We start from the raw sequence: 230,686 nt of genomic DNA, 5'->3' as shown, positions 1-230,686 counted from the left end.
TCTTCATAACTCCAGGCGTGACGCTCAATGGAATTGCGGAATTCTACAGGCGTGCAATCGGCGTATTTTTTAAAAAGAAGGTGAAAATATTGCCTGCTGCTAATTCCTACGTAATCTGCAATTTCAGCAATCGGGATGTCGCTCTGCCCAAGCAGCATCTTCGCTTTCTCCATTCGCAGCATATTCAAGTAATCGCTGAGCGTCCGACCCGTATGGCTCTTAAAAATTCGATGCAAATATCCGGGATGCAGATTAACTGCGGCAGCGATGTCCTTAACCTGAATGTTCTGGTCATAGTTCTGATGCAGGAATTCAATGCTCCGGCGCACATAAAGCTGCGAGGGCTGTTGGCTGGTATGAAGCTGCTCTTGCCGAAGTCTGGATAACCGCAACAGAAGCTCACAAAATAATAAATCAACCATACTTCCACCCTTTCCGCCGCTCTGATCAAGCTCTAACACAAGTCCCTTTAGAACATGATAGATTTCCTCCGGATCAGGCATTACTAAACTGGAAAAAGGAAGCTGCAGCATTTCTGCGAGCGCCGTTTCTTCACGGGCTAGCTTGCCGACAGAGGGTGCAACTCCTCTATATTCCATGAACCCAAATTCCACATTTAGCATCCGACAAGGTGCCCCCTCTTCAACAATCAGCCTATGCGGAACATTCGCGTCTAAAATGATCAATTCTCCCCGCTTCAGCCGAACTCTCTCTTCTCCTCCTGAGCTTGGACGGACATCTACGATACAACTTCCTGAGATCAAATACATGATTTCCGTTGAATTATGCTGATGGTAAGACATATTGTAGTTATTCCACTGTTTATAATAGTAAGCAAAAAAATGAGGACTATAATCTCCCTCGATTAAAACCTGCTGAAAAAGACTCCCGCTGGGGCTCAGATTTAAGTTCGTCAATGGATCACTACTTTCTTCATTTATTACTTAATACAAGTGTATCTCTTTAGCCACTTCGAAGACAAGATAACGTCCGATAGCAATCAAATCAACAAAAACGAGCAACTCTCCATTATATTGGAAAATTGCCCGTCTCTATTAGAATAATATTGTCATACTTGAAAAGAAACCAAAGAGTGCTTAAGATCGGCTGCCAAGCCCTCCAGCTTTTCCGATAGGGCAACCAATTCCTCACTAACCGTGAATTGCTGAGATGACATAGAAGCTACCTCCTCCGTCGAAGCAGTGGTTTGCTGGACGATGGAGCTTACGCTGGCCATGGATTCACCGAGTTGACGCTGGAACTCAATCAGTTCGAGGACAGAAGCAGAAGATTCACTAATATGTCTCATGAAATGTTCCATTTCCTCTTTGACACTCGCGAATATCGTTGACGACTCTCTTACAGAAGAGATTTGTTCACGGAACTTAGGAGCGGCTTCATTGATATCCTTAACGGTGTTCTCGATATGTAGACCAATCTCTTCCGTGATCTTGGAGACCGATTGAATCGATTCATTCGACTGGTTAGCGAGCTGCCTGATTTCATCAGCAATCACTATGAACCCTCTACCTGCCGCACCTGCTCTAACTGCTTCTATGGTAGCATTTAGTGCCAAAATATTGGTCTGCTTATTCACAGCAATCATAGGGCTGAGTATACTGCGAATTAAATGAGTGCTTTCTCTGAGCTTAGTAGAATTATCTTGAATTCGATTGATCATCTCTACCGTAGACTCACTCTGCTCTACCAGCAGTTTCATCAGCTCTGTACCTTGATTGCTAACCTCAATGACCCGTTCTGCTGAATGGTCCATCACTGTATTTATTTCCGTCACTTCACTCATTTTGTTGCCGATAATCTCAACATTGTGATAACTGCGTTCGGCTTCAACAGCGAGGCTGGCTGACCCCGCTGCAATCTCACCGGTAGCGGTCGCAACCTCTCTGGCATGGAGGGAGATTGTACTTGATGCTTGTACTAATTGTTCCGAAGTAAGGAGGACCTCATCTGCCGAATTCCCGCTCTGCCTTGCAAGTAAGGAGATCTGCTCCATCATTTTGTTGAAGCTTTGACCCAAGCGGCCAATCTCATCTTTGCCCTTGAAATTGGTTCGTACCTGCAGGTTCCCACGCTCTCCTTCCTCCATCAAGATTGCCAGCTTACCCAGCGGGCGCCCTACCAATCGAACAAGAATATAACCAATTAGTAGTGCTATTAAGGCTGCCGCCAGCACCACAGAAAATGTGATATATAAAAGCTTGTCCGCAGACTTAGTAAAATCACTGACAGGAGCATACCCCATAAGCATCCACTTGGCAGTCGCCAGGGGCTGGTATACAACAAGCTGAGAACTTCCGTTCTCATCCTCCGCTGTAAATGAATGATTTTGCTCTTTCCCTTGTTCTTCTGAAACTTTTATGTAAGAGGGTTGACCCAGCTTGGCATGATCCGCACCATACACAATGCTGCCATCCGCACTCAAGATACGAATTTCACCGGTCATCCCAATCTGAAGGTTAGACAGCATTTCAGTCATGGCCTTCCCTTTCACTTCGATTAGCATGTAATACTCCGCTTCGGGATGTAAAAGATTACGTAGCAATCTCCCCATAGTTAAGGAGGGCTCAGTATAAGCATCAAAAAAGCCTTTCTCACGAACGGGAAACCAGACTGGCTCTCCTTTAGCTGCGGCAATTTGCTCTAATCTTGCGGAAATGCCTTCATCACTACGAATCCCACTTATACCAGCAGACTTATAAGATTCTGAGTCTACCAAGCTCTTGGATACCAGCCTGACGCCATACATCCGCTCATCAGACCCTTTTACCAAGTCTAGCTTTCTGCGAATCCGATCTTCAGCACCGGCTTTGGCCACAGTTGTAAGCTCGCCACTATTTATTTTTTCTAAATCACCCTTTAACACAGAGTCGAGTGCAAACTGCCTTGATAGTGCCTCATACTCTGCCAGCACAAAATCCAGCTTGTCCGCTGCCTGAACTACAGATTGTGTGGAGGCTGCAGCAACCTCATTCGTAATGATATTTTTAGCGGCAAAATAGGAAGTCAATCCTAGCACGGAGGATAAGAGAACTATAGAACTAAATAAAATAACGAACAGTTTAACTCCAACAGATTTAAAATATAGAGTCCAGGACTTTTTCATTAAGTTCACTCCCCATGACGAAATAAGGGTACAGCCCTCCATTTCTGTATAAAGGCTGTACCCTGATCATTTATTAGCATGAAGCGAGCGAATGGGTTTACCCCTTACTAGCTCCTGCTGTCAAGCCATCTACTAGCAGACGTTGCAAGAATACAAACAAAATCATAATTGGAATGGAGATCAAAACCGCACCCGCAGAGAACAAGGTAAAGTTAGTGTTTTGATTGGTGTTAACCATATCCCACATCCCCACTGCAACTGTCCAGTTCTCCTTAGTCCGCAGAATGAGTCTCGCAAAAATGAAGTCCACCCATGGTCCAACAAACTGAGTCAGCGCCATATATGTGATCATAGGACGTGACAAAGGTAAGATGATTCGCATAAATATTCCGAAATTGCTCGCCCCGTCAATACGAGCGGCCTCATCCAAGGAACGAGGAATCGTATCGAGGAAACCTTTGGCGATAAAGGTCCCTCCCAGCGGCGCCCCGGCCGCATAAACGATAATTAACGCAATATGTGTATCCAGCAAATTAAACTCTTTAAGCAGCATATAAATAGCGATCATACTCATAAAACCAGGGAACATACCAAGAATCAATACGGTGGATAACGCTGTTTTACGCGCTTTAAACCGGAATCTGGATACGGCATAACTGGTTAACAAAGTAAGAACTACCCCGATAAGCATCGAGAACACAGCTATTTTCAAGGTATTGGCATACCAAGTCCCAAACATATAGCTGGGTGATGTGAACAATTCTCTGTAATGTGATAAAGTGAATTGCTCGGGAATAAACGTTTTGCTGTACAATGATTTACCAGGTCGGAAAGAAGCTAAAAGAATCCAAAGGGCAGGATAGAGTGCAGCTATCGACAAAGCAATCAAGATAATATAACTACCTGCTAAGCGAATAAAGTTCGCGACTTTTCTGCTCATTGGATCATATCCTCCTCTTTAAATGACTTCGTCCGGCGGTAATTGTACAGGGAGAATGAAGCGACAATGATAAAGATAATAATCCCTATTGCCGAAGCCATGTTGTTTTTATTCTGATCTAGCGTTAATTTGTATAACCAGGTTACTAGCAAGTCCGTAGAACCGGCATATTGATAGTCACCATTTACCGGACTACCACCAGTTAATAGGAAGATCGCGTTAAAGTTGTTGATGTTACCTGCAAACTGCGTAATCAAGGTTGGTGCTGTAGAGAACAATACCATCGGCAACGTTACGATACGGAACTTCTGATAACCCGATGCTCCATCCACCTCAGCAGCTTCATACATATCCCGTGGGATAGTAGTCAGAACGCCCATGATAAGCAGCATAGAAACAGGAATACCTACCCACATATTAACGATAATTACGGTAACCTTAGCCCAGAATGGGTCAGTCAGCCACGGTAAACCATCCAATCCAAAATACCCCATGTATTGATTGATAGGCCCGAATTGACCGTTAAATAAGTTGCGCATGAGCAGAAGCGAGATTAACTGTGGCACCGCGTAAGGCACAATCAGAATTACTCTCCACATTCCTTTGAAGCGAATGCCCTTCTGACTCACCAGCAAAGCGACCAACAGTCCTCCGAAGTATGTAGTAATGGTTGAAAGAACTGCCCATATAATTGTCCATGTTAATACACCATAAAAAGTGTGGCTCCATGTCTTAAGGACCAATAAATTACGAAAGGTCTGAAATCCAACCCAGTCCACCAATTTGGCGGGTGGAAGATGATCAGGTGCGGAATAGTTCGTAAAGGCCAACAGGATCATGAAGATAATTGGCATAATCGTAAAGAATAGAACACCAATGCCCGGCAAGACTAGAAACGCTTGAGCAAACTTGTAATCCAGGATATAACGAACACTTTGTTTAAAAGTGTTTGCCTGAAGACCGTTATCACGTTTTTCTCCAATCTTGTAAGCATCTCTGATATTCAAATACCAGGCGATAATCAATAGAATAAGAATAAGGATGGTGATCAAGCTTTGGATCATGATATAAATCGAGTGATCACCGGTAACCATCTTGGCGATCCCCTTGACTTTAACCAGACGACTCGGATTCTCTCCTAGTGTTACGATGCCCCATAAAGAGTTGGCAAGGTTCTCAATAAAATAAAAAACGGCTACAGCTTCTACGGCTAAATATAATATTCCTTTAACGAATTGGCGGTTATATATTTGTCCCAATCCCATAAAAATCGTCGACAGTATTGCGGCCCTCGTGCGATGTCGTTGCATTTCGCTTCCGTTCTCCTCTCCGAGTGAAAATAAGAAGCTGCCAGCCGCTAAACATGCGGCGGGCAGCTTGATTCACTGTATGCTGTTAAGACAGTGAATTATGATCCTTATTGGGATGCACTGTTATTCAAATCTTTGATTTGTTGTACAGCTTTGTCCATTGCTGCTTTTGGATCCCCATTTTTATCCCAAATTTCTGGAAGGGCAGCATTTACTGGGCTCCATACGTTACCCATTTCAGGAATAGAAGGCATCGGTTGGGAGTTCTTAGCTTGTTCTGCAAAAACAGAGACATATGGATCGCTAGAGATCTGTGGATCAAGAAGCGCCTCGTTGTTTGTAGGAACCGAACCAATCGTTTTGTTCAGTAACAGCTGAGCGTCTTTGCTTGAAGCAAAATTCGCATACAATTTAGCAGCATTCGGATATTGAGTAAACGAGTTAACTGCGAAAATTTTAATACCAGAGAATGTAATTGCTGTTTTGCCATTCACTGTAGGGATTGGAGCAATACCAAGGTTGTCACCAAGAGCTTCTTTGTATCCTCCAAGCTCCCATGGACCTGTGATATCCATAGCTACATCACCAGAGTTGAACAAGCTGCGTTTGATATCACTGTTGATATCACCACTCTTAATTGGCAATGCTTCCTTCAGTTTCACAAATTCTTTAAGTCCTGCAATTGCGCCATCGTTAGCAAGACCGATATCATCTTTATCCGTACCATCCTTACCGAAGAGGTATCCGCCATCGGAAGCGATAAACATGTAGTTGAAGTACAAGTTTCCTACTTCCCACATAATCCCATATCTATTTTTCGATTTATCCGTGAATGTTTTGCTGAATGCAAGAACATCATCAAATGATTTAGGTGCTTCTTTAACAAGCGATTTATTGTAGAACAATGCATAAGTTTCTGCTGCTCTTGGGTAACCATACAATTCGCCTTCGTACGAAGATCCGATAATCGAAGCTTCAGTATTGTTAGCTTTTGTTTCTTCACCGAAGACATCGTTAGGAAGAACCAAGCTCGCGCTTGCCGCTTTACCTAAGTTATCGTGAGGGATAAGAATAACGTCTGCCGCTAATCCTGAAGGACCATCTTGAGTAAGTTTAGTTACTTGATCTGGTGGTGCCAATTCTTCAACCTTGACTGGAACGTTATATTTTGCTGTGAACTGTTTAGCAATCTCATCTGCAAAAGGTCTTTCTTCTTTACTTTCCCATACCACTAGAGTTGCGCCATCTTCAGGTACAATTTCATCTGTTGCTGCTGCATCTGTGCTCTCTGGCGCTGCAGTCTCTGTAGTAGCATTATTAGTTGCTTTTGCTGCGTTGTTGCCCCCGTTATTCGTACTGTTGTTGTTCGAACCGCATGCTGTAACGGACAGAGCCATTGAGAAAGCTGCGGTGATAACCATCATTTTTTTCAATTTCATTACTTTAACCCCTCCCAATTTTTAAAAACGTAAGATGGAAAATAGTAGTGCTGTAATCTGCGCAAACGATTTCAGAAAGGCTAAAAAAAAAGTTCTTCTTTTAGCTTGCTCCTTCTGTATCTGCATTTCACAGGTAAGAAAGCGCTTCATTCATGAGTACATCATACAACAGTAACGATTGTTTTTAAAAACGTTTGCATATACTGTATTGGGTCATTTTCCATTATTTGATATACATTATAGGCATATATCTCCATTTTTCACATGATATCTTTTAATTAGTCGATAATTCATGTGTTTATTATTGGAATATCTATTTTATTTGCCCCTAATATGCCACATTTTCTCTATTTCAAGAGATTTCTCATAAATTGCCCTTCACAATGCTCGTTTACTTTAGTGAAATTTAGTGCAATGGTTTGAACAAGAGTATTGAAAGCCCTTTTATTCCATGCTATAATCCAAAACGTTAAGAGGCTGTCCAGCATGAAGCACAACATCCCTTGTCTGCCTCCTGTTCTATATAATTAAAAGGCAATGTTACTTATCAAAGGTACAACCTCGGGCAAGCTACTTCGCGGTGGTTGTGCCTCTTTGTTATGTGCTACTCTGCTACTGATTTAGTGCATGTTGCATAAAAAACTGTGCAACCAATAACAATAGCGACATTCTACATTCCACGCGCTCTGTGGAGTATCGTCCGGGAATAGTTTATGCTTTCGAGAAAGTAGCGCTAACAAAACTTAGCCTATGCTTTCGATGTGGTTTTGCCGAAGTATCCGAGGAAGTAACGCTAACAAAACTTAGCCTATGCTTTCGATGTGGTTTTGCCGAAGTATCCGAGGAAGTAACGCTAACAAAACTTTAGGAGGATTTATCATGTTACTGGAAGCAGTGTATCATCGTCCGCGGTTAAATTGGTCTTATGCCTATAATGAAAGTACGATTCACCTGCGTCTACGCGCTAAAAAAGGGGATTTAACCGAAGTGTTCGCCTTTGCTGGAGATAAATATGCCTGGGATACCACAAAAGAGCTAATTCCCATGACCCTCTTCACCTCCGATGCTATGTTTGACTATTGGGAATGTGCTTCAGTACCTCTCTACCGCCGCTTGAAATACGGTTTCTTACTTCAAAAAGATAACGAACGAATTTGGATGACCGAAAGTGACTTTCAAACGGTGCGGCCGGAAAACCCAAACAAGCTGTTCGAATTCCCTTTCATTAACCGCGTTGACGTATTCGCTCCGCCTGCCTGGGTAAAGGACGCTGTTTTTTATCAGATCTTCCCAGAACGCTTTGCAAATGGTGACCCGAGCCTTGATCCGGAAAATGTTCAGCCATGGGGCTCCGAACCAACACCAACCAATTTTTTTGGCGGCGACCTGCAAGGGGTTATTGATCATTTAGATCATCTTAACGAGCTTGGGATCACTGCTATTTATTTCACACCTATCTTTGATGCAACTACTAATCATAAATACGATACAGAAGACTATATGAAAGTCGATCCGCATTTTGGAGATATTGAGACTTTAAAAAAGCTCGTCGATAGCTGCCATAAACGTGGGATTCGTGTCCTGCTAGATGCCGTATTCAATCATTCTGGCAAAACCTTTGCTCCTTTTGTAGATGTTCAAGAAAAAGGAGAGGCTTCCGCCTTTAAAGATTGGTTCCATATTCGCAAGTTTCCGCTTCAGATTGAAAACGGTGTCCCTACTTATGACACCTTTGCTTTTGAACCGCTAATGCCAAAGCTAAACACAGAACACCCTGAAGTTAAACAATACTTACTGAAAGTCGCAGAATACTGGATCAAAGAAGTCGGGATTGATGGCTGGCGTCTGGACGTTGCCAATGAAGTGGATCATGATTTCTGGCGGGAATTCCGCAAGGTGGTTAAACGTGCTAATCCTGAGGCCTACATATTGGGGGAAATCTGGCATGAATCTGCACCTTGGCTAGAAGGCGATAAATTTGATGCCGTTATGAACTATCCTTTCACTGACGCCGTCCTTGACTTCTTTGTGAATGGCACTCTTGATGCTGAAGGATTCGCCAATTCCATTGGTAAACAGTTATCACGCTACCCGCTGCAGGCTAGTGAAGTTGCTTTTAATCTGCTGGACAGCCACGATACTCCACGACTGCTTACGCTGGCTGCTGGAGACAAAAACAAGATGCGATTAGCGGCACTGTTCCAATTCACCTTTATGGGCACTCCCTGCATCTATTACGGTGACGAGATCGGCATGGACGGTGAAGGTGACCCTGGTTGCCGCAAATGCATGGAGTGGAACCCTGAAAAGCAGGATCGAGAGCTCTTCGAGTTCTATCGTCAGCTTATTAAAATACGCAACGACCACCCTGCTCTCCGCACAGGTACATTTACCTTCCTGGAGGCAGGACAACAAGGCAGCAAACTAGCCTATGAGCGCCGGCTGGATCTGCAGACGATTGTGGTACTAATCAACAGTGAAGAGACCGCTCAGACCTTCCGTATTGACGTAGACGAGCGGGATTGGGAGAACTTGTTTACAGGCGAAACACTGCGCACAGAACGCAGCAAGCTGATCGTGAAGATGCCAGCCTATGGATTCGCTATACTAAAGGCAATCATCTAAAAGACTTCTTTTCTTCCCACTGCTCAGCCATACAGCATAACAAAACAGGGTATCTCGCAAGCGATAATCGCTTCGGGATACCCTGTTTTCTTTTGGAGCATACTAAAATGCTAACCGCTGCTCAAACTAAGGGGTGCCAGAATTCAGCACACCTTAGTTTAGCCTACTTGCTCAGCAGCGTATAAATAACCTGTGCGCTTTCTGCGCGGGTCATCCATGCTTTTGGAGCGAATCGATTGTTCTCTCGGCCTTGCAGGAGTCCTAAGTCTGCTGCAGTCTTCACATAGGCTTCCGCCCACTTGCTAATACTTGAAGCGTCAGTAAATGCCGTAGAGGCTGCTACAGGTTCAAGCTTCTTACCAGACTTCACTTCAAGTGCGCGGATCGCCATAACAGCCATTTCCTCACGGGTAATTGATGCATTCGGCGCAAAAATATTATTACTCCGTCCACTAACAATACCCAGCTTAGTAGCTGTGGCTACATATGAGGCATACCATGCATCTGACCTGATGTCAGTAAACAGAACCTGCCCTTCCGCTTTTAAGCCAAGTGCACGTACTAGTAGTGCTGTAAATTCCGCACGGCTAACATTACTTTTTGGATCAAACTCAGAGGTAGTGACCCCTGACACAATTTGTTTGGCGGCAAGTGATTGAATCGCCTTAAATGCCCAATAGGTTGCAGGAACATCTTTGAACGACTTATCGATTTCAAGCACAGCATACTTACTGAAGTGTGTGACTTGTGCCGTGATCACCTCTCCATTCAGCTGTCCTCCCACGTACTCTAACCCGCCATTATCACTTAAATAATAGATTCCGATTAAGTCTTTGTTGAATTGCCCTTTAATCTTGAATGAGATCGTAATCGGCTCATCGAACTGCTTAATTACAATCCGAGTACCGTCTTTCATCAGCACGCTAAGTCTGAATTCAAATACATCGGAAAGAGAGCTAATATGAGCACTATCTTTGTTTATACCGTCTACTATGGCTTTCGCAGCAGACTGCGCCAGTGGGTTCAGTTCAAGCAAGATTTGGGCACCTACCCCATCAATACCTGAAGCTAAACTTGGCATTGTACTTAAAAGCTGGCTAGGGATAGTAACTAACAGATCTCCCATTTTAAACACAAGATCATTAGTTCCTAGTATTTGTGCAGCTAGTAAAGGTAAGCGTACCGCTGTCTTACCGGCAGCAACATCAATTTGCACCTTGCCGTCTTTACCATTCTTCAAGCTATCCTCATTCACAACCTGAGTATCCGCTGGCGGCGTAGGGCTAGGGTTAACAACAACTCCAGAGGTTGGTGCCGCTGTGGCTTCTGGCGTTGGTGTCACCTCAGGCGACGGTGTCACTTCTGGTGTCGGCGTTGGCGTCGATGTTGGTGTCGGCGTCGGCGTCGATGTTGGTGTTGGTGTTGGCGTCGACGTTGGTGTCGGCGTCGACGTTGGCGTCGGCGTTGGCGTCGACGTTGGTGTCGGCGTTGGCGTCGACGATGGTGTCGGCGTCGGCGTTGGTGTCGGCGTCGGCGTTGGTGTCGGTATAACATCCGATACTTCCGCCAAAATAACCGTGCCTCCATCATCTCTGCCTGGCAGATCAATATTTACCTTTTGATCTTCGGAAACCATGTATGTTTTACCGCTGTATTCATCGGTTACCGATGAATTGGCAGCAAACGGTACTGGAATCGTTACAGAATTCCCACTAGTTTTAGTATTGATTACCGTCACTACGTTCTCATCTTCATAAGATTTGTTGAAAGCTAAATAACCTGAATCATCTGAACCTGCGAGCTTCGTGCGCGCACCTTTGGAATACACTTTGGAGTACTTCGCACGGATATTCAACAGCTTTTGATAATGGTCATGTAGTGGCTTCTCTGCCGTCAATTGATCCCAAGGCATATCCTTACGGTTCTCACTGAATTGACCTTCAGACATATTTCCAGCATTGCTTCCGGAATTCCCCAGTTCTTCTCCGTAGTATATTACCGGCTGTCCTTTGGCGGTAATTTGCAGAGCTGCAGCAATCTTCAGCTTGCCTTTATCGCCTCCCACATAATCAGACAAGAAACCATTCTCATCGTGACTGCTCAGGAATTGAGCCATCATCTTCGTATTGTCGATCTTTAATTCACGTTCCTGCAGATAAGCATCCACACTGTTTACCTTACCATTTGCAAAATCTCTGGCTGCATCTTTAAATCCAAAATCAAGCAGACCATCCATCTGGCTAGTTTCGAGCATTCCACCATTGTTATCAATGGTTCCACCGAAGTATTCGCCGGTCATTTTGAAGTTTGGATCAATCGCTGTCAGTGCATTTTTAAAGGCTTTCCAAGTCGTATCGTCCACGTGCTTGACTGTATCCACACGGAAATAATCAATCGTGTCTCCACGTTCCGTACGTGCGTTGTCTAACCAGCCTGTTTGCCAAGCGATAATTTTTTCACGAACGGCTGGATCTTCCGTCTTGAAATCTGGCAGGAAAGCAAGCTCACCCTTAATTGGATCTGTATCTGCGGATACACCATCCGTGCGCAGCATCCCTTCGAAACGTGCTTTATCCTCAGCTGTAATTGTCGGATAGGTATCCTCAGCTTTCAGACCGTAACCCGTATGATTGAGTACAACGTCAACCATGATCTTGATCCCTTTGTCATGCGCCTTTTCGATTAGCTCCTTGAAGGTTGCCATATCGCCAAGATGCTCGTCGAGCTTGGTAAAATCTTTTGCCCAATACCCATGGTATCCATATTGTTCGCTGCCAAAGTCAACGCCTTTGTTAAAATCAATATTATCTACGATTGGCGTGATCCATAACGTGTTAATTCCTAGCTCTTGCAAATAATCGAGATTGTCGATCATCCCTCGGAAATCTCCACCATGATAAGCTTCCAGATGATCTTTATTTACATTCTCATTATTCGTTGGGTCACCGTCTTTAAACCGGTCTGTAAGCGCGAAATAAATCCGGGCCTCATCCCAATCAAAATCCAGCTTATCCCCTGTATAGGTTCTTGCTTTTACCTCAAGTGTAGCCTTTTCCTTATGTGCATTGCCGTATTGGTCTACGAGCGTAATCGGAATATCCTTGATGCCCGCTGACACCGTGTCTTTCACAGCAACCGTTTGTTTCAAGAGTTCCGTATCCAGCTTAACTTTGCTAGGTCCTCCAAGATTGGTTAAATCCATATATGCTTCAGAGTAAGTTACTTCTTCCGAAGAGGAAGCGTTGATGCTTACAACAGCATTCTGATTGGATGTGACTGCCTCTGGACTTACGGATGCCGTAATCGTAACGACAGGTTGATGATAATCAATAACAGATTCATCATTCACCGTATTCTTTGGATCTGTAATTTCGGTAGTGACGCCATCTTTAGTAATCAAGAAAGTATATTTATACATACCTTCTTTTAAATCAGCCAGTGTATAAGTGAACCACTCGTTAGCCGGATCATAGATCATTGGATACGAAGTGCCGTTCACTTTTACTTTAGCAGCTGTTATTGCGTCCATATTTCCATTACGGAACAAAGCGTCGTCGCGGTATCTGAAAGTAATCGTTCCATCTTTTAAAATAGGGCCGCTAATACTTGGTTTGATATCAAGCTCTTTAACCATACTGGTTACATACACTTTAGTGAACGGTTCACCAGGGGTCAACGGTATGACACGATCGTCCGGGTAGTCTTGTTTTCCCGTGTTCCAATCCGTACCTTTGCGCAGGACAAATCCAACGCTTGTTGCATTCTCCGCAACCTCAATCAGAACGCTCGCTGTGCCATTCTTAAAGGTTGTGAAATCAATCTGGTCATTTTTAGCTCCAGTGTTCCAAACCCAGATATTCCAATCCTTATAGTCCTTATCGCTACGGGTATAAGTGAATTGAACATATCGTTTGTCAGTAACTTTAACGGTGACGGTTGTGGAAACACCCTCATAAGAGATAGTAAGGGTTGCCGTTCCTAGCCCAACCGCTTTGACTAGACCTTTATCAGTTACTGTAGCCACTTCAGGTTTATTGGAAAGGTAAGTAGCCTTCTTAGTAACATTACTTCTGCTATTGTCATCATATTTCGCAAAAACAGCGGTTTGATGCGTATTTCCTGCTGCCAGCGTGTAGCTTGCACTATCTGTTTCCAAAGAGGTAAGCGTAACTGGTGCAGCTTCCTTTTGAATAATCACAGCCGTCAAAGGCTCTAATGTAATTGAATTTGCTGTCAAAATAAAACCTGTCTGCTGCGCAGCCGGTATCGCTGTAACACCAGCTTCATCGTTGTCCACAAGCACTTGACCACCCGTCAAATCCTCAGATAAGGTCAGTTTTCTAGTTGTGCTGTCACCATTCATGAAGACATAATAGATGCCAGTACCATCTGTTGCTTTGTTGGAATAACCGATGACAAGATCGTTATCCTTCATTTCTGGAGCAGGGATCAGGTTAATGTTAGAGTCAACCAAATCCTTATCGCCCAATCGGAAGGCATCCGTTGATTTTCTTAGCTCCATCAGACCCGACGTATATTTTCTTGTCGTGTTCTGTACTGGGAACTTAGATTCATCCGTTGCTTTGGTCCAATCAAACATGTTAACTGCATCCGATGAATCGTAAGAATCATGAATGAAATAGCCAAACGATTGGTTGTTATTGTCGAACATCTCTGTGAATTTATCCTCAGGATCCGTTGTGCCCTTCCACTGCTTAGTCCGCCCATATTCCTGACCGGCATGGATGAAGGCTGTACCTTGAGAAGTTAATACGAGCATATTTCCTAATCTGATCCGCTGCTGAATTTCAAGCTCATTCTCAGCAATATCCGGATCCTTCTTGATCGATTGTGCTATGACATCATGAAGTGTCAGATTATCATGAGCTTCGATGTATGGGACGATATCACCCGGATCATCTGCTGGTGTATTCGAAGGTTGAGCTTTAATATTGTCCAGGATTGTAGCGATCGGACGTGCTCCACCGGTAATAAATCTAGGCTGACCTTCGGAACCATAACCAGACTTCAATTCATTACGGAATTCATCGGAGAAAACACCGACACTATCCGTTTTGTCCATCCAATCCTGATCTGCACCTTGACCAGCGAGAGAAGGATCAGCCGCAGCGCCGCCGAATGTTCTCCAGCCTTCACCAATAAAGAGTGCCTTCGGATTCACTGCTGCCGCGGCATCATAAGCATGCTGAACAGCATCAGCTGTCGCATCGCCCATCATATCCCAGCGCATTCCATCAATCTTATACTCTTCAAACCAGTATTTTACCGAATCAACCATAAGCTTCTCAGCCATTTTATGGTTGGTGGCTAAATTGTTGCCGAACCCCCCGATAAAGTTGCCGTTTGCATCTTGGAAGGCATAATAATTAGGTACGATGTCGTTTAAAAATTCTTTTTTAGCCATGTGAGTATACACTACGTCCAGAACGACACCCATTCCAGCTTCATGCACGGCATCAATCAAACCTTTTAATTCTTTAATCCGCTCTTCTGGATCGGCAGGATTCTGTGAATAAGCCCCGTCCGGAGAGAAATAGCTGTGAGGATCATACCCCCAGTTGTATTCATTGTTTTTTGCGGAATACTCTGGCTCTCTAGTCCCCATCTTCGTCTCATCCCCGTAATACCAAGCCATCACAGGAAGCAACTGAACATGCGTTACACCAAGAGATTTAATATAATCAAGTTTCTTTTCAAAAGCGCTATAAGAACCCCATCTTTCCCCACTCAGACTATCCTCGATCGATACATCTGACGTAAAATCTCTCACGTGGACTTCGTAGATGATGGCGTCCTCACGTTTTTCGTAGCCTTTTATATCAGCATACCCAAAGGTATCAGGGTTCGTCTGGCTTAAATCAACGATAGCCGCTTTGCCCACTGTATCCCCGCCGGCACCAGCAGCACCTGTGGTATCAACAGTGAATACCGCCATTGATTTAGCATAAGGATCAAGGACCTTATGGGTTACACCGTCATTCGTTACTTCGTATTGATAAAAGAAGCCCCTTACATCTGTTGCCGCTGTGCCTGTCAAATCAGCTGGCTTCAGCTGGACTGACCAAACCCCTTGCTCGCCGAGTGTTAAAGCAACACTACCCACTTGCACGTTAGAGTCATTCTTATCGTAAAGATTTACAACGACTCCGCTTGCTTTAGGTGCCCATAATTTCAATGTGGCTGTTTTGTCAGCATTATACGTAGCTCCAAGATCGTCTCCTGTATAATTGTACATTTCATCAAGCATTCTCCAGCCACTTGCGGCGGAGACTGTTTTACCTGAATAAGTAACGCTAAGCGGAACTTTTTCCAAATCAAAAGCTTCTGTATCCACTTCGATTGAAGTTTTGCTTGTAAGGGTTACCGCAGTAATCGGGACTGCAGCACCCTCTTTATCCTTAACTGTAATTGCTGTCTTTAAGGCAGCTGGATCCAAACCGTCAGTCAGTGTGAAGCCGAGAAGGATTTTGCTCGTCGACAACACCTCTGCGGATACTAAGCCAATTGGTGTCTCTCCAAGCGGAGAAACATAAACATTGTTGTCTCCTTCTTTAACCCATAGCTGATTGTATCGATCCAGCAGGCTAAAGGTTTTATTGTCACCGTCCTTATCACCGTTCGAAGGTTTCATCACAATAAAGCCGATTTTCTTCGCGTTCTCAATAAGTGGAACATCAACATATGCACCATAACGATCTGTTTGATCTGCCACAAAAGGAGTAGCTCCAGACGGCCAATTTTCGGATTGGGCTACGACGTCATCCCACAGCCACAGTCCGTATTGATCATGATTTGTATCAGCTCTCATATAGTGAATTCGCACTGTATTAGGAGCAAGTGCAACTGGTTCATACGGTGTTACATCATTTGAGCCTTGCTTGATCCAAATTTCATTCGTCTCAGGCGTGTTAATGGCAAAGAGTTTATCGCCTTCATCCTTAGCCTGAGTGACTCGGTTTACCACAAGGAACGAAATTTTCTTGGCTCCATCCTTCACTGGCACGTCAACATAAGCACCATAAGAATCAATTTGCCCTTCAGGAAATGGAGTTGCCCCTGTTGGCCAATTTGCGGAAGGGGATTGAACATCATCCCATGTCCATAATCCCTGATTTTCATAGTCACCAGCTGTCCGAGTGTAGTGAATACGGATGTGTCCAGCCGGAACAGGGGTAACCTCAACAGGTTCAGAAGGAATTTTATATTCTGCTGTCACACTGCCATCCAGTGGATTAAATTTAAAGGTAACCGGCAGATCTGAAGGAAGACTCAGATTATTAGCAGTTTCGGGATACAATTGATCCCCGGCTTCACCGTCTCCTGGAACAGAAACTTGGTAGGTGTAATCTCCCTTAGGAAGGGTAGCCACCGTACTGTAAACATCATCAAAATCAGGATCAGATAATGTAGTAAGTGCTTCTGCCGGCAGGTTTCCTGTCAATCTTGGTAGTTTAGCGGAAGCAATCGGTGTGTAATACGTGGAATCAGCTATTTTATGAGTCAAGTCATTATAATAAAAGGTTACGGCAGTCTCTGTTTCCAGCTTGATATGGATATTCTCCCCATCATTGGTCCCCTGAGGATTGGTGTAACTTGTGAATCCATAATTCTCATCCCATAAATCATTTAGAGTAACCTTGTAGTTATATTCTCCTGCCGGCAATGTGCCTGTAAAAGAATATAGGCCATTATCTGAATAGGTCATTTGGGTAACTACTGATGTCTCATCCCAATCCTTACCCGGCGCTTCCGCACCTGTCGATGTAAATTTAGACTGCAGATCCCCAACCAATACAACCTTCGTCGTTGCTGCTTTAACATTAACAGGATGTAGTCCAAGACCAGAGAACACGAGAGCAATGATCATAAAGATCGCAAATGCCCTCTTCCCCCATAAAGTTATTTTCATTTTTGCAAAACCTCCCATAATTATGAATTCCCTTTTTGCAAGCGGATACATGATTTCACAAACCCCTCCAATTTATGAGATTATAAATCATGCGTATTCCTTCTGAAGGTGAAGAAGGTCTATATGTAGGGCTCGTCAAGCCAATTCAACGCTGTCACCATCCTTCTATCAAAGTAAAAGCTTGATACATCATGTCAAAATTAGTGCAATCGTTTGCAAAAAGCTATGCACAAACACTAGTCCATAAAACCCGATCGTTAGTGCAACTGATTACAACCTAAAAACACCCAATGAAAACGCTTGCTGTATTTTGATTTACATACTAATGCCGAATTTACGGTATTGTCAACCAGTATTTTCTAAAATAAAAGCTCAATTTAAAGCCGCAATAAAAACGAAACTTGTTCTTCCCTTCCTTTCAGCTAAGTTCTTGCATCCTTTAAGCCATACGTTTGCATTCAGCGAATGCTCTTTTCGCAAAATTCAGACCGCATTTATACATATTAAGATCAAAATTCCCGAATCATTCATACTTTTTTGGTGAAAAGCAACAATATTACATTGAAATTTCTTGTGTTCCTTCCAAAAGTAGCAATTTCCTCCTTTTGAATGACTTTATCTATTTACAATTTAGAACTCTTAGATTAATATTACTGTGTAAAGCAAACGGTTCCATAAGGAGGTTTCAATGACAGTTACCATTAAGGATGTGGCCAAGAAAGCGGGAGTATCTCCCTCCACGGTATCCCGGGTATTGTCCAACCATCCCAGAATCAGCCTGGAAACTTCCCGCAAAGTTAAAGCTATTATGGAGGATATGGGCTATACCCCTAACATGATGGCTAAGAGCTTGGTGTCGAAAACTACTAACAGCATCTGCTTCAGTCTTCCTAAACCTGCTGAAGAGCTGTTCTCTAATCTATTTTTTATGGAATTAATTCGCGGGATCGTTACACAAGCCAGCCGTTCCGGTTATGATGTGCTGATAAGCTCCGGAGCGAACGAGAAAGAAGAACTGGAAGCCGTTTCACGACTTCTGAAGGGTCGCCGTGTTGACGGCGTTATTCTGCTTTACTCTCGTACGGATGATGCCGTTATTGATTTTCTAGAGAGCAACGATTATCCATTCGTGCTTGTTGGCCGGAGTGATAAATATGAGAATATTTTATCAGTCGATAATGATAATGTGATGGCAGCATACGATGCTACGAACCACCTCATTTCCATGGGGCATAAACGTATTGGCTTCGTAAGTGGACCACCTAATCTAATCGTTTCTCGTGACCGTCTCGCCGGATATCGTAAAGCATTGCAGAATAGCGGTTTAGAAATGCGGGATGAATGGATTGTAGAGGGTGAATTTCTACAGGATAGCGGCTACAGAGCGATGTCCTTTTTCATGAATTTGCCGAATCGACCCACTGCGCTGGTAGCGGTGGATGACATGGTATCGTTCGGAATTTTGCGTGGGTTGAACGAACTGAAATACAAGGTTCCAGACGATCTCGCCATTGTAAGCTTTAACAATATTCCATTATCTGAATTATCTAGTCCTCCGATCAGCAGTATTGATATAGGAATTTATCATCTTGGCTACACCGCATCACAAGTACTTATCCAAAATATCAAGAGTCCGGATAACGGTTCAGGTCATACCAACCGATTTGTCATTCCCCATCGTCTGATCGTGAGAGAGTCATCCATGCACTCTCAGGCAAAGCATAAAACCGAATGAATAAGTGAAGCGTTTAATCGCTTCATTTATTTTTTGAAAATCTGTACAAACGTTTGCGCTAAATCATACAATACTTAATGATCCAGTTCTTTATGGGTGATTTCTAGGATCTTAGGTTAGGATAAACTTACACATCTTAATCAAAGTTTAAACGGTTTAATAAGATTCTAATACGGCATCCGCTGGATCACGACGCTGTCAAAACTTTTAGGAGGTACTACAATGTCGGAAATTAAAGCCTGCTTGTTCGACTTGGACGGAGTAATCGTCGATACAGCCAAATACCATTATATCGCTTGGAAAGAGCTTGCAGATGGACTGGGGTTTCTTTTCACAGAACAAGATAACGAACGCCTTAAGGGAGTCAGCAGAACGGCTTCACTAAATATTTTGCTGGAAATCGGTGGACTAACGATTGCTGAAGAAGAGAAAGCTAAGCTTGCGGAACAGAAAAATAATCGTTATGTCGAATATATTGCGAAAATGGACAGTTCTGAGATTCTGCCAGGTGCGCTTGATTTCCTAAAAGAGTGCCGCGCGAATGGCATCAAAGTCGCTCTCGGTTCTGCCAGTAAAAATGCAATGACGATCTTGAATAATACCGGATTAACCCCTTACTTTGATGCAATCATCGATGGAACTCACACTAGTGCTGCTAAACCAGATCCGGAAGTGTTCCTGTTAGGAGCCAAAGCACTGGATGCCGCACCTGAACATTGTGTAGTCTTCGAAGATGCAGAAGCGGGAATTGAGGCCGCTACCCGGGCCGGTATGTTCAGTGTTGGCATTGGTTCGCCGGAAACCCTCAGTGCAGCGAATATTGTGGTTCCATCGCTCGCTCATATGAGTGTGTCCGTGCTCAAAGAATCTTTTGCATAAATATAGTGAACATAATGAACTCAAATAGTACTGATTTGAGTTGTTATGGACATTCCTACCAGAGATTAAATGAACTAATAATTAATCGTTAACTTTCTGGTGATGAAGTGACGGAGAGGAATTTTGGAACTGTAGAAGCATAGCGTTCGCCTTTATAATCAGATTTCATCCGCAAAATGTGGTTTAAATATAGAAATCTGATTATAACAGCGATCGAAAGTCCAAAGATTCATCGCAGTCACTTTTATATCACCGGAAGTTTAACAAAAGATTTGTTCATTTTATATATCCCCCTAACATATTTAAAGGAGCGGTTATCGTGAAACAATATTTAACAATTGATGAATGGTCCATTATTGAGGAATCCTTTGATCCACAGACGCAAGAAATTTCTGAAAGCGTATTTAGTCTTGGTAACGGATTTATGGGTGGCCGGGCCAATTTCGAAGAGCAATATAGCGGCAACAGCCTGCAAGGCAGCTACATGGCGGGCGTCTACTACCCTGACAAAACACGTGTTGGCTGGTGGAAAAACGGCTATCCTGAATATTTTGCCAAAGTACTTAACAGCACGAACTGGATCGGTATTAACATTGATATCGAGGGTATCCCCCTTGATCTGGCAAAGTGCACCGTTTCCGAATTCCGCCGTGTACTTAATATGAAAGAAGGAACGCTCTCCCGTAGCTTCACTGCCACTCTCGAAGATGGTAAGGAAGTTAAAGTAGAAAGTATCCGGTTCGTAAGCATGACTCGTCAAGAAATCGGCGCGATTCGCTATTCCATCATTCCTGTCAATTTCTCAGGCAAGATTACGATTACTCCTTATCTTGATGGTGATGTGAAGAACAAGGATTCCAACTATGACGAGAAATTCTGGAATGAAGTTGAGAAACAAGCGGGACCTGATCATGGACATCTCACTCTTAAGACTAAGAAACTCGACTTCCATGTCACCTCTGCTATGGCTTTTGATATCCTTGTCAATGGTGAGAAGGTAACTGCCGAAGCAGAAGCGATCGAACAAGAGAAATATGTAGCCAGCAAACTGGACGTAACCGCACAAGCGGGCAATCAAATCGTCATTTATAAATATGTAGCCAATGTTACTTCTAGGAATCACGGTCTGGGACAATTGGTCGACGCCGCCCAAACTGCTCTGCAAGCTGCTAAGGAAGCCGGATTTGTAACTCTTTTGACCGAACAAATTGAAGCTTGGAGAGAAAAATGGAAAGAAAGCGACATCATCATTGAAGGTGACGTTTCGGCTCAGCAAGCGATTCGCTTTAATATTTTCCAACTCAATCAAACCTATAATGGTGAAGATGACCGCCTGAACATTGGCCCGAAAGGCTTTACCGGTGAAAAATACGGCGGCAGCACTTACTGGGATACAGAGGCGTATTGCGTTCCCTTCTATCTCAGTACGGCGGACTCCTCCATTGCCCGCAATTTGTTGATCTACCGTTACAAGCACTTAGAGAAAGCTAAAGAAAATGCCCGTAAGCTTGGATTCAAAAAAGGTGCGCTATACCCAATGGTTACTATGAACGGTGAAGAGTGCCACAACGAGTGGGAAATTACATTTGAAGAAATTCACCGGAATGGTGCCATTGCCTACGCTATTTACAACTATGTGAACTACACCGGAGACAAAGCTTATCTGGGACAATATGGCCTTGAGGTTCTCGTGGAAATCTCCCGCTTCTGGGAAGAACGTGTTCACTATGCATCACGCAAAGACAAATACGTAATGCTCGGCGTAACGGGCCCGAATGAATATGAGAATAACGTTAATAATAACTGGTATACGAACCGTATGGCTTCGTGGACTATGGAATATACCATGGAAGCACTGGCATACTTGCAAGAAAATGAGCCTACTCGTTATGCTGAGCTAGTTGACAAACTAGGGCTGCAAGAGAGCGAAACTACAAAATGGAAAGACATCATTGCTAAGATGTATTATCCTGCGGATGAAGAGCTGGGTATCTTCTTACAACAAGATGGCTTCCTGGACAAAGAGATCATTCAAGTCAAAGATCTGGAACGTGAGCATCTGCCACTTAACCAAAAATGGTCATGGGACCGTATCCTGCGTTCTTGCTTCATTAAACAAGCAGACGTTCTGCAGGGATTATATTTCCTGGGTGACCGTTACGATCTCGATACCAAAAAACGTAACTTCGACTTTTATGAACCGATCACTGTTCATGAGTCCTCCCTTTCCCCTTGTATCCACTCCATTCTAGCCAGTGAGCTGGGATATAAGGATAAGGCCTATGAAATGTACTTGCGTACTTCAAGACTGGATCTTGATAACTATAACAATGATACAGAAGACGGCTTGCACAGCACTAGCATGGCTGGTACTTGGATGTCAATCGTACATGGTTTCGGCGGACTCCGCGTGCATGACGGCAGACTGACACTGAGCCCATCTAACCCAGGTCACTGGACCGCTTACTCTTTTAAAATCATGTTCCGCGGCTCCCGTCTGAAAGTAAGCGTTACGGATGCACAAGTTACTGTTACGAATGAAACTGATATCCCTGCTTCTATTACTATCTACGACAAAGAATATACCGTAAACGGACTAAGCAGCATCACTGCTGATAGCAATTCCGTCACAGTATAAAACTTACACCCAAGAGACCCTTGAAGCTTAATGCTTTTGGGGTCTCTTTATTTTTTAGGAAGATAACTTATATAAGGAGTGATTTTGAATGAACAGAACCTTTTGGAAAGAAGCCGTTGTCTACCAAATCTATCCCCGCAGCTTTCAAGATAGCAATGGTGACGGGATTGGAGATCTGCAGGGAATCATTTCACGTCTGGATTATTTGCAAAAGCTAGGTGTCGACGTAGTTTGGCTGTCACCTGTATATAAATCGCCAAATGACGATAACGGTTATGACATCAGCGATTATCAAGATATTATGGATGAGTTCGGCACATTGCAGGATTGGGAAGAATTACTGACTGAATTGCACGCCCGTGGCATAAAACTAATGATGGACCTTGTAATCAATCATTCCTCAGATGAGCATCCTTGGTTCGTAGAATCCCGTTCTTCAAAAGATAATCCATATCGCGATTACTACATTTGGCGTCCGGGTGGACCAGATGGTGAGCGCCCCAACAATTGGAGTTCTGTATTCAGCGGCCCGGCTTGGGAACTGGATGAAACCACTGGTGAATACTATCTGCATCTGTTTTCGCGCAAGCAACCGGATCTCAACTGGGAGAATCCGCAGCTGCGTGAGGAGTTATACAAGATGATCACCTTCTGGCTCGACAAGGGTGTGGATGGTCTACGAATGGATGTAATCAATATGATTTCTAAAGTGGAAGGTCTCCCATCCTCTCATAGAGACGGCCTTGCTCCCGGGGAACTTGCTTGGGGCGGCGAATATTATATGAATGGACCACGTGTTCATGAGTTTTTACATGAAATGAATGACAAAGTGTTATCCAACTATAACATTATGACTGTCGGCGAAACTCCTGGCGCTACAGTTGAAGATGCCATCCTTTACACGGACGAGGAACGTAAAGAGCTGCAAATGGTATTCCAGTTCGAGCATATGGATGTGGACTCGGGTCCTGACGGCAAATGGGACGTAGCCCCGTGGACGTTGTCGAAGCTGCGCGATATTCTTCATAAATGGCAAGTGGGTCTGGCGGATAAGGGTTGGAATAGTCTTTATCTTAACAATCATGACCAGCCACGTATGGTCTCAAGATTCGGGGATGACGGTAAGTATCGTGTGATCTCTGCCAAAATGCTCGCTACCTTACTGCACACGCTGAAAGGGACACCCTATATTTATCAAGGCGAAGAAATCGGGATGACTAATGTAAAATTCACAGCCATTGAACATTATAAAGACATTGAAATCCTCAATATGTATCGCGAAAAGGTTACCGAAGGCGGCGCTGATCCTAACAGCGTGCTAAACGCTATTCATATCAAAGGCCGTGATAATGCGCGCACTCCGATGCAATGGGATGATTCTGCGAATGCCGGCTTTACTGAAGGGGAGCCGTGGCTCAAAGTTAATCCGAACTACAAGGAAATTAACGTGGAGCAGGCCCTGGCGGATTCGGATTCCATCTTCTATTATTACCAAAGGCTGCTTGCTTTGCGCAAAAAAAATCCGATCATGGCTTATGGCGAATACAAGCTACTTTTGCCAGAGCATGAGGATATTTATGCCTATACGCGTACTCTGGATGACGAGAAGTGGCTGGTGCTGCTCAATTTCAATGAGGTTCCACAGACTGTTGATCTTTCCGCAGAGCTAAGTAAGGCTACGGAACTTATTATTGGAAATTACCCTGATGATGCACCCACACGGGAATTATTACGACCTTATGAAGCAAGAGTGTATCGATTGAAAGACTAACTTTGTCTATCTTCCTGAGTTATACTATTTAGGATGATTTTTTATGAGATTATCCTTCTGCCTGCTACCTGTCATTAGAGAGCACGGAATAACAGGATTTTGCAAATGCAGCCTGATAGTATGAACTTAAAGGGAGATGACGGACTTGGAATGGCTTATCCGCATGAAAGAAGCTTTAGATTATATGGAGAGCAAGATGGAGGAATCTGTGACCATTGAAGAAATCGCCAAGGTTGCTTACTCCTCCCCCTTTCATTTCCAGCGCATGTTCAATATGCTTACCGGAGTATCTATTAAAGACTATATCCGTAAGCGCAGATTAACTCTGGCTGCACAGGAGCTTGCTATTTCTAAAGTTAAAGTGCTGGATGTTGCACTGAAATACGGATATGACTCGCCCGAGTCGTTTGCCAAAGCATTCCGCAAGGCACATGGAATTACTCCTTCTGCTGCGCGGGAGTCAGGGGTACAGCTCAAGGCTTTCCCTAGACTCTCCTTCCATCTATCACTGAAGGGAGATAAAGAAATGGACTACAGAATTGAGAAAAGAGACGCCTTTAATGTTATCGGACTAGTAGAGGAAATGACAACGAAGGATGGGGAGAATCTGCGCCGCATCCCTCAGTTGTGGATAGAAGCTAATGAAAATGGTACGTCGGATAAGCTGATTGAGCTCGGTGAAGATAAGGATTTATTAGGCATCTGCTCTGACATGAACCATGATAAAGAAACCTTCTCCTATTGGATCGCTGTCGAAGCTACTCCAGAGACTGATGCACAGGGCTTTGCTTCTACAACAATTCCAGCTGCAAGTTGGGCTGTGTTCACCTCAGTAGGGCCGATGCCTGATGCGATCCAGCAGGTATGGGCACGCATTTTCCAGGAGTGGTTCCCTTCCACAGGCTACGAGCACACAGGCGGACCTGAGTTTGAGCTATATCTTCCAGGGAGACCAGACGCAGAGGACTATCGTTGTGAGATATGGATCCCTGTTACGAAAAAAGAATAGAACTAAAAAGACTATCGAAATCCCGATAGTCTTTTTTCTTGTGATTGCCTACTATTTCATTTTGAGAATTGGCATAGTCTTGGTATAATAAATAGATTATGTAGTTCTATAATGATTATTGTCATCCGAATTATCGGTGAAGGAGAATTTCATGTCTACTGTAAAAATATTTTCAGACAGCACTTCCGATTTACCTCAAAACTGGAAGGATACTTATGACATCGGCATCGTTCCTCTTTATGTTGTATTTGAAGAAGGTACCTACAAAGATGGTGAAGATATTACACCCGAGGAAGTGTATCGCCGTGTAGCCGCTAGTGGAGTATTGCCGAAAACGGCAGCACCTTCGCCAGCAGATTTCATTGCTGCATTTCAACCCGTGATTAGCAGCGGACAAGATATTGTATATATCAGTCTCTCCTCCTCACTATCCTCTACATATCAGAATGCACTTTTGGCTGCCGGGGAATTTCCTGAGGGACGCGTACAGGTTATAGATTCGCAAACCTTGTGCGGAGGCATTGCCCTCCTTGTTATGAAGGCTGTCAGAGCTGCTGAAAAGGGCCACTCTGCCGTAGAGATTGCAGCCATGCTGGAGCACAGCCGCAGCCTTGTGGAAACTGAATTCGTTGTGGATACGCTAGATTACTTATATATGGGTGGACGCTGTTCAGGCATGCAGAACTTCATCGGTAGTCTGCTCAAAATCCGTCCTGTTCTTAGACTGGTAGATGGGAGCATCATACCTACCAGCAAAATCCGTGGCAAAAAAGAAAAAGCTGTGGAACAAATGCTCCAGAACGCTTTGGTTCATGTCGATCGAATGGATAATGAGTTGCTCATCGTGGTCCATACCTTGGCGGAAGAAGATGCGCTCTATCTGGAGGCAGCACTACGAGAGAAAACTCAAGTTAATGAAATAGCAATCCTCCATGCGGGTTGTGTAATTGGCAGCCATTGTGGGCCGCATACTGTAGGTCTCATGTATATGCTTCAGGACTAATAACACACAAATCTCCGGCCATTGCTTCTTAAGCAAATGGACCGGAGATTTGTGTGTAACCCCCCTAGTTTGAAGTTACTTCCAGCTCTATATCTTCTGCTCTGCAAGGCAACATAAAACGAAACGTAGAACCTTGATTCTCTTCACTTTCTACAAAGATCGTCCCACCCATCAGCTCCACAAGCTGTTTACAAATCGCCAGTCCCAAGCCTGTGCCTCCATATTTACGGTTTATGGACGGATGCAGCTGTGAGAAAGATTGAAACAATAGATTGAGTTTGTTACCGGCAATTCCTACACCTGTATCCCGCACTGAAAACTCCAACAAAAATTCTTGTTCATCAGATAGTGGAATGTTCTTCACCGATAGGGTCACGCTCCCACGTTCCGTGAATTTCAGCGCATTGCCTACCAGATTCACGACAATCTGCCGCAAGCGGATCGGATCAGCAATGATTATGGTTGGAACGCTAGTATCCATCCACCAACGTAATGCCAGCTTCTTCTCTTCCGCTTTCGGTGCAAATAAATCAATGACGTCTGAGATCATCTCGCGGAGATCAAACTTCTCGGATTGTAGTGACATTTTACCTGCTTCCATTTTGCTGAAATCAAGAATGTCATTCAAGATCTGCAATAACGTATAACTACTGCTGCGTAAAATCTCGGCATAACCTCGCTGCTCTTCTCCAAGTTCAGTATCCAACAATAGATCAGCCATTCCGATCATCCCGTTCATCGGCGTCCGAATTTCATGGCTCATCATCATTAAGAAATCAGATTTGGCTTGCGCTGCCTGCTCTGCTGATTCTTTCGCACGAATGATTTCTCGCTCATTCGTAATATCACTGAAGGCAATAACCGCACCGGCGATCAGCCCTTCATCAATAAGAGGTGCTACCCGATAATTAACAAAAAAACTGGTGCCATCCTTACGCCAGAAGATCTCATCATCTTTCTTACGGATGATTCCATCCTCTATCGTAAGACTAATCTGGCAATCAGGTGTCGAATAACGCGAACCATCACCTTGGATATGATGGATATAATCCATAAGCTTCAAACCCATCAATTCTGTTGGTTGGTAGCCTAACATATCCGCTGCCTCACGGTTAATAAATAGAGCGCGCCCCGTTGTATCCAGCACAAAGATTCCCGCGGAGACGGAATTCAGAATGAGACTCGATTGTTGATCCTTCACAGCTACTATTGAGCTATCTTTGGAGCTGATCTCCACTTCGCCCGTGATAGGTAATTCAGTATCTAAGGTGTCCGCTAATTCATCTAGCCAGTCTTGTAACAATTTTGCATGTAAAAGAGCGCTTCCGTTAGCCACTTGAGTAATCGCGAATACCCCGGCGATCCCTTCTTCCGTTCTGATCGGTAATAGTTTAACGCCTACGCAATCTGAGCCTTTTTTGGGATTCTCTAAATCTTGTAGCTCAAAGCTTGAGGAGTTCCCCTGCAGAGCAGCCTCAAAACTAGCAATATTGCCAAGTTTTTTTCTCTTTGCTGATATCGGACTTGTATTTTGCAACTTCGCTTCTGCGCTCAAGCCTAGATGAAAAGTTCGATTGGTTCCTACGCAGCGACCTTGTCTATCCAGAACGAATATCAAATCAGGATGATGGTCATATAACGATTTATAAGCGCTCTCTTCCGAAAGCAACCGTCTCAGAATGGACGTCCAGTCTTTATCCACAGTTCACATCCCCTCAGGCTCTCTCATCCATTATCATTACCCCTAAACGAGCAATGTTCATCTAAAATTTTAAATATATTTCATATCTATTATATCAAAATTACGGAAATCAGTCGTAGATAAACGTCAAATTCCCCCTTTATAACCCAATCACGATGCTTTTTCATCGTTACAAAAGGGTTATAAAAGGGGGTGAATTCCGAATCTATTAGGCTATATCTTTATGTTCAATGTTGCGAATAGCCATATAGGCAATACCTGCTCCTAGCAAACCAAGTGAGATCGACACCGCCGCTAAATTACCTAAGCGAGCTTGATCAAATCCCCCAGAAATTAGGGAGGTAACTAACACAGCTGAGACGATGGTGGCAGGGACCGATTTTTTCTTCATTCCAAAGTACAATGGGATTAGAGCAATACCCGCTGCGTAAAAAGCGTTTGCACCTAACTTAATCAGCTCTGAAGTGATTACATGAAGGGTCAGTTCACCCGGAATAAGCCCTGCAAAGGAATTGAATCCTACTAGGATAGCGCCGACTACAATATCTGCCACGATAATGGCCACAAATGTGAAGGCGAACACTATCAATATTTTCGCAGTCATCAGCTTTTTACGTGAGATAGGATACATGAAGAGAAGAGTAATGGTGTTGTTCTTATACTCATCAATCACCAGCTTGCTAATAATAACCGAAGCGAAAATAATATAAGCAGCCTTTACAAAAACGAACACGCCCTCAAACAACTCTGCATAAGAAGCAAACGACGGTTCGCTCTCATTTTGATCAACGAATAAAACCATAATCATAAAAGCAAGAATCGCAAGATTGACGATTGCTGCACCTGTAAGAAGCGTTTTTAGCTTATTCTTCCGAATCTCCAAAGATATTAATTTAAGCAATGCCTTCACCCCCAATCAATTGCAGAAAATGATCTTCCAGCGTATGTTGTTTTTTGCTGATACTCTCAATTTCCACATCTGCTAGCACTAACGCCTTATTCAGATCACGTTGTGAGATTCCACCGTCATATATTCTAACTGTAATATGGTCCAGCACTTTGAAATTATTAAGCCCAAGCTTATGCTCCAACACATACACTGCTTTATTAATCTCATTCGTAACCACTTCGATATATTCAGTATTTTGGCCACGAATGGAATCCATCGCCACTTCTTCTACCAGAGCACCCTGCCGGATCACACCGATCGTATCAGCAATCTGCTCTATTTCCCCCAGAATATGACTAGATACAAGTAGCGTCATTCCATATTCACGGCTAAGCATCCGGAACACTTCACGCATCTCCTTGATTCCCACAGGATCTAGCCCATTAATCGGCTCATCCAAAATGAGCAGTTCAGGTTTCGTCATGAAGGCTCTGGCAATACCCAGACGCTGCTTCATCCCAAGTGAAAATTGCTTCACCGGCTTTTTATCGACACCTGTGAGCTTTACCAGCTCCAGCGCTTCACCAATCGCTTGCGGATCATAATAGCCCATGTACTCTCCGTGCAAAATCAGATTTTCTTTGGCTGTCAATTTATCATAAAACACTGGATATTCAATGATGCAGCCCATCCGCTTCAGCATTTCGTAAGAATGCTCAGTCATTTTTTCATTAAAAAATTCAATTTCTCCACTCGTAGGTTTAACTAGGTTCGTGACCATTTTCATCACGGTAGTTTTGCCAGCACCATTCGGTCCAAGAAACCCGTAAATTTCACCTTGCTTAATATTCATATTCACATTGCTGACAACTTCTTTACCTTGATAGGTTTTCGTTAAATTTCTTGTCCGAAGTATTGTAGTCAATTCCGCGCTCCCCTTTGTTTTCGTCTCGTCTTCCTTAGTTCTTATTGTACACAGCAGAATTTTCTTTTTTATTACTCGTTTCTTACGAAAATCTTAAGCTGCGCACAATTCTATTCCTTAGAAGCGTAATCTGCGAAAAGTAAGGGTAAACACTGTTCTCACATACGGCTGACTAACCAGTGTAATCGTTCCATTCATTTGCTCCGTTAATCTTTTGGTGATCGTCAGACCTAGACCGCTGCCTTGATAAGCCCGATTTCTTGAGTCTTCCAGCGTATACAGACGCTCAAATACTTTATCCTGGTGTACTTCACTGATGCCTTTTCCCCGGTCCCACACCTCTATGTATACTTTGTTCTCATCACTATAGAGCTTTAATCCTAATACGCTCCCAGCGTCGCCATAAGAAATTGCGTTCGACAACAGATTGGACAATATTCGATCAAGAGCCTCTTCATTTCCCATGAAGTAAACAGCCTCATCCGGAATCTCAATCTCCACCTCACTGCCCTTAGCGCTGAGGATATCATAGAAAGAAAGGATGTTGCGTCTGCATACTTCACCTGCCTCAACTCGTGAAAGCGCAATTTCCCGATCCCCTGATTCCAGCTTGGACAAATCAAAAAACTTGTTCATCAGCTGGATCACTTCATTGGCTTTTTGATGAATCATCTTCATCATCCGTTCCCGTTCCCCGGCCGGCAAATGCTCATCCTGTTGAATGGTCTCAATATAACCAAGCACAACCGTTAGCGGAGTCTTAAGATCATGAGAAATATTAGACAGCATATTACGCATGGATTTCTCCAGCCTAACGCGCTCAATGCTTCCTTTATGATTGATATCCAGCAGCCGGTTCAGGTCAATCAGCACGCTCTGCAGCTCCAAATTACCGCTGAACAGCAGCAATCTTTCATGTGAGCCTTCCTCCATAATGCTGCTTAACTTGTCATGCATATATCGCAAATCATTAGAAGCTTTACGCGAATTCTGATATTGCCACACAATGACGGCGAGTAAGAGCACAATGACAACACCTAGCACCGCGATCATTATAGCTGTTCTCCCAGCTTATACCCGATGCCCCATAACGTCTTAATGTATTCGGGATGGGAGGGATCGTCTTCTATTTTTTCACGCAATCTTCTCATATGTACATTAATGACGTTCTCATCCCCGAAATAATCATCCTCCCATACGCTCGCATAAATCTGCGCTTTGGTAAATACTCGGCCCGGATGCGTCACAAACAGCTTAAGAATATGAAATTCCTTCGACGTTAGCTTTACTTCTTCCCCATTCTTCAACGCAGAGAAGTTATCTAAATCTACAGTCAATCGGCCAATGGAGATCATTTGCTTCACCGGAGCTTGATCTTCCACTTGGATACTGGGAGATGCATAACCTGCACGACGGATCGCTGCCTTCACCCTAGCCGCTAGCTCAATCATAGAAAAGGGCTTCGTAATATAATCATCCGCCCCAAAGCCTAACCCAAGCGCTTTATCTACATCACTGTCTTTAGCGGACATGATCAACACTGGAACCAGACTCCCCGCACGGATAGTCTGAAGAATGTCAGTCCCGCTTCGCTTCGGCAGCATAAGGTCTAACAGCACAAGATCAAATGGACCACCGGTCCGAAATGTTCTCTCCGCTACTTCACCGTCAAATACAGCTTCAATCTCATAACCTTCTTTTACCAAATAAGACCTGACCATTTCACTGATTGCTTCGTCGTCCTCAATCAGCAGCACACGCTGTGGCATGTCCAAACCTCCCCGTAGTCGAAAACCTCTTCGTTAAATTATACCAATTTCCCGGAGCTCTTACTATTTCGGTTTTTATTTCAGCTTTTATTTCAGTTTCATTAAAGGTAGCCCAGGTATTATGGCCATAACAACTTACAAAATGAGGTGATGCTTCAATGTTGAACAAGAGAAGTAAGCAAGCCTGGAGCTTCAAACGAAAGCTGCTGATCGTGATGATCATTGTCCTCCTGCTTCTCGGCACAGTGATATATAGTCTGGCAGATCGTTACTTAATCGAACATGTCGAAGTCGTAGTTGCGGATGATGCAGCTACAACTAGCAGCTCAGGAGCTACAGCCGTTACAGCTGCCGAAGTTAACGCAACCTCTGACGACTGGAATTACTCCAGCGATGATATTCAGATCCAGATCGACCAAGTGCAGACCGGTTCCGGTTCAGACCAGATCACTTATTTTGTCGCTGATATCGTCCTCAAGGAAGCGAGCAGTCTGCGCACTGCTTTTGCCGACAACAGCTTTGGAACAAACATCACTGAGGATACCTCGGACATTGCTTCCGCGAACCATGCGATTTTTGCCATCAATGGTGATTACTATGGCTTCCGCAATGACGGAGTGATAATCCGTAACGGCACGGTGTATCGTGATGATCCTGTGCGGGATGCAATGGCGCTGTTCGATGATGGGACAATGCAAACCTATAACGAGGAAGAGATTTCTTCCTCTGAACTGCTGGCGCAAGGGGCCACCGATACCCTTTCCTTTGGTCCGATTCTGATTCAGGACGGGGAGATTGCCAGTGATTTCAGCAATGTCAAAATCGATACCAACTTCGGCAACCATTCTATCCAGAACGCGAATCCCCGCACCGCAGTTGGTATGATCGCACCAAACCATTATGTGTTTGTCGTAGTTGACGGGCGCAATGAAGGGTACAGCCGTGGGATGACCCTTACTGAGCTAGCTGATGTAATGTCCGACCTTGGCGCCACAGAAGCCTACAATCTGGACGGCGGTGGTTCATCCACTATGTACTTCATGGGACGGGTCGTAAATAATCCGCAGGGCAAAAACAAGGAGCGGGGCGTCAGCGACATTCTTTATATCAAGGAGGATGCAACATCATGACTATACTGATCCCAGCCTATGAGCCCGATGAACGACTGCTCGATTTGATTTTACAGCTGCATAATTTCCAGCTTGAACCTATTGTTCTTGTGGATGACGGCAGCGGCCCGCACTACCGTGGAATCTTCGATATGGCCGAAGCATTCGGCTGCACTGTCCTAACCCATGAAGTCAACCTCGGAAAAGGACGTGCTCTGAAGACAGGGTTCCAGTATATTCAGGAGGCCGGTCTGCCGGATTATGTAGTCTGCGCGGATAGCGACGGCCAACATCTGCCTTATGATATTAACCGGATCGTTGAATCTCTGCGGAACCAGACTACTCCGGGAATCGTACTCGGCAGCCGCCGGTTCACCGGAACCATTCCTCTGCGCAGCCGCTTCGGCAACTCTGTAACCCGGACGGTCTTTTCCTTAACTACAGGTACTAAGATTTATGATACACAAACTGGGCTGCGCGGCTACCCCCTATCAATGCTTGATTGGCTATGCCAGATTCCCGGCGAACGGTTTGAATATGAAATGAACATGCTGCTGACTGCCCATAAAGAGGGATACACCATTACGGAAGAGTACATCGATACCGTCTATCTGGACGATAATAAATCATCCCATTTCCGGCCTCTGATGGACTCCTTCCGGATTTATCTGCCGATACTGATGTTCAGCACTTCTTCGCTGCTGTCAGCCCTGCTCGACTTCACACTCTTATTCCTGTTTCAGAGGCTCAGCCATAACCTATTCCTGTCCGTCGCGGCCGCGAGATTGTGCAGCTCTGTCTTTAACTATTCTATGAACCGAAAATACGTCTTCACAGGCGGCAAACGCTCCAAGATTCAGGCTTCGCTTCCCAAATATTTTGCGCTGGTGATCCTCGTATTGTTGTTCAACTATGGGCTACTCTATTTCTATAATGAAAAGCTGATTATTCCGCTTGTCGCCGCCAAGCTACTGACCGAGGCTTCAATCTTCCTATTCAGCTATTGGGCGCAACGGAGGTTTGTGTACTGAGGGTTTGGGAACTATGGGGAAGGTTACGTTCTCTCGACTGCTTATGCTTGTGTGGTGAGCTATCGGGAATTTGTGAAGCACTAATTGGACACTTGTGGAGCACTTTTCGAACACATGGAGTACTAATCGGATACTTGTGGAGCTTCTATCGGGCACCTATGGAACTGCTCCTCGAACACATATGGAGCATCTATTGGGCACCTATTGGGCACCTATCGGACACAGATGACACTAATCGCAGTATTATTCCACTTTTGGTATGCTAACGGACCCCATTGCCGCTATTGGCAAGAAAGACACCACATATGAGCCTCTTTCTGCGGGATAGCGTCTGTGGGGTCCGCAACCCTGCTCAAAAGGCTGGAAATTTGCAAATAACGTCAGCTGAGTCCGAATTCACCGAGAAGGATACCGTTGATAGAATTCGCATACAAAAAAAGCTAGTGCTTCCTTCCAATAATGTATACAAAATCACATTATCTTCACTCAGAAATTCAGAACGTCATACACTCATCTTCTCTCCCATATACTTAAATGGAACAGTCCCGGACGTTGTCGCGGAACCTTTGCAGCCTTGTCAGAATAGGTTGCAGCATAAGCCCAAGCTGGAGGGAGAGAAAGATTCATGCCAAGCGAAGAAATTAATGCGCTAGAGCGGGCCATTGCCGAGATTACGGAAATAGCCACTGGCTTCGGTTTAGATTTTTATCCCATGCGTTATGAAATATGCCCCGCAGATATTATTTATACATTCGGCGCTTATGGAATGCCTACACGATTTGGACACTGGAGTTTTGGAAAAACCTTTCATAAAATGAAATCCCAATACGATTTCGGACTGAGCAAAATATACGAGCTCGTTATTAACTCCAACCCTTGTTATGCCTTCCTGCTGGATGGAAATTCACTGATTCAGAATAAGCTGATCGTTGCCCATGTGCTAGCGCACTGTGATTTTTTCAAAAATAATATGCGTTTCTCCATGTCCAACCGAGATATGGTCGAGAGCATGTCAGCTACAGCAGATCGGATTGCCGGTTATTCTGTAACTTACGGAACTGATGCTGTGGAGAGCTTCATCGATTCAGTGCTGGCTATCCAGGAGCATATAGACCCCAGTCTGATCCAGCCACGCAAGCTGGGCAAAACTCACCTACTGGAAGCTAAGATGAAGGAGCTCAAAGACGTCCCTCCAGGCGGCTCGAAATCAACCAATCCTTATGACGAATTATGGAATTTAGATAAAAGCAATACCGGGGCACAGGAAGCACCCTCAGGAAACCGTGCTTTCCCCCCGGAGCCAGAAAAAGATATGGTCTGGTTTATCCAGCAATATTCCACTGTTTTGGAGGATTGGCAGCGTGACATTATGACGATGCTCCATGACGAAATGCTCTACTTCTGGCCACAGATGGAGACAAAAATCATGAACGAAGGCTGGGCTTCGGTCAGCTAAGGTGCTTACGCAAAAAGGCTCTCTACAAACGATGAAGCATCGTTTATGGAGAGCTTTTTTATTTCAGATTCATCCCCTTCGTGGATTGTGTCCGATTGGCCGCTTCTCTTTTTCCAAAACTATTTCAATCAATGCTAGCTGAGTGTTGGATTTGCAACAATTCAATAAAATTGATGGTTTGTTTAGTAGATTAATCGTTTTATACTAACTTTAACAACAATTGTTGTAAACATAAAAGAATAGAGGAGATTATTATCACTAAGGTATTATTTATTACAGCAAATCCAAATGACGAAAATCGTTCGTTTAGTATGGCAGCAGGAAAGGCATTTATTGAAACATATAAAGAGACCAACCCAACGGATGAAATCGTGACCTTGGATTTATTCAAAGAAGATATTCCAAATTTAGATGCAGATGTTATGAGTGGTTGGGGGAAACTTCGTGCAGGACAGCAAATTGACGCTCTTTCAACTGAGGAATTAGCGAAAGTTAGTCGCCTAAACGAAATTCTCGATCAATTTATTGCAACGGATAAAATGATATTCGTAACGCCGATGTGGAACTTCTCATTCCCATCCGTTGTGAAAACATACATCGATGCCGTAGCTGTACCTGGTAAGACGTTTAGATATACGGAGACTGGTGCTGTTGGCTTACTTCATAATAAGAAAGTGCTTCATATTCAAGCTCGCGGTGATTTTTATTCAGAAGGTCATTTAGCAGATGAAGAGCTAGGCGATCGATATTTAAAACATATTATGAACTTCATGGGTATTACTGAATATGAAGGTTTATTTATTGAAGGTCAAGCTAAAATGCCAAATAATGCCGAGAAAATTAAAGCAGCAGGCATCGAGCGTGCCAAGCAATTAGCACAAAGCTTCTAATCGTTTATTATCTTTATACTGCACTTCGTAGTCCATACAAAAAATGGACCATGAAGTGTTTTTTTCGAAAATTTTTTCTGTTATAATGGGGTCACCCATTAATCCAACAAGTGTCAAAAAGTATTAGTATTTTAAGAAGGAAGGTACAAATGAAAAAACAAGATCCACGGATTCAACGAACAAGAGAAAATATCATGAATGGTTTTATGAGACTGATTAAACAAAAAGATTTTAGTGATATTACCATTAGTGATATTACACAAGAAGCAGAGATTAACCGTTCAACATTTTACTATCATTTTGTGGATAAATACGATTTAATCGATGTGATTCAAAGAGAAGTTCTTACGAAAGAAATTTTTAATGAAGTAGCCTTACAAGAAGTCATCAATGAACAAACAATTATTATGTCCCTCCAAGCTATTATGAGTTCTCAAATAAATTTATCCTTACAATGTCAACATGCTCTTGAAGAATTCAAATCGAAAATGGACTATGAAATTAAACAACGATTGACGGAAACACTTCAAGCTTTATTAGATAAAGAGCATGGTGTGAAGGAAGAACATTATTTACTGGCTACATTTTGGAGTTGGGGCATCTACGGGGTTGCAATGGCTTGTGTAGAGGGGAAAGAAACTTTGCATACGGCGGTAAACCGTTTGACAAATATCATTTTAGGCTAGTATAGAAACCATTCTATAAATTCTCCACCCCATAGTTTCTTCTTTACTTCAAGACGCCTTGAAAATCTCTCTCGCTGTTATACTTTTCGTTTGTATTATCTTTGTTGGAGAAGAAGCGAATGACTTCAGTCATTTTCAACAATGAAGGTGTCCTGTCTCAACTTCAGCAAGCTCAGAAGGATCGCAAGGATGGAATTTCCACATACAGTGATAGCGAGGAAGAATTCGCCAAATTTCTGAATGAGGAATCATCTATTTATAAATACGTTTGGGTGGTGGCTACGATAGTTCCCCCGTCATATTGCCTCCCCTCCTCCCATATACATAGTATGAATAGCATTTTTCGATACAGGTATCCGCATTTCATATAGGTTCTGCCCCATACAGGCGGTGCCCAGAGTAGGAAGGAGAGAAAGATTCATGCCAAGCGAAGAAATTAATGCGCTAGAGCGGGCCATTGCCGAGATTACGGAAATAGCCACTGGCTTCGGTTTAGATTTTTATCCCATGCGTTATGAAATATGCCCCGCAGATATTATTTATACATTCGGCGCTTATGGAATGCCTACACGATTTGGACACTGGAGTTTTGGAAAAACCTTTCATAAAATGAAATCCCAATACGATTTCGGACTGAGCAAAATATACGAGCTCGTTATTAACTCCAACCCTTGTTATGCCTTCCTGCTGGATGGAAATTCACTGATTCAGAATAAGCTGATCGTTGCCCATGTGCTAGCGCACTGTGATTTTTTCAAAAATAATATGCGTTTCTCCATGTCCAACCGAGATATGGTCGAGAGCATGTCAGCTACAGCAGATCGGATTGCCGGTTATTCTGTAACTTACGGAACTGATGCTGTGGAGAGCTTCATCGATTCAGTGCTGGCTATCCAGGAGCATATAGACCCCAGTCTGATCCAGCCACGCAAGCTGGGCAAAACTCACCTACTGGAAGCTAAGATGAAGGAGCTCAAAGACGCCCCTCCAGGCGGCTCGAAATCATCCAATCCTTATGACGAATTATGGAATTTAGATAAAAGCAATACCGGGCCACAGGAAGCAACCTCAGGAAACCGTGCTTTCCCCCCGAGCCAGAAAAAGATATGGTCTGGTTTATCCAGCAATATTCCACTGTTTTGGAGGATTGGCAGCGTGACATTATGACGATGCTCCATGACGAAATGCTCTACTTCTGGCCGCAGATGGAGACGAAGATCATGAACGAAGGCTGGGCTTCCTACTGGCATCAGCGCATCGTTCGCGAACTAGATCTGACCGAAGAGGAAACTGTGGAATACGCAAAATTGAATTCATCCGTCGTGCAGCCCTCACGGCAAAGCCTGAATCCTTACTATCTGGGGCTGAAAATCTTTGAAGACATCGAACGCCGCTGGGACCGTGAGAAAATCTTTGAAGTACGTGAGTTGGAATCCGATACCTCCTTTATCCGCAGCTATCTGTCGAAGGAATTGGTGAACGACCTCGATCTTTATGTTTTTGAGAAAAAAGGCCCCGAATGGAAAATCACCGATAAAGCATGGGAAAATGTACGAGATCAACTGGTGCTCGCCCGGGTCAATGGCGGGTCTCCTTACTTGGTCATTGAGGACGCAGACTTCGAGAAGAATGGTGAATTATTTATAACTCATCGCTATGAAAGTATCGAGCTGGATCTGAAGTATCTGGAGCGCACACTCCCTCACATCTACTCTTTATGGGGGCGGACGGTTCATCTACAGACGGTTGTGGAAGACAAAAAGGCGCGTTTTTCATACGATGGCAAAAAGGTACAGCGGAAGTTTATTTAAACTAAAAAAAGCGGCAGACCTAAACGGGTATTAACACCCTGGTCTGCCGCTTTTTGCTATGACTAAAATGAGGATTCAGATTCTTTTAACGACTTCGAGAAATATTTTGGAGCCTCAACAAATCCTTGCCGGGCATAAAATCTATGCGCATCAGTTCTTCTGGAATGACAATGAACCTGAATTTTATCACAGTTTCTTTTTCTAGCTAAATCAGCGCAATACTCCTCAAGCTTTCGTCCGATTCCTTTGCTCCTAATGGAATTACTCACCACAAGATAACTTATAATTGCAGTCTCTCCTACCAGACCTAATTGGGGTATGTAATGCATGGAAATACAAGCTACCACTTTATCATCTTCCTCAAAAACCAATAATTCCTCGTCCGGATGTAGGATTAGCTTTTCTGTTTTTCTTGCATGAACACTTCTGTATCTGGATATCCCAACTGTTCTAATAATTCCGCTATGTCTTTCCAGTCATCAGCTCTCGCTTCTCTAATCATTTGCCCCACTCCCCGTTATTTTCGAATTACCTTTCTAATTGACTCTATTACACTACGGAAGATGATACTCGTCAAACATAAACTGATTAGATAAAAAAACACCCCAAAAGTATCATTGGTTTCCATTTGGGAGTTCCTAAAAAAGAAGACCCACAGCGGTAACACGCTGCGGACCTTCATCGACACCCTCATATCAACTTAATAACTGCACATGGCAAATGCTCAGGTGAACGTAACGTAAGGAAGTTTGAAAATGTAGGCGCGTAGCGTTCGCCTTTGTCAGCGACCTAAAGTCCAAACATTTCTGAAATTACAATTATCACCGCGCGGTCTTTGCCCTTATCGACTATTCAGTCAACTTTTTCACAGGAACGTAAATCTCCATCACTGTATCTGGCCGCGAATGGCAGCGTTCATCGTAAAACTCAAAATCCAGCTTAGTCTCGTCATAAACGTAACCACTGTCCTTAAACCATTCTTCGAAGATGTACTTCCAGCTGCTTTTTATGACTTGGGCAAACTCTATTTGCTCTGTATCCGTTGAAGTATCCACTGGAGGTGTTGTAAACACGGCATATTCGGCTTCTGGCACATCCATCGTCAACATATCAGCTTCTACCTTGGAGTAGTCCTCAACAATAACACCCAAAAGATAGGTGGCATTGCCGTTATCTGAAGACGGAATACATAAACCAACTTCTCCGTGTTTAGGCGGGTTTAGTATTTTATACATTTTGGACTCCAGGTTTTCACCCTCATAATGGCTCCAAAAAGAAGCAATATCCTTAGTGTACATACTACCCGCAACATTAGTTTGGATACCATAACCAGCCACCTTAAAAGCAGGCTTACGAACAAAAACAGGATTCATAATATAACCTCCGATATCAAATATTGAATTTCCTTTACTAAACCCATCCATCCGTGCCGCATATTGTGTCGGACTATAACCAAAGGTTTTGCGAAAAGCTTTAGTAAAGCCACTTTGTGTTTCAAAACCATAGTCCAGCGCAATATCAATGATCTTTTTTCCAGCAAATAATTCAATTGAGGCTAAGGATAATTTTCGGCTCCGCACATACTCCATCACAGACATTTCTTTGCACAAGCTAAACACTCGGCAAAAATGATACACCGAATATCCGACCTCCGTCGCTATTTCTTCAACCGTTATATTTTCTTTAATATGAGCTTCTATATATTCAACACATTTTTCTATATCTTTACTGTAATTCAAGTGCAGCACCAGCCTTTCCCCGTACGGTGATTTCATTATATCAACTGCGCTGGAAATGGACTGTTCCTGTTTTGCTGAGCTGCATTATTGCCTGTATAGAAAAACAGAGCAGTGATCCCCCATTTACAAAAGGATCACAACTCTGCGTATTCTTAGTCACCATCATTTTGGGTAAGCCTCGAAGTAGACAACGCTGGATCCACGTAACTACTTACTCTTCAGTTCTGTTGCTCCCAACGACTGACTAAAGGACCCAGATGACGTTAATTGCAAAAACATCGCCTTTTGAGCGGAGTTTCGGACTCCAGTGCAGCTATTAGTCAAAAACGGCTCATATTTAGGGTTTTTCCTGCTAATAGCGACCATGGGGTCCGATAGCCTGCGAAATATGCTCAAAATCTACGTTTAGGGTCACCTGTGTCCTTTAGCAACTTCTTACGCACAACAGCCAAATTAGTCAGACGGGTTGCGGTGTTTAGATTAACATTAGGAGGGTAAAAGGAAGAAAATACAACATGGGAGGGCAAAAAAAGAGTGCTCCACAGCCATTTTCATGGCTTTTGGAACACCCCGCATAAATGAACTCTTTTTTAACGGTTAAGCAGACTTCCCACGTATTTCAGCAGCTCGTTGGCGCAAATTGGGCAGTAGTGATGTCCATCAATAAGTCTGGCGCATACCTCGTTGATTCGTTTGAGCTGACTTTCATCAGGTGTTTTGGACGAGGTGGTGATTTTGACAATATCTTTGAGATCTGTGAACAGCTTTTTCTCAATCGCTTCCCGCAGGCGGTCGTGGTTGTTGTACTCGAATTTCTTCCCTTTGCGTGAATACGCGGAAATCCGGATCAGGATCTCTTCACGGAACGCTTTTTTTGCATTCTCAGAGATTCCAATTTGCTCTTCAATCGAACGCATTAACCGTTCATCCGGCTCCATTTCCTCATCCGTCAGCGGATCACGAATTTTCGACCAATTGCAGAAAGCTTCGATATTATCTAGATAATTCTCGAAAAGTGTCTTCGCAGATTCCTCAAAGGAGTAGACAAATGCCTTTTGTACTTCGCTTTTCGCTAAAATATCATATTCCTTGCGGGCAATGGAGATGAAGTTCAGATAACGCTCCCGCTCCTCTTTTGTAATCGACGGATGCTGATCCAGGCCATCCTTTATCGCCCGCAGGACATCCAGTGCGTTCATGCACTGCAGATCTCCTTTGATCAGAGCGCTGGAAATGCGGTTGATAACATAACGCGGATCAATTCCGGACATGCCCTCATCTAAATACTCCGTTTGCATCTCTTTAAGATCGGCCTCTTTATAGCCTTCGACCTCTTCGCCATCGTACATCCGCAGCTTTTTGATCAGATCCATACCTTGTTTTTTGCTTTCTTTAAGACGGGTTAGGATAGAAAAAATAGCGGCGGCACGCAGCGCATGTGGTGCAATATGCACATGACTCATATCACTCTGGGCGATCAGCTTCGCGTAGATTTTTTCCTCTTCCGAAACTCTGAGGTTATACGGAACAGGCATAACAATCATACGGGATTGGAGCGCTTCATTCTTTTTATTAGAAATAAACGACTTATACTCGGTTTCATTTGTATGAGCAATTATCATTTCGTCCGCACTTATCAACGCGAAGCGGCCAGCCTTGAAATTGCCTTCTTGCGTCAGTGACAGCAGGTTCCATAAAAACTTTTCGTCGCATTTGAGCATTTCCTGAAATTCCATCAGCCCACGGTTAGCTTTGTTCAACTCCCCATCAAAACGGTAGGCACGCGGATCAGATTCCGAACCAAATTCAGTAATGGTCGAAAAATCAATACTTCCTGTCAAATCGGCGATATCCTGAGACTTCGGATCAGAGGGACTAAAAGTACCAATCCCTACCCGCTCTTCTTCTGACAGAATAACACGCGTCACCTTAACCTGCTCAATGTCACCAGCATAATCATTTCTTAGACGCATCTGGCAGGATGGGCACAAGTTGCCCTCAATACGTACACCAAGTTCCTTCTCAATCTCCGGACGGAGATCCAGCGGGATCAAATGCAGCGGGTCCTCATGCATCGGGCAGCCTTCTATTGCGTATACCGCACCCGCATCTGTCCGCGAGTACTGTTCCAAACCACGTTTAAGCAGCGTGACCAGGGTCGATTTCCCACCACTGACAGGTCCCATCAATAACAAAATCCGTTTGCGAACATCAAGCCGACGTGCTGCAGAGTGAAAATATTCCTCGACCAACTTTTCGACTGCACGATCAAGTCCAAAAATCTCCTGTTCAAAAAACTTATACCGTTTGCGTCCGTTTATGTCCTCTACGCCGTGCGACTTAATCATGTCATAAACGCGGGAGTGAGCGGTTTTTGCGGGAGAGGGGTCTTTTCTCAACAGTTCTATATACTGCTTGAAGGTGCCGCTCCACGCCAACCGGTCGTTCTCAGCCCGATACGAAGCTATACGCTCAAAAATGTCCATTGCTCGCTGCCTCCTCTTGCGCTCCTACTTGCTCTTCTACTTGCTCTCCTATAGCGTTAAAAAGTGTATTACATACCTATGCGGCAAGCGCGGAATAGTTGACCTCTTTTTTACTGTGCTATAATAGAGAATCAGAAAATGGCTGTAAAACCTTATTGGGAAACCCGAAAATAAAGGCCTACGGGAGTGACAAGATGGCGGTACGACATGAAACGGAGCTATATGCTCCTTTGAAGATTTTTTGAAAAGCAGGGTTACAGCATCAAAGGTGAGGTTCGGACCTGCGATTTGGTGGGGATTCGGGAGGACGTTGAACAGCCTCTGATCGTGGAGATGAAAAAATCATTCAATCTCGCCTTACTGCTGCAAGGGGTAGAACGGTTGAAGCTCAGTCCCACCGTCTATCTCGCAGTGGAACGTGTCCGTGATAAAAAAGGAGCGGTGAACCAGCGCTGGGGCGAGCTTAGCGGGTTATGCCGCCGGCTCGGTCTTGGGCTGATCACTGTTATCTTTTATAAGACCAAAGCACCGCTGGTCGAGGTGCTCGTAGAGCCAGACGAGAAGCCGCCTGCGCAGCGCAGCAATAAGCGGCGGCGCGAACGCCTGCTCTATGAGTTCCGCGAGCGCAGCGGAGACTACAACACCGGCGGCAGCACGCGCGTCAAGCTCGTGACGGCCTACCGCGAGAAAGCGCTGCGTGTCGCGCTTTCTCTGCAAGCAGCGGAGGCGGACGCCGCCGCCGCTGCAGAGAAGGCAGCTGCGAAGGCTTCGCCTGCAGCAGCCAAACGTTCAGCGGCGGGCACCGCTGAACAGGTTCCGGCGCTGAGCTCAGCGCCGGAGAGCCGTGCTGCCGGGGACGCGGCAGCACGGGAGGCGGCGGCAGGCACGCGAAGCGGTGCCCCTAGCGCTGCCTCAAGCACGCTTCCAGCGGCCGTATTGGCCGCAGGAAGCGCTCCCCGCTCGGCCGGTATCACTCCGGCCGAGCTGCGGAAGCGTAGCGGCGTACCCACCGCCGCCGCTATGCTTCAGAATAACTACTACGGCTGGTTTCACCGGGTAAGCCGTGGGCGTTACACCCTAACCCCAGCCGGTCATGCGGCGCTGGTGGAATATACCGCGATAACAAGCGGCGTACCCAATAACAGCAATCATCCCATTAATTAGCTAACCTAGCCTGGACAGTACTTCTATCGACTATTTCTTTTTAGTCGGGTCTTATTCTTTTAGCTCGGTTCTAATCATTTACTCAGACTTTAAACTTATTATTCTGATGCACACATAACATGTGTAAATAACGCCAAAAAGCATCCCAACTACGGGATGCTTTTTCGTATGTCTTATCTTATTTAAATCCTATCTCTGTGCATTCCATGTTCTTAACTTACACTTAACATATTATTATCTGGTGCGTACCACGCTCTTACTACACTCATATCACATTTAGATTACATTTTTAATACACTAGTATCTCATACGTGTCATGTCTTATTTCACTCATATCTCATGAGTATCTCATACATACCACATTCGAATTGCATTCTTACCGCGTGTTTAACTCGCTCTTCCCACATTCGTAAATCATTCTCATCACATTAGTAACTCTTTCGTACCACGTTCATATCTCACTCTTACCACGTTCATGTCTCATGCGTACTTCATCCAGCTCTACTTGACTGTACTTAACTAACTTATTTACAATCTTCGAACACGAGCGCTATTTACTAATTACTATTTTCTCTACTCTTGCTTTAACAAGCTACTCTTGCTGAATCATTCAAAGCAAAATAAGCTTTAAAAACACCATTCCGAAAAAGGCACACTAAGTTATTAGGGAAATCCTCCCCAATATTCTTCGATTCACACGCTAAAAACTGCATTTTAGGGAATTCCTCCCTGATTTTCGCCAGATTTACCCCTAAAACGGGGAATCCCTTGATTTTTTAGGGAGAAATTCCCTAAATAGTCCATTTTAGAGTTCAAATCGACCAGTTTTAGGGAGGATTTTCCTAATTAATCTCACATCACGAACTTCATCTTGCCCGACTTGTAATTCTGTCCTTGTTTTAGCTCTAAAAGTGTCTTGTGTTGTGTTTTCATCATTTCAATCATTTCATTCACAACTTTCATTCCACTACCTAACTCCGTGCTGTGAACTCCTTAACCGCTTCGCTCATCAGATTCATGCCAAGCAGCAGCTCATCCCGCCCGGGATGGCTAAAGTTAAGGCGAAGGTGATTGCTGACTCCATCTACACTACATAACGGACCTGGCAAAAAAGCCACTCCCTTACCTAGCGCACATTTGAGCAACGCCATAACATCCATTCCCTCTGGTGGTGCGACCCACAGGAACATGCCTCCTGATGGAAGGTCATAGGAGCTGCCCTTCCAAGCAGGCCGCTTGAGCAGTTCCACCATAAGCTTCAGACGGGTGTTATACTCTCGATTCAGCTGCGCGATATGCTCACGCAGATCAAACGCAGACACATCCAATAAATGATGCAGCAGCCGCTGATTTAATGCGCTCGACTGCCAATCGGCCATCTGCTTAGCCGCAGACATCATTCTGATCAAGACTCGGCTGCCTGCCGCCCAGCCCGTCCGCAGCGCGGGCGCAACGGTCTTGCTGAACGAACCGATATAAAGCACGTGTCCGCCATCGCTGATATTTTCCAGTGCATACAAAGACGGATATCTTTTAGCCTTGTGTTCACCCTGCTTCTGGAAGTGCAAATCCCCATAAGAATCATCTTCCACAATCAAGATGTTATATGCGATACATAAATCCAATACTGCGCGGCGTCTCTCCAAACTCCATAAAATGCCGCTTGGATTGGTAAAGCTAGGGGTTGCGAACAGCATTTTCGGCTTATGCAGCTCGATCTGGCTCCGCAAATGCTCCGGATCAAGCCCGTCCAAATCACCCTGTACAGGAATAATAACGGCCCCCTGCATCCGAAGAGTCTGCAAAAATCCTGGAGAGGTCGGATTTTCTACTAATACACGATCTCCTGGATCAATATACACCCGCGACAACAAATCAATGGCTTGCTGGCTACCCGTTGTTAGCAGAACTCCACCTTCAACAACATTTACCCCTTTTTCTTTAAGCCAATCCCCTGCAAGCCACTCCCGAAGCGGTCCGTACCCTGCAGGATCACCATATTGCAGTGCTCCCGCATCTGCTGAAATCACCGTAGATGCTGCTTCAGCAAGCAGTGACAATGGGAATAGTTCTTCCGCTGGTAATTCTTCAGCTAGCGATATCATGGAGCTTCTCCGTGTTTGGGTGCGGATACTAAGAAGCGATGACGACAACAATGTGTGTGCGCGAGCAGAAAATTCGTAAATCATGCGAAATCCCCCTTCCCTGTTACCAAGTAGAAACGGCTTCGTCATCCTCATCCAAGGATGGGATGGTTACCCATTCAACATGATATTCTTACTTCTACTCCAAGAATATTCCACCCCATACGTCATTATGTCGTAAAGCGTGGGTTAGGCGTAGATTTGCCTGTTTTGTCTTGAGAAGAGCGCGAATTTTTCAATCGCTTGTGCCCGGGTCGAAACATCGAGCTTTACATAGATTTTGCGCAAATAATTATCAATGGACCGACGGCTTACCGCAATTTCAAGCGCAATTTTATCGTAGGTAATCCCTTGAACGATTCGCTCCATGATAAACATCTCAGTCTCCGTCAGTTGCAAAACATCATCTAATCCTTTAAATGTCGAAATCGGCCAAGCTCCTTTTTCAATCCATTCCAACGGCATTGAAAGAAAACCCTCCCGTAAACCCAGGATCAGCTGTAAAAGCTGACGGGGAGAAGCTCCCTTCGAGAATATCCCGCTGGCTCCTAGTTCTACGAGGGGCTGAAGCAGTTCTCGCCCGTCTTCGTCTGTCATCACGACAAAATGTGAGTTTGGTGAGCTTTTTTTCATATTTAACAGCACACTCTCAATATTCCCCTCAGGCATATGATAATCTACTAGCACTAGCTCGGGATTTTTTTCCCTTACGATGGTAGCGCCTTCGTCCCAAGTGGAATACATTCCCAGAACCTTAAGCCCCTCTTCCTCTTCCAAAATCAATTTTGTCCCCAGCATACTTGTAGGATGACACCCCACAATGACCACCTGCCAAACCTTCATCATTAATGCCCTGACCCCCTGCTCTATATATAATCATCTAGAAAGGAAAGCGCCGCAGCGTTTCCGGTTAAAACGCAAGCAAGGCTGTATGATGACTTGTCTGTATAATCTCTAGCTGGTTACCTTGTGTACGTCTATCAGAATTCCAATCTATAGAAATTGTATCGCAGTAGTTTAATAGGATGCAATTACTTTTTCTAGTTTTCATACTCTCTTACATTTTTGCGAATCTTGTCAAAGTCTGATAGAATGGGGACTTGAAAAAAAGACCAACCCGAGGTGATAAAATGCAACCGCTAGCGGAAACGTCCCCGGTACGCTCGCGCTCTACTACTGCGAGAAACGGCCCTTCCGTAAAATGGTTTTTACTGTTCTGGATTATGATGATCGGACTCGGCGTATATGCTGTATACAGCTACACGAACCATCTGAAGCAACAGGTGCTTACCGAACTTAGTACTCAGAGCCAGCAGCAGCTTACCGTTTTGAAGACCGACTATGAAGCAAAAATTGCCGTTCTCTCTGAAGAAGTGAAGGAATTGCAGAATACAGTGCAAAGCTTTAACGAACTATTAACCTTCACTAAAGATAATGCTAGTGCCAAGACAGATAACAGCAACAAGCTATATACGCAATTGAGTGAGGTAAGCAAACAGTTAGAAGCTTTGAAGAAAGAAATGGATCTGATCAAATGATGACGCCAGTCAAAAGAGTAAACCGCTTCTTCATGCTTCTAACTGCACCGTTCATAGGCTTGTTTATTTGTATGTCGTGGTATCGACCACCGCTACAGCTAGACCTTGATGTAGGACAATTCACACCAAGCGCTGGGCCAGTGAATGAAACAGCTTCCTTAAAAAAAGAGCTGACGCTGGCAGAGGCCTCCGCAGCTTACACCATTGATGCTGTCAGCGCTAGTGCCAAGCTATATAAAGAGACTACCACTACGATGAATAAGCTGGTCGAAACAGCACAGACTCAGGCGACCCGGCCTGAACTGATCTATAACCGCAGGATTTCAGCCAAGCTTGGTATACCTTCAGAGATCGTTACTAGCGACCGTATAAGAGTTGAGTTATATCGATTGAATCCAGGAAACTACAAAGCTTATGCGTTGAAAATCAAATTGAAGGACCCGACCGCTATGAAGATGAGCTTGGCGGAGACAGCCTCCGGTGCGGAAACTACTATGCATGCCGTACAGCGTAATGGTGCCATTGCTGGTATTAATGCGGGCGGCTTTGCAGATCAATCCGGAAAACGTTATCCCTTAAGCACAACTGTAGTGGATGGAAAGTATTTATACGGTTTTGAGCCGACGTACAAGGACCTAAGTTTTGTTGGGCTGAACAAATCCGGGCAATTAATCGGCGGGAAATTCTACAGTCGCGCACAATTAGATCAGCTAGATCCGGTATTCGGCGCCACCTTTGTGCCTGTCCTCCTTAAAAACAACATCAAAACACCCATACCCGAAAAGTGGAAAACATCCCCTAATCGGGCACCACGTACCGTGATCGGCAAATATAAAGATGATCAGATCCTGCTTTTTGTAGCGGATGGATATAATGAGTATGGCAGCTCTGGTGCACAGCTGGAGGAGATTCAGAACAAATTATCGAATATGGGTCTCGTAGATGCTTATAATTTAGATGGTGGTGGCTCTTCCTCATTGATCTTTAACGGAAGAGTTATCAATAAACCATCCGATGGAAATCTAAGAGCTGTGCCAACGAATTTTCTGTTTTTTAAATAATATAGTAAATTGTCTATGTAACATATCACATTTGCGTTTATTTTTATTAAATTGCAGGTTATAATCTTGATAACGAATACATTCGCTATTGGAGGTGCCAGTATGTCGTTCTCATTAACCTTTTGGATCGTAATGTTCGTATTTGTGTTATTTACGGTCGGCATCCTTACCTCATCTTACAACGACGACAAAACAAAAGGCCTATAAAGCCGATATGTCCCTGCAGCCACTTGGTGCGGGGGCATTTTTTGTATACATAAAAAAACTGCCCCCCAAGTAGAAGAGTTCTACGAAGAGGACAGTTTTTTTATAAGCTCTTGGCTGTCAAAATTCAAAATATGTACTTCTTAGGCATGCCTTGGCAATTGAGTCATTTCCGAAAGGCATGCAGAACAAATATAACGATCTTTATATTCGCTTACACCATCCATAGATCCACAGAAAACACATTTTGGACGGTAACGCTCCAAGATGATATGGTCACCCTGTACCAAAATTTCAACCGGGTCGCCTTCATTCATCTGATACCTTTTACGCAGGGACTTAGGCAGAACAATTCTACCCAACTGATCCACTTTGCGAACTACACCAGCAGGTTTCATAACTAACGTACACCTCTCCTGTTCAAGAAAAATTATTTAGTAGCTACTACTTATTTCGGCTCTTTCAATATATTTCGTTACCTAATTGTCGAATCCTGCTGAAAAAAATAAAAAATTTGTCTTTTTTTAAATAAGATTAGGGAAATCCAATTGTCGAAGCGCCTCGTACACAATAATTGCTGCCGAATTGGATAAATTCAGAGATCTCACAGCATCACTCATTGGCATGCGCATTTTTGTTTCTTTACCTGCTTCTAGAATCTCTGCAGAAAGCCCCTTCGTTTCCTTGCCAAAAACAAAAAAATCGCCATCTTGGAACTCAAAGTCGCTGTATCTTTTCTCTGCTTTCGTCGTTGCGTAAAAGAAACGCCCCTCGCTATATTTCTCCAAAACCTCAGCAAAGGAGTCGTGATATTCAATAGTAACAGCATGCCAATAGTCTAATCCTGCTCTTTTTAATGTAGCATCGTCTGTACGGAATCCGAGTGGACGAACCAAGTGAAGATGAGTGCCGGTAGCGGCGCAAGTACGCGCAATGTTGCCAGTATTGGCCGGAATTTCCGGCTCGACTAATACGATATGGAGTGCCATTATATGGTTCCTTCCTCTCTAAAGGCTTAATAGCCAGATGTTTTACTCTAGTGCCTAACCATAGCTTCTCCAAACAAACTGAAAACCTTCCACCAAGAAGGCGGAAGGTTATAGATAGAATTCATTAACCTTGAGTTTGCCGGAAATGGTTCATGAAATCGGATAGTGCTTTTACACTTTCGTAAGGAACTGCATTGTAGATGGAAGCACGCAAGCCCCCAACACTGCGGTGACCCTTTAAGCCGACAAAACCTTCCAGTTCAGCAGCTTTGACAAACTGCTTTTCGAGTTCTTCTGATTGCATCCGGAAAGTAACGTTCATAATAGAGCGGCTGCCTTGTTCTGCAACACCACGGTAGAAACCGTCACTTCCATCGATGTGATCATATAACAGACCCGATTTTTCAAGGTTCTTGGAATGGATGCCAGCTAAGCCGCCTTGCTCCTCAATCCATTTTAATACTTCGTTCACCATATATACAGAGAAAGATGGAGGTGTATTGTAAAGAGAGTTATTCTTATAATGAGTGCTGTAACGCATGATAGTAGGAATGTTAGAAGGTGAATCTGCAAGCAATTCTTCTTTCGCGATAACTACAGTCACGCCTGAAGGTCCAAGGTTCTTTTGTGCTCCGGCATAGATCATTCCGAATTGGTTCACATCGATTGGACGGCAAAGTATATCACTGGACATATCCGCGATTAACGGAATCGAGCCTGCATCCGGAAATTCTGCATATTGCGTTCCTTCAATGGTCTCGTTGGAAGTAACATGAAGGTAAGCAGCATTCTCCGCAGCTTTGATCGAACTTAATTCAGGTATAGCCAAGAATTTCTTATCTTCGGAAGAAGCAGCAACATGAGCGCCTCCTACCAATTTGGCTTCTTTATAAGCTTTATCTGCCCAGCTACCTGTCATTACATAGCTACCTACTTGGCCTTCGGAAATCAAGTTCATAGGGATCATTGCAAACTGCGTGCTTGCTCCGCCTTGTAAGAACAATACCTTATAGCCCTTCGGATTGCCGAGGAGCGAAAGCAGACGTTCCTGCGCTTCATTATGCACGGATTCGTAAATGGCACCACGGTGCGACATCTCCATGATAGACATTCCACTTTCCCGGAAATCAACAAACTCCGCTTGTGCGCGTTCCAGTACCGTAAGCGGCAATGCTGCCGGTCCGGCATTAAAATTGTATGCTCTCTTATTCAAAACTGCTCCCCACCCTTTCTCTCCTATCAATATGGATATGGTTATGATAGCAATATTCTCCCGCACCAGCAAGTATAATTATTCACATAAAAGGTTAAGACGGTACTCATTCCGCAGTGAAAAACCGGTAAGATCGGCGCCAGCTCTTGCTTTGATGCGGTAAAAGACTAATGTTCACAAATACTTCAGGAGAGACTACATGACCTTCTCCCCACAGGGCCATACGTTCTATTGGAAAGTCCCCACTCTCTCGCACGCCTGCTCCACTAGGCTTATGAACCAACTCCCAGGTGAACTCATTTTCCTGACCTTCCCAACCGCTCAACTTGCAATAAAAGGGTTTATCCGGTTCCTTTGACCAAGTAAGGGTATTCCCGGATACCTCTAGCAATTCTTTCGTATAGGAGGATTCTGGTTCTACTACCTTGAGTTCCCTCGGAAGACGCAGTTCGAAATCCTGCCCAATATTCAACCCGTCGATTCCGATGAAGTTGTGAATATATTCCTCCGTATGGAAAGGCTTTTGCCCTTTGTTATGCAGTTCATATGCAATTATTAATTGATCCCCCTGTAAAGAAATCGTTTTGGTTAGCTGCACAGCATATCCGTTGCTTTCCATCGGGTGGATCGTATAGGTGACCGCATCATTCCCTGCTTCGATATCCTTACTAAAAGAGGTTAAGGGGAACTCCTCATTGAAACTGTATAATGGGGAATTTCCTTTTTGTAACAATCCGACTCCGATTTTTGGAAACCAGCCTCCGATTGGTGCTTCATCATATCCAATTGCCCGGGAAATGCCAAACTCATTACAAAGCCCCTTGCCCCCAGTTCCTTCGCCTGGCTTCAAGCTTTCCGGCACACAAAACGTATGTTTCCCCTCTTCTAATGTCACCTGTGTAATAAATCCTGTCCAGTCAAAACGTGTGCCCTTATACTCTCCGATATCAGCGATATCGACAGTTAATATGCCATTTGACAGTCTGTAACCCATACCTAACGCGCCCTTTCGTTCATTGTTACAATGAATAAATATTCATTATTGAAAAAAACGTCTGCAGCCGCTATGAATAACGGTGCAGACGTCTTAAAATATCGTATAAAGCTACGCCAATGTCACTTCAATCAAGTGGCATTTCTCTGTCTGCAGAGAGAGCAACTCTTCACGCGGAATAATCGCACTTCCTGAGCCGCGCTGCAGCGTCACCTCGCTGCCATTCAGGGTAACAGCGTGTATTTGGTACTCCCCGTAGTTTAAGCTTCCTGTGGCTTTATAGACCACTTCAAACTCGCGATCCGCGAAGATTGTCTTAATAGAGGCTTTTCCCTCAGAATCAAACTGCTCTTTAACAAGCTTCGGTTCCAACAAAAGATCGCCTAGCTTACCTTTTACACCAAATACTTCAGTAACCATAGTTAACAGCAGCCAGCTTGCTGATCCTGTTAAATACGTATACATCCCTCTGCCTTGCTCGTTAATATACTCAGGAATTCCTGGGTATATGCGGGCTTTTGCAAAGTCAGTACTTAAGCTATACAGAGATTCTAATACTTTATGTCCTTCTTTCACATATCCGCGTTTATACAACGCATTGCCATACATGATGGTCATGTGACTGAACATAGCACCGTTCTCTTTATGTCCAAAGGCAAAGCCAAAGGCGCGACCCAGATTCTGCTGGATGCCTCCAAAACGGGAATTAAGTCTGTACCCAATTTTGTCATCCAGTAGATTACGATCCACGGCGGCAATGATATGCGGAATTTGCTCTGGCGCAGCTGCATGACCCATCAGCGGGAATACTTGACCTGTAAGCGTCATTCGAACGCCTTCTGCGAATTCCCCTTCCACTTGTTCTCCATCATTATTATAATAACCGTTAAACCAGCCTCCACCTTGTTCACTTTCCACCCACTCATTGCGGCGCAAGTGATTAAAGATCCACTCTGCTTTTTGTTCCAGATCGTCCGCTACTGTCTCTATGTCGAGTGCTGCACGAATACCGCTAACTTTGTTCGGAGCGGCAGCATAATATTGATTAAGTCTTTCATGCTTGCCTGATACAGATTCATAATCCACTTGCTCACCAAGCGAATCTAGCAATAGTTTCATTTCTTCTGCCAATTCAACTGTCTCTTGCCCTTTAGAAGTCTTTAGCGTACGCAGCACACGAGAAATATCCAATAAGTTACTTGCGTAGAATGCTGTGAAAGCTACACTCTCACCCCGGTCTGCGCCCATATCAAGACCATCATTCCAGTCTGCACCCTCCAGCAGGATATTATTGTGCTCTCCAACATTAAAGAACGGAACCAGATTTTGCAGCAGGATATGTTCCAGAATCGTACCTTTATAAACCTCACCAGAAGTTGTTCTGAGATCACTTCCTAGCGAGGTATCCCATGAAGTATCACGTTCCTTACAGCGACTCATAAAGGTATCGCGGAAATACGTCTGTTCCTGCAATAAGAAATCAAGATCACCACTCTGATCCAGATATAACATAGTAGTTAAGAACGGCCAAGCCCCATGATCCATCCACACCCGCGGGATGTTGTTACGGTCGGCAATAAATTCACCAGGCTGTTGACCGATAATAGTGGCATTACTACCATCTATTCTTACCCCAGCGTAGTTGTTCAGCAGTAAGCTCCGTACTTCAGCCGGTTCCATAATAAGGAGTGCTAGACAATCCTGCCAAAGATCCCGCCAGCCACGTCCGCCTCTTCCATAATCATGATAAGGCAAGAAGGAGTTACCATAAAGTCTTCTCAGCACGGGTTGAATCGTAACCCATTTCATCCATTGGTCAGCATCTGAATCACCGGTATGAAATTCTACCATATTCACTTTATCTGCCCAGAAGGCCTTAGTCTCCTCAAGCAAATGATCAAAAGCTTCAGATGTACCATATTTGTTCATCAAAGCATCCACGTCAATTCTCTCATTATGGATCGCCATAACTACTATATAAGAATGGCTGTCACCAGGAGACAGAGTAAGCGTCTCGTAACGAAGACCCCCGATAGCCTCATATCCCTCTCTTTGTACGCCTCCGCCCTTGCCAATCTCCGGCGTGTTGTTCAGGATAACAGCTTCTGGCCAATCCAGGCTTCCACCTTCTCCAATGAACTCCTCCTGCACCGGAAAGAACCCCGCAGGTTGACTGCCGTCACCCTCTGCACCAAATACTCCATAAGAAGTGTGATTGATGCGGTGTCCCCGCTCATCAAAGGAGAGCGCAGGCTGAACCTCAACACCATAGGGTGAAGTATAAATCCGGTTAAGCAAGGAGGTTACATGTCTATGATCGCGCAGATCATCCGCCGAACGCGCGTAAATCGGAACTACCGCTGTCGGTGTCAGCGTAATAGCCTCTGCTGCTGTATTGGTCAACGTAACCTTCATTAATTCGACTTTATCATTACCACTTGGCACAAAGCTGGTGATTTCAGCTTTAACACCCATCTCTGCGTTACAACGCGTTACGCGTTGCCACAAGAAACCAGCCTCTAGTACTGCTTCATCAGTAGACGATGTATAAAAATCGGCATTTTGCTTAGCGGAGTTCCCCACTGCCGACCAAGCTCCCTTGCCGTCTACGTATACCCAGAAGTTGCGGGAAGCCCGCGAATTATGCAAATCTTCAACAGATAATGGCGGTGTTAAAAATGAATTATGACCTGTGGTAACCTGACCATGAAGTTTTGGAGTTACTGTCGACATCATTCCCCCTTCATTCACTAGAGGGAAATATAGAAAACTGCTGCGATCCGGTTGCTGAAGCCTGAATTCCCCATCATTTCCGGTGAATTCGAAGCCATGAATTTTATTACGATCCATTCTCTCCATCCTCTCATTTACACAACTACTTAAGCTTTAACCGCACCTGCCAATGCACCGTCAACGATATACTTTTGAATGAAGGTGTATAGGATGATAAGCGGTGCAGATACGATCATGATCCCGCACGCCAACATAGGCCAGTTGTTTCCGTATTGACCGCGGAATTCTTTAAGCCCGAAGGTGATTGGATAGTTTTCTGGACTCGGTAAATACATGACCGGCCCCACGAAGTCATTCCAGATACTAATTGCTGTTAGAATAACACCTGTAGCAATTACTGGTTTCATAAGTGGCATGATGATCTGGAACAAATAACGCATATATCCAGCGCCATCCATACCTGCTGCTTCATCCATCTCCCGGCTAATTCCTTTGATGTAACCTACAAACATCATGAACACGATACCCGTTCCGCCTGTTTTAAGGAGAATGTAACCCAGCTTCGTGTCATAACCTACAAATCCTAGCTCCTGTTTCATGGTAAGCATCAGCTTGAACTGTGCGACCATTGGATTCGGCAGGAACTGAGACATCAAGAAGAACAAATAAATAAATCCGCTCCACTTCACATAATTTCTCGCCACCGGGAAGGCCCCGAATAACGAAACAATTAGGGTCAGCACTGTTGCTACGGCTGTATACAGCAGACTGTTTAAGAAATAATTAGAGAAATTACCCTGTAGCCAAGCTTCTTTATAATTATCCCATTGAATACTTTTTACGAGACCGATAGGATCTAACAGATATTCTGTAAAGGACTTGAATGAAATATTGATTACAAATAACAACGGCATGATATACAAAACAAGCAACACTGCAATCAGAATATAAGAGAGAGTTTTGGCGGTTTTGGAATCCTTCATTAATATTCCACCTCTCTCTTACGCATTTGTTTCACTGCAAATACTACAAACACCAGAATCATAAGGAACTGAACCACGGAAAGCGCGGAAGGAAGTCCCATCTGTAGAGAACCACGGAACGTCTCTTTATAAACGTCATATGCCATCGTTCTTGTGTTAAAGCGACCGTCCGTAGTTGCGAGAATAATATCAAAGGTGGACATCGCACCGATAATAGACAAAATAATGTTAATCGTAAAGGATGGAGCGATAAGTGGGAATGTGATATTTTTAAAAGATTGCCACTTCGTAGTTCCGTCTATATATCCAGCCTCATACAAATCTTTCGGTACGGATTGTAGTCCCGCAAGGAAAATCAACATCGAATATCCCATATACATCCAAATTTGCGTAAATATAATATAACCGAACGCATGAGTGAAGCTTCCAAAGAACATATCTTTATAACCGAACAAAGAATCATACAGTTGGTTAACCGGACCACTCAGCGGATCGAACATCATGCCCCATACCAGTGCAACTACCGCCACACCAAGCACAACCGGTAAAAAGAATACCGCGCGATAGAAATAATCGCCTTTCAGCTTCTGATTGATAACTACGGCCATAAGCAGACCGACACCGTTCTGTACAATGGTTACAATGACCATGAAATAAATAGTACGTATAATGGAATCCCAACGCTCGCCTGAATTTCCTGAGTAAAATACATCATAATAATTGTCAAGGCCTACGAAACTCATCTTGCTTCCAGGAACGTTAGTGATATCTGTAAATGAATAGATGACCGTCATCATAGATGGGCCAAAATAGAAAATTACATACAATGATAATGGAATCATTAGCAGCAGAAGCGGTATATATCGTTTAAAACCTTTCCCGAACGGATACATTTCTCTCACCTACCCAATCCTAATTCAATAAAATGATCGGGGCCTGCACAAAACAGACCCCGAAGCTGTAAAACATGTTTGGTGTACAGTATGTTGTAGATTCTTTTTTATTTATTGGGATAGCTACTTATTTAGGTGCTGCTGCTTCCCATTCTTTTTGTTGTACGTCTGCAAGCTCTTTAGCGGTTTTAAACTCGCCGCCTGGTGCCAAATACTCAGTGTGAACGCCTTCAGCTGCAATGTGTTCACCAACGTTGTCACGGTTAATCATCATAATTTCATAAGCAAGTTCGAAATCTCCAGTCATGTATGGAGCAAGTTCTTTGTCAATAAAATCACTTTCAGTGGCAATATTGTCTTGTGTAGGCAAGAATCCTGCTGCTTTAACATATTCTGTGTAGTTTTCTGGTTCAGAGAAGAATTCCAGCCATTTCAAAGCGCCTTCCTTGTTCGGGCCTTTTTCTGCTGCATACCAAGTTACATCGTATTTACCGACAAGAGAATTATTCTTAGCAGCATCTTCTGTAGCTGGGATTGGGAAGTAACCAAATTTCACATCTGGATTTGCTGCCGCGATCGTAGGAGCATCCCAAGTTCCGTCAGCAATCATAGCTGCTTTTCCTGTTGCGAAAAACGAAGGTGCTGTTGCATAGTCGATACCCAAGAAACCGTCGATGATGTAGTTATCTTGAAGCGTCTTCATTTTCTCCAATACTTCTACAGCCTCAGCATCGTTAAATGCCGAAGTTCCCTTCCAAACGCCCTCAATCCATTGTTGTTGGTTGCCGCCACCCAAAATCTTAGCTTGCAAACCGAACACTGGCAGTTTCAATGGCCATACGTCTTTACCAGCCACTACGATTGGAACAATACTCTTGGCTTTCAATGTATCTAGAACACTAATGAACTCTGTCCAAGTTGTAGGTACAGTCAGACCGTTTTGTTCAAAAATTTCTTTATTATAGAAGAATCCTGACATTGCTACTTTACCGGTTGGGATTGCATACACTTTATCTTTATAAGTGCCGGCTTTAGCAATATCATTCGCATTGTAGTTTTTAACGAAAGCTTCGTTGCTCAGATCAGCAATCAGTCCGGAATCAATCCATTGTTGCCAGTCTGGCACTTTCGCACCTGGTGTCCAATCTTTCGGGGACAATCTCATACCGGATAGATCGGCAAGAACATCTACGTCACCAGCTGTAATTCTTGCTCTTTGTGCTTGTTTGAATTCATCATCAGGACCCGTGGTTGTGTACTCCACTTTGTATTCCGGATATTTTTCTTCAAACTTTTTATTAATTTCTGTAATGACCTTGTTAATATTCTCTTGTTTCCAGTGTAAGATCTTAATCACTTTCTTATCACCAGATGCAGGCTTGTTTGTTCCGCTGCCCGGAGTAGCCTCACCATTCGCGTTGTTATTGCTGTTTCCACATGCTGCTAATGAGAGCACTAGCGCTGAGCTCAACAATACCGCAGAAAGCTTCTTTACCATTTTGTTACCCCCCAGATAATTTGTTATGACCCTTTTAACGAAACCACATGCTAATTTCTGAAAATCACGAAACAGTAAGGACGATATCACAGAAAGCGGTTTCGGTGTTTTTATTATTACATCGTTATTTGTCTTTGTAAAGTCTTTTTTCTTTGTTCGTTTTTGAACGTTTTTTGAACCAAATATTCAAAAAAACCTTTAAAACCAAGCATAATCCTAGTTTAAGAGTAAACATTCCATTGACTATAATCTTATTGAACTATAAAATAAGTAACGAAACTATTTCGTAAATCATAAATTCAAGTCATAAAAAATAGCCTTGAGTAGATTTTAAACATATATTACGGAACATTTTTCACTATAAGGGGGACTTAATTTGGCCTACAGCATCAAAGATATAGCGAAAATTGCTGGAGTTTCTGTTTCGACAGTATCCAAAATCATTAATAACTACAGTGATATTTCGGAAGATACCAAGACAAGGGTTCAACAAATTATAAAAGAAACTGGATATACCCCCTCCAATTCAGCTAAAACATTGGCTACGAAATCATCCAATCTAATCGGAGTGATTTTTGCCGGAATGCTGAATGTCGACTTTACCCACCCTTTTTTCATCGAGGTGCTAAATTCATTCAAAAAACAAATGGGACTACTAGGTTACGACCTTATCTTTTTTTCCAATGAAAAATTCCAAAGTGGCGATACTAACGATTATCTTGCCCGTTGCCAGCATTTTAATGTAGATGGGTGTGTGCTTCTATCCGGACAGGAGCTAGAAACCTCTATCAGCGAATTAGACAACAGTACAATTCCGTGTATCGGCGTAGATTTAAAGCTGACCGGTGACAACTCTGGTTTTATCATGTCGGATAATTTCAAAATGTCCTCCAAAGTGGTGGAACACTTTTACTTACTGGGCTATCGAGAGCTTGGCTACATCGGCAGTTCCTCAGATTCAGACATCTCCAATATGCGCGAAAGTGGTTATCGCAAAGCTCTTGAAGATTTAGGACTGCCTATTAACGAGAATTGGTTCTTAAACGGAAGTAACTTCTTTGAGGCCAGCGGGTATGAGACGATGCGTAGAATGATTGAGAATGGAAATTTACCTAGAGCGATCTTCGCGGCGTCCGATCAGCTTGCTATAGGGGCGATGCGTGCTCTTAAAGAGGCTTCTATCGCCGTTCCTGAAACTGTCGCAATTATTGGCTGTGATGATATCGAGGCCTGCAATTATACAACACCCCTATTGACTACCATCCGCCAAAATAAAGATAAGATCGGCCGCCTAGCAGCGCTAATGCTATATGATCTAATAAACAACCAATCCGGCACGAGTTCTTTCAGCGTGGAGCCCGAGCTTATCATTAGAGAGTCCTGCGGCGCTCCTGAACGGGGGCTAGTGTAGTCTTTCTTAGCATATAGTCATAGGGCACAGTAAAACCCATTACTTTTCCTGATTCATAAAAAAGAAGCTGCCTCAAGTAGAATTCACTACTTTTGAGACAGCTTCTTTTATTATAAAGATTATAATAGCAGGAATCTTATAGATCGAAGTACAAGGCGTATTCATGTGGATGAACACGAATGGCAACCTCTTGTGCTTCAGAACGTTTCAGAGCAATATAGTTATCGATGAAGTCCTTAGTAAATACGTCGCCTTCTGTTAGGAACTCGTAATCAGCTTCCAAAGAATCAAGCGCTTCACTCAGGCTGCCTGGTACGCTGCGGATTTTTTCTTTATCTGCATCAGACAATTCATAGATGTTCTTATCCAGAGGACCATAACCCAGTTCTTGCGGGTTAATCTTGTTCTTGATTCCGTCCAGACCTGCCATCAGCATTGCGGAGAATGCCAAGTAAGGGTTAGCTGTGGAATCCGGTGTGCGGAATTCGATACGACAGCCTTTTGGTGTCACAGCTGCTACCGGGATACGAACTGCTGCAGAACGATTTCCTTTGGAGTAAACCAAGTTAACCGGTGCTTCGTAGCCAGGAACCAGACGTTTAAAGGAGTTGGTGCTTGGGTTAGTCAAAGCGATCAATGCTGGTGCATGGTACAAAATACCACCGATATAATGAAGAGCCATTTCGCTCAGGTTAGCATAAGCGCCTTTTTCGTAGAACAAAGGAGTGTCTCCGTCAAAGATGGATTGATGCACGTGCATTCCGCTACCGTTATCACCGAACAGCGGTTTTGGCATGAAGGTTGCTACCTTGCCATACTGACGTGCAGTGTTTTGTACAATATATTTATAAGTCATGAGATTATCAGCAGTTTTCTTCAAGGTATCAAAACGGAAGTTAATTTCCGCTTGACCTGCAGTGGCTACTTCATGGTGATGACGTTCAATGCGTAGTCCAACTTCAGCGAGCAGACGGCACATTTCACTGCGGATATCCTGTTGGGAGTCAACTGGTGCTACAGGAACATATCCACCTTTAACGCCAACTTTAAATGCCAAGTTGCCGCCCTCTTCTTTACGACCCGTATTCCAAGCCGCTTCTTCAGAATCTACGAAGAATGAGGATCTGTTCATGCCACTTTCGTAACGAACATCGTCAAAGATAAAGAATTCTGATTCCGGCGCGAAGAATGCAGATGTACCTACTCCGCTTTTTTGCAGGAATTCTTCTGCTTTCACAGCAATACCGCGAGGATCGCGCTCATAACGTTCGCCATCAGGAGTGAAAATGTCGCACATCACGTTCAGCGTTGGATGAGCTGTAAACGGATCTATGAATACACTATTCGGATCAGGCATCATAACCATGTCTGATTCTTCAATACCACGGAAACCTTTGATGGAAGAACCGTCGAATGCTACCCCATTTACAAAAGTTTCATCTTCCACTTCAGAAGCTGGCAGAGAGATGTGGTGGGCACGACCACCTAAATCTACGAATCGAAAATCTACCCACTCGATATTGTTCTCTTTAATTGTTTGCAACACTTTTTCAACCGACATGAATTTTTCCTCCCCCAAGTTCCGAACATTAGGCCGCTCACAGTATGCAAATGTTCTTGTTTTAATTTTTTTTGCTGTCGTAATTATAAATCTCATACCTAACATCGTCAATGCTTATGTCAGGTATTTCTTTCAGCAATGTAAGATATTCTAACGCTTTCGTGAAATCTGTTATTTTCGCATATTTCCATGTCACATTTATTTTATCCAACTCCAAAAAAACCCTCTTTTCCCACTAGGTCGCGGGTTAAGAGGGCTTCCGAGGAAGCTATTAGATTAAATTTTATAGGACCGAAACCGTTTCTGGCGAAGTTGAAAACTTACGTCCAACAATTGGAGCCAGCTTTTCCAGATCCTTAAGCAGGTTATCAAACTGATCAGGGAATAACGATTGAACACCATCACCTGTCATGGAATTGTCCGGATCTGTGTGCATTTCAATAATTAGACCATTTGCGCCAGCAGCAACAGAAGCTTTGGCCATAGGCTCAACTAACTCACGACGACCGGTTCCGTGACTTGGATCAGAGATTACTGGAAGATGGCTTAAGCTTTGTAGCACAGGAATAGCCGATAGATCCAGCGTATTACGAGTGTAGGTCTCAAATGTGCGAATCCCGCGCTCACAGAGCATCACATCCTTATTACCGCCTGCCAAAATGTACTCCGCTGCATTGAGCAACTCGTCATAGGTCGCACTGAAGCCACGTTTTAGAAGAACAGGTCTGCCACAGGTCCCCAGCTTGCGCAGCAAATCAAAGTTTTGCATATTCCGTGTACCCACCTGCAGAATATCCGCATGTTCCGCACAGATATCAACATACTCTGGTGTCATAACCTCTGTAATGGTCAACAGCCCATGACGCTTTCCTGCTTCAGCCATCATAGTCAAACCTTCCACACCTACGCCTTGGAAGCTGTACGGTCCTGTACGGGGCTTAAATGCGCCTCCACGAAGTACCTGAGCACCAGAAGCTTTAACAAGCCGGGCGATCTCATCAATCTGCTCTGGAGACTCAACGGCGCAAGGTCCGCCCATGATTACCAGGTTTTCTCCACCAATCTTCACACCCTTGATATCAATAATCGTATCCTCAGGATGGAAATCCCGGCTGGCCAGCTTGTAGGATTTGGAGATCTTCACGACGTTCTCTACACCCTTCATTTGCCGCAAATGCTCGGCGAGCTTAGGAGTGACGCCTCCCACTAAACCTATCACCGTGTGATCTGCTCCTCTGGAGAGATGCACCTGCAAACCTTCTTTTTCGATTACGGCAATTATATCTTTAACCTGTTCTTCCGGTGTTTGATTTGATGTAATGACGATCATATTTATAACTCCCTCTCTACATTTAAAATTTATAATAATTCCGTTAAATACTATCGCGCTACGACGCGTGTTCGCTTTTAAGCTTTTATGCTTTTAATCACTAAAGCAATTTTACCTCAAAAAACGATTATAGTCAATCTATATTCTAATTCCTATGCCGGAAGCGTTCTTTCGATAAAAAAGAGCACTTAACCTCGACTGACGAAGTTAAGCGCTCTTGTTGCAGCGTTCATAATATATAAGTTCGAGCCTAGCCCAATACATTAAGTAGTACTTGCACTCTTATTCTTAACCGGTGGCAGCAGCTTCGCCATATTCACTGTACGTTTGATCTCCCACGTCTCCGGATTAGCCGAATCATACTGATCTAAGTAGTTAATCACTTCTTTGGTGATAGGTGTAGGTGTGGACGCGCCAGAAGTGACCCCGACGATATTTACACCCTCTAGCCATTCTGTTTGGAGTTCAGACACATCAGAAATACGATGGGCAGGAACCCCAGCGATTTCTTCCGACACCTGTGCCAGACGATTGGAGTTGTTGCTTCGCGGATCACCGACAACAATCACCAGATCACATTGCCCCGCTTGTTCCGCCACAGCCTCTTGACGTACCTGGGTAGCCATACATATCTCATTATGCACTTCAGCACCTGGGAAGGTCTCTAGAAGCTTTTTCATGATGTGTTTAATATCCCACTGGCTCATAGTAGTCTGATTCGTAATGACAATACGTGAAGAAGAGATGGATAACGTAGCAATCTCATCTTCTTTTTCAATCAGATGCACATGCTCAGGGGCAATACCCACAGCACCCTCCGGTTCCGGATGGCCTTTTTTGCCGATATAAATGACCTCATAACCGTCATCTACTTTTTCCTGAATAAGATCATGGGTCTTCGTGACATCAGGACAGGTAGCGTCGACCGTAGTTAGACCCTTGTCTCTAGCCATCTTGCGTACCTCAGGAGAAACCCCGTGTGCAGTGAATATGACGGTCCCACTATCCACTTTATCCAGAATATCCAGACGATTATGTCCGTCCAAAGTAATAATGCCATCATCTTCGAACGAATTCGTGACATGACTGTTATGAACAATCATACCCAGTATATAAATCGGCCGGGGAAGATCGAGATTTTGCGCAGCCTGCCGTGCCATAACCATTGCATCGACAACTCCGTAACAATATCCCCGGGGAGAGATTTTAATGACTTCCATGAGTTCACCAGCTTTCTGCTTTCATTGACATCTGTAATAGGACACTTCTAAATTATACCCTATTCCAGCGGCGGAGCAAAGAGAAGCGGCAACCAGATGACAAAAGTGGTACCCTCACCTTGGCGTGTAACAACCTCCACAGACCCACCATGCTCGTCAATAATCCACTTAGCAATGGATAAGCCAAGCCCAATCCCTTCCGTAATTCCACGCGATTCATCTGCACGATAGAAACGGTCAAAGATATATGGAACCTCATCTTTATCCATACCAATCCCTGTATCAGTGATCCGAATGCCAATCTGATTCTGATAGAAGAGGGTATCCAAACTCACGATGCCTGAAGGCGTGTACTTAAAGGCATTATCAATAAAAATAAAGAGCATTTGCTGTAGATAATCTTTATTCCCAACTATATATTTGCCATTTAAGACTGACATATCACCTGTAACCCACTCGGCTTGACGGGGCAGGAAAGAGGCGCGGCGCGCAATCTCATTCATCATCGGTTCCAGTGCCACGGGCTCTATATCAAAAGTACGTCCAGTATCCGCACGCGCGAGCGAGAGCATATCCGCTACCAAGCGGCTCATACGCTTAGACTCGTCTGCGATATCCTGCACCGATTCAAGCGATAGCTGGCGAATCTCAGCTTCACTCATCTTCCCTTCTCCGGGTTCCATCTCCCAAACCTTTTGCAGCAGATCAATATTTCCGCGGATCGTAGTGAGCGGTGTCCGAAGCTCGTGTGAAGCATCTGAAACGAAACGGCGCTGAGCCGCATACGAATCCTCCAGCTCTGTGTAGAACCCTTCCATACGCCCAAGCATACTGTTAACGGTCTCAATAAGTCTTCCTATCTCGTCTGGCGGCCCATCGTATTCAATCCGCGAGCTTAAATCATTCCCCGTCTGAATCCCATTCGCAGCTTCAATTACTTTGCCGATTGGACTCATGGATTTGCGCGCAAGGAACAAACCGAAGGTAAATGCCGCGATCAGGGTAGCAAAAGAACCTACGAGTAGTATATTTTTTAAACGCTCCAAGAGCTTGTCTTCCGAATTTGACGGTGTTGCCACCTGCAGAAGGGCCACAGGACTCTTATTCAAGTCATATATCGGTATCTGATAAACCATCAAATGATATCCGCCAAGCGTAGTCTGTTTGAACCCGTGAGCTTTATCAATATCTTCCAGTTTCGGAACATCGAATTGGATATCTAGATAATGCAAGTTCTCTGACTTTTGCAGGTTCTCATTATTATAGATATAGGTTTGCACCAGAATATTAGCTTCTTCCAGTTTGTTGCCGAAGAAGGGGTTTATGCTCACACTTTGCAATGAACCGTCATACGCCCAGTTAGGATTGAGATTGGTTACAAGCTGCTCACCCTGTTTTTGTATACGATCCTTCAAGTCCCCATAAGTATTAAAATAAACAAAACCGTAAATTGCGGCTGATAAGGCCAGCAGCATAACGGCCAAAATCCCTGAATACCAAGCAGTCAGCCGCAATCTTATAGACATGTTAGTTGTCACCTCTTAGAATGTAACCGGCACCCCGGATCGTTTGAATGAGGCGTTTACCGCCATGCTCCTCCGTCTTTTGACGTAGCATAGCTATGTATACCTCAAGCACATTAGATTCACCGCTATAATCATAACCCCATATTTTATCCATGATCAGATCCCGTGAAAGCACACGTTTCGGATTTTGCATAAAAAGATGAAGCAGCTCAAATTCCTTTGCTGTTAGCTCCAGTCTTTTACCGGCGCGGGTAACCTCACGTGAATCCACATCCAGCGTAATATCTTCATAAGAAACCGCTTGCTCTCCACCTTCGTTTTGCTCACTCTTACGCCGAAGCAGCGCACGTACACGTGCAAGCAGTTCTTCCAGCGCGAAAGGTTTAACCAGATAATCGTCCGCACCCAGATCAAGCCCTTTTACACGGTGCTCAATTTCATCCTTCGCGGTAAGCATGAGAACAGGAACATTACTGCCCCCTTCCCGCAAGCGGCGACATACTTCAAAGCCATCCACCTGAGGCATCATTACATCCAAAATTACCACATCCGGATCACTGCTCAAGATTGCCCGTAATCCATCCGCTCCATTCACCGCTGTTTTCACATCGTAACCTTCAAAAGCTAAACCTCTACGCAGCATAGAAATAATCTTTTCGTCATCATCAATAATTAGAATATTCGGTCGCATCAAGCAGCCCCCATTGTTCAGTTCTTTTTATATATTGTAGCAGTTTACATCACAATTAGACAAAAACGGAAGGGTCGCCCCTTCCGTGTGACTTACCGTCCGGTATTATTGCTGCTGACTTTGTTGTGTAGTCGTTGTATCAAAATCATTTTTGTTACCGATGGTAACTGAGAGATCCATGGTTTTACCGTCGCGCACAACATTTAATGTTACTTTGTCACCAACTTTTAACGTTTGAATGAAAGTAATCAGATCTTGGTTGGTTGCATACTTCGTTCCATTCGCACCGGTAATGATATCGTAAGGGCGCAGGTCAGCGGTATACGCTGGGGATTTATAGATGATATCTGCAACCACAGAACCTTCTTTAATATCCGTACCCATTTGCTTAGCAACCTCATCTGTAATCGTCATAAGAGTTGCACCAATGAAAGGTACTGGCTCTTTCGGAATGGCTTGGTTGGCTTCCAGTTTATCTACGACTTCTTTAATCGTATTCACAGCGATTGCGAAACCAATACCTTGAGAATCCGTGCTGACGGCTACGTTCATCCCAATTACCTGCCCATTCATGTTGAGCAACGGCCCACCTGAGTTACCCGGGTTGATAGAAGCGTCGGTTTGCAGCAGGTTTTTGTAATTACGTGTTCCACTGCCATCTTCTTCGTTAATATCAATACTGCGTCCTTTTGCACTAAGAACACCGGAAGTTACAGTATGGTCGAAGCCTTGCGGGTTACCGATAGCAACCACTTCTGAACCTACCTTTATGCTATCCGAATCTCCCAGTGCTACTGTAGGGAAATCACTATCTCCTTCAATTTTAAGCACAGCCAAATCCAGATCTTTGCTAGAACCTAGCAGCTTCGCTTCATAAGGCTTGGTTACGCCATCCACGGTGACTTGGATTACATCGGCATTGTCAATTACGTGCTGGTTGGTCAAAATATAGCCGGATTTCTCATAAATGAAGCCTGTTCCAATTCCATAAGGGATAAGCTGTGATGAAGAATCCGATCCTGATTTGGAATCCTGTTCATTTTGGGAAGAACCATTTCCACTGTATTGATCCCCGAAGAAAAATTGTGAGAAGGGATCACTCAGATTCGGGCTGGATGAGCTTCCATTACGCGAATTAGATTTAACTAGTGTCTCAATCTTAACAACTGCTGGTCCCACCGCATCAACAACACCTGTCACATCACGAGATCCAGTCACCAAGGATGTAGTAGAAGTAGAAGGCGCAACACCTGCACTCTCGCCCGTTGTCTTCGCCGTTCCATTCGTTCCGGAGCTAGCAACCGTTGTAGCTGTATCTCCCGTAAACCAGTTACCTCTGTCTGCCATATACATTGAGCCCGAGAGAACGACCATACCGGCTAGGAATGATACCAGCACTGTTTTTAACGAGCTTTTTGGTTTTTTATTATATTGCCAGCCGCCGCCACCTTCAGAACCGCCACCGCCATTTCCTCCGCGGCCACCACCATTGCCATCATAGCCAGTGGTGCGAAGCGATGTGTTATAAGGTAATGGCTTTACAGGCTGTGGAGGTGTAACCTCGACACGTTCTGGCTCCATCCGATTGTAGTGCTGTGCGCCACCGTCAGTGTTATTCTCGTCTTTGTTCAAAGATTTAAAAGGTCCGTAAGAATAGTAGTATGATGATGATCCTGCTTCAGATGAATTATTATTATTATTGCTGCTATTGTTATTATTGTCCCATTCCCGATCTGGTGCTGGTCCATTGTCGCGATTGAAGTTGTTTTTGTTATCGTCCATGTTTATCTTTCCTCCTGCTTCCTGTCGCCGTGACAAGGATTAATTTGTTTTCATGTTCTTATTTTGTACTTTAAACCTTAAGGTCACATTAAAAACAATTTAAGCGCAGATAAAAGATATAGGCAAATGGGAGGAGATTAGGCAGGAAAGTAAAAAAAGAAGCTCGGGCGCGAAAAACATCGCGGCCCGAGCTTCTAAAACCATTTCAAATAGTAATGCACCTTAGTCTACAAGTCCTACCCCTGAGCCCAGCCCTTCCGATGAGCGTAAATAGCCAACTGGGTACGGTCATCAAGCTCGCATTTCATCAAAAGATTGCTGACATGCGTCTTCACTGTCTTGATGCTGATATGCAGCTCCTCACCGATATCCTTATTGGTCTTGCCCTCAGCTATAAGCAGCAGGACTTCCTTCTCACGCTCTGTTAAACCGGAGGAATCACCTTGCACGGTGCGCTGGCGAATACCACGGGTCAGCGCCTGTGACACATCACCCGTCATGACTGGCATGCCGCGGTAAGCCCCTTGCAATGCGTAGATTAACTCTTCTGCCGACACTGTTTTGAGCACGTAGCTGACTGCACCAGCCTCTATAGCATCTACAACAAGATCATCCTCCAGGAAGCTGGTGAGGATCACGATTTTGAGGCCAGGAAATTCAGCCAGCACTGCTCTTGTGGTCTCGGCACCATTCATCACTGGCATCATCAAATCCATCAGCACGAGGTCAGGCAGACCTTCATGTCCACCCGCACGCAGCATCTCCAGCGCCTCTTGTCCATTCGCCGCCTCACCGATGACCTCGAATGTAGGCTCCAGCATTAGATAAGTTTTGAGGCCCATCCGTACCATATCATGATCATCTACGAGCAACACTTTTATGACACTCATGCTCTACTCCTCCTCGTCCTGTGTATCTGTTCCTAACGATCTATTCTGCTCTAATTCTGGGTTCCCTTGAACAAACTTAGGAATATGTACACGGATCGTCGTTCCCGCACCCTTGCGGCTAATAATCTCCACTTGCCCACCCAGTTTCTCCGCCCGTTCGCGCATGGTGGTGAGACCGTAGGAGCCTTGTTTTTGCTGCACATGTTCAAAACCTTGACCGTCATCACTAATACTCAACACAACTTGTCTTGATCCTTCACGCAGCGATAGACTCACCAGTCTAGCCCCGGCATGCTTCACGATGTTCGCCATCGCCTCTTGAATAATTAGGAACAGCTGATGTTCGATTGCTTCCGATAACTCGCCCTGAAGTTCGAGCTCCTTCATTCCTTTCAAGCCATTCTGGCGGCAATAATCGGGAAACCATTTTTCCAGCGCCTCGAACAGATTTCGACCTTCCAGCTCCACCGGACGCAGTTGTGCAATTAATGCTCTCATTTGTTTTTGTGCCATCTGAGACATTGTAATCAACTGGTCCATGACCATTTGACCTTGAGCTTCATTGACCTTCAGCACTTTAGGCAGCGAAGAAGCCGACATATGGATGGCAAAAAGCTGTTGGCTCACCGTATCATGCAGATCCCGGGCCATACGCCTTCTTTCCTCCAACACCGCACTCTCCGCTGCCTGTTCCTTCTCAATAACCTCTTGTTCACCCAATCGCTGTAGCAGTTGCATCTTATTCTCGACCGTATCCATCATGACATTAAACTCGTGATACACTCGGGCAAAAGACTGATCGTCACTTTCTGGCATCCGCACGGACAGATTTCCTTTGGCTACCTGCAGCATATTCAGATCCAGATGATCAATCCGGCGCTGAATCCGCTGGCCTGCCATATAGCCGATAACTACGGTGAACAACACAATCCCGAGACATAAGTACAGCCACATCCGATAATCCTTCACTTCGATATAACCAAGGCAAGTGCCTGCATACATCAATCCTGCACTTACCGCTCCAGTGAGCAAAAAGTAAAACAACAGCAACCATTTGGTATTACTGAAGATTGTCCCCATCTAACCCACCGTTTTAACTTTAATGTCACCTATAAATGCACTTACATTTATACGGACTTTTTTGCCTGCTTCTTTATAATAAGGAGTCTTGCACTGTACACTGCTCATAAAACCACTGCGAGACTGATCCAGAACTTCCATATCCCCGATAAAAGAACTGCTGTTCACCGAGATGCCAAGATCCATATCATTCGGAATGTACACTTTAATGTCGCCTATAAAAGCGGAAATATTAATCCTCGTTTCGCCATAAGCAATCTGTGCATTCGTCAGATCCAGTACGGTATCGCCGATAAACTGCGAGATATTCGTGTTCTTCAGTTGGAAATGCTCGCGCCCCATGTGGACATCTCCGATAAAAGCAGAACGATTGGTCGATTCCTTTTGATTATTTGATTCATGGAATTCCTCATGCCATTTACCATGTCTATGTGCATGACGCTCATGACGTTCCTGACGTCTGCGCTCGTGTCGTTCCTGCTTCTCTTGCCAACGTGCTTCAGCGCTGGACTTATAAGATCCTGTTTCGTCCTCATCGTCTTCTTCATCTTTTTGAAGATAGTCCTTCCAGTCGCGTTGACCAGAAGCCTTGCCGAATTTTTGCTCAAATTGTTCATCAAGTGTGGAATCCAGTGGTTTGGGCGGCTCCACATCTAGTGAGCTTTTTCCTGAAGGAAAGTGATCTGGTGGTGACGGTGGAGCTGGTGGCACAGGTGGTACTGAACCGCGTGGTTTAAAAATCACATAAAGTCCGCCGCCAATCAACATAACTGGAATGAACATTTTGAAAAAATCCCCGGCCGAAATATCGAACCAATCTAAATTCCGTCCAAGGAAAAACACTCCGATCGCCAGAAAGAAAAAGCCGCCGATAGGTGAAGAACCTTTGGATTGTCCATCCCCTGTACCTAAAAGCCGGTTCATTCCCATTAGGATCAAAATTACCGGCCAATAATTCGAAATCAGGTAACCTAAGCTGAAATCAGTGTAACCTAATTGTCTCAGTAGAAACATAGCTCCAATCCCTATCAGGATCAGGCCGCCTAAAACCTGGCTGGTGAACCTTCTTTTCATCATTCATTTCCCCTTTAAAGTAGTGGAACGCTCTCTTCTTCAATCTTATAGCCTTAGTCTACAGGAATGAAGTACTGAGAAACAGCGGCGAGAGAAGGAACTTCCCCTCAGTCTCTAGACTGAGATGAATGGGATAAAATTCTATTTACTTCATTATATATGAAAAGAGACTGTCCCTCAGTAATTAACTGAATTGGACAGTCTCTTTTTTTCAGCAGTCTTCTGCTTCAGTCAGCGCATTATTGTTGCGGTTTCTGAGCTGGTTTAGAAGTATTTCCACTTTGCTTAGTAGCGCCGTCATTCTCAACAGCAAACTCAGCATTGTATTTTTCATTTGGTGTTTTGTAATTTTCTTGTACTTTAGATTTCTTGTTATTGGCCACGGAATTCACCTCCTTTTCTCTTATGCAGCATAGAATATGCTTACTAAGAGAACATCTCGGAAGAGGCAATTGCTTTGCCCCAGTCCGTATTATGGCAAGGTGATGTCACTATTATGCATGACCAAGTGAAAATAAGTTCAATCCCTTTAAATGGATTCTTCGAGCATGGATTGCGGTACTGCTTTGTAAGTCTCAATCGCTTGGCTCAGCTTCTTCAGCATGACTTCCGTACAAGTCCCGTTACCACGCTTAATGAGTTGAACTACAACTGATTTTTTGCCCCATTCCTTATACACCTGTTTCGTAGTAGCAAAATACAGATCAATCTTCCGCCCTTTAATAGCCGAGCCTGTATCAGCAACTATGGCATATCCATAGCCCGGTATATAAAGAATACTCCCCAGCGGCAAAACCTTAGGGTCCGCAGCAATGGTTGAGACTGTATTTTTGTCTCTGCGCACTTTTACCCCTGAATAGGTAATTCCATATTCGGGATGCTTAGATGTTTTACCTGTAGATTCATAACCCGCAGTATATCCAGTCGCCATCACTTTCATTGAAGTAATGATCTGGTCTTCCGCAGGTGCGGCTACAGGAATAGAATTTGGTAACTGTTTGGAAGATCCGCTGCCACCGTTTGTTTTAGTGGTTGGAGCTTTGGTGCTCTGCGGTGCCTTCGTCGCTGCTGGTTTATTTTTTGTTGTTGCAGGTATTACAGGTGCGACGGAATGCGCCTCGTTTGACATAAGTGTGGCACGGCCAGTCGCAAGAATGACCTTATCATCTGTAGTTCTCATAAACACAGAATTAGCCTTGGTATATTGCAACTCGTTCGATAGCGTTTTGTTAATACCCGTGTGCTGTAAAGTGTCTCCTGTCCCAATGGCCCCTACTGCCTGTTGCTTAGATTCTGGAATGATTCCAGCAGCGGTCAATAGCAAAACGATGGTGACAAAAAGACACCAAAACCTCTGAAATATGCCCATTTTGTTCATGTGAAAAACCTCCCCCTTATTAGCGAAGGTTTCCCGATTCACAAAATTTTATACATGAAGATCAGAAGTTGATCCTCATTGGCATATAACAGAGGTCTTATTTAGACGTAATTTTGGTGTTGATAATTACAAGAAACTAGGAGATCACACGATCAGCAATTTCCTGAGACAAGAGCTCAATCACTTCTTGAAGCGGCTTAGCTCCAATGTCGCCTTCCCCGCGTTTACGGATGGAAACCGTCTGAGCGTTTATCTCATTCTCGCCAACTACGAACATGTATGGCAGTTTCTCAAGCTGAGCTTCGCGAATCTTATAACCCAGCTTCTCATTGCGGAGATCTGCTTCAGCAGAGATACCACGGCGACGCAGCTTGTCTGTAACTTCCTTGGCATAATCGTCGAACGCTGTCGATACAGGAATTACTTTAACCTGCTGTGGAGATAACCAAAGCGGCAGCGAGCCCGCAAAGTTCTCTAACAGGAAGGCAACGAAACGTTCCATTGTACCCAAGATTCCGCGGTGTAAAACGACTGGACGGTGTTTTTGACCATCATCGCCGATATATTCCAGTTCAAAACGTTCAGGCAGCAAGAAGTCGATTTGTACAGTAGACAGAGTCTCTTCTTTACCTAATACAGTCTTAATTTGCACATCAAGTTTAGGACCATAGAATGCAGCTTCGCCTTCTGCTTCGTAGAACGGCAGTCCAGCTTCCTCTACAACCTCACGCAACATCCGCTGTGCAGTTTCCCACATTTCGTCATTCGCATAATATTTCTCAGTATCCTTAGGATCACGATAGGACAACCGGAAACGGTAGTCATTAATACCAAAGTCACTGTATACCTGTTTAATCAATTCGATTACACGAATGAACTCGCCTTTAATTTGGTCCAGACGGCAGAAAATATGGGAGTCATTAAGAGTCATCGAGCGCACACGGTGTAAGCCAGTCAATGCGCCTGACATTTCATAACGGTGCTGGATACCAAGCTCAGCAATACGGATCGGCAGATCACGGTAGCTGTGCATCGAGCTCTTATAAATCATCATGTGATGCGGGCAGTTCATTGGACGAAGAACAAATTCTTCATTGTCGATAGTCATCTTAGGGAACATGTCCTCTTGATAGTGCTCCCAGTGTCCTGAAGTTTTGTACAGTTCAACATTACCCAGAACTGGTGTGTATACATGCTGATAGCCAAGACTTGCTTCCAGATCTACGATATAACGCTCCAGAATACTGCGCAATTTAGCACCCTTAGGCAACCAGATTGGCAAGCCTTGTCCTACCAATTGATTAAATGTAAAGATTTCAAGCTCTTTACCAAGCTTCCGGTGATCGCGTTTCTTCGCTTCTTCAAGCAGACGAAGATGCTCATCAAGCTGAGCTTTTTTAATCCAAGCTGTGCCGTATACGCGTTGAAGCATCTTATTCTTGCTGTCGGCGCGCCAGTAAGCACCGGCTACATTCATCAATTTAAAGACTTTGATCTTAGCAGTCGACGGCACATGGGGTCCACGGCATAGGTCGAAGAATTCTCCTTGTTCATAGATAGAAATTACGCTATCTTCAGGCAATGCCTCGATCAATTCCAGCTTGTAAGGATCACCTAGCTCACCGAAAATTTCAAGGGCTTCCTTGCGGCTAACTTCTTTGCGCACGATCGGCAGGTTCTCCGAAATTATGCGGTCCATTTCCTTTTCGATTTTGAGCAAATCTTCAGGATTTAGAGGATGTTCCAGATCCATATCGTAGTAGAAGCCATCTTCAATGACCGGACCTACACCAAGCTTAACTTCTTTTGTTCCGAACAAACGTCTAACCGCTTGAGCCATCAAGTGAGCTGTACTGTGACGCATAACCTCCAGACCTTCAGGTGAATCCAAAGTTACGATCTCTACCAGTGCGCCCTCTTCAAGGGGAGTAGATAAATCTACAACGATACCGTTCAATTTCCCCGCTGCTGCATTTTTGCGCAGGCCACTGCTAATAGAAGCTGCTACATCATCAATACTGCTACCCTCTGCGTATTCACGGACAGAACCGTCCGGAAGCTTAATACTTACTGACATTGCTAATTCCTCCTTCATATAATTAAGCCTAAGGGCCCTTTAACCTTTGCGGAACAATAATATCCACGCACACAAAAAAACGCCCGTCCCGCAAAGGGACGAGCGATTACACCCGTGGTTCCACCCAAATTCGATTCTCTCTAGCCTCCCTTGAATCCTCAAGCGGAGTGAAGATAGAATCCTTCGTAAGCATGGAGTAACGACCATGAACCGGCAGCTCTTACTATCCCATTGCAGGGAGTTCAAAACCGCAGCTACAAAGGGGTAAATCGAAAGCAGGATGCCGGAGGAAATTTCAGCCTAAGTTTCCTCTCTCTGAACGGTCCAGAACAATCAACTCATATCTTCGTCAATGCTGTTAACGTGAATTATGGAGTAATTATAAATCTGTCCTCTCTGACAGTCAAGTCAGAAAAGGGTCCAAAATGATAGAAACACAGTCAGAAGACACACATAAGGACTGTTCTTGCAGCCAATACATGGATGCTGAAACAGCCCTTCTATGGTTATTCCTCTCGCCGTTTTTTTTCAGGTAAGCGGCCTGCACGTTTCAAAGACTCACGCAACAAGTATTCGATATGTCCGTTTACGCTGCGAAATTCCTCTCCCGCCCATCGTTCCAGCGCCTCATGTAAATCCGGATCAATCCGCAGTGGAAAGCTTTTCTTGGCCGCCATGATGCACCGCCTTAGTACAACGAGCCGGCGTTAATGACCGGACTCGCTCCGCGCTCCGACACGATCGCAACCATCAGATTATTAATCATCGCCGCTTTGCGTTCCTCATCAAGCTCAACCACGCCACTCTCTTTAAGCTGTTTAATCGCCATATCGACCATGCCCACGGCGCCTTCAACAATGATTTGACGAGCGGACAGAATTGCAGATGCTTGCTGACGTTGCAACATTGTACTGGCAATCTCTGTGGAATAAGCCAAGTGTGTGAGCCGCGCTTCAATGACCTCTACACCAGATATCGACAAACGTTCTTGCAGCTCGGTTGCCAATTCTTTAGCAATCTCATCTGCATTGGCCCGCAGGGACATGCCCGATTCATTGAAGTTATCATACGGGTATTTACTGGCCACATGACGCAGCGCTGTTTCACTTTGAATTTCCACAAACGCCATATATTTATCTACATCAAAAAGCGCTTTTGCAGAGTTAATTACCTTAAATACGATAACTGCAGCAATTTCAATCGGATTACCTTCCACATCATTAACCTTCAGCTTGACACTGTTAAAGTTACGTACGCGGAGGGAAACCGTCTTGCGCAAACTGAACGGAATGACTGCAAACAAGCCACTTGTCACGATAGTCCCTACATATTGCCCGAAAAAGGTAACTACAACCGACTTATTGGGCTGCACAACCGTAACACTTGTACATAATACCCCAGCTACAACGAACAGAATGACTGGCACTGCGACATACTCTTGAACCGCACCATAAATTCCCCCAGCTAAACAAACTGCAATTAAGGCGAGAACCCAAAATCCACTGACAGGACGAAGCGTTTTCTCTTTCATAGAAGCACCCCCACTAGATATTCTTTTGATATGATTATGATATCACTTTTGGATAATAATGTGAATGGGTAAAAAGAAATAAAAAAATAATTTTATGCTCACATTTATATAAAACTTCGTTAAAAGGCGTACTCCACACCAACCTTAGTTTGTGTAGTTAACATTAGTTCATAGTGTTCGTATACATCTGCTCTATCGGACACTGATGCTCTTATATGCCACATTTTCCGATTTTCCCTATGCTATCGGACCCCACAGACGCTATTGCACTAAAAACCAGCCTATATGAGGCTCTTTTCAAGGAATAGCGTCGCTGGGGTCCGAACCCCGACTCAAGAAGCGCTGAATTTGCAATTAAGGTCCACTGGGTCCGTACGCCTAGCGGATGATATAACAAGCGAAGATTCAGATGTGTTCTGCAATAAGACTTGCTAATGATCGTAAACCTAACCTTACAAAAAAACGCTTGATGCTCAGTAATCCACTTAAGGATTAACAAGCATCAAGCGTTGATTAATAATTAATATATATTAGTTCTGCATTACAAAATCATTATCAATCTTCGCATTAGGATCATCGAACACCCGCAGAATATCATAACGTGTATTCCGCTGTGCTGGAACTTTGCCTGCTTCGCGAATCAGCTGAGTAATCGACTCGATGTTTACCTTGTAAGTCGCACCCGCAGAAGATACTACGTTCTCTTCAATCATTGTGCTGCCGAAATCGTTGCAGCCATATTGCAAGGAGAGCTTGCCGACCTCTGGCCCCATAGTGACCCAAGAAGATTGGAAGTTCTTAATATTATCCAACACAAGGCGGCTGATCGCTACCGTCTTCAGATATTCCTCAGGCGTTTGTCTGTCCAGCTTCAGGTTGGTATTGTCCGGCTGGAATGTCCATGAGATAAAGGCCAAGAAACCTTCAGAATCATATTTGTTGGCAATACACTCATCCTGAGCCTCACGTACACGTAGTAAGTGCAAAGCTCGTTCTTCCATACTTTCTCCAAGCCCAATCACCATTGTAGCTGTTGTATTCATACCCACTTTATGTGCTGTCTGCATTACATCCATCCACTCGCGCCACGAGCCTTTTAGCCGGCTGATTTTGCGGCGTGTACGGTCATCAAGAATTTCTGCGCCTCCGCCTGGCAAGGAATCCAGACCCGCAGCATGAATTTCACGAACCACTTGTTCCAGTGGTAATCCTGATACTTCTTTCATCTTCATAATCTCCGCAGGAGAGAAGGAGTGCATTGTAATCTCAGGGAAACGTTGCTTAATTCCGCGCAGTATATCTGTATAGTAGCTAAATGGAAGGTTAGGATTAGTTCCACCTTGCATAAGAATTTCTGTACCATTAACAGCAATCGTTTCAGCAATTTTTTGATAAATCGTTTCATCTGGCAGCACATAGCCTTCATCCGAGCCTGGTCTGCGGTAAAAAGCGCAAAAACGGCAGTACACATCACATACATTCGTATAGTTAATATTACGGCCAATTACAAATGTGGCTAACGGGTCCGGATGCCAGCGTTCCATAATAGTGTTTGCAGCAGCACCCATTTTCTCAATTTCGTTGCTCTCGAATAGTCGGATGGTATCTTCCAATTGGAGACGGTCACCCCGCAGGGCTTTATCCAAAATAAGATCTATCGCACTCATCGTTCGCATCCTCCTTTTAAACCCTTAGGGATATGGTAGATTCACAAAATCACAAGAAAAATAACGTTGTCGTCCTTTAGAGATAACAACCGTTTCTCGTAGTAACATAAGGATAAAGTACAGTATGTAACTTATACCTTATATTTTAATAAATGAACAGTTCATTTCCTCATCGTATCACAATCTGAACAGCTTGAAAAACTTTTTACTTTCTTAGCAAGATACCATCCAGCAGAAAGAGTCCTTACATTGCTGCCTGCACCCGGTGAATCAAAATTCCTTGAGGCTGCCGGACACAGATGACGTTATTAGTTACTATTTAGCCTTTGGAGCATAGTTCTGGACTCCAGCGACGCTATTCCTTGACAAGAGACTCATGAAGGCTAGTTTTTAGCGCAATAGCTGCTGTGGAGTCCGTTAACATTCCAAATGTGTAATAATGCTGTGTCTAAGGTCAGCTGTGTCCAATAGCAAAAAGTCCAAAAAGAAGAGCTATCCCAGCAGCCAATTCCCGGCTTATGAGACAGCTCTATTTCATCCTGCGTCCAACACCAGCTCTAAATCAACGGTGAGATAGCTCCTCGATATTTCCCAGCATTCGGTGCCGATCTGGGTTGCCGTTACTTTTACTTCGTTTCGATTTCCGCACGCGCAGCCTCTAAAGCTTGACCAAGATCAGCAATTAGATCCTCCGCATGTTCAATGCCGACCGAGAAGCGCAGCAATCGATCATCTACACCCACCGCATTCCGAATTTCCACAGGAATATCCGCATGCGTCTGTACTGCAGGATAGGTCATTAGCGATTCAACCCCGCCGAGGCTCTCCGCGAAGGCAATAAGCCGGATATGACGAAGCAGAGGTTCTACGTATCTGGCATCTTTTAATTTGAAAGAAAAAATTCCGGTATTGCCCGAGGACTGGCGATTCTGGATTTCATATCCCGGATGATCCGGCAGACCTGGATGGAACACTTCCGCAATCGCCGGATGCCCTTGTAGATAGCGGGCAATTGCTAGCGCATTACTCTCGTGCCGTTCCATACGCAGGGCCAGTGTCTTCATGCCTCTCATCAGCTGATAACTGTCTGTTGGCCCAAGCACAGCGCCAATAGAGTTATGTAGAATCGCTATTTCAGCGGATAATTCAGCCCCTTTAGATACAATAAGACCAGCAAGTACATCATTGTGTCCGCCCAAATATTTGGTAGCACTATGGACTACAATGTCTGCACCTAATTCCAGAGGACGCTGGAAAAATGGAGTCAGCAGTGTATTGTCTACAATTGTGAGCAGCCCATGATGACGGGCCCAAGTAGCTACTGCTGCAATATCCGTAACCATCATCAAAGGATTCGTTGGCGTTTCAATAAATATCGCCTTCGTATTTGGAAGGCGTGAAGCCTCAAGCGCATCCAAATCATTCGTATCTACATAGGAAGCAGTGATGCCAAACTTGGACATAATTCGTTCCAACAAACGATAGGTCCCTCCGTAAAGATCCAGCGAAACGATCAAGTGATCGCCTTGCCCAAACAGGGTAAATATGGTTTGAATAGCTGCCATCCCAGAACTACAGGCAAAACCTGCATCACCAGACTCCAATTCCGCAGCCGCATTCTCTAGTACGGAACGGGTTGGACTTTTGGTACGGCTATAATCGAAACCTGTGCTCTGCCCAAGCTTCGGGTGACGGAATGCCGTAGCATTATAGATAGGAAAATTAATGGCTCCGGTAGCCGGATCTTCTTGTGAACCTATTTGTGCCAGTCTACTTTCAATCCTAAGTTTGTCGTCCATGATAAATGCCTCCTAAATTGTAATGTAGCGCTGATCTTAATAAACAATCGGGTCGATATCGTAAGGTGTCTCTTGATATACATAGTAATTGAGCCAATTAGAGAATAATAAGTTGGCATGTGCACGCCACACTGCAGGAGGTGTTCGTTCTGGATCATCTTTAGGGAAATAGTGTTTCGGCAAGGCCATCTCCATGCCCCTCTCCAAATCACGATCATATTCCCATTTCAAGGATAATGGATCGTATTCGGAATGTCCGGTCACAAATATTTGTTTGCCGTCGGTCGTAGCTACTAGATACATACCAGCTTCTTCGGATTCCGCCAGAATCTGCAGATCTGGATTGCTCTCAATATCTTCGCGGGAGACATCGGTATGACGGGAATGCGGTACATGGAATACCTCGTCAAAGCCGCGCAGCAATTTAATGTTATTTTGATTAATCGTATGGGAGAATACTCCAAAACATTTTTCAGGCAAAGCTACTTTACGAACACCAAAATGATGATACAACCCTGCCTGCGCCGCCCAACAGATATGCATGGTCGAGGTCACATTATCCTTGCTCCATTCAAAAATCTCTTTTAGCTCTTCCCAATAGGATACTTCCTCAAACTCCATTTGCTCTACGGGTGCTCCTGTAACAATAAGACCATCCAAACGGCGGTGGCTGATCTCGTCAAAAGTTTTGTAAAAGCTTCTCAAATGCTCAGCAGAAGTATTCTTAGAAGTATGTGAGCGTGGATGCAGCAAGGTAACGTCAACTTGTAGCGGTGAATTTCCTATTAAACGCAGCAATTGAGTCTCCGTCGTTTCTTTAGTCGGCATGAGATTCAGAATAGCAATCCTTAGTGGACGGATATCCTGATGGAAAGCCAAACTATCATCCATCACAAAAATATTTTCACCGGATAGTATTTCTTTTGCTGGTAAACTGTCGGGAATTTTAATTGGCATTGTCTTTCCACTCCTTAACTGTATTTAGGTTATGTTGTCACATCGCGGCTTTCTGAACAATAAAAAGACCTTTCTCGGAAAACGAGAAAGGTCATATCTACAGTCATATGCGCCTCTCTCATCTGCCAGAAACTTTTGGACGAGGTTTAGTCGTCAGCAAAGTTCCGCAAGAATTAGCACCGTGCGTTCACACGCCGGTTGCCGGGTTTCATAGGGCTAGTCCCTCCACCTGCTCTTGATAAGATTTAGCTGTATTCAATTAAATTTCTTTAAAATTTACTTTAAATCATGAACCTCCTTTTCGTCAAGTCCATACAATGCTGAAGTAGCCTCAAAGTAACAATAAATTTGCTTGAAAGAGGCATACTCCGTTGTTATACTAGACAAGTATTTCATACCTGAACGAAAAGAAGAGGTGAGAAGAAGAATGGAAGGCGACCCGAGCTCGCAATTAAGTGTACAGAATGAGCAACCACACAGGATAATCATCAGCTTGCCGGCGGCGGGAGCAGTTCTTCTTCATGCCCTCGAATCGTCATTCGGCCTCTTGTATTGATTGTAACGCCGGCCAAGCTGATTTTTTCTCTGTGCTTAATTAGCAGTCCCTGGTGAAGACCCGGGGATAGAAGGAGTGGAATCAGATGAAAATCCGGCTGGTGAATGCAGGGGTTTTTACACCTATTGATGAAATTGATGAAACATTGACACCCCCAACAGAAGGGTTCTATTGGATTGATGCAGATGTGGAGGATTTGGAGCTGCTTCAGCCCCTGTTCAACCTGCATGATCTCGCTGTTGAGGATTGCCTTAGTGAAGAGGATCAACGTCCAAAGATCGAAATATACGAAAGTCATTACTTTATTGTTGTAAACAGCATCCGCTTTGATGATGAGGAAATCTTCCTGCGGGCGCTCAATATATTCTTGGGCAGACATTATATTATTACTGTAACGAAACAAAAGATTCACGAGCTACGCGTCCTGAAGCCCATGTTATGGGAACAAGAGGTTAGCGAACCCGACCAATTCCTTTACCTGCTTATCGACCTTGTCGTAGATAATTATTTCTCCGTAGGTGACCGAATTGAAGCCCGGATTGAGAAGCTTGAAGAGGATATCCTAATGCATACCAAGAAATCTCATCTGAGTGAGATTATCGGTCTGCGAAGTGAGATCTTATGGTTAAAGAAGATGCTGGGACCACAGAAAGAGGTTATCAATACCCTGAATAAAAAAGACCTCCGTCTGATTGATGATCAGCTGCAGAAATACTTTAGCGACATTTATGAAAATGCAGTTAAAATATCCGAAACCTTTGAGACGTACCGCGATCTCATGGGCAACTTACGTGAGGCCTACCAATCCAGTATCGCCAACCGCGCCAATGAAATTATGAGAGTATTTACCGCGATTACAACGATATTCATGCCTTTGACCGTAATTACCGGAATCTATGGGATGAACTTTGATCATATGCCGGAATTGCATACGAAATACGGTTATTTTGCCGTTATAGGTCTAATGTTGACGTTAGGCTGTGGGATGCTGTATGTATTCCGCAAGAAAGAATGGCTATGAAAATAAACGGACGAATAGGCAAGACGAAGGCCCTTTAACCCTATGGTGTAAGGAAGCCTTCGTCTTTTTGATATGATAAAAAGCTACTAGAAACTGGTCGCCATGCCCACTTTAGGAGCTTGCTCCCGCCGGAAACGAATGCGGATCAGCCGCAGACGTTCATAATAGCTATCCAGCCCTTCTGCTGCTGAAAAATCCTCCCCATACACCTTATGCAGCACTGGCTTTAGAAAAAGATCTCCTACCTCTGCATAGGCATTCCATATCGCCTCCTGCTCATTCTGCGGCACATTTTTCAGTTCTACCTCGATCAGTTTCTCCACGCAATAACCTTCTCTTTCCAGCTCCTCTACCGTCTCAATCAGTTCGCGACGGTTCACTCCACTGTTCACCTTAAGCTGTTCTAACCCTAACCCATTCTCGATCCCTTGCAGCAGAATTCGCCGTAATCGCAGTCTTTCTAGCTGTTTCTTATATTTGACCTCTTTCTGTTTATAGAGCCAGGATACAAAAGAATCCTCCTCAATTTCTTGGTGTACCCAATTCAAAGGAAAGGAATGTTCCCTTGCAGCCGTAGAGGTTATAGCCAACCAATCCGTGCCATATTGGGCTACCTTTCCTTCCCCTACACCAGGGATCTGCAGCAGCTCCTCTGGTGTATGCGGCAAGAAAGTGCTTATCAAACGTAACAAACGATTGCTGGCAAGAATGTAAGGGGCTTTCCGTTCACTAGAAGCTAGGCTGCGGCGCCAAGCACATAACTCCTCATATATAGCTTCGTTCCCATTATATTCACTGTAATATTGCAGCCTTAGCTGCTCCTGATTACGCCCGGTAAGGCCGTCTTCTTCATGAAATACGCCATCAATCAACGGCCGATAGCCATCCCCCATCTTCACCGCCAGCTCATGCCTGTAAACACAAAGCATTTCATTCCATGAACCACCCGCGTACCACAAATGCTCCTGTGTTTCCTCACCGCCTGAAAAATCACGCCAGCCCAGACTCCACACTCCTTCTTCCTCTCCAATCCATAGCTGAGCGAACACCTCTTGATCCACCCCAGATATTCTGGATAAGCGATTCATAAATACAATTTGCATATTCATCCCTGCCTTTCTAGTCTTCAGCAAGCACTATACCTACCGGTCTGAGCTACTTATTCGCTGATGTGAATCCCACACTGTCAGACTCGGAAAACGCAAAAAAGCACCACTCTCACGATAAACGTGAAAGAGGTGCTCCCTCATTAAATGCTATACTGTTAGATCCTACAATACCATATATTTCCTAACAGTCAATATCTTTTTATACTAGTTCCTTGCCAAAGCTAAAGTTGCCAGTCCAATCGCACCTGCAAGTCCTGCATTATCTCCAAGCTGCGGTGGCACAACATAATTATCGATGTCGGTATTGAGCGCTGGATGCTGAACATAACCCTTCAGCAGCTCCTGCAGCTTGGTACGAATTAGCGGGAACAAGTGGCTTTGCTTCATGACACCACCGCCCATTACGATTTTTTCGGGAGACAGAATCAACACGTAATTCATAAGTGCATGTGCAAGATAATGAGCTTCCATATCCCAAGCTGGATGGTCAACAGGCAGCTCGCCTGCTGGTTGTCCCCAGCGTTTGCCAATCCCCGGACCTGCGGCTAACCCTTCAAGGCAATCGCCATGATAAGGGCAGTAGCCCTCAAACGTGTCCTCTGGATGTCTGCGAACTAGAATATGCCCCATCTCAGGATGAGACAATCCATGCACCATCTGACCTCCAACTACTGCTCCCGCTCCAATGCCTGTCCCAACCGTAATATAAAGGCAGCTGTCCAGACCTTTAGCCGCTCCCCATTTACTTTCCGCAAGCGCTGCACCATTCACATCCGTATCAAAACCGATCGGCACGTTAAATTGCTCAGCCATTGTACCTACCAAATTATATTGTCCCCAGTGAGGTTTTGGTGTCGTTGTTATGTAACCATAAGTAGGGCTGTCCAGCACGGGATCAATCGGTCCAAACGATCCAATACCAAAAGCTTCTACATTCTTCCCATTAAAATAGTCAATTACGAGTCCCATCGTTTCTTCCGGTGTTGTTGTCGGAAAGCTAACTCGGTCCAGAATGGTACCGTCCTCATAACCAATTCCGCATACAAACTTCGTTCCGCCTGCTTCAATCGCTCCCAATAACTTCATAGCAACTATCTCCCTTCTCCATTAAGCAATAATCCGCCATCCAGTTTGAAAATAAAAATTAATATAAAATAAAACAATCAACAGCCCTTATTATACGTTGGATGAAGCGCTATCACAATAATAAAACTCCCTTCATGCTTTTTTGCATGAAGGGAGACTCTCCTTAACCCAGATCACCTAACTCAATCTGTACAATTCCCCGTTCGTCCTGCACCTCAGCGATCAAATGCATCAGGCTGCCAAATTCCAGTTCTTGAAATTTACGCGCGGCTGTTTCCCGTTGTAATTGCCATAAAGCTTCCGCCAGCTCACAGACCACAGGCACATCACAACGGATTTCAGCCAGCTCTCTTGATAGATGCAGCATATCAAGGTCGGCTTCAATTTTGGACCGTACACCTTTAGGGAGCAAGTGAAGATTCTCAATTACACCTTCAACTGTACCGTATTCCGTTAACAGCTTCAGCGCGGTTTTCTCACCAATCCCTTTTACACCAGGGTAATTATCACTTGTATCGCCCATAAAGCCCTTCAGGTCAATAACCTGTCTAGGGGTTAGACCTTTATCCTCAAGCAATTCTGCAAGGTCATAAACTTTATAGTTGGAGCGTCCTTTTTTCATAATGACGACCTTAACATTCTCATCAATAAGCTGCAGCATATCATGGTCACCCGTCAGAATGTAAACCTCAGAATTATCGCTGTAACAGGATGCTAGCGTACCAATGCAATCATCTGCTTCATAGCCGGCAAGACCGATGTTTGGCACACCTAGCTCAGCCACTACTTCTTTTACTAGATCAAATTGCGGAATTAATTCCAGCGGAGCTTCGATCCGGTTGGATTTGTATCCATCATATTTCTCGGTACGGAACGTTCCTTTACCCATATCCCAGCAGCATACGACATGAGAAGGCTCAAACGTACTTACTGCATCAAAAAAATACTGCAAAAATCCATATACCGCATTCGTCGGTAAACCTTCCTTTGTCTTGCGAATATATCCTCCATAAGAGGTCGCATAAAAGGCCCGGAACAGCAGAGCCATTCCATCTACAAGCATTACCCGGCCCGTTGTATCTGTTCTCACTTATAAACCTCTCCCTTGATCGTTGTATTGATATTAAACATTAGCCCAAGTATCGGCATATTGGTCTTCTTTGAATCCCACCGTAACTTTAACTCCATCGGTGACAATCGGGCGTTTGATCAGCATCCCGTGCCTTGAGAGCAGCTCTAACTTCTCCTGTTCCGTAAGCTGGGGCAGCTTGTCCTTCAGACCTAATGATTTATATACTTCACCGCTTGTATTAAAAAACTTCTTCAGCTCAAGGCCGCTGTTCGCGAGCAGCTCACGCAGCTCGTCCACCGTAGGTGGCTGCTCTGCGATGTGCTGAAGCTCCAGCTCATGACCTTGTCCCTGCAACCATTTCACTGCGCTGCGGCAGGTGCTGCATTTGGGATATTGATATACTTTTAATTTGCTCATGCTGTGCTCCTTTAATAATCGGCTAATAATATCGTAACTATGGGGAATGTTTGGACTTTCGGCCGCTGTTGTCTACAGATTTCTTCAATTTTACCGTTAAACACGTTTAAAATCCGCAGACAAAGGCGGTCGCTATCGCTCCTACAGTTCCAATCTTCCCCTTCGCCACACCATCGCCTGAATCATAATTTTATCACAAATCCACTGTCGGACCTTGCTCCAATATTTTCTCCAAGGCTGCCATGTCAGGTGGCAACGGGGCTTCGAAAATCATTTCTTGCAGAAGCACCGGGTGCTTGAACGTCAGACGGACTGCGTGCAGCGCCTGACGCGGTATGGAAGCATCGAGTGCTGCAACGGTCTCCAATTGCTCGCTTTGAGTTGAAGTCAATTCTGGTAGATTGTACAGCTCATGACGGTACATGCTGTCCCCAATCAGCGGACAGCCGATTGAGGTCATATGGACCCGAATCTGATGCGTACGCCCACTCTCCAGCTTTAGTTCAACTCTAGAGCCAGCTGAATACACCTGCTTAACCTCATATCGGGTTAGGGAAGGATATCCATCCGGTGTCACGATACGCCGATGTGGCTCCTCAGGATCACGATCGATAGGGCCGTCGATATCGCCGGATAACTCCGCAGGAACCCCGTGAACAAATGCAGCGTAACGCTTATCCACAGTACCGGCGATCATCTGCTCGGAAATATGCTGATGGCTGTAAGGATTTTTGGCGATCACTAACACACCGGAGGTCTCCTGATCCAGACGGTGAACAGGCCGGAAACGGAAGCGTTCATTCTTCTGTGCCCAATAATAAACCACACCATTGGCAAGCGTGTCGGTGTAATGTCCATGGGTGGGATGAACTATAATTCCCGCTGCCTTGTTAACCACTAGCAGATGTTCATCTTCAAATAAAATCTCAAATGGAATCGGCTGCGGCAAAATATCATCCGAAGTCTCCGTTTCCATGCGAATCTGCACGGTATCTCCTGCCTTTACATGCACACTAATGTATACACGTTCACCGTTTAATGTAATGCCTTGCTCCGTCTGCTTCAGGCGAGAGAGCAGCTTGCGTGAGACATCCATCCGTTTGTGCAGGATGGTCTTCAGCAGGAAGTCATCTTCTTCAGGCGGTATGATATAAGTAATGGGTGAATAATAGCTTGTCATATTAGTCTCGGAACACCTTTTTACTGCGGATGTATTCTACATCAGTAATCCCTGACCGTGTATTAGCCGTTCTAGCCAAAGCAAAAAAATAATCCGACAATCGATTGAGATAAATCACCGCTTCTGGGTTAATGTCCGCAGTTCGCCCTAAGGTAACCGCCCGGCGTTCTGCACGACGGCAAACCGTGCGGCATACATGTAGAACCGAAGCCAGCTGACTACCTCCTGGCAGGATAAATTTCTCAAGTGGCGGATTCTCCTCTTGTAGAGTATCTATCCAGCCTTCCAGCCGCTGAGCCATCTCACTTGTCACCATATATTGACCACCATCAGCAAGTCTAACAAATGCTAAATCCGTACCGCAATCAAACAGCTCATGCTGTATTTCGAGCAATTGCTCGCGGACATCGTCGAAATTATCAATTTCCATCAGGCTTCGTGCTTGCCCTACAAAACAATTCAGCTCATCGATCGTTCCGTAGGCCTCGACGCGGACATCATCCTTGCCGACCCGGCCGCCAATCACTGAGGTCTGACCTGCATCACCCGTACGTGTATAAATCGCCATGGTTTAAGCCTCCTATCCATTCTTAAAAAACATATACTGATAGTTTAAGCTTTCTGCTATAAGGAAGGCAATAAAGATAGCAAATTAAGAGTATACACAAAAACACCATCATTAGTAAGAGTGCACAACAAAAAGAGGACCCTAGGGTCCTCTCAAGAGCATTCAGCAGCGCTATTTTCCAGCTGGACGCCCCTTCATGTACTCATTTATTTTGAGGTCCAATAAACTGCTAATTTCAATCACATTATCCGAAGTGAATGATTTTTCCTGCAGGAAAAGCTGCTCCATCTTGCTGCGGAGTATTCTAATTTCATCTTCCAGAGAGAGTATGCGAGCAGAAGCATCACCCTTGGGGGGTATTTTCCCATTTCCAGAGAAACATTTCCCACCATAGGAAGGTAAGTAATAATCGGCGCTAAGCACAATCATCCCTCCCAAAAGTATTATTGAGCGCGTGCTGCAAAAGAGCATGAAAGTTAAATAAAGCAACTTCAAAGCAACGCTTAGTTCCAGAGTAAATGGATCCTTGTAAGTTCTATTATAGGGGCTAATTACTCTCAAAGTAAAATAATACCATAGGATTGTATGATCGGCTATAGTTCAATTTTCACTAATCCGTTCTCTCACGTGTAAGCTTTGTGACAAAAGCACCAATGCGTTCTACTGCTTCGTTCAGTTGGGATACTGATGTGGCGTAAGAACAGCGTAAGTAACCTTCTCCACCTAATCCAAAGACACTTCCAGGCACAGCTGCAACCTTGTATTCAAGCAAAAGCCGCTGAGCAAACTGATCAGAAGTCAGCCCTGTCTTGCGCACGCTTGGAAAAGCGTAGAAGGCGCCCTGCGGCTCATGGCACTCCAGCCCTGCATCGCGTAGGCCCTTGACGATCAACCTCCGCCGTTGGTTATAGGAATCCACCATCCGGTCCTTCTCTTCCATCCCATTGGTCAGCGCTTCAAGTGCAGCCACCTGTCCCATAGAAGGAGCACACATCACAGTATACTGATGAATCTTAAGCATTGCAGCGATAAGATCCGGGTGACCACAAGCATACCCCATCCGCCATCCGGTCATTGCAAAAGCTTTGGAGAAGCCGCTAACCAGAATCGTACGGTCTATCATGCCTGGTAAAGAGGCAAAGCTGACGTGATTAATGCCATAAGACAATTCTGCATAAATCTCATCTGAAATCACTATAAGATCATGTTTCTCTACTACCTTAGCAATCGGCTCCCAATCTTCTCGGGTCATTACACTTCCCGTAGGGTTACTAGGGTAACACAAAATCAGAACCTTGGAGCGCGGAGTGATTTTGGCTTCCAAGCTTTCCGCAGTAAGTTTAAAGTTATTCTCACCAACCGTTTCAATACCTACAGGTATTCCTCCACCAATCGCGGTGATCGGCGAATAAGAGATATAACAAGGCTCCGGAATCAGAATTTCATCCCCCGGTGAAATCAGCGCACGTAGTGCCAAATCGATGGCCTCGCTTCCGCCAACGGTTGCTATAATTTGATTGGCAGGATCATATTCCACAGCAAAACGGCTGTGCAAGTAATTCGCGATCCCTTCCCGCAGTTCAGGCATTCCTGCATTGGATGTATACCCTGTAAATCCTCTTTCCAGCGAATAGACACAAGCCTCTCTGACATGCCAGGGGGTCTTGAAGTCAGGCTCTCCAACTCCCAAAGAGATGATATCCTTACTGCCTGCAGCCAGATCAAAAAACTTGCGGATACCCGAAGGTTGAATTTGCTGTACCAACGGGGCCAAATAAGAATCCATTGATTTGCTGTCTTCTCCAGTTAGCTGCGATTTATTCGTGATCATATGATTACTTCCTTTATGGAGAGATCATCAGACGGTTGTCTTCCTCATGCTCTTCGAAGATGATCCCGTCCTGTTTGTATTTTTTAAGGGTAAAATTCGTTTTGGTTGAAAGTACTGAATCAATTGGAGACAGCTTCTCAGATACAAAATTGGCCACTTCACGTAAATTCCGGCCTTCCACTTCCACCAGAAGATCATAAGCACCAGACATCAGATAAACTGATTTGACCTGTGGATACAGGTAGATTCGCTCGGCAATCCCTTCAAAACCACGCCCTCGTTCAGGCGTAATCTGCACCTCAATCAGTGCGGTTACCTTCTCATCGTCCACTTTATCCCAGTTTACAACGGCGGCATATTTTACAATGACATGATCTTTCTCCAACTGCTCAATCGCAGTCTTCACATCTTCTTCTTCCGCGCCAAGCAGCGTTGCTAAGAGTGCAGTAGATCTTCTCGCGTCTTCCTTAAGCAGTTCCAGCACTTTCCTCTTAAGCTCGTTCATTTCCTTCATGCCTTCCCTCCGGATAGTTCGCCAATGACGGTACGCTATTAATGCGTCGCCCCGCGAAAAGAGTTTAATACTAATATGACATGAAATGTGCATCTCTGCAAACAAAATAACCCCATAGGAGCTTCCATGAAAGGCAGAGTTTACATAGAACATACACAAAAAAATAGAAAAAACGCCCGTTCTACCGGATTTAACCAGTAAAAACGGGCGTTATCTCCACACTCATGAAGCGATTTGCTTCATTCGCCAACCATCATGGTTACATTAAATGAGAAGGCTGATGTTGTCCGTTAGCCGGGATATGAGCATTCTGAGCGTATGCGCCAAATTGCCCGGTTTTTTGTTGAACAAATTGCCCTGTTTGCTGTTGCATTTGCTGTGCGGTTTGAAGCTGCTTGTCCACATCTTGGCGCAATGCTTTTGCAGGTGCAGGATACATATTCAGTTGAGACATATGCGTGTATAAATCACCTTGGAGTTGCAAAGTGTCCATGGTCATAGTGTTAAAAACCCTACGAACGGCTGGACATGCTGATTCTGTAGCAGCTGTAGCATATTCGCGTACGGTCCGCTTCAAATCACACAAAATGGTGTTTAGTAAATCCTCATCCGGCATAAATGCCCCAGTATTTTGCGCGTTCATTAAATAACCTCCCTAGAATTAATATTGCAATTATTGTGGGCTTGTTGGCGCGTATTGTTGATGTTGTTGGATTAACTGAGTGAGCTCAGTCATGTGTTTGGTGTGATTTTGCATATGCTGCATACAAATTTGGCGAACTTGTTGATTCTGTGTTGTCGCAGCCGTTGCTGCACATTGCTTGAGAAGCAAGTCCTCATTAGAGATGGAGTCAGCGATATATTCCAATTCCTTACCACTTAGCGCTTGCATTTGCGTTGATTGCATTTGTTGTAGTCCCTCCTTGTAGTTGATTCATACAGGCTTTAGTATGCCGCCTATGCCCGCGATTTATTTGCCGAAAGGCACTAGAGAGTTATGACAGAAATAAGAACATACCGCGAATGAGACGATAAAATGCCGCCAATACTAAATCACGGCACGAATGAAGGAGCGAACAATTCATGAATTTAAATAGTGGAAATACACCTTGGTCAAGCACTTTACAGAACCCTCCAACTTACCCCTCTCTAGAAGGTACTATTCATTGTGATTGCCTGGTTGTAGGCGCCGGAATGGGTGGGGCAATGGCCGCCTATCGCTTGTCCTTAAGTGGAGCGGATGCTGTTCTGATCGAAAAAAGACGGGTCGGCAGCGGCAGCTCGCATGCTAACACTGGACTCCTGCAGATTTCCAACGATAAATCGTTAACCTCATGCATGAACACCTTTGGGCAAAAGAACGGTTTGCTCTTTTATCAGTTATGCCAGGCTGGGGTAAGGAACATTCTGGACCTGCCGGACAAGCTCGATATCGATCCGCAGATCATTCCTCGCAGCAGTCTTTTGTATGCCAGCACTCCTGCGGATGTACCTGCATTGCGGGAAGAATATGAGAATCTCGTGGCTAATGGCTTCGATTCTGAATTTTGGGAAGAGGATAAGATTGCAGCTCTGTACTCTTTTTCAAAACCAGCAGGACTTTATTCACGCGGGGATGCCGAAGCGAATCCTTATCGAACGGTGCACAGCCTAATCGCCAAGGCAGCGTCGAATGGCGTCCGCGTCTTTGAACAGAGCGAAGCGAAACATTATGAGTTTACTGAGGATGGCGTGATTTGCCATACAGAAAGTGGCCGGATTATTGCCAAGGATGTTATTTTTGCAATGGGTTATGAAACACAGGAATTCAAAAAAGACCGGGGCGCTGAGCTGATCAACACGTATGCAGTGATGACCAAACCTCTAAAGGATTTTCCAAAGTGGCATGAGCGTAGCCTGCTGTGGGAGACAGCCCGCCCTTATTTATATTTTCGGACAACCCCTGAAGGCAGGATTATTGCGGGAGGTAAGGATGAGCAGCTGACAGACCCCGAACGTCGTGAGGTCCGAGTGATTTCTCAAGGTCAAAAATTGCTCGAAGAGCTTGAAGCCTTATTTCCAGAAATTAAAGGCATTGAGCTGGAGTACTCCTGGGGTGCTGTGTTCGGTTCTACTCGTGATGGGCTTCCATATATCGGCCCACATCCAAAGTTCCCTCACTGTTACTTCATCGAGGGCTACGGAGGCAATGGGACGGTGTACAGTATGATCGCTGCGGAGTTGTTAACGGATACGATTGCCGGCAAACATCGGCCTGAGTTAGATTTATTCTCACTCACCCGGTCAGCCAAACCCTCTCCTTCTAAGAGTTTGGACGTGATGAAACAGAACTGATTTTTGTAGAAAATAAAAACGGGGCTGGCCCTCCCAGCCGCTTCACTGCTTTTGGGACAGCCCTGCTTTTTATTAAATTGCCTGCTACAATCGTAAATCCATCATCCCATGGAGCTTACGGACTCAGTTGACGTTATTTACATGTTTTTAGCCTTTAAAGCAAGGTTTCGGACTCCAGTGATGCTATCCTTGGAAAGAGGCCCATATATAGGCGTTTTTCAAGCCAATAGCTGCACTGGAGTCCGATAGCATTCCAAATATCGGATAATGGTGCGGTTAAGGCCGGCTGTGTCCGTTAGCAGGTTACTATGAGCATCCGACAGTGATTACATATACGCACGCTTCCGACAACGGTCAACGGTCAAGTAAGGTCCAAAAAAGAAGGGGCACGCCCCAGCAGCTATTAGCTTATGGGACCGCCCCTTTTTTTATATACTTATTCTTACGCCTGAGCGTTGCTCAAATTGCGTACGAGCTGAATCCGATCTTCCTGTGCCAGACTGTGCTGAACATGGAAGCAGGAAGGACATACGTAAACATTGAGTGAGAATGGAGCGGTTAATACCGACTTACCTAGTGTAGCTGGAGCAGACGGCTCAAAGCTGCTCACAGGCTGCTTACCCGCAAGGATCGTAAGTTCATGGCATTGAGTACATTCCGGAGCTTCCTCCTGAATGGCCAGAATAGCTGAGACACTCTCTTCGTACTTGTTCAAGTCATAATCATCGCCGAATTGATTAAGCGTACTATAGATTGGAACTACGCTGTCTTTATCAGGCTCTCCCCAAAGATCATCGTCATTAACAACCTCTTGTTTGGGTTCCTCTACGACTTCCTCTACTTCTTCTTCGATGCCGTCAATCCCAACAGTGACCGTACGGTATCCGCTAAGCTCATTGTTACAGTGAGGACAATTCTCCTCAGGTCCAAATTCCTCGTCCCATACAATTTCAGTATGACACCAAGGGCATACAGTTGTTTCCATCTTTATAATCTCCTTCATACTTTCACTTTTAAATTTAATTCATCATTAAATAAATAATACCGGCTGCTATAAAAGCAATCGCTGACAGAAACAGAACTCGGGTGAGAATCTTCATGATTTCCTCCTAAGATACCCCACAAAGAGTGGGACTGCTCAATTCAAAGCTTGTCCAGATCCATAATCCTTTGCAGGGTGTCCTTATAAGGACGGATTTAAAAAATAGCCGCACCTATTACATAAGACAACGATACCGAGATCAGCATGGCAATAAGTCCAACAGCACGGTTATCCGCAGCGATCTCCTCGTCAATAGAGAATACAGGGGTCAGAAATTCAAATAAAAAATAGGCAAGCAGCAGCAGCAAAAAACCGACGACGGACCACTTCATTGTCTCGTAAATTGAAACACCAGCTTCAATACTGAAACGCAGTACGTTGCAAATTCCGAAGATTTTGCCGCCTGTCGCCATTGCCACTGCCAGGTTTCCCTTACGTATTTCTTCCCAGCAATTATATTTCGTTACCATTTCAAAAAAAGACAGAAATACAACCAGCCCAAGAATCGCCACTGCAAAGTAGCCAAGCAAGGCACCTAGCGGATGACCCAGCAAAAGATCAATATCTTCTTGCACGCTTTCCCCTTCTTTCTGCCGGGAAATCCCGCTATTGCAGCTCAGCCACAGTTACGCCCGCGCCGCCTTCGTTATAATTCCCGAGCCGATAACTCTTCACATGCTTGTGCTTACGCAAATATTCCTGAATTCCTGTGCGCAGCACACCCGTACCTTTACCGTGAATGATGGCGATCTGGCCCAGATTACCTAAAAAGGCTTCATCGATAAAACGATCTGTCTCCATGATAGCTTCCTCCAGGTTAGTCCCGCGCAAATCCAGTTCACTGCGAATGTTCTCATCACGGGAACGTTTGACGGTTGTCGCATGGCGAAGGGCCGTTGGCGCAGCTGTTGCCTTCGAGGAGAGCAATTCCAAATCATCCAGCCTTACCTTCATCTTCATAATGCCAAACTGCACCAGCGCCTCTTTAGTACCGCTTAGCTCCACCACAAAGCCCTTTTGGTTCAAGCTGTCGACTTTCACTTCATCTCCAGGACCAATTGTACGTGGAGCCTTGGTAGTCTTGCGGGTAACAGCCTTCTTGCGCGGTGATGGCTCAGCTTCATCCAGACGTCGCCGCGCTTCAATCAGCTTATGCTCTTTAACTGAAGCTCCTTCTTCCATAGCCAAGCGGCGCAAATCACTGATAATTTCCTCAGCTTCCTTACGCGCTTTGTCCAGGATCGCGCTGGCGTCCTTCTCAGCCTTCTCGAGGCGTTTCTCACGCTGGCTTTCCAGCTTCTCAAGCTCTTGCTGTTGTCTGCTGCGCAGCTCCTCCACTTCGCGGCGGATGCCCTCTGCACGTTCATGCTCCTGTTCCGCTCCCAGCCGATTCTCTTCGAGAGAAGCAATCATATGCTCCACGCGCAGATCTTCTTCCTTCACTTCGCCGCGGGCATGCTCCAGAATCGCATGAGGCAGACCTAGACGCTCGGCAATCGCAAAGGCGTTACTTCGTCCGGGTACGCCGATCAATAAGCGATAGGTTGGGCTAAGGGTCTGGACATCAAATTCCATACTGGCATTGATGACTCCCTTACGCTCATAAGCGTATGCTTTCAGTTCGCTATAATGTGTTGTTGCGACCATCCGGCATTCGATCCGGTGAATATGCTCCAGAATGGCAATTGCCAGCGCAGAGCCTTCTGCCGGGTCGGTTCCAGCCCCCACCTCATCAAGCAGAATAAGGCTCTTAGGAGTCATTCTACGCAGAATGGAGATAATATTAGTCATATGACTAGAGAAGGTACTCAGACTTTGTTCAATGCTCTGTTCATCGCCAATATCAGCATAAATGGCATCAAACACACACATCTGGCTGCCTTCCTCTGCTGGAATAAACAAGCCGGACATCGACATTAAGCTCAACAAGCCGATGGTTTTGAGGGTAACGGTCTTACCACCGGTATTCGGTCCGGTTACGATAATTGAGCTGTATTGATTGCCCAGCTCCACGTCCAAAGGAACCACATGCTCCGCTGGAATAAGCGGATGCCGCCCTTTGCGCAGCTTAAGATAACCGCGGTCATTCATACGCGGCTGAGTAGCCTTCATATCACGAGCAAGACGCGCCTTGGAGAAGATGAAGTCCAGTTCTCCCAGAATATCAATATCGTAGGTCATTTCTTCCGCAATGTCGGCTACAAGTGCCGTCAGCCTGTGTAAAATGATCTCGATTTCCCGTTCCTCACGCAGCCGTGTTTCACGAAGTTTATTATTCATCGCCACAATAGACTCTGGCTCGATAAATAAAGTCGCTCCTGATCCAGACTGATCATGTACGATACCGCCGAAATGGGCACGGTACTCCGCTTTTACGGGAATAACAAACCGATCACCACGAATGGTCACCAGCTGATCCTGCAGCATTTTCGCTACAGAAGACGAACGAATCATCGAATCCAGCTTCTCACGAATTCTGGTCTCTCCTCCGCGCAATTCACGGCGAATGTTAGCCAGCTCAGAACTAGCTGTATCAAGTACATCAGCATTCTCGTCTATACATAAACGGATGGCATCTTCCACATGTTTTTGCTCCGATAAAACGTCGCTCAGTGAGAACAGGAGCTCAATCTTTTCTTCCTCATGCATAGCTGCCAGGAAACGTTTGACTCTGCGTGCGCCGCCAATGGTATTTCCAACGGCCAGCAGCTCAGTTGTTCCCAGCATTCCGCCGATAGAGGCACGTTTGAGTGCAGCTCGAATATCGCTTACCCCGCCGAACGAAGGAATGCCCTTCAGGCGATCCACATTAGCCGCTTCATCCGTGGCTTGAAGCAGCTTCTTCACACCTTCGAAATCGCCGGAGGGCCTTAGCTGCTCCGCAGCCAATCTTCCCATGGGGGTTTGCGTATATTGCATTAATTTATTTAAAATCTTGCGATATTCAAGCGTATGCAAAATTTTGTCGTCCAATTACAGTCACAGCTCCCTTCATAGATGTTTCCATTATACAGAATTCAGGTCAATTTCGCTATTTGGGTCTTATTTTTAAGCATAGAATCACGTAATAAGGTCACAATAAGAACTGCACATATCCTTAGCATGGGCCAAAGGAGGTTAGTACAGTGAATTTCTTAAGTCATGTTGGTCGTTTTGTGGTCGCAGCGCTTGTTCTGATGGTTGTTGGCTGGATTGTTCCACAGTTCACGGTTGGTGGGTTCTGGAGCGCTTTAATCCTTGCACTGGTGATTGCGCTACTCGGCTGGGTAGTCGAAGGAATCTTCGGCAAAAAAGCAACGCCTTTCGGTCGTGGTATCGTCGGCTTTATTGTCAGTGCGGTAGTAATCTGGGTCGCTCAATTCGTAGTCAGCGGAGTCAGCGTATCCATTCTGGGTGCCATCTTAGCAGCTCTTGTCATTGGGATTATCGACCTGTTTCTGCCGGTATCCACTCCATTTGAGGCCGCTAAGTAACAAAAGCTCTTCACAACACAGAACCCCCTATTCCGGTTCTTCTCCGGCAATAAGGGGTTCTGTGTTGTTTTTATGCAAAAGACACAATCTCCTCTTTATGACTCTCCGCACAGTTGACCACTCTGTTCTTGCCTTGCTTTTTAGCGGTATAGAGCGCTTTGTCTGTTTTACGAAAGAGAAGCTCTTTTCCATCCCCAAGCTGATAATCACAAATTCCAATGCTCACGGTGATCGGCTTGTTACCAGCCTGCAAATGTTCAATTTGAGCAATATTTTTCCGTAATTTCTCTACTGCTTCATAGGACTCCGAGAAACTTTTATCTGTAAAAATCACAGCGAACTCTTCCCCGCCATACCTAGCCGCAAAATCATTTAACTCAATCATGCCGCCTACCTTGTCCGCTATCACCTTAAGTACAAGGTCTCCAACCCTGTGTCCGTAGGTATCATTCACTTGCTTGAAGTTATCAATATCGAAAAGAGCCAGCTGTAGCTGAAGGTTGTTGCTTTCACATTGCTCCAATAATGAATCCAAATATTCATGAAAGGTTTTATGATTATAGAGTCCAGTGAGTGCGTCTATCTTCAGCAGCTTATCCGAAATAGCCCTCTCCACCATTAGATCTTGGCCCGCCTTGGTTAATCTTTCTAAATTAATACGCGCTTCACGAGCACGAATAATTACTGCAATAGCCATCAGCACAAATACCAAAAATACACACTCTACCATCAAGAATTCAAGCAGCGGTTTATGTAGGAATGGCCGTTCCAACCCAAAATATACCCCGGCATAAAACACAATACTAAATAACCCCATTATGTACAGGAGCTTACGATCAAAATAAATAAGAGCAACCATAATCGGCATCATAAGTGTCATCTGAGCACCGTCAACAAAAGGCTCTAATACAAAATACATAAGGTAGGACACTAAAAACCCGCAGCTAACCACCCCATATTTAGGGGACTGTTTACTATAACGCAGCCACAGCTCCGCAGTAATCATAAGGATCACAATTAGTAAATTACAGGCTATAAATAAATGCCATAGATTCGTATCCATGGTTGTTTTTATTTGGAGTCGGTCAATATTCGACAAAAACAGCAACTGTGAGATTAATAAAAGAATGACTACCATCCAATAGCCTTGTAAGATTCTACGGTGCCAAACCTCCGTACTTAGCGCATCATTAATACTTGTAATATGTATCCCCTACTTTTATACGTTAATGTAATAGCTTTCATTATAATAAATTTTAGTTATATTTTCATCATTTTTTTGCAATTTACGACAAAGTTTGAACAGTCTGCCTGTTCACATAGTTTTCACATTTCATCAAAGCGCTTACTTAAATTTTAAGTTATGATGTCTACATAATTGTCACATTTTCACTATGCTTGGACTTCTTGGGAGGGGATTTAGATTATTAAAAAATTTGCAATTCTACTTTCAATGGTGTTCGTTATAGCACTTACAGCCTGTGGGAACAACAATGATAGTGCTGCTGGCAATACTAACACATCGGAGCCGGAAATCGAGGCAGAAACAGAACTCATAATTACAGCTACAAATTACAGCTTTGATCAGGAAGAATATCATCTAAAAAAGGGTGTTCCCGTCAAAATCATTTTTAAAAATGATGACGGCAATCACGGTATCCTTATTCCAGAGTTCGAGCTGCAGCTTAATGAAAAAAAATCCTCAAAGGTGATCGTACCCGAGGAAGCTGGAACTTTCGAAATGACCTGCTCCATTATGTGTGGCTCCGGACATAGCGGAATGAGAGCTACAATCATCGTGGAATAGATTACACATAAACAGCCGATTATTAGGGATCCCCCTGAGATCGGCTGTTTTTTTAATTTGAGCTCATTAATAAAGAGAGCTGACCCGAAATAGATCTCTCTACTCATCAGGTCAGCTCTCTTACTTGCATCCGGCACTCAACTGTCTTGCTCGATCAGTTGAATCCATTCATTATATTCATTTTGTAGCTTGGCATATTCCTCTTTAAGGTTACGATGCTCATCTGTCAGCTTGTCAAGCTCTTCCTGACGCATTTCAAACTGGAGCTGCAACAAACGAAGCTGTCCTTGAACCATTTCATAGCTTTCACCAACTTCACCTAGCTGCTGAAGCACTTCGCTACGTTCACGATCAATAGCTTCCTGCTTCATTTCAGCCTCACCGGCTTCCTGCTGCCAAATGTCGATCTCCTCACGCAGCTTCGCTTCGAGATCCGTCCACTGCAGCTGCTGATCGGATAGTTCCTCGTACTTATGCTTCCAGGAAGCTCCGTACGCCTCTGCTTCCTTCAGCACTTCCTGTTGCTCAGCAACAGTAGCAGCAGCTTCACGACTAGCTTCAGATAACTCTTCTAAGCGTCGTGTTGCCTCTTCGCCTTCTTCCTGCAACAGTTGATATCTTTCCTGCAGGCGTTCTCCTTCTTGCAGTACATCGTCGTATTGAGCAATCAATTCCTCATAACGAACACGAAGCGCAGACAATTCCTTCTGAGCCTGCACACCTTGCTCCCGAAGTACCGCTGTTTCGCGTTCTGCATCTGTACGAAGCTGAACCTCCTGATCCAGCTGCTGTACTAATCCATCGGCTTGCCCACGTAGCGTGTCGATCTCTTTCTGGAGCAACACGGATTTCTCCTCAGACTCCAGCAGATTCATTTCCAGTTCACCAATATCTTCCATGCGTTTATCCGAAAGCTCCTGCCAGTTAGCCGCCTCTGCTGCTGATCCCGCAAGCTCTTCCTGAACACGGTGCAGATTTTCACTCGTCTCCTGTAGTGACGCTCTTAGCTCTGTAGCTTCATTCTGTGACTGTTGATAACGCTGGCGTAACTCTTCCAGCTCCTCATTCAACAGTGTGCCCAGCTCAGTAGCCGTGCGAAGCTCTTCACTGAGCTGTTCTTCACGTTTAACAATCGCTTCATATTGTCCAAGAAGCGTCTGTCTTGCATCTCGCTCACTCTTAAGACTGGCTTCAGCCGCACGTAATCTGGACTGAAGTTGCCCTGTCCCACCACGAAGCTCAGCCAGCTGTTTCTCCAGCTCTTGAATATTTTGCTTATGTCTATGCTCTTGAGTGCCTTGTGACTGCCGCAGTTCCTTATTCTTGGTTTGTTCCCGCTGCAGTGCTTCACGTTCTTCCGCCAGCTCTTTGCCCAACTTCGCTTTGGTACTCTCAAGCTCTTTACCTAAGGTCAACTTGGTATCCTCAAGCTCCTTACCCAGCGTCAATCTGGTATCTTCGAGTTCTTTACCTAATGTAGACTTGGTAACCTCAAGCTCTTCCTCCAGTGTTGACTTGGTCTCGGTCAGCTCAAGCTGCAGAGCAGACAGCGTATCTGCCTTCTCCTTGGTCAGCGTCTCCTGGATGTTCTCCAGCTCTTGCAGATGAGCAGCCTTCTGCTCCTCCAGCTGCTGCAAGCGGATGGCTTCCGCCTTCGCCAGTTCCTGCCGCTGGTGTTCACGACTAGCTGCCTGCTCTTCTTCGTAGCTTGTCCGCAGTGCTTGCAGCTCTATCTCACGCTCAAGCAATTCTTCTTCCAGCTTCTTGCGTGCAGCTTCCACAGCTTGCACTGCCTCCTGAAGCTGTTCCGCATGTACCTTGCGTTCATTCTCCTGAATCTCCAAATGCCGCTTACGTTCTTCCTCCGCAGCAGCAATCAGTCGCCCAGCCTCTTCTTTGGCCGCAGCTTCAAGTCGCTCGAATTCTTCTTGCCGCTCCCGCTGTACCTCCAGCAGGCGAGATACTTCCAATCGCAGTTCACTGCGTTCACCTGTCATCATGTTTAGTTCATTTTTGAAGTCCTGAACCTGAATAGCCTGCTCCGCCATATGTACAGCTGCAAGCACCGCTATACGCGGTGTGTCCAGTCTGGTGTGAGATTTAGAAATCGTGCGCATATGTTCATCAACATAACGGGCCACTTGTTTCATATATTCAGTACTGCTTCCGACGAGTTTATAGGAAGTTCCGTATATCTCCACGGCGACACGTGTCCGGTCCATAGCCACAGTTGTGCCCTCCTTTGTATGTGTGCGGATTCTAAGCTAGTTTCACTTCTTCTATTGTAGCTTTTTTGGTAAGCATTTGGCAAAATCCCTAATATTCAATAGATTATGGCTGATATTCTCCGCTTTGCACTCTACCTAGAAAAAGCCGCAGCGAATCTCAGTTTCTAAATGGATTCGCTGCGGCTTTACACAATTCCTGCTACTTTCTTAATTCTGCACCAAAAGTTTGTTGAAGAGATGCTAATACCTTCTCATGCACCTCTCCTACTTCCTCATCAGTCAGTGTATGTTCACTATGACGATACAGCAGTGAGATCGCGATGCTCTTCTTTCCATTCTCCAGCTTACCACCAGTATAAACGTCAAATACCTGTACGGACTGGAGCAAAGAACCTCCGTTATCGCGGATGGAAGCTAGCAGATCGCCCGCTGGTACAGCGGAATCCACGACCACAGCAATATCCCGCTCCATTCCTGGGAAACGCGGAAGCTCATTATATTGCAAACGGCTTTGCGCACTTTCATATAACGGCTGCAATAAAATTTCTGCCGCATAAGTATCCACCAGATCCAGCTGTCTTTGCAGATCCGGATGAATCTGTCCCATCGTTCCGATCTTCACACGACCCTCGTTTCCGAGTAAATATACCGACGCGGAACGCCCAGGATGATATCCTTCTGGACTATCTCCTACATAGACGATTTTATCGGTCAGCCCTAAATGAGCAAATACCGTTTCCAGCGCACCCTTCAAATCAAAGAAGTCCACAGGCTGTGCCGAAACATTCCATTGCTTCACTGTTAAGCTTCCGCTAAGCAGCAGCCCCAGCACCGGCAGTTCGCGTGGCTGACGAGTCAACTGTTCTTCATCCGTGAAGAAGACGTTGCCGATTTCAAACAATGCCAAGTCGCTTTGACGACGATTGGTATTGTAGCTGGCAATATCCAAGAGTTGTGGTAGAAGGCTGGTACGCAATACGCTGCGTTCTTCACTCATCGGCATAGCCAGCTTCACCGCTACTGCTCCTTCTGATAACTCAGGGAACATTGTGCTTTGTTGCGGCTGGATGAAGGAGTAACCCATCACCTCTTGGTAACCGCCATGTGACAATAGGCGACGCAGTTCACGACGGAGCGCTTGCTTGTGAGTTAGTGCTCCTGGCGTTGTAATTCCTTCAATTAGAGTCGTTGGAATATTGTCATACCCGTACAGGCGGGCAATTTCTTCAATAAGATCAACATCATAGCTGATATCGCCACGTCTGGTTGGGACTTGAACTTCAATCAGCCCTTGTGCGGTATCTCCACATTTGAAATGTAGACGGCCAAACAATGTCTTCACTTCCAACAAGGACAAATCCGTTCCCAGATAACGATTCAGTTTCTCTAAGGACAAGGTGAGAACCTTCTCTTGAACAGCGTCAGTTCCTGCTTGCACGATGCCTTCATGGACCGATCCGCCAGCATAACGTGCAATCAGTACGGCTGCACGGTTCAATGCAGGAATAACTGCACTTGGATCCACTTCCTTCTCGAAACGAAGGGAGGCTTCCGAGCGAAGTCCCAATTGACGCGAGGTTTTACGGATCGTTCCTCCATCAAACTTAGCAGATTCCAGAACAAGGTTTACCGTCTCAGCAGTAACCTCTGTATCCCGTCCACCCATTACTCCGGCCAGACCTACAGCTTTTACTCCATCAGCGATAACGAGCATTTGCGGCTCTAGCTTACGCTCTTGACCGTCAAGTGTAACCAAAACTTCACCTTCATGGGCAAGACGAACGCCGAGTTCTCCACCTTGTACTTTATCTGCATCAAAAGCATGCAGCGGCTGTCCATATTCCAGCATCACATAATTGGTAATGTCCACAATATTATTAATTGGACGAACCCCAGCAGCCATCAGACGATTCTGAATCCACAGCGGTGATGGTGCAGGTTTAACACCTGCAATATAACGAACTGCATAATGGCTGCAGTATTCTTCATCTTCAATCTTGACGGAAATGGAATCCGCAGCAGGACCACTGATCTCAATCATTTCGCTTTTTGGATCAGGTAATTTAACTTCACGCCCAAGAATTGCACTTACTTCATAAGCAGCACCAATCATGCTGAGGCAATCTGAACGGTTCGGAGTCAGATCGAATTCCAGAATCTCGTCATCTAAGCCGAGGACCTTGGAAATATCCTGACCAATCTCTGTCCCTTCAGGCAGCACAAGAATACCTTCTTGTTGCTCTTTTGGAAGCAATTTATCATTCAGTCCCAATTCTTTGGCCGAGCAGATCATTCCTTGCGACAGGACACCGCGCAGCTTGGCTTTTTTGATATCCAGTCCTGGCAGCTTAGCGCCAACCATTGCTACAGGTACAGTTTGACCTGCAGCTACATTTTTTGCGCCGCAAACGATTTGTAGCTCCTCATCTTGGCCCACATCCACGATACATACGTTCAGCTTGTCTGCATCAGGATGTTTTTCCTTTGATTTCACATAGCCGGTTACGATGCCGGAAATGCCTTTATTGCGGCGCTCTACGCCGTCAATCTCAATGCCGGCAGCGGTAATCTTCTCCGCTAGCTGTTCGGCGGTTACTCCTTCAATCGATGTATAATCAGCCAACCATCCGGTTGATACTTTCATATCCGCTCACTTCCTTTATGTTTCAGATGTATTTATTTCACTGTCGTTCGCGCTGCTTCCTGTGGGAGAACACTCCAAAGCCATTCTCCGCCACTATCAGCCAACGCGCCCACAAAAACTAAACGCCCTTGAATTGCTTCACAAAACTCATGTCATTACTATAGAAATGTCGGATGTCATCGATGCCGTATTTAAGCATCGCAATCCGCTCTACACCCATTCCGAAAGCGAAGCCGCTGTACTCAGCAGGATCATAGCCACCCATTTTCAGTACATTTGGATGCACCATACCTGCGCCAAGGATTTCTAACCATCCGCTTTGCTTGCATAGTCTGCAGCCATCGCCGCCACATTTGAAGCAGCTTACATCTACTTCAACACTTGGCTCAGTGAATGGGAAAAAGCTCGGACGAAGACGAATGCCTGTATTCGGTCCAAACATCTCCTGCACAAATTGTTGCAGGGTGCCCTTCAGATCACTCATTCGAATGTTACTTCCAATGACCAAACCTTCGATTTGGTGGAACTGGAAGGAATGCGTTGCATCATCATCATCACGGCGGAATACTTTACCCGGGCAGATGATTTTTACCGGAGCTTCACCGTTCATAGCCTGCATAGTACGAATCTGTACCGGCGAGGTTTGTGTGCGCATTAACAGGTCATCCGTTAAATAGAAAGAATCCTGCATATCACGTGCCGGGTGATTCTTAGGCAGATTTAGAGCTTCAAAGTTATAATAATCGGTCTCTACTTCCGGACCTTCAGCTACACGGTAGCCCATGCCGATAAAAATATCCTCAATCTCCTGTACGACTCTGCTAAGCGGGTGAATGCCCCCTTGCTGCATACGGCGACCCGGTAAGGTTACGTCTACTTTTTCAGCCTGCAGACGTTGCTGGGTTTCCTGCTCTTGAAAAGCCTCCTGCTTCGCGCCGATAATCTCCTCAATAGCACTGCGAACTTGATTCGCTACTTGCCCGATTACCGGACGTTCCTCAGCACTAAGTCCTCCCATACCGCGCAGAACCTCTGTAAGCTCACCTTTTTTACCGAGATACTTCACTCTTAGATCATTTAGTACCTGCGGATCCATAACCTCCTGCAGCTTAGCCAGCGCTTCAACCTTCAATGCTTCCAACTTCTCTTTCATGGCCGTGTACAGCCCCCTTCAATCATTGTCTAGTTCAACAAAAAAAGGCCTTTCCTCCCGGTAAGGGACGAAAAGACCGTGGTACCACCCTTGTTAGACAAGCTGATCTGTTCCCCTTAAGAGCTTCATTCCCTCTTTTGGCTGGACAGATACCTATCTCACTTTATACAGAAATAACGGTCTGTGACCGGTATCCCCTACCCTTCCCTATTAGACAACTTAAGGAATTCAGGGAACTGCTCCGGAGTGAACTTCGACAGCTCTGCTTCTTAGAAACGCTCTCAATCCGCGGCGTCTCCTCCCTGTAAGTCAGGCACTGTGTACTCTTCTCCATCACTGCATTTCACAATTCATGCTAATTGTCAGGTATCTCTTTACTACAAGAGATATGTCTCTTTATTATATGCAAAATCTGTCGTTTTGACAAGCTGGACAAAATTAGGCTAATTTTTATCTTCTTTTAAGCTGGCTTTAAGCTTCAGAGCCATTTTTCCAACTTTTTTTCAGCTAACATTCAGCGGAGCTTGATAATTTCCATTACTAGGAAGGCTTGCTTATCCACTCGGGTGCACCTTCGCAGACTATTAACTATCCTATTGGGAGGAAATCAAATGCATGTACGGAGAATAAAAGTAGCCGCGGTGCTGCTAAGCACAGCTGTACTTAGCCAATCTGCAGCGTATGGAGCTCATACCGCTTGGGCCGGGACTACATCCACCAAAATAGCAACAACAGCTTCCGTATCCGCTCTGGATAAACTAGGCTCCATAGCCTTGAAGACTAACATCAGCGCAAAGCTGACGGATGTCAGCTTATTAACTCAGGATGGCGGAAATATTCTTACATACACACTCAGCTACTCTAATGGAAGCAACGCTAGCCTCAATCTGGTGGACTTTTTCTCCAAAGTAACTACTAGCGGCGGTACAGTTATTCAAGGAAGCCCTATTACCAGCAGTGCAACCATCAAATCCATTGCCGCGAAAAGCAGTCAATCTATCACCTACTATGTAAACATCGGCAAATCCACCTCTTTAAACGGGGTCAAAATTTCATTGTACGGATGGGACTTCAACACCACCGATTATCAAAAAAAGCTAGGGAACTTCACCGTACCAACAGGATATTCACAAGCTGTCGCCAGAGGGCAGAGTAAAAAGATCACCCTAAACAATCTCCCTGTAACCACCAAGGCAGAGAGCCTGCAAATTTATAAATATAACGGTAAGGTCTATGCCAAGGTTGGCGTTAGCTTCACTAATCAAGGAACCAAGGTACTCAGTGATACTGGACTTAAAGGATACCTCGCTTCCGCTGGAGGATCTGTATTTGAACTCGCACTTGATGACACCAGCACCAGCTATAAAGTACAGCCTCAGGAAAAGAAGACGATCTACTATTTGACGGAAATCCCTTCTTATATGAAGACAGACAACATGGCGCTGCAATTTGCCGGAGAAGATGCCTCATTAAAAATAGCTTTGCCGGTTGTCGCCTACAATCTCCCCGCTGCAACAACACCGGATCTTGTCGTAGCCAGCAATGTCACGAAGAAGCTTACAATCAGCAATAATACAGTCGAAACACAGTTGAAAACGGCTAACGTCTATGCTGACAATGGCAACGCAAAGTGGACACTACAGTTCCGCATCAAAAATAGCGGCAACAAAGCGGTGAATGTGCCTGCCTATGAACTTGCTATTAAAGCCGCTGAAGGGTATAGCTTTCCGGTGGATACGAAGGATTTTGCCAGCCTAACATTGAAACCGCTTGAAGAAAAGATTATTGAACTCAGCGCAGATGTACCACTCACACTCAATCAAGGAACATTGCAGCTGCAAATGACTGAGCCGGCTGCTGAAGGCAAGATCATTTTTCCTACCGCCTATTATCAGATCCCTTACACGCTGCAAACTAACAATTGGCAGGACACGGAATACCCCATTGAGAACAGTCACGGTACATTTGTTGTCAAAATTGCAAACATTCAAAGACTCCCTTGGTCCGACAAAGACCAGATCGTAGCTAAAATCAACATCCGCAACACTAAATCAACCTCTGTTCAGCTTCCTGCGCTTACAAGTGTCGTCAAAGCTGGAGAAAGTGACATCAGCAGCACTTCCCAGGTTGTCTCAGAAAGTACGCAAACCATCCTCGGTCCAAATGAATCGGCTGCTGTGTATGTCGTAGCCAATGTTCCTTATAGCTATACTTTCAATCAATTAAAAATCACCCTGCAAGAAACTTCAGGTGAAAGTAAGCTTAACTTCCTTTCTCTAAGTACTACCCAACTGGACAGCCGGGTACAGAGTGTTGCAGCTGAAAATTCTTTCCATCTTGAGCTTGAAGGTAAAAAAGCGGAATTACTTGTACGCCGGACCCTCGTGTACCCAGGTACAGATTCAAATCTCTTGTACACAGAACTAGAAATGAACAGTGAGGAATCGCGTAAATCCGAACAGGCTCAACTCGTAGCCTATTACAAAACACAAGACAATCAATATTATGAAGCCGAAGTCACCCAGTCCAAAACCTCCACCAGTCCTAACGGAAAAAGTCTGGTCACCCTCTGGAGTAAGCTCCCTCTCGGTATAGATCCAGCGAACCTTGTCCTATACATCGGGGAGGGTGTTTCTGAAGGCAAGCTTACCGCTCCTGGCGGTCAATCGACGGGTTATATCAATACGGTATCACTTGGACTGAACCAGCTGGGAGTGGAGCCCAAAGGCAATCTTTTGAACGTGGAAATGTTTCCTTATACCCTATCCGTTACAAATGCAGTCGCCACCGTCACCGCTGGTAAAGATACGCTCAGCACTGCACTAACCTACAACATGTCAGCCAGCACGCTTTATGAATCAGGCACCTACGAGCACAAACTGGTGTTGGAGCTGATTGACCCCTTAGGACAAAGCATGGAAAAAACATTAACACTTGGCACAGATCTACAATTAGGTAACTTCAAGTCGTACACCACAACCTTCACAAGCAGCCTGTACAAAACACTGGGTGGCGGCGCAATCCGGTTGAATCTATACGACGAATTCCAAGGCCATCGAAATCTGTTGGGAACACAAACCTATGTTGTCACTTATCAGGCGGCAGCAACGACTTCGAACAGCAACTCTACTTCTGGCACAGATCCAGACACCAGCAATACATCCGGCAATTAATATGATGAGCTATGGAGGATAGAAATGAAGAAGAAAAAAATAGTGTTCTGGACTCTTGGAGTAGTAGTTGTAGCCACAGCAGGAATGCTGGTTTATACATTGTTACCTGATAAGAACAGTCAAGCCGCTGAAGTGCCTATTAATACAGCTACCGTTACAAAGGGCGATATCGTAGTTAGTGTATCCGGAGCCGGCTCCGTGATTGCTACAGAAACTGGTAAAGTAAAAACGAAGGACAGCGGGACGGCAGCTGAGGTTCTTGTCAAAGAGGGCGATCTCGTGAAAAAAGGCCAGACTTTGATTACCTTTGAAGGCAATGATCTGAGTGACAATCTCAAGCAGGAGCAAACTTCACTTGCCTCGCTTGAGACCGATCTTGAGGACAAGCAGGAGCAATATAAGAAGCTGGCCGTGGCAGGTGCATCAGAAGATGAGCTAGGCAATGCCAAACGTTCGATTGAAAAGGCCAAAACCGACATTTCGGCGCAACAGGAAAAAATAGCTTCTATCCAAGAAGATATGCTTCCTCCTGATCCGTTAACGGCTCCTATTGATGGAACTGTAACGACAGTTAATATTGCAAGCGGCGAAAAAGCCATGGACGGCTCTGAACTCATCGACATTACCGATTATGCTAATTTAAGTGTAGTTGTGCAGGTGGATGAGCTTGATATTCCTACTGTAAAGCTAGGGATGCCTGCCACTATTTCATTGGATGCTCTGCCTGATACGGAATTCAAGGGAACGGTTACGAAAATAGCTAATGAGGGCACCGCCTCAAACGGTGTTTCCCTCTTCGATGTTACCATAGGTCTAACAAGCTCCGAAGGTGCTCTTGTTGGAATGTCTGCGGAAGTTTCAGTAACCACTGCTGAGAAAAAGGATGTATTAACAGTACCTATTGAAGCTGTACAAGAAAGAAACGGAAAATACACAGTTTCTATTCCTCTAGCAGCGGGTTCAGTCACAACTTCCAAAACTGCTGGCGAGGGCCAAGTACCAATGCCTAGCGGTGCCCCTGACGCTCGCGACGGCGCTATGCCCAGCGGGGCTCCTGACGCTAGCGACGGCGCTATGCCCAGCGGGGCTCCTGACGCTAGCGACGGCGCTATGCCCAGCGGGGCTCCTGATGCTCGCGGCGGCGCTATGCCCAGCGGGGCTCCTGACGCTCGCAGCGGCGCTGCCGGTGGAAGAAATCGCGGCAATAGCTCAGGACAGATGGTCACTGTCGAAGTGGGTCTCCATGATGAGAGCAGCATTGAAATTGTCAGCGGACTCCATGAAGGGGACCAGGTGATCATCCCTACCGTAATCTCTACGAAAACCGGAACAACCAGCACGGAAACGGAAACTAGAGGTGGTATGGGCGGTATGGGTGGCGCTGGCTTCGGCGGCAGTGGCTTTAGTGGGGGTGGCGGCTTCACCGGAGGTGGCGCTGGTGGTATGGGCAGCGCACCAGGTGGTGGCGGAGGTGGCGGCAGATGAGTGCTTCAGCACCTCTGATCGAAGTTCACGACATGTCCCACGGCTACACAATGGCCGGAGAAACCATGACGGTCTTAAATAGCCTTTCCTTTACAATTGATCTGGGGGAGTTCGTAGCTATTATTGGTCCCTCCGGTTCTGGTAAATCAACACTCATGAATATGCTTGGTTGCCTCGATATCTCCGATGAAGGAAGTTATCTTCTAGATGGACAAGAGGTTCGCAAGTTATCCGACAATAAGCTCGCAACGATCCGCAATGAGAAGATCGGCTTTATCTTTCAAAATTTCAACCTGCTCCCCAAGCTGTCAGCCATTGAAAATGTGGAGCTGCCATTGATTTATCGTGGCCTCTCCCATCGGGAAAGAAGACAACTAGCACAGGAAGCACTCATTAAAGTAGGGCTGGAGGATCGGATGCATCACCGCCCTTCTGAGCTTTCGGGAGGACAGCAACAGCGAGTAGCGATTGCCCGGGCTATGGCGGGATCCCCCCCTATTCTACTTGCCGATGAACCAACCGGGGCACTGGATACACGGACGGGACAGGAAGTCATGCAAATGATACGTGAGTTAAATAAGCAAGGACATACCATCATCCTTATCACACATGATCTGGAAATAGCTAAACAAGCGGAGCGGATTATTCGTATTCAGGATGGCAACCTCGTGGAAGATCGGAGGAATGCGGGGTGAAATTGTACCAAAGCATGCGAATGGCCCTGAAGAGCATCAACAGCAGTAAGGTTAGAGCTTTTTTAACGATGCTTGGGATTATTATTGGAGTCTCTTCGGTCATCATTCTTGTTTCTGTTGGGCAAGGAACTACTTCACAGATCACAGAGCAGCTAAACGGACTAGGCACAAACCAACTCACTGTAAACATTACTGGCCGTGGGGCGACTACCTCTCTCACCTATGAGGAAGCCCTTGCTCTAGGGGATATAGAGGGTATAGCAAATGTAGCTCCTGTGATCAGCGGCAATGCTACAGCCAAGAATAAAACAGACAACGTTAGTGTAACTGTAGAAGGAATCACCCCCTCTTATGAGGAGGTAAAGGATTTTCATGTACAGGCAGGCCGCTTCTTGCTTGATATTGATAACGAATACCGGCAAAAGGTAGCGTTGATCGGTTCAGGTACGGCCGAAGATTTATTCGGTACAGACAATCCTGTAGGGCAGAAGGTCCAGTTAAACGGAATTAGCTATAAAATCGTTGGGCTTTTAGAAACAAAAGGCTCCAGTCTAAGTGGTTCCAACGACGATATCATACTAATTCCTATAAGCACTGCAGAACGCCAATTAAAAAGTAAAGGCGTCCGTTCCATCACCATTAAGACAACTTCAGCAGATACTGTAGCAGCTGCAAAAGAAAAACTGGAAAGTACGCTTGATGCTAAATTCAATTATGCGGATAATGCTTTTAGTGTGTTTGATTCTCAGGAAATGCTGGAAACTGTCAATTCCACAACAGATACACTTTCCATGGCGCTTGCAGGCATAGCAGGCATCTCACTTTTTGTCGGCGGCATCGGAATCATGAACATCATGATCGTATCTGTCAATGAAAGAACACGTGAGATTGGTATCCGTAAAGCAATTGGTGCCAAAAAATTCGATATCCTCGCTCAATTCATGATTGAATCCATCGTGCTCAGCGGTTTGGGTGGGGTGCTTGGGGTCGGCATTGGTATCGCGGGCAGTTGGCTGCTGGGTAAATACTCAGCACTTACAGTTTCCATTGCTTGGGATATGGTACTGATTTCTTTTATTTTCTCCTTACTCATCGGCGTGATTTTTGGAATGATGCCTGCGAACAAAGCCGCACGACTTCGCCCCATTCACGCACTGCGTAACGAATAATGAATGATTAGCTGTCCTATAGTCATTAAGATGACTAAGGGCAGTTTTTTTCAGCAGCTGTAAAAGGTATCATTTATGCTCGAGTTGGGTAATAGGAACCATCGGTTTGAATATAGATAATTCAATAGGCCCATACACTAAACTTTAAATTTTGTCATTTTGATTATTATCTGAGTAAAGATTGCTCTATAAGCAGCACGTCCTATATACTTGATATACTAGAAACTACCATTTACTCACACGTACACTTTCCTATGTTTTCCCACTATGTATACAACACCTCTTTTATCCCAAAAGCACCTTCAAACATCAGTGAATGAATTAAATTACGCCTGACCATAGATTGCGTTCTGCAGGTTCTACTTAAGCAGCAATAGATTTTCTTAATCATCTTATACAGGGAGAAGATGACTGTGGCAGGATTCTTTGAGTTCAAGGTAACACGCAAACTATTCTATGTCTTCGCTGCAATCTCCGTCCTTCTGGTTGGGATCAGCGTCGCCTCGCTACTCTATTTAAATTACACGATTAATAGATTGTCAGATTCTCTTTATGATGATATATATCAGAACTCTAAGCTCATACTGAGCGCGGATCGTGATCTGCATCAAGCCGCTGTAGCCTTGCAAATCGCAATGGGTCCAAACCTAACAGCCGCAGAAGGTGAACAGTTCACTAAGGAGTTTATAGATAATAATCTTCAAGCGCAGGAACGAATAAGTGTAGCAAGATCTAATATCAACGCTATAAAAAACCCTTACAGTGATATGAAACAAAGTGGAATTATCCTTTCCGAATTAAAAAACGAGCTCAGCTCCTTCGAAACTACCATTATCAAATGGAAAAATTCAGGGTATACGCTAATAACAGAACGGACGAAGAGCAGCTGGAACCCAGATTCATATTCTGCGCTCACCCTAAACTCGCAATTCAATGAAGCTAGGGCACATCTCGATCAAGCAGAGGACTTGATTGGCAACTACGCCTTGCAAGTAACGGATGGATTTGGAGATAAAAAAAGCGCTTTGTTCTCTCTTTATTCACTTCTCTTATTTGTGTTTCTCCTAGTTATTATTTACCTTGGACGCAAAATCATCTGGCTCCAGAATGAAATGCTGGAAGAACAAACACTTTATCAGCTTATCGGTGAAACCATGTCTGATTTCATTATTTTGACGGATCCCAACGGGTTGATTCTATATGCTTCTCCCTCACACTCCAGTATTCTAGGCTATGTGCCTAAAAAAGGAGATCCGTTATCCAACTACATACGTGAACCGGAAATTGCCTGGGCTAAATTAAAAAGTGTTGTTCAGGGAACTCCGCGCATTTCTGAACTGCGCATGCGCGGAGCAGAAGGTCAGTGGGTATGGCTTGAAACTAAGGTGTCACCTGTTCTCGGCAGCCGTAAATTTCCAGCACAATTTATGCTGTTATCTCGGGAAATTACCCAGCGAAAACAATACGAAGAACGACTACATAAGCTAGCCTTCTATGACCATTTAACAGCGATTCCCAACAGGGCTCATTTCAAAATGTATATGGAGAACCTTATCACCCAACCCGAAGGACGGAGGCAAAATATTGCGCTTGCCCTGCTGGACTGTGATAGATTCAAGCAGCTAAATGATACCTTAGGCCATCTGGCTGGAGACGAATTTCTTCAGCTGCTCTCCCGTGAACTTCAGCATACGGTTAAAGGAATAGGTCAGGCCTTCCGGATCGGCGGAGATGAGTTCGCAGTTGTACTGCATCGATTCACTTCTCCAGAGATGCTTGATGAAACACTGCAGCGGTTACTTAAACTGTTCAACAAGTCTTGGTCTGTTGATAACGGGTCCAGCTTCCACACCTCCGCGAGTATCGGAGTCGCTTTATTTCCTGAACACGGTAGCAGTATTAATGAACTGCTGCGTGCCGCCGATTTGGCGATGTATCGCTCCAAAGACCATGGTGGCAATAAAGCCAATCTCTACTACGAGCTTGTGGACGAAGGTTTAGCTAACCAGACCATTGTAAAACCATAAGAGCAAATAAAAAGCTGTCTCAGGAAAAATCAACCCTGAAACAGCTTTTTTTGTATGGCCTCTAACTGCTTAACCGAAGATGATCTTCTGAAATTTCGTCAATCTCCTGATCACGATCCCGAACTAAGACCTTGGTTAACTCTCCATTCGTAGAACAATCAATGAAACGGTCTCCGTCCCCATCTTTTTCTTCCCAATCATTAAGCCGCAAAATATATCCGATAGTTTGGGTATCTGGCAGCACTTCGATGCGGGCTACTGCACGCCCGTTCTCCATATAACGGAAATCGCATTGTCCATCCTGGATTCCTGTATCCCAAACCCAAAGATTCCAGCCTTGGTAATTCTGATCTGGGCGTTCATAGTGTATTTCGATAATTTTAGAGCGTGGGGCTGGCTCACCACATTCATCATAAAGGACCATCATCGACAACCCTTCCACCTCTACCTCATTGCCTTCGATTCTGCGGATGGCTTCTATCCCGGCACGGGTATGGTCTACTACTACGTTCCAACTATCAGCAACCTCAGGAAGTGATACCGACATCCGGTCATTATTAGCATTGAAGACAACGGTAATATTGTTCCAGAGATCGCCTCCTGCATGGCTTCTAAGCAGATACGATACTATTCCGCCATCACAACGCAGAAATTCTAAGGAGCGTTCAATTTCCTGGCGGCCATGCAGACGAAATGCCGGATGTGTACGCCGCAGCTCGATCAGGCCTTTATAATATTGAAATACGGGCTTAAATGCGCTTTTCATATTCCAGCGGATCGAGTTGACCGCATCACCGCTGCGGTAGCTGTTATGATCTCCAAATTTACTGCGCAGGAGCTCATCTCCTGCATGCAGGAAAGGAATCCCCTGCGAGGTCAGAATCATTCCGTTAGCAAGCAAGGATCGACGTACAGTTTCATTACCGAGAATATTCTCCTGATCTACATTCACGTATGGATTGGCAAGGGCCACTGCCTCTTCCAGATCTTCGTTATCCATGTTAGCGATTACCGGAAAATCAGCTTCCTGACTCCCTCCTTGAACGATAAGCATCTTATCCCATAAATTCAAATTATCATGGGCAGTTACATAGTTCACCGATTCCACAGGCGAGTCCGTAAACTCATGAATTGCTCCTTTAATTCCGGCTGCAATAGCACCTTCTTTGCCGTATTCGCCTGTCACGAACCCTCTTCCGAAGCCATCACTATCCCCTTTGATTGCTGAACGGAAGTTATCGTTGAAGACAGCATAGCCCTTGCCCCGTTGTACACCTTTTAGCGTTTTAGTGGCCAGCGGAGAATCTCCACCCGTCCAAGGTTCACCGTAAAGCAACAGATTCGGATTCACTTCTAGCCGAAGCTCTTCGGTAATCTCCCGCATGGTAACACTGTCCATCAGTCCCATTAGATCAAACCGGAAACCATCAATATGATATTCCGAAGCCCAATAAGATAAGGAGTCCTTAATAAATTTACGGACCATCGGACGTTCTGTAGCCAGCTCATTGCCAACCCCGGAGCCATTCGACAAACGTCCCGTAAAATCGCGGCGATAGAAATAATCTGGGACAAGCGGCTCAAAGGGGCCATTCTCCACAGCATACGTATGGTTGTAAACGACATCCATAATTACCGCGATCCCGCGGCTGTGTAAGGCCTGCACCATCTCTTTAAATTCACGAATCCGCAAGCCAGGATTGGCAGGATCGGTGCTGTAAGATCCTTCAGGTACATTATAATGCTGGGGATCATACCCCCAATTGTAGTCCACATTAGCTATGGAGGAACCCCGATTGACCACCTTCAGCTCATCCACGGTCTGAAAATCAAATACCGGCATCAGATGTACATGGGTAATCCCTAATTCAGCCAGATGATCAATCCCCACTGTATTTCCTGCCGAATCCTTTAATCCAAATTCGGTAAATGCTTTGAATTTACCCTTATAATGCATACCTGAGCTCTCATGTGAGGAGAAGTCACGAACATGCAGTTCATAAATCACTGCGTCGGCAGGATGCTGTAACGGAGGCGCTACATCCTGATCCCAATGTTCTGGATTCGTATCCTGCAAATTAACGATTGCTGATCTTAAACCATTTGCAGATACCGCTGTTGCATAAGGATCTACTGCTTCCGTCACATTGCCATCTGCAAAAACAGCACGGTACATATAATATTTCCCTTTTAGATCACCTGATAACTTGGTCTGCCAGACTCCACCATTACTACGCTGCATATATACAATACGTCCATTGTCCATAGCACTCTTAGGTGACTCAGTATTCAGTTGATGCCCACCTGTTTCGTACAGTACTAGGGACACAGCAAGTGCCGTAGGTGCCCAGACTTTAAATACACTGTACTCCGTTGAATACGTCAAGCCTAAATCCTTGCCCTCGTAGACTTCCATCATCAATTCTGCATTTATATAATTTTTACTCATGAATTAACACCATCCTATGGCTCCCCACCTAACCCTGTGGGGTTGCTTATAAGTCCATATATTACCAATTCATTTCATATTAATACTTGCACAGCGCTGCAAGTCGGCAAATGGAGTATAAACTTTCTATGGATCCTTACTATTATATGTACGACATATTTATAGGTTTGGGTTCCTTATCGACTTTATGCTCATTACTAATACTATCGGTATAGACATCTGCGCAATAAAGAAAATAAACAGTGAACAGTAAATGAGGTCGAATTACAGAAAATTATAGGTTAAAAAACATAAAAAAGCCGACCTCCAGCCATCGGAAGTCGGCAATAGTAGTTGGAAAAACAGTAGAACGCTAAAACGGATTAATGCATGCGTAAAAAGTTACTTAGCGATACTTTGAACAAGCGCAGCGACTTCTTCAGCCGTGCCAAGCTGCAACGCTTTTGCAGCCAAATCCTTCATGTCGGCAGCCGACAATTTAGAAATTTGACTACGCGCTGGCAAAATGGAAGTTGCACTCATGCTGAATTCGTCGAGACCAAGACCCAGTAGCAGCGGAATAGCTGTTGCGTCACCAGCCATTTCACCACACATCCCCGTCCATTTACCTTCTGCATGGGCTGCATCAATTACATTTTTGACCAAACGCAGGATGGCTGGATTGTAAGGCTGATACAGGTAAGATACCTGTTCATTCATACGGTCCGCAGCCATTGTATATTGAATAAGATCATTCGTACCGATACTGAAGAAATCAACTTCCTTAGCAAACTGGTCAGCCAGTACAGCAGTTGATGGAATCTCAACCATTATGCCAAGCTGAATGTTGTCTGATACTTCCTTACCTTCTTCCCGAAGCTTAGCTTTCTCTTCGAGCAAAAGATCACGTGCAGCACGGAATTCACCAAGCGTAGCTATCATAGGGAACATAATGCGAAGATCCCCGTGAACACTTGCTCTTAGTAATGCGCGTAATTGAGTACGGAAAATATCCTGACGATCCAGGCAAAGACGGATCGCACGGAAACCAAGGAAAGGATTCATTTCCTTCGGAAGGTCAAGATAAGGCAGCTCTTTATCGCCACCGATATCCAGGGTACGTACGACTACCGGCTTACCCTTCATGTTCTCAAGTACAGTACGGTAGGCGTTATATTGAATTTCCTCAGAAGGCAGCTTATCGCGACCCATGTAAAGGAACTCAGTGCGGTACAGACCTACACCTTCGCCACCATTCTCAATGACACCATTCACATCATTTGGTGTACCAATATTGGCAGCTAGCTCAACATGTTTACCGTCTGCTGATACTGTAGGTTCGTCGCGAAGTTTCTTCCATTCTGCGATTTGCAAGTCGTAAGCTTCCTGCTTGCGAGTGTACTCTGCCACTTCAGCTTCGCTAGGATTGATCAGAACGTCTCCGTTCAGACCATCGACAATCACCAAATCGCCAGAATTCACTTCTGACAGAACCGTTTTAGTTCCAACAACCGCTGGAATTTCCAAAGAACGGGCCATAATTGCAGAGTGAGAAGTCCGTCCACCGATGTTCGTTGTGAAGCCTTTAACGAACTTACGATTAAGCTGTGCTGTATCCGATGGTGTTAGATCTTGAGCAATCACGATTACTTCTTCACTGATTTCTGCAGGACTTACATAATGAATGCCCAGCAGGTGGTTCAGCAAGCGCTTGGTAACATCACGCATATCAGCTGCACGTTCCTGCAGATAGGCACTCTTCATATTTTCAAACATCTCAATGAATTGCGTAGCCACTTCGTTTAGCGCATAGTCCGCGTTAACCGATTCCTCACGGATTTTATCAATTACAGGATTGATCAGCTCTGGGTCATCAAGAATAAGCAGATGTGATTCGAAAATCTCAGCCTTTTTCTCCCCCAGCTCTGCCAAAGTACGCTCTTTAATCGTTTGCAGCTCCACTCTTGATTTGGCGAGTGCATCATTTAACTTAGCGACTTCTGCTTCAGTATCACTGATACTTGTCTTCGTAATCGTATAATCCGGATGTTTCAGGATAAAAGCACGGGCTACTGCAATCCCTGCTGAAGCCGCGATTCCTGAAATCTTATTCATGGATTTCCCCTAGCCCTTCTTTAATCATTACTTCTTGAAGAGCGTTCAAAGCTTCTGCTTCTTCGCTTCCTTCAGTAATCAAAGACAAAGTATCTCCAGCTTCAAGACCCAATGACAATACGCCAAGAATGGATTTCAAAGTTACTTTTTTACCTTTAGCTTCTGCATATGCTTCTGTACCTTTGAATTTTGTTGCTGTATTTACCAAGGCAGTTGCTGGACGTGCGTGAATTCCATCTTCATCGACAATTCTGAATGTTTTTTGCATAATATTATCCAACTCGCTTTCTGTTATTAAAGTATTTTAAATTTATAGTGAAAGCTTCGCTTCCTTGTATGAACAAGGAAGCATCGGCCCTTGCACTTTTACTGAATCGTAATGATGTCTTGGTCTCCTATAGAAACCTTACCCGGCTTCTTCAATGTTACAGAAGAGCCTTCTGGTAAATTAGAGAAAATAACAGGTGAGATTACAGAAGGTGCATGTGCTTTTACATACTCTAAATCCACTTCCATAATCGGTTGTCCAGCCGCTACAAGATCGCCCTCTTCAACTAATACCGTGAAGCCTTGACCTTTAAGCTTAACCGTATTAACCCCAATATGAACGAGCACTTCCTTGCCTCCGTCAGACATAATACCGATGGCATGTTTGCTCGGGAACACGTTAAATACCTTACCGTAAACCGGTGAAGCAATCTTCCCATCTCCGGATAGGAACGCGAAGCCGTCGCCCGTCATTTTTTGGGAGAATACTGGATCTGGCACCTCTGTGATATCCAACAATTCACCGTTTACTGGAGATACGATATCTTCCTTGATAATCGCTTCACCAGCTTCACCTGCCTGTTGTTCTTCTTCTGGCTCTGGAGCAACCACTACTGGAGCTGCTGAAGCCGCAGGTGTCTTTCCGTTAATCACATCTTGAATCTGCGATTTAATCGTATCTGAACGTGTGCCAAAAATCGCTTGAACGTTATTACCCACTTCCAGCACACCTGATGCACCAAGTTTCTTAAGACGGTTCTTGTCTACACCTGCCTTATCTTTAACTTCAACACGAAGGCGGGTAATACAAGCATCTAGATGAGTGATGTTTTCTTTACCACCTAGAGCGGACAAAATGTTCCGCGGTAGATCATCACCGGCTCTGGAGACAGACTCCGTATTCACTTCTTCTTCTTCATTCGTATCTTCTTCACGACCCGGTGTCATAAGATTGAATTTCCGAATTACAAACCGGAAGCCGAAGTAATAAATTAAGGCAAGGACCAGTCCTACCGGAATGACCAGCCACCAAGCTGTACGGTTCGGGATAATACCGAAGAGCACAAAATCGATAAAGCCACCCGAGAATGTCATGCCGATTTTAACATCCAGAATATGCATAGTCATAAAGGACAGACCTGCAAACACAGCATGTACAGCGAACAGCAATGGAGCCACGAATAGGAACGAGAATTCGAGCGGCTCAGTAATCCCTGTCAAGAACGATGTCAATGCCGCGGAAATCATCAAACTTCCGACGATCTTTTTATTCTGAGGTTTAGCTTCATGATAGATAGCCAAAGCCGCTGCTGGAAGACCAAACATCATGAATGGATATTTACCCGTAGTAAATGTCCCTGCTGTGAAGTCTACTCCATCGCGAAGCTGCTGCATGAAGATCCGTTGGTCACCACGTACCAATTCTCCAGCTTTATCAACGTAGGTACCAAATTCATACCAGAATGGAGAGTAGAAAATGTGATGCAGTCCAAAAGGAATGAGCGAACGTTCGATCGTTCCGAAGATAAACGCTGCAAGCGTTTTGTTCGTATCAATCATACTTTGTGACACATAGTTCAGACCATGTTGAATAGGTGGCCATACTATTGTCAGTAACAAGCCCAAGATTAGAGCTGTTACCGCCGTCATGATCGGTACGAAACGTTTACCTGCGAAGAAACCCAGGTAAGAAGGAAGCTCAATTTTGAAGAATCGCTTGTACATGGCCGAAGCCAATATACCGACGAGTATACCTCCAAACACCCCTGTTTGCAGTGTTGGAATCCCTAATACGCTGGCATACGAGAAGTCGCCTTGGCTCAGGACGTAATCATTAACGCCAATAACTGTACCCATCGTAATGTTCATTACGAGGAAACCGATAATGGCAGCTAGACCCGCAACACCTTCACCGCCGGCTAAACCTATCGCAACCCCCACCGCGAAGAGTAAGGCTAGATTATCAAATACAATTTGTCCTGAGTTCATCAATACGTTGGCAACAGCCTGAACAACATGGTTCTCCAGTGCTGGAACATATTGCAGGAAGTCTGGGTTTACCAGCATGTTTCCTATTCCAAGAAGCAAACCTGCCGCAGGCAGAATAGCTACTGGAAGCATCAGAGCTTTACCAACTCTTTGTAAAACACCAAACAACTTTTTAAACATTTAGGTTACTCCTTTCATTAATTTCACTAAAACAGATGCCAAAAAAGGCATGAGCAACACAGTATAGGAGTTGTAATCTAACGCTATCGTTAGATTGCCCCAAGAAGGGGGTTAACAACCAAAATACTGTAATTCACTCATGCCTGATCGAATCAGTTACACGCTTGATATTCTGTTTTGTTGATGACAGTGAACATTGTAGCATCGTTTTTTTTAAGTGGCAAGCGTTTTTTTTGAAACCATGATTTGTTACAACTTTTGCACTTTAAGGAGCTTCACCATTCTTGTCCATATCTTGTTCGTCCACTTTTTTCTGGGCAATACGCTGCAGGTGAATCGTCAAATAACTTACCTCAGCTTGATACACGGGAATTCGCACACGCTGTTCGATAATTTTTGTTAATTTCCAAGCCAACGAATACATCTCAGGATACTCCCGTTTCATGAGTCCATCCAGGGTTGAGGTCTCTTGTACCGCCTCTCCACGGCGTAATCTTTCTAGAACGAATCGCAGATGGGTTACCAGTCTTGAGTAATCAAGTGAATCACGTGGGATTCGATAGTCCAGATAATTCTCGACTAACCCAACCAGCTCTCCAATCAAGAGAGAATGTTGTCTAACCTCGGAAATTTGCCTATTACTAAGTGCGCTGACAATATGAAGAGCCACAAAACCTATCTCATCCACCGGCAATTCCACGCCCATAGCCTCATTGATCCTTCCAATCGCATATTCTGCCATCTTATATTCCTCAGGATAAATCTCCTTAGTTTCATACAAAAATGGATTATGAATTGGGATATCTTGTTCGAAACGACGGATAGCAAAAGAAATATGGTCGGTAAGTGCAATGTGAATATGCTCATTAAGCGGCTGACGGCTACAATGCATAATATGTAATACTATTTCTTGAACGACCTCAATCAACTTCTCATCCACTTGGGGAAGAAGCTGTTTATATTGTTCCTGTTCCTCCTGGCTGCGAAGAATAAACATCTTCTCCACGGAGGATAGATTAATCTGATCCCGCAGCTTGCGGTTAAACCCTATCCCTTTACCGATAACTACAACCTCGGAATATTGAGGATGCTGGGCAATGATAACGTTGTTATTCAACACCTTCGCCACTGTTATGCTACTCATTTTTGACACCTCTTTTATTTCTAAACACCTAACTTCCAGCAGCATACGCAATAAGAAATCGTACGATGAATACAAGCTTTGCTACCATCATAACACCAAGAATTGCATATTAGAAGAACACTCTGTGTCCTTACTAAGCTAGTAGATCAGAGTGAACAGCCTTAAAGGCTTTTATTTTACCTGAAAAAATCTTTAAACACCAGTGAAAGCGTCGATGTCTGTATATACAATAATTCCCATGGGATGCCGATAAGCTATAAGCTTTATCAAAAATCACCTGTAAACGCATGAGCTTTTTATCATGTTGTCTAATTTAGATCAAAACAGATCAAAACATAAAGATTAAGGTATGACCAGCAGCTTTGCCAGTCATACCTTAAGTAAATTAAATCAATATAAATTGCATTAAACTATTTTTCCTTTTGTTCAGGCACAGAAGTTAAAGTCTCGCTGGCTGTACTAGATGTTACTGATGGCTGAATATAAGTTGCAGGTGTAGCTGGTGCAACAGGTGCGACTTGTGCGACTGGTGTAACTGATGCTCCTTTGCTTCCGGAAGCTTTAGAGGTCAACCCCTTGATCAGTGCCTCTACATCAATCCCTGAGACGCTCTTCAACATCTCTGGAGCGGTGGACATTAGCTGAGTCACATAATTGCTGACCCGGGCTGCACCTTCCCCGTTACCGGTATCTACAACGGTAAGTTTATCAATAGATGCCAGCGGCTTCGCAATTTGGCCAGCCAAATCAGGCAGCATTTTGACGATGATATCGAGCACCGCTGCTTCGCCGAATTTCTGGAAAGCTTCCGCCAGTTTCTCTTTGGCTTCTGCTTCCGCTAGACCACGCAACCGGATAACCTCAGCATCCGCTGTACCTTTAGCCAGCTCTGCATCCGCCATCGCTTGACCTTCAAGACGCTTCTGCTCAGATGTCGCTTTAGCTTGCGTTTCAATACTATATTGCAAGGCATCTGCCTCACGCATTCTCTTCGCCTTATCGGCTTCCGCCGCTTGCTCTACTGCATAACGATCCGCTTCTGCTTTTTTCTTCACTTCAGCATCATACTGCTTCTCGCGAACTTGAATTTCTTTGGCTTGCAAATCGATTTCACGTTCCTTACGTACCAGCTCAACCTTCATCTGTTCTTCAACAACGGTCTGCTTTGCACGTGCCTCTTGAATATGATAAGCCTGATCGGCTTCCGCTTTCGCTGTATCCTGATCCCGTTTAAACGCAGCCACCTTAAGCTGGTTTTCCTTGGAGGCTTCGGCAATATTCGTATCCCGCAGCAGCTCAGCTTTTTGCCCTTGCTCTTCTGCGTTTGCCTTTTGAATTCTCGCATCCCGCACTGCTTCTGCTTCAGCGATCTCTGCATCCCGCTTCACAGCAGCTATCCGCGGTTTACCCAGTGCCTCTAGATATCCATGTTTGTCTCGCACATCCTTGATGGTAAAGGAAACAATTTGCAGACCCATTTTCTTAAGATCACGCGCCGCCACGCCTTGAACCTCTTGCGCAAAGCGGTCACGGTTACGATATACTTCCTCAACGGTCATCGAACCGAGAATGGCCCGCAGATGACCTTCAAGAACTTCTTGTGCTTCGCTCTTCAGTGCTTCAATCGGTTTGCCCATAAATTGCTCAGCAGCTGTCGCCACATCTTCCGTTGAGCTACCCACTTTAATGATCGCCACACCGTCGGCAATAACCGGAACCCCTTGTTCGGTGTATACCTCCGGGGTCGTCACATCGAGTTTATGAGAAAGAAGCGACATAAATTCAGCCTTCTGGAAGACTGGGAGTATAAAGGCCCCGCCCCCGCGTACAATCTTTATTTTACGACCAGAACCATCGTCTGAAATATGATTTTTCCCTAAGAACGACCCCGTTACGATCATCCCTTCATCGGGTCCAACCGTTTTGTAACGTGCCCAGAATGCGATACCTAGCACAAACAAAACAGCAACGACAACTGCAGGGACTAACAAATACTCAGGAATACCGAACATTAAAGATCCACTCCTCTTCTCTTTTCGAATTCTGACACCAATGCAACGCCTTCTCTAACCTCCACTACAACAACTTTAATCCCTGCCGGAAGCAGCTCATGATCAAAGCTTGCTGCCGTATGCAGGCTATTGCCGGCGCCAAACTTTACCATAATCTCACCATAACCAGTGGCGGGAACAGGAATTGTGATTTCCCCGATCTTGCCAGGCAGATCACTCATTGAGAAACCATTGGACATTTCGCTTTTTTCCATGGGCTTAACCACCCCTAGATACATAAGTACTCCCAAAAAAGCGGCGGCTAACAAAGACAAAGCAATGATCGCCCCAGCTTCCAGAGCGCTGTACCGGGTTAGAAGAATACCCGCTCCGCCGAACACGGTTATTCCTCCTGCCAGTACGGTGGGATTCAGAAAATCTACGGATACGAAATCAAAGACCCCATGCAAGGCATCTCCGATCACATCGCCCACCAGGACGCTGACTATGGCAAATATGACGCCTAGCGCCAAGCAGCCTAAATACAGCGTTTGCATTTTTATTTCCTCCTGTCTTCAATCAGGACTGTCATATTACATTAAACGTACAAAGTAGGTCCTTGGTTTCACAATCTTTGGATATTCACCCAAATAAGTTCCATTCAGAGGATAAGCATGCTCACATTGGCACTATTTTATTACATGTGCTGGGTTGTCCTAAAGGCCGTCCCATAGTTGGTGGAGCGCGGATTTTTGTTGGTAACACTCTCGCGCGTATGAAGAGGCATGCTGCTTTCGCGCCTCGGCACCTCGGCCTATCGGACTCAGCAGACCCTATTCGCCGATTTATCCGACATTTGGTATGCTATCGGACCGCATAGTCCCTATTGGCATGAAAAACAACAAATATGAGGCTATTTCGAAGCAATAGTGTCTCTGGTGTCCGAAAACTTGCTCAAAAGGCTGAAAATTCGCATATAACGTCAGCTGGGTCCGTAGGGTAGGCGTATATTTGTAGAGGAATCAGTCGTGAGGGGATCTTACAAACCCTAGTTGGTTAGGTAACACTCTCGCGCGTATGAAGAGGCTATGCTGCTTTCGCACCTCGGCCCATCGGACTCAGCAGACCCTATTCGCCGATTTTTCCGACATTTGGTATGCTATCGGACCGCATAGCCCCTATTGGCATGAAAAACAGCAAATATAAGACCATTTCGAAGCAATAGTGTCTCTGGTGTCCGAAAACTTGCTCAAAAGGCTGAAAATTCGCAAATAACGTCAGCTAGGTCCGTAAGACTCCCGAGGACGGTCGACGGATTAGATTACAGGTGCGAACAGTGATTGATGAGGTACGATCAGCGGCAGCGGAGGTTCGGCCAGCGGCAGCGGAGGTTCGGTCAGCAGCAGCGGAGGTACGGACAGCAGCAGCGGAGGTACGGACAGCGGCAGTGCAGGTGCGGTCAGCGGCACTGCAGGTGCGGTCAGCGGCAGTGCAGGTGCGGTCAGCGGCAGTGCAGGTGCGGTCAGCGGCAGTGCAGGTCCAGCCAGCCGCAGCGAAGGTGCGGTCAGCGGCAGCGGAGGTTCGCCAGCGGCAGCGGAGGTTCGCCAGCGGCAGCGGAGGTTCGCCAGCGGCAGCGGAGGTTCGCCAGCGGCAGCGGAGGTACGGCCAGCGGCAGCGGAGGTACGGCCAGCGGCAGCGGAGGTACGGCCAGCGGCAGCGGAGGTACGGCCAGCAGCAGCGGAGGTACGGCCAGCGGCAGCGGAGGTTCCGCCAGCGGCAGCGGAGGTTCCGCCAGCGGCAGCGGAGGTTCCGCCAGCGGCAGCGGAGGTTCCGCCAGCGGCAGCGAGTTCTTGGGATGAGCACGACAGAAAAGTATAGCCAGAGGAGCAAGTCACACTAGAACATAAATACAAAGAAGCGATTCTTCCATAACGGAGGAATCGCTTCTTTGACATTCTATTGCGACTTCTAGAATAAAGACAAATGGTCTCTTTTCATAGAAGAGTTACTTACAAAGCCATTTTATAAATCTCAACTACATCTTCACGCTCAAGCTTGCGGAAATTACCAAATGCTCCGAAACGAACAGCCTTGTCAGCCATACTGCCGATCTCGCTGTCATCAATATCATAATCTCCGAGCGTCTTCGGCGCACCGATGGAATCCCAGAAATTACGCAGAGCCTCAATACCCTCCAGCCCGATTTCTTCATCAGTCTTGCCAGCAGGATCAACTCCGAACACATTTACTGCAAGCTGACGGAAACGCGCAGGGTTTGTGCTGAGGTTATATTTCATCCATTGCGGGAACAAAATCGCCAAACCTCCACCATGTGGAATATCGTAAACAGCCGACACTGCATGCTCGATATTATGAGTCGCCCAATCTCCGGCAAAACCCATGCTGACCATTCCGTTAAGCGCCATCGTACCGCAGTACATAATGGTCTCACGCAGCTCGTAGTTGTTCAGATCTTCGATAAGCTTCGGCGCGGTTTCAATTACAGTGCGCAGCAAAGTTTCACAGAACCCGTCTTGTACCGGTGTATTGCCGTCTGTATGGAAATAGTGCTCCAGTACATGTGACATGATGTCCACCATGCCATAAACGGTCTGATCACGTGGCAGAGAAAAAGTGTTCTCTGGATCAAGAATCGAGAATGCCGGGTAGGCATGCACGCTGCCCCAGCCCATTTTTTCCTTAGTAACCTCGTTTGTGATTACGGAGCCATTATTCATTTCGGAACCCGTAGCAGCCATTGTCAGCACTGTACCCAGTGGAAGCGCGTCTTGAGCCGCTGCTTTACGCTCTACAAAGTCCCACATATCACCATCATATTTCGCTCCAACAGCAACAGCTTTTGCGCAGTCCAATACGCTTCCGCCCCCTACTGCAAGAACCAGGTCAATATTATGCTCCCGGCACAGCTCTACGCCTTTATGTACTGTGGAAAGACGTGGATTGGGTTCTACTCCAGAGAGTTCAGTCACTGTAGCGCCTATTGAACTCAGCTCAGCAACTACTTTATCGTACAGACCACTGCGCTTGATACTGCCGCCACCGTACATCAAAAGCACATTTTTACCGTACTTAGGAACCTCCGTCTTCAAGGCTTCAAGGGTACCCTGTCCAAAAATCAGCTTGGTAGGATTATAAAATTCAAATTTACGCATATGTGTAAACCTCCAGTAGTTAATTCATAATGTCTTACTCCTTCGTATTATAAACCTCTGGTTACCCGCATTCAAATTAGGTGGCTGGGTTTCGTCATTCCGAATAAAAAAAGATGCCCCAAGCCCATAGGCTTGAGGTCATCCTTAAATCCAAATTCACTTACTACAAAGCGCCGAAGCTTGTTACGAAACGGCGGAAAGCCGCTTGACCTTCTGGAGTCCGTTTGTAAACGCCAGCGTGTTCAAGAATATGCGTAAACTTGATGCCAACTTCGTTCTGCACAATCTTGAGCGCTTCCTCGTGTTGCAGTGCAGTTCCGAATCGCTCCACCAGCTCCTGAATCCAAGCCGCATGCTGCGCAAGAGAATGACTAGGGTCATTCTTCACCGCTTCTAACAGCGCTTGATCTCCTGCAAGAATACCTGCGATGGAATCGAGTTCTTCCTTCAAACGGCCTGGCAGAATCGCCAGTCCCATAACTTCAATCAAGCCGATGTTTTCTTTCTTGATATGATGCATTTCCCGGTGTGGATGAAAAATCCCTTCAGGATATTGCTCATTAGTCCGGTTATTCCGCAGCACAAGATCCATCTCGAAGCTGCCGTCCTCGGCCCGGCGGACGATAGGAGTAACGGTATTATGAGGTTGTACTTCACCGTCAACCTCACTAAAGGCTAGCACTTCAGCCTCTGGATCGCTGTAGGCTTTCCAAGCTTCATAAAGCGCATTTCCGCATTCCAATAGAACCGCAGGATCTTCTCCATTTAAACGTAATACGGACATCGGCCATTTTACGATATTAATGCTGACACCCGGATAAGAAGCATGTGTAAATGTATCTTCCTTAGGCGCTTTTTGAATCGGGAATGTGTGGCGTCCGCCCTGAAAATGGTCATGCGTCAGAATAGAGCCGCCAACAATCGGTAAGTCTGCATTGGAGCCAATAAAATAATGCGGGAATGATTCCACGAAGCTAAGCAGCCGCTTCAAGGTATCCTTGGTAAGCTTCATTGGCACATGATCATGATGGAATACAATGCAGTGCTCATTGTAATAAACATATGGCGAGTATTGGAAGAACCATTTTTCATTATTCAGGTTAAGCGGAATGATACGCAGGTTCTGGCGCGGCGGATGATTGATCCGTCCGGCATAACCTACATTCTCACGGCACAGCAGACATTTCGGATAGACTGGCGGCGGGAGCAGCCGAGCCATTGCGATTTCCTTCGGATTTTTCTCAGGCTTGGACAAATTGATCGTCATTTCAATGTCTCCGTACGGCGAATCCTGCAGCCAGTAGACATTCTTCGAGATCCGATCCATCCGAATATAGTTCGAATCAATGCTCAATTTATAAAAACGGTCTGTAGCCGCGGAGATGCCTTTTTCAGCGGTCAGACTATAGAACTCAGCATTTACATCCGAAGGACGGGCCATGAGAAGTCCCATAATCTTGGCATCCAGCAAGTCACGGTAAGTGTCACTATTCTCTGGGATCAATCCGATTTCAAAACCATAATCAATCAGTGCATCGAGTGGAGCCTGCGGCCCTTCCAATGGACTTTGATCGATATCACCTACATGCGGCTCACTGAAACCGAACTGTTCGAGCAGCACATTACGGCTATAATCTTCATCGGATGGAGCTATAAGCTGCTGGCGCAGTGCGAACAGAACAAGCTGCTCAATCGCATGTAATGCTTTCTGGCCAGCAGGTGTAATCTTATTCTCGTTGTGCATTTTAATTCTCCTTAAGTAGGGTCTCAAGTTCAAGATAAGCTAACCTAAAGTCCCTTATTCTCCGTATCCTTGCGGATTGGCAGAGTGCCAGTTCCATGCACTTTGAATGATATCTTCCAAATCTGCATGCTGCGGGTTCCATCCAAGGACGCTACGCGCTTTGTCGGAGGAAGCTACCAGCACAGCCGGATCGCCGGCACGGCGTTCTTGAATGACTACAGGAATTTCAAGTCCAGTAACCTTCTTCGCCGTTTCAATCACCTGTTTTACCGAGAATCCAAGTCCATTGCCCAGGTTGAAAATATTGCTGCTGCTTCCGCTGCGCAGGTAAGTTACCGCACGGACATGGGCGTCAGCCAGATCGCTGACATGGATGTAGTCGCGCACACAAGTACCATCTTCTGTAGGATAGTCATCTCCGAAAACTGCGATACTGTCACGTTGCTTCAAGGCCGTTTGCAATACCAGCGGCACCAAATGACTTTCTGGACGATGGTCTTCACCGATTTTGCCACTGGCATGTGCGCCAGCTGCATTGAAGTAACGCAATGCTACGTATTTAATGCCCAGTACTTTATCAAACCAAGCCATCATCCGTTCCATGGTCAGCTTAGTTTCTCCATACACATTGGCTGGTTCAGTGCGGTCTGTTTCTTCAATCGGCACCTTTTCCGGTTCGCCGTAGGTTGCGGCTGTGGACGAGAATACGATCTTGTTCACGCCCGCTTTTTGCATAGCTTCTAGAAGACACTGTGTACCATATACGTTGTTGTCGTAATATTTTACAGGGTCCTTCATGCTTTCTCCGACCAAAGAGCTTGCAGCAAAATGGATAACCGCTTCAATCTCATTTTCAGCGAACAGCTTACCCAGCAGTTCTTTATCACGCAGATCACCTTCGTACAGCTTGCCACCCAGCAACGCCTCACGATGCCCTGTTAGCAGATTGTCGAGGACCACCACTTCTTCGCCACGATCCAGCAGCTCCGCTACAGTATGAGACCCAATATACCCTGCTCCACCTGTTACTAAAATCGCCATCTGATTACACTCCCTTCAATTCTTGGACACCATTACCGATGCCGCAAACGTAGAACTCGCCAACCAAACCAGATCTTGTGGTATAGGCTTCACCAACTTCACGAATAAAACGTTCTATATCATCTTCATGTACCAAAGATACTGTACAGCCTCCGAAACCCGCGCCAGTCATACGGGAACCGAGTGTACCTGGGATGCGCCCAGCTTCTTCAACCATAATATCAAGCTCTGCACAGCTAACTTCATACAAATCGCGCAAGGACGCATGCGAATCATTCATGAACTGTCCAAACTGCTTCAGATCATTGTTTTTTAATACCTCAACGGAATCTAGCACGCGTTGATTCTCTTCCACAACATGGCGAGCGCGGCGTCTTACAATTTCGTCTGTGATTTTATCTTGATGTGCTTCGAACTGTTCACGATTAAGCTGTGCCAGATAAGCTAGTGAAGGCACTTCTTTTTGCAAAATAGCCAATGCCTCATCACACTGCTGACGGCGTTCATTGTACTTGGAATCTACAAGCCCTCTGCGTTTGTTCGTGTTGCCGATAACCAATTTGTATGAACCTGTGATGAACGGTACCAAATTGTACTCAAGTGTGTCGCACATCAGCAGGATCGCATGATCGCGTTTGCCGTTAGCAACTGCGAACTGATCCATAATTCCGGAGTTTACACCTACGTACTGGTTCTCAGCACGCTGGGACAAAAGTGCAATCTCAACAGTGTCTGTATCGCCACCTTCGAGAGTCAGGAACGCATAAGCAGTAACGACTTCAAGAGAGGCCGAGGAGGACAAGCCTGCTCCATTCGGAATATCGCCATGAAACAGCAGATCGTACCCTTTGGATACTGGGGTGCTTTTCTTATCCAGCTCAACCATTACCCCAATCGGATAGTCAATCCATTCACCCGTTTTGGCCTTGCCAATTTCGCTATAATCAATAGAAGCTTCGTAAGGAAAATTAGTTGATGCAAAATTCACTTTGCTGTCACTACGTGGACGCACAATCAGCGTTGTACCGAATTCCAAAGCTGCGGGAAGTACATACCCGCCGTTATAATCCAAGTGCTCTCCGATGAGATTGACACGACCTGGTGCATAAAACACCTTAGCCTCTTCCCCGCTCACCCCATATTTTTCAATAAATTTGTTATTAAGTTCCTGTATGCTCATTAATGCCACTCCATCCTTTCGCTGCTTCAGCCAGTGGGAATTAGTAAAGCGTTCTTTATGTACTCATTATAATAGATTCATTCATCCTCTGATAATGCAATCATGTGTGTAATGTATGGATAAATGTGACTTCCCATAATATAATAATTACATATATTACTGTTACTCTCTAAACTATAAGCCATTAAATGACATTAACACAAGAAAGGCTGTCCCAAATGGAGCATACTTATTCCGTAGGATCCAATCCAGTGTATTACGATAAACAGAACCTTCATGTACTGTTTGCCGGCCAGAGTCAGACCCTGCCCATGCATCAAGCTGGACCCAAGATCTATGATTATTATTTGCTGCATTTCATAGAATCTGGCTCGGGCGTTTTCCGTACAGAACATCATAAATATGAGTTGGGTAAAGGGGACTGCTTCTTGATCCATCCGGGACAATTAGTCAGTTACGTCTCGGATAAAGACCAGCCCTGGTGCTATCGCTGGGCAGCTTTTACTGGCAGCGAAGCTGACGATCTGGTGCTGCAGACAGGGTTCACACCACAACAGCCTGTGGTGACTACAACAGGTGAAAGCCTCATTCCAGGTGCCCTATCCAGCATCATGCAAGCCTTCAACGCCAACAAAGAGAGTGCCCATCTGACTTCGCTTGGCTATCTCTATCTCATTGTCGGCGAAGCAGCTGATTTGCTCTCTTCCTTCTCCCGTCTTCCCGGCGCAGAATCACAGGTTAAGCGTACTGTGAAGCAAATGATCCACTACATGGCTTCTCAATATGCGCACCCGGTCTCTATTGAACAAATGTGTGATACGCTGGGTTATAATCGAGCCTACCTGTCCCGTGTATTTAAGCAAGAGACCGGATTATCTCCGGTGACCTACTTGCTGAAGCTGCGGATTGAAAAGTCCAGACAACTGCTGCGTGAACGACCGGAGCTGTCCGTGGAACAGGTAGCAGCATCTGTGGGGCTCACCGATGCTTTATACTTCTCTCGCCAATTCAAACGGTTTTGTGCCCAGTCACCGACGGCTTACCGGATGACTACAACGAGACAAGCAGAGAAACCTGAACGTTAGTTTGCCCTTTAATCCGTAAATCCATAAATCCATAAATCCACTATACAACAACAGCCCGCCTTCCTTAACGTAAGGAACCGGGCTGTTACTGTGTTCAATATGCTATAGTTCTGTCTTTAGAATCGTTTCAATCCGCTCTAACTCCTCCGGACTGAAATCAGGATTAGCTAAAGCAGCTATATTCTCTTCAATCTGATCCACTCTGCTTGCTCCAATTAGGGCAGAAGTAACCTTGCCACCCCGGAGTGTCCAAGCCAGTGCAAACTGAGCCAGACTCTGTCCTCGCGAAACCGCAAGCTGATTAAGTGCGCGAATCCTCCGCTGCACCTCCGGTGTAATCCGGCTCTCATTCAAGGCGGCAGACGGCTTGGCAGCTCTTGACCCTTCTGGAATACCATTCAAATATTTGTTGGTTAACAAGCCTTCAGCCAAGGGTGTAAAAGCGATGCTTCCTACACCACTATGTTCCAGTACATCCTGTAAGCCACCCTCAATCCAACGATCGAGCATAGAATAACTAGGCTGATGGATTAAGAGCGGTGTGCCCAGGCTTTTTAGAATACTGAGGGCTTCAGCCGTCTGCTCCGCATTATAGTTGGATAGTCCTATATATAAAGCTTTGCCAGAACGTACCGCATAATCCAGCGCCTGCATGGTTTCTTCAAGCGGTGTTTCCGGGTCTGGACGATGAGAGTAATAAATATCAACATAATCTAGGCCTAGCCGCTTCAGGCTCTGATCCAGACTAGCCAGCATATATTTACGTGAACCCCATTCCCCATAAGGGCCGGGCCACATGTTATACCCTGCTTTTGTAGAAATCACTATTTCATCACGATAAGGATACATATCATTGGCAAGAACTTTACCGAACAGCTCTTCTGCTGAACCAGCTGGTGGACCATAGTTGTTGGCCAGATCAAAATGGGTAATTCCAAGATCAAAAGCACGAGTGATCATTTCTCTGCCGTTCTCGTAATTATCGATCCCACCAAAATTCTGCCATAATCCTAATGAGATTGCTGGGAGCTTGAGACCTGAGTTCCCGCAACGATTATAACGCATGTTGTCATACCGTTTATCGTCTGCTACATATACCATTGCTTATCCCTGCCTCTCATTACACGCTGTTGTGAGCCTACCTTATCTTTAAACTTCTGAGCGTAATAATAATCTGGCAAGAGAAACCAAAGGACAGCTTTTTCCTTCTAGCTTAATAGATCCTTGACACTGCCCATTACTTTTCCAATTCGATCTGTAATCAGCAGATCCGCCTGATCATCATAAGGTGTGGGATCTCCGTTCAGCAGCACCGTACGTTTGCCCCGGAAATAAGTCACCAGACTGGCCGCAGGTTGAACCGTTAGCGAGGTTCCACCAATAATAAGCATATCTGCAGAGGCAATCGCTGCTACAGAGCCCATAAGCACGGAGTGATCCAATTCTTCTTCATATAAAACCACATCCGGCTTGATAATTCCGCCACATTCCGGGCAGTGAGGAACGATCTCAGTCATTTCCAGCAGTTGATCCAGCCCGTAATACCGTGAGCAGTCCATACAATAGTTGCGATGGATCGAACCATGCAGCTCAAGGACACTACGGCTACCCGCCTGCTGGTGCAGGCCGTCAATATTTTGCGTAATCACCGCTTTCAGCTTCCCCTGCTGTTCCAACTCCGCTAGTAGCTGATGCGCACCATTCGGACGGGCCTCTGGATGAATCATTTTACTGCGGTAAAAATCAAAAAAAATGTCCGGTGAGGACATAAAAAAAGTGCGGCTCAGCATCACTTCAGGTGGATAAGGTGAATTGTGCTGAGTTTGATATAATCCAGCTGCGGAGCGGAAATCAGGAATTCCACTCTCTGTAGACGTACCCGCCCCTCCGAAAAAAACGATATTGTCACTTTCTTTGATCCAAGAAGCAAGTGTCTGCAATTGATCCATGCTAAGTAGCACATCCTTTCCTTTTATTAGCTGATCAGTAAGTGATCCGAAGCTCATTGAAACCGGAAATGATTACATCTGCATCTATAAGGTGCTCCCCATCACCACTGGCGGAAATCCCAATTGCGAGGCGAAGCCCTGCACCTTTACCTAATTGCATATCGGCATTACTGTCCCCAATAATAATCGTCTCTTCAGGCGAAAGCCCTAACTCCCGGCAGGCCAATTCAGCCATTTCAGGAGCTGGTTTTCCGTTTTTTACTCTGTCCCTAGTAACTACCGAATCAAAATAGCCTGCCACATTAAGCCATTCCAAATGCTCTCCGGTGGTCTTTGCCCCGTCGGAGGTAACCACGCCAAGCTTAAGCGATGCCGCAGAGCATTGCTCCAAAAAAGAATGAAGTCCCGCTAAAGGCTGTGCCATACGGCGTCGGCGTAATTCATACATCGCGTTTTTAGTTATGCTTTTCACACGGGTCAGCGCTTCATTCCAAGGAACTCCTGCTGCATATAGCTGCCATGCGAGTACACCGTAACTTTCTTCTTCTGTAGCCATGGTAAGCGGCCCCGCCGGGTCGTACCCTATTAACTTCCCTTGCGGATCATGTTGCGTACCCAGCACCTTGCTGCGCTCTACAATAAATCCCGCTCCCATGATCGCAAGTTGATCTTCCAGTCCACGCAGCACAAGCTCCGCCCAATTCCCCCAGGTGGCTAATAGATCGAGTATTGTCCCGTCTTTATCAAACAATATTCCGGAGCAGGGAACGCATTCATCGTTAATGTGTAATATGGGCATGAATTGTTTCCTCCCTCTGTTGAATGACCCGTAACTACCTCAGATTTCCCAGCCAATCCAACAGGGCACTTACTGTGCGACTCTGCTGTTCTTCCTCGGATATTGTGGCTTCGCCGTCCCCCTTCTGAGGCCCGTAGCTGCCAAATTGCGCATGATTCCCACCTATAATTGAACTATAAACTGTATTATCTGGCAGATAGGAGCGCCCTTTGTTGTAGCTATCTCTGTCAATCACTTGATCCTCAGTACCCACAACCGACAACACTGACAAAGTAGTCTCTCGTAGACTGCCCTTTTCATCTGGATAAGAGGCTAAGAAAAATACACCTTCCAGTTGGTCCGTATGCTCAATTGCGTAACGTGAGGCCATGACACCCCCAAGTGAATGTCCACCCAGCACAAAAGATTGCTTCGGATGCACACGAATAATCTCTTCTGCAGCATCCCCCTTCGTTACGGCTAAATTAAACGGCATTTTGGCGATGTAGAAGGGATGCCCTGCAGCAGCGACGCTCTTCGCAAGAGGGGAGTAAGCTTCCGGTTTAACCAAAGCCCCAGGATAAAATATAATCGAGGCGCCCTTAGTAATGGAAGGTTCGAACGAGATCCAATTATCATTCTGTTCGACGGTAACTCCACCACTTGAAATCAGTGCGGTTTCGGCTTCTTGAGCCGGTGCATATGGCGTTAAATACTTCCATATCAGCAACCCGGCTACCACTAAAATAATCAATACAAAAATAGCGACGCGACGCTTAGTTATTCTTCTCTTCAACATGTTCCACTCCCAGATGTTAATGCATATAAAAATTATAGTGGAATCCCTCTATTCTAACAACCTTCAACACATCGCCACATTTCGCACACATGATAACGCTTTCTATTGTGACTTAATTCACAATTAAATCAAAGAAAATCTAGTATTTTAAAATTAAATTAATTTGCATACAGCATAATTTGGAGGCTAAATCATGGTAGGGGAAAACTCGCTGGAAACGCGCGGAGAAACCTTTTTTCTCAACCTGCGTTTTATGCTTATTATCACTGTTTTTGCCGGTAATGCAATTGAACCTCTGATTAACAAAATGAGCGGAATACACGGATTATATATGTGGATTTTCAGCTTTCACATGCCGCTGTTCGTACTGGTGACCGGCTATTTCGCCAGAAAAAGCCTTGCCGGAACTACCGGCCGCAAAATGCTGCTGCAAATTGGATTGCAATACCTCATTTTTCAAAGCTTATATTCCGCACTCGACGTTTCCCTCTTTCATGTAAGCAACATCCAGCATTCCATTTTCGCACCCTATCTGCTCCTATGGTTTCTGGCCAGTCATGCCTGCTGGCGCCTCCTGATGCTCGGTATGAGCAGATGGTCCATAACCGCTAAGCTCCTCTTCGCTGTAACAGCGGGGGTGGCTGTCGGATATCTCCAGCTGGACGGTGTATGGTTTAGCATCAGCCGTACCTTTGTATATTTGCCTTTTTTCATTATCGGCTATCATTTCTCCTTCGAAACCTTCGTCAAGCTCTATCAGAAATATATCAAAATCTTTGCAGCAGCCGCCTCCATTCTACTCCTTGCCATCATGGCCGCATGGGGGGCAGGATTTCCCTTTGGCTGGTTATATGGCAGCATGACCTATATGCAGCTTGATGCCAATGTATGGTATGCAGGCGTATACCGTCTGGGACTATACGGACTACAAATTGTCGCTTCACTCGCTTTCCTCGGCCTCGTACCTTACGGAGCGAGCCGCATGACCGACTGGGGGCGCCGCACGTTGTATGTTTTCCTGCTTCATGGTTTTATCGTTCGTCTGGCTGCCGTTTCCGGGATTTACACCTATATTGGCAATGCTGCTGGGGCAGTAGTCCTGCTGCTCACCGCCGTATTATTCACCGTATTGCTGGCTCAGCCGTCCGTTAAACGGCTCTTTCACCCGCTGGTTGAGCCGTCCGTTGACTGGATGATCACCCTTCAGCGTGCCGCCCTACGGCGCACACTCTAGCTTTACATCCAGAACAAACAAAGCAAGGCGGTTCCTTGGATACGAAGATTCGTTTCCGAGGAACCGCCTTGCTTTGTTCATCTCCTAAGCTAAAGTTCTACTTCATCCTGATCCATGGTATATTTTACCTTCATCATAATATGTTGTTCATAATCGCCAAACTGGCGCCCGAACAGGTTAAGTCCGCCTTGATGAACTGCATCAGGGTTGATTCCAATGCGCAGCCGCAATTTGGGGCTCCGGTTAATCAGAAGATCATTTAAGGAAACATTCGAAACCTTCTCCATATCAAGTGTCGTCTTTTCATGGTCAACACGCCAGGTCTTGAGAAACCCGTATTGTGTAGATCCATCCCACCACCAGTTCGGATTCAGCTTGCCCCGCCGGTCACCGAAATCACCGGGACTGGTCCACATGCCGATCTCGGATCCATTCACCCACACGGAAATGTTCGAAGGCCAGTTCTGGTCATAATTCGGAGCTTCCGAACAGATCTCCATGGATAATTCCAGCGATTCAATTTGTGCTCCGGAGGGGATATCCATAGGCAGCAAATATTCCAGAAATCCTTTGCGGAGCCAGATCAGCTGAGCGTTGACATGTTTAGGGTGATAAAAGCTCGACGGTTCATCTTCTTTGATAATAAGACCCTCGCTATTAGCCATTCCGCAAGTAGGAGATACCTCACAGTCGCTATAATGGCCGATCGGCATCTCTACTTCATAGACATGAGTTAATCCCTTTGACATCGGTTCTTTCAAATTCAAGGCAATATGAAGATCATCATAATTCCGGCTGCAAACTTTCATTGCCCCGCGTGAAGCCGGAAGCAATTCTGTATGAATTAACTCTGCTGCTTCTAATACTTTAATATTGCTTGCTACCGTCGACACTGGAAGCTTCAGCCTCTCAGCGATTTCAATAATATTTAAGTTTTTGGAGTTTAAGAGCCGAAGAATATCAACCCTAGAACGAGTTGATAAAGCATGCGTTACTGTGACTAATTTTTCCGGGTCGTTTAAGCTAAGTTCCAGCACAAATCAGCTCTCCTTGTATCCTAATAATTATCCTAATCTTACTTCTTAATGAGATGAAAAACAATTACACCTACAAGCCCTTTCACCTAGAAGTGACCTCCGGAAAACCGGAAGCCATTTCATATGTCTCTTAGGTTTGTTCGATTCACAATGGCTTAATATCAATGAAATCAATTTCTCCGTAACCTTCGCCTTTGGTAAAACGAAGCTTGTTCATGCCTGCCTTCAGTTGAACCCGGGCTGTGGACAGCCCCCAATTCTCCCACCCTTTATTGGTGATATAGAATGGGCTGGCAGGTCCTGCATTGACACTAAGCTGAAAATTCGACCAATTCCCGCCAGCCGTTCCATTCGCCGTTCGAGCCAAAAGAATATACTCGCCTGCGGCTGCCACATCAACCGAAAATTCCACGTAACTGTCCGGCGTATCAATATGACCCGCCTTAAGCCCACCCGAGCCCTTGGGACTCGAAGAGGCATAGGCATCGCCGCCAAATGTCCCTTTTTCCGCTTCGTAGCGGGTATGCATGGTTTCACCTGAAGGCAAAGTTATCGGAAGATTAGGGTCAACGGGAATACCCAGATTAGGTGTATGATCAGCATTCCAGCTGAATTTCTGCATCCGCACCTCGCGGTTCCAGCCAGCGTTATTGTATTTGGCGACATGGTACATGATCCAATCCTCTTGGCCGTCAGGAGACTTTGTAAACGAATGGTGTCCAGGTCCATAAAGTCCATTGCCTGAGGAAAAGATAGGCTGATTGCGTTTATTCCATGATGCCGGATTCAACAGATCACTGGAGATGTCTGCGGTGATCAGTCCCAGACAATAATCATTAGTCCAGCTTCCGCTTGCCGAGTAGACCAAACTAATGACTTCTCCATTTATAATCACCTGTGGTCCTTCATTCACATTTGGGGAATGATTCGTTTCCCAGCTATACGCTGGTCTTGAAATCTCTACGCGTTCGGAATCAATGGTCCAGGGATTACTCATATGCGCGATATAGAGATTCTGCCGCACATTAACATTCCCCTCCCAGCCGGACCAGATAAAATACAGCTCGCCGTTCACTTGCAGCACAGTACCGTCTATAGCCCACTTATTGCTTGAATCTGTGATCTGGCCTTTGTACTGCCAAGTTCCCTGCATCGGGTCTGCTGCTGTGTTCTCCATTACATGCATTCGGTGGTTTACGTTATCTCCGTCGTCCATCGCATAGTAGATATACCAAGCTCCGTTTATATAATGTAGTTCAGGCGCCCAGATGCCGCTACCGCCCGTGTTGACAACTTTAGTAGGCGCTGCATCAATAGTGGTCAACTGGGCTGACTTCCAGAGGGTAACATTGCCACCTGTTGTTTTGGTGAAATAATAGAAGCCATCTGTATGTTTATACACCCATGGGTCCGCCCCGTCCTGCATAACCACGTTGTAAAAGTCATTATGATCAGAGACTGCAAGGGTCACCTTCCCCATTGGAAGAATAAGAAGAACACTTAAGGCGACCAGACATTTTTGCCGGAAATTCACTTTCATAATCTATCACATTCCTTTCGAATGAATAGTTACGTAGCGCCTCTAATCTTCAATTGCAGCCTTACGCGCATTGATGCCGCGGATTCGCTCGGGGTCGAACTTCGGCTGTCTGTCATAAGTGTACAGTCCATTGACTTCCTGCTCCACATCGTACAGCTGGGTATAGCAGAATCCAAACATCAGCGGATGATCCAATAGAACATTCGTCAACCCCTCGTAGCGTTCGATAAACATTTGCTCTGAGGTCGGTCTGTCCCCATACCCCCATGATTTTTCATCTTTCTGCTGCGGGTTCCACCAAATTCCGCCATACTCGCTGATGAAGTAAGGTTGACCTTCATACGTTTGGCGATCCGGGAAGGTATTGAATACTTCTCCGCCGCTTTTCATCGGTTCATATCTGTCCCGGAACGTCTGCGGATTCTGGTCATAGTCATGAAGATCGAAGATATCTGTAGCCACATGGAAGTTGCCGCTTGTATCAATTACTGGACGTGTTGGATCCATACGTTTTGTTACGTCGTAAACAATCTGGAGCACGGGGTTATGCTGTTTCGCACCGTCCCGGTCCCAGGTCTCATTAAAAGGGCACCAGCCGATCAGCGCGGGATGATTGAAATCACGCTGCATACCTTCGAGCCATTCCGGCAGGAAGTGAGTCAGGCTATCCGCTCCAGTAATATTCAGCCCCCAATTGGCATGCTCTCCCCAGACAAGATAACCTAATTGGTCAGCCCAATAAAGATAACGCGGTTCAAAGATCTTCTCGTGAAGCCTCGCGCCATTGAAGCCAAGCCCTATTGAGATTTCGATGTCTCTGCGCAGATCTTCATCAGTAGGAGCGGTATAGATTCCCTCCGGATAAAAACCTTGATCCAGAACTAACCGCTGAAATACGGATTTCCCATTGATCCGGAATGCCATCCCATCCAGTCGTACCGTGCGGAGTCCAAAATAAGAATGGACCACGTCACTCTCCCGTCCCTGACTATGCAAGGACAACTTCAGGTCATACAATCTGGCGTTTCCAACTTCCCACAAGTGAATCTCTGATAGTGGAATCGTAAGTTTTATAGAGGGTCCGGAAACGATCACACTGCTGTCCCCAACGGGTTTGCCGCCATAAAGAGCAGTGGCCCTAAGCGTGTCCCCCGCTGCGTTCCCTTGTACCTTCATTTCGAGGTGCACACAGCCATTGTCGGGATCAGCGACAACTTTCAGATTAGACAGATAGGTTTCAGGGACTTGCTCAAGCCATACCGTCTGCCAGATTCCTGTAGTGCGTGTATAATCACAGCCGTGCGAATGGAACTGTTCACTCTGCTTGCCCCGTGGCTGTCGTCCCGATCGAACGTCGTCTTCAGCATAGACAGTAATCACATTACTGCCCGCTAAAAGATTAGAAGTAATATCAAAGCTAAACGGAGTATATCCTCCGCGGTGCGTACCTACGGATACGCCGTTCACCCAGACCTCCGCCATATAATCAACGGCGCCAAAATGAAGGATAACTCTGCCATTTGTCCAGCTCTCCGGCACGGTAAACTCCCTTTTATACCATACAGCAGCCATAAAATCTTTATATTCTACACCGGACAGCTTGCTTTCCGGACAGAAGGGCACAGTAATTGTCCCTGAGAGATTATGTTCGTTAACAGGGTATCCGCGTTCCTTCCCACTTTTGCCATGATCAATTTCGAATTGCCACTGGCCGTTCAGATTGATCCACTCTGGTCGAACAAAGTCAGGGCGGGGATATTCAGGACGCGGAAGCGTTGCTTGTTGTGTCATGGTGTAACTCCTTTTAGTAAATGTTATTTATTGGATATTCATCATAATGTTGCGGATCGCTTCAAGCGGAGCTTTGGGCTGTCTATCATAGGTGAGCAGTCCGTTGATTTCCTGCTCGACATCCGTCAGCTGGGTATAGCAATACCCTTGGATCACCGGGGAAGTGAACATCGGGTCAACCACAGCCTTGAGCTTCATCAGGAAATCCTCTTCATTCTCTGCCCCAGAATAACCCCAGCCCTCCCACTCACTTTTCTTGAAGGCAATTCCACCAAACTCGGATACGAGAATCGGCTGGCCTTGATACGAAGCTCCACCGACAAATATTTTACGGTTGGCCGGCATCGCATTTACAGAAGATTCTGCCGTGGCATATCGCTCCTCCAGCACTGCCTGATGGCTCTCATAGTCATGAATAGTCACCAAATCTGTAGTCATATGCTCCCACCCATCGTTATACACAACAGGTCTCATCTCATCCAAGGATTTCGTTAAATGATACATAGCCAATCCGTGCTGCTGCTGGCGTGTATCAATCTGGACATTGGGAACACCCCAGCTCTCATTAAGCGGAACCCAGGTCACGATACAAGGATGGTTATAGTCGCGCTCGATGATCTCCTGCCATTCCTTCGTGAAGCGGCGGACATACTCCTCGGAATATTCGTAAGCATTGGCTGCCTCACTCCATACCAGCAGGCCGAGCTTATCACACCAATACAGGAACCGGGGATCTTCTGTCTTCTGATGTTTTCTCACCCCGTTAAAGCCCATTTCTTTCGTCAGCTGGGCATCCCGTTTCAGCTCTTCGTCTGTAGGTGCGGTTAGTATCCCGTCAGGGAAGTACCCCTGATCCAGCACCAGTCTCTGGAAATATGGGCGGTTATTCAAGCATAGCTTGCCATTTTCAATCGACACCTTGCGCATGCCGAAATAACTCGCCACTTCGTCAATTACTTCCTCATTCCGAAGCAATTGAAATTGAATATCATACAAATTCGGATGCTCAGGGCTCCATAAACGTCCAAGACCATGATCCGCAAAATCCCCCAAGCCGATAGTGCGCAGCTGCTCACCATTCATGACCATATATTGATCTTCCGCAATTACTTCACTGTCATACGATACCGTTATGCGCAGCTTGAGCGGATCAGCAGACTTAAATCCTTGCAGAAAGGTCCGAAGCCGGATTTCATTGCGGTCAATATCTGGTGTCATCATGGTTTTACTCAGATGCACTGCAGACAGCGGTTCAAGCCAGACACTCTGCCAGATTCCGGTTGTGCGGGTATAAAAGATGGCAGCAGACTGCTCCAGCCAATATTGCTTGCCACGCGGCAAGGTGACATCACGGCTGAAATCCTCTGCGCGCAGTATGATGGTATTCCTTCCTTTGAGCAGCGAAGGAGTGATATCGACCTGAAATGGTGTATGTCCGCCTTCATGCACGGCCACCAGCTGACCATTCACCCAGACTTTTGCCAAATAATCAACGGCGCCGAAATGGAGGACAATCCGCTTCCCATTCCAACCCTCAGGAACTTCAAAAGTTCTTCTATACCACACAACATCATGAAATGAAGGATCTTCAATCCCGCTCAGCTTGCTCTGAAACGCAAAGGGCACTTGAATAACCCGTGAAAATAAACCCTTTGTGTCCGTCCGATACCATTGTTCTTCCTCACCGACATCTTCATCATCAAACGTAAAATCCCATTCTCCATTTAGGCTAAGCCAATCCTTACGGGCAAATTGCGGTCTTGGATATTCTGGACGTGGAACGGATGTGCTGCTTGCTTCTGTCAACATGGTGTACTTCACTCCTATTAAATAATTTCTATATAAGATGAACTTGTTTTTTTGCCCGCTATCCTTTAATCGAACCTACGTAAACACCTTTAACAAAATATTTTTGCAAGAAAGGATATACCATTAATATAGGAAGCGTAGAAACGACGATCGCACAATACTTAACCAGCTCGCGGAAAGCCGTCTGGCTCTGGGCACTATCGATGACTACCCCGCCTGCACTGCCGATCGAGGTTGCGGTTGCATCATTAGCTACTAATATTTCCTTCATTAATAGCTGCAGTGGGAACAGCTGTCTGTCCTTCAACAACACCATCGCATTAAACCATGAGTTCCAGTTCCCCACTAAATAGTATAAAAAGATTACGGCCAGCGTAGCTTTGGACAGCGGAAGAATCACATTCGTTAAAATATGGGCCTGACTTGCCCCGTCTATGGTAGCCGCTTCTTCCAATTCCTGCGGAATGGCTTGAAAGCTAGTTCGTAGGATAATAATGTTCCATGTGCTTAAAGCACTTGGCAAAATCATGGCCCACAAATTATTGTACAGACCTATATCCTTCATTAATAAGAACCAAGGAATCAACCCGCCGCCAAAAAACATGGTGATTGTAATCAGGATCATGATGAAGTTTTTGAAATACAATCCTCGTCTGGATAATACATAAGCTCCCAGAATGGTCATGATCATGTTGACTAATGTGCCTAATCCTACATATATAATCGTGTTTTTATAGCCGTTGATCAGACTGTTATCTTTAAATACCAGCTTATAGCCATCCAAAGTGAATCCCAGCGGTTTCAGCAAAATGCCTTTATGAGCAATCAACATGCCGGGGTCGCTGACGGAGGCAAACAGGATGTGCAGGATCGGATAAAAACACACCAAGGTTAATGCGGTCAGCAGAGTATAAAGTGTGCCGTCAAATACTCTGTCACCGATGGATTTATGTTTTCGTCTTTTTTTCGCTTTACGCTGCAAATTATCTTTCATAGCTGTCCCTCTTTCTTACCATAAGCTGACCTCGGACCTGCGTTTGGCTATTGTATTGGTCATCCAGAGCAGTCCGAAGTTAACGATTGAGCTGACCAAGCCCACAGCCGTGGAATAACTAAGACTGGCTTCTCTTAAACCGCGACGATACACGTAAGAGGCAATAACATCCGCCGTATCATAGATCAGAGGATTGTACAGCAGGATAATCTTCTCGTACCCGGACGACATCAACCCGCCGATGGCAAAAATAAACAGAATGATGATAACTGGGCTGATCTGCGGCAGCGTAATATGCCACATTTTTTTAATCCGTCCCACTCCGTCAATTTCAGCAGCTTCATATAATGAAGTATCAATGGAACTCATCGCCGCAAGGTAGATGATGCTATCCCAGCCGATGCTCTGCCAAATGCCGGAGAAGGTATAAATAGGCCGGAAGAACGAAGAGTAGCCGAGCAGTGAAGAGTACTCTTTTCCGGTAATAAATTGCAGGATTTGCGTGATAATCCCTTCATCTGCGGCAAAGATATGAATGATCCCGCATACCACCACCAGGGATATAAAGTGCGGCATATAGGTGATCGTTTGGACCACTTTTTTAAACTTAACCCCACGGATTTCGTTCAGCATCAAGGACAGAATAATCGGGGCTGTAAATCCAAAGGCAATCCCCCAAACATTGAGGAGAAGGGTGTTTTTAACGACCCGCCAGAAATAAGGCCCTTGGAAAAAATCAATAAAGTGCTTAAACCCTACCCACTCGCTCTGGCCAAACCCCAGCAGGGGTTTAAAATCCTTGAAGGCGATCATAACCCCCCACATCGGCCCGTAGCAGAAAATCAGGAACCACGCTACAACAGGGACAGCCAACAGATAGACAAACCAGTTCTTTTTCAAATCCTTCTTAATCACTAACTTGGTATTTTTAGGTTTGGCGTCCTGAGGAATGGGCTTTATCGCTCTGTTTTTTCGTAATATTTCCATAAAACAACCACCTATCGTTTGTTATATCGATCTAAGGCTGCCTGATGGATACTCAAAAACTCTTCCAGTCCCATACTCTGAGCTTCTTTCAAAAATTTATCATAGGCATCTACCGGCAGGTCTCCCATTATGATTTTTGCAAAATACTCTCCGCGCAGTGTCGACAGCTGGTTTCCAAGCTCGGCTTCCCGCGAAGCTTCATCTTTGGTAAAGGAAATAGGTGGCATAGCCATACTGGTGTCCATATTTTCTGTCCAATTCTTGCGAATGTCTCCCGAGTAACTTCCTTTGGCAGCGATCAGCGGGTTGGAATGATGCTCATCCCGGATATCCGGCCAGTTGTGCATCCGGTATTTCCATAAGGTTGTCGATACGGGCTGACCTTCAGGGTCTTTAAAGATATAACTGTTCTCTGGATAATAAGGCATTCCCGTCTCATCAATCAGGTGGACCGTGCCATATTCACCAAAGTTAATCAATTCCCAGCCCTTTTTACTGTAATTAAAATCAAGCCAAGCCATTGCCGCTTCTACATTTTTGCTTTGCGTGGTGATCGCAGCTTCGATACCCGCTCTTTTGAAATTTTTGTACGTGGTTGCGGACTTATCTCCTTTGTTCAGAACCGGGTTCAGTGCGCCCACAAAGTCGATACCGCTCTGCTCTTTCCAATAACTCCACATCGTATCCGGAGAGTCCATCATCATCGCGGTATCTCCCGAAATGGCGCTCGCCATTCTCTGGTTAAAGTCTGCCGTTGCCCAGTCCGGGTTCAGTAATCCTTCTTTGTTCCATTGCTGCATGGTGGTCAAATATTCTTTAGCTTTCGGCTGTGCTGGCCCCCAGGCCACTTTGCCATTCTCATCAAGGAACGTCCAATCCCATACTCCATATGCGCCATTTATGATGCCGGTAAAAATCTGGCCGTAAGTAGAGCCGTAATTAAGCGGTGCTTTGTATCCGACTTCCTTTGCTTTTGTCAGGAAGGTATGCCATTCATCAATCGTATTTGGAACTTCAAGCCCTGTTTTATCCAGCGCCTCTTGCTTAATCAACGTTCCAAACCAAGTCCACTCTGAATATGGGGCGATGCCATAGAAGCCGAGCAGCTTGCCGTCATCCGTGACCGTGGTTTTTCTTCTTGATTCATCCGAATTGCGCCACTTCGTATAGTTCGGAGCATTTTTCTCCATCAGATCTGTCAGATCGATATAAGCGCCGTCATTTACGCCCGCTTCAAAACCTCCCGGATAACGTCCCGGCTCAATGATAATGTCAGGCAGTTCACCGGAGGAGATCATCAGCGTGAAGGCATCCGCTTCCTGGCCGATTGGCGGCGTGATGAAGTTTACTTTGATTCCCGTTAATTGCTCCACCTGCTTCTGGACAGCATGATTGTTCATATCCGGAATATTGGAATTCGCAGGCATCCATACATCCAGAACCACATCACCTTTAACAGGATAAGCTGAGTAATCATTTGGAATGACTTCATCGAAGACGTCGCCGAGGTATGTATCATTCAAGGAATGATTAACTTCGTCGATTTGCTCTTGCGTTGGGGCTGTATTGCCGCGTATGTCTGCGCTGATATCTGTAAACTCAACCGGGTCTTTGGCTGTGCTCTCGTTCTCTTTGTTGTTGGAGACACCCTTATCAGCCCCATTGTTTGCACTGTTGCCACTACATGCTGTTACAGTCGAAATGATCAGTATTAACACAAATAAAAGACTAAAATAACGCTTTGCATTGTTCTTCATACTTAACCTCCCACTATAAAATATTTGCCACAACGCCTTAAGCAAATCCAAAGCTTGGAACCACGCTCCTTTTTGACCTGTAGATAACTCCCCTTGATTAATACAGTTTTTCTGTATCTCAGATCGAATTATAAGCATCCAAAATTAATATGTCAACGCTTTCATACAATAATTTTGTAATCTTATGAACTTTTCTCAAACAAATATATGGCTATACCAACTACAAACCTATTAAAAAAGCGTACTAACCATCCTGTATTTTGGCGAAAAACCCCTTATAAAACAGGCGTTTTTCGTCAATTATTATCGACAGCGAATAAAAATATCTGCATTACATGAAAAGGCCATTCATTACAGTTTTTCTGTAATGAATGGCCTTTTCAGTCTTGATTTCCTGTTTTATTCTTATTCTCCCGACGGTACGGTCTGAGCAAGCGTATCCCTACAAGGAACCCCAAAATCTGGTGTCCCATCCACCTTCCACCCAAATTTCTGGATACGGGTCGCGCGCAAAGACACATCCGCTCCAGCGGAAGGAAGCGCATGATAGACTATCCAATCTTCCTTGCCATCAGGAGAATGTGTGAAGCTATTGTGCCCCGTGGCAAAAATCCCGTTCTCTACACTTTTGCAAAATACAGGCGACATTGATTTTTCCCATGACAGCGGTTGCAAAGGATCTGCCGCTTCGTTCATGGTGAGCATCCCTAGTGCATAATCCTCAGACCAAGTCGTACTTGCCGAATAAACCATGAAAATACGATTGTTTCGCTGCAAAATTACCGGACCTTCGTTAATCGCCATGCCACCTTGCTTCTCCCATGACAGAGTTGGAGCGGTAAGCAGGTGATGCTCCCCTTCCAAGGTCCAAGGATTACTCATTCGCATAATGTAAATAGCCGACCCATAATCAGGAAAATGACCATATCCCGCATACAGAAAATACAGCTGATCCCGCAAAGACATTACTGTTCCATCCAACCCTGGGACAGGTGTCTGCAAAGCACCTCTCCATACCCACTGTCCTTCCAGCGGGTTCGCCGCTTCATTCTCCAGCACGCAAATCCGCCGTGAATCGTCGCCTCCTCCGTCATTCGCAGTGTAGTAAATGTACCATCTGTTGTCCAAATGATGGATTTCCGGCGCCCACAGATTGTAACTGTAGCTGCCCCCCGGTTCGGGAGACCAGATCACTTTCTTGTCGCCCTCCGCAAGGCCGGTCAAGGTTCTAGATCTCGTCAGCTCCAGACATTTAGCTTTTGTGGCCATAAAGTAATAATAGCCATCGGTATGTTTGAATACCCATGGGTCTCCTGAGCTTGCTACAATTGGATTTAAAAAAGTTGTACGCTGTGACATTCCCTTTCCCTCCTTAGCTTTTCATCCCCGTAAAAACGATCCACCGCGGCGATAATAATAGACAAATCCCGATTTTCCAGCACCTCCCATAAAATAATAACTCCCATCATACTCAGCTCTCCTAAAGTTGTCTAGAGTGGTAAATAGATACATCCGAACCCTGTTCCATTTTCCAAATAAAGCACTTTCCTTTCGAAAATGAGCTTTTCCTCCACTTCCCACGCTTTGCGTCAATCGACAAACTTCACATTGTCCGGTAGAAAAAACGTGCTCTTTGTGATAGACTCACTAATAACAATGACTTCTCCGTTCATTTTAGGCGGTAACTGTTTATACCAAAACAGCGGCTTTTTTTATAGAAACGGCATCGCTTTTCTTATTGAGGAAGCAGGTCCCCGTTCTTTCTATAAACCGTATATACGCAGGTCTTTGGAGTTCATTGCGTTAATGCGACACTATATTTGATTGAAATTCATTTAGGGGGGAATGTCATTATGGCAGCCAAGAAAATGCGTTCAGACATGATTAAAAAAGGCTTTGACCGTGCTCCACACCGTAGTCTCCTGAGAGCAGCCGGAGTAAAAGAAGAAGATTTCGGAAAGCCGTTTATTGCGGTCTGCAATTCCTATATTGATATTGTTCCAGGGCATGTGCATTTGCAAGAGTTCGGTAAAATCGTTAAGGAAGCGATTCGCGAAGCTGGTGGCGTTCCTTTTGAATTCAATACGATCGGCGTAGATGACGGAATTGCTATGGGACATATCGGCATGCGTTATTCACTGCCAAGCCGCGAGATCATCGCTGACGCCTTGGAAACTGTAGTTTCCGCGCATTGGTTCGATGGCATGGTCTGCATCCCTAACTGTGATAAAATTACACCGGGCATGATGATGGGCGCACTGCGTGTTAACATCCCAACCATGTTCGTAAGCGGCGGCCCAATGAAAGCCGGCGTAGATAGTAAAGGTAACAAGCTCTCTCTGACCTCGGTATTTGAAGGCGTTGGTGCTCACCAAGTCGGCAAAATCAACGATGCAGAGTTGCTAGAATTAGAACAATTCGGTTGTCCAACCTGTGGATCTTGTTCCGGAATGTTCACTGCCAACTCCATGAACTGCCTTGCAGAAGCACTTGGACTGGCATTGCCAGGTAACGGTACAATTTTGGCTGTTGCTGATGAGCGTAGAGAATTTGTTCGTAGATCCGCAACACAACTGATGGAATTGATTAAGCTGGATCTTAAACCAAGAGATATCGTAACTAAAGAATCCCTTGATAACGCATTTGCACTGGATATGGCAATGGGTGGTTCTACTAACACAGTGCTGCACACCCTTGCATTAGCTCAAGAAGCAGGTATCGATTATCCGCTTGAACGCATTAACGAAGTTGCAAACCGTGTTCCCTATCTGGCTAAGCTGGCTCCAGCTTCTGATATCTTTATTGAAGATGTGGACCGTGCGGGCGGCGTTAGTGCTGTATTGAATGAACTGCTGAAGAAACCAGGTGCTCTGTTCGGGGAATGTATGACCGTTACCGGCAAAACATTAGCTGAGAACGTAATCGGACACGAGATCCAAGATACTTCCGTAATTCATACTATCGACAACCCTTACTCCGAAAGAGGCGGTCTTGCCGTACTTTACGGAAACTTGGCTCCAGAGGGTTCTATCATCAAGGTTGGTGCAGTTGATGCTTCAGTAGGTGGATATCATAAAGGTCCTGCGATCTGCTTTGATTCCCAAGAAGCTGCACTGGAAGGTATCGCGAACGGTAAAGTTAAAGAAGGCCATGTAGTCGTTATCCGCTATGAAGGTCCTAAGGGCGGACCAGGAATGCCGGAAATGCTGGCGCCTACTTCACAAATCGTGGGTATGGGGCTAGGTGCTAAGGTCGGTCTGATTACAGACGGTCGTTTCTCGGGGGCCTCCCGCGGAATCAGTATCGGTCATATCTCTCCAGAAGCAGCTGAAGGCGGTCCGATCGCTTTTGTTGAGGATGGAGACATCATTGAGCTGGATCTCAACAACCGGAAGATTGAATTGCTGGTTGAAGAAGAAGTATTAGCAGTTCGTCGTACGGGTTGGAAAGAATTCGAACCTAAAGTTAAAACTGGTTACCTGGCTCGTTACTCCAAAATGGTAACCAATGCAAGTAACGGCGCAGTGCTGAAGATCTAATCCCTTTAGCAAAAAAGAATATTAAAACAAGCAAGAGCAGTCCCACCTTAGTATTTCTACTGGCGGGCTGCTCTTTTTTTAATTATCCCAATAAAAAAATGTTCCACAACCCATCGCTGGATTGTAGAACATCTCTTTACATGTCCACTGTAAAATATTTATCAATAAGATCATGAATCAATTGGTTACTGTCGCACCTGGCATTTCTACATCCGCAACCGAATCATTAAGTGACAACGATTCTTCCTGTTGCGATTTGCGTTTTTTTGCAGTTTTCGGATGATGAGGCAGCTGTTGATTCATCTTTTTGAGCAGCTCTGAGACAGGCATCAGGATAAGCTTCGGCACAAGGACCTCGCTCCGTTCTTTAAGCCTTGCCCCACCTGCTGGATGAATCACACTTAACAGGATCCTTAAGTAAAATTTGGAGGAACGTGCGAATAAGCCATCCGGCAAATCACGTACGGTAAAGCCGAATTTCTCCGGTCCCCGGTTAATCATGCTGACTCCATAAAGCGCTTTGGCTTCCGCAAGATCCACATCTTTGGCAATGATCTCAGCAAGAATGGGCAGATCCTTTTCCATTCTGCGGATCATTCGAATCGCAAGTTGAGCGGAAGAACGTGAATGAATCCCTAATTCGAACAACTGTTTATTATCGATGTGCAGCTCAATGACTTTGTCACCTTTACGCAGCAGTTCTCCGCCCTCGAGTTCAACCGGTTCACCCTGATATTTCCGCATCCGATAATGCAGGAAAGGATCTGACGGAGTAATCGTTTGGAGATGAAAAAGAGCTTGAAATACCTGTTCCCAAGCTAACCAAAGTCCTACAAGCACCCGTTTACCAAAAGATAAGCGCCGGATAGGTGACGTCTCAGCCATCTTAATCATCTCATCAATCCGAATGCTGCGTAGTCCCCGTTTACGGGCTTCCTCCAAAGTCTGCTCAAGAGCCACAAGCATATTCCCTGGAGCATCCGCATCTGCACCCAGCGTTGTGCCGCTATCATGCAACAACATCACTTCCCCGGGATTTAGACGGGCCAGCATCTTCTCAGTGAGTTTTTCGGCGCCGAGCTTCTCACGCCAATCGCCAAACATTGCCGACCAAAGCACAATTTCAACTTGGCGTCGTTTGGAAATATCAAATAAATTGACAATACCCCAAGGTGGACGGTAATACGTACTGCGTTCGCCAATAATATTATAAATAATATCATTCGTACGTTGAATCTGCCGGCGGACGGTTGCTGGCCGCATGAGCCAGTTCGTCTTGTGAACATAATTATGAATTCCGATGAGATGTCCCTCATCATGGATACGCTGAATAAGATCAGGATAACGTTCAGCATTAGAGCCAACTACAAAAAAGGTTGCTTTTGCATCATACCTCTTCAGTAATTCCAGCAGTAATGGTGTAAATCGAGGATCAGGTCCATCATCGAAGGTCAGTGCGAATTCATTTCGCCCAGTTCCTTTACGAAAGACACGGTAACCAAAAATCCGGCTGATCATACCAGGGATAAAAGCATAAAATGATGAGATGTAAAATAACCAGAGCAGCAAAGTCTGCATATTAATTCCCCGCTTTTCCAGAGTTGACTTTGGCTCGCCTAATGTCTGCAAGCAGAACCCGTGAAACGGCCAAGTGAAGTAGAATAAAAAAACGTTACCCCCTATTTTAACACATGTATCAAAGAAATAGACGCTTTTAAAGTAAAATCATGTACAATGTAATCAACCTGGCGTATCCACTTATAAAAAAAGGGAGTTGTTTATATCTATGCTGCCGTTATACAAAAAATATTGGCGCACATTTTTTGACATCGGATTAATTGTCCTCACGGTTTATCTAATTATGTTCTCCTTTAGTAAGCTGTATCAGTTAGCTGCACCTGTATTCCTGTCTTTTTTTGTATTTTTGCTTATCGAACCCTTGGCCCGCTTCTTGAACCGCCGTGGTCTTGGTAAACCTTTTGCCTCCGCCATTTCAGTGTTGCTCTTTCTGATTGTGCTGTTAGGTACATTATTTGGTGCCGGTCTACTGATTACGATCCAGGCCCTTCACTTCCAAGAGAACCTCCCTAAATATACATATGTGGTGCAGCAGCATTTTGTGGAGACCACGACCTACCTGCAGCAAAAAATAGATAACTTGCCACCCGATATTACGAACAAGGTCAACGGGTACTTTAAAGATGCCACGGATGTTCTAACAGGATGGCTGATTACTTTTCTAAAATACATGGCCGGTATTCTAGGCTCCTTCTCCACCTTCATGGCCAATTTCGGGATAGCCATTATTTTGGCATTTTTTCTTAGCATGGAAATCAAAGATTGGCGTAAAATCGCGCATGACAAAATGCCAAAAACCTTTAAGAACGCCTTCGCCTTTTTGCAAGGCAATGTATTCAAAGCCATCGGTTCCTATTTAAAAGCACAACTTATTCTGATCAGCATTACTTTTGCCATAGTTCTAGTCGGCTTATTTATTCTGCGAACCGGCAACGAAATCACAATGGCATTAGTCTGCGCGGTATTTGATGTTTTGCCGCTTCTTGGTGTGACGACAATTTTAGTCCCTTGGATCATCTATTTGTTCATCGTGGGCAATACTTCACTGGCTATCGGATTAATTATCCTCCTTGCCATTGTACTAATTGTTAGGCAATTGCTTGAGCCGAAGATTACCGGGAATTCGATTGGCGTATCCTCAGCCTTCCTTATGCTGTCGTTCGTCATTCTGTCCACATCTGCTTTCGGTATGGCTGGTCTGATTCTGTCGCCGATTTTGCTTATTCTGATAAAAGAACTGATTCAACAAGGGTATCTTCAGAGCTGGATCTATCTCCCGCAAGAGGAATTTATCGTTTCACCCTTTGCAGCTAACGGTCCAGCTTCCAATCAGACCAGCTCTGCGCCACTACCTGAACCTCAAGCTCCAGAGGGAACCGATGATAATAAATCCAATATCTGACCGAACAGCTTAACGGCTAGATGTGAGCTGTCCGGAGCGACGTTCTCCACCGCTACCGACACAGCATATCTGGGATGATCCAGCGGCCCATAGCCGATAAACCATTGATTGTTACGCGGCATACCCTTAACAAGGGTTTGTGCCGTACCTGATTTCCCGGCAACCGGCCATTTCGTGCTCTGCAGACTTGTGCCGGTTCCATCCGTAACTACTTTACGCATCCAGGACAGCAGCTGGCGGGCTGTAGATTCTGAGATCCTCCCGGCAGTTGAAGGGGAAAGATGACCCGGCAGATCCTCTAGCTTTTGCCCATTTGCAAAGGTTACACGCTGGAGAATTCTTGGCGCTCTCACTTCCCCGCCATGCAGTAACGTCACCACCAGGTTCGCTGCCTGAAGTGGAGTCACTTGCACATCTCGCTGCCCAATGGCCGTCTGCACTCTGGCGCCTGGATCATCCGGCAGCAAAGAAGTAAAGATCGTCCCCTTCTGCTCACCGGACAGTGGCTTAAGAACTGGAAAACCAAGCGTATTCTCCGCTTGCCAGCTAATATCTCTTCCGAGCCCCAGCGCGAGTGCTGTCGCTTGAAGCTGCGCCCCACTCAAACGTTCTGCCAGCGCAGCAAATACAGTATTACAGGACACGGCGAACCCTTGCGCCAGCGTGAGGGGACCGTGTCCTTTTCCTTTTAGACAAGACAATCCATATTTCTCATATTGCCCTGAACAATAGAAAAGCTCATCCGCTGTGGTGACCCCGGCTTCTAGTGCTGCTGCTGCTGTGACGATTTTGAAAATTGATCCAGGTACGGCAGCCTGCAACGCCCGGTTATTCCACTCTCCCCCTTCAGGGGATATCTTCTCTGGGTCGTAAAAAGGTAAAGATACCATGGCTTCAATATCTCCCGTTCCGGTGTCTAACACCACCACGGCTCCTTCCTTCATTCCAGCTTTGACAGCTAACTCCTCTATTTGTTCCTGAAGCTTTTTATCAATCGTTGTATATAAAGACAGCGGATAATACGGATTACCCGGGGCTCGTACTTGAATGGGACTGCCCGGGACACGTTGCCCGCGCGCATCAACCTGAGCATATGCCTCAGTATGCCCTACACCTCGAAGCAACGGCTCCAGGGTCTTTTCTAACCCGTCCGTTCCTTTCATCGGAATTCTCAGCCCCGATGGGGAAGCCTTCCCACCAGTGTTTGGTACCGCTTCCGATAAATATCCAAGCCACTGCCGACCAGTTGCTTTCCCATCATATCTGCGAGCAAAAGGAAGCACGCCTACGCCGTCGATCCCCAATGCACTCACTTCTTCCGCTTGTGCGGATGTAAGTGCGAGCGGTCCTTTTCCCACTGAGGATGGCCAAAGCAATGGTTCTTTAAGGGAAGAGCGCTTGTTTAGCAATTGCTCATAACTCACTCCAAGGATAGCTGCCAACCGGTGCATGGACTCAGCTTCTTCGTATACGACCTGCGTCACGGTATTCCTAGCCTTCGCCTCTTGAGGAAAAAACGCAGCCGTCCAAATGGTTTCCCCGGCAAGGGGTTCACTCTTTCGGTCATACAGACGCCCCCGCCCAGAGTCCAATACCGTCTCCCGTTCGCTTTGAATTTCTGCCATCTTTGCAAGTGTATATTTCGTTCCAGGGACCGTCTGTTCCTTCATAAACAGTTGAATCCACGCCAGCCTAAGGACCAACACGGCTACTACTGAACATAAAATAATCAGTCCGCCGAGTATACGTCTGTGGACATTATTGTGCAATCCCATTCCTCCTGACTGACGTTCATAGCCTTTATTATGTCCCACCCGCTGGATTATTTACACTCATGCTTAGTTAGCTAATTTATAGCCTTTTGAATAGCACAAAGACCAGTCCCAAATAATGGGAGACTGGTCTTTGTAGTTAAAAATATTTACTTAGGTTATGCAAAGTTACAAATTAAATTTGGACAGTTTTTCTTGCAACTGCCGGGACGCATGCTCAAGCTGCTCAGACAGCTCCACTAAATGATCACTCACACTTTGTTGCTCCCCGCTAAGCGAAGCCACTTCTTGAGAAGCTGCTGATGATTCTTCTGCAATGGAGCTGATATTGCCCATCGAATTTGACAGCACCTTCTGGGATTGGCTCAAGCTATCCATCGATAAAGCAACAGATTCCAAGCGTGTAATAAAATGACGCATCTGATCCTGTACAGATACGAAGATATCGCTAGTGCTCTCAACTGAAGTAACCTGCTGATTAAAAAGAGGGGCTACTTCCGAGAGAACACCTACGGTCTCGTTCATATCCTTCATAATGGTGTCTGTTATATTAGCCACCACAGCAATGGATTCTTTGGACTGATCTGCAAGCTGGCGTATTTCATCGGCCACTACCATAAATCCCCGGCCGGACTCCCCTGCCCTTGCCGCTTCTATCGTTGCATTTAGAGACAAAATATTCGTCTGCTGTGTAATATTCTGCATAACATCAAGCACCTTCATCACTGATGATGTGGTGTCTTGCAGCTCATTCACTTTCAGCACAAGCTTATTCGTCATATCGCCCGTCTTATTGGTCTTGCCAAGCAGCTCTTTTAACTCATTAAAACCTTCTTCACTAAGCACGCCGATACTATGTGCGGTATGATCCATCTCATGCGTAGCTGAGTTCACTTTGTTCATTTGCACCGAAATTTGCCCCGTAAGCTCGTTACCCTGGTCCGCCTCCAAAGCTAGGCTGCCTGAACCTCCGGCAATTTCTTCTGTTGCTGCGGCAATCTCTTTGGCTGCCATCGCTGTCTTACGCGATACTCTACTAAGTTCATCGGCAGTTTCCATTACCTTCCTCGCGGTTTCATTAGTATGGATTACCAGTTCTGTGATCCGTTCCATCATCCTATTAAAGGAACCCGATAACTGACCAATTTCATCTCGTGAGGTAATATCCGTACGTACTCCAAGATTTCCATCTGCCCCTTGAGACATTAGATCCTTAAGTCGGGTCAAGGGCTTAGATACCATTCTGTACATCCAGTAACCAATTAGAATGGCGACAATAGCAGCCACCGCAACAATAATATATGTAGTTTTTAGAATACGAAGTGCGTCTTTCGTAAGATTCTCAGCCGGAACAACACCAAGCAATCTCCAGCTGGAGCTTTCCATCGTCCCGTACACAGCCAGAATGGATTTTCCTTTCTCATCCTTCGTTGGCAATGACCCAGCCTCATGCTCCAAACCATGAAGAAGAGTCCCTCCCAGACTGAGATAAGTATCTGTTCCCACTTGCTGGGACGATGCGATCAATTCATCCTTATCCGTCAGCAATTGCATGTAAGAGCTGGGTCCGAGATCAACTTTACGAAGCTGATTTTCTAATTCACTAATTCTAATGTCACAGATAATTATGTATCCCGGGCTTTGTGTATCCCCAGCTATCGATTGTGCCAAATGAAACATACCCGAAGTATTTCCGGCTTGCCCCTGTTCTGTTCGGGGAATCCACAATGTTTGTGGTTGCTCCTCAAGCTGCTTGAACCATGAGGACTCTCTGAATTCTTTGATAAAAGCGCTGTCTTTTGATCCCGCTGACGAAGTAGGGACTTCCTGATTCATCGGGATGAGGTATACAGCTTCTACCCCCTTTGATGCGGTCAGCCAGGCATTTAGCTCGGCGCTAATCTGGTTGGACTGCAAATTACGATCCTCATTACTTGTAGTGGGATTATTCCCTTGTTTGAGTGCATCCTGAATCTCATTGTTGTAAAGAATTCTTCCTAGGCCATCCTCATAACGCAATAATTCAACATCAAACTTCTCTGCAGCTTGGACGACTGTCTGTTGATTGGCTGACAGCGCGTTATTCTCGATCGTTTGCTCAGCTACGGAATAGGAAATGTAGCCAAGTGAGAGAACGAGCACCATTGTTGAGATGAAGAAGATGAGAAAAAGCCGCACCCCAATCGATTTGGCAGGGTGCAGCTGGAAATGCGCCTTTTCTTTTTTTACTTGCGACTTCATCAATTGTTCACCACCGTTGTCTTCAGTTATGCCTGCTGGCTTATCTCTTACAAGGTCATGAACAATTCCAACGCCCGATCGGCAAGATATGGTAAATACTCATGACCGTACTCATAATAAACCATAAGCTCTTTGGACGCTAGTATTTTATTGTATGCGGCGAATTGAGTTGAAGGTGGACAAATCGTATCGGATAACCCGGTAACCCACAGTACTTTGGCCTGTATTCTTTCGGCAAGATTCTGAATATCGATATAACCGAGCCTATTAAAAATCTCATCCTCACGCAAATGATGGGGATCAAAAAACCGGAAATAATAGTTGATCTCCTCATAAGCTGAAGTGGTAATATCCAGCTCCCAAGCACGTTTATAATCTGAAAGGAAGGGATATACAGGCAGGGCTATTTTTATGCGAGGCTCTAATGCTGCACAAGCCACAGTCAACGCTCCACCTTGAGATAGTCCAAAGGCACCTACACGTTCAGGATCAACTTCATCCATAGACATCAGAACTCGGGCAGTCTGTGCCGTATCCAAGAACACATTGCGATAATAAAGGTTATCAGGATTAGGATCATCCATCCCTCGAATGATATGTCCGCGTATCGTAGTCCCTTTTACGGTAAGGTTATCTTCGGAGAGGCCACCCTGGCCGCGACAATCCATCGCCAGGACGCTAATCCCGTGAGCAGCATATGCCACCTTCTCCATCCAATCCCCGCTGTCACAGGAGTATCCATGGAACATCACTACACCGGGACCTTTTTTATGTACGCTGTTCTTCGGTCTTACATATTTGCAATGGATTCTTGCACCGCCAACTCCGGTAAAATACAAATGAAAACATTCCGCAAGTTCACTGACAAACTCCGCTGGTTCCAGTTCATAATCCAGCGCCTGTGCATCCAGATCACGCAATGCCCGCTCCCAAAATTGCTCGAAATCATCCGGTTTTGGACTACTTCCGTTATATTCCTTTAACTGTGACAAATTCATGTCGCTTCCCAAAATATTGTTCCTCCTTAAGTTATGTAACGATATTGTTCGCTTGCTGTTCGTAACCGCGAAGCAACGTTAGAGTTACTATGCTAGATAGAAACGGAAAACCCCATATGGGTTTTCCGTTGATGTATGGATAGTTGCGATGGGATAGTGGGATGGGATAGTTGGGATGGAAAAGTTGCGATGGAGTGGGATGCAATAGTTGCGTTTTCTGCGACTGGATAGTTTAGTCGCAGCTCCGAGGCTGGATAGTTGCACTTTGTGCAGCTATATTTCAGCTGAATATGTGTGTTTTCCTCTTAGTTGCACTTTGTACAACTAAAAAACAGTAAAAGGAGCTTTTGGTGGTTACTTGGCTTATATAGTTGCACGAAGTGCAATTATATCGCCTAGTAAACAAAGAAATGTTAGTTTAAGTGCACAGAGTGCAACTATTTATGTCAGAGCCATAGAGTAACTTAGCAACAGACTGACTGAGGTCGCCAACTGAGCCACATTCACCACTCACTCGCTGCTTGCCTATTACCTCCACAACTAATCATATTCCACGTACCTACTACCTTCTTATTACCTCTACAACCACTCACATTCCACTTATCCGCTATCTTCTTATTGCCTTCACAACTAATCACACTCCACGTACCTACTACCTTCTTATTACCTCTACAACCACTCACATTCCACTTATCCGCTACCTTCCTATTGCCTTCACAACACCCACATTTCCATCTCGCCTATTAACTTCTTTATAATCGGCACAGTAACAGTTTGCGACTGGATAGTTGCACTTTGTGCAGCTATTATAGCTGAATATGTGTTTTTTCCCTTTTAGTTGCACTTTGTACAACTAAAAAACGGTAAAAGGAGCTTTTGGTGGTTACTTGGCTGATATAGTTGCACGAAGTGCAACTATATCGCTTAGCACCTTAGGTATAGTTAGTTTAAGTGCACATAGTGCAACTATTTACGTCAGGGCCATAGAGTTGCACTTTGTGCAGCTATTACAGCTGAAATATATTTGTTCCTAATCTTAGTTGCACTTTGTACAACTAAAAAACGGCAAAAGGAGCTTTTGGTGGTTACTTGGCTGATATAGTTGCACGAAGTGCAACTATATCGCCTAGTGACCAAAGAAATGTTAGTTTAAGTGCACAAAGTGCAACTATTTACGTCAGAGCCATAGAGTGACCAAGCCACAGAGTGACTAAACAACAGAGTGATCAGAATCGCCAACAGAGCCGAATTTCCCCCTCACCCGCTACTTATCTGTTACAGGCGATAATGTGTCGTTCTGTTGTACATTCTGCAACAGAACACGGAGGTCGCACAAGGCAACCTCCGCACTGAGCACACCCAACAACATTCAACACACCAAACCCAAAACACTTTTTTCGAACTCTACAATACGCAATTCTCCGGAACTCTAGCAAGCTCACTGAAAATATAGGTTATTAAGTCCAATTAGATTTTGCCTAAACCTGCATCATCGCCAACCTCTTCATGGGTTTCGATGACATAGTTGACGATTTCATCAACCGTTGTATAAGCAACGCCTACATAAGTATCAGCCGCGCCATAATAGATGGCGATACGGCCGGTTTCTGCATCATGCAGAGTAGCACATGGGAACAGTACGTTATTCACAAAACCTCTTTCCTCGTACCATTCTTCTGGCGTTAATACAAAGTTCTTCGAGCGATATTTTACTTTCGAGGGCTCATTGATGTCCAAAATAACCGCTCCCATACTATACACAAGACCATTGCACGTTCCAGTTACGCCATGGTAGAACATCAACCAGCCTTCAGTAGTTTCAATCGGCGCTGGTCCGCCACCAATTTTGACACTTTGCCACCAGCCTTGACCACCCTTGGTCATTACATGGCGGTGTTTTCCCCAATATACGAAGTCAGGGCTCTCACTAAGGAATACATCACCAAATGGCGTATGGCCACTGTCACTTGGACGGGACAACATCACGAAGTTGTTGTTGATTTTTCTAGGGAACAGTACGCCGTTCCGGTTGAATGGCAGGAATGGGTTTTCCAAGCTGATAAATGTTTTGAAATCTTGTGTTTTTGCTACCCCAATAGCTGCGCCGTAGAAATCTGTACACCAGATAATATAAAATGTATCTTCAACCTTCACCAGACGTGGATCGTAAGCATAACGCGGCTGATAAGGATTACCTTCTTCATCTATAAATCGGATCGGCTCATCATCGATTTTCCAATCCAAACCATCCACACTATGTCCCATACGCAGATGCGGACGAGTAGTGTTATCTTCTACACGAAATACACCAATAAAACTGCCTTCATACGCAGCAACCGCACTATTGAAAATACGGGCTACACCTTTTGCAGGATTTCTTTTGATAACCGGGTTATCATTATGTCTCCAAATCGGATTTTCGTAGCCAGCAGGCTTTTCTTGCCAAGGCATGTTCGGGATGTTAATTGCACTTGCTCCAACCAATTTTACTTCACTCATTAGTTTTCCCTCCAAATGTATGCAACTTTTCAGTATGCTATTTTATCTAGTACTGTTATTAAATTTACTGTCGAGCTCACTTTACAGAACCTTGTGAAAAACCATTGTAGATATATTTTTGCAAGGCGGTAAACACAACCAATGTCGGTATAATTGCGATCATAATCGCCGCACATATTACTTCCCACTGCGATCCATATGGACCTTTAAACTTGAAGAGTGCTGTGGAGATCGTTTGCAGATCTGTTTTCGGCATATAAAGGAAAGGGGTGTAAAAATCGTTATAAATATTAACACCCTTCACGATCACTACAGTTACAATCGCCGGCTTCAACAGTGGCAAAATAATTCTCCAATAAATCGTCCAATAAGAAGCTCCGTCCAGCATCGCGGATTCATCCAGTGACTCGGAGATCGAATCCAAAAACTGCATGAAGATATAAACAGCGATAATATCCGTGCCCAAGTACATAACGATTGGTGCCCATCTGGTATTAAATAATCCCAAGTGATTGATGATTTGGAAAGTAGCCACTTGTGTAGTTACACCTGGAATCAGGGTGGCAATCAGGAACATACTAATTAGGATCTTACTGCCTTTAAATTTGAAGCGCGATAAAATATAAGCCATCATCGAACCCGTCAACGTAGCACCCGCAATAGAAATCACAACGATAATGACAGTATTTTTAAAACCGAGCAGCATTTTTCCGTCTACAAAAGCCTTAGTGTAGTTGGAGAAATTCAACCAATTCTCTGGCAGCGTTAACGGTCCGGTAGAAGCATATTCGGCTCCGGTTTTTAATGAAGCGAAAAACACGACCACGATAGGTATCAAAGCTACAAGTGCTCCCAAAATCAAGGTGAGATATTTGAATATACTAGCAGTGGTATATTTTACAGAATGCATAGTTTATTTCTCCTCCTTGATCAGAACGCGCTGCAAAATAGTAACGATGATAACAATACCCAGCAATACCACGGCCATCGCCGATGCCAAACCAACCTTGCTGTATTTGAAAGCTACATCGACCGTCTGAATTACGAATGTACTACTTCCGTTAGATCCGCCTGTCATGACGTATGGAATTTCGAATACCCCAATGGCGCCACTAACCGCAAGAATCAAGTTCAATTGCAGAATACGTTTAATGCTTGGCAAAATAATATGCATAAACTGATGCCATCTGTTTGCACCGTCAATTTCAGCGGCCTCATAGATATCCTTACCAATAGAAGAAATAGCTCCGAGGAAAATCAGGAAGTTCATTCCCATGTATCTCCACAGTGACGCACCTGCGAGCGAGAAGTTGATCAAGTTAGGATTCAGAAGCCATTTCTGCTGCAGACTGCCAAGCCCAATCAGATTAAGAATCGTATCTAACGTTCCATCTGGTTTGAAAAAGAACAGGAAGATAAAACCGATTGCTACACCGTTTAGCAAGGTTGGGAAGAACAAAATCCCTTTAAACAAGTTTTTCATGCGAACACTAAAGCTCAAGATGGTTGCAAAATACAAGGCAAGTGCCATCTGAATAAAGGTGGTAAAGAAATAATACAAGCTGACCTTAAACACAGAAAAATACTCAGGTTTCGTAAAAATGGTCTTGTAGTTTTCTAAACCGACATATTCCATATTTTTGCTCAATCCATTCCAACTGGTGAAGCTGTACCGAAACATACTGATGACTGGATAATAAGCGAATGTGAGCAGCAACAATATCGGCACTAATGAGAATAAGATGATGATAGCGATTCTTTGATTTTTATAGCTCAAATTTGAAAACTTAAACACCCGATACACCTCCAGAAAAAGCATCCTCATTTATTTAAGACTCGTTTAAATGTGAAGGGGGAAATGCTTGTTAGCATATCCCCTCCCACATTCACTACCGCCTATAGCATCTAAGAAGCTTATAGTTGTTACTGTGCTGTGACTTTAGCGCGAGCGGCTTTCCACTTGTCGTTCAGGTCTTTCATGATGTCATCATAGGATTCTTTTCTGTTGCCAATCGCTGCTTCAATAATCCGTTTCTTGAAGTCTGGCTGCCAAGCACCGATCTCAGCTTGTTTGTCGATTTCATCAGACCAGCCTTCTTCGCCAGCTTTAGCAGGAGCAAGAGTATCAAAGGTTACATCTGTACCTTCATATTGTTTCAGGATTTCTGGAAGCTCTGCACCGATAGCCGGGCTCATACCGCCGCCTTCAGTTGTAGGGTAGTTAGATTCGTTGATGAACCAATCCACCCAAGCTCTAGCAGCTTCTTTGTTTTTACTGTGCACGCTGACACCCAGATTGTAGTCCCCAGCAAGCGGCACAAGGATTTTATCCGCATTGGTTGGGAAAGGCATAAATCCAACATCGTCTGGATTTGTAGCCAGGCCTTTGATTTGCCCAATTGCCCAAGATCCAAGCACCATAGTCCCAATTTTTCCGTTGGCCAGATCAGCTTTGGAAGATTCCCAGTCTGTTGTAGTTGGATCTTCTTCAATCAAACCTTTTTGTGCTGCATCGTACAAAATTTTGTACAATTCATAGTGTGGTTGACCCGCTACATAGTTGTCGTCGCTAGCCACTTGAGCAATGTTTACATAATCACGGTCACCAGCTACTGTAGCCAGATCCGCTTCCCATTGTGTCAATGTCCAGCCTGCTGCGTAATTTGTGTAAAGAGGAACAGCTTGTGTTTTGTCTTTAATAGTCTGCAGGGCAGTCAAGAATTGTTCAGGGGTTTTGGGAACCTCTGTAATTCCGGCATCTTTGAAGACTTGTTTGTTATAGATAATCCCGTTAAAGTTGATAGTCATCGGAATACCATAGGCAACTCCGTCTACTGCACGTTCTTCCAACCCTGTGTATTGTTTGCTCATTTCTTCAAGCTTGCCAAGGGGTTCGAAGAAATCAGGAATATCTTTTACAGCTATGCTAGTAGGTAACAAAAGAACGTCGCCATAATCACTAGTGCTCATACGAATTTTAATTTGATCTTCGTAAGTAGCGAGCGCTTCAAAGTTCACCTTTACATCAGGATATTTCTCATTGAATTTAGCCGCATACTCTTTGAATACGGTATCAACAATATCTGTTCTTTGCGTTATGACTGTGATATCCCCTTTGATATCCTTAGCTGCTGTACCATCAGCTGGAGCAGTTGCCTCTGCTGAAGAACCATTGTTTCCTGTGTTTTTAGCAGCTTCATTGTTAGTGTTGTTGTTTGAGGAACAACCGCTAAACAATCCCGCCACAAGTGTTAGTGCCATCAAGCCCATCATTGTTTTGCCTTTTTTCATGCTGTTACGACCCCTCTCTTCAATTCAACTCTAGTTTTAGGTAAATAACAAAAATAATAACTTTTATCATCACTCATAACTTGAAAGAGTAGCCATTAATACCGGATTATCTGAATTACTCTTGAAAACAAGTGATGATATCGCTTACAAACCCATTATAAATCTATTTTCGACGCAAAACGATGGTTTCAATTGCTTTTTCTGGTCTTGTATTTGTTATTTTTGTTTTACTTATAATAATTTTGTTATCTAATTTATAAAAACATCCACAAAAAAAGAGAGCTTTTCGCCCTCCTAATAAATAACTTCCTATATATGCCTAAAACTCACGTTCAATTTTCGGGAATTTACAGCCGCTTTTATAATCCTTAGGTGTCATACCACACATTTTCTTGAACAATTTATTAAAATATACCGGATCGCTATAACCCACCTTCTCGGCAATTTCATAATTTTTCAGGTCAGGATGCTCCATTAGCAGTTCCTTTGCTTTAGAAATTCTAATCCGAATCAGATAGTCTGTGATCGTCTGCCCCGTCTTTAATTTGAACAAACGGCTGAGATAACTCGCATTCATGCCCACCATCTCCGCTAGACGTTCAAGCTCGAAGTTCTGATCATACTCTCTCTCCAGAATACTTTTTGTCTGCTCAACTACATAATGTTCTCCACCATCCGCAGCTTGTGAGAAAATCTCCTCATGCTCCGTCACGGTCTTTTTCTTTACATCCTCTACTCTCTTAAGCAGTTCATATAGCTGAGTCTTATCAATCGGTTTAAGCAAATAATCCATCACCCCATGACGGATCGCTCGACGGGCATATTCAAATTCACTAAAACCGCTAAGGACAGCAATAGGGATATCCTCCATATGGTCTCTAGCCTGTTCAATCAGCTTAAAACCATCCATTCTAGGCATTTTGATATCTGTAATAAGCAGATCTATATCCTCCCGGGATAACTTTTCTAAATGTTCCCAGGCTTCCAACCCGTTGCCGTAAGATCCAATTACATGTACGTCTATTTCCATTCTGGATGTGATTTTTTCGAGCCCCCTGCGAATGACTTCCTCGTCGTCCGCAATCATAACATTTATCATTTGAGTAATTCCCTCCAGTTGTATCCGCCAGTTATTATGATTGCGCTATCATCACGAATAGTATCTCCCCATGTATTACGTCAATGTACGATTGCGCCCTTTTATAGTCTTATATTTACTATAACTAAAGTTATTCAAATTTCCCAGCTTCAACTACAAATTGTCCTTGAAATCATCTGCGAAAAAGTATATAACTAAATTAAGTTGTTATTATAAACTAACAAAACAATAATAACTATCTAACAAAATGAAGATTGCTAATTTTTCTATTTTTGTGTGTAAAGTGAGGATTCTCGATGATGTTAAACAACGAATACATTGCAGGCGTAACCTGGGGTTTCTCGGGTAGACGTGGTTCATGGACAACAGAAGAAGCTGAGTGTTCGCTGGAATTAATGTCCTCTGTCACCGGAGCGAACTGGACGGCCATTGCGCTCAGCGCGCTTCAAGCTACCGCTCATTCTACGGAAATTCCCTACTGGGAGGCTCCAACCGTTAGCGACGAAGAAGTGAAATGGGCTATCAGCAAAGCGAAGTCACTGCAGCTAAAAGTATGCCTGAAGCCGATTGTTAATTGTGCTGACGGAACTTGGCGTGCCCATATTAACTTTTTTGATAAGGATGTCCCTTGCGAGCCTAAATGGTCTGAGTGGTTCAGCTCTTATACTAAATTTATTCTGCACTATGCCGCTATCGCTGAGGAAACAGGCTGTGAAATGTTCTGTATTGGCTGTGAGCTTGTACAGACGGATAGACGCGAAGCCGAATGGCGTTCGCTTATTGCTGAGGTGCGGAAGGTCTACTCAGGTATTCTTACTTATAATTGCGATAAGTATCAGGAGGATAACGTAACCTGGTGGGATGCGCTCGATGTGATTTCTTCAAGTGGGTATTATCCAGCTAGTGATTGGGAGGCTCAGCTCGACCGGATTGAGCAAGTGGTGCGCTCACAGAATAAGCCGTTCTTTTTCATGGAAGCGGGTTGCCCAAGCCGGAGCGGAAGCGCCGCGATTCCCAATGATTGGACTTTAAAGGGCGAACCAAGTCAAGAAGAACAAAGTAAATTCTATCAGGCAATGTTTCAAGGCTGTGAGCACAGAGATTGGGTTCAGGGCTTTATGCTCTGGGATTGGCCTACTCATCTTTATCCAATTAAAGAAGCAGCACAGAATGATGATTACTGTATGTACGGTAAGCAAGCCGCTGGGATCATCAACGAATATTTCACCTCAAAAATCACCAAATAATGTGAGGAGTGACTGATTACAATGATTAATTCACCAGAATTATGGTTGACCCAACTTGAGGATGAGCTGCAGGATAATATTCTTAGTTTTTGGATGAAACAGACGAAGGACGAAGTGAACGGCGGTTTTATAGGTGAAATCGACAATCAGCTGAACATTACTCCTAACGCAGAGAAAAGCCTTGTGCTTAATGCCCGGATTCTTTGGTCCTTTGCGAGCGCTTACCGGATCTACGGTAAACCGGAATATCTGGCGATGGCAGAACGTGCTTATACCTATCTGATGGAACACTTCATTGATAAAGAGTATGGCGGATTATACTGGATGGTGGATGCTAAGGGCAGACCTTCTCAAGAGAAAAAGCAGATCTATGGCCAATCCTTTGCTATCTACGCACTGGCTGAATTCTACCATGCGACCGGACGTCCAGAGGTCTTAGAGGATGCGATTCAATTATTCCAGCTAGTTGAGAAATACGGCTATGATTCTATTTATAAAGGTTATGTCGAAGCTTTATCACGGGAATGGCAAATCACTGATAACCTCAGTCTCAGCAGCAAGGATATGAATGAAAAAAAATCTATGAATACCCATCTGCATGTTCTGGAAGCGTATACCGGTCTCTATCGAGTATGGAAGTCGGAGGAACTAAAGAGCACGCTAACTGAGCTAATCGAAACGATGCTGGATCATATCATTGATCAGGAAGGCCAGCATTTTCATCTTTTCTTAGATGAGGCATGGAATGTGAAATCAGATATTATCTCCTACGGACATGACATCGAAGGAAGCTGGCTGCTGGTGGAAGCTGCTGAAACCCTTGGAGAAGAGCAGCTGCTGCAGCGTGTGCGAACAGTCGCTGTCTCCATGGCAGAAGCCGTTCTTGCGGAAGGTATTGATAGCGATGGAGGGATATGGAATGAAGCTGACCCAAGCGGGCTGCTGAGCAAAGATAAAGATTGGTGGCCGCAAGCTGAGGCGGTTGTTGGATTCTATAATGCTTATCAGCTGACTGGTAACAGCAAATTTAATGAGGCTGCCCAAGCCTCCTGGACTTTTATCGATAAATACATGGTGGATCACAAGCTGGGTGAATGGTACTGGGGCGTGGACGAGAACCTTCAGCCCCTGCCTCACGGATCAAAGGTTAGCGCCTGGAAATGTCCTTATCATAACAGCAGAGCCTGCTTCGAAATGATCGCACGACTGAAATCAACTATAAAGGAGACTGTCTAATGTCATCATTATTCCAAGAACGCAAACAACAATTAACAGAACGTTATGAAGCCCTGATCGCTCGCAAGAACGAAAAGCTTCCTTATGGAAACGGTATTTATGACCGATATGCTCATCCACTGCTTACTGCTGAGCATGCGCCCTTAATCTGGCGTTATGATTTTAACCCAGATACCAACCCTTATTTTGCCGAAAGAATTGGCGTCAACGGCGTCTTCAACCCGGGTGCTATTGCACTGAATGGCAAATTCTATCTTGTTGCTCGCGTGGAAGGCAATGACCGCAAATCTTTTTTCGCTGTAGCAGAAAGCGACAATGGCGTGGACGGCTTCCGCTTCTGGGATCATCCAGTTGTGCTGCCGGAGACAGAAGTTCCTGATATCAACGTCTACGACATGCGCCTCGTTAGCCATGAAGATGGCTGGATCTACGGCCTCTTCTGTACAGAACGCAAAGATCCAGAAGCCCCACAGGGTGACCTTTCTAGCGCAGTAGCACAGTGTGGTATTGTTCGCACCAAAGATCTGAAGACCTGGGAACGTCTGGCGGATCTCAAAACAGGCTCTGCTCAGCAGCGTAATGTCGTGCTACACCCTGAATTTGTAGATGGAAAATACGCTTTCTACACTCGCCCACAAGATGGCTTTATCGATGCAGGTTCCGGTGGCGGTATTGGCTGGGGACTCTCGGATACAATTGAAGATGCCGTAATTACCAGCGAGACTATCATGGACGAACGCTACTACCATACCATCAAGGAAGTTAAAAATGGCCAAGGTCCAGCTCCAATCAAAACTGCAAAAGGCTGGCTGCATATTGCTCATGGTGTACGCAACACAGCTGCTGGACTCCGATACGTGCTATATGCTTTCTTGTCTGACCTGGATGAGCCAAACAAAGTTACTCATTCACCTGGCGGTCATTTCATCGCACCAGACGGTGAAGAACGTGTCGGCGATGTCTCCAATGTCGTGTTCTGTAATGGCGTGATTGCACTTGATAACGGTGAAATCTATATTTACTACGCCTCCTCCGACACTCGTATCCATGTGGCTACAACTACCGTTGACCAAATGTTAGATTATGTGCTGAACACTCCAGAGGATCCCCTTCGCTCTTATGCTTGTGTACAGCAACGTATTGCTCTTATTGATCGTAATTTAGCATTGTAAAAAAAGTTCATAAACCCTAAAAATCAACAGAGCAGCGATTCTCCTATATTAGGAGGATCGCTGCTCTGCGTTTTGATCATTCACTGTTTGCTTCAAGCGAATATCAATCATCTAGAGTAACTTAAGGACTCAGATGACGCTATTCACATGTATTTAGCCTTCAAAGTAAGTTTTCGGACTCCAGGGGCGCTATTCCCTGAAAAGAGTCCCATTTGGGGCGTTTTCTAGGCCGATAGCTGCGCTGGAGTCCGTTAGCATTGTAAATATCGGATAATACTGCATATAGGGTCTGCTGTGTCCGTTAGCAGGTTAATATGCGTATTTGATTGCGTATTTGATTGTGGTTTTAATTGCGTATTTGATAGTATTTGCCGTTTGCCTTTTCGACACAAAAAGCCTTTTACATGACGCACATCCATACTTTTCAGCCCATTCATGAGTAATTCCTATAGATTAAGCTCAAAATAGGTCAGTAACCCCTAACTCCAAGGAGGCTGAGATATTAATGTTCAAACGTATGGATGAAATCATGATTGAGATTCCTGAAGTTGAGAAGCCCGATCCCAATGCTGCTGCCGCTGTTCAGGAATTACTTGGCGGAAAGTTCGGAGAAATGTCGACCCTTAACAATTACCTCTTTCAATCCTTTAATTTCCGTTCAAAAGACAAACTGAAGCCTTTTTATGATTTGGTGATGAGCATAACAGCGGAAGAGCTTGGCCATGTCGAGCTGGTTTCGCATGCCATCAACAAATGTCTTCGAGGGTCAACAAGTTATAAAGAGCCCGATTCCACCCCTCTAGGGTCCGCAAAAGATGCGCGTCTATCCTATCACTTTCTGGCTGGTGCACAAGGGGCTATGCCTTTTGATTCAACGGGGAACCCGTGGACCGGAGCAAACGTCTTTAATAGCGGCAACCTAGTGGAAGATCTGCTACATAACTTCTTCCTCGAATGCGGAGCCAGAACACATAAAATGAAGGTCTACGAAATGACAGACCATCCAGCTGCACGCGCTGTAGTCGGATTCCTTTTAGTCCGTGGTGGTGTCCACGTGGTCGCTTATGCCAAAGCCATTGAAGTGGCAACAGGTGTTAATGTAACTAAGCTCGTACCGATTCCTTCGTTAAATAATAAATCATTCAGTGAAGCAAAAAAATATGAAGAAAAAGGCGTGCATACCAAGCTATACACCTGGAGTGAAAGTGACTTCGGCGCCATCGATCAGATTTGGAAGGGAACCCACCCAGAGGATAATCTTCCGCTTGAAGTTATTCAAGGATCCCCTAAAGGCTTTCCGATCCCCGTTGCTCCGGCAGTCGAAGAGGAATTCGCTCCCGGAATCTCCCCCGAAGACTTTAAAGAAATTGCCAAACGCCTCAAAATGGCTGGAAATATTACAGACTAATATTCATAGTGAATCTGGTGAGGAAGTTACCTACAATCTTCCTTACCCTAGATTCACTTTTTTTAATTGTACAAACTGCGGAACTCCTCTTCAAGCATGGACATCAGAATCATGTTATGAAACTCTTCGTCTACATAAAGAGCATCCCGCTCCACACCGTCGCGTTGAAAACCAAGCTTCTCATAGACATGAACGGCTCTGGGGTTAAAAGTATATACGCCGAGATGGATGCGATGCAGCTTCAAAGTTTCAAAGCCATATCGTAGCATTTGAATCATAGCTTCAGTACCGTAACCTTTACCCCGATGTTCATGCCCACAAATGCCGATCCGGATATTTGCACTACGATTGTCCGGATCTATTTCATTTAGTACCACTTCTCCAATGAGCTCACCCGTGTCCTTTACTATAATCATAAGATCCACACGATCCTCGGCTGGAACACCAATCTTACGAATCCAAGCTGCCGTCTGCTCACGGGAGAAATCTCCTTGTGATCCTGTTAATTGCCCCATCTCAACATCAAGCAAAAATTTATAATAAGCCTCCAGATCGGATGCTTGCACACCGCGTAGTTGAATCTGTTCGCCATCAATCTTTGGGATGGCAACTGGTTCTGTCATAACTAAATTCCCCCTTACTCAAGCAAAACTAGAATCCATGGCTTTTATATACTTTTTAGATCAACATAGTTCTAGTCTCGCGGCTTATCCACGGAATCACGATGTACAATATCCGCTGCAATAAGAATTTTCTCAAGCGGTGCAGAAGGATTATGAATACGGCTCAGAAGTTTCTCCACTGCGGCTCGGCCCATCGCTTCTTTAGGAACATGAACAGTTGTAAGCGGTGGAACGCCTCTTAAGGCATCCTCAATATTATCAAAGCCTGTAACTGAGATATCCTCCGGAATATTAAACCCTTCTTCCTTGAGGATGTCACTGACCGAAAGGGCTGTGGAGTCGTTAGCGCAAACCAAGGCTGTCGGGAGTGTTTTGGCTTTTTTACGCTTATTCACCCAGTTTTTAAAATCCTCCTGAAATAAGTCTTCCTCCACCCCTTCCAGAAAAAGATTCGCATCATCTTCCAAAGGCAGTCTTATTCCGCTCTCCTCCAGCGCACTCCGGAAGCCAATCCACCGATCGCGGAAACTGCGTGAGAATCCAATATTGCCGATAAAATGCATTTGGGTATGGCCTGTGCCCATCAAATGATTTGTAAGCCGAGCCATAGAATCCACATTATTCGCAAACACGGTATCACTTGGAATTAGCGGATCTTCATGGTCAATCAACACCATCGGCAAACCAATACGGTGTACCTCAAGCAGCAAGGAAGTAGAGATTTGGCCCACACCTATCAAACCAAGGATTCCATTGGGATTCAAAATATTAACGAAATTATCCGCACGGTTCTCGGAGATAATGACCATCCCAAGCCCTTCCTGATCCAGCGCAATCGCAATACCATCCACAATTTTTCCCCAATACAAAGAATCCTGCGTCTGAGAACGAATATTCGGCATTAACACCAGCACGGATTGCTTATTCCGATCCCCGCCACCTACCGGGGGGGTGCGTTTTATGCCTTGGACAAAAGCATTTTTCTGCGTAAAATAACCCAGCTGCGATGCCGCTTGAATCACTCGTTCTCTTGTCGTCTCATTAACGCCGCCCTTACCCGAAAGTGACTTGGAGACAACGAATTTGGATACGCCGAGATGATCAGCGATTTTTTGCATGGTGACCTTTTTAGCCATATATAACCCTCCAGAGAATGTCATCAAATTTATGTAGTACTAACTTTAAGGCTGAGAAGTTTGTGGTGCTCCTGCCCGCGCTTCCTTCCATTTTGCATTTAATTCGTCAAAAGCCTTTTGTAAATCAGGCGCAGCCAGTAACTCCTGAATATAATCCCCGGACCAAAAGGACAGCTTGGCTCTATTCGCCAGCTCGATGAACGCATCACTTTGTACAGTAGCATCGAGTAGCTTAGGCTTATAAGATAAAAACTCACGGTACTGCGACATAGAGGGATTCAAGCTTCCATCTGCCGGAAGGAATCCCCAATCATCTCGATAGGAAGTCTCCTTCACAAAAAAACTCAACCACGCCATAGCAAGCTCTTTGTTCTTGGTATATTTACTAACCCCCATGAACCAATCTGGATTGATCGGCGCATAATGAGCGCTGCCATTATCATACGGAAACGGGAAGAATCCAATATCATCCGGGGCAGCCCCCACATCAAGGACTTGTCCAATCGTCCAATTTCCCAGTAAATACATCCCTGCTTGACCTTTAGCTAGCTTAGTCTTCGATATCTCCCAATTGTTCGAGAATAGTTCATCTTCAACATAGCCTTTACCAATTAAGGTTCGAGCAATGGAAATTGATTTCCCCCACTCATTATCAAGCTGCCACGGACTATCCTCATTTACCATATTATTTAGATACTCTGGATTGCCTGTCATATAGTTAACCAGACTGTTCCCCCATTCACGTAAAGGCCAAACGGCTCCATAATTCATATATAGGGGGATAATACCCGCTTGTTTTAATTTCGCACAAGCTTCGTAGAATTCATCCAGCGTCTTAGGAACAGTAGCTATTCCTGCTTTTTCGAATGCCTTTTTATTATAGACAATCCCAACCGTAGTAGTCCCCGTGGACAGCCCATATCGTTTCCCGTTATACGTAGCAAAAGAGGTGAACCTCTCACTAGCGGCGGTTTCTTCATCCAGCGGCTCGAAAAAATAATCCAGCTCCTTTGACGGAAGATTCACCGGAAGCAACAGTACATCACCGGCATCTTTCGTGGATAGCCGTACCAGAATATCCGTTGCATAATTGGACAAACCTTCAAATTCCACATTGGCTTCGGGGTATCTCTGTTTAAATTGGTCCGCGTATCCTTGAAAAGTTCCGTTCTCAATCAGATCTATTCGATTGGTCATCATGACTATGGTGCCGGACAAGTCAGACTTCACCTCGTCTCCAACTGGAGGCGGAGTGGATTCCGTCTGCTTATTGTTATTGGCACAGCTACTACTCAATAACACTAAGAGAAGTAACAGTATGGTCCGCATAGTCCATTCTAATTTCAACCCCTTCAACGGACAGCCCCCTCTTATTTCGTTACTCAGGTAAGCTAATTAATTCCTGCTCCAGTAATGGCAGCGACAAAATAACATCGGTCCCTCGTCCAAGCTCACTATATACCTGGATCCCAAATGCCGCTCCATAATGAAGACGCACTCGCTGCTGTACATTTTTCATGCCTATCCCCCCGTTAATGCTTTTCTTAGGAGGACTTTCGTTCTGCAGCCCATCATTCAATTTCTCCAAAGTCTTCTCATCCATTCCGATCCCGTCGTCTTTAATATGAAACAACAGCATTTGCTCTGTAATCTCGCAGCGGATGCTTAAATGCATTTGCGGCTTATTATCATCTAAGCCATGGTAAGCTGCATTCTCAATGATAGGCTGGAAGACCAGCTTGATAATAGAGTAATTATCTAACGACTTCGGCACATCGATATCCAGTAAAAAACGGTTAGGATAACGATAGTTCAGCAGCTCGACGTAATTACGCACATACCCAAGCTCTTGCTTCAATGTCGTATTGCCACTCAGATCACTTGTACTGTACCGTAGCAGTTTGCCCAGAATAGAGATCATATCCGCAGCTTCGACATCATCATTCAGCTCGGCGGTCATTCGGATGGACTCCAGTGTGTTATAGATAAAATGAGGATTGATTTGACTCTGCAGCGCATGAAGCTCTGCTTCCTTTTTCTGTTCTTCTATGCGGTAAATATCCTGAATTAGCTGCCTGATTCGGGCTAACATACGATTAAATTGATGCCCCAGCAGACCAATTTCGTCACGCCGTTTAACTCTGAACATCACATCCAGATCGCCGCCCTGAACTTTTTTCATCAATTGAATCATTTGAGTCAGCGATTTAGTAAGGGCAACGGAAAGAATAATCGAAATAATTAACGCTAGTACTATGATACTTAATGTAGCAGCAAGTGTTGTATTACGGGTCAGCTTCACATCACGCATCAGTACATCAACAGGAATAGAGATAATTACCTTCCAATTGGTTTTGGTAGAGCCAGAGTAAATATTCAACCGCTCTTTTCCGTTGACTGTATCATAAAAGCTTCCAGAAATGCCTCCAACTCTTTTGAACAAGTCTGAATCAGAAATATCTGTGGCCAGCAGCTTCTTGTCGCTGTCGTAGATGACCATTCCCTTCTCATCCACAATCAACGACTTCCCATGGGTGACTTTATCCAGCTCCGTAACTTGATTCTCCAAATTGCTAATATTCGCTTCAACCGCAATCAGCCCGATTGGATTTAACAAGCCATCCACGATTTTGCGAACAACGGTAAAAGCATATCGGGTGCTCTGCAGATTACTTGTATACGCTTGAGTACCGAACAATAATGCTTCTCCGCTGGAATCCTTAGTCTGCTGGCTCCAGTATTTATAGCTTTGCTCGAGATCGAGTCGTACGCCACCATCCTTCGCAGAATAATAACCATTTCCGTAAGCGTCAAAAATATAAACCGAGTTCGCACCTCGCTTAATATTGTTAATAAACGAAATGTTGCCCTCTATCCCCCGTTGAATGGACAACAGAAGATCAAAATCACCGGGCGACAAAGCAGCACTCCCAGTTGCGCCTCCCATAATCTTTTTCTGCTCATGGTAGTTGTTCGAACGTATTAAATTCTGTTTGATATCATTCACATAGGCGGGCATAGATGAAATACGCTTCATATCTTCGATATAATCGTCTACTCCATCCATCATTTGATCGATTAATTTCTCAGAATAAGCAATGGTGTTCCCCTGAATAGATTCTGAGTAGCTCTTGAAGGTAAATACACTGATGAAGGATAGCGGGAGGGTAATGATAATTAAAAAGACGAGGAGCAGCTTGCGTTCCATGCTCATGTCCCCGATAACGGACCACCAGCCAGAGATGCGTCTACCTTTCATTTGGTCCTTCTCCTTAATACTTTTTACCTAACTTGTTATTAAATTATAACAAATACCTAACAAAGTTATTATACGGTGTAGTTCTTCATTACACAACAACAAACCGCCTCTTCATGTTGAAGAAGCGGTTTTGTTAGGTAAACAATTTAGAAATTAGTGATGAATCCACTCATTTTATAGTGAATAATGACAGCTTGTCCTTCAATTGACCTGAAGCACTTTCCAGCTTGCCAGATAATGAAACGAGTTGATCACTTACATTTTGCTGTTCATTACTGAGTGAAGCTACTTCTTGGGAAGTTGCTGAAGATTGCTCAGCTACGGCGCTAACGTTCCCCATAGCCTCTGACAACACACCTTGCGAATGATTCAGACTGCTGATCGCTGTCGTCACCGATTCCAGGCTTGTTATGAATTCATCCATCTGTCCTTTTACGGACAGGAAGATATCACTTGTACTCTTCACGGAGCTTACTTGTTCTTTAAACAGTGGTGCTACTTCGGATAATACAGCTTCCGTTTCGTTCATTTCCGCCATGATCTTATCCGTAATTCCAGCAACAAGGGCAATAGATTGTTTCGATTGGTCAGCAAGCTGCCGCACTTCACCCGCAACTACCATGAAGCCCTTACCAGCTTCTCCTGCACGAGCGGCTTCTATTGTTGCATTTAACGATAAGATATTCGTCTGTTGCGTGATACTCTTCATCACATCCAACACCTTAATTACGGAGAATACTGTCTCCTTCAGGTGGTTGACACGTTCGACAAGTGCACTTGTTTTTTCTCCAGTGCGGCTAGTCTGATCCAGCAGGTCAGTTAATTGCTTAGCGCCTTGAGCACTAGCTTCACCAACCCCACGTGCTGCTTCATCCATCTCAGTGTTGGCATATATTACAGTCTGCATTTGCGTAGCAATCACATCTGTTAGCTCATTACCTCGTTCAGCTTCAAGCGCCAGACTGCCTGCCCCACCGGCAATTTCTTCCGTAGCGGCTGCGATTTCCTTCGCAGAAATAGCTGTCTTCCGTGAGGCTTCACCAAGCTCACCAGCGGTCTCCAGCACATCCCGAGCGGTTTCTGTCGTTTGCGATACAAGCTCAGTAATACGCTCCATCATCACGTTAAAGGAAGCTGATAGCTGGCCAATTTCATCTTTAGAAACATATTCTGTACGTACACTTAGATCACCACCTGCACCTTGTACCATAAGATCCTTCAAGCGTGCTAGAGGGCGAGCAATCATACGCACCATCCAGATCCCGATTACTATGGCTAGCAGAGCCGCACCAGCAGCCGCAATAAAAGTAGTCAACAGAATCGGACGTGCTTCTTTTACTAGCTCATCTGTTGGGACTACCCCTGCCAACTTCCAATCCGCCCGGATCATTGGATTAAAGACGGCAAGGATCTCTTTCCCGTTTGTATCCTTCTCATCCAAACTTTTGTTATCCTTTTTACTTGCCTGAATAAAAGCGAACTCTGAAGGTTTACCATCGTCTTTTGAATCCGAAGAAGCTACTACGGTTCCATCAGGAGTGACAAGTTGAATTCGAGAGCCATCTCCCAGCTGTACACTTGCGAATGATTCCTCCAGCAATGTATTCTTCAACACAAGGATGACTATGTATCCTGTACCTGAGCCCAGGGTTTTGAGAGATCTTGCCATAGCAATATTTTTGTCTCCATCACCTTGAACAGCTGTCGAGAACCATATGTTCTTGGCTGCATCACCATCACCTTTAGAATAGTAGGATTCATAAGATGCAGTGTTGTCGACAATCTTCTTATACCATTCTTGTTCTCTTATGTTATCTAACTTAATGCCGCCACTGCCACTTGTAACAATATCTTGATCAGGCGACTCCGGGATCAAAGAAACACTAAGAATATTAGAATCCGTTGTAATCTGACTGGATAACTTTTTACTTACTGCGCTTGTAGCTTCAAATTTCTCATAGGAAGATTGTGCAGTCACTAAAGACTTCAAATCTTCTTGCATCTGCGCATCAAAATAAAGCTGTAAAGCCAAGTTCTCGTACTGTTTCAAAGTAATATCTAACTTCTCTGAGGTCTGAATAATAGTCTGACGGTAGGCTTCCGATACGTTGTTCTTAATTGTCTTCTTGGCTTTTGAATAAGATAGCAGTCCAAGTGCCATTACCACAATTACAATTGCACACAAAAATATCAGGAATATCTTCACGCCAACAGATTCCATAGGATTAACTCTTTTGATCTGTCCCCGCAAATCTATCCCATTCTTCAAATTAAACTTAGGTGTCTTAACTGCCCCTTCAATCTTGCTTGTTTCCTTGTTTCCTGTGATCGCCGATTTCTTATTCTTTTTATTCATGCTAAACCTTCTCTCATTATGCTTTTCACTAATACTATCTTGATCAGGATCCCCCATCTTGATCACCTACCCGCTAATATTAGAATACGCATGAAAGCGTTAACCAATATATATATCGGCGTATTAGGTCTTTTTCCTTAGCTTTACGAGACTTTTTTTACAACTTTTAACCTATGTATGTTTAAACATAATAAATAGCTTGCTGCACCTCCTCTCTTGGAGATATTTGTTAATCCCTAATATATATAACTTATTGTTTGCTTTGTCAAAAAGAAAAACAGGGAGGCTCTTGGATGACCAAAGGCTTCCCTGTTTTTTATTAAAACTTCTTCTTACGCATCATATCAAAGTATGCAACCGGTTGATCTACCTTCATGCGAATAGGTTGCAGTGGATGACGGGCGGCATCAAGCGAATTGCCTTTCTCATCCCATATTTCGCCAACCGTTTGCTTGAAGAACGTATCGTTAGGTCCAAAGAATTCTACTTCCTGACCTGGCTTAAAGTGATTGCGCTGTTGAACTAGTGCCGTACCACTTTCAGCATCGTATTCAATTACAAGTCCGGCAAAATCATACGGAGCTGCTTTTTCTTCAGGCTCATAGATATGATCTTCATGATCCGGAGTATCATAGAAGAATCCTGTGTTTAGCGGACGGTTAGCGGCTTTATTAAGCTCATCCAGCCATTCCTGCTTCAATTCATACCCTTCCGGATCTGCCATATAAGCATCAATGGCTTTACGATATGCATTAACGACAGTAGCCACATAGTGGATTGACTTCATTCGTCCTTCGATCTTGAAGCTGTCGATACCCACTTCAATCAGTTCAGGTATACTTTCCAGCATACACAAATCCTTAGAGCCCATGGAGAAGGGATTATCTCCTTGCTGATGCAGTGGAATCTGAGTTACACCTGGAAGCAAAGGAGCTGGAGATTTCGCTTCAGCCTGCTCTTCCTCAGACACCCAAGTCCCTTCCGGACGTGCATCCTCAAACAAATCATATTTCCAGCGGCAAGACTGGCAACAGCCCCCGCGATTGGAATCACGGTCGGTGAAATGGTTGGACAATACACAACGGCCCGAATACGAGGAACACATTGCACCATGGATGAAGCTTTCGATTTCAATGTCGACATGTTTTTTAATCTCAGCGATCTCTTCCAGGCTTGTCTCACGGCCCAAAACAACACGCGGAAGCCCCTCTTCCTTCCAGAAGGACACCGCTTGCCAGTTCAACGTAGACTGCTGTGTACTCAAATGCACTTCAAGACCAGGCACTAACCGGCGTGCTGTATCTACAATGATTGGATCAGCTACGATAATAGCAGCAATCCCAGCTTCATATAAGTTACGCAGGTATTCTTCAATTCCCGCGACATCTTCATTGTGAGCATAAATGTTTGTTGCAACAAATACCTTAGCGCCATATTTCTTGGCGAATTCAACACCTTCGCGCATTTCCTCGAAGCTGAAATTATCTGCGCCGGAACGCAAGCCGTATTGTTGTCCTCCGATATAAACAGCATCCGCACCATAGTGTACTGCGAACTTCAATTTTTCCAAATTACCAGCCGGAGCGAGGAGCTCCGGTTTGTCCAGACGGTAACGTTTGCCCTTATATTGCGGCTTTGTCATGGTTCCCATTCCTGTTCTCCCCTCCATCGCCCACAAAGCTAAGTCACATGCTATAAATGCTGTACCTAATCTTCGTGGGGACCTATAACCTCTTTATTTTTATCAAACTTAATATACTTGCTCTTTATAGAAAAATCCGAAGCTTAACTCCCGTTCAGGGTCCTGCACCGTTCTGATTACATCCATCCATTCCTCATTGAAGGCATAACCTTCCGGATCAGCCGCATAAAGATCTATAGCTTTACGATAAGTCTTCACAACCGTTACATTATACGCTATCGATTTCAAGAGTCCCTCAATCTTAAGGCTGTGTATACCTGCAGCCATCAGAATATGCAGATCCTCCAAAATACAAATATCATCCGAGCTCATAATATGAGTGCCGTTCTCGTCTTCATAAATCGGGAATTTCTGGTCATCTCGTTCTTCCTCAATCAGAAATAGTCCGCGTTCCTTCCCGAGACTTCCTCCATCACTAGGACGGCCTTGATGTGACATATAGCTTTCAACAAGCTTCCGCTTGGAATGGTATATATTGGTCATTCCATGAACCTGCACCTGTGCCTCAATCTCCAAAAGCGGAACCATTTCCGTCATTTCATCCATATTCAGCTCACGGGCCAGCACAACGCGAGAAGCCCCCTTGCGTCCCCAATAATTCGCTGTCGCATAGTTGGTGGAAGTCATTTCCGCATTCCAGTGCAGCTTCATTGCTGGCGCTTCTTTCTTCACAGTGGTTAACACTGCTGGATCCCCGAATTCAACACCATCAATGCCAAGCTCACCTAAAGCCTTCACATAGGCAGGAAGCTCATCCAGCAGACGGTTGGACATCAGCCCACCCAAGCTTGCATACACTTTGCAGCCTCGCGAATGTGCCATTTCTACGACAGTCGCTGTATCCTCCAGAGAGAAATGTCCAGCAAGCCGCATCCCGAAACGGTCATCCCCAATGAGCAACGCATCTGCTCCGGCATCCAGCAGAGCAGCAGCTTCCTCCAAGGACGCTGCCGTCACCAGCAATTCCGGTTTGTTAGTCATGTTGTACCTCCTACTTGTACAGTTATTTCAACCGCACCACTCTTCATTTTAATAGTTTATTTCGATTCTTGCTTACTTTTTTCGATATTGGCTAAATGTTCCTTGTAGGTCTTAGCAAATAAATGGCCCTGTGTACCATCTTTTTTGGTCACATAGAAGTAATATTCAGAAGCTTCTGGTTCGAGTGCCGCTTGAATGGACTCCAGCCCCGGATTACTAATAGGTCCCGGAGGAAGTCCAATATTCTTATACGTATTATATGGACTATCAACTTCCAAATCTTTATACAAAAGTCTTTCCTTCTGCTTATTGAGTAAATATTGAACGGTAGCGTCGATCTCCAGCTTCTGCTCTTTCTTTAGGCGGTTATAAATAACACCAGCCACAAGCGGACGTTCACTATCCACCACAACTTCCCGCTCAACCAGCGAAGCTACGGTCAACAGTTCATGCAGAGACAATCCACGCGTTTCTAGCTTTTGCTGCCAGTTAGGAATCGTATCGAGCTTCTTCTGGAACTGATCCAAAAGCGCTTCTACAACTTCCTGGGGCGTGCTATCTTTGGCCAGTTCATAGGTTTCGGGGAATAAATATCCTTCAAGACGGTGGCGTAGATTCTTATCCTGCGGGATACCCAGAATATCAATCCCCTTCAAACCTGCACCAGTATCCATAATTTCAAGAAAAGTAGCTGCATCCTGATTCCAGGCTTCAGCGAGCTTCTTAGCGATCTGCTCAGCATTATATCCTTCGGGGATAGTAAAGACCACAGTTTCTTCCTTAACTACATCACCTGCATTTAATCTTGCAATGAGTTCATCATAGCTGTCACCGGGCTTAGCGATATAAGTACCTGCTTTGAAGCTAGAGCCTTCTTTAGTCCATTTCAAATATCCCTTAAAAAAAAGACTCTTACGGATAATGCCATTTTGCTCAAGCAGATCAGCAATCTCCGCACTTCCCATGCCCTTCTCTATCGTAAATGTTACAGCAGGACCTGCAGGCTCTACCGGCTGCATCCCGTTCCAAATGTACCATGCGCCCCCACCTCCTGCTGCTACCAGCAAAAGAATAATGATTAACACAGTACGGATTGCGGATTTCAAGTCTGGTTCCTCACTTTCCGACTATAAAGTATAAAAGTGTATTGCCTAAAATTCAATATATATTTCCTTAGATTGATGTATATAGGATATTGCTCGCATTTCAAGCAAAAAGAGCGCGGAATTCTCCGCCCTCTTCCGTGCCCATCATAAATGTAACGTACATGTTTAAGTTTTATTCAGCGCCATCTGCTGGAAAAGTCATCTCATCGTATAGCTCAGAGATGTCTTCCCACTCTTCATCGTCCATAATGCTCTCCAATTCCGGAAGTCCGTCAGAAGAGACAACGATACGCAGGATTTCATACTCCACGTCTTTGCCAGAGCCTTTCAGCACTGCATATCCGCGATCACCGACTTCAAATTCGGCGATAATATCGTAAATGGAAGATTTGCCTTGCTCATCTTCCAGTTCTACAGTTTCTCCGTAGGCTTCTTTAAGCCGTGAAGTCCATACCGCTTGATCAGCGGATATCTCAGTCATTCTCCGATCCTCCGTCCAACTCGTCGACCAGTGTGTTGAAAGTCTCTTCGACAATCGCCCACTCCTCGTCATTATCGATCATGAACAATTGAAGATCGTCGCCTTCTTCCACATAACGGAACGCGTATACCTCATCGGTTTCCTCGTCCTCGGAGTCTAGCGGAACCACCATCATATACTTAGCGTCCGAGCCATCAACCTCAAACTTCATAATGACCTCGAATTCCTCTTCATTACCTTCCTCATCGGGAATATAGATAATTTCCGGTTCTTCCTCTTGGCCAATCTGTTCGTTTGTCATATCCTCGCACCCCTCACCTTTTACTGTTAGCATCCAAAAAATTTTGCAAAATCAGGGCTGCAGCCATTTTATCCACAATCCCCTTGCGTTTCTTCCGGCTGACGTCCCCTTCAATCAGCACCCGCTCTGCGGATACCGTCGTCAGACGCTCATCCCAAAGGTGTACGGGCATTTCTAACTCTTCCCGTAGCTTATCAGCGAACTCTATACAGATTTCGCCCCGGGGTCCTACTGAGCCGTTCATATTCTTCGGTAGACCAACTACAATCTCTCCAATTTCGTGCTCTGCAACAAGTTCACGAATGCGTTCGAACTCATTACCCGTACCTCGGCGCTCAATCGTTTCAAGAGCTTGTGCCGTCCAGCCAAAAACATCACTTGTGGCTACACCGATTCTACGGTCGCCGTAATCTAAACCTAACTTCTTCTTCATTTCGGATTGTCCACCCTGTGATTGACGAGATAGAATCTAACCAGCTCTTCAATCAGCTCATCACGTTCTTTTCTCCGGACCAAACTTCTCGCATTGTTATGGCGCGGAATGTAAGCCGGATCTCCGGAAAGAAGATACCCTACGATCTGATTGATCGGATGATACTCTTTCTCCACCAGTGCATCGTATACTGCTAGCAATATTTCCTGGGGAGAAGCTTCCTTTTCGTCGCCCTTCACATTGAATTTGACCGTTTTGTCCATGGAGTCCATTTGTGACACCTTCCTTCTGCAAAATCGCCTTTTGGGACGGCTTCGCAAAGTTGCTACTGTGCAGCTCGCTTGCTTCCTTTATCATAACATATTCATGCCCCAACGAGGAAATCCTGCCCGTTATTAACGCTTTTTTTGGCATTTTCTCTACAAAAATTATGATATTTTTGGCTTTTAAGCTATTGTCAAGCACAATTATTCATGAATATCTAACATCCTGCTAATAAAGAGTAGCGGTACTGATATCAAACTCTCAGTACCGCTATGTTTTCTCGTAATACGTTTAGTTAGAGAAATGGTTTCGTAATTTTAACTTAGGCTAAGGAAGCTACCAATTCTTCAGCCTTTGCCAATGCTTCGTTTAGCTTAGAAGCATCTTTACCACCGGCTTGCGCCATATCTGGACGCCCACCGCCACCACCGCCGCAAACCGCTGCAATTTCTTTAACGAGTTTACCAGCGTGGAAACCTTTCTTCACCAGGTCTTGCGGTACAGATACTACAAAGTTCACCTTATCATCCATCGCCGCACCTAATACAAGCACTGCATCCGGAAGCTTGGATTTCAATTCATCCGCTGTGGAACGCAAAGCATCCATATTGCCTGCTTGAACAGCAACAGCCAGGAGCTGCGTACCTGCGCCAACTGTCTTCACACTGCTTGTTAGTTCAGCAGCAAAAGTAGCACTCAGCTTGGATTGCAAGGACTCATTCTCACGCGAAAGCTCACGCACCTGGTTATGCAGCGCTTCGATCCGTTTCGGAACGTCATTCAGAGAAGACTTAAGAAGGCCTGCTGATTGTTTGAGCAAATCTAGCTGACTTTCAGTGAACTGGTAAGCGTAACGTCCGGTAACCGCTTCGATGCGGCGCACTCCGGAACCAATGCCACTTTCGCTAAGCAGCTTGAAAATTCCGATTTGCGACGTGTTGGATACATGACAACCACCGCAAAGCTCAAGGCTGTAATCACCCACTTGAACGACACGGACGATATTACCGTATTTTTCACCAAAGAGTGCCATTGCTCCCATTGCTTTAGCTTCATCAATCGGCTTGTTCTCAATCACTACATCTAGACCGCGCCAGATTTGTGCATTTACGCGATGTTCGATATCGCTCAATTCTTCTGGAGTAATCGCTCCAAAATGGGAGAAGTCAAACCGCAAACGAGCACCTTCCACTAAAGATCCCGCTTGATTAACATGCCCGCCAAGAACTTCTTTAAGCGCTTTGTGCAATAAATGGGTAGCTGTGTGGTTCTTCACGATATCTTCACGCTCCGCACGATCCACTTCCGCGCGAACGGATTCGCCCACTTTCAATTCTCCCGCTTCCACAGTTACCAAATGTACGTGTTGGCCGTGTGGAGCTTTAAAGAGTCCTTTTACCTTAGCTGTAACTGAACCCCCAGTAAGCACACCCGTGTCACTTACTTGTCCGCCGCTCTCAGCATAGAACGGTGTTGTATCAAGAATAACTTGGCATTCTGCGCCTTCACCGGCGACATCTACCAATTCATCACCCACAACAATAGCCAGGATTTTCGACTCTGTTACCGAGTCATTATATCCAACAAATTCACTTTTAACCGTCAGGTCTGCTAGTGCGCCTCCCTGGATCTTCATGCTGCCGCCATCATGACGTGCAGCTCTCGCACGGTCCCGTTGCTCCTGCATAGCCGCATCAAAACCTTCTCGGTCTACAGTTAAACCTTGCTCCGCTGCGAAATCTTCGGTCAGGTCAAATGGGAACCCATAAGTATCATATAACTTAAATGCATCGGCTCCAGCAATATTGCTGAGACCCTCTGCTTTTGCTTTAGCACTGATCTCACCCAAAATAGCCAATCCGTCAGACAATGTTTCGTGGAAACGTTCTTCTTCAGTACGAATAATCTTTGCGATATATTCGCGGTTGTCCACAACGGATGGATAGTAGACACCCATAATTTCGCCAACGGTTTCAGTCAGCTCATACAGGAATGGACGATCCAGACCCAAGGTCTTTCCGTACCGAACAGCACGGCGAAGCAAACGGCGGATAATATAACCGCGTCCTTCATTAGAAGGAAGTACTCCATCCCCGACCGCAAAAGTAACGGTACGCACATGGTCAGCGATTACTTTAAGCGCGATATCCTGCTCAACGTTATCTTTATAAGTTACACCCGCGAGCTGTGCTGTCTTTTGAATAATAGGTTGGAACAAATCAGTGTCGAAGTTGGAATCTACATCCTGTAGAATGGATGCAAAACGCTCCAAGCCAGCCCCTGTATCAATGTTTTTATTCGGAAGCGGCGTATAGCTGCCATCCTTGTTATGGTTGAATTGTGAGAACACCAGGTTCCATACTTCTAACCAGCGTTCATTTTCTCCACCTGGATACATTTCCGGATCGCTCATATCACTGCCGTAAGCTTCACCACGGTCATAAAAGATTTCCGAGCAAGGACCGCATGGGCCTTCGCCAATATCCCAGAAATTATCGTCGCCCAGCTTAATGATGCGTTCAGCAGGCAGGCCAACCTTTTCATTCCACAGCTTAAATGCCTCTTCATCCTCTGCGTACACCGTTACGGAAATACGTTCCGGGTCAAAGCCGATCCACTCTTTGCCGGTTAGGAACTCCCAAGCCCATGTGATAGCTTCTTCTTTGAAATAATCGCCGATGGAGAAGTTACCCAGCATCTCGAAAAATGTATGGTGACGGCGTGTCTTACCCACATTCTCGATATCATTGGTACGAATACATTTTTGTGAGTTAGTCAGGCGCGGATTTTCTGGAACCTCCCGGCCATCGAAGTACACTTTCAAAGGTGCCATACCCGCATTAATCCACAGAAGCGAAGGATCGTTGTGAGGAACGAGGGACGCACTTGGTTCAATCTTGTGACCTTTACTTTCAAAAAATTTAAGCCATTTGGAACGAATTTCACTTGCTTTCATCATTTACAGCTCCCGTCTCATCTTTTTACTTCGGCATTTACACCGGAAATTACAAAATACCTAAAAAATAAAAACAAAAAAACGCCCCTGAATAATTCAGGGACGATTAATATCGCGGTACCACCCTGGTTATCGCCTTGACCCCACTAATGGGACAATTGCAGACGATCGCCTTGTCGCGGCTGATAACGGGCGCCCCCGGTGAGCATTGATCTCACACTCCGAAATTAGCTTTCCACCGGCCTGTCTTCAAGGTTCTCACAGCCATTACGAAACGTTTCGTAAAGGAACCTTTTCTCTGATCAAGCCATCCTCCGGTGTACTTCATTTTCATCAACGATTTGTCCGATTTGCATTTTAACATTTCAAGTATAGCCAGTGCCCTTGCTTCTGTCAATCTGGGGATGGGCGAATGTGAAGAATAACACATGATTTTTGTAACAGTAAACTTGGCCTCAAAAAGGATATAGTGAAATCTAAGGTTAATTTGGAATATTTTGTATTGGAAGGACTGCCGTCGATGCTTCACGCCAAGGAGTTCAATCCATCATCGATTTTTGAAGCAAAGCCTACACACTACCTTTTTATAGCGAGCCTCATTTTTATTCATATTATCTGTACTCTTACGGTTAATCTCATCCTTTTTGAGCATGGATATTTAAGTTTTATTGCCAAAAACACAAACCACTGGATCAATGAAACGTTAGCCGCCAATCTAGTTGGGCTTCTCTTAGAAGTAATTATTTTTTTGATTCTGATAGCTAAAGTTTCGCCCCGGGATTTTGGGTTAAAAATAGAAAAATTAAGAGCCGGACTGCTGGGTACCTTTCTGTTTTGGCTCGCTATAAATATAGTAGATTTGTGTATGGTACACCTGAATCACTCAGAGCTAACACTTAACAATGCTATCTTCAGCCATTCAAATTTAGTTTTCGGTGAAATTCTAGGTCAAATCTTCGGAAATGCTTTATTGGAAGAAATCTTATTTCGCGGCTTCCTGCTCGTTCAAATCTATCTATGCTTAAAAAAAATCAACAACAAAACTACACGGATGATCTCTGCAATGCTAATTTCACAATCGATCTTTGCCGCCATACATATCCCAAACCGGATTTACTCAAGATTAGTTGGAATGGAGTTTGTTTATGATTTTATCATGCTTCTAATTCTAGGAATTATATTCGCTCTACTCTATATCTTAACCCGAAATTTAGTTTTCGTGATCGGCGTTCACTCATTAATGAATATTCAGATAGTGTTTTGGAACAGCAATTTCACATATACGGCAACTTTATTATGTGTCTTATTACTGACTTGTCTTTTGCTTTGTATAAAAAGGAAAACATTTCGTGCGCAGCAACGGGCGGATATGGGGCTCTGATAATTAGAACTTTAATTATTCACAAAAAGAAGTTCCCCCTTTAAGCAGGAGGAACTTCTATCACTATTACTATAATGTCTCTATTAATTCGCACCCTCTGCAATAGCTTTATAAGCAGCTAAATCCGTATAAACTTCCGCTTTAAGCGGATTGCGTTTATGCTTGATGATTTTATAGAAATGATAACCAAACACTGCAATATTAGCAGCTAAAGATAATGCACTTACTATCCACAGAGCGGTTTCACTATGAGAGGATTGTACAGAGAACTTTGACTCGCCAACAAACGCCGGGAACGACATCGTAAACATCATCCAAATCGCCAAAGTCTGTGCACGATGCTGCAGCCATGCCCCTTTTTTAAAGAAGAACGCCGGGATGGTACAAGAGATCAACAATGCTGCACCTGCATAGAAGGAATGGTCAGAAACTGCATTATATACATAGGCAAAGTTCCAAATGTCATAAGCAATGATCCAGAACCAAAGCTGGTCAGGCCACAACATATCTTTACTCTTATCTTTACTGATCACAATACCCATCCAACCAGAAATCGTAATAATGTTCAGAATACCTGCGATCCCGTTCATAATGTTCCAAGGACCACCTACCATCATTACGCCATCCACCATACCTTGCAAGCTGTACACTTGGAAATCACGAATAACTGCTTCAAGAATGTTAACTGCAAGGATAATAGCCGGGAACATTAATATATATTTATTTTTGTCCCATCCTTTAACATAACGGATAGCCATAAACCCTATACATCCTGCCAAAGCAGAATATACTTTTACCCAGTGAAACCATGTTCCAGTACTGGAACCTTCTCCTGCCGTATTTGGCCAAACCGCTATGGTAAGAACAATAGGGACAACTATAAAAAGAATGATTGAGAACCACTTGCTCTTCCGTGCGATTTCATTTACAAACATTAATCCTGCTAGTACTACTAACCACATTAGCGCAGAGTACCAGGGAATCGATTCGAATAAAAACATGTTTTACTCCTCCTTGTAGGTTGGTGTATGTAATCTGTGTCTCAGGTCCAATATAGCCCATCCCTCTTTAAACGATCAAATCGCTTAAAACGTTGATTTATCAGTGTTTTTTTAGTTTCATTTCAAGTTGAGTTTACACAACCCTAGCACTAGAATTCGCCAAACTTTCTACCTTTCTTCTGAGAAATCTATTAGAATACATGTCTATAGAACTATATACTGCAAACCTAACTTGAATGTAAAAAAACCTTGTCGACAAATTTCTTTGTGGACAAGGTTCCTCATTAATGTTATTCAAAAGAATCGTTCAACCAAGTGTTTCGCGTATATAATACAATTCTCAAGTGTAGGGAAGTTCATGATTTCTCCAGCTAAATAGATATTGTTTTTCCCCTGCATCTGATCAACCCGTTCATAAAATCCCTCATGTAGCGCATTAGAATCCACATGTGGGAAATGCCTCCAACGCTTCATCATATATAGTCGAATGCTCTCTCCGCCCAGCTCGCGAAGTTTATTTTCTACCGTCTCTCGCATTTCCAGATCAGTCATAGCTTCATTCTCTGCTACATAAACCGTAACTAGATCCGTAGTTCCCATATCTGCCCACCGATAGTACCATGCCATCATATGCCCTTTACGTTCAGGGTACATATTCCGGGGGATATAGCCAGAAAGCTCCGGCAACCCCTTCACTCTATACGCATATACCCTAAACCATTCATAGGTTATATTCGCTAATAAAGTTTTGTCCTCACTTGACAGGCTAACTGTATCGCCCATTTGCTCTAAAGCTGCTGTATAAATGACCTTGTCAAAATAAAAGATGTCCTGACTCGTCTCTACTCGAACCTGCCCATCTTGTTCTTGCTCCATAAAAAGCACTTCACAAGTCAGGCGTAGATCGTTTACTTGGTCGGCCATTCGTCTAATCAGCTCAGTAACACCCTTAGGCCAGGTTATCATATGAGTAATTTCAATAAACGACAACAGATTATCATAGCTTAGAAATTTCAGCACATATGCAGCGGGCACATTATGGATACCACCGAATCCAAAAGTATTAAAATAATGCATGTAGACCTGCTCAAGGACAGACAGCTTATTCTCTACACACCACTGCGAAAATGGCTGACATAAATCTGGCGGTAAGTGGAGAAAACCCGGTTCTTGGAGAGACTCATAGCGTTTTAGAATATCCGGTAATCGTTTGAATTCTTGTGTAAACGCCTCTATCTGCTCCATGGGAATTTGTGAAGTTTTTCTCCCATTATTATCAAAAAATCCACGTTCTAACAATGGTCCCCTATCCATAAGATCAAAATCTCTCATAAAATCCATCGTATGTTTATAGGTAGGCAGGCCGATTAGCGTCCCCATTTCATAACTTTTTCCTTTGTACTCAATAGAATGACACTTTCCTCCTACTCTATCCGACTTCTCCATGAGGGTAATGTTGGTATATCCTTTTTTCGCTAATTCATAAGCAGCCGTAACCCCAGAAATCCCTGCACCGATGATTCCAATTCGGTCTTTATTCTTTGTGTTTGTCATCATCCGTTATCTCCTTGTAAATAACCATAATGGCAAAGTTTCTCGTTGTCCCGTATAGGCAAGTGCGACATCCGATGGTATTTTACCTTGATTAGGTCCGTCTGTAATTTGCCTGTTGAAGTTGTAGGTTCTCAAGTATTCATGTAAGCGCTTTTCTAAAATTTCAAAGGAATCTATCGTATCATCTACCCAAGCCTGCTGGTAGAATTCTTTGGTCAACACCGCCGCAAATTGCTGCAAGGGCTGAAATATCTCTGTTTGGTCTACCGTTATAGCGACTTGATTAATATTGTTCTTATGTAAAAATTCACTATATTTATGTTTTCCTCTGTCCCAGTTCGTAATGAATTCACGGCTTTTGTTCGTAACCAGATTATCGATATGAAAATCTAATGTCTTCATCAATGGGAGAACTTTCAGATGCATAAAATCTATAAAATGAATGGTAGATTTCCGATTGTATAGCTTAACTAGACCTAGTCTGGAGTAGGCATCATAAATTACATATTGATATACCTTTCCGACCCTCGGGAAAACTCCCAAATAGCTAATACTCTGCTGACACATATACCCGGGATGAGCATTTATCGGATTCTTCATCTTATAATCTAGTATTTTCCGTTTCTCTTTAAATCCTTTAGTGTGAGTGGATTGTGCGCCGTTCCTCTTCTTTGCTTTGATTTGATTGGCGTAAGCTTCACGTTCTATTCGTTTATTTAGTCCGTTTCGACGTAGTACATTATAAATACCCGATTCCCCGATTTGCATACCTTCATCTTGCAGTTCATAAAAGATGCGTTTAGGCCCATCCTCAGGAAATCTGGCGACGTACTCCAAGATCAATCTTTCCGTTCTCTTATCTACTTTATTAGGCATTACCGGCTTTCTTTTCTTCTCCCCAAGTCCATCCATTCCATGTTGTTGATAAGCTTTAGACCACTTATAATAGATCGTCCGGGAAATGCCAAACTCCTTACAGGTTTCGCTCACATTCTTGCTGATGGCCCCTTGCATGAGGATATGATATTTGTTGTTCGCATTCACCTATTTGCACCCCTCCTATCTTTATTTTATACATAGTTAACGTTTAATTCATTACTATTCTAAAAAAAATGGGAGAACGCTCAAAGCGTCTCACCATTCCGAACAAAATGCGTTATGTATTTCCCTGCGGAAATCTCCAAGCAATTTAGTCGTTGGCCATATGCACAGCCGCCATCTATGCCAATTTTATCTCCCAGTGGACTAAACCAGATTTCTTCTGAATCATGCAGATCCATCGTCGAAGTATGACCGAAAACAACCGTTTTGTTAGTGCTAACTACCGGATTCTTATAAAAGGGTTCTCTAATCCAGATAAAATCATAAGGGTCTTGCTGCTTCCAATCCTCTATTAATGGATTAATGCCTGCATGAACAAAAATATGTTCTTCCGTCTCATGATAAAGCGGCAATGTGCTCAGAAAGTCTATATGATGTCTATAGTCCCGCCTAATTTTTTCTTTTAGCTGCATATAATCCTTCCAGCCAAAATCCTTCTGCAAACCTTCGTAGCCCGCCTCGCAATAACTCATCAGTGTATGAAATCCGCCGTTAGTTAGCCAATGGGTATCCAATTTATCATCTTCGCTGGTGAGCGCATCGCAAGCCATTTTATCGTGATTTCCTTTGAGAACTATCGCTCCACATTCTTGCTGCAGAGTCATCACTTGCTCCACAATTCCTTTACTGTCCAGACCTCTATCCACATAATCTCCCATTAAAATAAGCTTATCCTCCGCCGGGCGATAATTCACTTTTGATAATAGGGCATTGAATTCTACATAACTTCCGTGAATGTCACTAATTGCTAATATTCTGATGATAATCACTCCTTGCTCTAAGATGCAAAAAAAGATGTTCCCGCAGGTCTGCAGGAATATCTTTTGATGTTGGGCTTTCTATACTGAATCTATAACTAATGGCTCCTCATCCGACTGTGGAAAAAAATGACGGCTTCTGACCTCATGCACCGCTTCTTGAAAACGATCGCACAAAAAGATCAGCTGGTCGATCTCTTCCTTACCGACCTTTTGTGTGATTTCACTCAAAATGCCGGAATAGGATGCCATCTGCCTGCTATAAATCTGCTCTCCAAGCTCACTCAGACAGATATATACGACCCGACGATCTGTATCGGATGTTGTACGCACTACGTAACCTTTTTCCTCCAACGTATTTGCCATTTGCGTGGCAGTAGGTCTACTTATCTGGAGCAGGTCACTTAATTTAGAAATCATAACTCCCCGGTGCTGTTTGTCACCTTCAGCCGCTTTCTTTTGCTTCATAACAGTGTGAATGACGTACATCATAACAAACTCTCTATACGATACTACATCAATCGAGTAGGGGCGAGCAGTCAGACGCTTTATATTTTCAAGGGCTATGATCAGCTTCTGCTCTTGATTGTCATGGGTATCCATAGGGCACCTCCAATATACCTCAATCTAATTAGATTACTTACCTATTCCCAAAAAATCAAGTCAAATTCAAATTCTCTTTAAATTAAAATTTAATAATTAACCTGTTGTGCTAATTGATGAATTTGTGTATTATACATAAATGATAGTTTGGCTACCTAATTATTACGACATGAATTCCCAAACTACAATATATAGAAGTTAAAGGAGAGGAACTGCTCTGGAGCATCTCACTCAGAAAAAGAAAGTTACAATTATGATTGCTTTAATGGCGGCTATGTTTTTCGCAGCAATCAACCAGACGATTGTGGGCACAGCAATGCCCCGAATTATTGCGATGCTTGGAGGTATTGAACATTATACCTGGGTAATTACCATCTATATGCTCACCTCAACCATCGCTACCGTACTTGTCGGTAAGTTATCCGATATTTACGGAAGAAAGCCCTTCCTGTTATCAGGGATTGTCATTTTTATTATAGGTGCTTTCCTATCCGGATTGTCGACCAACATTTTTCAAATGATCACTTATCGCGGGATTCAAGGTCTAGGCGGCGGGATTCTAATGTCGGCTACCGTAACCGCTGTAGGTGATTTGTTCGCTCCAAGAGAGAGAGCCAAGTGGACTGGAATTATGATGGCGATATTTGGTTTCTCCAGTGTAATTGGTCCTACCCTTGGCGGATTCATGGTAGATCACATGGCTTGGAAATGGATCTTCTGGATCTTCTTACCTTTCGGGATCGTGGCCTTCTTTATGATTTTGAAAATGTTCCCTAAAACCACGCGTTCTACATCTGAGTCCATCGACTACTTAGGCTCCATTTTCCTTTCCCTGACCATTGTTGCGCTCTTGCTCGGCTTTTCATGGGCAGGAACAAAATATGACTGGGGTTCTCCGGAGATTCTCGGCTTGTTTGGGGCTTCCATTCTGGGTCTGATTATCCTGATTCTGATTGAACGTAAAGCTAAAAGCCCAGTATTGCCATTATCCTTATTTAAAAATTCCATCGTATCCATCTCAATGATTGTCGGCTTCCTGATGAATGCCGGTATGATGGGCGCAATGATCTACCTGCCTTTCTTCGTGCAAGGGGTAGAGGGCGTCTCCCCAACTAAATCTGGTTTCATCAATATGCCAATGTCACTTACTATGATTGTACTAAGTACTTTAGTGGGAAGATGGATCTCCAAAACAGGAAAATATAAACGTTATGCTCTAATGGGGATGCCATTCATGGTTGTAGCCATGATATTAATGGCCTTTATGAGTAACATTGCTACGGCTGTAGTCAGCATGATTATCTTCGGGGTTGGGTTAGGACTATCAATGCCTGTATTTACTCTAACCGTACAAAATGCTGTAGCGCCTTCAATGCTAGGTGTTGCTACTGCTACAAATACTTTATTCCGTAATTTAGGTGGAACCATAGGTATTGCCATCATGGGTACCATTATGAACTCCTCATTAACGAAAAAATTAGAGGCAGCGGTGTCCTCTGGCAAAGGTCCGGATTTATCCAAACTTGATCCTGAATCCGCTAAACAGCTTTCTGCCTTTATGAATCCTCAAATGCTGCTAGATCAGCCTAAGCTTAAAGAATTGCATGCAACACTGCCAGAGCAAATCCAGCCGCTCTTCAATCAATTGATTGAGATGCTGCGGAACGCACTAAGCGATTCCCTGACAGTTGTGTTCTTAAGTGGTACGGCGCTGTTAGTTATCGCAGCACTGCTCGTTCTGTTCCTTAAAGAGATTCCATTACGTAGTGGAGAGAAAAAAATGGAGACACACGCAGAGGATAAAAACGGGAGTAAAAAACTCGAAAAATCTGTGCCTGCTGCACATTAATCACAAATAACCTTACATTAGAGATGTCCGTAAACAGCTTAGGCTGTGCGGCATCTCTTTTTTTTAAGAAGGGCTAGGATTCGTTTGGTTGATCGTTCAATTCTTCGAAGTAAACATAGACTCCGTTTAACAGCTCCATTAACGTATCCGTCTGTTCTTTGCCCATGTAATCAATCATACCTTTAAAGGTATTCCGGGATTTCGTTACAGCCATCTCAGCCAGATGCTCCCCTTTTTCCGTAAGCGTGATCTCGCTAACTCGGCGATCCTGTGCATCAGAAGTACGCACCACATATCCTTGTGCAATCAGACTATTGAGCATTTGGGTAACCGTAGGAGAGGTGACTTTCAGAAACTTGCTAATTTCCGAAACCGTCTGTCCCTTCTTCCCTTCCCGTTCTTTACCAAGCTTTAAAGAAACCAACATCCGGACCTCACTTGGCTTCAAGCCCCAAATCGTGGTTTTACGCCAATTCATTCTAGCGAATTGTTGGAAAGCCTCCATTAATCCATCCACATTCTGATATTTCTCTTCGTTCATCAGTACACCCCATAAAATCATTTAACACTAAGTATAGCCTAATATGACGTAAAAAAGAATTGATAGATGTCAGATTACCCATTTTCAAAAAATAACTAATGGGATGTATAATATAATAATCATCCTAAATTGAAAGTGGGTATCTAATTTGTCCTTTTCTTACTCTACCTATGACGCTCTAGGACTTGCTTCACTTGTCAAAGCACGTGAAATTTCACCTGGTGAGCTGGTCGAAGCCGCCTTTGCTCGGTTAGATGAGGTCAATCCGGTCATAAATGCGGTGGTGCGCACCCGTCGTGAAGCTGCTCTTAGAGAAGCCGACGAGATGCCTGTTCAGGATAACACTCGGCCGTTTGCTGGCGTTCCGTTTCTATTAAAAGATATTTCCCAATCTATCGCTGGCGAGCCCATCACTTGTGGGGCTATGCTGATGAAGAACAATGTCGCACGGTGGGATTCAAATTATGTTGCACGAATTAGGAAAGCCGGCTTTATTCCACTTGGCCATACGAATACACCCGAGTTCGGCTTAAAAAACATTACAGAGAATGTCCTCCACGGCCCTGCTCGTAATCCTTGGAATCTCGAATATTCTCCTGGAGGTTCAAGTGGCGGAGCCGCGGCGGCTGTAGCTTCTGGTATCGTTCCAGTAGCGGGAGCCAGTGATGGTGGTGGCTCCATCCGTATTCCCGCCTCATTCACAGGCCTATTCGGACTTAAACCCACGCGCGGGCGCACACCAGTAGGACCCGGAGTCGGCCGTCAATGGCAAGGGGCTTCTATTGATTTTGCCTTAACCCGGTCCGTTCGCGATAGCGCTGCTATGTTAGATCTGCTGCAGGTTGTGCAGCCGGAAGCCGCCTTCCAGACTCCGTTATACCCGGGCGTATATCTGGATGATCTGTTTAAGCCTACGCAACGTAAACTACGAATTGGATTTACAACGGCTTCCCCAGTAGGTACGCCTGTCTCTGAAGAGGCCGTAAATGCTGTTCTCAAAACCGTGAAATGGCTCGAAGCTGAAGGACATGCGGTTGAAGAAATAGAAAGTCCTGTGAATGGCACAAGACTGATGGAGAACTACTATACGATGAATGCCGGAGAGGTAGCAGCGATGTTCGTCTCCCTGGAGAGAAATATGGGACGTTCCATAACTGCTTACGATGTCGATATCATTACGTGGGTCCTTGGTGAGACCGGAAAAAATGTTTCAGCGGCCGAATTCGTACATAGTCTGGATGAATGGGACGTTGCAGCCGCCCAAATGGCGGAACTGTTTAATCATTACGACTTATATATAACACCTACGAATGCAAACTCTGCTCCCAAAATTGGTGAATTAACGCATAAACCTGCAGAGATAGCAAAGCTGCTGCACGTAAACGAATTGCCAAAAGAAGAACAGAGCCGCTTAATTTACGAGATGTTTGAGCCAAGCCTAACCTATACACCGTTCACCCAGCTCGCAAATCTGACAGGCCAGCCTGCAATGAGTGTGCCCGTCCATAAGTCAGCAAATGGCCTGCCGCTAGGCGTTCAAGTCATGGCGAACAAAGGCCGTGAAGATTTATTGCTTCAGCTTGCTGCCCAGCTTGAACAATCCGCTCTTTGGGTCGGCATGACTGGAAATCCGCTGTTCACCTGATCAATTAAGGGTGATGCTCTCGCAGCTCAAGCTCCCCTTACTCTTTCCCGCAAATGCCATAGAAGAAAATATGGATGGCTTCCTCGATGAAGGCATCCATATCTTCCTGTTTGCTAGCTTCGTCTAGAAGTTCACCTGCATTACGCATATACATCCCCATTAGTGAAAGTATCCCTTTGGTGGATACTTTATTTGAGATTTCTCCCCGCGCTTTCCCATCTTCGACCATCTTCACCAGCACCGGCAAAATGTCATTCGCATATCGTTCCTCAATATAATGGAACATTTCTTGATCCTCAACCATAAGCTCCTTCACAGTTGCGGGAGATAAGCCGCTGTAAGTTTCCCTCTCCATGGTTAGAATGTAACCAATAATCTCCTTTAGAGAATGCTCTTGATAAATGTAATCTTCAAACTCCTGAATTTCCTTCTGAACAAAGTCCTTAAAAGACTCACTAAGCAGCGCTTCCTTACTGCCAAAATAATTATAAATCGTCACCTGAGAGACCCCTGCTTCTTTCGCAATATCAGCGATCCGTAGACGTTTCGGTTCCCAGTTCTTGAGCATCTCCATGGTAGTTTTCATAATTTTGAGTTTAATCTGTGCTGCTCTCTTCTCAAATCCATTCATAGCTTCCACCCTAACTTCGTTATTAAGTAAGCATATTCAAATTTAATGAAATATTCGATTTCAATTATTTCATAATTTTATTGACTTCATTAACCACTAGGAATAATATAACATATGAAATATTTGATTCATAATAGTTCATTATTTTTACGGCGGGGGTGGCAGCATGCTGGTAGTAGAAGGCTTAACTAAACGATTTTCGAATGGCAAAGGAATCGAAGATGTAACATTTACCGTAAATAAAGGCGAGGTTTTTGGATTTCTGGGTCCTAACGGTGCGGGTAAATCGACGACCATACGGCATATCATGGGTTTTATGAAACCAGATCAAGGGCATGCGAGTATCCATGGGCTTGATGTATGGAAGGCACAAGGGACAGTCCAGAAGCATATTGGCTACTTACCCGGTGAAATCAACTTTTTTGATGGGATGACGGGTCTTTCTTTCCTTAAATTTATCTCAGCCATGCAGGGAATCAAAAATACTACCAAACGCGAGCAGCTGATTGAACGTTTGCAATTTGATGCCACCACTCCGATCCGAAAAATGTCAAAGGGAATGAAGCAAAAGGTCGGAATCGTCGCTGCTTTTATGCACAGTCCTGACGTTATTATTCTGGATGAACCTACCTCGGGTCTCGACCCGCTCATGCAAAAGGTATTTATTGATCTGGTACTGGAGGAAAAATCAGCCGGAACCACCTTTCTCATGTCCTCACACAGCTTTCAAGAAATTGAACGCACCTGTGACCGCGCCGCAATTATCAAAGACGGACGGATTATCACCGTGAAAAATATTCATGAACTGCAATCGATGCAACGGAAGCTGTTTGAGGTCATTTTTGCGAATAGTGAAGATGCAGTGAATTTTGCCGCCTCCGGCCTACAAGTGGAAGCTCACGAGGGAAATAGGGTCCGCATAGCTGTGCAGGGCAATTATGACCGATTCATCCGGGAAACTGGAAAATACAATGTCCGCAGCATCGACGTATTCACGCAGAATCTGGAGGACATCTTCATGGACTATTATGACCGCGAGGGGGTAGTGTAATGAATCTTCCGCTCTATAAGGAAATGATGCGAGTGAACCTGAAAGGAATATTGAATTACGCCTTTGGTTCTGCCTTCTATATTCTGTTTATGATCTGGCTTTATCCTGGGATTGCGGGGAGCACACAAGCAATTGATGACCTTATTAAGGCGATGCCAGAGGGTGTGGGTAAAGCCTTTGGATTAAATAGCGGATTTACCAGTGCTGAAGCTTTTATCTCCGGAGAATATTATGGACTTATACTAGTTCTGATTCTTTCCATAGTTTGTGTGCAAATGTCAACGCAGCTTATGGCTCGACTCGTGGATCGCGGCGCCATGGCTTATCTGCTCATAGCCCCAACTACACGGAGAAAAGTCGCTACCACGCAGGCACTTGTTCTCACTACAGCATTACTCTTAATTATGGGTGTAACCACCCTCGCCGGATTATTAGGTAAAGCATGGTTCCTTGGCAGTGAATATGACTTTAACAGTGGTCGCTTCGCTCAGCTGAATACCGTGGCGTTTTTATTATTTTTTGCGGTAGGCGGCCTTACCTTTCTCGTGTCCTCTGTATGTAATGACGAGAAAAAAGCGCTCGGAATTTCCGGCGCCATCGCCTTCGGATTTTTCACTCTGGATCTACTCGGTAAAATAAGCGACAAACTGGAAGGACTGCGTTTCCTAACCTTATTCTCCTTCTATCAACCCGGGGAAATCGTTCAGGGCAACGTGGAGATTATTCAGGTCTCCAGTTGGCTGCTGTTGATCGGAGTGTTCACCTTTTCCTTGGGAGTAGAGCTGTTCAGAAGACGGGATCTTCCATTATAAGAGTACCTCATTTGATCATCTTGCTTTTACGCGTTCCCGAAGCAACTATCGGACACCGTTGACCTTAAATGCAACTTTATCACAAATTTGTGTACCTAACGGACCCTAAAGTCGTTATTGGCTTGAAGAACAGCAAAAATGAACCTTTTCTAAAGGAATAGCTGCACTGGGGTCCGCAACCTTGCTCAAATGTCCAAAAATTTGCAAATAGCGTCAGCTGAGTCCTTAAGCCTCAGGAGGGTTATAACTATGACTCTTATAAAAAACAACAGAGCAGTGTTTCTCCACCTCTGGGAGAATCATTGCTCTGTTGTTTTATGCGACAAATCCCTTTTTATTTCGTATCCGGTCTAGGTACACCAAAGTTTGGCGTTCCGTCTTCATTCCACTGGATTACTTGCACACGTGCGTGACGATTCGGATCGTAAAGCGGATCACCGACAATTTCCTTATAGCTTCTAGCATGGAAAACAAGGATATCCTGTGTGCCATCCTCAGAGACAGTGAAGCTATTATGTCCCGGACCATATTGGCCGTTTTCCTCAGAAGTCGTAAACACAGGTTCAGGTGTCTTGACCCATGATTTTGGATCCATCAAATCACTATTCTCATCAGCAGTCAACAATCCCATACAATAGTTGTGATCTGTTGCACTAGCTGAGAAAGTCATGAAAATGCGTCCATTACGCTTAAGGATTGCTGCGCCTTCATTCACCAAAAATCCGATTTTTTCCCAATCGTATTCAGGAGTGGTGATGCACACCTGCTCGCCTTTTAGTGTCCAAGGGTTCTCCATTTCGGAAATATAAATATTTGAATTGCCAGGGATAGCAGGATCTTTTTGTGCCCAAACGTAATATCTAACTCCTTTATGCTCAAAAGTTGTTGCATCCAAGGCAAAAGATTCCCATTTTGTTTTTATTTGACCCTTTTCCACCCATTCACCCTCTAAAGGATTTGCGGATGAGTTTTCTAGTGCAAACATGCGATGATCAAATAAACCATCTTTCGTATCAGAGGTATGTGCAGCTGCATAATACACGTACCATTTTCCATCAATATAATGAATCTCTGGCGCCCAAATATTAGCACTCATCAAACCCGTTTCATGCTTAACCCAAATGGTCTTTCCATCAGCCTCAGCCAATCCTTGAATAGATTCAGAACGGCGAAGCTCAATTCTATCGAACTCCGGAACTGAAGCTATGAAATAGTAGTACCCGTCAGTATGTTTATAGATCCAAGGATCTGCTCGTTGCTCAACTAGTGGATTTTTCACATTAAATTCTCTCACAATGACAACTCCTATATTTATCTCTTTTTTTATATTTGCAGGTCACCAAAACACACCCTTCCTTATAAGAAGTCAAGGTGTATTGAAGTTTAAGTTCATTCGATCTAACCTTTGATACCCGAATTCAGGTTGATGGATTGAACGAAGTATTTTTGTGCAAAAACAAATAGCAGCAATGTTGGAATAATCGCCATGATTGCCGAGCCCATTAATTGTCCGATCATACGATAGTTTCCGTAGATGTCTTGCAATAAGAGCAAACCAGCGGTAATTGGCATTTTGTCTACATCTGTGTACACAATAACCGGCCAGAGGAAGTCATTCCAAGATCCAGTAAAGGAGAACAATCCGCAAACAATCAATATTGGTTTAACTAACGGCAATATAATTTGCGCGAAAATTCTAAAGTCACTAGCACCATCAACTTTAGCCGATTCATCTAATTCTTTTGGGATACCGTTCATAAACTGTCTGACCAAGAAGATATTACCCATACCCGCAAGACCAGGGATAATCATAGCCCAGGAAGTATTCACCCAACCAAAAGAGTCAATGATTTTATAAGAAGGAATCAAGTTAACAACACCCGGGAAGAAGGAGATCCCCAGCAAAGTGAAGAACAATGTGTCTCTTCCTTTAAACTTAATACGGGTGTAACCAAAACCTGTAATCGAAATAACAATAACCACCAGAATGGTGTGAGATGTGGCAATAAACAATGAGTTACCTAACCAACGTAGAATTGGAGCTGTAGAGGTATTGTTTAGGATTGTAACGTAGTTCTCAAAGACCCACTCTTTAGGAAATAGTCTAAAGCCCGAGGATACTACTTCCGTTTGTGATCTAAATGAGGTGGAAATCCCGAATATAACAGGAATGATCCAAATCACACATAGGATACCTAGAAATATATAGGAAATATATTTTGAAATACTTACACTGGAGGAGCCTTTTATTTTGCCTGTTGTATTTACAACTGGATTTACTGCCTGGTTTGACATTTTAGTACACCTACCTTTTCCATTTCCTTGTTAGTCAATTAGTTTCTGCGAACCTATGAAGCATTTCGGTTCATTACAAAATATTGCAGCGCTGAGATCACCAAAATAACTAATCCCAGTAAAACTGCCATAGCGGATGCCATCCCGGCGATGGACTCACCGTTACCGAAAGCTAATTGACGAATATACATCATTAGAACGTGTGTACTTTGTCGAGGTCCGCCATCGGTCATCATTAACGGTTGGCCGAATACATTAAAGGCACCCGCAGTTGTCATAACAAAGGTATAAATTAATGGAAAACGAATAGATGGCAAGGTAATACTAGTGAATTTTTTAATAGAACCCGCACCATCGAGCTCAGCCGATTCATATAACTCTTGAGAAACGCCACTTAAGGAAGCACGATAGATAATCATGTTGCCCCCAATACCACCCCATAAAGTAATTACAATGATAATAATCCACGCATAGGGTTGATTTGCAGGCCAAGCAATTTGTGATCCAAATAGATTACCAGTGATCCCAAGTTGCTTATTAAAGATCAACAGCCAAATCAGTGCTGCCGCAGAAATTGAAATCAAGCCAGGAATATAAAGAATAGATTGAATTAAGCTCTTCATTTTAACTTTTTTATGTTCCAACGCCACCGCGACCATTAATGGAATAATAATCAGCAACGGAACAGACATAGCAACGAAAATCAGTGTATTTTTTAGACCTCTGAAAAATTGAGTATGAAAGGTTGAACTGTTGTCAAAAAGAATAGCCTTATAGTTATCAAAGCCTACCCATACCGGATCACTCATTAAATTCCATTTTGTAAATGAAGCATAAATCCCATAAATCGTTGGCACTAAAATGAAGACAGCAAACAAAATGACATGCGGACCTACAAAGAAAGCAGGTGCCCAATTGATTTTCTTTTTCATAGGAATTCATTTCTCCTTTTGCACAAAGTAATGCACCATAACATGGCACATTACTTCGTACAATCTATTCTATTTTGCTTTATTTTGCTGCACTGCTGCTTTCCGCAATTTTATCTTCAACAAATTTTTGCATCGTTGCCAAAGTCTCATCAATATCAACGTTGCCACGCACGATATCCGCACAGTAAGTATCTACAGCTTCCGCAATGTATGGGTAGTATTCATAGGTGTAAATGTATAGGGATTCGATTTCTTTTTCATCAGATGTAAAGAAGGATTGCATAAAGTCTTTGTACTCAGGGCTTTGGTTAACTACGTTACTTGCTACGTTTTGTCCAGCTTTTGCCCATTCCATCGAATTCGTACGAACATATTCCAAGAAGTTAGCAATACCCACTTCTTTTTCGTCTGTTCTCTTATCATTTTTCAACATAGCGAACAAGTGAGAAGAAGATCTGTTGGTGAATTTATCAGGAGTAGGAGAATAAACATTGGTCACACCAAAGTTCAAGCCTTCAACCCCAGCATGTGCTGTAGAACTCCAAGTTCCGTCTGTCGAGAAAAGTACATTTTGAGATTGGAACATCAAGTAACCGTCTTCACCAAATGGAGTCATCAGGCCAGCATCGGCGATTTTCTTAACATTTTCAAACGCTTGTTTAAATACAGGGGTGTTAACAGCCGGTTTTCCATCGACTTGGATATCCCCGCCCAAATCTTGAATTTGAGCCAAGATAACCCAGCCCAGCAAGGCATCATTAACTACGTAATCGCCTTCATCCAATTTACCTTGTAAGGAAAGCATTTCATCAATAGTAACAACGTTATCATCCAAGAAGGATTCAGCGTTATATTTTTTCAGCAAATCTTTATTGTAATACATTACGTTACTATGAATATCAAGAGGAACTGTGTATTGAGTTCCATCGATATTACCAGTGTTCCAAGCTTGTGGTAAGTAATTTTCAGCTTTCAGTTCAGGTTGTGCTGGCAAAACGGTATCTTGCATGGATTCCAGTACACCTTGTTTAACAAACCCAGGAACACGGTCAGCGTGGATAATTGCTAAATCAGGAACACCTTTGCTAGATGCCAAAACTGTAGAAATTTTTGTGTACATATCAGCCGTAATAACATGTTTTACTTTGATTTCGGGATTCGTTGCATTGTAGTTTTTAACAATTTGATCCATATAAGCACCGTCATCACCGGTCAGCGGTGTCCAGAACGTAATCGTCTTACTATCATCTTTACCACCGCATCCTGCCAAAACTGTCGATAATGTTAGAACCGTTGCTAATAAAACTCCAAATTTCTTTTTCATTACTCTCTCCCCCTGCAGCTGTAATGTTAAGATAACCATTCATGTTCACTTTCTTTGAAAACGATTAACTTGAGATTAGTATACATTCATTGTGAAAGCGTAGTCAATAACATTTAAATAAACTTAACAGAATTTTTTTTCGTTTAATTAACCTTTTGATTCATCTCTCGGAGATGAAAGCGATATTATATTTACTTCGGTTACCTTTCATGTTACTTTATATATAGATTAATAAACTTTATAGTATATGAAATAACTTTGAAAGAAGTGGGTAAAATGCAGTTGGAAATCGACAAATCCTCTCTTGTTGTTTACGAAGCTTTAGCGAGTGAAGTACGCATCAAAATTATTCAGTTGCTCTCCAAAAATAAGATGAACATCAAAGATTTGGCAGAAGAACTTAAAATAAGCAGTCCTATCGTTACCAAACACATAAAAAAACTAGAAGATGCAGGGCTCATAAAAACTGAAAAGGTGCCTGGTAAATCAGGAATGCAAAAAATCTCAATCCTTAGGGTGGATCATATTGAGATTAACTTCCCGAAAAAAATCTTTCACTCCTTTGCCTCCTACGAGACATCAGTGCCGATTGGTCATTATACCGATTATGATCTGAAACCTACTTGCGGACTTGCTACGGATAAGGAGTTTATCGGCAGAGTAGACGAACCTAAGTATTTCATGGATTCTAAAAGAGTGGACGCAGAGATTCTCTGGTTCACGCAAGGTTATGTGCAATATAATATCGCTAATTTCCTAAAAAAAGAGGAAACCCTACAGCAATTTGAGATTAGCTTAGAGCTTTCTTCCGAATTCCCCTTTGCTAATGACGTATGGCCTTCAGACATCACCTTTTCTTTGAATGGCTTGGAATTAGGGACTTGGACGAGCCCCGGAGATTTCGCTGATGCTAGAGGTAAATTCACACCGGAATGGTGGCCACACAATATCAATCAATACGGATTGCTAAAAACGATTAGAATTACAAACCACAATGGAACTTACATTGACGGTGACCCGCTGTCTCAGGTTTCGATTGAGGATTTAGATACGAATTGTGATCGTTGGACCTTTCGGATCGAAGTGAAGGAAGATGCAAAACACGTAGGAGGAGCAACGATTTTCGGAAAAAAATTCGGAAACCATGATCAAGATATCATTTTCAAGTTGTACTATCTGTAAATTTTTCATTTATGATCTAAGCAAAACTGGTTTTTTTGCGGGGGTGAACAACTAATTAGCTATTCTTCTTTAGCTCCCCCCCACCTGTTATGCCCTATCCCCTCTCTTTATCTTGCTGATATATCCCGCCTAGTCATCCATTCACTGTATTTCACTCTTATCCACTTCAGCAGTAATCACCAGTAGTTAAATCATTTGCCTCTATTTTGAATTTATAATTTATAAAAATATAAAAAGATTCATAAATCATTAAATTTCTGTTTGACTATTTGCTGATATCATGCTTAAAATGAGAGCATTATAAAACGTTTTCCGTGTTATGGTTTAGTAATACATAAATTAAAACCATTTTCATATTCGAAAGCGTTTTTTTAGTAGCTAATTATGTAAGCGTTTTACATTTTTTTCAGTAAAGAAGGGAGGAATTGGAAAAATACGCGTGTACAAGCTCTACATCACTAGAATCGGAGGATCATACATTTGAGAAAAACTACTGGTAAACTAACCGCTTCCCTGCTTGCCCTCACTCTATTAGTGCCTGCTCCATTAATTTCTGCTGCTTCTGCAAGCGATTCCAAAGCAGTCGCATTATCCACTCAGCAACAAACTGCCGATTATTCCGGCCACTGGGCACAAAAAGATTTTCAAACCTGGGTAGATAAGGGCTTGATTCTGGGTTACGGAAACGGAATATATAAGCCAAATCAAGAAATCAACCGTGCAGAGTGGGTTACTCTGGTTAATCGGGTCTTTAATTTGCAGGAAAAAGCCGATATAGGCTTCACGGATGTTTCCACGACAGGTGCTTATTACGGAGATATCCAAAAAGCAACCGCTGCAGGATATGTAACAGGATACAGCGATGGCACCTTCCGACCCGCACAGCAAGTAAGTCGGCAAGAAGCTGCAGTAATGTTATACAGACTGTTCCAACTCAACTCATCTGTTGGCACTTCTGCACCAAAGGATGCTGCTGATTTGCCAGAATGGAGCCAAGAAGCAGTATTGTCTTTACTTGGTGAAGGTTATCTGCAAGGTTACACTGACGGCAGCTTTAAAGGAACTCAGGCTGTAACAAGAGCGGAAGCACTGCGCATGATTGAGAAGCTTGGCGGAGAAATCACGCCTAAGAGCGGAAGCTATTCGGGGATTAACACTCGGAATATGGTTATCAGCAGCCCAGGCGTAGAGTTGAAAAACTCCACAATCTCAGGGAATCTCTACCTTACCGAAGGTATTGCTGAGGGCGATGTCACACTGAATAATGTCACTGTTAAGGGAAAAGTATTCGTTTCTGGTGGCGGTGAAAACAGTGTCGTACTAAGCGACTCCAATGCTGCTGAAATGGTAGTAGATAAGCATAACGGCAAGCTGCGAGTCGTTACTAGAGGCACAAGTGCTGTACCAAACGTACGTGTACATTCCGGCGCAATACTAGAGGAAGATGCACTAACGGGGGCAGGTTTCAGCCGGGTTATTGTTGAGAATACGCTGCCTAAGGATTCCATCCTCAAGCTGAAAGGAAGCTTTGATTCCGTTGAGCTTCAAGCGTTGGGAGAGCCTACACTCCATCTGACAGCAGGCAGTATTGCTGAAGTTACACTGAAGCAAAAAGCCAAGCTGCGTGTAGAAGCAGGTACAGAAATCAAGAATCTAATCCTTGGTTTCAACGATATCCTAACCATCCAAGGCACGGGTAAGGTTATCTTTGATAGCAAGTACAGTCAGTTAATCCATTTTGAAACACCAACTCCAACGGCTACGGCAACCACTGGTACCGGTGGATCTAACGGCGGTTCTGTTGCTACTTCGGCTCCGGAAGTTACAGCTACTCCGGCCCCAACGGCTACACCAGATCCGACGGCTACACCAAATCCGACGGCTACACCAAATCCCACGGCTACACCTAGTCCGACGGCTACACCTAGTCCGACGGCTACACCTAGTCCGGGAGCAACTGCACCAGCACTCACCAATGTCTCGGTACATGATCCATCGGTGGTAGTGGATAATGGAACTTATTATGTATTTGGCTCCCATATCGATGCGGCCAAATCAGATGATCTGATGAACTGGACACAGTTCACTAATGGTTATACAACACCGGGCAACGTGATTTTTGGTGATCTGTCCAAGAATCTGGCAGAATCCTTTAAGTGGGCTGGCGAGAACGATTCGGACAGTAAAGGCGGATTCTCCATCTGGGCACCGGACGTATTCTGGAATAATGATTATAAGAACGCTGATGGAACAACTGGCGCTTATATGATGTATTACAGCGCTTCTTCTACTTATATCCGTTCGGCGATTGGCTACGCCACTTCGCAAAATATCGAAGGGCCTTATACTTATGGAAATACCGTAATTTATTCCGGTTTCACCAAGGAAGAGGCTTATGACAGTGACAGTAAAGTAAATAAGAAATGGGACAATACAAATATCAAGGACCTTATCGACAATGGAACGTTGGAAGGTGTCAATCCAGATTGGTTTAATGCAGGTGGTTTGTATCAAAACAAAACCTATACAAATGCAATTGACCCAACTATTTTCTACGACAAAGACAACAAGCTTTGGATGACTTATGGTTCATGGTCAGGTGGTATATTCATTCTGGAGATTGATCCAGCTACCGGAGAACCTAAATATCCAGGCAAAGATGGAAAGACCGCTGATGGACGCATTATCGACCGCTATTTCGGAACCCATATTTCTGGCGGAATGACCAAATCGGGTGAAGGTCCGTATATCGTTTACGACAAGGAGACTGGTTACTACTTCTTGTATGTAACTTACGGTGGACTTGACTCCAAAGGCGGTTACAGCATGCGGCAGTTCCGTTCAACAAATCCGGACGGCCCTTATACGGATGCAGCAGGACAGAATGCTATTCTAACTACCGATGGTGACAACACACCATATGGTAATAAGCTGTTAGGAAACTTCATGTTTACAAATCAAAATGCAGACCCGAATTTCCAAACGTATGGTTATGTGTCCTCAGGACATAACTCGGTACAATATGATGATGAAACGGGTAAAATATTTAACTTCTTCCACACTCGTTTCCCACTCCGTGGTGAAACCCATGAACTTCGTGTGCATCAAATGTTCACTAACGAAGATGGCTGGCCAGTAACTGCCGTACATCGTTACACGGGTGAAACTATTGGGGCTGTAGCACGGGATAATGTTGTCGGCTCTTATCAGTTCGTTAACCACGGCAAGGATGTATCAGGCATTATCAAACCTACAGTAGATATCGAGCTAAAAAGTGACGGAACGATCGTTGGATCGTTAACCGGAACTTGGGAATTGAAGGATGAGTACTTCGCTCATTTGCTCATTAACGAAACGGAAAATGGAAGCACCGTACAACATCTCTACAAAGGTGTATTTGTGAAGCAATGGGATTCCTCACGCCAACAGCATGTTATGACGTTCACCGCAATGTCAGATCAAGGGATCACTATCTGGGGCAGCCAGATGGAATCGATGAGCGTTGAGCAGATTTTGAACAATATTGCTGCAGGCTTGAGTATTGGTGACACAAGAAAAATATACGATGACATCATCCTTCCTACGGAAGGCTTGCGCGGAGCAGAAATTTCATGGTCCTCTTCCAATGAGGCTGTAATTGCTAACAATGGTAAGGTTACTCGTCCTGAACTTGGACTTGGAAACGCTACAGTTGAACTGACTGCTACAATTAAGCTAGGTGAAGTCGCAGTAACTAAGACCTTCACCGCCGTTGTTATGGAAAAAAAGAGCACGCAATTGGAAGACGGCTTAGTAGCTGCCTTTGACTTTGATGGCGACCTTGCAGAAAATGGGGATCGCACAGCTGACGGCATAGTCACCGGAAATCTGATCAACAACACTGAGGATGGAGACATCACTTTTGAGGCTGGTAAAGACGGTCAGGCAGCCAAGTTTGATGGCAAATCCGGTGTTCGTCTACCTGACGGATTAATTCAAAGTAGCGCATATTCGGTAGGGATGTGGCTGAACCCATCCGAATTAAAAGCTTTTACTCCTGTATTCTTCGGTGCTAAAACCGAAACGAACTGGTTCAGTCTCCTGCCATATGGAAACGGTGGAGCAACCACCAGACTCTGGTTCGGTAGCGAGACTTGGCTAGATGCTGATACAGGCTTACAAATTCCAGTTAACCAGTGGACGCATATTGCCTTCACTTACAATGCTGGAACAGTCAATATGTACGTAAATGGTATATTGAAATCCTCCGGAAAAGGATTCACAGATATTTTTGATACAGAAAACGGTGTATTTGCTCTTGGTGTGAACTACTGGGATGCACCATACAAAGGTTTGGTTGATAAATTCCGCGTGTATGATAGAGCATTGTCTGCGGAAGCTGTGGGCTGGCTTGTAAACGGTGAGCCTGATACGAACATTAAAGTAAGTAATATTTCATTCAGTGAAGCTGTTAAATCAGTAGCTGTAGGAAATACTTTCCCCCCTCAAGTAAGTGTGCTTCCAACCAATGCCGGAAATAAGGCGCTAACTTGGAGCTCTAGCGATTCCAGCGTAGTGGCTGTTGACGCAGCGAGCGGAATAGTAACAGCACTAACTGTCGGTGGCCAAGCTGTAATTACTGCAACAGCGACTGATGGAAGCGAAGTTTCAGCCAGCTACACAGTAAATGTAACTGATGGAAAAGTAGCTCATTATGCTTTTGATGGCGACCTGGATGACTCCTTCCAATTGAACGGAAAAGGCGAAGTTACAGGAGCAAAAGTAGATAGCCCAACAGTAGGCAATATCACATACGGTAACGGTGTCCTCGGTCAAGCTGCAATATTCAACGGTACCTCCGGTATCCGTTTGCCTGATGGATTAATTGACAGCAATACCTACACCGTATCTATGTGGCTAAATCCTGAACAACTTACAGATGCAACAACTACTTTCTTCGGCGCTGCCACTAAAAATAGCTGGATTAGCTTCGTTCCTCAGAACGGTGGCGGTAAAACGTTGTTATGGTCCGGAGAAGCTTGGTATGATGCTATTTCTGCCATGAAGATTCCAGTAAATACATGGACACATGTTGCGTTTACGGTCAGCAATGGTACCGTAAAAGTTTACCTCAACGGAGTAGAGCAGTTCTCTGGTGAGGGCTTCCCGAATGTCTTTAAGAACAAGAACGGCGTTTTCGCTCTAGGCGTCAACTATTGGGATGCACCATTTAAGGGTATGATTGATGAACTGAAGATTTACAGCAGAGCGCTCAAGTCAGATGAAGTACAGGCAGAGTATAGCTCGAACGTAGATTAAGCAAGATTTGATTTGAAAAGAGAGCGGAGCCACAGGCTCCGTTCTTTTTTTAAAGTCCCATATTGTAAAAAAAGTATTTAACTAATATAATCATTAACTATACATCCGAAATAAACGTCGATTTTTATATTGTTATTAATAAATTTCTTAATCATCGGCGATTAGCCCATAAATTTTAATTGGAGGCCATTTATGAAACTTGACCTGTCGGAAGAATCCCTTCCCGTCTATGAAGCTTTAGCCAGCTCAGTACGCCTGCATATGTTGCGTTTGCTTGCCGAAAATCCTATGAATGTTAAGGAATTGGCCGCAGCAGTAAATTTGAGCAGCGCCATTATGACTATGCATGTGCGTAAGCTGGAAGCTGCTGGACTGATCCAGACGCATATGGCACCTGGTCGAAGTGGTCTGCAAAAGATCTGTACTCTAGCTGCTGAAGGAGCAGAAATCACCTTCCCAGGCAGACAGATCAATGAGCGCAAAAGTTATCGCAAGGAAATTCCGGTTGGACATTACTCCGACTTCCTGATCGAGCCAACCTGTGGTCTTGCAACTACTGAGAAAGTGATCGGCAGTTTTGATGATCCCCGCTATTTCTGGGATCTTGAGCGTATGAATGCGGGGATTCTTTGGTTCGGCAAAGGATTTATCGAATATAAAATCCCTAATTTCCTCCTCTCCAGCCAGCATCCTGAGGAACTGATTATAACCATGGAAATTGCTTCCGAAGCACCTTCCATTAATAATAATTGGCCTTCGGATATCACATTCACTCTGAACGGAGTGAAGCTTGGATTCTGGACAAGTCCCGGTGACTACGGGGATAGCCGTGGTAAATATACACCGGCCTGGTGGCCAGCACTCACGAACCAATACGGCTTGCTCAAGCAGCTGCGCATTACAGCGAAAGGTACATTTATGGATGGTTTGAAGCTCTCAGAAGTTACCCTTGATCAAGTGAATATCCGTGACAAACAGTGGTCTTTCAAGCTTTCCGTAGATGAAGATGCCGAGCATATTGGCGGGATTACTCTTTTTGGCAAAGGTTTTGGAAATTATAATGAAGATCTAATCGTTGAGTTGTTCTATACGGATAACCAAGAATAAAGCCGCATTCACCTCCCATTGGAGAGTCGAATGCGGCTCTTATTTTAGCTTAATTCTTTTCGATAAAGGGACCCCACAAGCCACCCCCCGGCAATGGACAACTACGTTCCTTAAGCTTGGCTACTACGGGGATGATGCAGCCGCAAGCGACGCAAGTTACCCCTTCGTGCAGCTTAGGGCAAGTCCCACAAAGGGCAACCCGTTCAGCGTAAACTTCATCTGGAACACAAAACTCTGGCTTAAACATGGAAGAAGACAAGATACGATTAATCTGCGTTGGCGTAACTTTATAATCCTCTCTGCATCCCTTGCATGTTGATGTTGTTGACATGGTAACACCACCTTAAGCCTTCGGCGTAATCTCCAGCACAGTTACTGACATTGGAGGCAGTTCAACATTAAGAAGATCGCCCTCCAGAGTGAAGGCAGTGAAGGCTTGCGGCACTACCGCCTCCGGTTGGCTGAAGGTATTGTGAGCATCAATTTTATCACCGGCAAGTGTTGTGCCTGTCACTTCAACCTTCTTCCCGGAAAGACCACGAAGCTCAAGTGGAACAGCAGCAGAAGCAGCATGGTTCAAGTTGCAAAGACTGACATGGATGATTCCAGAAGCAGTTACGGAAGCCGAAGCAGATACTTCAGGAATCTCACGGCCTTCAAAGCTGTAAGTGCCACTTTCCAGTGCTAAATCCAGCAACTCCGCATCCTGATGGACTTTAAACATATTGAATACATGATACGTTGGGGTCAGCACCATCTTTTCCCCTTCGGTCAATATAACTGCCTGAAGTACGTTAATCGTCTGCGCAATATTTGCCATCCGTACCCGGTCACTATGTTTATGGAAAATATTCAAGGTCACGCCTGCTACAAGAGCATCCCGAATTGAATTTTGTTGATACAGGAATCCTGGATTCGTCCCCGGCTCTACATCATACCAAGTTCCCCACTCATCTACGATAAGACCTACTCTTTTATCCGGATCATATTTATCCATAATAACGCCATGTCTGGTGATCAGCTCATCCATGCGAAGGGCTTTCTCTAATGTACTAAACCATTCACTCGTTTCAAAGCCTGTAGCTGCACCTTTATTCTCCCATGCTGGACCAGGAATTGTATAATAATGCAGGGTAATCGAGTCCATAAAGCGTGTTGCCTCACGCATCAGAACTTCCATCCAGTGATAATCATCCACGTTAGGACCACAAGCAATCCGGTGAATACGATTGTCCCCGTAATTTCGTACATACGTCTGATATTGGCGATAAAGATCTGCATAATATTCTGGACGCATATTCCCGCCGCAGCCCCAGTTCTCATTCCCCACGCCAAAATAAGTCACAGCCCAAGGCTCTTGATGACCATTCTGCTGGCGAAGCTCGGACATTGGAGATACGCCTCCAAAGGTTAAATACTCCACCCATTCGGACATCTCTTGAACGGTACCACTGCCCACATTACCGTTAATGTAAGGCTCACATTCCAGCATCTCACATAATTCCATGAATTCATGCGTACCAAAATGGTTGTTCTCAACCGTTCCGCCCCAGTGAGTGTTAATCATACGTTTACGACCTTCACGGGCTCCGATACCATCTTTCCAGTGATATTCATCCGCGAAACAGCCACCTGGCCAGCGTAGTACAGGAATTTTAATTTCCTTAAGCGCTTTCACGACATCATTACGAATACCGTTGGTGTTAGGAATAGTTGAATCTTCTCCAACCCAAATCCCTTCATAAATGCAACGGCCAAGATGCTCAGAAAAATGTCCGTAAATATTTCTGTTAATCGTCCCTTTGCGAATGTCAGTATTAAGGATCGCACGTTCTGCCATGGTTAAATACCGCCTCTCAACGTTTATATTTTTATTAACTAATTAATAATTATATAAACATTATAAGACGCTGCTTAGGTATCCGTCAATCTCCAATATGAACAAAAGCTATTCTTTATCAATAGGTTTCTTTATCCCGTCTTCATAATAGTCAAAAATCAGCTGCTGCTGCGTTCCTCTTACCCCGTAAAACACATCAGAAATTTGTTTCCCCTTACGTCTTAACTCGTTCTCCAGCCACTCTTGGGTCAGGCCATTATCCTTAAGATTATCTGCGAGCATTATTCCATCCATAATCAATTCAACGGGAAAGCTCTGAGGAACGGACAACAGCTTTAGATCTTTTCGGGTAACATATTGGTACTCTTGTTTCTTTAATACAGACACCATTCCGTTATCTTCCAGCACAGCGTATTCTACTACCTCTAGATTAAAAATTTCCTTTTCTCTCAAGGCCTGATCCAAAGAATCCAACGAATATCTTACCTTTTTCATATTTTGCTCAAGAATTTTCCCATCCTCAATAAGTACAGTGGGTGAACCTGAAATCCAGCTTCTCATTTTACGACTTTTTAAAGCGATGATAGATAGTAAAAAAGATGTAACGGTAACGACTATAAGCGCCAGGATCATGTAGGAAGAATGCAGCTGTTTATTAAACGCCAAGTTCGCGGCTATTGAGCCCAATATAATACCCGTCACGAAATCGTGGAAGGTCAAGTTAGATAACGTTTGTTTTCCCAATATTTTGGCGATCAGCAAAAGCATGATCATAGCAACAAAGGCCCTAAGCACAATGTCCATATATACCTGCATCTCTAATGCTCCCTTCCTATTCAATCCTCCATTATTCACAAACCGAGTAGAAATGAAACCTCAACGAAAGCTCTGCCCATCCAAATCTGCCGATTTCTCTAAACGCCAAAAGGGCTCTGGAATGGTTCTACTGAACCTACCCAAAGCCCTGGCTTCAAATTCTTACTTTTCAGTCTTAATTGCTAAAAGATTGTATAGAACCATTGCGCTCTCAGCTCGAGTTGCTGAGCCTCCCGGAGCGAATTGCTGGTCACTTCGACCCTGGATAAGTCCAAGGGCTTGGGCAGCAATGATCGATTCACGGGCCCATGAGGCAGCCGCACGCAAGTCGCCGAATTGGATTACAGGCTTCGGTTCCACCTTTTTCCCGCTGACATATTCGTAGGCTCGCATCACCATGACCGCCATCTCTTGGCGGGAAATAGGGGCTTCTGGAGCGAAGCGAGTCTCACTCACCCCATGGACTATCCCCGCCTCTACAGCCTGCGCCACTTCCTCCGCATACCACTCATCCGCAGATACATCCGCAAATGCTGTAGATGATTTCCCTTCAAGTCCTAGCAAGCGGATCAGCATAGCTGTAAATTCTGCACGGGTCACAGAGCGGTTCGGCTCGAAATTCCGAAGTCCGACTCCTTGAATCAGATGTTTGGCCGTTAGCTCTTGTACAACCGCCGCCGCCCAATGTCCAGAAGGAACATCGTCATACGATTTGTTGTATTCCAGCACGGCATATGTGCCTAAGTGTTCGGTGCGCAGAGCCACCTTGCCCTTCAGCCAGGAACCGCCCGCATACTCTATATTTCCGGAATCCGGAAAATAATAGCCGCCGAGCAAATTCCTTTTGGCCTCAGGGTAGGCGTTAAGCTCTAATGTAACGGGCTCAACAAATTTGGAAAGTATGCTTCTTGTACCGTCACCAGCAACAATATACAGGTTAAAGAGAAGGAACTCTCCTGCCTGGTTTAGCACTGCACCAGATTTCTTCTCTGCGCTAGCTAGTATTCTCTGCGCCGCTTCCCCATTCACCTCAGAAGCCTCCAGAAAGATCTGGCTGCCGGCCAATTGCTCCGCAGGAATCAAACCCCGCAATTGTTGAAGCACCGCTGCCGGAAGGGTCAGATTAAAGTTAGAAGCCTCTACCCGAAGCGGCTTCTGTTTGAGCATGTCTGCTGCCATCCCCGGCAATACTAGCATTCTCAATTTACCCTCGTAGACAATGGCTTCCGAAAGATCGTTCAACGAAGCTGCGTTTAGTTGCAGCCGCCCCGCCGTTACCTCCGGTACGGAAGGCACTTGTGGTTGCGGACTCGGAACAGTTGAAGTAGTCTCTTCCGCTTGTAGAATCTGAAGCGTCAGACTGCTCTGCCGTCCTCCGTAACTTGCAGTAATCACAGTCATACCCGGATCAAGTGCTTGCAGCTGCCCCGTTGCCGTTACTGTGGCTACCTTCCTGTTACTGCTCTCGTAGATCACACCCTCGGTTACCGTAAGGTGACTATCATCACTATATACCGCCGTTGTGACCACCTTACCGCTCTGCCCTATTTCCAAGGATGTCGGACCGCTTAACGAAATAGAGACGAGCTCCGGCAGTTGTTCATACACCTTTAATAAATAGGAAGCGGTCATGTTGTCATATACGGATGAAATAACCGAAACGCCCGGTCCTTTAGCTTCAATATGGCCATCTTTGCCTATACTAGTCACGTTAGGATCGCTGCTCTCATAGACTATACCTTCGGTTACTATATAACGGCTGCCATCGCTGTACACTACCGAAGTAACCGCCGTTCCGGTCTCCCCGACACCCAGGCTTTCCGGGCCGCTAATTGCCGTTGAGACTCTTTCTGTAGGCTCCATGATTGTCACCTGAAGCTGTCGGAACGGCTCTACATTTCCAGCCTTATCCACCGAACGATAATCGATCCCGAAGGTTCCGGGGTTCTCGATATATACGCTCTGAGTAACCGTATTCCATGCACCACCGTTGAGCCGGTATTCTGTCCGCTTGACTCCCCAGCCGACAGCTCCCCCATTGGATTGGTCGGTGACATCAAAAGTGATATTGACTTTGCCCTTATATGCGCCCCCTTCTCCTGTTTCTCCAAGTATGGTAGCCTTCGTGACTGGAGGTGTTGTATCTTTCGGCAAAATTTCCAGATACGCGGCATATTTGCCATTCTCATTCTTACGGCTTCTTATGTCTGTGGCGAGATTATAGCCTACCTGCCTAAGAGCCAGACTTATCACCGGATCGGAAGGGAACTCCGTGCCAACCCATGAGGTAATATCGAACTGCCGCCACTGCTCCGGTCCGGAAAAAGTCTGCAGCGCAGCTTGAGTACCGATTTTTGGAGCATTATTGTAATTTAGCGTTGCCTCCGTCCAATCATCATCTTGGACTCCAAATACACCGATATCGGACAAAGTGCCTGCCCCGTCATTTGTCTTTCCGAACACATTCAGCTTCACAGAACCGACTTCACCGAGAAATGGACTCAGATCGAATTTTAGATAAACCCTTCTGTCTGTGTCCCCACTGCCATTTCTGATTTGCAAGTAATTGACCGAACTATAATTGACTGCAGCTTTCGATCCTCCATTGACATACGCATCTTCAGAAACATACAGCTTCGTTATTGCCGCTTCGTCTGGTTCCGAATCGGAAGGCTCAGAAGGCTCGGCATTCGGATCAATTCTGAACTTGACAACATGGCTTTTTCCTTTGGACCCGCTGGTATGAATTGCGAGTTCAATCCTCGGCGAGGTCTGCAGTACCGTTACGGTTGGATCTTTCATCAGCTCTTCCAGCGCGGTTCTGCCGACATCCACATTCACCACAGATTGAGACTGTGTCGGATCCGAAATGGCTATCGTCAGTTCATCTCCAGACTCCTTGATAATAATGGAGGCTGGATGATTGGCGCGCACGGATTCGATCATTCCCGGTACCCAGAAGTTCATAGCCGTAAGTCCCAGCTTCTGTTCCTTGACGGCTTGCACACTATCCGTGTTGGCTATAATTTCGATGTCAGGACTACTGCTGTAGCGCGCTGTCGCCGTTTCATCCTGATTCGGCAGAAGCACATACGAATACGATTGATTCACCGGATTCGTTCCTTGAGCAATCGACAGGCTGGCATAATTTCTCGTAATCGGCTCCGTTGATCCCCCTTGATTAATATCCTTCCATGCGCCAGTCCGAGACTCACGCAGACCGTCTATCGTTGGGGCATCAGGGAAATAATAACCGATTCCCGAGCCGGGAACATTGCCTTCCAGATGTGCCCAATGCACCTGATTCATTGACTCAGACCAACCCAGCGCGGATGGCTTGGCCTCTCCGTTGACCGTAAGTACATTGTCTCCGCTCGCCTTGAGCTTACGGTTATCTACGATGGTCTCCACCTTGCGGTTATCCGTGCTTGTAATGCCTGCCCCAAGTGCTACGATTTCATCATCGAACATGAACCAGGACTTTTTACCGGACAATGTGCTGTTATCCGGATCCAGATCCATGCCGGCCGCTCCATAAAGCCCGTCTATGGATGATCCTCCCACCCATGTTTTAGATGTAGTCTTGGCTGCACCGCGACTTGCCCCATCCGATGTAACCCCAGGCAGACGATAAGCGTTCACGGTCGGCCAGAATGCATCTGCATATTGATCTAGATCCTGATTATACAGATAGGTCATGCCTTCGCCTGTATACCAGCCCTTCAGATTCTCTGTGCCCGCTTCATAGTTGGCAATTCGGGCCGAAGACATGCTGATCCCAAAGGCATATCCAGGCCAATGGTGGACAATCCGGTCCATAGCCGAAAACTGCTTATGCACAGTAAGGTCTCCTGATGGCTGCACCTCTGGATCGTCCATAAGCGTCTGGAGCAGAACAATATCGGCTACTCTTAGACCGTCGTAATAACTTTCTACTACCGTATCGGCTTCGAACCAATACTTCACCATCGATTTAAATCGGGCCGCTTGCTCCGGTGGCGCGGAAGAAGCCAGCCGCAAAATATGCGACCAAGGCACGAGCTGCCGGTTTCCCCGGGCTATCGATCTACCGAACACCATATCCATCATTAATTTTCTGTAGACAAGAGGTTCATAAGAATCCGTTACCCAGTTGTATACATTCTTCATATTGGTATCAGTCAGCGGCCAAGAGGACCCTGTCAGCAAAGTCATCATTTTCATCATATCGCCAAGCAATACAGCCCCATAACTGCCGGTATAAGCAATATTATTATGCTGGATAAAGGAGCCGTCCTCATAAAATCCGTCTCCGCGGGTCACATAGGGTAATACTTGGCTAACCGCATCCCGCCCTTGTTTGATCTTCGCACTGTCACGATTATGAATGCCCCTCAAGACCACTGCCAGTGCTTTATCCAGCCGATTCGCGCCGGTTTCCATCAACGAGGGTTGATTGGTCCGTTTGGTTGGGTCCGGGCAGAATTTATCAATGGCTTTGGTATATTTGGTAATCTGATCGGCTGACAAATACTCGAACATTAAGGCCATCGTATCTCCCAATGCAAGCGGAATGCCGATCTCCCATTCGAACCAATTGCCTTTCTCCAGTTTAGTTTCGTTATACCAATTCGCGTATAAGAAATCTAAACCATCCAGAATATCTGATTTCAACTGCATATTCTCGTACAATGGTGAGCCGGATGTCGAAAAGGCAATAGCCATATCCTTCAACCGGTTATAAGAGGCTGCCGTATCAAAAGCATCCGCTGTGCTGCCCGGCTTATCGCTCCATAAATAAGTACGGTTCATTTGCTTGTTCATCGTATCCCAGAATCCAGTTCGCTCCTGATTACTGATCTTATCGGATAAAGTCTTTATAGACTTGGCAATGTCCGGGTTATTCGGGTCGAAGGATTGCCCTCCGGTCAAATACTCCACCCATCTTCCACGAAGCTCGTCATATTCGTCTTTTGGAGTCTCTCCTTCAGTAATATTAAATTTCAATACATGCGTTGCCCCTATAGAATTCTTCACATCCACCGTTATAACTGTATTTCCCGAAGCTTGCACTACATCCGTCTTGCTATCTTTGCTGAGCAGTGTCAACCCCGGTATATCCAGTTCCAGGGACAATAGGTTTTGCGACTGAGTAGGATCAGACACCGAAACGACAAGCTCCTGATCGATCTGCCGAATCATCACGGAAGCTGGATTGAGTGCCTTGATGGAATCTACCGTTCCTGGATTCCAGAAATTAGCGGCGGTTATGCCCAGCTTCTTCTCTCTGACTGCATGCACATCCTCTGTATTGCGCAGCACTTCGATATCCGGGTTGCCACTGTAATCCTCAGTACCTGAAATGTCACGATTAGGCAACAGAACATAGGAGTATGAGCCATTCGTAGGCGTATCTCCATGCTCAACTGCCAGGCTTAAATAGTTGCGCGTAATGGGAACATCGGATTGAGTGGCATTAATCTCTTTCCAACTGCCGGTTCTGGCTTCACGTTGCGCCAGTATACTTGGAGCTTCAGGGAAATAGTAGCCCACGTCGGCACCTGGCACATTCCCCTCCAGATGGGCCCATTGAACGTTCTTTAACGTCGCTGACCATCCGGACTGTGACGGTTCTACAGCTCCGTTGATTAGAAGTTTGTTGTTTCCCACTTCGTTAAGCATCCGGTTATCGATAATCGTCTCAACAGACTGCGGGCCGGCAGTTGATTTGGAAATTCCCGAACCAAGCGCCACAATCTCATCATCGAACATAAACCAGGATTTCTTGCCTTGCAAATCGCTACCGGTCACTTGGGAGAGTGAGAAATCCATACCTGCTGCACCGTATAGGCCTTCCAGCGACGATCCACCCACCCAGGTTTTCGGATTCATGTAACTTTTCCATTCCACAGGCACCATCCCCTGCCCCGATCCATCCGTTGTCGTGCCAGACAAGCGGTAGGAATTGACGGTAGGCCAGAAGTCATTGCGGTATTGGGTCAGATCCTGATTGTATAAATAGGTCATCCCAATCCCCGTATACCATCCTTTCAGGTTCTCGTTGTTCCCTTTCTCAAACGCCGAGATGCGATTCGAGAACAGACTCAAGCCGAAGCCGTAACCTTCGCGTAGATGAACCACCCGGTCCATGCCGGCGAATACCTGATTCTTAATGAGAGCTCCTCTTGGATTGATCTTTCCGTCATTCATCAGCTTTTTCACAATCGTTATATCGGCAAGCGACAACCCTTCATAATAATTGCCGGATGTCATATTCGCTGAAATCCATTCCTTCGCCGCTTGCTTTATGGATACTGCAATATTCTCCGGAGCAGTTTCAGCCATCCGCAGCAAGGTGACAATTAACCCTCTTGCGCTGCCGCTTCCTTTTCTAGATATACCTCTGCCATTTACCGAATCCATAAATTGACCGTTGTAGATCACCGGCTCGTAAGTCTGAGCCACCCATTCGTAAATGTTCAGAACATTCGGGTCCGTTATTGGCCATGGAGAATCGGTCAGCAGATAAGACATGTCCGCCGTCCCTTTGAGCCAGACCGAACCATATCCTCCCGTATAGGCAATATTATTATGCTGAACGAGGGAACCATCCTTATACACACCGTCACCATGGGTCGTGTAAACATACTCGGAGCCAATGGAATCACGGCCCTGAATGATCTTTGCACTGTTGTTGCCAATCACACCTCTTACCGTGACCACAAGTGCTTTATCTAGTAGATTTGCTCCCGTCATCTTCGTGCCTTTAACGCCAAGCACCGACCCTACTTTGGGGTCTGGACAGAAGGCATCAATAGCCGCAAGATACTGATTGATTTGCTGCGGTGTTAGATGGTCATACATGAGCACCATAAGATCATTCACAATCTGCGGCGTGCCAATCTCCCAGTCCCACCAGTTCCCATAAACGCTTTTGCTCGGATTATAGCGGTTTGTATACATCCAATTGATTGCGCTTACAATATCATTCACCAAAGCGCTGTTGCCGTAAAGCTCCGTTCCCTCCACAGAATAGGCCAATGCCATAGTCTTCAAGCGATTGTAAGCGCTTGTAATAAACTGCGAATCTGTAGTGCTCGCGGTATCACTCCACAAGGAGGTGCGGCCGGAGGATTTATCCATACTCTCCCAAAGTGCAGCAGCCGATGCAGCCTGAGCGCTAATACTAGCAGCTATATCAGGATCACTCCCATCGTATTGACCACCACTTAATCGGTCGTACCATTTCAGCCTCAGTTTATTGTAGGCCTGTATCGTGTCGGGAGCTTCGACAGTAACCAGACATTCAGCTGCAAGGCTACCATCCGGTGTGGCGATCTTGATGGTCGAAGAACCGATCCCCGTACCCATTACATTACCAAGTGCGTCCACAGTCGCAGCTTCTGGATTGCTCGAAGTCCACACTACCGTTTTATCCACCGCCGTTATAGGGGATAAAGTCGGCAGAAGTGCAACCGTGTCCCCTTTGACCATAGAAAAGGCCGTACGGTCTAGCGCAATTCCTGTAAGACCCGCATATTCCTCCAATGCGATATCATCTATCCATAGCTTTCCTTTTCCAGTCTCCAAAAAAGGCTCGATGACTAGCTTCGTCGCGTTAGCCGGCATAGTTAGAAGTACTTGCTGCATACTCCAGTCCTGTGTGCCTGTTATTTTGGGAGAGGAAGGTCCATCTCCCACTTTGGCAGTATTGTAATACTGTGTTCTAAAGTAGGCTCCCTGTCCAGTGACGTTGTCCGTCTTTAGCCAGACTTTAAGTCTGTAGGATTTACCGGGGATAACCGAAGTTACCCCCTGATTGATGGAAATCCTGCTTGTGGCAAAGGCATCGAACAGCATGGACCGGGTTCCTTCATGCGCAGTGCCAGCGTCTATCTTGATATTCGCTGTTTTATTCGTGCCTTTCCCGCTACCTGTAGGGACCCATAAGCTCCAGCCCACCGGAGCAGCGTCTGTAACCCCTGTCCAGGTTGAGTCAAGGGCTGTCGTTGTATTCTCAAAGCTTCCGTTAAGCATAAGATTTGATGCAGCCGCAGATGCCCTGCTATGCGAGGGATAAAGAACTCCCCCACAGGAAGAAAAAAGATCAACAATGAGAACTAATACTAAAAATAGACTTGGTTTACGCATTTGTTCACCCCAATCTTAGAATTGGTTAAAGCTAAAGGCATCTACAAGTTATCATCCTGCACAAAATTCAACACGGCGTCATCGACGGCCGAAGTTCTTCCCAGATCAGGAAGGTTCACAAGCTCAATCTCGCAAGTCTCCGCACGGCCATGCAGCTCCAAAAGAACCAGCTCATTGCACCCCTTGCGCAAGAGTGGACCAGGGATATATAGCGCCCGCTGCGGTCCAACGTTCCAGTAACGGCCCAGATTAAATCCGTTAATCCAGGCGACCCCTTTATTCCATCCATCGAATCGTAGAAAGGTATCGCCAATCTCCTCCGCCTCGAAGCAGCCCCGGTAGAATCCGGGCAGACCCGAAAGGGTCGCAGCTTGCTGCTTCTCCACCGGGTGCTTCTTGTACGCTAGTGAAGCCAGCTGTTCCTGTTCCAACGGCAAAGTACGAATTGTCCAGTTATATTGCAGCTGGTTATCAATCCGAACCCCGTCCAGAATCCCTTTCGGATCGCGAATGAGCGGCCCGTAATTGATTCGTCCCATGTTCTCGACGAGGATATCCAGCTGCGCTCCCCCAGCGGGGATGGAAAGTTCCAGTGGCAGCGGATTCCAGCGCTCAATCACCCCAAGCACCTGTCCATCCAGGAAGACCTGCGCCCGATCGCGCACGCCCTCGATGTAAAGCTTCTGTCTGGACCGCGGTCCCTGCACAAAAGTGCTGTACAATATAAAACCATAGGATTGTCCGAGCTTCTCCATCGGCTGTACACACACGCTGTTCACCGTCTCTGATAACTTCTCCAGATTGGAAGCCGTGAATAGTTCCGCTCTTTCCGTCAAAGCGACTTTCCCGTAAGAAATCTTCGGAATCGGCTCAGGGAGTGGACAAGTCGGGGCAAATCCATGGTTGCTGAGTACCGACCGGACAGCTTCAAATTTCGCCGTCGTATCTCCCCATTCCGTGAGCGGGGCATCATAGTCATAGCTTGTAGTCGTTGGCTCGTAGGTGACGATATGATTCGCACCATTATAGAAACCAAAATTGGTTCCACCATGGAACATGTACATATTAAATGAGGATCCCTGGGTCAGAATCTCATCCAGAACACCTGCTACATCCCCGGCATCGCGTACATGATGATCCTCCATCCAGTGATCAAACCAGCCGTTCCAGTATTCCATCACCATAAGCGGCTCTTCAGAGCGGTATTCCCGATATTTGCGGAAGGATTCCTCTGTACTGGAGCCGAAATTGACTGTCGCATGCACATCCTCCAGTGTTCCGCCGAGCAACATCTCATCGGTTGGCCCGTCGGAAGTAAAGAGCAGCACATCGATCCCTCTGCTGACCAGTCCATCACGCATATAGCCCAGGTAGCCACTGTCATTACCATAGCTGCCATATTCATTTTCTACCTGAACGGCCAGAATTGGTCCGCCATGTGTGGAGAGCAGCGGAACCAGCCGAGGAATTAGCTCATCGTAATAACGGTCTACCTTGCTTAAATAAAGAGGGTCACAGCAGCGAAGCTGGAGTTCCCCGTAAGCTAGCAACCAGCCCGGCAGGCCTCCGAACTCCCACTCCGCACAGATGAATGGACTCGGTCTGACAATAACATGAAGCCCAAGCTCCCCAGCCAGTTCGATAAAAGATACCACATCGGCCATGCCATCAAATACGAACTTCCCTTCTTTAGGTTCATGTATATTCCAGGCGATGTAGGTCTCCACGGTATTGAATCCGCAGGCTTTCAATTTCAGCAGCCGGTCTTTCCAATATTCAGGCACGACCCGAAAATAATGAATGGCTCCCGATACGATACGATAAGGCTGTCCGTCCAGCAAATAGTGTCCGTTGTTCCAGGTGAGCAGGTTCATTATCGACAACCTCCTTTATTAACATTTATTGTAACGATTCCCCGCAGTGGTAGACGGCAAGCCGTCTGATCTTGGGGCTTGCGGCAGCTTCTGACACCCGTAAGCGGATTTTCTCTGCGACAACCGGAGGGAAGGCGTCGATTTTCTTATGGCCAATCGAACTGCCACGCTTCAACTCCAGCCACGCTCCGTTGCTGTACGCTTCCAGCATATATCCTTCTACTCTTTCGCCGTAAGCGATATCCTCCATAATCTCGACATGATCAATCACAGTAGCTGCTGGCAATTCCAGTTCAACAATATCTCCAGTACCTGCGGTTACCGCCAGAGCCTTGTCAAATCTGCGTCTTATCTCCTTGCCGAATTCCAGCAGCCGCTGCACATCAGCCTCCGGAAACAGCCCGCGTTTGTCAGGGGCTACATTGAGCAGCAAAGTTGCCCCATGTCCAACCGAACGATAATAAATATCCATTAGCTGCTCCAGAGACAGCAGCAGATGCTCCTCCTCAGGATGCCAGAACCAGCGGACTTTACGGATGGGCACATCGCATTCCGCAGGCACCCAGCTCGGCGTTCCGGGAAGCCAGTTCAATGAAGCTTCACTGAACATGCTACCCCGCGCAGAATTCGCAGTGTTCCAGCATGGATAAAGAGCAACGCCATCCTCATTGCCAACCCAGCGGATCGTTGGTGCCCCCATATTAAACACCATGGCGCCTGGCTGATGGCGCTTGATCAGATCCATAATCCGCTGCCAATCGTAATTGCGGCCCTCCGACCCTGCGCCGTCGAACCAAATTTCCGTAAGCGGACCATAGCCCGTAAGCAATTCCTGCAATTGCAGGGCATAGAAATCATCGTACGCTTGCGGATCTGCATAACAGGGCTCATGTCTGTCCCACGGAGACAAATAAATGCCGAAGCCAACTCCAAGTTCACGGCAAGCCTCCGCGCATTCCTTGACGACATCGCCGCGCCCTTCTTTCCATGGGCTAGAAGCCACAGAATAAGTACTTGTCGCAGTCGGCCACAAGCAGAAGCCATCATGATGTTTAGCTGTCAGTATAAAATAACGGAATCCAGCTTCTTTGGCTGTACTAACCCATTGGTGGGCATCCAAATGAAGCGGATTGAAGACCGCAGGTGAATCATTGCCTTCTCCCCACTCCTGATCGCAAAACGTATTGATGCCAAAATGGCAAAACATCCCCAGCTCCAGGTCCTGCCACTCCAGCTGTTCCCTAGAAGGCAGCGCCAGTTGCTCTTCCGGCTTGTTCTGTGAAAATCTGCTTTCCATCATTTCTACACTCTCCCATATGTTTGTGTAGGCCCAATATATAAATAAGGCTTTGGAAAGCCAGTTGATGACCTTCCAAAGCCCCGTCCACAACTTGTGATACTTGCTTATTCCCTATTTATTTGATAACACCTTTTTCGTTGATAATTTTGGTTGCTTCATCAACCATCCATTGCTGCACCTTATCAATCGATTCATTTCCAAGCATAAATCTGCTGAAGCCGTCATCGATTATTTTGGTCAATTCGGACGTTGCCGTCGTCATCACCTGCGCACCATCAAGGAACTGGATTGCACTGTCAAAGAGTGTATATTTGAGTGAATCCATATCATACATATCCTCTTTGCCAGCTACCAGTTTGGTCAGCAAGGCTTCATTATCCGCTTTTTTATAACCGGAGAATTCCAGTCTGTTATCACTAACAGCCGTTGACATAAATCTCATCAGTTGGAAAGACGCCTCTTTGTTCTTCGAAGTAGCGCCCATCGCCAGCATATTGCCGCTGGTGAAGTATTTGCCCTCGTATTCTTTCGGTTCCGATCCTGCCGGAGGCACCGGTACCGGAGCAAAAGCTGTCTTGAAATCATGCGGATACTGCTCAGTATTGCCCGGATCAGCAATCGTCCAGTTACCAGCCAGAATCATAGCGGCTTCTTCATTAAAGAATTCCGTGCGGTAATTGAGCTTAGCCGCTAAAGCGTCTGCATAAGTTTTCGCAGATTTATCAGCAGACTCCATATCTTTGCGCAGCTGGAAGAAGTATTTATAGGTTGGATCCGCGAAAATGGTCGTCCCGTCATCATACACGAATGGATCTTTCATCATCGTTTGGGCCGGAGCGTTCATATACAACTCCCAGGTGTGGAAGTATGTGCCGTAACGTTTGTCTACGCCTTCACCTTTGGTCAGTTTTTTGGCATAGTCGCGATAGTCATCCCATGTCCAGCCAAAAGTAGGTACAGGCAGCCCAGCTTCATCCAGTGCATCTTTGTTCAGCATTACATAGTTGCTGCTCTTGGTATATTGCATCCCATAATAGTTGTTGTCTACCTTAGCATTCACATAATATTCATCCTCAGGAACGAGGTTATCCTTCTCATAGAATTCATTCAGCGGGGCAAGTGCTCCCCGGGTCGCCCGTTCAAGTACGCCTCCAAGGCTTGGTACCTGAACAACGTCAATCGCTTCGCCGGATGAAATCAGGAAGTCGAGTTTCTTCAGCATCTCCACAGAATCACCGGGAACGAGTGTCACATGCTCTACCTTGATATTTGGGTTCTGATCCATAAATTCCTGCAGCATGGCATCCGTGCCTGCTGATTGGGCTTCATTGTCCCAGTTGTAATATTTGATGGCGACTTGCTTGTCCACCTTGGTGTTCCCGGTATTCGTACTGGCTTCAGCACCGCCATTCTTCTCTGAATTTCCGGAATTTCCACAGGCGCTTAACGTTAAGGAAACCGCCAGCATGGAGCCTAGTACAACGGATAATCTTTTTTTGCCCTTTGTTTTCATTTTACTTCCCCCCGCACTGAAATTTAAGTATAGTGCCTTGTTCATTTCTTATTATAGGCACCCGCTGTACAGGCCAAGTGCACAATTTTGCTGTAGTAGGATCACATTTTTGACTTTTACCCTCTTTTGCAGACTCGCAAGTCAGCCCTTTACGCCCCCCAAGGAGATTCCGTTAATGACTTGCTTTTGCAGGGCAATGAACACGATGACCAATGGGATGATCGCCGAAACGGCTGCCGTCATCATAATCGCATAGTTGTTCGAATAATCATCTCGGAACAGTGTCATACCGAGTGGGATAGTGTACAGATTCTTGTTTAGCAAGAAGATCAGCGGATTCTGGTAGTCATTCCAGGTCCAGATAAATTTAATGATCGCCACGGTAGCGAGCACCGGCTTGCAGAGCGGAACAATGATAGACCAGAATATCCGCAAATGGCCTGCACCATCAATTCGCGCCGCTTCAATATATTCGTCGCTGATACCAATCATAAATTGCCGCAGCAAGAACGTGAAGTAAATGGAGAACATACTCATTAATACGATAGCAGCATGAGTATCATAGAGGCCGAACCAACGAATCAGCAGAAAACGCGGAATCAGCGTGGCCTGGTCAGGAATAATCATGAATGACAGCAGCGCCAGAAAGACCATATTCCGTCCTTTAAACTTGATTTTGGTCAAGGCATACGCCGACATAGATGAAATGATCAGTGTGATGCAGGTTGTAATAATCGCAACTTTAAAGGAGTTTAAATAGAAATGGGAGAAAGGTACCCGTCCCATCCAAACCATCTTGAAATTATACGCTACATTGATCTTCTCGGGAATCCATTGGATCGGGAAGCGCATTACATCTTTTTCATATTTGAAGGCTGCGGAAATCATCCAGATCAGCGGAATAAGAAATACAATGGACAAAGCCCCCATGATGCAGGTAGTGATCACTCTGGACATATTTTTTCTAATCAGTTGCATGTTAATCTCCCCCCTTTATTCTTCATTTCTCATTTTCCAAGTGGCTGCGGTAATCAAGCCGATGACAGCGAATAGCAGCCAGGAAATTGCAGAAGCGTAGCCCATGTTGTAGTATTTGAACCCTTCCTCATAGATCCTGAACACAAGCACGGTAGAAGAATTATTCGGGCCACCTTCGGTCAAAAAGGCGATGATGTCGAACACCTTAAACGAGCCAATCAGCATGGTAATAAGCAGGAAAAATGTGGTCGGACGCAGCATCGGAACTGTGATGGCAAAGAATTTTTTCAACGCGCTGGCGCCATCTATTTCGGCGGCTTCGTAGATTTCATCGGAAATATTCGTCAAGCCAGCCATATAGATAATTATGGTGTAGCCAAGACTCGCCCAAGAACTGATAATAGCAATGGATAACAGTGAGGTCTTTGGATCAACTAGCCATTTCGGAGGGCTGGAAATTCCAAACTCCATCAGCAACTGATTGATCGGTCCAAGAGACGGATGGAACAATGCACTCCATACGGCAGCTATCGCAATAATCGAAGAAATATAAGGAATAAAGAAAGCCACTTTAAAATAATTTTTGAGGAACACACTGTTTTGAATCAATGCCGCGAGCACCAGCGCAATCGCAATCGGTATCGGCACGGTCATAATCATATAAAAAGCATTGTTCTTCAAAGCTTGAATGATACTCGGATCATGGAACATTTTGATATAGTTATCCAATCCGATGAACTCGATTCCTTTGACTCCCGACAATAGATCCCATTTCGAGAAGCTCAAATAAAGTGAGAATCCAAGCGCAAATACATTAAGAAAAAGCATCCCGACAATTTCCGGTGCCAAAAACAGCCACCCGGTTAAAGCCTCTTTCCGTTGCGGAGTCCAGAATTTCCGCTTCTCTTGCAGAATTTTTGGCACAGGTTGTTTTGCAGCCTCCACGTTGTATCACCTCGACAATTTGATTTGTCATTATAGTAATACATCCGCCTTCCGCAAGAAGGAGTGATTATGACCCGGAATGTGCAAGATTTTGACCTTTGTCCGCCGACAACAAAAAACCGCCCTAGAGGGGCGGCGAGTCTGTTCATATCATTAACAATTGTGCTTCTCAGCGTACCGAATGTTTGGATTTATATTCGCTTGGCGTTGTTCCTACATATTTTTTGAACACTTTTGAAAAATAGGTTCTGTCCGAATATCCCAGGCCGACGGCCAGCGACTCCAGGTTCTGGCTGGAGATTTTCAGCATTTTGGTAGCGACCTTCATCTTGTGCTGATGTACATAGTCCGTAAAGGTCAGGCCAGTCATGCGCTTGAAATAACGCGAAAAATAGCTTGGATCCAGAAACAGATAACGTGCCATATCAATTGAGGTGATATTATCGCCAAGATGCTGGTCGATATACTGCTGGATAAGCTGCAGCTTGGGCTCCTGCGGAGAAGTTCCTGTCACCTGCTGCTTGCTGCCTGTAATCTGTACAAGCTTTCTTTCCACCAGTTCCATCGTATCTTCAAGTGTGCGGGTCTGCACGAGATAGACGAACAGATCCTCATCGAACATCAGGCTCGTAAACATTAACTCGATGCCGCGGAGCATAAAGGATAAATCCCGGGCGAAATCGCCAGGATGAATAGACATAACTTTTGCAGTCCTAGCGATTTCCTGTAGAGTGCTACGGATGGCTTCAAGGTCTTTTTTAATCACGGCCCGTTCCATCTGCGGGATATAGCTGTCCAGAAATCCTTGGGGAGCAGGCTGGAAACGTGGAGAAGCGATTTGCAAAGTATCCAGAACCGTGTAATCCGCACTTGCATAGAACTCGCATTTGTCCTGAACAATCTGCCGATGGATCTGGCCAATCGCCTGTAGCTCCATTTTCTCTGTGACGGCAATAATGCCCGGTTGAATCTTAAGAAGATGGGAGCATTCAGAACACAGCCGCTGTAAATAATCGTGAAAATGAAGACTGGCATTCTGCGCCAGATTCACACGATAATTATATAAAATCACAATATTCTTTTGCTCCAAGAAAGGCGTAATCCCTTCACACGTTTCGGACAATTCCAAGGCTATATTGTAAATAGCATATAAAATAAGTGGATACTCACTCTGCTTGTATCGCTTGTCGAAGCTGGAAAAATGAATACTGACCGTGCCCAGCATAAACCACGGATACGTCCAGGATATGCCGATTTGCGCCGCATAGGCCAGTGTGGTTTCAGGCGGAGCACCGCCAATCACCCTTTGGAGCAGGTTCTGCCGGAAGAGCTGGCTGTTGTAGCCTGTCTCCCCATGGCTGATCAACCCGATCTTCGACTTAAGCAAGTGTATGGACTTGGCAAGGCTTTTCTCCAGTTGCTCTTCTGTAAGCTGGTCCTTGATTAAATAATCATCCACTTTCAGCTTTACCGCCTGCTGAGCATAATGGAAATCCTCATGACAGGTCAGGAAAATAATTCTGACCTCCGGCTTCATGCGGGTGAAGCAATCGGCTAGCTCAATCCCGTTCTTTTGCGGCAAACCAATATCCGTGATCACAATGTCAGGCTGCACTTCCTCAAACATTAATAACGCCTTGGCACTGGAATAGGTGCTGCCGACAATCTGCAAGCTATGTGCCTCCCAGTCAATCATCTGCTGAAGCACTTTGAGCATAGGAACATCATCGTCTATGAGCATCACTTTATACATCAATATCCCTCTCTCTCTGACAGATTAACCTGATGATTGCCTTGCGGCAAATACAGAGAAACGGAAACCCCACCCTGCGGCAGATTATGCAGCGACAAGCGGGTATCCTGACCATAGGTCAGCCTCAGCCTTTGAACCACGTTAATTAAACCGACCCTTTGATAAGCTTCATCCTGTTCATCGTCCTTATACAGTAACCTGCGGTTCAGGCCCGCCAGAACTTCAGCCCCTGCACCGCAGCCATTATCTTCAACTTCAATCATGATCCCATCAGGGACCGTTCGCGAGCGAACGACAATACGCGGTGCCGGGTGGTCAACCAATCCGTGGACGATTGCATTTTCTACAAGGGGCTGCAAAATTAGCTTAGGGACGATGAGCTTCTCTGTATCCTTTTCCAGATCGACCTCCAGTTCAAGAGGGATTTCGTTGCGGATCTTCATAATATCGATATAATGGCCAAGCAGTTTGCATTCTTCCCGCAAGGTAGCCGGTTCATTGACCTTCAAATAGGCCCGGAGCAGACTCATTAATGAATCGATGATCCCGCTATGCAGCTTATCTTTGGCCAAAATAAGGCTACATTTAATCGAATTCAACGTGTTGATCAAAAAGTGGGGGCGAATCTGCATAAACAGCGCCTCCAGCTCCATCACCCGCTTCTGTTCCTGCTCCAGCTCGATGTCGTGAATCAGTCCTTGCAGCTGGTCCAGCATAGTATTCAACGTCTGCCCCAGCTCAGCGATTTCATCCTTGCCCTTGACCTCCAGCCTGACATCAAGATTCCCCATCCCGAACTGGCGCACAACGCGCTGCAGCTTCATGATCGGACTATGCAATCTTTTGGCAATCAGCATGGAGGTAGCCGAAAAGACAATAAATAAGAGGAGTACCAAGCCAATGCCACTATAAAACGTCCGCGAGATCTGGCCCGACCATTCTTTCTCCGAAGCTTCATAGATCAGCTGCCAATTGGATTTGTCGATAGCTCTGGCTGTACGAACGCTTCCTCTCGCTTCCTTGCCTTCTGAAGCCAATTCTGAGTTCCCAGCGATCAAGCCTCCTCCAGAATCAAATAACGCAACCTTGCCAAATTCGACGGGTCCGAGCAATTTATTGAAATAGGATTCAGGAATTGAGATAAGCAGCACGGACACCTGCTGTTTCTCCCGGCTGTCATAGATTACTCTGGCAATATAATAGCTGCTGCTTTTACCGGAACCGCTGTCAGCCATCCCAAGCCATTGCAAGGTCTCCGGTTCGTGGATATTGACACGGCTCATCAGCTTGTCCAGGTTAGCATTGATTACAGATAAATTCTCCGTCCCAGAGGAGATCACAAAGTGTTTCCGGTTGACCAAATACATGCGAATATTATTATTCAACGGCTTAGAGTTGATGAGCGAAAACACATCTTGAATTTGCGTAAAATGTACGTAATCCTGATAGCTATTTAGCCGCTCAGTATCCGCAAAAGACTTCAGATTAGCGCGGAAATTGGTATCGTTTACA

167 protein-coding genes, 2 pseudogenes, 1 riboswitch and 1 other annotated feature (2 of these 171 only partly in view) are annotated in these 230,686 nt (G+C 45.0%); of the genes and pseudogenes, 42 read left to right on the top strand and 127 right to left on the bottom strand.

Annotated elements, in window-relative coordinates:
• From MHH46_RS08825 to MHH46_RS08805, 5 genes are all read right to left on the bottom strand, one after another.
• Positions 1 to 902 carry the 5' portion of an AraC family transcriptional regulator gene (locus MHH46_RS08825; RefSeq protein ID WP_076195100.1) on the bottom strand. 16 nt of this gene lie to the left of the window's left edge, so the window shows 902 of its 918 coding nt (coding positions 1-902); the start codon lies at positions 900 to 902; its stop codon lies beyond the left edge, outside the window.
• Positions 903 to 1,069: 167 nt separating this feature from the next.
• On the bottom strand, positions 1,070 to 3,124 hold the full coding sequence (locus MHH46_RS08820) for a methyl-accepting chemotaxis protein (protein WP_081383145.1): 2,055 nt from the start codon (positions 3,122 to 3,124) through the stop codon (positions 1,070 to 1,072).
• Between the two features lie 97 nt (positions 3,125 to 3,221).
• On the bottom strand, positions 3,222 to 4,064 hold the full coding sequence (locus MHH46_RS08815) for a sugar ABC transporter permease (RefSeq protein ID WP_076126471.1): 843 nt from the start codon (positions 4,062 to 4,064) through the stop codon (positions 3,222 to 3,224).
• Complete coding sequence (locus tag MHH46_RS08810; protein ID WP_036684375.1) at positions 4,061 to 5,374, bottom strand: sugar ABC transporter permease; 1,314 nt, start codon at positions 5,372 to 5,374, stop codon at positions 4,061 to 4,063. The genes MHH46_RS08815 and MHH46_RS08810 overlap by 4 nt, the downstream gene beginning before the upstream one ends.
• A 107-nt stretch (positions 5,375 to 5,481) precedes the next feature.
• On the bottom strand, positions 5,482 to 6,813 hold the full coding sequence (locus tag MHH46_RS08805; RefSeq protein ID WP_076126469.1) for a maltose ABC transporter substrate-binding protein: 1,332 nt from the start codon (positions 6,811 to 6,813) through the stop codon (positions 5,482 to 5,484).
• 879 nt (positions 6,814 to 7,692) lie between these two features.
• Between MHH46_RS08805 and MHH46_RS08800 the strand changes: the two genes are divergently transcribed.
• Positions 7,693 to 9,438, top strand: coding sequence for an alpha-glycosidase (locus MHH46_RS08800; protein WP_076195092.1), 1,746 nt, complete (start codon positions 7,693 to 7,695; stop codon positions 9,436 to 9,438).
• A 163-nt stretch (positions 9,439 to 9,601) separates the two neighbouring features.
• Here the strand turns inward: MHH46_RS08800 and MHH46_RS08795 are convergent, their stop codons facing one another.
• Entirely contained in the window at positions 9,602 to 17,368 is a 7,767-nt protein-coding gene (locus MHH46_RS08795; RefSeq protein WP_076195098.1) for a pullulanase, read from the bottom strand.
• Positions 17,369 to 18,056: 688 nt separating this feature from the next.
• Between MHH46_RS08795 and MHH46_RS08790 the strand changes: the two genes are divergently transcribed.
• From MHH46_RS08790 to MHH46_RS08765, 6 genes are all read left to right on the top strand, one after another.
• The gene (locus tag MHH46_RS08790; RefSeq protein ID WP_076195090.1) at positions 18,057 to 19,103 is read left to right on the top strand and encodes a LacI family DNA-binding transcriptional regulator; all 1,047 of its coding nucleotides are present in this window, start codon (positions 18,057 to 18,059) and stop codon (positions 19,101 to 19,103) included.
• Between the two features lie 222 nt (positions 19,104 to 19,325).
• Positions 19,326 to 19,982 (top strand): beta-phosphoglucomutase, encoded by a 657-nt coding sequence (gene pgmB / locus MHH46_RS08785; RefSeq protein WP_076195088.1) that lies wholly within the window; start codon positions 19,326 to 19,328, stop codon positions 19,980 to 19,982.
• 319 nt (positions 19,983 to 20,301) lie between these two features.
• Positions 20,302 to 22,620, top strand: a complete 2,319-nt coding sequence (locus MHH46_RS08780; RefSeq protein ID WP_076195086.1) for a glycoside hydrolase family 65 protein — start codon at positions 20,302 to 20,304, stop codon at positions 22,618 to 22,620.
• An 88-nt stretch (positions 22,621 to 22,708) separates the two neighbouring features.
• On the top strand, positions 22,709 to 24,391 hold the full coding sequence (locus tag MHH46_RS08775; protein ID WP_076195084.1) for an alpha-glucosidase: 1,683 nt from the start codon (positions 22,709 to 22,711) through the stop codon (positions 24,389 to 24,391).
• Positions 24,392 to 24,536: 145 nt separating this feature from the next.
• Positions 24,537 to 25,400 (top strand): AraC family transcriptional regulator, encoded by an 864-nt coding sequence (locus MHH46_RS08770; protein WP_175618914.1) that lies wholly within the window; start codon positions 24,537 to 24,539, stop codon positions 25,398 to 25,400.
• 151 nt (positions 25,401 to 25,551) lie between these two features.
• Entirely contained in the window at positions 25,552 to 26,403 is an 852-nt protein-coding gene (locus MHH46_RS08765) for a DegV family protein (protein WP_076126458.1), read from the top strand.
• A 64-nt stretch (positions 26,404 to 26,467) separates the two neighbouring features.
• On the opposite strand, the gene MHH46_RS08760 is transcribed toward MHH46_RS08765, so the two are convergent.
• The 5 genes from MHH46_RS08760 to MHH46_RS08740 form a co-directional block, all read right to left on the bottom strand.
• Positions 26,468 to 28,105 (bottom strand): PAS domain-containing protein, encoded by a 1,638-nt coding sequence (locus MHH46_RS08760; RefSeq protein ID WP_076195082.1) that lies wholly within the window; start codon positions 28,103 to 28,105, stop codon positions 26,468 to 26,470.
• Between the two features lie 208 nt (positions 28,106 to 28,313).
• The gene (locus tag MHH46_RS08755) at positions 28,314 to 29,015 is read right to left on the bottom strand and encodes an ABC transporter permease (protein ID WP_256717259.1); all 702 of its coding nucleotides are present in this window, start codon (positions 29,013 to 29,015) and stop codon (positions 28,314 to 28,316) included.
• The gene (locus MHH46_RS08750; RefSeq protein WP_076126453.1) at positions 28,999 to 29,919 is read right to left on the bottom strand and encodes an ABC transporter ATP-binding protein; all 921 of its coding nucleotides are present in this window, start codon (positions 29,917 to 29,919) and stop codon (positions 28,999 to 29,001) included. Before MHH46_RS08750 ends, MHH46_RS08755 begins: the two co-directional genes overlap by 17 nt.
• A 117-nt stretch (positions 29,920 to 30,036) precedes the next feature.
• A complete protein-coding gene (locus MHH46_RS08745) occupies positions 30,037 to 30,972 on the bottom strand; it encodes a sensor histidine kinase KdpD (RefSeq protein WP_076195080.1) in 936 nt (311 codons plus the stop codon).
• A complete protein-coding gene (locus MHH46_RS08740; RefSeq protein ID WP_036684414.1) occupies positions 30,972 to 31,688 on the bottom strand; it encodes a response regulator transcription factor in 717 nt (238 codons plus the stop codon). Before MHH46_RS08740 ends, MHH46_RS08745 begins: the two co-directional genes overlap by 1 nt.
• A gap of 158 nt (positions 31,689 to 31,846) precedes the next feature.
• Between MHH46_RS08740 and MHH46_RS08735 the strand changes: the two genes are divergently transcribed.
• The 6 genes and pseudogenes from MHH46_RS08735 to MHH46_RS08710 all read left to right on the top strand — a co-directional run bounded on the left by MHH46_RS08735 (position 31,847) and on the right by MHH46_RS08710 (position 38,671).
• Positions 31,847 to 32,818 (top strand): phosphodiester glycosidase family protein, encoded by a 972-nt coding sequence (locus MHH46_RS08735; protein WP_076195078.1) that lies wholly within the window; start codon positions 31,847 to 31,849, stop codon positions 32,816 to 32,818.
• Positions 32,815 to 33,828: a bifunctional glycosyltransferase family 2/GtrA family protein gene (locus MHH46_RS08730; RefSeq protein ID WP_076195076.1), complete on the top strand. Its 1,014-nt coding sequence runs from the start codon at positions 32,815 to 32,817 to the stop codon at positions 33,826 to 33,828. The genes MHH46_RS08735 and MHH46_RS08730 overlap by 4 nt, the downstream gene beginning before the upstream one ends.
• A 625-nt stretch (positions 33,829 to 34,453) precedes the next feature.
• Positions 34,454 to 35,275, top strand: a pseudogene (locus MHH46_RS08725) (SpoVR family protein); the annotation flags it as partial.
• 263 nt (positions 35,276 to 35,538) lie between these two features.
• On the top strand, positions 35,539 to 36,174 hold the full coding sequence (locus MHH46_RS08720; protein WP_076195281.1) for an FMN-dependent NADH-azoreductase: 636 nt from the start codon (positions 35,539 to 35,541) through the stop codon (positions 36,172 to 36,174).
• Positions 36,175 to 36,323: 149 nt separating this feature from the next.
• Complete coding sequence (locus MHH46_RS08715; RefSeq protein WP_076195279.1) at positions 36,324 to 36,860, top strand: TetR/AcrR family transcriptional regulator; 537 nt, start codon at positions 36,324 to 36,326, stop codon at positions 36,858 to 36,860.
• Between the two features lie 420 nt (positions 36,861 to 37,280).
• Positions 37,281 to 38,671: pseudogene (locus tag MHH46_RS08710) on the top strand (SpoVR family protein).
• Between the two features lie 62 nt (positions 38,672 to 38,733).
• Here the strand turns inward: MHH46_RS08710 and MHH46_RS08705 are convergent.
• The 3 genes from MHH46_RS08705 to MHH46_RS08695 all read right to left on the bottom strand — a co-directional run bounded on the left by MHH46_RS08705 (position 38,734) and on the right by MHH46_RS08695 (position 42,896).
• Entirely contained in the window at positions 38,734 to 39,066 is a 333-nt protein-coding gene (locus MHH46_RS08705) for a GNAT family N-acetyltransferase (protein ID WP_405132625.1), read from the bottom strand.
• A 453-nt stretch (positions 39,067 to 39,519) separates the two neighbouring features.
• Entirely contained in the window at positions 39,520 to 40,446 is a 927-nt protein-coding gene (locus tag MHH46_RS08700; protein ID WP_248547664.1) for an AraC family transcriptional regulator, read from the bottom strand.
• A gap of 554 nt (positions 40,447 to 41,000) precedes the next feature.
• Positions 41,001 to 42,896 carry a PrkA family serine protein kinase gene (locus tag MHH46_RS08695; protein ID WP_076192805.1) on the bottom strand — a complete coding sequence of 632 codons (1,896 nt, stop codon included), beginning with the start codon at positions 42,894 to 42,896 and terminating at the stop codon, positions 41,001 to 41,003.
• Between the two features lie 333 nt (positions 42,897 to 43,229).
• On the opposite strand from MHH46_RS08695, the gene MHH46_RS08690 reads away from it, so the two are divergent.
• Positions 43,230 to 44,060, top strand: a complete 831-nt coding sequence (locus MHH46_RS08690; protein ID WP_405132590.1) for a DUF2161 family putative PD-(D/E)XK-type phosphodiesterase — start codon at positions 43,230 to 43,232, stop codon at positions 44,058 to 44,060.
• Positions 44,061 to 45,031: 971 nt separating this feature from the next.
• Here MHH46_RS08690 and MHH46_RS08685 read toward each other — a convergent pair.
• On the bottom strand, positions 45,032 to 46,249 hold the full coding sequence (locus tag MHH46_RS08685; RefSeq protein ID WP_036684431.1) for a PLP-dependent aminotransferase family protein: 1,218 nt from the start codon (positions 46,247 to 46,249) through the stop codon (positions 45,032 to 45,034).
• A gap of 144 nt (positions 46,250 to 46,393) precedes the next feature.
• The gene (locus MHH46_RS08680; RefSeq protein WP_036684433.1) at positions 46,394 to 47,050 is read right to left on the bottom strand and encodes a response regulator transcription factor; all 657 of its coding nucleotides are present in this window, start codon (positions 47,048 to 47,050) and stop codon (positions 46,394 to 46,396) included.
• 284 nt (positions 47,051 to 47,334) lie between these two features.
• Between MHH46_RS08680 and MHH46_RS08675 the strand changes: the two genes are divergently transcribed.
• Both MHH46_RS08675 and MHH46_RS08670 read left to right on the top strand, forming a co-directional pair.
• Positions 47,335 to 47,742, top strand: a complete 408-nt coding sequence (locus tag MHH46_RS08675) for a hypothetical protein (RefSeq protein WP_036684435.1) — start codon at positions 47,335 to 47,337, stop codon at positions 47,740 to 47,742.
• On the top strand, positions 47,739 to 48,803 hold the full coding sequence (locus tag MHH46_RS08670) for a phosphodiester glycosidase family protein (protein WP_143761961.1): 1,065 nt from the start codon (positions 47,739 to 47,741) through the stop codon (positions 48,801 to 48,803). The genes MHH46_RS08675 and MHH46_RS08670 overlap by 4 nt, the downstream gene beginning before the upstream one ends.
• Positions 48,804 to 49,150: 347 nt before the next feature.
• Here MHH46_RS08670 and MHH46_RS08665 read toward each other — a convergent pair whose 3' ends face one another.
• From MHH46_RS08665 to MHH46_RS08630, 8 genes are all read right to left on the bottom strand, one after another.
• Complete coding sequence (locus tag MHH46_RS08665; protein ID WP_036684437.1) at positions 49,151 to 49,405, bottom strand: AbrB/MazE/SpoVT family DNA-binding domain-containing protein; 255 nt, start codon at positions 49,403 to 49,405, stop codon at positions 49,151 to 49,153.
• 126 nt (positions 49,406 to 49,531) lie between these two features.
• Complete coding sequence (gene trmL, locus MHH46_RS08660; protein ID WP_076135879.1) at positions 49,532 to 49,996, bottom strand: tRNA (uridine(34)/cytosine(34)/5-carboxymethylaminomethyluridine(34)-2'-O)-methyltransferase TrmL; 465 nt, start codon at positions 49,994 to 49,996, stop codon at positions 49,532 to 49,534.
• Positions 49,997 to 50,120: 124 nt separating this feature from the next.
• Positions 50,121 to 51,209 (bottom strand): 3-phosphoserine/phosphohydroxythreonine transaminase, encoded by a 1,089-nt coding sequence (gene serC, locus MHH46_RS08655; RefSeq protein WP_076126439.1) that lies wholly within the window; start codon positions 51,207 to 51,209, stop codon positions 50,121 to 50,123.
• A gap of 106 nt (positions 51,210 to 51,315) precedes the next feature.
• Positions 51,316 to 52,203 carry a hypothetical protein gene (locus tag MHH46_RS08650; RefSeq protein ID WP_076192808.1) on the bottom strand — a complete coding sequence of 296 codons (888 nt, stop codon included), beginning with the start codon at positions 52,201 to 52,203 and terminating at the stop codon, positions 51,316 to 51,318.
• Between the two features lie 111 nt (positions 52,204 to 52,314).
• Positions 52,315 to 55,053, bottom strand: a complete 2,739-nt coding sequence (locus MHH46_RS08645) for a GH36-type glycosyl hydrolase domain-containing protein (protein ID WP_076192810.1) — start codon at positions 55,051 to 55,053, stop codon at positions 52,315 to 52,317.
• 29 nt (positions 55,054 to 55,082) lie between these two features.
• Positions 55,083 to 55,919 carry a carbohydrate ABC transporter permease gene (locus MHH46_RS08640; RefSeq protein ID WP_036684447.1) on the bottom strand — a complete coding sequence of 279 codons (837 nt, stop codon included), beginning with the start codon at positions 55,917 to 55,919 and terminating at the stop codon, positions 55,083 to 55,085.
• A complete protein-coding gene (locus MHH46_RS08635; protein ID WP_076126435.1) occupies positions 55,919 to 56,812 on the bottom strand; it encodes a carbohydrate ABC transporter permease in 894 nt (297 codons plus the stop codon). The genes MHH46_RS08640 and MHH46_RS08635 overlap by 1 nt, the downstream gene beginning before the upstream one ends.
• Positions 56,813 to 56,939: 127 nt before the next feature.
• Entirely contained in the window at positions 56,940 to 58,310 is a 1,371-nt protein-coding gene (locus tag MHH46_RS08630) for an ABC transporter substrate-binding protein (RefSeq protein WP_076126433.1), read from the bottom strand.
• A 376-nt stretch (positions 58,311 to 58,686) separates the two neighbouring features.
• Between MHH46_RS08630 and MHH46_RS08625 the strand changes: the two genes are divergently transcribed.
• Positions 58,687 to 59,721 (top strand): LacI family DNA-binding transcriptional regulator, encoded by a 1,035-nt coding sequence (locus MHH46_RS08625; protein ID WP_076126431.1) that lies wholly within the window; start codon positions 58,687 to 58,689, stop codon positions 59,719 to 59,721.
• 136 nt (positions 59,722 to 59,857) lie between these two features.
• Here MHH46_RS08625 and glnA read toward each other — a convergent pair whose 3' ends face one another.
• From glnA to metA, 17 genes are all read right to left on the bottom strand, one after another.
• Complete coding sequence (glnA, locus tag MHH46_RS08620) at positions 59,858 to 61,282, bottom strand: type I glutamate--ammonia ligase (protein WP_036684454.1); 1,425 nt, start codon at positions 61,280 to 61,282, stop codon at positions 59,858 to 59,860.
• Positions 61,283 to 61,565: 283 nt separating this feature from the next.
• Entirely contained in the window at positions 61,566 to 62,612 is a 1,047-nt protein-coding gene (gene aroF, locus MHH46_RS08615; protein WP_076192813.1) for a 3-deoxy-7-phosphoheptulonate synthase, read from the bottom strand.
• A 263-nt stretch (positions 62,613 to 62,875) separates the two neighbouring features.
• Positions 62,876 to 63,832, bottom strand: a complete 957-nt coding sequence (locus MHH46_RS08610) for a 4-hydroxy-3-methylbut-2-enyl diphosphate reductase (RefSeq protein ID WP_076126427.1) — start codon at positions 63,830 to 63,832, stop codon at positions 62,876 to 62,878.
• Between the two features lie 59 nt (positions 63,833 to 63,891).
• On the bottom strand, positions 63,892 to 65,358 hold the full coding sequence (locus MHH46_RS08605; RefSeq protein ID WP_076126425.1) for a cell wall metabolism sensor histidine kinase WalK: 1,467 nt from the start codon (positions 65,356 to 65,358) through the stop codon (positions 63,892 to 63,894).
• 1 nt (position 65,359) lies between these two features.
• A complete protein-coding gene (locus MHH46_RS08600; RefSeq protein WP_076126423.1) occupies positions 65,360 to 66,049 on the bottom strand; it encodes a response regulator transcription factor in 690 nt (229 codons plus the stop codon).
• 105 nt (positions 66,050 to 66,154) lie between these two features.
• Positions 66,155 to 67,831 carry a S1C family serine protease gene (locus tag MHH46_RS08595; RefSeq protein WP_076192816.1) on the bottom strand — a complete coding sequence of 559 codons (1,677 nt, stop codon included), beginning with the start codon at positions 67,829 to 67,831 and terminating at the stop codon, positions 66,155 to 66,157.
• 236 nt (positions 67,832 to 68,067) lie between these two features.
• On the bottom strand, positions 68,068 to 68,721 hold the full coding sequence (locus tag MHH46_RS08590) for a response regulator transcription factor (protein ID WP_036684464.1): 654 nt from the start codon (positions 68,719 to 68,721) through the stop codon (positions 68,068 to 68,070).
• A gap of 3 nt (positions 68,722 to 68,724) precedes the next feature.
• Complete coding sequence (locus tag MHH46_RS08585) at positions 68,725 to 69,801, bottom strand: sensor histidine kinase (RefSeq protein WP_076126420.1); 1,077 nt, start codon at positions 69,799 to 69,801, stop codon at positions 68,725 to 68,727.
• Complete coding sequence (gene liaF, locus MHH46_RS08580; RefSeq protein WP_305953552.1) at positions 69,802 to 70,878, bottom strand: cell wall-active antibiotics response protein LiaF; 1,077 nt, start codon at positions 70,876 to 70,878, stop codon at positions 69,802 to 69,804.
• A 236-nt stretch (positions 70,879 to 71,114) separates the two neighbouring features.
• A complete protein-coding gene (locus MHH46_RS08575) occupies positions 71,115 to 71,258 on the bottom strand; it encodes a hypothetical protein (protein WP_156113077.1) in 144 nt (47 codons plus the stop codon).
• 146 nt (positions 71,259 to 71,404) lie between these two features.
• On the bottom strand, positions 71,405 to 72,253 hold the full coding sequence (locus MHH46_RS08570; RefSeq protein WP_256717209.1) for a 3D domain-containing protein: 849 nt from the start codon (positions 72,251 to 72,253) through the stop codon (positions 71,405 to 71,407).
• Between the two features lie 136 nt (positions 72,254 to 72,389).
• Positions 72,390 to 74,330, bottom strand: coding sequence for a threonine--tRNA ligase (gene thrS, locus MHH46_RS08565; protein WP_076192819.1), 1,941 nt, complete (start codon positions 74,328 to 74,330; stop codon positions 72,390 to 72,392).
• A 506-nt stretch (positions 74,331 to 74,836) separates the two neighbouring features.
• Positions 74,837 to 75,007, bottom strand: coding sequence for a toxin-antitoxin system HicB family antitoxin (locus tag MHH46_RS08560; RefSeq protein ID WP_036684471.1), 171 nt, complete (start codon positions 75,005 to 75,007; stop codon positions 74,837 to 74,839).
• A gap of 11 nt (positions 75,008 to 75,018) precedes the next feature.
• Positions 75,019 to 75,861 carry an SPFH domain-containing protein gene (locus tag MHH46_RS08555; RefSeq protein WP_036684473.1) on the bottom strand — a complete coding sequence of 281 codons (843 nt, stop codon included), beginning with the start codon at positions 75,859 to 75,861 and terminating at the stop codon, positions 75,019 to 75,021.
• 530 nt (positions 75,862 to 76,391) lie between these two features.
• A complete protein-coding gene (gene mqnC / locus MHH46_RS08550; RefSeq protein WP_076126414.1) occupies positions 76,392 to 77,528 on the bottom strand; it encodes a cyclic dehypoxanthinyl futalosine synthase in 1,137 nt (378 codons plus the stop codon).
• Between the two features lie 626 nt (positions 77,529 to 78,154).
• Positions 78,155 to 79,327, bottom strand: coding sequence for a PLP-dependent transferase (locus MHH46_RS08545; RefSeq protein ID WP_076126412.1), 1,173 nt, complete (start codon positions 79,325 to 79,327; stop codon positions 78,155 to 78,157).
• 36 nt (positions 79,328 to 79,363) lie between these two features.
• Positions 79,364 to 80,284, bottom strand: a complete 921-nt coding sequence (gene metA / locus MHH46_RS08540) for a homoserine O-succinyltransferase (RefSeq protein WP_076126410.1) — start codon at positions 80,282 to 80,284, stop codon at positions 79,364 to 79,366.
• Between the two features lie 115 nt (positions 80,285 to 80,399).
• Positions 80,400 to 80,529: riboswitch (SAM riboswitch) on the bottom strand.
• 396 nt (positions 80,530 to 80,925) lie between these two features.
• Between metA and corA the strand changes: the two genes are divergently transcribed.
• Positions 80,926 to 81,861 carry a magnesium/cobalt transporter CorA gene (corA, locus tag MHH46_RS08535; RefSeq protein WP_036684479.1) on the top strand — a complete coding sequence of 312 codons (936 nt, stop codon included), beginning with the start codon at positions 80,926 to 80,928 and terminating at the stop codon, positions 81,859 to 81,861.
• An 86-nt stretch (positions 81,862 to 81,947) separates the two neighbouring features.
• Here the strand turns inward: corA and MHH46_RS08530 are convergent, their stop codons facing one another.
• The 11 genes from MHH46_RS08530 to MHH46_RS08480 all read right to left on the bottom strand — a co-directional run bounded on the left by MHH46_RS08530 (position 81,948) and on the right by MHH46_RS08480 (position 90,545).
• On the bottom strand, positions 81,948 to 82,964 hold the full coding sequence (locus tag MHH46_RS08530; protein WP_076192821.1) for an HRDC domain-containing protein: 1,017 nt from the start codon (positions 82,962 to 82,964) through the stop codon (positions 81,948 to 81,950).
• Positions 82,965 to 83,174: 210 nt separating this feature from the next.
• Positions 83,175 to 84,056, bottom strand: coding sequence for an ROK family protein (locus tag MHH46_RS08525; protein ID WP_051491338.1), 882 nt, complete (start codon positions 84,054 to 84,056; stop codon positions 83,175 to 83,177).
• A 163-nt stretch (positions 84,057 to 84,219) separates the two neighbouring features.
• Positions 84,220 to 85,119: a 5'-3' exonuclease H3TH domain-containing protein gene (locus tag MHH46_RS08520; RefSeq protein WP_076126491.1), complete on the bottom strand. Its 900-nt coding sequence runs from the start codon at positions 85,117 to 85,119 to the stop codon at positions 84,220 to 84,222.
• A 60-nt stretch (positions 85,120 to 85,179) separates the two neighbouring features.
• Positions 85,180 to 85,545 (bottom strand): arsenate reductase family protein, encoded by a 366-nt coding sequence (locus MHH46_RS08515; protein WP_076192823.1) that lies wholly within the window; start codon positions 85,543 to 85,545, stop codon positions 85,180 to 85,182.
• Between the two features lie 193 nt (positions 85,546 to 85,738).
• Positions 85,739 to 86,725: an RluA family pseudouridine synthase gene (locus tag MHH46_RS08510; RefSeq protein ID WP_076126404.1), complete on the bottom strand. Its 987-nt coding sequence runs from the start codon at positions 86,723 to 86,725 to the stop codon at positions 85,739 to 85,741.
• Position 86,726: 1 nt separating this feature from the next.
• The gene (locus MHH46_RS08505) at positions 86,727 to 87,293 is read right to left on the bottom strand and encodes a cob(I)yrinic acid a,c-diamide adenosyltransferase (protein ID WP_076192825.1); all 567 of its coding nucleotides are present in this window, start codon (positions 87,291 to 87,293) and stop codon (positions 86,727 to 86,729) included.
• A gap of 171 nt (positions 87,294 to 87,464) precedes the next feature.
• The gene (locus tag MHH46_RS08500; protein WP_232061510.1) at positions 87,465 to 87,653 is read right to left on the bottom strand and encodes an aspartyl-phosphate phosphatase Spo0E family protein; all 189 of its coding nucleotides are present in this window, start codon (positions 87,651 to 87,653) and stop codon (positions 87,465 to 87,467) included.
• 250 nt (positions 87,654 to 87,903) lie between these two features.
• The gene (locus MHH46_RS08495; RefSeq protein WP_036683526.1) at positions 87,904 to 89,124 is read right to left on the bottom strand and encodes an aminotransferase class I/II-fold pyridoxal phosphate-dependent enzyme; all 1,221 of its coding nucleotides are present in this window, start codon (positions 89,122 to 89,124) and stop codon (positions 87,904 to 87,906) included.
• 13 nt (positions 89,125 to 89,137) lie between these two features.
• Entirely contained in the window at positions 89,138 to 89,638 is a 501-nt protein-coding gene (locus tag MHH46_RS08490) for an Lrp/AsnC family transcriptional regulator (RefSeq protein WP_036683529.1), read from the bottom strand.
• Between the two features lie 259 nt (positions 89,639 to 89,897).
• On the bottom strand, positions 89,898 to 90,281 hold the full coding sequence (locus tag MHH46_RS08485) for a spore coat protein (protein WP_076126401.1): 384 nt from the start codon (positions 90,279 to 90,281) through the stop codon (positions 89,898 to 89,900).
• Between the two features lie 30 nt (positions 90,282 to 90,311).
• Entirely contained in the window at positions 90,312 to 90,545 is a 234-nt protein-coding gene (locus MHH46_RS08480; protein ID WP_036683535.1) for a spore coat protein, read from the bottom strand.
• A 176-nt stretch (positions 90,546 to 90,721) separates the two neighbouring features.
• On the opposite strand from MHH46_RS08480, the gene MHH46_RS08475 reads away from it, so the two are divergent.
• Entirely contained in the window at positions 90,722 to 91,972 is a 1,251-nt protein-coding gene (locus MHH46_RS08475; RefSeq protein ID WP_076126399.1) for an FAD-binding oxidoreductase, read from the top strand.
• Between the two features lie 442 nt (positions 91,973 to 92,414).
• Here MHH46_RS08475 and MHH46_RS08470 read toward each other — a convergent pair whose 3' ends face one another.
• From MHH46_RS08470 to MHH46_RS08460, 3 genes are all read right to left on the bottom strand, one after another.
• Entirely contained in the window at positions 92,415 to 92,957 is a 543-nt protein-coding gene (locus tag MHH46_RS08470; RefSeq protein WP_081387867.1) for a hypothetical protein, read from the bottom strand.
• Between the two features lie 212 nt (positions 92,958 to 93,169).
• Positions 93,170 to 93,589, bottom strand: coding sequence for a DUF350 domain-containing protein (locus MHH46_RS08465; RefSeq protein ID WP_036683543.1), 420 nt, complete (start codon positions 93,587 to 93,589; stop codon positions 93,170 to 93,172).
• A gap of 31 nt (positions 93,590 to 93,620) precedes the next feature.
• Positions 93,621 to 95,987 (bottom strand): endonuclease MutS2, encoded by a 2,367-nt coding sequence (locus MHH46_RS08460; protein WP_076126396.1) that lies wholly within the window; start codon positions 95,985 to 95,987, stop codon positions 93,621 to 93,623.
• 152 nt (positions 95,988 to 96,139) lie between these two features.
• Between MHH46_RS08460 and MHH46_RS08455 the strand changes: the two genes are divergently transcribed.
• Positions 96,140 to 96,487, top strand: coding sequence for a phage holin family protein (locus MHH46_RS08455; RefSeq protein WP_036683548.1), 348 nt, complete (start codon positions 96,140 to 96,142; stop codon positions 96,485 to 96,487).
• A gap of 70 nt (positions 96,488 to 96,557) precedes the next feature.
• Here MHH46_RS08455 and MHH46_RS08450 read toward each other — a convergent pair whose 3' ends face one another.
• Entirely contained in the window at positions 96,558 to 97,550 is a 993-nt protein-coding gene (locus MHH46_RS08450; RefSeq protein ID WP_405132589.1) for a GGDEF domain-containing protein, read from the bottom strand.
• A 390-nt stretch (positions 97,551 to 97,940) separates the two neighbouring features.
• Between MHH46_RS08450 and MHH46_RS08445 the strand changes: the two genes are divergently transcribed.
• On the top strand, positions 97,941 to 98,294 hold the full coding sequence (locus MHH46_RS08445; protein ID WP_254847636.1) for a cupredoxin domain-containing protein: 354 nt from the start codon (positions 97,941 to 97,943) through the stop codon (positions 98,292 to 98,294).
• 137 nt (positions 98,295 to 98,431) lie between these two features.
• Here MHH46_RS08445 and MHH46_RS08440 read toward each other — a convergent pair whose 3' ends face one another.
• The 3 genes from MHH46_RS08440 to pheS form a co-directional block, all read right to left on the bottom strand.
• Positions 98,432 to 100,522, bottom strand: coding sequence for a cell division protein ZapA (locus MHH46_RS08440; protein ID WP_076192831.1), 2,091 nt, complete (start codon positions 100,520 to 100,522; stop codon positions 98,432 to 98,434).
• Between the two features lie 199 nt (positions 100,523 to 100,721).
• Positions 100,722 to 103,166, bottom strand: a complete 2,445-nt coding sequence (gene pheT, locus MHH46_RS08435) for a phenylalanine--tRNA ligase subunit beta (protein WP_076126389.1) — start codon at positions 103,164 to 103,166, stop codon at positions 100,722 to 100,724.
• Positions 103,167 to 103,284: 118 nt separating this feature from the next.
• Positions 103,285 to 104,319 carry a phenylalanine--tRNA ligase subunit alpha gene (pheS, locus tag MHH46_RS08430; RefSeq protein WP_076126387.1) on the bottom strand — a complete coding sequence of 345 codons (1,035 nt, stop codon included), beginning with the start codon at positions 104,317 to 104,319 and terminating at the stop codon, positions 103,285 to 103,287.
• 60 nt (positions 104,320 to 104,379) lie between these two features.
• Positions 104,380 to 104,665: a binding site (T-box leader), on the bottom strand.
• A 265-nt stretch (positions 104,666 to 104,930) separates the two neighbouring features.
• Between pheS and MHH46_RS08425 the strand changes: the two genes are divergently transcribed.
• From MHH46_RS08425 to MHH46_RS08405, 5 genes are all read left to right on the top strand, one after another.
• Positions 104,931 to 107,492, top strand: a complete 2,562-nt coding sequence (locus MHH46_RS08425; protein ID WP_076192833.1) for a hypothetical protein — start codon at positions 104,931 to 104,933, stop codon at positions 107,490 to 107,492.
• Between the two features lie 24 nt (positions 107,493 to 107,516).
• On the top strand, positions 107,517 to 108,977 hold the full coding sequence (locus MHH46_RS08420; RefSeq protein WP_076192835.1) for an efflux RND transporter periplasmic adaptor subunit: 1,461 nt from the start codon (positions 107,517 to 107,519) through the stop codon (positions 108,975 to 108,977).
• Positions 108,974 to 109,672 (top strand): ABC transporter ATP-binding protein, encoded by a 699-nt coding sequence (locus MHH46_RS08415; RefSeq protein WP_076126381.1) that lies wholly within the window; start codon positions 108,974 to 108,976, stop codon positions 109,670 to 109,672. The genes MHH46_RS08420 and MHH46_RS08415 overlap by 4 nt, the downstream gene beginning before the upstream one ends.
• Positions 109,669 to 110,841 (top strand): ABC transporter permease, encoded by a 1,173-nt coding sequence (locus MHH46_RS08410; RefSeq protein ID WP_139330124.1) that lies wholly within the window; start codon positions 109,669 to 109,671, stop codon positions 110,839 to 110,841. The genes MHH46_RS08415 and MHH46_RS08410 overlap by 4 nt, the downstream gene beginning before the upstream one ends.
• A 413-nt stretch (positions 110,842 to 111,254) precedes the next feature.
• Positions 111,255 to 112,868 carry a sensor domain-containing diguanylate cyclase gene (locus MHH46_RS08405; RefSeq protein ID WP_076192837.1) on the top strand — a complete coding sequence of 538 codons (1,614 nt, stop codon included), beginning with the start codon at positions 111,255 to 111,257 and terminating at the stop codon, positions 112,866 to 112,868.
• A gap of 61 nt (positions 112,869 to 112,929) precedes the next feature.
• Here MHH46_RS08405 and pulA read toward each other — a convergent pair whose 3' ends face one another.
• The 12 genes from pulA to MHH46_RS08345 all read right to left on the bottom strand — a co-directional run bounded on the left by pulA (position 112,930) and on the right by MHH46_RS08345 (position 130,120).
• Positions 112,930 to 115,317 (bottom strand): type I pullulanase, encoded by a 2,388-nt coding sequence (gene pulA, locus MHH46_RS08400; protein WP_076192839.1) that lies wholly within the window; start codon positions 115,315 to 115,317, stop codon positions 112,930 to 112,932.
• A 381-nt stretch (positions 115,318 to 115,698) separates the two neighbouring features.
• Positions 115,699 to 117,411 (bottom strand): phosphoenolpyruvate--protein phosphotransferase, encoded by a 1,713-nt coding sequence (gene ptsP, locus MHH46_RS08395; RefSeq protein WP_076126376.1) that lies wholly within the window; start codon positions 117,409 to 117,411, stop codon positions 115,699 to 115,701.
• On the bottom strand, positions 117,404 to 117,679 hold the full coding sequence (locus MHH46_RS08390) for an HPr family phosphocarrier protein (protein WP_076126374.1): 276 nt from the start codon (positions 117,677 to 117,679) through the stop codon (positions 117,404 to 117,406). Before MHH46_RS08390 ends, ptsP begins: the two co-directional genes overlap by 8 nt.
• Before the next feature lie 98 nt (positions 117,680 to 117,777).
• Entirely contained in the window at positions 117,778 to 119,847 is a 2,070-nt protein-coding gene (gene ptsG / locus MHH46_RS08385) for a glucose-specific PTS transporter subunit IIBC (protein WP_076126372.1), read from the bottom strand.
• 265 nt (positions 119,848 to 120,112) lie between these two features.
• On the bottom strand, positions 120,113 to 120,991 hold the full coding sequence (gene glcT / locus MHH46_RS08380; RefSeq protein WP_076126370.1) for a glucose PTS transporter transcription antiterminator GlcT: 879 nt from the start codon (positions 120,989 to 120,991) through the stop codon (positions 120,113 to 120,115).
• 410 nt (positions 120,992 to 121,401) lie between these two features.
• Positions 121,402 to 123,003, bottom strand: a complete 1,602-nt coding sequence (locus MHH46_RS08375) for a flotillin family protein (RefSeq protein ID WP_076192841.1) — start codon at positions 123,001 to 123,003, stop codon at positions 121,402 to 121,404.
• Complete coding sequence (locus MHH46_RS08370) at positions 123,003 to 123,539, bottom strand: hypothetical protein (protein WP_042186148.1); 537 nt, start codon at positions 123,537 to 123,539, stop codon at positions 123,003 to 123,005. The genes MHH46_RS08375 and MHH46_RS08370 overlap by 1 nt, the downstream gene beginning before the upstream one ends.
• A gap of 759 nt (positions 123,540 to 124,298) precedes the next feature.
• A complete protein-coding gene (locus MHH46_RS08365) occupies positions 124,299 to 124,937 on the bottom strand; it encodes a hypothetical protein (RefSeq protein WP_076192843.1) in 639 nt (212 codons plus the stop codon).
• 54 nt (positions 124,938 to 124,991) lie between these two features.
• Entirely contained in the window at positions 124,992 to 126,155 is a 1,164-nt protein-coding gene (locus MHH46_RS08360; protein ID WP_076192845.1) for an iron-containing alcohol dehydrogenase, read from the bottom strand.
• A gap of 163 nt (positions 126,156 to 126,318) precedes the next feature.
• Complete coding sequence (locus MHH46_RS08355; RefSeq protein ID WP_076192848.1) at positions 126,319 to 127,899, bottom strand: UDP-glucose--hexose-1-phosphate uridylyltransferase; 1,581 nt, start codon at positions 127,897 to 127,899, stop codon at positions 126,319 to 126,321.
• 54 nt (positions 127,900 to 127,953) lie between these two features.
• Positions 127,954 to 128,940, bottom strand: a complete 987-nt coding sequence (gene galE / locus MHH46_RS08350) for a UDP-glucose 4-epimerase GalE (RefSeq protein WP_076126362.1) — start codon at positions 128,938 to 128,940, stop codon at positions 127,954 to 127,956.
• 4 nt (positions 128,941 to 128,944) lie between these two features.
• Complete coding sequence (locus MHH46_RS08345) at positions 128,945 to 130,120, bottom strand: galactokinase (protein ID WP_076126360.1); 1,176 nt, start codon at positions 130,118 to 130,120, stop codon at positions 128,945 to 128,947.
• A gap of 188 nt (positions 130,121 to 130,308) precedes the next feature.
• Here MHH46_RS08345 and MHH46_RS08340 point away from each other — a divergent pair, with 188 nt between their 5' ends.
• Entirely contained in the window at positions 130,309 to 131,205 is an 897-nt protein-coding gene (locus MHH46_RS08340; RefSeq protein ID WP_248547687.1) for an AraC family transcriptional regulator, read from the top strand.
• A 102-nt stretch (positions 131,206 to 131,307) separates the two neighbouring features.
• On the opposite strand, the gene mgrA is transcribed toward MHH46_RS08340, so the two are convergent.
• The 4 genes from mgrA to MHH46_RS08320 all read right to left on the bottom strand — a co-directional run bounded on the left by mgrA (position 131,308) and on the right by MHH46_RS08320 (position 134,731).
• Complete coding sequence (gene mgrA, locus MHH46_RS08335; protein WP_076126356.1) at positions 131,308 to 132,306, bottom strand: L-glyceraldehyde 3-phosphate reductase; 999 nt, start codon at positions 132,304 to 132,306, stop codon at positions 131,308 to 131,310.
• Positions 132,307 to 132,413: 107 nt separating this feature from the next.
• Positions 132,414 to 133,154 (bottom strand): NAD-dependent protein deacylase, encoded by a 741-nt coding sequence (locus tag MHH46_RS08330; protein WP_076192851.1) that lies wholly within the window; start codon positions 133,152 to 133,154, stop codon positions 132,414 to 132,416.
• 34 nt (positions 133,155 to 133,188) lie between these two features.
• Positions 133,189 to 133,953 (bottom strand): HAD family hydrolase, encoded by a 765-nt coding sequence (locus MHH46_RS08325; protein ID WP_076192853.1) that lies wholly within the window; start codon positions 133,951 to 133,953, stop codon positions 133,189 to 133,191.
• Positions 133,954 to 133,987: 34 nt separating this feature from the next.
• Positions 133,988 to 134,731: an alpha/beta hydrolase gene (locus MHH46_RS08320; RefSeq protein ID WP_076126350.1), complete on the bottom strand. Its 744-nt coding sequence runs from the start codon at positions 134,729 to 134,731 to the stop codon at positions 133,988 to 133,990.
• A gap of 193 nt (positions 134,732 to 134,924) precedes the next feature.
• On the opposite strand from MHH46_RS08320, the gene MHH46_RS08315 reads away from it, so the two are divergent.
• Positions 134,925 to 135,965 (top strand): acyltransferase family protein, encoded by a 1,041-nt coding sequence (locus tag MHH46_RS08315; protein WP_076126348.1) that lies wholly within the window; start codon positions 134,925 to 134,927, stop codon positions 135,963 to 135,965.
• Positions 135,966 to 136,054: 89 nt separating this feature from the next.
• Here the strand turns inward: MHH46_RS08315 and MHH46_RS08310 are convergent, their stop codons facing one another.
• From MHH46_RS08310 to MHH46_RS08275, 8 genes are all read right to left on the bottom strand, one after another.
• Entirely contained in the window at positions 136,055 to 137,002 is a 948-nt protein-coding gene (locus tag MHH46_RS08310; RefSeq protein ID WP_076126345.1) for a transcriptional regulator, read from the bottom strand.
• A 145-nt stretch (positions 137,003 to 137,147) separates the two neighbouring features.
• Positions 137,148 to 138,542 (bottom strand): family 43 glycosylhydrolase, encoded by a 1,395-nt coding sequence (locus tag MHH46_RS08305; protein ID WP_076192856.1) that lies wholly within the window; start codon positions 138,540 to 138,542, stop codon positions 137,148 to 137,150.
• 42 nt (positions 138,543 to 138,584) lie between these two features.
• Complete coding sequence (locus MHH46_RS08300) at positions 138,585 to 140,333, bottom strand: glycoside hydrolase family 2 protein (protein ID WP_076192859.1); 1,749 nt, start codon at positions 140,331 to 140,333, stop codon at positions 138,585 to 138,587.
• A 27-nt stretch (positions 140,334 to 140,360) separates the two neighbouring features.
• Positions 140,361 to 142,142, bottom strand: a complete 1,782-nt coding sequence (locus MHH46_RS08295) for a glycoside hydrolase family 2 protein (protein ID WP_076126339.1) — start codon at positions 142,140 to 142,142, stop codon at positions 140,361 to 140,363.
• Between the two features lie 58 nt (positions 142,143 to 142,200).
• Entirely contained in the window at positions 142,201 to 143,136 is a 936-nt protein-coding gene (locus MHH46_RS08290; protein ID WP_076126337.1) for a carbohydrate ABC transporter permease, read from the bottom strand.
• A 15-nt stretch (positions 143,137 to 143,151) separates the two neighbouring features.
• On the bottom strand, positions 143,152 to 144,123 hold the full coding sequence (locus tag MHH46_RS08285) for a sugar ABC transporter permease (RefSeq protein WP_036680973.1): 972 nt from the start codon (positions 144,121 to 144,123) through the stop codon (positions 143,152 to 143,154).
• A gap of 11 nt (positions 144,124 to 144,134) precedes the next feature.
• On the bottom strand, positions 144,135 to 145,880 hold the full coding sequence (locus MHH46_RS08280) for an extracellular solute-binding protein (protein ID WP_076126335.1): 1,746 nt from the start codon (positions 145,878 to 145,880) through the stop codon (positions 144,135 to 144,137).
• 405 nt (positions 145,881 to 146,285) lie between these two features.
• A complete protein-coding gene (locus MHH46_RS08275) occupies positions 146,286 to 147,239 on the bottom strand; it encodes a family 43 glycosylhydrolase (protein ID WP_076192862.1) in 954 nt (317 codons plus the stop codon).
• A 494-nt stretch (positions 147,240 to 147,733) separates the two neighbouring features.
• Between MHH46_RS08275 and ilvD the strand changes: the two genes are divergently transcribed.
• Entirely contained in the window at positions 147,734 to 149,419 is a 1,686-nt protein-coding gene (ilvD, locus tag MHH46_RS08270; protein ID WP_036680967.1) for a dihydroxy-acid dehydratase, read from the top strand.
• A 177-nt stretch (positions 149,420 to 149,596) separates the two neighbouring features.
• On the opposite strand, the gene MHH46_RS08265 is transcribed toward ilvD, so the two are convergent.
• Positions 149,597 to 150,997, bottom strand: a complete 1,401-nt coding sequence (locus tag MHH46_RS08265) for a polysaccharide deacetylase family protein (protein ID WP_076192865.1) — start codon at positions 150,995 to 150,997, stop codon at positions 149,597 to 149,599.
• Positions 150,998 to 151,205: 208 nt separating this feature from the next.
• Here MHH46_RS08265 and MHH46_RS08260 point away from each other — a divergent pair, with 208 nt between their 5' ends.
• Positions 151,206 to 152,399, top strand: coding sequence for an AI-2E family transporter (locus MHH46_RS08260; protein ID WP_076192867.1), 1,194 nt, complete (start codon positions 151,206 to 151,208; stop codon positions 152,397 to 152,399).
• Here MHH46_RS08260 and MHH46_RS08255 read toward each other — a convergent pair.
• The 8 genes from MHH46_RS08255 to MHH46_RS08220 form a co-directional block, all read right to left on the bottom strand.
• Complete coding sequence (locus MHH46_RS08255) at positions 152,357 to 154,168, bottom strand: peptidoglycan D,D-transpeptidase FtsI family protein (RefSeq protein WP_405132588.1); 1,812 nt, start codon at positions 154,166 to 154,168, stop codon at positions 152,357 to 152,359. The genes MHH46_RS08260 and MHH46_RS08255 overlap by 43 nt on opposite strands.
• Positions 154,169 to 154,339: 171 nt before the next feature.
• Positions 154,340 to 156,412, bottom strand: coding sequence for a methyl-accepting chemotaxis protein (locus MHH46_RS08250; RefSeq protein ID WP_081387869.1), 2,073 nt, complete (start codon positions 156,410 to 156,412; stop codon positions 154,340 to 154,342).
• A 47-nt stretch (positions 156,413 to 156,459) separates the two neighbouring features.
• Complete coding sequence (locus tag MHH46_RS08245) at positions 156,460 to 157,422, bottom strand: alpha/beta fold hydrolase (RefSeq protein ID WP_143762377.1); 963 nt, start codon at positions 157,420 to 157,422, stop codon at positions 156,460 to 156,462.
• A 1,455-nt stretch (positions 157,423 to 158,877) separates the two neighbouring features.
• On the bottom strand, positions 158,878 to 159,909 hold the full coding sequence (locus MHH46_RS08240) for a glycoside hydrolase family 130 protein (RefSeq protein WP_076126323.1): 1,032 nt from the start codon (positions 159,907 to 159,909) through the stop codon (positions 158,878 to 158,880).
• A 76-nt stretch (positions 159,910 to 159,985) separates the two neighbouring features.
• The gene (locus tag MHH46_RS08235) at positions 159,986 to 160,819 is read right to left on the bottom strand and encodes a carbohydrate ABC transporter permease (protein ID WP_076126321.1); all 834 of its coding nucleotides are present in this window, start codon (positions 160,817 to 160,819) and stop codon (positions 159,986 to 159,988) included.
• A 3-nt stretch (positions 160,820 to 160,822) separates the two neighbouring features.
• The gene (locus tag MHH46_RS08230; protein WP_036675555.1) at positions 160,823 to 161,704 is read right to left on the bottom strand and encodes a carbohydrate ABC transporter permease; all 882 of its coding nucleotides are present in this window, start codon (positions 161,702 to 161,704) and stop codon (positions 160,823 to 160,825) included.
• A gap of 128 nt (positions 161,705 to 161,832) precedes the next feature.
• Complete coding sequence (locus MHH46_RS08225) at positions 161,833 to 163,200, bottom strand: ABC transporter substrate-binding protein (RefSeq protein ID WP_076134055.1); 1,368 nt, start codon at positions 163,198 to 163,200, stop codon at positions 161,833 to 161,835.
• Positions 163,201 to 163,519: 319 nt separating this feature from the next.
• Positions 163,520 to 164,299, bottom strand: coding sequence for a response regulator (locus MHH46_RS08220; RefSeq protein ID WP_076126317.1), 780 nt, complete (start codon positions 164,297 to 164,299; stop codon positions 163,520 to 163,522).
• 296 nt (positions 164,300 to 164,595) lie between these two features.
• On the opposite strand from MHH46_RS08220, the gene MHH46_RS08215 reads away from it, so the two are divergent.
• The 4 genes from MHH46_RS08215 (at position 164,596) to MHH46_RS08200 (ending at position 169,362) form a co-directional block, all read left to right on the top strand.
• A complete protein-coding gene (locus MHH46_RS08215; RefSeq protein ID WP_076126315.1) occupies positions 164,596 to 165,546 on the top strand; it encodes a glycoside hydrolase family 113 in 951 nt (316 codons plus the stop codon).
• Positions 165,547 to 165,567: 21 nt separating this feature from the next.
• A complete protein-coding gene (locus MHH46_RS08210) occupies positions 165,568 to 166,782 on the top strand; it encodes an AGE family epimerase/isomerase (protein ID WP_076126313.1) in 1,215 nt (404 codons plus the stop codon).
• Positions 166,782 to 167,954, top strand: coding sequence for a glycosidase (locus tag MHH46_RS08205; RefSeq protein ID WP_076126311.1), 1,173 nt, complete (start codon positions 166,782 to 166,784; stop codon positions 167,952 to 167,954). Before MHH46_RS08210 ends, MHH46_RS08205 begins: the two co-directional genes overlap by 1 nt.
• A 505-nt stretch (positions 167,955 to 168,459) precedes the next feature.
• Positions 168,460 to 169,362: a manganese catalase family protein gene (locus tag MHH46_RS08200; RefSeq protein ID WP_076126309.1), complete on the top strand. Its 903-nt coding sequence runs from the start codon at positions 168,460 to 168,462 to the stop codon at positions 169,360 to 169,362.
• A gap of 62 nt (positions 169,363 to 169,424) precedes the next feature.
• Here MHH46_RS08200 and MHH46_RS08195 read toward each other — a convergent pair whose 3' ends face one another.
• The 13 genes from MHH46_RS08195 to alaS form a co-directional block, all read right to left on the bottom strand.
• A complete protein-coding gene (locus MHH46_RS08195) occupies positions 169,425 to 169,985 on the bottom strand; it encodes a GNAT family N-acetyltransferase (protein ID WP_076126307.1) in 561 nt (186 codons plus the stop codon).
• 71 nt (positions 169,986 to 170,056) lie between these two features.
• Complete coding sequence (locus MHH46_RS08190) at positions 170,057 to 171,121, bottom strand: LacI family DNA-binding transcriptional regulator (protein ID WP_076126305.1); 1,065 nt, start codon at positions 171,119 to 171,121, stop codon at positions 170,057 to 170,059.
• A 45-nt stretch (positions 171,122 to 171,166) separates the two neighbouring features.
• The gene (locus MHH46_RS08185) at positions 171,167 to 172,477 is read right to left on the bottom strand and encodes an ABC transporter substrate-binding protein (protein ID WP_081387870.1); all 1,311 of its coding nucleotides are present in this window, start codon (positions 172,475 to 172,477) and stop codon (positions 171,167 to 171,169) included.
• Between the two features lie 22 nt (positions 172,478 to 172,499).
• Positions 172,500 to 174,380, bottom strand: a complete 1,881-nt coding sequence (locus tag MHH46_RS08180) for a sensor histidine kinase (protein ID WP_076126303.1) — start codon at positions 174,378 to 174,380, stop codon at positions 172,500 to 172,502.
• 169 nt (positions 174,381 to 174,549) lie between these two features.
• Positions 174,550 to 176,736: a methyl-accepting chemotaxis protein gene (locus MHH46_RS08175; protein ID WP_248547696.1), complete on the bottom strand. Its 2,187-nt coding sequence runs from the start codon at positions 176,734 to 176,736 to the stop codon at positions 174,550 to 174,552.
• A 319-nt stretch (positions 176,737 to 177,055) separates the two neighbouring features.
• The gene (locus tag MHH46_RS08170; protein ID WP_036675585.1) at positions 177,056 to 178,387 is read right to left on the bottom strand and encodes a U32 family peptidase; all 1,332 of its coding nucleotides are present in this window, start codon (positions 178,385 to 178,387) and stop codon (positions 177,056 to 177,058) included.
• Between the two features lie 99 nt (positions 178,388 to 178,486).
• Complete coding sequence (locus tag MHH46_RS08165; protein WP_076126299.1) at positions 178,487 to 179,419, bottom strand: peptidase U32 family protein; 933 nt, start codon at positions 179,417 to 179,419, stop codon at positions 178,487 to 178,489.
• 56 nt (positions 179,420 to 179,475) lie between these two features.
• On the bottom strand, positions 179,476 to 180,525 hold the full coding sequence (mltG, locus tag MHH46_RS08160) for an endolytic transglycosylase MltG (RefSeq protein WP_256717210.1): 1,050 nt from the start codon (positions 180,523 to 180,525) through the stop codon (positions 179,476 to 179,478).
• A 172-nt stretch (positions 180,526 to 180,697) separates the two neighbouring features.
• Complete coding sequence (locus MHH46_RS08155) at positions 180,698 to 181,006, bottom strand: DUF1292 domain-containing protein (protein WP_076104918.1); 309 nt, start codon at positions 181,004 to 181,006, stop codon at positions 180,698 to 180,700.
• Entirely contained in the window at positions 180,999 to 181,307 is a 309-nt protein-coding gene (locus MHH46_RS08150; protein ID WP_038569507.1) for a DUF1292 domain-containing protein, read from the bottom strand. Before MHH46_RS08150 ends, MHH46_RS08155 begins: the two co-directional genes overlap by 8 nt.
• A 13-nt stretch (positions 181,308 to 181,320) precedes the next feature.
• Positions 181,321 to 181,740 (bottom strand): Holliday junction resolvase RuvX, encoded by a 420-nt coding sequence (gene ruvX / locus MHH46_RS08145; protein WP_036675598.1) that lies wholly within the window; start codon positions 181,738 to 181,740, stop codon positions 181,321 to 181,323.
• A complete protein-coding gene (locus tag MHH46_RS08140) occupies positions 181,737 to 182,012 on the bottom strand; it encodes an IreB family regulatory phosphoprotein (protein WP_036675601.1) in 276 nt (91 codons plus the stop codon). The genes ruvX and MHH46_RS08140 overlap by 4 nt, the downstream gene beginning before the upstream one ends.
• A 314-nt stretch (positions 182,013 to 182,326) precedes the next feature.
• Positions 182,327 to 184,960 (bottom strand): alanine--tRNA ligase, encoded by a 2,634-nt coding sequence (gene alaS / locus MHH46_RS08135; RefSeq protein WP_076126297.1) that lies wholly within the window; start codon positions 184,958 to 184,960, stop codon positions 182,327 to 182,329.
• Positions 184,961 to 185,447: 487 nt separating this feature from the next.
• Here alaS and MHH46_RS08130 point away from each other — a divergent pair, with 487 nt between their 5' ends.
• Complete coding sequence (locus tag MHH46_RS08130) at positions 185,448 to 186,341, top strand: CPBP family intramembrane glutamic endopeptidase (protein WP_405132587.1); 894 nt, start codon at positions 185,448 to 185,450, stop codon at positions 186,339 to 186,341.
• Between the two features lie 83 nt (positions 186,342 to 186,424).
• On the opposite strand, the gene MHH46_RS08125 is transcribed toward MHH46_RS08130, so the two are convergent.
• The 5 genes from MHH46_RS08125 to MHH46_RS08105 all read right to left on the bottom strand — a co-directional run bounded on the left by MHH46_RS08125 (position 186,425) and on the right by MHH46_RS08105 (position 191,358).
• On the bottom strand, positions 186,425 to 187,342 hold the full coding sequence (locus MHH46_RS08125) for a DUF5692 family protein (protein ID WP_076192878.1): 918 nt from the start codon (positions 187,340 to 187,342) through the stop codon (positions 186,425 to 186,427).
• A gap of 294 nt (positions 187,343 to 187,636) precedes the next feature.
• Positions 187,637 to 188,899 carry an FAD-dependent oxidoreductase gene (locus MHH46_RS08120; RefSeq protein ID WP_076184718.1) on the bottom strand — a complete coding sequence of 421 codons (1,263 nt, stop codon included), beginning with the start codon at positions 188,897 to 188,899 and terminating at the stop codon, positions 187,637 to 187,639.
• Positions 188,900 to 188,902: 3 nt separating this feature from the next.
• Entirely contained in the window at positions 188,903 to 189,940 is a 1,038-nt protein-coding gene (locus MHH46_RS08115; RefSeq protein ID WP_076126290.1) for a helix-turn-helix domain-containing protein, read from the bottom strand.
• A gap of 80 nt (positions 189,941 to 190,020) precedes the next feature.
• The gene (locus MHH46_RS08110) at positions 190,021 to 190,767 is read right to left on the bottom strand and encodes a metallophosphoesterase family protein (RefSeq protein ID WP_305953954.1); all 747 of its coding nucleotides are present in this window, start codon (positions 190,765 to 190,767) and stop codon (positions 190,021 to 190,023) included.
• A gap of 69 nt (positions 190,768 to 190,836) precedes the next feature.
• The gene (locus MHH46_RS08105; RefSeq protein WP_076134039.1) at positions 190,837 to 191,358 is read right to left on the bottom strand and encodes a MarR family winged helix-turn-helix transcriptional regulator; all 522 of its coding nucleotides are present in this window, start codon (positions 191,356 to 191,358) and stop codon (positions 190,837 to 190,839) included.
• A 253-nt stretch (positions 191,359 to 191,611) separates the two neighbouring features.
• Here MHH46_RS08105 and MHH46_RS08100 point away from each other — a divergent pair, with 253 nt between their 5' ends.
• Positions 191,612 to 193,207: an MDR family MFS transporter gene (locus MHH46_RS08100; protein ID WP_248547701.1), complete on the top strand. Its 1,596-nt coding sequence runs from the start codon at positions 191,612 to 191,614 to the stop codon at positions 193,205 to 193,207.
• A gap of 73 nt (positions 193,208 to 193,280) precedes the next feature.
• On the opposite strand, the gene MHH46_RS08095 is transcribed toward MHH46_RS08100, so the two are convergent.
• A complete protein-coding gene (locus MHH46_RS08095; protein WP_076126284.1) occupies positions 193,281 to 193,748 on the bottom strand; it encodes a MarR family winged helix-turn-helix transcriptional regulator in 468 nt (155 codons plus the stop codon).
• A 148-nt stretch (positions 193,749 to 193,896) separates the two neighbouring features.
• Between MHH46_RS08095 and MHH46_RS08090 the strand changes: the two genes are divergently transcribed.
• Positions 193,897 to 195,393 carry an amidase gene (locus MHH46_RS08090; RefSeq protein ID WP_076192882.1) on the top strand — a complete coding sequence of 499 codons (1,497 nt, stop codon included), beginning with the start codon at positions 193,897 to 193,899 and terminating at the stop codon, positions 195,391 to 195,393.
• 37 nt (positions 195,394 to 195,430) lie between these two features.
• On the opposite strand, the gene MHH46_RS08085 is transcribed toward MHH46_RS08090, so the two are convergent.
• Positions 195,431 to 196,024, bottom strand: coding sequence for a TetR/AcrR family transcriptional regulator (locus tag MHH46_RS08085; RefSeq protein ID WP_076126280.1), 594 nt, complete (start codon positions 196,022 to 196,024; stop codon positions 195,431 to 195,433).
• 166 nt (positions 196,025 to 196,190) lie between these two features.
• On the opposite strand from MHH46_RS08085, the gene MHH46_RS08080 reads away from it, so the two are divergent.
• Together MHH46_RS08080 and MHH46_RS08075 are read left to right on the top strand one after the other, a co-directional pair.
• Complete coding sequence (locus MHH46_RS08080; RefSeq protein WP_076192885.1) at positions 196,191 to 197,075, top strand: ABC transporter ATP-binding protein; 885 nt, start codon at positions 196,191 to 196,193, stop codon at positions 197,073 to 197,075.
• A complete protein-coding gene (locus MHH46_RS08075) occupies positions 197,075 to 197,887 on the top strand; it encodes an ABC transporter permease subunit (protein WP_076126276.1) in 813 nt (270 codons plus the stop codon). The genes MHH46_RS08080 and MHH46_RS08075 overlap by 1 nt, the downstream gene beginning before the upstream one ends.
• Positions 197,888 to 198,221: 334 nt before the next feature.
• Here MHH46_RS08075 and MHH46_RS08070 read toward each other — a convergent pair whose 3' ends face one another.
• From MHH46_RS08070 to MHH46_RS08055, 4 genes are all read right to left on the bottom strand, one after another.
• Positions 198,222 to 199,181 (bottom strand): family 43 glycosylhydrolase, encoded by a 960-nt coding sequence (locus tag MHH46_RS08070; protein ID WP_076126274.1) that lies wholly within the window; start codon positions 199,179 to 199,181, stop codon positions 198,222 to 198,224.
• Positions 199,182 to 199,285: 104 nt separating this feature from the next.
• Positions 199,286 to 200,182, bottom strand: a complete 897-nt coding sequence (locus MHH46_RS08065; RefSeq protein ID WP_036675639.1) for a carbohydrate ABC transporter permease — start codon at positions 200,180 to 200,182, stop codon at positions 199,286 to 199,288.
• A 53-nt stretch (positions 200,183 to 200,235) separates the two neighbouring features.
• Entirely contained in the window at positions 200,236 to 201,114 is an 879-nt protein-coding gene (locus MHH46_RS08060) for a carbohydrate ABC transporter permease (protein WP_076126272.1), read from the bottom strand.
• Between the two features lie 79 nt (positions 201,115 to 201,193).
• Positions 201,194 to 202,438 (bottom strand): extracellular solute-binding protein, encoded by a 1,245-nt coding sequence (locus MHH46_RS08055; protein ID WP_076101554.1) that lies wholly within the window; start codon positions 202,436 to 202,438, stop codon positions 201,194 to 201,196.
• A gap of 276 nt (positions 202,439 to 202,714) precedes the next feature.
• Between MHH46_RS08055 and MHH46_RS08050 the strand changes: the two genes are divergently transcribed.
• The 3 genes from MHH46_RS08050 to MHH46_RS08040 all read left to right on the top strand — a co-directional run bounded on the left by MHH46_RS08050 (position 202,715) and on the right by MHH46_RS08040 (position 210,025).
• Positions 202,715 to 203,620: a transcriptional regulator gene (locus MHH46_RS08050; protein WP_076126270.1), complete on the top strand. Its 906-nt coding sequence runs from the start codon at positions 202,715 to 202,717 to the stop codon at positions 203,618 to 203,620.
• Positions 203,621 to 204,100: 480 nt separating this feature from the next.
• Positions 204,101 to 208,918 (top strand): LamG-like jellyroll fold domain-containing protein, encoded by a 4,818-nt coding sequence (locus MHH46_RS08045; RefSeq protein ID WP_076192887.1) that lies wholly within the window; start codon positions 204,101 to 204,103, stop codon positions 208,916 to 208,918.
• Between the two features lie 192 nt (positions 208,919 to 209,110).
• Positions 209,111 to 210,025: a transcriptional regulator gene (locus MHH46_RS08040; protein ID WP_076100540.1), complete on the top strand. Its 915-nt coding sequence runs from the start codon at positions 209,111 to 209,113 to the stop codon at positions 210,023 to 210,025.
• A gap of 49 nt (positions 210,026 to 210,074) precedes the next feature.
• Here MHH46_RS08040 and MHH46_RS08035 read toward each other — a convergent pair whose 3' ends face one another.
• From MHH46_RS08035 to MHH46_RS07985, 11 genes are all read right to left on the bottom strand, one after another.
• Entirely contained in the window at positions 210,075 to 210,356 is a 282-nt protein-coding gene (locus tag MHH46_RS08035) for a DUF6171 family protein (protein WP_076100542.1), read from the bottom strand.
• A 12-nt stretch (positions 210,357 to 210,368) separates the two neighbouring features.
• Positions 210,369 to 211,865, bottom strand: coding sequence for an alpha-N-arabinofuranosidase (locus MHH46_RS08030; RefSeq protein WP_076104908.1), 1,497 nt, complete (start codon positions 211,863 to 211,865; stop codon positions 210,369 to 210,371).
• 108 nt (positions 211,866 to 211,973) lie between these two features.
• Positions 211,974 to 212,681, bottom strand: a complete 708-nt coding sequence (locus MHH46_RS08025; protein WP_076126261.1) for a DUF421 domain-containing protein — start codon at positions 212,679 to 212,681, stop codon at positions 211,974 to 211,976.
• Between the two features lie 162 nt (positions 212,682 to 212,843).
• Positions 212,844 to 220,697, bottom strand: coding sequence for a polysaccharide lyase family 8 super-sandwich domain-containing protein (locus MHH46_RS08020; RefSeq protein ID WP_405132586.1), 7,854 nt, complete (start codon positions 220,695 to 220,697; stop codon positions 212,844 to 212,846).
• A 155-nt stretch (positions 220,698 to 220,852) separates the two neighbouring features.
• Positions 220,853 to 222,685, bottom strand: coding sequence for a beta-galactosidase family protein (locus MHH46_RS08015; protein ID WP_076192892.1), 1,833 nt, complete (start codon positions 222,683 to 222,685; stop codon positions 220,853 to 220,855).
• 25 nt (positions 222,686 to 222,710) lie between these two features.
• Complete coding sequence (locus MHH46_RS08010; protein WP_256717211.1) at positions 222,711 to 223,985, bottom strand: alpha-L-fucosidase; 1,275 nt, start codon at positions 223,983 to 223,985, stop codon at positions 222,711 to 222,713.
• Between the two features lie 115 nt (positions 223,986 to 224,100).
• Positions 224,101 to 225,498, bottom strand: coding sequence for an ABC transporter substrate-binding protein (locus tag MHH46_RS08005; protein WP_076192894.1), 1,398 nt, complete (start codon positions 225,496 to 225,498; stop codon positions 224,101 to 224,103).
• Between the two features lie 141 nt (positions 225,499 to 225,639).
• Entirely contained in the window at positions 225,640 to 226,476 is an 837-nt protein-coding gene (locus tag MHH46_RS08000; RefSeq protein ID WP_036675652.1) for a carbohydrate ABC transporter permease, read from the bottom strand.
• Between the two features lie 15 nt (positions 226,477 to 226,491).
• On the bottom strand, positions 226,492 to 227,421 hold the full coding sequence (locus tag MHH46_RS07995; RefSeq protein ID WP_051490863.1) for a carbohydrate ABC transporter permease: 930 nt from the start codon (positions 227,419 to 227,421) through the stop codon (positions 226,492 to 226,494).
• Between the two features lie 169 nt (positions 227,422 to 227,590).
• Positions 227,591 to 229,174 carry a response regulator gene (locus tag MHH46_RS07990; RefSeq protein ID WP_076192896.1) on the bottom strand — a complete coding sequence of 528 codons (1,584 nt, stop codon included), beginning with the start codon at positions 229,172 to 229,174 and terminating at the stop codon, positions 227,591 to 227,593.
• A protein-coding gene (locus MHH46_RS07985; protein WP_076192898.1) for a sensor histidine kinase crosses the window boundary here: on the bottom strand, positions 229,174 to 230,686 show its 3' portion. It continues 209 nt past the right edge of the window; 1,513 of the gene's 1,722 nt are visible here — the last part of the coding sequence; the start codon falls outside the window, past its right edge; the stop codon is at positions 229,174 to 229,176. The genes MHH46_RS07990 and MHH46_RS07985 overlap by 1 nt, the downstream gene beginning before the upstream one ends.

Source organism: Paenibacillus sp. FSL H8-0175, assembly GCF_045040615.1.
Classification (GTDB): Bacteria; Bacillota; Bacilli; order Paenibacillales; family Paenibacillaceae; genus Paenibacillus_AQ; species Paenibacillus_AQ odorifer.
This window is presented reverse-complemented; position numbering and strand designations above follow the sequence as displayed.

Excerpts from the sequence above, each read along its gene's own strand:
- MHH46_RS08820 (WP_081383145.1), bottom strand. The coding sequence starts at position 3,124 with ATGAAAAAGTCCTGGACTCTATATTTTAAATCTGTTGGAGTTAAACTG.
- MHH46_RS08815 (WP_076126471.1), bottom strand. The coding sequence starts at position 4,064 with ATGAGCAGAAAAGTCGCGAACTTTATTCGCTTAGCAGGTAGTTATATT.
- MHH46_RS08810 (WP_036684375.1), bottom strand. The coding sequence starts at position 5,374 with ATGCAACGACATCGCACGAGGGCCGCAATACTGTCGACGATTTTTATG.
- MHH46_RS08805 (WP_076126469.1), bottom strand. The coding sequence starts at position 6,813 with ATGAAATTGAAAAAAATGATGGTTATCACCGCAGCTTTCTCAATGGCT.
- MHH46_RS08800 (WP_076195092.1), top strand. The coding sequence starts at position 7,693 with ATGTTACTGGAAGCAGTGTATCATCGTCCGCGGTTAAATTGGTCTTAT.
- MHH46_RS08795 (WP_076195098.1), bottom strand. The coding sequence starts at position 17,368 with ATGAAAATAACTTTATGGGGGAAGAGGGCATTTGCGATCTTTATGATC.
- MHH46_RS08790 (WP_076195090.1), top strand. The coding sequence starts at position 18,057 with ATGACAGTTACCATTAAGGATGTGGCCAAGAAAGCGGGAGTATCTCCC.
- pgmB (WP_076195088.1), top strand. The coding sequence starts at position 19,326 with ATGTCGGAAATTAAAGCCTGCTTGTTCGACTTGGACGGAGTAATCGTC.
- MHH46_RS08775 (WP_076195084.1), top strand. The coding sequence starts at position 22,709 with ATGAACAGAACCTTTTGGAAAGAAGCCGTTGTCTACCAAATCTATCCC.
- MHH46_RS08765 (WP_076126458.1), top strand. The coding sequence starts at position 25,552 with ATGTCTACTGTAAAAATATTTTCAGACAGCACTTCCGATTTACCTCAA.
- MHH46_RS08745 (WP_076195080.1), bottom strand. The coding sequence starts at position 30,972 with ATGATCGCGGTGCTAGGTGTTGTCATTGTGCTCTTACTCGCCGTCATT.
- MHH46_RS08740 (WP_036684414.1), bottom strand. The coding sequence starts at position 31,688 with ATGCCACAGCGTGTGCTGCTGATTGAGGACGACGAAGCAATCAGTGAA.
- MHH46_RS08735 (WP_076195078.1), top strand. The coding sequence starts at position 31,847 with ATGTTGAACAAGAGAAGTAAGCAAGCCTGGAGCTTCAAACGAAAGCTG.
- MHH46_RS08730 (WP_076195076.1), top strand. The coding sequence starts at position 32,815 with ATGACTATACTGATCCCAGCCTATGAGCCCGATGAACGACTGCTCGAT.
- MHH46_RS08715 (WP_076195279.1), top strand. The coding sequence starts at position 36,324 with ATGAAAAAACAAGATCCACGGATTCAACGAACAAGAGAAAATATCATG.
- MHH46_RS08700 (WP_248547664.1), bottom strand. The coding sequence starts at position 40,446 with ATGAAATCACCGTACGGGGAAAGGCTGGTGCTGCACTTGAATTACAGT.
- MHH46_RS08695 (WP_076192805.1), bottom strand. The coding sequence starts at position 42,896 with ATGGACATTTTTGAGCGTATAGCTTCGTATCGGGCTGAGAACGACCGG.
- MHH46_RS08690 (WP_405132590.1), top strand. The coding sequence starts at position 43,230 with ATGAAAAAATCATTCAATCTCGCCTTACTGCTGCAAGGGGTAGAACGG.
- MHH46_RS08685 (WP_036684431.1), bottom strand. The coding sequence starts at position 46,249 with ATGATTTACGAATTTTCTGCTCGCGCACACACATTGTTGTCGTCATCG.
- MHH46_RS08680 (WP_036684433.1), bottom strand. The coding sequence starts at position 47,050 with ATGATGAAGGTTTGGCAGGTGGTCATTGTGGGGTGTCATCCTACAAGT.
- MHH46_RS08675 (WP_036684435.1), top strand. The coding sequence starts at position 47,335 with ATGCAACCGCTAGCGGAAACGTCCCCGGTACGCTCGCGCTCTACTACT.
- MHH46_RS08670 (WP_143761961.1), top strand. The coding sequence starts at position 47,739 with ATGATGACGCCAGTCAAAAGAGTAAACCGCTTCTTCATGCTTCTAACT.
- MHH46_RS08665 (WP_036684437.1), bottom strand. The coding sequence starts at position 49,405 with ATGAAACCTGCTGGTGTAGTTCGCAAAGTGGATCAGTTGGGTAGAATT.
- trmL (WP_076135879.1), bottom strand. The coding sequence starts at position 49,996 with ATGGCACTCCATATCGTATTAGTCGAGCCGGAAATTCCGGCCAATACT.
- MHH46_RS08650 (WP_076192808.1), bottom strand. The coding sequence starts at position 52,203 with ATGGGTTACAGACTGTCAAATGGCATATTAACTGTCGATATCGCTGAT.
- MHH46_RS08645 (WP_076192810.1), bottom strand. The coding sequence starts at position 55,053 with ATGGATCGTAATAAAATTCATGGCTTCGAATTCACCGGAAATGATGGG.
- MHH46_RS08640 (WP_036684447.1), bottom strand. The coding sequence starts at position 55,919 with ATGAAGGATTCCAAAACCGCCAAAACTCTCTCTTATATTCTGATTGCA.
- MHH46_RS08635 (WP_076126435.1), bottom strand. The coding sequence starts at position 56,812 with ATGTATCCGTTCGGGAAAGGTTTTAAACGATATATACCGCTTCTGCTG.
- MHH46_RS08630 (WP_076126433.1), bottom strand. The coding sequence starts at position 58,310 with ATGGTAAAGAAGCTTTCTGCGGTATTGTTGAGCTCAGCGCTAGTGCTC.
- glnA (WP_036684454.1), bottom strand. The coding sequence starts at position 61,282 with ATGTCGGTTGAAAAAGTGTTGCAAACAATTAAAGAGAACAATATCGAG.
- aroF (WP_076192813.1), bottom strand. The coding sequence starts at position 62,612 with ATGATCGTCATTACATCAAATCAAACACCGGAAGAACAGGTTAAAGAT.
- MHH46_RS08610 (WP_076126427.1), bottom strand. The coding sequence starts at position 63,832 with ATGGAAGTCATTAAAATCTCTCCCCGGGGATATTGTTACGGAGTTGTC.
- MHH46_RS08605 (WP_076126425.1), bottom strand. The coding sequence starts at position 65,358 with ATGTCTATAAGATTGCGGCTGACTGCTTGGTATTCAGGGATTTTGGCC.
- MHH46_RS08600 (WP_076126423.1), bottom strand. The coding sequence starts at position 66,049 with ATGCGACCGAATATTCTAATTATTGATGATGACGAAAAGATTATTTCT.
- MHH46_RS08595 (WP_076192816.1), bottom strand. The coding sequence starts at position 67,831 with ATGGACGATAACAAAAACAACTTCAATCGCGACAATGGACCAGCACCA.
- MHH46_RS08590 (WP_036684464.1), bottom strand. The coding sequence starts at position 68,721 with ATGAGTGTCATAAAAGTGTTGCTCGTAGATGATCATGATATGGTACGG.
- MHH46_RS08585 (WP_076126420.1), bottom strand. The coding sequence starts at position 69,801 with ATGGGGACAATCTTCAGTAATACCAAATGGTTGCTGTTGTTTTACTTT.
- liaF (WP_305953552.1), bottom strand. The coding sequence starts at position 70,878 with ATGATGAAAAGAAGGTTCACCAGCCAGGTTTTAGGCGGCCTGATCCTG.
- MHH46_RS08570 (WP_256717209.1), bottom strand. The coding sequence starts at position 72,253 with ATGAACAAAATGGGCATATTTCAGAGGTTTTGGTGTCTTTTTGTCACC.
- thrS (WP_076192819.1), bottom strand. The coding sequence starts at position 74,330 with ATGTCAGTAAGTATTAAGCTTCCGGACGGTTCTGTCCGTGAATACGCA.
- MHH46_RS08560 (WP_036684471.1), bottom strand. The coding sequence starts at position 75,007 with ATGGCGGCCAAGAAAAGCTTTCCACTGCGGATTGATCCGGATTTACAT.
- MHH46_RS08555 (WP_036684473.1), bottom strand. The coding sequence starts at position 75,861 with ATGAAAGAGAAAACGCTTCGTCCTGTCAGTGGATTTTGGGTTCTCGCC.
- mqnC (WP_076126414.1), bottom strand. The coding sequence starts at position 77,528 with ATGAGTGCGATAGATCTTATTTTGGATAAAGCCCTGCGGGGTGACCGT.
- MHH46_RS08545 (WP_076126412.1), bottom strand. The coding sequence starts at position 79,327 with ATGGACGACAAACTTAGGATTGAAAGTAGACTGGCACAAATAGGTTCA.
- metA (WP_076126410.1), bottom strand. The coding sequence starts at position 80,284 with ATGCCAATTAAAATTCCCGACAGTTTACCAGCAAAAGAAATACTATCC.
- corA (WP_036684479.1), top strand. The coding sequence starts at position 80,926 with ATGAAAATCCGGCTGGTGAATGCAGGGGTTTTTACACCTATTGATGAA.
- MHH46_RS08530 (WP_076192821.1), bottom strand. The coding sequence starts at position 82,964 with ATGCAAATTGTATTTATGAATCGCTTATCCAGAATATCTGGGGTGGAT.
- MHH46_RS08525 (WP_051491338.1), bottom strand. The coding sequence starts at position 84,056 with ATGAAGTTATTGGGAGCGATTGAAGCAGGCGGAACGAAGTTTGTATGC.
- MHH46_RS08520 (WP_076126491.1), bottom strand. The coding sequence starts at position 85,119 with ATGCTTGTAGATGGAATGGCTCTGCTGTTCCGGGCCTTTTATGCGACC.
- MHH46_RS08515 (WP_076192823.1), bottom strand. The coding sequence starts at position 85,545 with ATGAGCAAATTAAAAGTATATCAATATCCCAAATGCAGCACCTGCCGC.
- MHH46_RS08510 (WP_076126404.1), bottom strand. The coding sequence starts at position 86,725 with ATGACAAGCTATTATTCACCCATTACTTATATCATACCGCCTGAAGAA.
- MHH46_RS08505 (WP_076192825.1), bottom strand. The coding sequence starts at position 87,293 with ATGGCGATTTATACACGTACGGGTGATGCAGGTCAGACCTCAGTGATT.
- MHH46_RS08495 (WP_036683526.1), bottom strand. The coding sequence starts at position 89,124 with ATGATCACGAATAAATCGCAGCTAACTGGAGAAGACAGCAAATCAATG.
- MHH46_RS08490 (WP_036683529.1), bottom strand. The coding sequence starts at position 89,638 with ATGAAGGAAATGAACGAGCTTAAGAGGAAAGTGCTGGAACTGCTTAAG.
- MHH46_RS08485 (WP_076126401.1), bottom strand. The coding sequence starts at position 90,281 with ATGAACGCGCAAAATACTGGGGCATTTATGCCGGATGAGGATTTACTA.
- MHH46_RS08480 (WP_036683535.1), bottom strand. The coding sequence starts at position 90,545 with ATGCAATCAACGCAAATGCAAGCGCTAAGTGGTAAGGAATTGGAATAT.
- MHH46_RS08475 (WP_076126399.1), top strand. The coding sequence starts at position 90,722 with ATGAATTTAAATAGTGGAAATACACCTTGGTCAAGCACTTTACAGAAC.
- MHH46_RS08470 (WP_081387867.1), bottom strand. The coding sequence starts at position 92,957 with ATGGAAACAACTGTATGCCCTTGGTGTCATACTGAAATTGTATGGGAC.
- MHH46_RS08450 (WP_405132589.1), bottom strand. The coding sequence starts at position 97,550 with ATGGATACGAATCTATGGCATTTATTTATAGCCTGTAATTTACTAATT.
- MHH46_RS08445 (WP_254847636.1), top strand. The coding sequence starts at position 97,941 with ATGGTGTTCGTTATAGCACTTACAGCCTGTGGGAACAACAATGATAGT.
- pheT (WP_076126389.1), bottom strand. The coding sequence starts at position 103,166 with ATGAAAGTATCAACCGGATGGTTGGCTGATTATACATCGATTGAAGGA.
- pheS (WP_076126387.1), bottom strand. The coding sequence starts at position 104,319 with ATGAAAGAGAAGTTGGAAGCATTGAAGGTTGAAGCGCTGGCTAAGCTG.
- MHH46_RS08425 (WP_076192833.1), top strand. The coding sequence starts at position 104,931 with ATGCATGTACGGAGAATAAAAGTAGCCGCGGTGCTGCTAAGCACAGCT.
- MHH46_RS08420 (WP_076192835.1), top strand. The coding sequence starts at position 107,517 with ATGAAGAAGAAAAAAATAGTGTTCTGGACTCTTGGAGTAGTAGTTGTA.
- MHH46_RS08415 (WP_076126381.1), top strand. The coding sequence starts at position 108,974 with ATGAGTGCTTCAGCACCTCTGATCGAAGTTCACGACATGTCCCACGGC.
- pulA (WP_076192839.1), bottom strand. The coding sequence starts at position 115,317 with ATGAGTAAAAATTATATAAATGCAGAATTGATGATGGAAGTCTACGAG.
- ptsP (WP_076126376.1), bottom strand. The coding sequence starts at position 117,411 with ATGAATAAGATTTCAGGAATCGCGGCTTCAGCAGGGATTGCAGTAGCC.
- MHH46_RS08390 (WP_076126374.1), bottom strand. The coding sequence starts at position 117,679 with ATGCAAAAAACATTCAGAATTGTCGATGAAGATGGAATTCACGCACGT.
- ptsG (WP_076126372.1), bottom strand. The coding sequence starts at position 119,847 with ATGTTTAAAAAGTTGTTTGGTGTTTTACAAAGAGTTGGTAAAGCTCTG.
- glcT (WP_076126370.1), bottom strand. The coding sequence starts at position 120,991 with ATGAGTAGCATAACAGTGGCGAAGGTGTTGAATAACAACGTTATCATT.
- MHH46_RS08375 (WP_076192841.1), bottom strand. The coding sequence starts at position 123,003 with ATGTTCGGTATTCCTGAGTATTTGTTAGTCCCTGCAGTTGTCGTTGCT.
- MHH46_RS08370 (WP_042186148.1), bottom strand. The coding sequence starts at position 123,539 with ATGCAAACGCTGTATTTAGGCTGCTTGGCGCTAGGCGTCATATTTGCC.
- MHH46_RS08365 (WP_076192843.1), bottom strand. The coding sequence starts at position 124,937 with ATGTCAAAGAAGCGATTCCTCCGTTATGGAAGAATCGCTTCTTTGTAT.
- MHH46_RS08360 (WP_076192845.1), bottom strand. The coding sequence starts at position 126,155 with ATGCGTAAATTTGAATTTTATAATCCTACCAAGCTGATTTTTGGACAG.
- MHH46_RS08355 (WP_076192848.1), bottom strand. The coding sequence starts at position 127,899 with ATGCACAACGAGAATAAGATTACACCTGCTGGCCAGAAAGCATTACAT.
- galE (WP_076126362.1), bottom strand. The coding sequence starts at position 128,940 with ATGGCGATTTTAGTAACAGGTGGAGCAGGGTATATTGGGTCTCATACT.
- MHH46_RS08345 (WP_076126360.1), bottom strand. The coding sequence starts at position 130,120 with ATGAGCATACAGGAACTTAATAACAAATTTATTGAAAAATATGGGGTG.
- MHH46_RS08340 (WP_248547687.1), top strand. The coding sequence starts at position 130,309 with ATGACATTAACACAAGAAAGGCTGTCCCAAATGGAGCATACTTATTCC.
- mgrA (WP_076126356.1), bottom strand. The coding sequence starts at position 132,306 with ATGGTATATGTAGCAGACGATAAACGGTATGACAACATGCGTTATAAT.
- MHH46_RS08330 (WP_076192851.1), bottom strand. The coding sequence starts at position 133,154 with ATGGATCAATTGCAGACACTTGCTTCTTGGATCAAAGAAAGTGACAAT.
- MHH46_RS08325 (WP_076192853.1), bottom strand. The coding sequence starts at position 133,953 with ATGCCCATATTACACATTAACGATGAATGCGTTCCCTGCTCCGGAATA.
- MHH46_RS08320 (WP_076126350.1), bottom strand. The coding sequence starts at position 134,731 with ATGTTGAAGAGAAGAATAACTAAGCGTCGCGTCGCTATTTTTGTATTG.
- MHH46_RS08315 (WP_076126348.1), top strand. The coding sequence starts at position 134,925 with ATGGTAGGGGAAAACTCGCTGGAAACGCGCGGAGAAACCTTTTTTCTC.
- MHH46_RS08305 (WP_076192856.1), bottom strand. The coding sequence starts at position 138,542 with ATGAAAGTGAATTTCCGGCAAAAATGTCTGGTCGCCTTAAGTGTTCTT.
- MHH46_RS08300 (WP_076192859.1), bottom strand. The coding sequence starts at position 140,333 with ATGACACAACAAGCAACGCTTCCGCGTCCTGAATATCCCCGCCCTGAC.
- MHH46_RS08295 (WP_076126339.1), bottom strand. The coding sequence starts at position 142,142 with ATGTTGACAGAAGCAAGCAGCACATCCGTTCCACGTCCAGAATATCCA.
- MHH46_RS08290 (WP_076126337.1), bottom strand. The coding sequence starts at position 143,136 with ATGAAAGATAATTTGCAGCGTAAAGCGAAAAAAAGACGAAAACATAAA.
- MHH46_RS08285 (WP_036680973.1), bottom strand. The coding sequence starts at position 144,123 with ATGGAAATATTACGAAAAAACAGAGCGATAAAGCCCATTCCTCAGGAC.
- MHH46_RS08280 (WP_076126335.1), bottom strand. The coding sequence starts at position 145,880 with ATGAAGAACAATGCAAAGCGTTATTTTAGTCTTTTATTTGTGTTAATA.
- MHH46_RS08275 (WP_076192862.1), bottom strand. The coding sequence starts at position 147,239 with ATGTCACAGCGTACAACTTTTTTAAATCCAATTGTAGCAAGCTCAGGA.
- ilvD (WP_036680967.1), top strand. The coding sequence starts at position 147,734 with ATGGCAGCCAAGAAAATGCGTTCAGACATGATTAAAAAAGGCTTTGAC.
- MHH46_RS08265 (WP_076192865.1), bottom strand. The coding sequence starts at position 150,997 with ATGCAGACTTTGCTGCTCTGGTTATTTTACATCTCATCATTTTATGCT.
- MHH46_RS08260 (WP_076192867.1), top strand. The coding sequence starts at position 151,206 with ATGCTGCCGTTATACAAAAAATATTGGCGCACATTTTTTGACATCGGA.
- MHH46_RS08250 (WP_081387869.1), bottom strand. The coding sequence starts at position 156,412 with ATGAAGTCGCAAGTAAAAAAAGAAAAGGCGCATTTCCAGCTGCACCCT.
- MHH46_RS08240 (WP_076126323.1), bottom strand. The coding sequence starts at position 159,909 with ATGAGTGAAGTAAAATTGGTTGGAGCAAGTGCAATTAACATCCCGAAC.
- MHH46_RS08235 (WP_076126321.1), bottom strand. The coding sequence starts at position 160,819 with ATGCATTCTGTAAAATATACCACTGCTAGTATATTCAAATATCTCACC.
- MHH46_RS08225 (WP_076134055.1), bottom strand. The coding sequence starts at position 163,200 with ATGAAAAAAGGCAAAACAATGATGGGCTTGATGGCACTAACACTTGTG.
- MHH46_RS08220 (WP_076126317.1), bottom strand. The coding sequence starts at position 164,299 with ATGATAAATGTTATGATTGCGGACGACGAGGAAGTCATTCGCAGGGGG.
- MHH46_RS08215 (WP_076126315.1), top strand. The coding sequence starts at position 164,596 with ATGATGTTAAACAACGAATACATTGCAGGCGTAACCTGGGGTTTCTCG.
- MHH46_RS08210 (WP_076126313.1), top strand. The coding sequence starts at position 165,568 with ATGATTAATTCACCAGAATTATGGTTGACCCAACTTGAGGATGAGCTG.
- MHH46_RS08205 (WP_076126311.1), top strand. The coding sequence starts at position 166,782 with ATGTCATCATTATTCCAAGAACGCAAACAACAATTAACAGAACGTTAT.
- MHH46_RS08200 (WP_076126309.1), top strand. The coding sequence starts at position 168,460 with ATGTTCAAACGTATGGATGAAATCATGATTGAGATTCCTGAAGTTGAG.
- MHH46_RS08195 (WP_076126307.1), bottom strand. The coding sequence starts at position 169,985 with ATGACAGAACCAGTTGCCATCCCAAAGATTGATGGCGAACAGATTCAA.
- MHH46_RS08190 (WP_076126305.1), bottom strand. The coding sequence starts at position 171,121 with ATGGCTAAAAAGGTCACCATGCAAAAAATCGCTGATCATCTCGGCGTA.
- MHH46_RS08180 (WP_076126303.1), bottom strand. The coding sequence starts at position 174,380 with ATGAAAGGTAGACGCATCTCTGGCTGGTGGTCCGTTATCGGGGACATG.
- MHH46_RS08175 (WP_248547696.1), bottom strand. The coding sequence starts at position 176,736 with ATGAATAAAAAGAATAAGAAATCGGCGATCACAGGAAACAAGGAAACA.
- MHH46_RS08170 (WP_036675585.1), bottom strand. The coding sequence starts at position 178,387 with ATGGGAACCATGACAAAGCCGCAATATAAGGGCAAACGTTACCGTCTG.
- MHH46_RS08165 (WP_076126299.1), bottom strand. The coding sequence starts at position 179,419 with ATGACTAACAAACCGGAATTGCTGGTGACGGCAGCGTCCTTGGAGGAA.
- MHH46_RS08155 (WP_076104918.1), bottom strand. The coding sequence starts at position 181,006 with ATGACTGAGATATCCGCTGATCAAGCGGTATGGACTTCACGGCTTAAA.
- MHH46_RS08150 (WP_038569507.1), bottom strand. The coding sequence starts at position 181,307 with ATGACAAACGAACAGATTGGCCAAGAGGAAGAACCGGAAATTATCTAT.
- ruvX (WP_036675598.1), bottom strand. The coding sequence starts at position 181,740 with ATGAAGAAGAAGTTAGGTTTAGATTACGGCGACCGTAGAATCGGTGTA.
- MHH46_RS08140 (WP_036675601.1), bottom strand. The coding sequence starts at position 182,012 with ATGGACTCCATGGACAAAACGGTCAAATTCAATGTGAAGGGCGACGAA.
- alaS (WP_076126297.1), bottom strand. The coding sequence starts at position 184,960 with ATGAAAGCAAGTGAAATTCGTTCCAAATGGCTTAAATTTTTTGAAAGT.
- MHH46_RS08125 (WP_076192878.1), bottom strand. The coding sequence starts at position 187,342 with ATGTTTTTATTCGAATCGATTCCCTGGTACTCTGCGCTAATGTGGTTA.
- MHH46_RS08120 (WP_076184718.1), bottom strand. The coding sequence starts at position 188,899 with ATGATGACAAACACAAAGAATAAAGACCGAATTGGAATCATCGGTGCA.
- MHH46_RS08105 (WP_076134039.1), bottom strand. The coding sequence starts at position 191,358 with ATGGATACCCATGACAATCAAGAGCAGAAGCTGATCATAGCCCTTGAA.
- MHH46_RS08100 (WP_248547701.1), top strand. The coding sequence starts at position 191,612 with ATGATTGCTTTAATGGCGGCTATGTTTTTCGCAGCAATCAACCAGACG.
- MHH46_RS08095 (WP_076126284.1), bottom strand. The coding sequence starts at position 193,748 with ATGAACGAAGAGAAATATCAGAATGTGGATGGATTAATGGAGGCTTTC.
- MHH46_RS08085 (WP_076126280.1), bottom strand. The coding sequence starts at position 196,024 with ATGAATGGATTTGAGAAGAGAGCAGCACAGATTAAACTCAAAATTATG.
- MHH46_RS08080 (WP_076192885.1), top strand. The coding sequence starts at position 196,191 with ATGCTGGTAGTAGAAGGCTTAACTAAACGATTTTCGAATGGCAAAGGA.
- MHH46_RS08075 (WP_076126276.1), top strand. The coding sequence starts at position 197,075 with ATGAATCTTCCGCTCTATAAGGAAATGATGCGAGTGAACCTGAAAGGA.
- MHH46_RS08065 (WP_036675639.1), bottom strand. The coding sequence starts at position 200,182 with ATGTCAAACCAGGCAGTAAATCCAGTTGTAAATACAACAGGCAAAATA.
- MHH46_RS08060 (WP_076126272.1), bottom strand. The coding sequence starts at position 201,114 with ATGAAAAAGAAAATCAATTGGGCACCTGCTTTCTTTGTAGGTCCGCAT.
- MHH46_RS08055 (WP_076101554.1), bottom strand. The coding sequence starts at position 202,438 with ATGAAAAAGAAATTTGGAGTTTTATTAGCAACGGTTCTAACATTATCG.
- MHH46_RS08050 (WP_076126270.1), top strand. The coding sequence starts at position 202,715 with ATGCAGTTGGAAATCGACAAATCCTCTCTTGTTGTTTACGAAGCTTTA.
- MHH46_RS08040 (WP_076100540.1), top strand. The coding sequence starts at position 209,111 with ATGAAACTTGACCTGTCGGAAGAATCCCTTCCCGTCTATGAAGCTTTA.
- MHH46_RS08035 (WP_076100542.1), bottom strand. The coding sequence starts at position 210,356 with ATGTCAACAACATCAACATGCAAGGGATGCAGAGAGGATTATAAAGTT.
- MHH46_RS08030 (WP_076104908.1), bottom strand. The coding sequence starts at position 211,865 with ATGGCAGAACGTGCGATCCTTAATACTGACATTCGCAAAGGGACGATT.
- MHH46_RS08025 (WP_076126261.1), bottom strand. The coding sequence starts at position 212,681 with ATGCAGGTATATATGGACATTGTGCTTAGGGCCTTTGTTGCTATGATC.
- MHH46_RS08020 (WP_405132586.1), bottom strand. The coding sequence starts at position 220,697 with ATGCTTAACGGAAGCTTTGAGAATACAACGACAGCCCTTGACTCAACC.
- MHH46_RS08015 (WP_076192892.1), bottom strand. The coding sequence starts at position 222,685 with ATGAACCTGCTCACCTGGAACAACGGACACTATTTGCTGGACGGACAG.
- MHH46_RS08010 (WP_256717211.1), bottom strand. The coding sequence starts at position 223,985 with ATGATGGAAAGCAGATTTTCACAGAACAAGCCGGAAGAGCAACTGGCG.
- MHH46_RS08005 (WP_076192894.1), bottom strand. The coding sequence starts at position 225,498 with ATGAAAACAAAGGGCAAAAAAAGATTATCCGTTGTACTAGGCTCCATG.
- MHH46_RS08000 (WP_036675652.1), bottom strand. The coding sequence starts at position 226,476 with ATGCAACTGATTAGAAAAAATATGTCCAGAGTGATCACTACCTGCATC.
- MHH46_RS07990 (WP_076192896.1), bottom strand. The coding sequence starts at position 229,174 with ATGTATAAAGTGATGCTCATAGACGATGATGTTCCTATGCTCAAAGTG.